236 protein-coding genes, 6 tRNA genes and 1 other RNA gene (2 of these 243 cut by a window edge) are annotated in these 222,359 nt (G+C 68.2%); 63 read left to right on the plus strand and 180 right to left on the minus strand.

Annotated features, from left to right (window positions below; genetic code table 11):
* Together MST3598_RS13150 and MST3598_RS13155 are read left to right on the plus strand one after the other, a co-directional pair.
* A protein-coding gene (locus MST3598_RS13150) for a sensor histidine kinase (RefSeq protein WP_029258667.1) crosses the window boundary here: on the plus strand, window positions 1-606 show its 3' end. Its footprint begins 1,089 nt before the window's first position; the window shows 606 of its 1,695 coding nt (coding positions 1,090-1,695); its start codon lies beyond the left edge, outside the window; it ends in the stop codon at window positions 604-606.
* Between the two features lie 141 nt (window positions 607-747).
* Window positions 748-1,035: a WXG100 family type VII secretion target gene (locus MST3598_RS13155; protein ID WP_021199052.1), complete on the plus strand. Its 288-nt coding sequence runs from the start codon at window positions 748-750 to the stop codon at window positions 1,033-1,035.
* A gap of 66 nt (window positions 1,036-1,101) precedes the next feature.
* Here MST3598_RS13155 and groL read toward each other — a convergent pair whose 3' ends face one another.
* The 4 genes from groL to MST3598_RS13175 form a co-directional block, all read right to left on the minus strand.
* Complete coding sequence (groL, locus tag MST3598_RS13160) at window positions 1,102-2,721, minus strand: chaperonin GroEL (RefSeq protein WP_021199053.1); 1,620 nt, start codon at window positions 2,719-2,721, stop codon at window positions 1,102-1,104.
* A 124-nt stretch (window positions 2,722-2,845) separates the two neighbouring features.
* Window positions 2,846-3,424, minus strand: a complete 579-nt coding sequence (locus MST3598_RS13165) for a LytR C-terminal domain-containing protein (RefSeq protein ID WP_021199054.1) — start codon at window positions 3,422-3,424, stop codon at window positions 2,846-2,848.
* A gap of 81 nt (window positions 3,425-3,505) precedes the next feature.
* Window positions 3,506-3,763 carry a DUF3263 domain-containing protein gene (locus tag MST3598_RS13170; RefSeq protein WP_029258668.1) on the minus strand — a complete coding sequence of 86 codons (258 nt, stop codon included), beginning with the start codon at window positions 3,761-3,763 and terminating at the stop codon, window positions 3,506-3,508.
* A 9-nt stretch (window positions 3,764-3,772) separates the two neighbouring features.
* Window positions 3,773-4,765, minus strand: coding sequence for a DUF2332 domain-containing protein (locus MST3598_RS13175; protein ID WP_029258669.1), 993 nt, complete (start codon window positions 4,763-4,765; stop codon window positions 3,773-3,775).
* A gap of 71 nt (window positions 4,766-4,836) precedes the next feature.
* Between MST3598_RS13175 and msrB the strand changes: the two genes are divergently transcribed.
* Window positions 4,837-5,241 (plus strand): peptide-methionine (R)-S-oxide reductase MsrB, encoded by a 405-nt coding sequence (gene msrB / locus MST3598_RS13180; protein ID WP_029258670.1) that lies wholly within the window; start codon window positions 4,837-4,839, stop codon window positions 5,239-5,241.
* Window positions 5,238-5,876 carry a nitroreductase family protein gene (locus MST3598_RS13185; RefSeq protein ID WP_051670946.1) on the plus strand — a complete coding sequence of 213 codons (639 nt, stop codon included), beginning with the start codon at window positions 5,238-5,240 and terminating at the stop codon, window positions 5,874-5,876. The genes msrB and MST3598_RS13185 overlap by 4 nt, the downstream gene beginning before the upstream one ends.
* 4 nt (window positions 5,877-5,880) lie before the next feature.
* Here the strand turns inward: MST3598_RS13185 and MST3598_RS13190 are convergent, their stop codons facing one another.
* Window positions 5,881-6,792, minus strand: coding sequence for a DMT family transporter (locus MST3598_RS13190; protein ID WP_029258672.1), 912 nt, complete (start codon window positions 6,790-6,792; stop codon window positions 5,881-5,883).
* 101 nt (window positions 6,793-6,893) lie between these two features.
* Between MST3598_RS13190 and MST3598_RS13195 the strand changes: the two genes are divergently transcribed.
* The 5 genes from MST3598_RS13195 (at window position 6,894) to MST3598_RS13215 (ending at window position 11,292) form a co-directional block, all read left to right on the plus strand.
* Complete coding sequence (locus tag MST3598_RS13195; protein ID WP_029258673.1) at window positions 6,894-7,520, plus strand: SOS response-associated peptidase family protein; 627 nt, start codon at window positions 6,894-6,896, stop codon at window positions 7,518-7,520.
* 93 nt (window positions 7,521-7,613) lie between these two features.
* The gene (locus tag MST3598_RS13200; RefSeq protein WP_029258674.1) at window positions 7,614-8,525 is read left to right on the plus strand and encodes an ABC transporter ATP-binding protein; all 912 of its coding nucleotides are present in this window, start codon (window positions 7,614-7,616) and stop codon (window positions 8,523-8,525) included.
* Window positions 8,522-9,337 (plus strand): ABC transporter permease, encoded by an 816-nt coding sequence (locus MST3598_RS13205; protein ID WP_029258675.1) that lies wholly within the window; start codon window positions 8,522-8,524, stop codon window positions 9,335-9,337. Before MST3598_RS13200 ends, MST3598_RS13205 begins: the two co-directional genes overlap by 4 nt.
* A gap of 9 nt (window positions 9,338-9,346) precedes the next feature.
* On the plus strand, window positions 9,347-10,621 hold the full coding sequence (locus tag MST3598_RS13210; RefSeq protein WP_029258676.1) for a sensor histidine kinase: 1,275 nt from the start codon (window positions 9,347-9,349) through the stop codon (window positions 10,619-10,621).
* Window positions 10,618-11,292, plus strand: coding sequence for a response regulator transcription factor (locus tag MST3598_RS13215; protein WP_021199064.1), 675 nt, complete (start codon window positions 10,618-10,620; stop codon window positions 11,290-11,292). Before MST3598_RS13210 ends, MST3598_RS13215 begins: the two co-directional genes overlap by 4 nt.
* Window positions 11,293-11,302: 10 nt before the next feature.
* On the opposite strand, the gene MST3598_RS13220 is transcribed toward MST3598_RS13215, so the two are convergent.
* Together MST3598_RS13220 and ppk2 are read right to left on the minus strand one after the other, a co-directional pair.
* Window positions 11,303-12,256 carry an aldo/keto reductase gene (locus MST3598_RS13220; RefSeq protein ID WP_029258677.1) on the minus strand — a complete coding sequence of 318 codons (954 nt, stop codon included), beginning with the start codon at window positions 12,254-12,256 and terminating at the stop codon, window positions 11,303-11,305.
* A gap of 66 nt (window positions 12,257-12,322) precedes the next feature.
* Complete coding sequence (gene ppk2 / locus MST3598_RS13225) at window positions 12,323-13,153, minus strand: polyphosphate kinase 2 (RefSeq protein WP_051670947.1); 831 nt, start codon at window positions 13,151-13,153, stop codon at window positions 12,323-12,325.
* A gap of 238 nt (window positions 13,154-13,391) precedes the next feature.
* Here ppk2 and MST3598_RS13230 point away from each other — a divergent pair, with 238 nt between their 5' ends.
* Window positions 13,392-13,730, plus strand: a complete 339-nt coding sequence (locus MST3598_RS13230) for a DUF7882 family protein (RefSeq protein ID WP_029258679.1) — start codon at window positions 13,392-13,394, stop codon at window positions 13,728-13,730.
* Window positions 13,731-13,761: 31 nt separating this feature from the next.
* Here the strand turns inward: MST3598_RS13230 and MST3598_RS13235 are convergent, their stop codons facing one another.
* Window positions 13,762-14,040, minus strand: a complete 279-nt coding sequence (locus MST3598_RS13235; protein ID WP_021199068.1) for a hypothetical protein — start codon at window positions 14,038-14,040, stop codon at window positions 13,762-13,764.
* A gap of 453 nt (window positions 14,041-14,493) precedes the next feature.
* Here MST3598_RS13235 and MST3598_RS13245 point away from each other — a divergent pair, with 453 nt between their 5' ends.
* Complete coding sequence (locus tag MST3598_RS13245) at window positions 14,494-15,354, plus strand: M15 family metallopeptidase (protein ID WP_081859764.1); 861 nt, start codon at window positions 14,494-14,496, stop codon at window positions 15,352-15,354.
* Window positions 15,355-15,545: 191 nt separating this feature from the next.
* Here the strand turns inward: MST3598_RS13245 and MST3598_RS13250 are convergent.
* Window positions 15,546-15,618, minus strand: a tRNA-Thr gene (locus MST3598_RS13250).
* A gap of 45 nt (window positions 15,619-15,663) precedes the next feature.
* Window positions 15,664-16,602: a DsbA family protein gene (locus tag MST3598_RS13255; RefSeq protein WP_029258682.1), complete on the minus strand. Its 939-nt coding sequence runs from the start codon at window positions 16,600-16,602 to the stop codon at window positions 15,664-15,666.
* A 229-nt stretch (window positions 16,603-16,831) separates the two neighbouring features.
* Between MST3598_RS13255 and MST3598_RS13260 the strand changes: the two genes are divergently transcribed.
* Complete coding sequence (locus tag MST3598_RS13260) at window positions 16,832-17,935, plus strand: ABC transporter ATP-binding protein (protein WP_021199080.1); 1,104 nt, start codon at window positions 16,832-16,834, stop codon at window positions 17,933-17,935.
* An 83-nt stretch (window positions 17,936-18,018) separates the two neighbouring features.
* Window positions 18,019-19,323: a DUF4032 domain-containing protein gene (locus tag MST3598_RS13265; RefSeq protein WP_029258683.1), complete on the plus strand. Its 1,305-nt coding sequence runs from the start codon at window positions 18,019-18,021 to the stop codon at window positions 19,321-19,323.
* 183 nt (window positions 19,324-19,506) lie between these two features.
* On the opposite strand, the gene MST3598_RS13270 is transcribed toward MST3598_RS13265, so the two are convergent.
* The 5 genes from MST3598_RS13270 to MST3598_RS13290 all read right to left on the minus strand — a co-directional run bounded on the left by MST3598_RS13270 (window position 19,507) and on the right by MST3598_RS13290 (window position 24,429).
* Entirely contained in the window at window positions 19,507-20,148 is a 642-nt protein-coding gene (locus MST3598_RS13270; RefSeq protein ID WP_029258684.1) for an NAD(P)-dependent oxidoreductase, read from the minus strand.
* A 21-nt stretch (window positions 20,149-20,169) separates the two neighbouring features.
* Window positions 20,170-21,183 (minus strand): 23S rRNA (guanosine(2251)-2'-O)-methyltransferase RlmB, encoded by a 1,014-nt coding sequence (gene rlmB, locus MST3598_RS13275; RefSeq protein WP_021199087.1) that lies wholly within the window; start codon window positions 21,181-21,183, stop codon window positions 20,170-20,172.
* Window positions 21,176-22,576: a cysteine--tRNA ligase gene (cysS, locus tag MST3598_RS13280; protein WP_029258685.1), complete on the minus strand. Its 1,401-nt coding sequence runs from the start codon at window positions 22,574-22,576 to the stop codon at window positions 21,176-21,178. The genes rlmB and cysS overlap by 8 nt, the downstream gene beginning before the upstream one ends.
* 104 nt (window positions 22,577-22,680) lie before the next feature.
* On the minus strand, window positions 22,681-23,877 hold the full coding sequence (locus MST3598_RS13285) for a bifunctional 2-C-methyl-D-erythritol 4-phosphate cytidylyltransferase/2-C-methyl-D-erythritol 2,4-cyclodiphosphate synthase (RefSeq protein WP_021199089.1): 1,197 nt from the start codon (window positions 23,875-23,877) through the stop codon (window positions 22,681-22,683).
* Between the two features lie 69 nt (window positions 23,878-23,946).
* Window positions 23,947-24,429, minus strand: coding sequence for a CarD family transcriptional regulator (locus MST3598_RS13290; protein ID WP_017201416.1), 483 nt, complete (start codon window positions 24,427-24,429; stop codon window positions 23,947-23,949).
* Window positions 24,430-24,566: 137 nt separating this feature from the next.
* Here MST3598_RS13290 and MST3598_RS13295 point away from each other — a divergent pair, with 137 nt between their 5' ends.
* Window positions 24,567-25,100: a hypothetical protein gene (locus tag MST3598_RS13295; RefSeq protein WP_021199090.1), complete on the plus strand. Its 534-nt coding sequence runs from the start codon at window positions 24,567-24,569 to the stop codon at window positions 25,098-25,100.
* Between the two features lie 70 nt (window positions 25,101-25,170).
* Here the strand turns inward: MST3598_RS13295 and MST3598_RS13300 are convergent, their stop codons facing one another.
* Both MST3598_RS13300 and MST3598_RS13305 read right to left on the minus strand, forming a co-directional pair.
* Window positions 25,171-25,854 carry a response regulator transcription factor gene (locus tag MST3598_RS13300; RefSeq protein WP_021199091.1) on the minus strand — a complete coding sequence of 228 codons (684 nt, stop codon included), beginning with the start codon at window positions 25,852-25,854 and terminating at the stop codon, window positions 25,171-25,173.
* Window positions 25,851-27,074, minus strand: a complete 1,224-nt coding sequence (locus MST3598_RS13305; RefSeq protein ID WP_029258686.1) for a sensor histidine kinase — start codon at window positions 27,072-27,074, stop codon at window positions 25,851-25,853. Before MST3598_RS13305 ends, MST3598_RS13300 begins: the two co-directional genes overlap by 4 nt.
* 216 nt (window positions 27,075-27,290) lie before the next feature.
* Here MST3598_RS13305 and phoU point away from each other — a divergent pair, with 216 nt between their 5' ends.
* Window positions 27,291-28,001, plus strand: coding sequence for a phosphate signaling complex protein PhoU (phoU, locus tag MST3598_RS13310; protein WP_021199093.1), 711 nt, complete (start codon window positions 27,291-27,293; stop codon window positions 27,999-28,001).
* A gap of 72 nt (window positions 28,002-28,073) precedes the next feature.
* Here the strand turns inward: phoU and MST3598_RS13315 are convergent, their stop codons facing one another.
* A complete protein-coding gene (locus tag MST3598_RS13315; RefSeq protein ID WP_021199094.1) occupies window positions 28,074-28,823 on the minus strand; it encodes a phosphoglyceromutase in 750 nt (249 codons plus the stop codon).
* Window positions 28,824-28,882: 59 nt separating this feature from the next.
* Between MST3598_RS13315 and MST3598_RS13320 the strand changes: the two genes are divergently transcribed.
* Window positions 28,883-29,710 (plus strand): class I SAM-dependent methyltransferase, encoded by an 828-nt coding sequence (locus MST3598_RS13320; protein ID WP_029258687.1) that lies wholly within the window; start codon window positions 28,883-28,885, stop codon window positions 29,708-29,710.
* Between the two features lie 2 nt (window positions 29,711-29,712).
* On the opposite strand, the gene ygfZ is transcribed toward MST3598_RS13320, so the two are convergent.
* The 3 genes from ygfZ to MST3598_RS13335 form a co-directional block, all read right to left on the minus strand.
* Window positions 29,713-30,849, minus strand: a complete 1,137-nt coding sequence (gene ygfZ, locus MST3598_RS13325; RefSeq protein WP_029258688.1) for a CAF17-like 4Fe-4S cluster assembly/insertion protein YgfZ — start codon at window positions 30,847-30,849, stop codon at window positions 29,713-29,715.
* Window position 30,850: 1 nt separating this feature from the next.
* The gene (locus MST3598_RS13330) at window positions 30,851-31,453 is read right to left on the minus strand and encodes an FABP family protein (protein ID WP_029258689.1); all 603 of its coding nucleotides are present in this window, start codon (window positions 31,451-31,453) and stop codon (window positions 30,851-30,853) included.
* A 150-nt stretch (window positions 31,454-31,603) separates the two neighbouring features.
* Window positions 31,604-31,894, minus strand: a complete 291-nt coding sequence (locus tag MST3598_RS13335; protein WP_021199098.1) for a hypothetical protein — start codon at window positions 31,892-31,894, stop codon at window positions 31,604-31,606.
* A gap of 71 nt (window positions 31,895-31,965) precedes the next feature.
* On the opposite strand from MST3598_RS13335, the gene MST3598_RS13340 reads away from it, so the two are divergent.
* The 8 genes from MST3598_RS13340 to MST3598_RS13375 all read left to right on the plus strand — a co-directional run bounded on the left by MST3598_RS13340 (window position 31,966) and on the right by MST3598_RS13375 (window position 41,145).
* Entirely contained in the window at window positions 31,966-32,649 is a 684-nt protein-coding gene (locus MST3598_RS13340) for a winged helix-turn-helix transcriptional regulator (RefSeq protein WP_021199099.1), read from the plus strand.
* A gap of 51 nt (window positions 32,650-32,700) precedes the next feature.
* Window positions 32,701-34,866, plus strand: coding sequence for an RNA degradosome polyphosphate kinase (locus MST3598_RS13345; RefSeq protein ID WP_029258690.1), 2,166 nt, complete (start codon window positions 32,701-32,703; stop codon window positions 34,864-34,866).
* Window positions 34,863-35,852 carry an NUDIX hydrolase gene (locus MST3598_RS13350; protein WP_051668074.1) on the plus strand — a complete coding sequence of 330 codons (990 nt, stop codon included), beginning with the start codon at window positions 34,863-34,865 and terminating at the stop codon, window positions 35,850-35,852. The genes MST3598_RS13345 and MST3598_RS13350 overlap by 4 nt, the downstream gene beginning before the upstream one ends.
* A 150-nt stretch (window positions 35,853-36,002) precedes the next feature.
* Window positions 36,003-37,109 carry a phosphate ABC transporter substrate-binding protein PstS gene (gene pstS, locus MST3598_RS13355; RefSeq protein ID WP_029258692.1) on the plus strand — a complete coding sequence of 369 codons (1,107 nt, stop codon included), beginning with the start codon at window positions 36,003-36,005 and terminating at the stop codon, window positions 37,107-37,109.
* Window positions 37,110-37,201: 92 nt separating this feature from the next.
* Window positions 37,202-38,152, plus strand: coding sequence for a phosphate ABC transporter permease subunit PstC (pstC, locus tag MST3598_RS13360; protein ID WP_021199103.1), 951 nt, complete (start codon window positions 37,202-37,204; stop codon window positions 38,150-38,152).
* 1 nt (window position 38,153) lies between these two features.
* Window positions 38,154-39,257: a phosphate ABC transporter permease PstA gene (gene pstA, locus MST3598_RS13365; RefSeq protein WP_029258693.1), complete on the plus strand. Its 1,104-nt coding sequence runs from the start codon at window positions 38,154-38,156 to the stop codon at window positions 39,255-39,257.
* 28 nt (window positions 39,258-39,285) lie between these two features.
* Window positions 39,286-40,065, plus strand: coding sequence for a phosphate ABC transporter ATP-binding protein PstB (gene pstB / locus MST3598_RS13370; protein WP_017828973.1), 780 nt, complete (start codon window positions 39,286-39,288; stop codon window positions 40,063-40,065).
* 231 nt (window positions 40,066-40,296) lie between these two features.
* The gene (locus MST3598_RS13375) at window positions 40,297-41,145 is read left to right on the plus strand and encodes a type IV toxin-antitoxin system AbiEi family antitoxin domain-containing protein (RefSeq protein ID WP_051668076.1); all 849 of its coding nucleotides are present in this window, start codon (window positions 40,297-40,299) and stop codon (window positions 41,143-41,145) included.
* Window positions 41,146-41,362: 217 nt separating this feature from the next.
* On the opposite strand, the gene MST3598_RS13380 is transcribed toward MST3598_RS13375, so the two are convergent.
* The 4 genes from MST3598_RS13380 to sigK form a co-directional block, all read right to left on the minus strand.
* Window positions 41,363-42,247, minus strand: coding sequence for an aminodeoxychorismate lyase (locus MST3598_RS13380; RefSeq protein ID WP_029258695.1), 885 nt, complete (start codon window positions 42,245-42,247; stop codon window positions 41,363-41,365).
* Between the two features lie 197 nt (window positions 42,248-42,444).
* Window positions 42,445-43,074 (minus strand): hypothetical protein, encoded by a 630-nt coding sequence (locus tag MST3598_RS13385; protein ID WP_021199106.1) that lies wholly within the window; start codon window positions 43,072-43,074, stop codon window positions 42,445-42,447.
* A 29-nt stretch (window positions 43,075-43,103) separates the two neighbouring features.
* On the minus strand, window positions 43,104-43,895 hold the full coding sequence (locus MST3598_RS13390; RefSeq protein ID WP_029258696.1) for an anti-sigma factor: 792 nt from the start codon (window positions 43,893-43,895) through the stop codon (window positions 43,104-43,106).
* Entirely contained in the window at window positions 43,892-44,491 is a 600-nt protein-coding gene (sigK, locus tag MST3598_RS13395; protein ID WP_029258697.1) for an ECF RNA polymerase sigma factor SigK, read from the minus strand. Before sigK ends, MST3598_RS13390 begins: the two co-directional genes overlap by 4 nt.
* Before the next feature lie 196 nt (window positions 44,492-44,687).
* Here sigK and MST3598_RS13400 point away from each other — a divergent pair, with 196 nt between their 5' ends.
* Together MST3598_RS13400 and MST3598_RS13405 are read left to right on the plus strand one after the other, a co-directional pair.
* Window positions 44,688-45,347: a fasciclin domain-containing protein gene (locus MST3598_RS13400; protein WP_021199109.1), complete on the plus strand. Its 660-nt coding sequence runs from the start codon at window positions 44,688-44,690 to the stop codon at window positions 45,345-45,347.
* A 137-nt stretch (window positions 45,348-45,484) separates the two neighbouring features.
* A tRNA-Lys gene (locus MST3598_RS13405) sits at window positions 45,485-45,557 on the plus strand.
* A gap of 26 nt (window positions 45,558-45,583) precedes the next feature.
* Here MST3598_RS13405 and MST3598_RS13410 read toward each other — a convergent pair.
* Window positions 45,584-46,039 carry a hypothetical protein gene (locus MST3598_RS13410; protein ID WP_029258698.1) on the minus strand — a complete coding sequence of 152 codons (456 nt, stop codon included), beginning with the start codon at window positions 46,037-46,039 and terminating at the stop codon, window positions 45,584-45,586.
* A 170-nt stretch (window positions 46,040-46,209) separates the two neighbouring features.
* On the opposite strand from MST3598_RS13410, the gene MST3598_RS13415 reads away from it, so the two are divergent.
* The gene (locus tag MST3598_RS13415) at window positions 46,210-46,755 is read left to right on the plus strand and encodes a type 1 glutamine amidotransferase domain-containing protein (protein ID WP_029258699.1); all 546 of its coding nucleotides are present in this window, start codon (window positions 46,210-46,212) and stop codon (window positions 46,753-46,755) included.
* 31 nt (window positions 46,756-46,786) lie between these two features.
* Here MST3598_RS13415 and MST3598_RS13420 read toward each other — a convergent pair whose 3' ends face one another.
* Entirely contained in the window at window positions 46,787-47,302 is a 516-nt protein-coding gene (locus MST3598_RS13420) for a CGNR zinc finger domain-containing protein (RefSeq protein ID WP_029258700.1), read from the minus strand.
* A gap of 25 nt (window positions 47,303-47,327) precedes the next feature.
* Here MST3598_RS13420 and MST3598_RS13425 point away from each other — a divergent pair, with 25 nt between their 5' ends.
* Window positions 47,328-47,552: a hypothetical protein gene (locus MST3598_RS13425; RefSeq protein WP_021199113.1), complete on the plus strand. Its 225-nt coding sequence runs from the start codon at window positions 47,328-47,330 to the stop codon at window positions 47,550-47,552.
* Here MST3598_RS13425 and MST3598_RS13430 read toward each other — a convergent pair.
* The 12 genes from MST3598_RS13430 to MST3598_RS13485 form a co-directional block, all read right to left on the minus strand.
* Window positions 47,533-48,066 carry a DUF1697 domain-containing protein gene (locus MST3598_RS13430; RefSeq protein WP_029258701.1) on the minus strand — a complete coding sequence of 178 codons (534 nt, stop codon included), beginning with the start codon at window positions 48,064-48,066 and terminating at the stop codon, window positions 47,533-47,535. The two genes, MST3598_RS13425 and MST3598_RS13430, sit on opposite strands and share 20 nt — an antisense overlap.
* A complete protein-coding gene (locus MST3598_RS13435; protein WP_029258702.1) occupies window positions 48,063-48,644 on the minus strand; it encodes an isochorismatase family protein in 582 nt (193 codons plus the stop codon). The genes MST3598_RS13430 and MST3598_RS13435 overlap by 4 nt, the downstream gene beginning before the upstream one ends.
* A gap of 67 nt (window positions 48,645-48,711) precedes the next feature.
* Window positions 48,712-48,784 (minus strand) — tRNA-Thr (locus tag MST3598_RS13440).
* A 70-nt stretch (window positions 48,785-48,854) separates the two neighbouring features.
* Entirely contained in the window at window positions 48,855-50,408 is a 1,554-nt protein-coding gene (locus tag MST3598_RS13445; RefSeq protein ID WP_029258703.1) for an alpha/beta hydrolase, read from the minus strand.
* Window positions 50,405-51,562 carry a DNA polymerase III subunit delta' gene (locus MST3598_RS13450; protein ID WP_029258704.1) on the minus strand — a complete coding sequence of 386 codons (1,158 nt, stop codon included), beginning with the start codon at window positions 51,560-51,562 and terminating at the stop codon, window positions 50,405-50,407. The genes MST3598_RS13445 and MST3598_RS13450 overlap by 4 nt, the downstream gene beginning before the upstream one ends.
* A gap of 71 nt (window positions 51,563-51,633) precedes the next feature.
* Window positions 51,634-52,263 carry a dTMP kinase gene (gene tmk, locus MST3598_RS13455; RefSeq protein WP_029258705.1) on the minus strand — a complete coding sequence of 210 codons (630 nt, stop codon included), beginning with the start codon at window positions 52,261-52,263 and terminating at the stop codon, window positions 51,634-51,636.
* Complete coding sequence (gene topA / locus MST3598_RS13460) at window positions 52,260-55,106, minus strand: type I DNA topoisomerase (RefSeq protein WP_029258706.1); 2,847 nt, start codon at window positions 55,104-55,106, stop codon at window positions 52,260-52,262. Before topA ends, tmk begins: the two co-directional genes overlap by 4 nt.
* Window positions 55,107-55,186: 80 nt before the next feature.
* Window positions 55,187-55,513, minus strand: a complete 327-nt coding sequence (locus MST3598_RS13465; protein WP_021199120.1) for a hypothetical protein — start codon at window positions 55,511-55,513, stop codon at window positions 55,187-55,189.
* On the minus strand, window positions 55,513-55,908 hold the full coding sequence (locus MST3598_RS13470; RefSeq protein WP_029258707.1) for a TadE family type IV pilus minor pilin: 396 nt from the start codon (window positions 55,906-55,908) through the stop codon (window positions 55,513-55,515). The genes MST3598_RS13465 and MST3598_RS13470 overlap by 1 nt, the downstream gene beginning before the upstream one ends.
* Complete coding sequence (locus MST3598_RS13475; RefSeq protein ID WP_021199122.1) at window positions 55,908-56,105, minus strand: DUF4244 domain-containing protein; 198 nt, start codon at window positions 56,103-56,105, stop codon at window positions 55,908-55,910. Before MST3598_RS13475 ends, MST3598_RS13470 begins: the two co-directional genes overlap by 1 nt.
* Window positions 56,106-56,162: 57 nt before the next feature.
* Complete coding sequence (locus MST3598_RS13480; RefSeq protein ID WP_029258708.1) at window positions 56,163-57,059, minus strand: type II secretion system F family protein; 897 nt, start codon at window positions 57,057-57,059, stop codon at window positions 56,163-56,165.
* Complete coding sequence (locus MST3598_RS13485) at window positions 57,059-58,066, minus strand: TadA family conjugal transfer-associated ATPase (protein WP_029258709.1); 1,008 nt, start codon at window positions 58,064-58,066, stop codon at window positions 57,059-57,061. Before MST3598_RS13485 ends, MST3598_RS13480 begins: the two co-directional genes overlap by 1 nt.
* A 401-nt stretch (window positions 58,067-58,467) precedes the next feature.
* Between MST3598_RS13485 and acs the strand changes: the two genes are divergently transcribed.
* Window positions 58,468-60,435, plus strand: coding sequence for an acetate--CoA ligase (acs, locus tag MST3598_RS13490; protein ID WP_021199125.1), 1,968 nt, complete (start codon window positions 58,468-58,470; stop codon window positions 60,433-60,435).
* An 86-nt stretch (window positions 60,436-60,521) separates the two neighbouring features.
* Here acs and MST3598_RS13495 read toward each other — a convergent pair whose 3' ends face one another.
* Both MST3598_RS13495 and MST3598_RS13500 read right to left on the minus strand, forming a co-directional pair.
* On the minus strand, window positions 60,522-60,980 hold the full coding sequence (locus tag MST3598_RS13495) for a RidA family protein (RefSeq protein WP_021199126.1): 459 nt from the start codon (window positions 60,978-60,980) through the stop codon (window positions 60,522-60,524).
* Complete coding sequence (locus tag MST3598_RS13500) at window positions 60,977-61,201, minus strand: hypothetical protein (protein ID WP_021199127.1); 225 nt, start codon at window positions 61,199-61,201, stop codon at window positions 60,977-60,979. Before MST3598_RS13500 ends, MST3598_RS13495 begins: the two co-directional genes overlap by 4 nt.
* 89 nt (window positions 61,202-61,290) lie before the next feature.
* Between MST3598_RS13500 and MST3598_RS13505 the strand changes: the two genes are divergently transcribed.
* The 6 genes from MST3598_RS13505 to MST3598_RS13530 all read left to right on the plus strand — a co-directional run bounded on the left by MST3598_RS13505 (window position 61,291) and on the right by MST3598_RS13530 (window position 67,110).
* Window positions 61,291-63,855, plus strand: coding sequence for a transglycosylase domain-containing protein (locus tag MST3598_RS13505; RefSeq protein ID WP_029258710.1), 2,565 nt, complete (start codon window positions 61,291-61,293; stop codon window positions 63,853-63,855).
* Window positions 63,846-64,787, plus strand: coding sequence for a metallophosphoesterase (locus tag MST3598_RS13510; RefSeq protein ID WP_029258711.1), 942 nt, complete (start codon window positions 63,846-63,848; stop codon window positions 64,785-64,787). Before MST3598_RS13505 ends, MST3598_RS13510 begins: the two co-directional genes overlap by 10 nt.
* A 55-nt stretch (window positions 64,788-64,842) precedes the next feature.
* A tRNA-Pro gene (locus MST3598_RS13515) sits at window positions 64,843-64,919 on the plus strand.
* 67 nt (window positions 64,920-64,986) lie between these two features.
* The gene (locus MST3598_RS13520) at window positions 64,987-65,463 is read left to right on the plus strand and encodes a VanZ family protein (RefSeq protein ID WP_021199130.1); all 477 of its coding nucleotides are present in this window, start codon (window positions 64,987-64,989) and stop codon (window positions 65,461-65,463) included.
* Entirely contained in the window at window positions 65,460-66,215 is a 756-nt protein-coding gene (locus MST3598_RS13525) for an HAD-IIB family hydrolase (RefSeq protein ID WP_029258713.1), read from the plus strand. The genes MST3598_RS13520 and MST3598_RS13525 overlap by 4 nt, the downstream gene beginning before the upstream one ends.
* 52 nt (window positions 66,216-66,267) lie before the next feature.
* Window positions 66,268-67,110: a DUF1295 domain-containing protein gene (locus MST3598_RS13530; protein WP_029258714.1), complete on the plus strand. Its 843-nt coding sequence runs from the start codon at window positions 66,268-66,270 to the stop codon at window positions 67,108-67,110.
* Window positions 67,111-67,152: 42 nt separating this feature from the next.
* Here the strand turns inward: MST3598_RS13530 and MST3598_RS13535 are convergent, their stop codons facing one another.
* The 16 genes from MST3598_RS13535 to ffs form a co-directional block, all read right to left on the minus strand.
* Window positions 67,153-68,412: an alpha-hydroxy acid oxidase gene (locus MST3598_RS13535; RefSeq protein WP_029258715.1), complete on the minus strand. Its 1,260-nt coding sequence runs from the start codon at window positions 68,410-68,412 to the stop codon at window positions 67,153-67,155.
* 10 nt (window positions 68,413-68,422) lie between these two features.
* On the minus strand, window positions 68,423-69,145 hold the full coding sequence (locus MST3598_RS13540) for a FadR/GntR family transcriptional regulator (RefSeq protein WP_029258716.1): 723 nt from the start codon (window positions 69,143-69,145) through the stop codon (window positions 68,423-68,425).
* A 213-nt stretch (window positions 69,146-69,358) separates the two neighbouring features.
* Window positions 69,359-70,012 carry a thymidine kinase gene (locus tag MST3598_RS13545; RefSeq protein WP_021199135.1) on the minus strand — a complete coding sequence of 218 codons (654 nt, stop codon included), beginning with the start codon at window positions 70,010-70,012 and terminating at the stop codon, window positions 69,359-69,361.
* 9 nt (window positions 70,013-70,021) lie between these two features.
* Window positions 70,022-71,494 (minus strand): malate:quinone oxidoreductase, encoded by a 1,473-nt coding sequence (locus MST3598_RS13550; protein ID WP_021199136.1) that lies wholly within the window; start codon window positions 71,492-71,494, stop codon window positions 70,022-70,024.
* An 83-nt stretch (window positions 71,495-71,577) separates the two neighbouring features.
* Window positions 71,578-72,648, minus strand: coding sequence for an aspartate-semialdehyde dehydrogenase (locus tag MST3598_RS13555; RefSeq protein WP_021199137.1), 1,071 nt, complete (start codon window positions 72,646-72,648; stop codon window positions 71,578-71,580).
* Between the two features lie 180 nt (window positions 72,649-72,828).
* Complete coding sequence (locus MST3598_RS13560) at window positions 72,829-74,109, minus strand: aspartate kinase (RefSeq protein WP_029258718.1); 1,281 nt, start codon at window positions 74,107-74,109, stop codon at window positions 72,829-72,831.
* A 227-nt stretch (window positions 74,110-74,336) separates the two neighbouring features.
* The gene (locus tag MST3598_RS13565) at window positions 74,337-75,254 is read right to left on the minus strand and encodes a DMT family transporter (protein WP_029258719.1); all 918 of its coding nucleotides are present in this window, start codon (window positions 75,252-75,254) and stop codon (window positions 74,337-74,339) included.
* Window positions 75,251-75,844: a recombination mediator RecR gene (gene recR / locus MST3598_RS13570; protein WP_021199140.1), complete on the minus strand. Its 594-nt coding sequence runs from the start codon at window positions 75,842-75,844 to the stop codon at window positions 75,251-75,253. The genes MST3598_RS13565 and recR overlap by 4 nt, the downstream gene beginning before the upstream one ends.
* Window positions 75,844-78,153, minus strand: coding sequence for a DNA polymerase III subunit gamma and tau (locus tag MST3598_RS13575; RefSeq protein WP_029258720.1), 2,310 nt, complete (start codon window positions 78,151-78,153; stop codon window positions 75,844-75,846). Before MST3598_RS13575 ends, recR begins: the two co-directional genes overlap by 1 nt.
* Before the next feature lie 45 nt (window positions 78,154-78,198).
* On the minus strand, window positions 78,199-80,703 hold the full coding sequence (locus MST3598_RS13580) for a glycoside hydrolase family 65 protein (protein ID WP_029258721.1): 2,505 nt from the start codon (window positions 80,701-80,703) through the stop codon (window positions 78,199-78,201).
* Entirely contained in the window at window positions 80,700-81,458 is a 759-nt protein-coding gene (locus MST3598_RS13585) for an HAD family hydrolase (RefSeq protein ID WP_096359602.1), read from the minus strand. Before MST3598_RS13585 ends, MST3598_RS13580 begins: the two co-directional genes overlap by 4 nt.
* Before the next feature lie 112 nt (window positions 81,459-81,570).
* Window positions 81,571-82,791 carry an acetate/propionate family kinase gene (locus MST3598_RS13590; RefSeq protein WP_029258722.1) on the minus strand — a complete coding sequence of 407 codons (1,221 nt, stop codon included), beginning with the start codon at window positions 82,789-82,791 and terminating at the stop codon, window positions 81,571-81,573.
* Window positions 82,788-84,920 (minus strand): phosphate acetyltransferase, encoded by a 2,133-nt coding sequence (pta, locus tag MST3598_RS13595; protein WP_029258723.1) that lies wholly within the window; start codon window positions 84,918-84,920, stop codon window positions 82,788-82,790. Before pta ends, MST3598_RS13590 begins: the two co-directional genes overlap by 4 nt.
* Window positions 84,921-84,985: 65 nt before the next feature.
* Window positions 84,986-85,708 carry a hypothetical protein gene (locus tag MST3598_RS13600; protein ID WP_029258724.1) on the minus strand — a complete coding sequence of 241 codons (723 nt, stop codon included), beginning with the start codon at window positions 85,706-85,708 and terminating at the stop codon, window positions 84,986-84,988.
* Window positions 85,705-86,313, minus strand: coding sequence for a rhomboid family intramembrane serine protease (locus MST3598_RS13605; protein WP_021199147.1), 609 nt, complete (start codon window positions 86,311-86,313; stop codon window positions 85,705-85,707). The genes MST3598_RS13600 and MST3598_RS13605 overlap by 4 nt, the downstream gene beginning before the upstream one ends.
* A gap of 64 nt (window positions 86,314-86,377) precedes the next feature.
* Window positions 86,378-86,474, minus strand: an RNA gene (ffs, locus tag MST3598_RS13610) — signal recognition particle sRNA small type.
* A gap of 143 nt (window positions 86,475-86,617) precedes the next feature.
* On the opposite strand from ffs, the gene MST3598_RS13615 reads away from it, so the two are divergent.
* Genes MST3598_RS13615 through MST3598_RS13625 form a run of 3 tightly spaced genes read left to right on the plus strand, consistent with a single transcriptional unit; the run spans window position 86,618 to window position 91,063 of the window.
* Complete coding sequence (locus MST3598_RS13615; protein ID WP_021199148.1) at window positions 86,618-87,607, plus strand: AAA family ATPase; 990 nt, start codon at window positions 86,618-86,620, stop codon at window positions 87,605-87,607.
* 11 nt (window positions 87,608-87,618) lie between these two features.
* The gene (locus MST3598_RS13620) at window positions 87,619-88,809 is read left to right on the plus strand and encodes a DUF58 domain-containing protein (RefSeq protein ID WP_029258725.1); all 1,191 of its coding nucleotides are present in this window, start codon (window positions 87,619-87,621) and stop codon (window positions 88,807-88,809) included.
* Complete coding sequence (locus MST3598_RS13625) at window positions 88,796-91,063, plus strand: transglutaminase family protein (RefSeq protein WP_029258726.1); 2,268 nt, start codon at window positions 88,796-88,798, stop codon at window positions 91,061-91,063. The genes MST3598_RS13620 and MST3598_RS13625 overlap by 14 nt, the downstream gene beginning before the upstream one ends.
* Before the next feature lie 4 nt (window positions 91,064-91,067).
* Here the strand turns inward: MST3598_RS13625 and trhO are convergent, their stop codons facing one another.
* From trhO to mpaB (MST3598_RS13675), 13 genes are all read right to left on the minus strand, one after another.
* Window positions 91,068-91,958: an oxygen-dependent tRNA uridine(34) hydroxylase TrhO gene (trhO, locus tag MST3598_RS13630; protein WP_029258727.1), complete on the minus strand. Its 891-nt coding sequence runs from the start codon at window positions 91,956-91,958 to the stop codon at window positions 91,068-91,070.
* 9 nt (window positions 91,959-91,967) lie between these two features.
* Window positions 91,968-92,729, minus strand: a complete 762-nt coding sequence (locus MST3598_RS13635; RefSeq protein ID WP_029258728.1) for a hypothetical protein — start codon at window positions 92,727-92,729, stop codon at window positions 91,968-91,970.
* Entirely contained in the window at window positions 92,726-93,454 is a 729-nt protein-coding gene (locus tag MST3598_RS13640) for a hypothetical protein (protein WP_029258729.1), read from the minus strand. Before MST3598_RS13640 ends, MST3598_RS13635 begins: the two co-directional genes overlap by 4 nt.
* Entirely contained in the window at window positions 93,451-94,167 is a 717-nt protein-coding gene (locus tag MST3598_RS13645) for an ATP-binding cassette domain-containing protein (RefSeq protein ID WP_021199154.1), read from the minus strand. Before MST3598_RS13645 ends, MST3598_RS13640 begins: the two co-directional genes overlap by 4 nt.
* Complete coding sequence (mpaP, locus tag MST3598_RS13650) at window positions 94,148-95,866, minus strand: daptide biosynthesis intramembrane metalloprotease (protein ID WP_331280335.1); 1,719 nt, start codon at window positions 95,864-95,866, stop codon at window positions 94,148-94,150. The genes MST3598_RS13645 and mpaP overlap by 20 nt, the downstream gene beginning before the upstream one ends.
* Entirely contained in the window at window positions 95,853-96,680 is an 828-nt protein-coding gene (gene mpaM, locus MST3598_RS13655) for a daptide-type RiPP biosynthesis methyltransferase (protein ID WP_029258731.1), read from the minus strand. The genes mpaP and mpaM overlap by 14 nt, the downstream gene beginning before the upstream one ends.
* Window positions 96,681-96,746: 66 nt before the next feature.
* A complete protein-coding gene (gene mpaA3 / locus MST3598_RS18820) occupies window positions 96,747-96,860 on the minus strand; it encodes an MpaA3 family daptide-type RiPP (RefSeq protein WP_021199157.1) in 114 nt (37 codons plus the stop codon).
* Between the two features lie 40 nt (window positions 96,861-96,900).
* Window positions 96,901-97,026 (minus strand): MpaA2 family daptide-type RiPP, encoded by a 126-nt coding sequence (gene mpaA2, locus MST3598_RS18765; RefSeq protein WP_269320225.1) that lies wholly within the window; start codon window positions 97,024-97,026, stop codon window positions 96,901-96,903.
* A gap of 37 nt (window positions 97,027-97,063) precedes the next feature.
* Window positions 97,064-97,198, minus strand: a complete 135-nt coding sequence (gene mpaA1, locus MST3598_RS18770) for an MpaA1 family daptide-type RiPP (protein WP_021199159.1) — start codon at window positions 97,196-97,198, stop codon at window positions 97,064-97,066.
* A complete protein-coding gene (gene mpaC, locus MST3598_RS13660) occupies window positions 97,199-98,386 on the minus strand; it encodes a daptide-type RiPP biosynthesis dehydogenase (protein WP_029258732.1) in 1,188 nt (395 codons plus the stop codon).
* Entirely contained in the window at window positions 98,383-99,636 is a 1,254-nt protein-coding gene (mpaD, locus tag MST3598_RS13665) for a daptide-type RiPP biosynthesis aminotransferase (RefSeq protein ID WP_029258733.1), read from the minus strand. Before mpaD ends, mpaC begins: the two co-directional genes overlap by 4 nt.
* On the minus strand, window positions 99,633-100,682 hold the full coding sequence (gene mpaB / locus MST3598_RS13670) for a daptide biosynthesis RiPP recognition protein (protein ID WP_029258734.1): 1,050 nt from the start codon (window positions 100,680-100,682) through the stop codon (window positions 99,633-99,635). The genes mpaD and mpaB (MST3598_RS13670) overlap by 4 nt, the downstream gene beginning before the upstream one ends.
* Window positions 100,682-101,758 carry a daptide biosynthesis RiPP recognition protein gene (gene mpaB, locus MST3598_RS13675; protein ID WP_036271504.1) on the minus strand — a complete coding sequence of 359 codons (1,077 nt, stop codon included), beginning with the start codon at window positions 101,756-101,758 and terminating at the stop codon, window positions 100,682-100,684. Before mpaB (MST3598_RS13675) ends, mpaB (MST3598_RS13670) begins: the two co-directional genes overlap by 1 nt.
* A 171-nt stretch (window positions 101,759-101,929) precedes the next feature.
* Here mpaB (MST3598_RS13675) and MST3598_RS13680 point away from each other — a divergent pair.
* Window positions 101,930-102,017, plus strand: a tRNA-Ser gene (locus MST3598_RS13680).
* 63 nt (window positions 102,018-102,080) lie between these two features.
* Here MST3598_RS13680 and MST3598_RS13685 read toward each other — a convergent pair.
* The 5 genes from MST3598_RS13685 to MST3598_RS13705 form a co-directional block, all read right to left on the minus strand.
* Window positions 102,081-102,683, minus strand: a complete 603-nt coding sequence (locus MST3598_RS13685) for a GNAT family N-acetyltransferase (protein ID WP_029258736.1) — start codon at window positions 102,681-102,683, stop codon at window positions 102,081-102,083.
* A 26-nt stretch (window positions 102,684-102,709) separates the two neighbouring features.
* A complete protein-coding gene (locus MST3598_RS13690) occupies window positions 102,710-103,339 on the minus strand; it encodes a phosphatase PAP2 family protein (RefSeq protein ID WP_029258737.1) in 630 nt (209 codons plus the stop codon).
* Between the two features lie 31 nt (window positions 103,340-103,370).
* Window positions 103,371-104,771 carry a multidrug effflux MFS transporter gene (locus MST3598_RS13695; RefSeq protein ID WP_029258738.1) on the minus strand — a complete coding sequence of 467 codons (1,401 nt, stop codon included), beginning with the start codon at window positions 104,769-104,771 and terminating at the stop codon, window positions 103,371-103,373.
* A gap of 158 nt (window positions 104,772-104,929) precedes the next feature.
* Window positions 104,930-106,084 (minus strand): cystathionine gamma-synthase, encoded by a 1,155-nt coding sequence (locus tag MST3598_RS13700; protein ID WP_029258739.1) that lies wholly within the window; start codon window positions 106,082-106,084, stop codon window positions 104,930-104,932.
* A gap of 92 nt (window positions 106,085-106,176) precedes the next feature.
* Complete coding sequence (locus MST3598_RS13705; protein ID WP_029258740.1) at window positions 106,177-107,553, minus strand: cystathionine beta-synthase; 1,377 nt, start codon at window positions 107,551-107,553, stop codon at window positions 106,177-106,179.
* A gap of 141 nt (window positions 107,554-107,694) precedes the next feature.
* Between MST3598_RS13705 and MST3598_RS13710 the strand changes: the two genes are divergently transcribed.
* Window positions 107,695-108,702, plus strand: coding sequence for a glycerophosphodiester phosphodiesterase family protein (locus tag MST3598_RS13710; RefSeq protein ID WP_051670948.1), 1,008 nt, complete (start codon window positions 107,695-107,697; stop codon window positions 108,700-108,702).
* A 66-nt stretch (window positions 108,703-108,768) separates the two neighbouring features.
* On the opposite strand, the gene MST3598_RS13715 is transcribed toward MST3598_RS13710, so the two are convergent.
* From MST3598_RS13715 to MST3598_RS13725, 3 genes are all read right to left on the minus strand, one after another.
* Window positions 108,769-109,731, minus strand: a complete 963-nt coding sequence (locus tag MST3598_RS13715) for a carbohydrate ABC transporter permease (RefSeq protein ID WP_021199170.1) — start codon at window positions 109,729-109,731, stop codon at window positions 108,769-108,771.
* Window positions 109,728-110,867 carry a carbohydrate ABC transporter permease gene (locus MST3598_RS13720; protein ID WP_029258742.1) on the minus strand — a complete coding sequence of 380 codons (1,140 nt, stop codon included), beginning with the start codon at window positions 110,865-110,867 and terminating at the stop codon, window positions 109,728-109,730. The genes MST3598_RS13715 and MST3598_RS13720 overlap by 4 nt, the downstream gene beginning before the upstream one ends.
* A gap of 103 nt (window positions 110,868-110,970) precedes the next feature.
* Entirely contained in the window at window positions 110,971-112,287 is a 1,317-nt protein-coding gene (locus MST3598_RS13725; RefSeq protein ID WP_021199172.1) for an ABC transporter substrate-binding protein, read from the minus strand.
* A gap of 287 nt (window positions 112,288-112,574) precedes the next feature.
* Here MST3598_RS13725 and MST3598_RS13730 point away from each other — a divergent pair, with 287 nt between their 5' ends.
* A complete protein-coding gene (locus MST3598_RS13730; RefSeq protein WP_029258743.1) occupies window positions 112,575-113,579 on the plus strand; it encodes a LacI family DNA-binding transcriptional regulator in 1,005 nt (334 codons plus the stop codon).
* A gap of 162 nt (window positions 113,580-113,741) precedes the next feature.
* Here the strand turns inward: MST3598_RS13730 and rplL are convergent, their stop codons facing one another.
* The 3 genes from rplL to MST3598_RS13745 all read right to left on the minus strand — a co-directional run bounded on the left by rplL (window position 113,742) and on the right by MST3598_RS13745 (window position 115,874).
* The gene (rplL, locus tag MST3598_RS13735) at window positions 113,742-114,125 is read right to left on the minus strand and encodes a 50S ribosomal protein L7/L12 (RefSeq protein WP_017829128.1); all 384 of its coding nucleotides are present in this window, start codon (window positions 114,123-114,125) and stop codon (window positions 113,742-113,744) included.
* Window positions 114,126-114,173: 48 nt separating this feature from the next.
* Window positions 114,174-114,662 (minus strand): 50S ribosomal protein L10, encoded by a 489-nt coding sequence (rplJ, locus tag MST3598_RS13740; RefSeq protein ID WP_017829129.1) that lies wholly within the window; start codon window positions 114,660-114,662, stop codon window positions 114,174-114,176.
* A 372-nt stretch (window positions 114,663-115,034) separates the two neighbouring features.
* Window positions 115,035-115,874 carry a hypothetical protein gene (locus MST3598_RS13745; RefSeq protein ID WP_051670949.1) on the minus strand — a complete coding sequence of 280 codons (840 nt, stop codon included), beginning with the start codon at window positions 115,872-115,874 and terminating at the stop codon, window positions 115,035-115,037.
* A 449-nt stretch (window positions 115,875-116,323) separates the two neighbouring features.
* Here MST3598_RS13745 and MST3598_RS13750 point away from each other — a divergent pair, with 449 nt between their 5' ends.
* Window positions 116,324-117,004: a YqaJ viral recombinase family protein gene (locus MST3598_RS13750; RefSeq protein WP_029267314.1), complete on the plus strand. Its 681-nt coding sequence runs from the start codon at window positions 116,324-116,326 to the stop codon at window positions 117,002-117,004.
* A gap of 28 nt (window positions 117,005-117,032) precedes the next feature.
* Here the strand turns inward: MST3598_RS13750 and MST3598_RS13755 are convergent, their stop codons facing one another.
* Genes MST3598_RS13755 through MST3598_RS13775 form a run of 5 tightly spaced genes read right to left on the minus strand, consistent with a single transcriptional unit; the run spans window position 117,033 to window position 120,063 of the window.
* Window positions 117,033-117,530 (minus strand): hypothetical protein, encoded by a 498-nt coding sequence (locus tag MST3598_RS13755; protein ID WP_021201050.1) that lies wholly within the window; start codon window positions 117,528-117,530, stop codon window positions 117,033-117,035.
* Entirely contained in the window at window positions 117,527-118,177 is a 651-nt protein-coding gene (locus tag MST3598_RS13760; protein WP_029258898.1) for a hypothetical protein, read from the minus strand. Before MST3598_RS13760 ends, MST3598_RS13755 begins: the two co-directional genes overlap by 4 nt.
* Window positions 118,174-118,791, minus strand: a complete 618-nt coding sequence (locus MST3598_RS13765; RefSeq protein ID WP_029258899.1) for a signal peptidase I — start codon at window positions 118,789-118,791, stop codon at window positions 118,174-118,176. The genes MST3598_RS13760 and MST3598_RS13765 overlap by 4 nt, the downstream gene beginning before the upstream one ends.
* A gap of 26 nt (window positions 118,792-118,817) precedes the next feature.
* On the minus strand, window positions 118,818-119,435 hold the full coding sequence (locus tag MST3598_RS13770) for a SipW-dependent-type signal peptide-containing protein (RefSeq protein ID WP_029258900.1): 618 nt from the start codon (window positions 119,433-119,435) through the stop codon (window positions 118,818-118,820).
* Window positions 119,436-119,442: 7 nt separating this feature from the next.
* Entirely contained in the window at window positions 119,443-120,063 is a 621-nt protein-coding gene (locus tag MST3598_RS13775; RefSeq protein ID WP_029258901.1) for a SipW-dependent-type signal peptide-containing protein, read from the minus strand.
* Between the two features lie 279 nt (window positions 120,064-120,342).
* Between MST3598_RS13775 and MST3598_RS13780 the strand changes: the two genes are divergently transcribed.
* Both MST3598_RS13780 and MST3598_RS13785 read left to right on the plus strand, forming a co-directional pair.
* The gene (locus MST3598_RS13780) at window positions 120,343-122,064 is read left to right on the plus strand and encodes an MDR family MFS transporter (RefSeq protein ID WP_029258902.1); all 1,722 of its coding nucleotides are present in this window, start codon (window positions 120,343-120,345) and stop codon (window positions 122,062-122,064) included.
* Entirely contained in the window at window positions 122,051-122,539 is a 489-nt protein-coding gene (locus tag MST3598_RS13785) for a MarR family winged helix-turn-helix transcriptional regulator (RefSeq protein WP_029258903.1), read from the plus strand. Before MST3598_RS13780 ends, MST3598_RS13785 begins: the two co-directional genes overlap by 14 nt.
* Here the strand turns inward: MST3598_RS13785 and MST3598_RS13790 are convergent.
* Window positions 122,478-123,422 (minus strand): LysR family transcriptional regulator ArgP, encoded by a 945-nt coding sequence (locus MST3598_RS13790; protein WP_029258904.1) that lies wholly within the window; start codon window positions 123,420-123,422, stop codon window positions 122,478-122,480. The genes MST3598_RS13785 and MST3598_RS13790 overlap by 62 nt on opposite strands.
* Window positions 123,423-123,492: 70 nt before the next feature.
* Here MST3598_RS13790 and MST3598_RS13795 point away from each other — a divergent pair, with 70 nt between their 5' ends.
* Window positions 123,493-124,155 (plus strand): LysE/ArgO family amino acid transporter, encoded by a 663-nt coding sequence (locus MST3598_RS13795; RefSeq protein WP_029258905.1) that lies wholly within the window; start codon window positions 123,493-123,495, stop codon window positions 124,153-124,155.
* Between the two features lie 6 nt (window positions 124,156-124,161).
* Here MST3598_RS13795 and MST3598_RS13800 read toward each other — a convergent pair whose 3' ends face one another.
* The 9 genes from MST3598_RS13800 to MST3598_RS13840 form a co-directional block, all read right to left on the minus strand.
* Window positions 124,162-124,518: an iron chaperone gene (locus MST3598_RS13800; protein ID WP_029258906.1), complete on the minus strand. Its 357-nt coding sequence runs from the start codon at window positions 124,516-124,518 to the stop codon at window positions 124,162-124,164.
* Between the two features lie 48 nt (window positions 124,519-124,566).
* Window positions 124,567-125,370, minus strand: a complete 804-nt coding sequence (locus MST3598_RS13805; protein ID WP_029258907.1) for an amino acid ABC transporter ATP-binding protein — start codon at window positions 125,368-125,370, stop codon at window positions 124,567-124,569.
* Entirely contained in the window at window positions 125,357-126,022 is a 666-nt protein-coding gene (locus tag MST3598_RS13810) for an amino acid ABC transporter permease (RefSeq protein ID WP_029258908.1), read from the minus strand. Before MST3598_RS13810 ends, MST3598_RS13805 begins: the two co-directional genes overlap by 14 nt.
* 3 nt (window positions 126,023-126,025) lie before the next feature.
* A complete protein-coding gene (locus tag MST3598_RS13815) occupies window positions 126,026-126,847 on the minus strand; it encodes an amino acid ABC transporter substrate-binding protein (protein ID WP_029258909.1) in 822 nt (273 codons plus the stop codon).
* A 208-nt stretch (window positions 126,848-127,055) separates the two neighbouring features.
* Window positions 127,056-127,745, minus strand: a complete 690-nt coding sequence (gene rplA, locus MST3598_RS13820; protein WP_021201063.1) for a 50S ribosomal protein L1 — start codon at window positions 127,743-127,745, stop codon at window positions 127,056-127,058.
* Between the two features lie 11 nt (window positions 127,746-127,756).
* A complete protein-coding gene (gene rplK / locus MST3598_RS13825; protein ID WP_017829145.1) occupies window positions 127,757-128,188 on the minus strand; it encodes a 50S ribosomal protein L11 in 432 nt (143 codons plus the stop codon).
* Window positions 128,189-128,416: 228 nt separating this feature from the next.
* Entirely contained in the window at window positions 128,417-129,460 is a 1,044-nt protein-coding gene (nusG, locus tag MST3598_RS13830; protein ID WP_021201064.1) for a transcription termination/antitermination protein NusG, read from the minus strand.
* 40 nt (window positions 129,461-129,500) lie between these two features.
* Window positions 129,501-129,773, minus strand: coding sequence for a preprotein translocase subunit SecE (secE, locus tag MST3598_RS13835; protein ID WP_096359604.1), 273 nt, complete (start codon window positions 129,771-129,773; stop codon window positions 129,501-129,503).
* A gap of 40 nt (window positions 129,774-129,813) precedes the next feature.
* Window positions 129,814-129,886 (minus strand) — tRNA-Trp (locus tag MST3598_RS13840).
* A 195-nt stretch (window positions 129,887-130,081) separates the two neighbouring features.
* Here MST3598_RS13840 and MST3598_RS13845 point away from each other — a divergent pair.
* Both MST3598_RS13845 and MST3598_RS13850 read left to right on the plus strand, forming a co-directional pair.
* A complete protein-coding gene (locus MST3598_RS13845; protein ID WP_036271551.1) occupies window positions 130,082-131,905 on the plus strand; it encodes an HSP90 family protein in 1,824 nt (607 codons plus the stop codon).
* 23 nt (window positions 131,906-131,928) lie between these two features.
* Window positions 131,929-134,727, plus strand: coding sequence for a hypothetical protein (locus tag MST3598_RS13850; RefSeq protein WP_029258911.1), 2,799 nt, complete (start codon window positions 131,929-131,931; stop codon window positions 134,725-134,727).
* A gap of 42 nt (window positions 134,728-134,769) precedes the next feature.
* Here MST3598_RS13850 and poxB read toward each other — a convergent pair whose 3' ends face one another.
* A complete protein-coding gene (gene poxB, locus MST3598_RS13855) occupies window positions 134,770-136,494 on the minus strand; it encodes a ubiquinone-dependent pyruvate dehydrogenase (RefSeq protein WP_021201068.1) in 1,725 nt (574 codons plus the stop codon).
* Window positions 136,495-136,676: 182 nt separating this feature from the next.
* Between poxB and MST3598_RS18545 the strand changes: the two genes are divergently transcribed.
* Window positions 136,677-136,847, plus strand: a complete 171-nt coding sequence (locus tag MST3598_RS18545) for a hypothetical protein (RefSeq protein ID WP_021201069.1) — start codon at window positions 136,677-136,679, stop codon at window positions 136,845-136,847.
* A 16-nt stretch (window positions 136,848-136,863) separates the two neighbouring features.
* Here the strand turns inward: MST3598_RS18545 and MST3598_RS13860 are convergent, their stop codons facing one another.
* The 7 genes from MST3598_RS13860 to gabT all read right to left on the minus strand — a co-directional run bounded on the left by MST3598_RS13860 (window position 136,864) and on the right by gabT (window position 145,608).
* The gene (locus MST3598_RS13860; RefSeq protein ID WP_029258912.1) at window positions 136,864-137,301 is read right to left on the minus strand and encodes a pyridoxamine 5'-phosphate oxidase family protein; all 438 of its coding nucleotides are present in this window, start codon (window positions 137,299-137,301) and stop codon (window positions 136,864-136,866) included.
* Between the two features lie 111 nt (window positions 137,302-137,412).
* Entirely contained in the window at window positions 137,413-138,777 is a 1,365-nt protein-coding gene (locus MST3598_RS13865; protein WP_029258913.1) for an NAD-dependent succinate-semialdehyde dehydrogenase, read from the minus strand.
* A 56-nt stretch (window positions 138,778-138,833) separates the two neighbouring features.
* Window positions 138,834-140,300, minus strand: a complete 1,467-nt coding sequence (locus MST3598_RS13870; RefSeq protein WP_029258914.1) for an NAD-dependent succinate-semialdehyde dehydrogenase — start codon at window positions 140,298-140,300, stop codon at window positions 138,834-138,836.
* 22 nt (window positions 140,301-140,322) lie between these two features.
* Window positions 140,323-141,870 carry an APC family permease gene (locus tag MST3598_RS13875; RefSeq protein WP_029258915.1) on the minus strand — a complete coding sequence of 516 codons (1,548 nt, stop codon included), beginning with the start codon at window positions 141,868-141,870 and terminating at the stop codon, window positions 140,323-140,325.
* Window positions 141,870-142,754 carry a universal stress protein gene (locus MST3598_RS13880; protein ID WP_021201074.1) on the minus strand — a complete coding sequence of 295 codons (885 nt, stop codon included), beginning with the start codon at window positions 142,752-142,754 and terminating at the stop codon, window positions 141,870-141,872. Before MST3598_RS13880 ends, MST3598_RS13875 begins: the two co-directional genes overlap by 1 nt.
* A complete protein-coding gene (locus tag MST3598_RS13885; protein WP_021201075.1) occupies window positions 142,754-144,136 on the minus strand; it encodes a flavin monoamine oxidase family protein in 1,383 nt (460 codons plus the stop codon). The genes MST3598_RS13880 and MST3598_RS13885 overlap by 1 nt, the downstream gene beginning before the upstream one ends.
* 107 nt (window positions 144,137-144,243) lie before the next feature.
* Window positions 144,244-145,608: a 4-aminobutyrate--2-oxoglutarate transaminase gene (gabT, locus tag MST3598_RS13890; RefSeq protein WP_029258916.1), complete on the minus strand. Its 1,365-nt coding sequence runs from the start codon at window positions 145,606-145,608 to the stop codon at window positions 144,244-144,246.
* 99 nt (window positions 145,609-145,707) lie between these two features.
* On the opposite strand from gabT, the gene MST3598_RS13895 reads away from it, so the two are divergent.
* Window positions 145,708-147,216, plus strand: coding sequence for a PucR family transcriptional regulator (locus MST3598_RS13895; protein WP_029258917.1), 1,509 nt, complete (start codon window positions 145,708-145,710; stop codon window positions 147,214-147,216).
* A gap of 154 nt (window positions 147,217-147,370) precedes the next feature.
* Here MST3598_RS13895 and MST3598_RS13900 read toward each other — a convergent pair whose 3' ends face one another.
* On the minus strand, window positions 147,371-147,778 hold the full coding sequence (locus MST3598_RS13900) for a riboflavin kinase (protein ID WP_029258918.1): 408 nt from the start codon (window positions 147,776-147,778) through the stop codon (window positions 147,371-147,373).
* Window positions 147,775-148,299, minus strand: a complete 525-nt coding sequence (locus MST3598_RS13905) for a flavin reductase family protein (RefSeq protein ID WP_029258919.1) — start codon at window positions 148,297-148,299, stop codon at window positions 147,775-147,777. Before MST3598_RS13905 ends, MST3598_RS13900 begins: the two co-directional genes overlap by 4 nt.
* 103 nt (window positions 148,300-148,402) lie before the next feature.
* Between MST3598_RS13905 and MST3598_RS13910 the strand changes: the two genes are divergently transcribed.
* Entirely contained in the window at window positions 148,403-149,008 is a 606-nt protein-coding gene (locus tag MST3598_RS13910) for a PadR family transcriptional regulator (RefSeq protein ID WP_021201080.1), read from the plus strand.
* Between the two features lie 2 nt (window positions 149,009-149,010).
* Here the strand turns inward: MST3598_RS13910 and MST3598_RS13915 are convergent, their stop codons facing one another.
* The 8 genes from MST3598_RS13915 to MST3598_RS13950 all read right to left on the minus strand — a co-directional run bounded on the left by MST3598_RS13915 (window position 149,011) and on the right by MST3598_RS13950 (window position 158,286).
* Entirely contained in the window at window positions 149,011-149,895 is an 885-nt protein-coding gene (locus MST3598_RS13915) for a ribokinase (RefSeq protein ID WP_029258920.1), read from the minus strand.
* The gene (locus tag MST3598_RS13920) at window positions 149,888-151,267 is read right to left on the minus strand and encodes an NtaA/DmoA family FMN-dependent monooxygenase (RefSeq protein WP_021201082.1); all 1,380 of its coding nucleotides are present in this window, start codon (window positions 151,265-151,267) and stop codon (window positions 149,888-149,890) included. Before MST3598_RS13920 ends, MST3598_RS13915 begins: the two co-directional genes overlap by 8 nt.
* Window positions 151,268-151,383: 116 nt before the next feature.
* The gene (locus MST3598_RS13925; RefSeq protein WP_021201083.1) at window positions 151,384-152,232 is read right to left on the minus strand and encodes an ABC transporter permease; all 849 of its coding nucleotides are present in this window, start codon (window positions 152,230-152,232) and stop codon (window positions 151,384-151,386) included.
* Window positions 152,225-153,022 (minus strand): ABC transporter ATP-binding protein, encoded by a 798-nt coding sequence (locus MST3598_RS13930; RefSeq protein WP_029258921.1) that lies wholly within the window; start codon window positions 153,020-153,022, stop codon window positions 152,225-152,227. The genes MST3598_RS13925 and MST3598_RS13930 overlap by 8 nt, the downstream gene beginning before the upstream one ends.
* A complete protein-coding gene (locus MST3598_RS13935) occupies window positions 153,022-154,125 on the minus strand; it encodes an ABC transporter substrate-binding protein (protein ID WP_029258922.1) in 1,104 nt (367 codons plus the stop codon). The genes MST3598_RS13930 and MST3598_RS13935 overlap by 1 nt, the downstream gene beginning before the upstream one ends.
* Before the next feature lie 239 nt (window positions 154,126-154,364).
* Window positions 154,365-154,991, minus strand: coding sequence for a TetR/AcrR family transcriptional regulator (locus MST3598_RS13940; RefSeq protein ID WP_036271549.1), 627 nt, complete (start codon window positions 154,989-154,991; stop codon window positions 154,365-154,367).
* 36 nt (window positions 154,992-155,027) lie between these two features.
* Window positions 155,028-156,572 carry a glucoamylase family protein gene (locus tag MST3598_RS13945; RefSeq protein WP_231494431.1) on the minus strand — a complete coding sequence of 515 codons (1,545 nt, stop codon included), beginning with the start codon at window positions 156,570-156,572 and terminating at the stop codon, window positions 155,028-155,030.
* A 262-nt stretch (window positions 156,573-156,834) separates the two neighbouring features.
* Window positions 156,835-158,286: a helix-turn-helix domain-containing protein gene (locus MST3598_RS13950; RefSeq protein ID WP_029258925.1), complete on the minus strand. Its 1,452-nt coding sequence runs from the start codon at window positions 158,284-158,286 to the stop codon at window positions 156,835-156,837.
* Window positions 158,287-158,419: 133 nt separating this feature from the next.
* On the opposite strand from MST3598_RS13950, the gene aceA reads away from it, so the two are divergent.
* The 3 genes from aceA to MST3598_RS13965 all read left to right on the plus strand — a co-directional run bounded on the left by aceA (window position 158,420) and on the right by MST3598_RS13965 (window position 162,038).
* Entirely contained in the window at window positions 158,420-159,745 is a 1,326-nt protein-coding gene (gene aceA, locus MST3598_RS13955; protein WP_029258926.1) for an isocitrate lyase, read from the plus strand.
* Between the two features lie 93 nt (window positions 159,746-159,838).
* Window positions 159,839-161,509 carry a malate synthase A gene (gene aceB / locus MST3598_RS13960; protein WP_029258927.1) on the plus strand — a complete coding sequence of 557 codons (1,671 nt, stop codon included), beginning with the start codon at window positions 159,839-159,841 and terminating at the stop codon, window positions 161,507-161,509.
* Window positions 161,510-161,606: 97 nt separating this feature from the next.
* On the plus strand, window positions 161,607-162,038 hold the full coding sequence (locus MST3598_RS13965; RefSeq protein WP_029258928.1) for a hypothetical protein: 432 nt from the start codon (window positions 161,607-161,609) through the stop codon (window positions 162,036-162,038).
* A 13-nt stretch (window positions 162,039-162,051) separates the two neighbouring features.
* Here MST3598_RS13965 and MST3598_RS13970 read toward each other — a convergent pair whose 3' ends face one another.
* Window positions 162,052-162,570, minus strand: coding sequence for an Lrp/AsnC family transcriptional regulator (locus MST3598_RS13970; protein ID WP_029258929.1), 519 nt, complete (start codon window positions 162,568-162,570; stop codon window positions 162,052-162,054).
* Window positions 162,571-162,673: 103 nt separating this feature from the next.
* Here MST3598_RS13970 and ald point away from each other — a divergent pair, with 103 nt between their 5' ends.
* The 3 genes from ald (at window position 162,674) to MST3598_RS13985 (ending at window position 165,585) form a co-directional block, all read left to right on the plus strand.
* Entirely contained in the window at window positions 162,674-163,768 is a 1,095-nt protein-coding gene (gene ald, locus MST3598_RS13975; protein ID WP_029258930.1) for an alanine dehydrogenase, read from the plus strand.
* Between the two features lie 81 nt (window positions 163,769-163,849).
* Window positions 163,850-165,049 (plus strand): pyridoxal phosphate-dependent aminotransferase, encoded by a 1,200-nt coding sequence (locus MST3598_RS13980; protein WP_029258931.1) that lies wholly within the window; start codon window positions 163,850-163,852, stop codon window positions 165,047-165,049.
* Between the two features lie 98 nt (window positions 165,050-165,147).
* Window positions 165,148-165,585: a hypothetical protein gene (locus tag MST3598_RS13985; RefSeq protein ID WP_029258932.1), complete on the plus strand. Its 438-nt coding sequence runs from the start codon at window positions 165,148-165,150 to the stop codon at window positions 165,583-165,585.
* Here MST3598_RS13985 and MST3598_RS13990 read toward each other — a convergent pair.
* The 13 genes from MST3598_RS13990 to MST3598_RS14050 form a co-directional block, all read right to left on the minus strand.
* Window positions 165,543-165,944: a VOC family protein gene (locus MST3598_RS13990; RefSeq protein WP_021201096.1), complete on the minus strand. Its 402-nt coding sequence runs from the start codon at window positions 165,942-165,944 to the stop codon at window positions 165,543-165,545. The genes MST3598_RS13985 and MST3598_RS13990 overlap by 43 nt on opposite strands.
* Before the next feature lie 62 nt (window positions 165,945-166,006).
* Window positions 166,007-167,140, minus strand: a complete 1,134-nt coding sequence (locus tag MST3598_RS13995; protein ID WP_029258933.1) for a UDP-N-acetylmuramate dehydrogenase — start codon at window positions 167,138-167,140, stop codon at window positions 166,007-166,009.
* Window positions 167,141-167,153: 13 nt separating this feature from the next.
* Window positions 167,154-167,552, minus strand: a complete 399-nt coding sequence (locus tag MST3598_RS14000; protein WP_029258934.1) for a MaoC/PaaZ C-terminal domain-containing protein — start codon at window positions 167,550-167,552, stop codon at window positions 167,154-167,156.
* Window positions 167,552-168,022 (minus strand): FAS1-like dehydratase domain-containing protein, encoded by a 471-nt coding sequence (locus MST3598_RS14005; protein ID WP_017829180.1) that lies wholly within the window; start codon window positions 168,020-168,022, stop codon window positions 167,552-167,554. The genes MST3598_RS14000 and MST3598_RS14005 overlap by 1 nt, the downstream gene beginning before the upstream one ends.
* A 57-nt stretch (window positions 168,023-168,079) precedes the next feature.
* Window positions 168,080-169,282 (minus strand): glycerate kinase family protein, encoded by a 1,203-nt coding sequence (locus MST3598_RS14010; RefSeq protein WP_029258935.1) that lies wholly within the window; start codon window positions 169,280-169,282, stop codon window positions 168,080-168,082.
* 119 nt (window positions 169,283-169,401) lie between these two features.
* Window positions 169,402-171,009, minus strand: coding sequence for an SLC13 family permease (locus MST3598_RS14015; protein WP_197024841.1), 1,608 nt, complete (start codon window positions 171,007-171,009; stop codon window positions 169,402-169,404).
* Window positions 171,006-171,665, minus strand: a complete 660-nt coding sequence (locus tag MST3598_RS14020; protein WP_029258937.1) for a response regulator transcription factor — start codon at window positions 171,663-171,665, stop codon at window positions 171,006-171,008. The genes MST3598_RS14015 and MST3598_RS14020 overlap by 4 nt, the downstream gene beginning before the upstream one ends.
* 1 nt (window position 171,666) lies before the next feature.
* Entirely contained in the window at window positions 171,667-173,226 is a 1,560-nt protein-coding gene (locus MST3598_RS14025) for a sensor histidine kinase (RefSeq protein WP_081860095.1), read from the minus strand.
* A complete protein-coding gene (locus MST3598_RS18600; protein WP_197703111.1) occupies window positions 173,219-173,521 on the minus strand; it encodes a hypothetical protein in 303 nt (100 codons plus the stop codon). Before MST3598_RS18600 ends, MST3598_RS14025 begins: the two co-directional genes overlap by 8 nt.
* Before the next feature lie 70 nt (window positions 173,522-173,591).
* Entirely contained in the window at window positions 173,592-174,389 is a 798-nt protein-coding gene (locus tag MST3598_RS14035) for a sulfite exporter TauE/SafE family protein (protein WP_017829181.1), read from the minus strand.
* Between the two features lie 49 nt (window positions 174,390-174,438).
* Window positions 174,439-175,986 carry a tripartite tricarboxylate transporter permease gene (locus MST3598_RS14040; protein ID WP_029258201.1) on the minus strand — a complete coding sequence of 516 codons (1,548 nt, stop codon included), beginning with the start codon at window positions 175,984-175,986 and terminating at the stop codon, window positions 174,439-174,441.
* On the minus strand, window positions 175,986-176,555 hold the full coding sequence (locus MST3598_RS14045) for a tripartite tricarboxylate transporter TctB family protein (RefSeq protein WP_231494414.1): 570 nt from the start codon (window positions 176,553-176,555) through the stop codon (window positions 175,986-175,988). The genes MST3598_RS14040 and MST3598_RS14045 overlap by 1 nt, the downstream gene beginning before the upstream one ends.
* Before the next feature lies 1 nt (window position 176,556).
* Entirely contained in the window at window positions 176,557-177,576 is a 1,020-nt protein-coding gene (locus MST3598_RS14050) for a Bug family tripartite tricarboxylate transporter substrate binding protein (RefSeq protein WP_029258203.1), read from the minus strand.
* 163 nt (window positions 177,577-177,739) lie between these two features.
* Between MST3598_RS14050 and MST3598_RS14055 the strand changes: the two genes are divergently transcribed.
* The gene (locus MST3598_RS14055; RefSeq protein WP_036271429.1) at window positions 177,740-178,960 is read left to right on the plus strand and encodes a PAS domain-containing protein; all 1,221 of its coding nucleotides are present in this window, start codon (window positions 177,740-177,742) and stop codon (window positions 178,958-178,960) included.
* 91 nt (window positions 178,961-179,051) lie between these two features.
* Window positions 179,052-180,626 carry an AMP-binding protein gene (locus MST3598_RS14060; protein WP_029258205.1) on the plus strand — a complete coding sequence of 525 codons (1,575 nt, stop codon included), beginning with the start codon at window positions 179,052-179,054 and terminating at the stop codon, window positions 180,624-180,626.
* A gap of 71 nt (window positions 180,627-180,697) precedes the next feature.
* Here the strand turns inward: MST3598_RS14060 and rplQ are convergent, their stop codons facing one another.
* From rplQ to MST3598_RS14275, 44 genes are all read right to left on the minus strand, one after another.
* Window positions 180,698-181,255, minus strand: coding sequence for a 50S ribosomal protein L17 (rplQ, locus tag MST3598_RS14065; RefSeq protein WP_029258206.1), 558 nt, complete (start codon window positions 181,253-181,255; stop codon window positions 180,698-180,700).
* 33 nt (window positions 181,256-181,288) lie between these two features.
* Window positions 181,289-182,278 (minus strand): DNA-directed RNA polymerase subunit alpha, encoded by a 990-nt coding sequence (locus MST3598_RS14070; RefSeq protein ID WP_021201111.1) that lies wholly within the window; start codon window positions 182,276-182,278, stop codon window positions 181,289-181,291.
* 134 nt (window positions 182,279-182,412) lie between these two features.
* Window positions 182,413-182,811: a 30S ribosomal protein S11 gene (gene rpsK, locus MST3598_RS14075; protein WP_017829189.1), complete on the minus strand. Its 399-nt coding sequence runs from the start codon at window positions 182,809-182,811 to the stop codon at window positions 182,413-182,415.
* 31 nt (window positions 182,812-182,842) lie between these two features.
* A complete protein-coding gene (gene rpsM / locus MST3598_RS14080) occupies window positions 182,843-183,217 on the minus strand; it encodes a 30S ribosomal protein S13 (RefSeq protein ID WP_017201568.1) in 375 nt (124 codons plus the stop codon).
* 178 nt (window positions 183,218-183,395) lie between these two features.
* Window positions 183,396-183,512 carry a 50S ribosomal protein L36 gene (rpmJ, locus tag MST3598_RS14085; protein ID WP_005050492.1) on the minus strand — a complete coding sequence of 39 codons (117 nt, stop codon included), beginning with the start codon at window positions 183,510-183,512 and terminating at the stop codon, window positions 183,396-183,398.
* Window positions 183,513-183,576: 64 nt separating this feature from the next.
* Window positions 183,577-183,798: a translation initiation factor IF-1 gene (infA, locus tag MST3598_RS14090; RefSeq protein WP_017201569.1), complete on the minus strand. Its 222-nt coding sequence runs from the start codon at window positions 183,796-183,798 to the stop codon at window positions 183,577-183,579.
* A 164-nt stretch (window positions 183,799-183,962) separates the two neighbouring features.
* On the minus strand, window positions 183,963-184,631 hold the full coding sequence (locus MST3598_RS14095) for a DsbA family protein (RefSeq protein ID WP_021201112.1): 669 nt from the start codon (window positions 184,629-184,631) through the stop codon (window positions 183,963-183,965).
* Window positions 184,631-185,482 (minus strand): type I methionyl aminopeptidase, encoded by an 852-nt coding sequence (map, locus tag MST3598_RS14100; RefSeq protein WP_029258207.1) that lies wholly within the window; start codon window positions 185,480-185,482, stop codon window positions 184,631-184,633. The genes MST3598_RS14095 and map overlap by 1 nt, the downstream gene beginning before the upstream one ends.
* Window position 185,483: 1 nt before the next feature.
* Window positions 185,484-186,089: an adenylate kinase gene (locus MST3598_RS14105; protein ID WP_021201114.1), complete on the minus strand. Its 606-nt coding sequence runs from the start codon at window positions 186,087-186,089 to the stop codon at window positions 185,484-185,486.
* On the minus strand, window positions 186,086-187,408 hold the full coding sequence (secY, locus tag MST3598_RS14110) for a preprotein translocase subunit SecY (protein ID WP_021201115.1): 1,323 nt from the start codon (window positions 187,406-187,408) through the stop codon (window positions 186,086-186,088). Before secY ends, MST3598_RS14105 begins: the two co-directional genes overlap by 4 nt.
* A 183-nt stretch (window positions 187,409-187,591) precedes the next feature.
* Window positions 187,592-188,227 (minus strand): 50S ribosomal protein L15, encoded by a 636-nt coding sequence (rplO, locus tag MST3598_RS14115; protein WP_021201116.1) that lies wholly within the window; start codon window positions 188,225-188,227, stop codon window positions 187,592-187,594.
* The gene (gene rpmD, locus MST3598_RS14120; protein ID WP_017201575.1) at window positions 188,227-188,412 is read right to left on the minus strand and encodes a 50S ribosomal protein L30; all 186 of its coding nucleotides are present in this window, start codon (window positions 188,410-188,412) and stop codon (window positions 188,227-188,229) included. Before rpmD ends, rplO begins: the two co-directional genes overlap by 1 nt.
* A complete protein-coding gene (gene rpsE / locus MST3598_RS14125) occupies window positions 188,412-189,089 on the minus strand; it encodes a 30S ribosomal protein S5 (RefSeq protein WP_017829196.1) in 678 nt (225 codons plus the stop codon). The genes rpmD and rpsE overlap by 1 nt, the downstream gene beginning before the upstream one ends.
* 20 nt (window positions 189,090-189,109) lie before the next feature.
* Complete coding sequence (rplR, locus tag MST3598_RS14130; RefSeq protein ID WP_017201578.1) at window positions 189,110-189,469, minus strand: 50S ribosomal protein L18; 360 nt, start codon at window positions 189,467-189,469, stop codon at window positions 189,110-189,112.
* A 2-nt stretch (window positions 189,470-189,471) separates the two neighbouring features.
* Entirely contained in the window at window positions 189,472-190,008 is a 537-nt protein-coding gene (gene rplF, locus MST3598_RS14135; protein ID WP_017829197.1) for a 50S ribosomal protein L6, read from the minus strand.
* 6 nt (window positions 190,009-190,014) lie between these two features.
* Window positions 190,015-190,413: a 30S ribosomal protein S8 gene (gene rpsH / locus MST3598_RS14140; protein ID WP_021201117.1), complete on the minus strand. Its 399-nt coding sequence runs from the start codon at window positions 190,411-190,413 to the stop codon at window positions 190,015-190,017.
* A gap of 132 nt (window positions 190,414-190,545) precedes the next feature.
* On the minus strand, window positions 190,546-191,136 hold the full coding sequence (gene rplE / locus MST3598_RS14145; protein ID WP_021201118.1) for a 50S ribosomal protein L5: 591 nt from the start codon (window positions 191,134-191,136) through the stop codon (window positions 190,546-190,548).
* Entirely contained in the window at window positions 191,136-191,495 is a 360-nt protein-coding gene (gene rplX / locus MST3598_RS14150; RefSeq protein WP_021201119.1) for a 50S ribosomal protein L24, read from the minus strand. The genes rplE and rplX overlap by 1 nt, the downstream gene beginning before the upstream one ends.
* 2 nt (window positions 191,496-191,497) lie before the next feature.
* Window positions 191,498-191,866, minus strand: a complete 369-nt coding sequence (gene rplN, locus MST3598_RS14155; RefSeq protein ID WP_017201583.1) for a 50S ribosomal protein L14 — start codon at window positions 191,864-191,866, stop codon at window positions 191,498-191,500.
* Window positions 191,863-192,195 carry a 30S ribosomal protein S17 gene (gene rpsQ, locus MST3598_RS18775; protein WP_021201120.1) on the minus strand — a complete coding sequence of 111 codons (333 nt, stop codon included), beginning with the start codon at window positions 192,193-192,195 and terminating at the stop codon, window positions 191,863-191,865. The genes rplN and rpsQ overlap by 4 nt, the downstream gene beginning before the upstream one ends.
* Window positions 192,195-192,512 (minus strand): 50S ribosomal protein L29, encoded by a 318-nt coding sequence (rpmC, locus tag MST3598_RS18780; RefSeq protein ID WP_017829202.1) that lies wholly within the window; start codon window positions 192,510-192,512, stop codon window positions 192,195-192,197. Before rpmC ends, rpsQ begins: the two co-directional genes overlap by 1 nt.
* The gene (gene rplP, locus MST3598_RS14170; RefSeq protein WP_017829203.1) at window positions 192,512-192,931 is read right to left on the minus strand and encodes a 50S ribosomal protein L16; all 420 of its coding nucleotides are present in this window, start codon (window positions 192,929-192,931) and stop codon (window positions 192,512-192,514) included. The genes rpmC and rplP overlap by 1 nt, the downstream gene beginning before the upstream one ends.
* Window positions 192,931-193,686 (minus strand): 30S ribosomal protein S3, encoded by a 756-nt coding sequence (gene rpsC / locus MST3598_RS14175; protein WP_017201587.1) that lies wholly within the window; start codon window positions 193,684-193,686, stop codon window positions 192,931-192,933. Before rpsC ends, rplP begins: the two co-directional genes overlap by 1 nt.
* Window positions 193,686-194,084: a 50S ribosomal protein L22 gene (gene rplV, locus MST3598_RS14180; RefSeq protein ID WP_021201121.1), complete on the minus strand. Its 399-nt coding sequence runs from the start codon at window positions 194,082-194,084 to the stop codon at window positions 193,686-193,688. The genes rpsC and rplV overlap by 1 nt, the downstream gene beginning before the upstream one ends.
* Window positions 194,084-194,365, minus strand: a complete 282-nt coding sequence (rpsS, locus tag MST3598_RS14185) for a 30S ribosomal protein S19 (protein WP_017829205.1) — start codon at window positions 194,363-194,365, stop codon at window positions 194,084-194,086. Before rpsS ends, rplV begins: the two co-directional genes overlap by 1 nt.
* 12 nt (window positions 194,366-194,377) lie before the next feature.
* Entirely contained in the window at window positions 194,378-195,217 is an 840-nt protein-coding gene (rplB, locus tag MST3598_RS14190; RefSeq protein ID WP_017201590.1) for a 50S ribosomal protein L2, read from the minus strand.
* Window positions 195,218-195,237: 20 nt separating this feature from the next.
* A complete protein-coding gene (gene rplW / locus MST3598_RS14195) occupies window positions 195,238-195,561 on the minus strand; it encodes a 50S ribosomal protein L23 (protein WP_017829206.1) in 324 nt (107 codons plus the stop codon).
* A complete protein-coding gene (gene rplD / locus MST3598_RS14200) occupies window positions 195,558-196,220 on the minus strand; it encodes a 50S ribosomal protein L4 (protein WP_021201122.1) in 663 nt (220 codons plus the stop codon). Before rplD ends, rplW begins: the two co-directional genes overlap by 4 nt.
* Before the next feature lie 2 nt (window positions 196,221-196,222).
* Window positions 196,223-196,882, minus strand: coding sequence for a 50S ribosomal protein L3 (rplC, locus tag MST3598_RS14205; protein ID WP_021201123.1), 660 nt, complete (start codon window positions 196,880-196,882; stop codon window positions 196,223-196,225).
* Window positions 196,883-196,890: 8 nt separating this feature from the next.
* Window positions 196,891-197,199 (minus strand): 30S ribosomal protein S10, encoded by a 309-nt coding sequence (gene rpsJ / locus MST3598_RS14210; RefSeq protein WP_017201594.1) that lies wholly within the window; start codon window positions 197,197-197,199, stop codon window positions 196,891-196,893.
* An 846-nt stretch (window positions 197,200-198,045) separates the two neighbouring features.
* Window positions 198,046-198,258, minus strand: coding sequence for a hypothetical protein (locus tag MST3598_RS14215; protein WP_021201124.1), 213 nt, complete (start codon window positions 198,256-198,258; stop codon window positions 198,046-198,048).
* 183 nt (window positions 198,259-198,441) lie between these two features.
* Complete coding sequence (gene tuf, locus MST3598_RS14220) at window positions 198,442-199,632, minus strand: elongation factor Tu (protein ID WP_017829210.1); 1,191 nt, start codon at window positions 199,630-199,632, stop codon at window positions 198,442-198,444.
* Between the two features lie 150 nt (window positions 199,633-199,782).
* Complete coding sequence (fusA, locus tag MST3598_RS14225) at window positions 199,783-201,897, minus strand: elongation factor G (RefSeq protein WP_021201125.1); 2,115 nt, start codon at window positions 201,895-201,897, stop codon at window positions 199,783-199,785.
* 87 nt (window positions 201,898-201,984) lie between these two features.
* On the minus strand, window positions 201,985-202,455 hold the full coding sequence (gene rpsG / locus MST3598_RS14230) for a 30S ribosomal protein S7 (RefSeq protein ID WP_017201608.1): 471 nt from the start codon (window positions 202,453-202,455) through the stop codon (window positions 201,985-201,987).
* Window positions 202,456-202,460: 5 nt separating this feature from the next.
* Window positions 202,461-202,829, minus strand: a complete 369-nt coding sequence (gene rpsL, locus MST3598_RS14235; protein WP_017201609.1) for a 30S ribosomal protein S12 — start codon at window positions 202,827-202,829, stop codon at window positions 202,461-202,463.
* Window positions 202,830-203,061: 232 nt separating this feature from the next.
* Window positions 203,062-203,709, minus strand: a complete 648-nt coding sequence (locus MST3598_RS14240; RefSeq protein WP_029258210.1) for a hypothetical protein — start codon at window positions 203,707-203,709, stop codon at window positions 203,062-203,064.
* 81 nt (window positions 203,710-203,790) lie between these two features.
* Complete coding sequence (locus MST3598_RS14245; protein WP_029258211.1) at window positions 203,791-204,222, minus strand: hypothetical protein; 432 nt, start codon at window positions 204,220-204,222, stop codon at window positions 203,791-203,793.
* A gap of 68 nt (window positions 204,223-204,290) precedes the next feature.
* Window positions 204,291-205,319, minus strand: coding sequence for a hypothetical protein (locus MST3598_RS14250; RefSeq protein WP_029258212.1), 1,029 nt, complete (start codon window positions 205,317-205,319; stop codon window positions 204,291-204,293).
* 135 nt (window positions 205,320-205,454) lie between these two features.
* Window positions 205,455-205,607, minus strand: coding sequence for a hypothetical protein (locus MST3598_RS18550; protein WP_021201129.1), 153 nt, complete (start codon window positions 205,605-205,607; stop codon window positions 205,455-205,457).
* Window positions 205,608-205,677: 70 nt separating this feature from the next.
* Window positions 205,678-206,331, minus strand: coding sequence for an HAAS signaling domain-containing protein (locus MST3598_RS14255; RefSeq protein WP_029258213.1), 654 nt, complete (start codon window positions 206,329-206,331; stop codon window positions 205,678-205,680).
* Window positions 206,328-206,660: a PadR family transcriptional regulator gene (locus tag MST3598_RS14260; RefSeq protein WP_036271430.1), complete on the minus strand. Its 333-nt coding sequence runs from the start codon at window positions 206,658-206,660 to the stop codon at window positions 206,328-206,330. The genes MST3598_RS14255 and MST3598_RS14260 overlap by 4 nt, the downstream gene beginning before the upstream one ends.
* Before the next feature lie 103 nt (window positions 206,661-206,763).
* Window positions 206,764-207,702, minus strand: coding sequence for a sugar ABC transporter permease (locus tag MST3598_RS14265; RefSeq protein WP_029258214.1), 939 nt, complete (start codon window positions 207,700-207,702; stop codon window positions 206,764-206,766).
* A 1-nt stretch (window position 207,703) separates the two neighbouring features.
* Window positions 207,704-209,308, minus strand: a complete 1,605-nt coding sequence (locus MST3598_RS14270) for an ABC transporter permease subunit (protein WP_029258215.1) — start codon at window positions 209,306-209,308, stop codon at window positions 207,704-207,706.
* 69 nt (window positions 209,309-209,377) lie between these two features.
* Window positions 209,378-210,586 carry a sugar ABC transporter substrate-binding protein gene (locus tag MST3598_RS14275; protein ID WP_029258216.1) on the minus strand — a complete coding sequence of 403 codons (1,209 nt, stop codon included), beginning with the start codon at window positions 210,584-210,586 and terminating at the stop codon, window positions 209,378-209,380.
* Between the two features lie 185 nt (window positions 210,587-210,771).
* On the opposite strand from MST3598_RS14275, the gene MST3598_RS14280 reads away from it, so the two are divergent.
* The 3 genes from MST3598_RS14280 to MST3598_RS14290 all read left to right on the plus strand — a co-directional run bounded on the left by MST3598_RS14280 (window position 210,772) and on the right by MST3598_RS14290 (window position 212,793).
* A complete protein-coding gene (locus MST3598_RS14280) occupies window positions 210,772-211,203 on the plus strand; it encodes a hypothetical protein (protein ID WP_029258217.1) in 432 nt (143 codons plus the stop codon).
* A 13-nt stretch (window positions 211,204-211,216) separates the two neighbouring features.
* Window positions 211,217-211,705, plus strand: a complete 489-nt coding sequence (locus MST3598_RS14285) for a YajQ family cyclic di-GMP-binding protein (RefSeq protein WP_017829222.1) — start codon at window positions 211,217-211,219, stop codon at window positions 211,703-211,705.
* Between the two features lie 455 nt (window positions 211,706-212,160).
* Entirely contained in the window at window positions 212,161-212,793 is a 633-nt protein-coding gene (locus tag MST3598_RS14290) for a GntR family transcriptional regulator (RefSeq protein ID WP_021201136.1), read from the plus strand.
* 6 nt (window positions 212,794-212,799) lie between these two features.
* Here MST3598_RS14290 and MST3598_RS14295 read toward each other — a convergent pair whose 3' ends face one another.
* From MST3598_RS14295 to MST3598_RS14315, 5 genes are all read right to left on the minus strand, one after another.
* Entirely contained in the window at window positions 212,800-213,807 is a 1,008-nt protein-coding gene (locus MST3598_RS14295; RefSeq protein WP_029258218.1) for an alpha/beta hydrolase, read from the minus strand.
* Window positions 213,808-213,878: 71 nt separating this feature from the next.
* A complete protein-coding gene (locus MST3598_RS14300; protein ID WP_029258219.1) occupies window positions 213,879-215,252 on the minus strand; it encodes an FAD-dependent oxidoreductase in 1,374 nt (457 codons plus the stop codon).
* A gap of 62 nt (window positions 215,253-215,314) precedes the next feature.
* Window positions 215,315-216,376 carry a polyprenyl synthetase family protein gene (locus tag MST3598_RS14305; protein WP_021201139.1) on the minus strand — a complete coding sequence of 354 codons (1,062 nt, stop codon included), beginning with the start codon at window positions 216,374-216,376 and terminating at the stop codon, window positions 215,315-215,317.
* 46 nt (window positions 216,377-216,422) lie between these two features.
* Window positions 216,423-217,142, minus strand: coding sequence for a class I SAM-dependent methyltransferase (locus MST3598_RS14310; protein WP_029258220.1), 720 nt, complete (start codon window positions 217,140-217,142; stop codon window positions 216,423-216,425).
* Window positions 217,139-217,702: a hypothetical protein gene (locus MST3598_RS14315; protein ID WP_029258221.1), complete on the minus strand. Its 564-nt coding sequence runs from the start codon at window positions 217,700-217,702 to the stop codon at window positions 217,139-217,141. Before MST3598_RS14315 ends, MST3598_RS14310 begins: the two co-directional genes overlap by 4 nt.
* 56 nt (window positions 217,703-217,758) lie before the next feature.
* Between MST3598_RS14315 and MST3598_RS14320 the strand changes: the two genes are divergently transcribed.
* Window positions 217,759-219,012, plus strand: a complete 1,254-nt coding sequence (locus tag MST3598_RS14320) for an isochorismate synthase (protein WP_029258222.1) — start codon at window positions 217,759-217,761, stop codon at window positions 219,010-219,012.
* 13 nt (window positions 219,013-219,025) lie between these two features.
* Here MST3598_RS14320 and MST3598_RS14325 read toward each other — a convergent pair whose 3' ends face one another.
* Genes MST3598_RS14325 through MST3598_RS14335 form a run of 3 tightly spaced genes read right to left on the minus strand, consistent with a single transcriptional unit; the run spans window position 219,026 to window position 221,899 of the window.
* The gene (locus tag MST3598_RS14325; RefSeq protein WP_029258223.1) at window positions 219,026-219,868 is read right to left on the minus strand and encodes a polyphosphate kinase 2 family protein; all 843 of its coding nucleotides are present in this window, start codon (window positions 219,866-219,868) and stop codon (window positions 219,026-219,028) included.
* Window positions 219,869-219,884: 16 nt separating this feature from the next.
* Window positions 219,885-221,534: a 2-succinyl-5-enolpyruvyl-6-hydroxy-3-cyclohexene-1-carboxylic-acid synthase gene (gene menD / locus MST3598_RS14330; RefSeq protein WP_051670916.1), complete on the minus strand. Its 1,650-nt coding sequence runs from the start codon at window positions 221,532-221,534 to the stop codon at window positions 219,885-219,887.
* Between the two features lie 14 nt (window positions 221,535-221,548).
* A complete protein-coding gene (locus MST3598_RS14335; protein ID WP_021201145.1) occupies window positions 221,549-221,899 on the minus strand; it encodes a PLD nuclease N-terminal domain-containing protein in 351 nt (116 codons plus the stop codon).
* A 75-nt stretch (window positions 221,900-221,974) separates the two neighbouring features.
* Between MST3598_RS14335 and MST3598_RS14340 the strand changes: the two genes are divergently transcribed.
* A protein-coding gene (locus MST3598_RS14340; RefSeq protein WP_021201146.1) for a hypothetical protein crosses the window boundary here: on the plus strand, window positions 221,975-222,359 show its 5' portion. 41 nt of this gene lie beyond the right edge of the window; only the first 385 of its 426 coding nucleotides appear in the window; the start codon lies at window positions 221,975-221,977; its stop codon lies off the right edge, out of view.

Consider the following 222,359-nt stretch of genomic DNA (forward strand, 5'->3'; position numbering starts at 1 on the left):
ACCGCGGACAGCAAGACCGCGGTACCTTTGCACGAGATCCCACCTCTCCAACCACCGCAGCCGCCGACGCCGCGAGGCCTCTCCCGAGCCACGCTCTCGCGTCTTCGCCGTCGCCCTCGGCAGCCGGACCAGACTCCCGCGATCGACTTCACCGAAGTTCCCGATCTGCCCGTGCGCACCCCGCCGATCGTGCTCGGCGAAGAGAACAAGGTCCGCCAGGTCGTCACGAATCTCCTGGGCAATGCGCGCCGCTTCTCCCCCGAGGACGGGCCGATCGAGATCGTGGTCGACTCCGACCGGGCGGCCGGCACCGCGAGCATCGCGATCGTCGATCACGGCGAGGGCATCCCGCCGCAGATCCGGGAGCAGATCTTCGAACGCTTCTGGCGTGCCGACACCTCCCGCGCGCGGGAGACCGGAGGCTCCGGCCTCGGACTCGCGATCGTCGCGTCGATCCTGAAAGCGCTCCACGGCGGCGTCGATGTATCGGAGACTCCGGGTGGGGGTGCGACGTTCACTGTGACTCTCCCGCTCGCACCGGCGCGCGCCACGCCTGCGCATCTCCTCGAAGACACGCAGCCTCTGGATCGACTCGACCTGCCGTAGCGGCCGTTCCGACGCCGGGCGCTCTCTGCACCGCCTGCCCGGCTGCCCCGTTGCTCACAGCGCACGGGATGACAGCGACCCGGAGAGGATACGGACGCCGACGCTCGCTTAGCCTCGGAACCCCTACGAGAAGGAGTTCCCATGTCTGTCTTCACCGTCGACACCGAGGCCGTCTACGCGGCCCACGGCGCCACCCGCGCAACGATCGAGCGCTTGCAGGGCGAGTCCGCGACTCTGATGGCGCAGCTCCGACAGCTGCAGTCGACGTGGTCCGGCACGGCATCCCATGCTTTCCAGACGTGCGCCGAGCAGTGGCAGGGCGCGCAGCTCCATGTGGAGCAGGTGCTCGAATCGATCGGAACGTCGCTCGGCGCGGTCGCGACCCAGTACGCAGACGCCGATCAGTACTCGGCCAGCCTGTTCCGCTGACGCAGACGCGTATCGACGCAGAACGCCCCCGGCCGAAGCCGGGGGCGTTCTGTCATGAGAGCAGGATCAGAAGTCCATGCCACCCGACGGGTCACCCATGGGAGCAGCGGCCTTCTCCGGCTTGTCAGCGACGACGACCTCGGTGGTGAGGAACAGCGCCGCGATCGAGGCTGCATTCTGCAGCGCCGAGCGGGTCACCTTCGCGGGGTCGATGATGCCGGCGCCGAACATGTCGACGTACTCTCCCGTAGCCGCGTTCAGGCCCTGCCCCGCGGGGAGCTCGGCGACCTTGTTCGCGACGACACCGGCCTCGAGACCGGCGTTCAGCGCGATCTGCTTCAGCGGAGCCTGGATCGCGACGCGGACGATGTTCGCGCCGGTCGCCTCGTCACCCGTGAGCGAGAGCGCGTCGAGCGCCTTCGTTCCGGACTGGATGAGCGCGACGCCACCACCGGGGACGATGCCCTCCTCGACGGCCGCCTTCGCGTTGCGGACAGCGTCCTCGATGCGGTGCTTGCGCTCCTTGAGCTCGACCTCGGTCGCGGCTCCGGCCTTGATGACGGCCACACCACCGGCGAGCTTCGCCAGGCGCTCCTGCAGCTTCTCGCGGTCGTAGTCGCTGTCGGTGTTCTCGATCTCGCGACGGATCTGCGTGACGCGACCCTCGATCTGGTCTGCCTCACCAGCACCCTCGACGATCGTGGTCTCGTCCTTGGTGACGATGACCTTGCGCGCACGACCCAGCAGGTCGAGCGTGGCGTTCTCGAGCTTGAGGCCGACCTCTTCGGTGATGACCTGTCCACCGGTGAGGATCGCGATGTCCTGCAGCTGCGCCTTGCGGCGGTCGCCGAAGCCGGGAGCCTTGACGGCGACCGACTTGAAGATGCCCTTGAGCTTGTTCAGGACGAGCGTCGCGAGAGCCTCGCCCTCGACGTCCTCGGCGATGATGACGAGCTCCTTGCCGTCCTGGATCACCTTGTCGACGATGGGCAGGAGGTCCTTGATGTTGGAGACCTTCTGGTTCGCGATGAGGATGTACGGGTCCTCGAAGACAGCCTCCTGGCGCTCCGGGTCCGTGACGAAGTACGGGTTCAGGTAGCCCTTGTCGAAGCGCATGCCCTCGGTGAGCTCGAGCTCGGTACCGAACGTCTGCGACTCCTCGACGGTGACGACGCCTTCCTTGCCGACCTTGTCGATCGCCTCGGCGATGAGCTCGCCGATCGCGGGGTCAGCCGCGGAGATGGAAGCCGTGGCAGCGATCTGCTCCTTCGAGTCGATCTCCTTGGCGCTGGCGAGCAGCTCCTCGGTGATCGCGGCGACGGCCTTCTCGATGCCGCGCTTGAGCGAGATGGGGTCGGCGCCGGCTGCGACGTTGCGCAGACCCTCGCGGACCAGAGCCTGAGCGAGGACCGTGGCGGTCGTGGTGCCATCACCTGCGACGTCGTCGGTCTTCTTGGCGACCTCCTTGACGAGCTCCGCGCCGATCTTCTCGTACGGGTCGTCCAGCTCGATCTCCTTGGCGATGGAGACACCGTCGTTCGTGATCGTGGGGGCTCCCCACTTCTTCTCGAGAACGACGTTGCGGCCACGCGGGCCGAGGGTGACCTTGACCGCGTCGGCGAGGATGTTCAGGCCGCGCTCGAGGCCGCGGCGGGCCTCCTCATCGAAAGCAATGATCTTTGCCATGAGTTTTTTCGTCCCTCCTGGACGTAGACGTTGGGTTTAGCACTCAGAGTAAGAGAGTGCTAACGCCATTCTGGCACTCGACACCTTCGAGTGCAAGCCGCCGGAGGAGTGGCGCACGCGGAGGTCAGGGGGCCGGGGTCTCCCCGGGCGTCTCGGGCGCGGAACTCGATCGATCGAGGCCGATCACCACCGTGAACTGCTTCAGACCGTCCTCCGTCTGACCGGAGTAATAGTCGCTCTGCTGCACGGCAGCGCCACCGAGGAGGTTCGCCAATCCGATCGCGGCGAGCTCATCCTCATCGTTGACGTAGAAGACGGTGGTGGTGGCGAAGTCCTGACTCGAGCTGTCTCCGGCGAAGACGATGTCCGGCGCCCATCCATTGTTGACGAGGACGTCCCGCATCTGCGTGTCGAGCCCCTCGTCCGGCGTGCCGTTGAGGATCATCACGGAGACCGAGGTGTCCACCACACCCGTCTCGACCGGAGTGGGGACCGGCGTGGACGCCGCCTCGGGAAAGAGCGAGATGCGCCCCATCACCACGAGGGAACCGAAGATCCCGGCGATGATGAGGACGAGGGCGGCGACGAAGGACCAGAGCAGCACGACCCAGCCGTTCATCCCCGGAGCTTCGGCGCGATGCGCTCCCACACGTCCGGAGGAACGGGGAACGTCATCGAAGCGATCGCGGGAGGGCTTGGACACCCCTCGATGCTAGCGTCACCTTCCTGGCATTCCGATCCGCGGCGCGGAACACCCGATTCGGGAAGCCGCCGACGGCTCTTCTCAGCCGACGAAACCCGGTGTGCGAGCCGAGCGCTGCCTGGCGCGTGAATCCCGGATGCGGCGCAGCCGCCGCACCAGCATCGGATCGTACGCCAGAGCGGCTTCCGACTCGATGAGCCGCCCGAGGAGCTGGTAATAGCGGGCCGAACTCATGCCCAGCTGGGCGCGGATGACTTCTTCCTTGGCTGAGCCGTGCCGCGGCCAGGCGACCTCGATGGCGAGGATCGCGCGATCGCGCTCCGTCAGGTCTCCGAGCATGAGTCCAGGTTAGGACGCGACGGTCGAGGGAGACGTTCGCCACTCCCACCAGCCTCCGAGGGGATCGGCGGCGGCGCGCACCCTCCCGTCGATGGCGACGACGAAGCCCGGCCAGCCGTCCGCATCCACCGACGGCACCCAGACGTCGAGCGCGCCCGGCGGATCGATCGTGATCCAGCGGGCGTCCAGCGCGGCTATGCGGGCGACCAGTGCGTTCCGCTGCGCTCGCGGGATGTGCACCAGCACTCCGGGCGTGGTGATGACGAGCGTGGCATTCCCAGGCGCGTCAGCCGCCAGGGCATCGATGCGTTCCAGAGCGTCTCCGACGAGGAGCAGTGCGGGATCGGAGGCCGCAATCTCGAGCGCAGCATCGATCCGCTGCTCCCGTCCCTCCTCACCCGGCCACACGAGTCCCCGCAGCCATCCCCGGTCACGTGGGTCGGCCGCGTCGAGCGGCGCCAGATCGATGCCCGCTCGCCACACCACCTGCGGCATCCGCAGCGGGGGCATCGCGCCGGTCACCCGGCTCTCCAGCACGACGGTCGACGGTCCCTCCACGGGATCAAGGCCGACGCGGAGCGCACCCTCTTCATCGACGAAGCGGTACGAGTACCTGTCGGGATAGAGACACAGCCCGGCGGAGGCTCCGATCTCGAGCAACGCGATCGGACCCTCGATCTCAGACAGCACAGGAAGCAGCGCGGCGAGGCGCAGCGGTTCGTTCGTCTGCAGGCTGCGACGGGCGCATTCCGCCACCACCTCGTCGGCGTTGCGCAGCACGAAGTCCCGCCACTGCGGATAACCGGCGAGCTCGGCCCCGAGCAGACGGGTGACGGCGAACACGAGGGGCGGCTGCCTCCGGGTCTCGGGAATCCGCAGCAGGATGCGCCTCACCTCGACATCGGCCGCCACGCCGGCCGCCCATTCCGCGTACAGCGCGCTGCGGCCGGGGGCCTCGTCACGGGCGAATCGTGCGTATCGTTCCTGCACGGCATCCGTCATGCGTCCATTCTGACCCGGAGCACCCGATACCCCGTCGCACGGGGGAGAATGGACGGGACTCAGGAGGACACATGTCGTACAGCGTGGACAAGACCGAAGAAGAATGGCGCGAGGAGCTCGGCGAAGAGCAGTACGCGGTGCTGCGCCAGGCCGCGACCGAGCGGGCCTGGACCGGCGAGCTGCTCGACGAGGAGCGTGCGGGCCTGTACACCTGTGGCGCATGCAATGCGGAGCTCTTCAAGAGCGGCACGAAGTTCGACTCCGGATGCGGATGGCCGAGCTTCTACGAGTCGATCCGCCCCGATGCGGTCGAACTCATCGAGGACGACAGCCTCGGGATGGTGCGCACCGAGGTGCGCTGCGCCAACTGCGGATCGCACCTCGGCCATGTCTTCCCCGACGGATTCGGCACGCCGACCGGCGACCGCTACTGCATGAACTCGATCGCACTGAACTTCACTCCCGAAGCCTCGTGAGCGCCCTCGACGCCGTCCTGGCACGGCAGTCCTGGTCGAAGGTCGAAGACACCGCGCCGACTCGCGACGAACTGCTCACGTTGGTCTCGGCGGCCGGCCGTGTGGCCGATCATTCTTCTCTGCGCCCCTGGCGGCTGATCGAACTCCGCGGCGCGGATCGCGAGGTGCTGGGCGCGGCGATCGCCGAGGCCCAGGGCGACTCCTCGCCCTCGTCGAAGCCGCTTCGTGCCCCTCTGCTCATCGCCGTCGTCGCCAGTTACCGGAAGAGCGAGAAGGTACCCCGTTGGGAACAGGAGGCCGTCGCCTCCGGTGTCGCCCACATGCTGAGCCTGCTCCTCGACGAAGCGGGGTGGGGCGTCATCTGGCGCACCGGCCACTACACGCGCGCGAAGGCGGTCGCCAGAGCTCACGGCCTCGCCGAGAACGAGGAGCTCCTCGGCTGGCTGTATGTGGGAGGCAAGCCCGAAGACAAGAAGCCCGGTCGGCGCAAGTCCGTCGATGCACGCACACTCGTCACGCGCATGCCGCACGCGAATACCGAGAATGCCCCGAAGACGGCGACGACCACCGAGAAGGTGAAGAAGGTGAAGAAGGCCAAGAAAGCGGAGAAGTCGAAGAAGGCCGAGAAGAGGTAACCCCTCAGCGGCGACGCGGCCACGGAACCGCGACCACCACCGACGCGACGGCCACGACGACCATCGCGAGCACCTGCCAGAGCGCTGGTCCGGCCGCGGGCGGCCACATGAGGTCGATCACGACCGACGTGACCAATTGCCCGAGCACCGACCCCAGGCCCATGAGCAGCACCCCGGTCTGCGCCACAATGAACGTGCCGAGAAGGATGTAGGAGGCGCCCAGGAACCCTCCGAGGTACAGCCAGGGCTCGGTGGGAAGCCCCGCCGGTGCGCCGCGGAACGCGATGCTCACCCCGGATGCCAGGGCGAGCACCACGGTGCCGGCGATGAAGCTCATCAGGGTGGCGGCGAGGGGCGAACGCGCCCGCTGGGCCAGGCGCCCGTTGGTCGCTGCCTGCCAGGCGATCCCGACACCCGCGGCGAACGGGAGCAGCAGCATCCACAGCGGCGCGGTGGCCAGCACGTCGCCGGAGAGCGAGATGCCGACCGCGGCGAGCGCGAGCAGCCCCCCGAGCACCCGCCCTGGCGTGACCGCCACGACTCCTGCGGGCCCGAATCCGATCCGATCGAGCACGAGGCCGTGAACGGTCTGCCCCGCCACCACACCGACGGTGAACAGGGAGACGCCGAGCACACCGGCGGTGAGACCTTGGGTCGAGACGGTGAGTGCGCCACACGCTCCCCCGAGCAGCATCCAGACGGGGATCGTCTGGTGTCGGATGCCGCTCCACAGGCGTGCGACGCCTCGCCGAGCCGACGGGAGGGCGGAGATCACGACGGCGAGCGCCACGAGTCCCACGGAGAACGAGACGAAGCCGGCGACGATCCCGTCGTCGACGCGCACACCGAGCACCCCGTTGATCCGCGCCTGGATCGCCGTCATGACACCGATCGCGACCGCTCCTCCGAGGGCCAGTGGAGCGGGAAGTCGACGGGTCTCTGGCACCTGTCGACCCTACCCGAGCCGCCGGCCGCTCCTCGCCCGTGAATGTCCGAGGCCGGGACTACGCTGGCGGCATGTGCGCGAGCTACGGACTCGATCCCCGATTCACCGATGCCGAACTCCTCGCCGCCGCCGACGATGCGGTGCTCGAGGGCCTCCGCGTGTGGGCGCAGGAGAACGCCGGCGAGACCGTCCGACCGACGGGCAAGAACCTGCGCAACCTCAACCCGCTGATCGTGCAGCCAGATACCGCCCCGACCCTCGAACCCGCGTGGTGGGGGTTCCTCGTCGACGGCGAGCCGGCGAAGTTCCCCTCGATCAACACCCGCTCGGAGCGGCTGCAGGAGCGTCCGGGCGGGGCGAAGTCGAGAGCGATCGTCCCCGCGACGAGCTGGTACGAGATGCAGAAGCCGTCTCGGCAGTGGAACGAGTTCATCGTCGACGACGGCACTCTGTTCGGCATGGCTGCGGTCACGCAGCGCGGCCGCACGGCCGACGGCGAGTGGTTCACGTGCTATTCCATCGTGATGCGTCCCGCTCCCCCTCACCTCGTCGACCTGCACGACCGGATGCCCCTCCTCGTCCCGTCCACCCTGAGCCATGACTGGCTGACCGCACCGGCGTCGCGGGAGATCATCGACGCGGCCGTCATCGCTTCAGACGAGATGGCCGCGCGGGTGCAGGCTCGCCCTCGCGCCTGACCGCTGATGTCCCACGCGGGTCGGACACTTCGCCGTCAGATGTGTACCTGAGGGGGACGCGCGACACCCGGGGCGCTCCGTAACGTTGTGCCCATGATCACAGCAGAAGGCCTCACGAAGAGGTTCGGAGACAAGACCGCCGTCGACGACGTGTCGTTCACGGTCAAGCCGGGCAGCGTCACCGGCTTCCTCGGCCCGAACGGCGCCGGGAAGTCGACCACCATGCGGATGATCGTCGGCCTCGACCGCCCGACGTCGGGGCGTGCCACCATCGCCGGACGCGAGTACCGCAAGCTCCGCGCACCTCTCACCGAAGTCGGTGTCCTCCTCGACGCCAAGGCGGTGCACACCGGTCGCACCGCTCGCAACCACCTCCGCGCCATGGCCGCGACACACGGCATCCCCTCCTCCCGAGTCGATGAGGTCATCGACCTTGCGGGCATCGGGTCGGTGGCACGTAAACGCGCGGGCGGATTCTCGCTCGGAATGGGGCAGCGCCTCGGCATCGCTTCGGCACTGCTCGGCGACCCGCACACGCTGATCCTCGACGAGCCGGTGAACGGCCTCGACCCCGAGGGGGTGCGCTGGGTGCGCCAGTTCGTCCGTCACGTGGCATCAGAGGGGCGCACCGTGCTGCTCTCGAGCCACCTGATGAGTGAGATGGCGCAGACCGCCGACCACGTCATCGTGATGGGCCGCGGTCGGGTGCTCGCGGATGCCCCGCTCGCGGAGCTCGTGCGCTCCTGGACTCGGAACACGGTGCGGGTCCGCACACCGAGACCAGCCGACCTGGCTGCCGCCGTCGGAGGGCCGGAGGTGGAGATCGTGAGCTCGGCTCCCGATCTGCTCGACGTCGTGGGGCTGCCCGCCGCGCGGATCGGCGATCTGGCCGCCGACCGCGGCATCCCGCTCCACGAACTCACCCCGACCACCGGATCACTCGAAGACGCCTATCTCGCCCTCACCGGCGACTCCGTCGAGTACCGCACCAAGGAGATCTCATGACCACGACACAGGCTCCCGCTCCCACGCGGACACGCGTCGACACCGGTCGTCGGCTGACGTTCATGCGCGCACTGCGCGGCGAGTGGATCAAGCTCGCCACCCTGCGCTCGACGTGGTGGTCGATCGGCATCACCGCCGCCCTCACGGTCGGCATCGCCGTGCTCATCGCCCTCGCTGTCGACGTGCCGGACTTCAGCCCGATCCAGGCCGTGGTCATGCCGATCCAGTTCACGATGCTGCTCGCCGGCATCATCGGCGCGATCTCGGTCACCGGCGAGTACTCCACGGGGATGATCCGTTCGACGCTCACTGCGAACCCGATTCGCGGTTCGGTGCTGGCCGCGAAGTCGACGGTGCTGGCACTGTTCCTGTTCGTCTCGTCGCTGGTGATCTTCGTCGTCTCCGCGGTGGCCGTCTCCCTCATCGTCGCCCCGCGTGACCAGGGCATCGACTGGTCGGACCCGACAGCATCGGTGCTTCCGATCGTGGTGGCTTCCCTGTCGATGGCCGTCTTCGCGCTCATCGGCATCGCGTTCGGATTCGTCCTGCGCTCCGGTGCGGGCGCCATCGCCGCAACCGTCGGTGTGCTGTTCGTCCTGCCGATCGTGGCGAACTTCTTCTCCTTCGCCGGAGAGACGTGGGCATGGGTCCTGCAGGCCGCCGCCTACCTTCCGGACGCCGCCGCACGGAGTGCGATCATGCCCGGAGCCGGTGCCGCACTCGACGCTCCGGTTGCGTTCCTGACGCTGGCCTGCTGGGTCGTGGGCGGTGCTGCCGTCGCGTGGGGCGTGCTGCGCACCCGCGACGCGTAAAGTCGGCCTGTGAGCAGAACGCGAAGCCGCAGCGACTCGGTCCGCGAGGACGAGGAGCTGCGGCTTCCGCGCGCCCCGGGCCTGTTCCGACGGTTCTGGGCCCGCCATCCGCTGTTCGCCGACATCCTGCTCGCGCTGATCTGCCTGTTCCTGTCCCTCGCCCCCGCCGCGCCGTACCCCAACACCTCGCTCCCGGAGGGCACATACATCGCCATCAACATCGCGACGTTGGTGATGGTCGCGATCGGATGCAGCACTCTCCTCTGGCGTCGACGGGCACCCCTGGGTCCCTTCGTCGCTGCGGTGAGCCTGGGGACCGTCGGACTGTTCACAGGCATGTCCGGAGGCATCGTCCTCCTGCTCGTCGCCTGCTACGGCGTGGCGGTCTACAGATCGGCGCGTCTGGCCTGGATCTGTTACGGGATCGGTGCCACTTGGTTCCTCGGACTCACCACGATCCTCATGCTGACCGGCACGACCCTGCTCCAGGTCGGCATCGATACCGCCCTCGGCTACGTCGCGCTCGGGCTCATCGGCACGCTCGTCGGGGTCAATGTGGGCGGCCGCAAGCGCTATCTCCTCGCCATCATCGACCGATCCCGTCAACTCCTGATCGAGCGCGATCAGCAGGCGCAACTCGCCGCCGCCTCGGAACGCGCCCGCATCGCACGGGAGATGCACGATATCGTCTCCCACTCCCTCACCGTGATCGTCGCACTGTCCGAAGGGGCGGCCGCCACCCCCGATCGGGAACAGGCCCGGAGGGCTGCGGTATCCGTCGCGGACACCGCCAGAGGCGCTCTCACCGAGATGCGTTCGATGCTCGGTGTGCTGCGCGACGACGAATCGCCGCTGCCCCTGGCGCCGATGCAACCCGTACCCGCGCGTGACACCGTGGAGACGGCTCAGCGCGCGGGCTACCCGGCGACGCTCACCGTCATCGGGCAGGCCGATGTCTCCCCCGCCGTCGCGCATGCGATCGGCAGGATCGTGCAGGAGGGCGTGACCAACGCCATGCGCCACGCCCCGACCGCGAAGAGCATCACCGTGCGGCTGGAGTACACGGCCGACACGGTCGTGATCGAGATCGTCAACGACGGCGTCTCGGGTGAGATCGGCTCAGACGGATTCGGTGTGCGCGGGCTCTCCGAGCGTGCCGCCCACGTGCATGGGACGGTGCGATCCGCACCTGCGGATGGAGGACGATGGATTCTGCGGGCGGTGCTTCCCACATCGGGAAGCAGGCCCGCCGCACCGCGACAGACGATGGAGGACGACGCATGACGCAGGCGATCAGAGTGCTGCTGGTGGATGACCAGGAGCTGATCCGTCTCGGCTTCCGCATGGTGCTGGAGTCTGAGGAGGACATCGTCGTCATCGGCGAAGCCGGCGACGGGAAAGCGGCGATCACGCAGAGCGCGCTGCTCGCTCCCGACCTGGTGCTGATGGACATCCGGATGCCGGAGCTGGACGGCATCGCCGCCACCGAGGCCATCGTCCGAGAACGTCCGCAGACCAAGGTGCTCGTTCTGACCACCTTCGATCTCGACGAATACGCGTTCGGAGCCATCCGCGCGGGCGCGAGCGGATTCCTGTTGAAGGATGCCCAGCGCCACGAGATGATCTCCGCGGTGCGCGCCGTCCACCGCGGGGATGCGGTGCTGTCCCCGCGTGTGACGAGAGCGCTGCTGGAGCACGTGACGCCTCGGCTCGGCGGAGCGCCCGCGACTCCGGCCGCAGAGGAGAGCGCTGCTCTCGAATCGCTCACGGAACGTGAGCGGGACGTCTTCCTCGCGATCGGCCGCGGACTCACCAACGCAGAGATCGCTCAGAGTCTGTACGTCGGCGAGTCCACGGTCAAGACCCACGTCGGTCGTGTGCTGGCGAAGCTCAGCGCGCGGGACAGGATCCACGCGGTCATCCTGGCGCATCGGCTCGGGCTCGTCGGCGACTAGCCCGATCTCATCAGGCGCGCGACGGCGCCCATTCCGAGACGCGGTCGAGCCGCTGCACCTCATCGTCCGAGAGCTCCAGACGCGCCCCGGCGAGCAGGTCGGGAACCTGTTCCACGGTTCGCGCGCTCGCGATCGGTGCGACCACGGTCGGTTGTGCGCGAAGCCACGCGAGCGAGGTCGCGGCGATCGAAGCGCCGTGCGCATCGCCGATCTCCTCGAGCGCGTCGATGATCCGCAGGCCCGCTTCGGTCGCGTACTTCGCGGCGCCCTGCGCCCGGGGCGACGCCTGACCCGCGGCGTCCGTCGAGCGGTACTTGCCGGTGAGGAAGCCGCTGGCCAGGGAGTAGTACGGGATGAGTCCGAGGTCGAACTCCTCGGCGACCGGGATGATCGTGTCCTCGACCTCGTTGCGGTGCACGAGGTTGTAGTGCGGCTGCACCGCGACCGGCAGCGCGACTCCGAGGCGACGGGCGATCTCGACCCACTCGCGGATGCGCTCGGCGGAGTAGTTCGACACGGCGACGTGCCGGACCAGCCCGTCTTCGACCAGTCGCCCGAATGCGCTGATGGTCTCCTCCAGCGGAACGGTCTCGTCATCGAAGTGCGCGTAGTACAGGTCGATCTCATCGATGCCCAGGCGCTTCAGCGAGGCCTCGGCGGCCTTGCGGACATTCGCGGCGGAGAGGCCGCGGAACTGCGGGTGCTGACTGACCTTGGTCGCGACGACCACACCCGCAGGTTTGCGCGAGGCCAACCACTCGCCGACGATCGTCTCACTCTCTCCTCCTTCGTTTCCCGGCACCCACGCGCTGTACGAGTCGGCGGTGTCGATGAAGTCTCCGCCTCCGTCCACGAAGGTGTCGAGGACGGCGAAGGACGTGTCACGGTCGGCTGTCCAGCCGAACACGTTGCCGCCGAGCGAGAGCGGAAGGACGTCGAGATCACTGGTACCGATGCGGGTCATGATGAGAGCAACCGGTGAGCCCGCCTCCCGCATTCCCGGACGACGCCGTGTTGCGCTCCATGAACGTCACGGTGGCGATGCCTCCCCCTCGTCGTGGATCTGCGAGGGGCGGCCCACGATCCGCGGATCCGGAGCGTGGGCGACCATCGGGTCCTTGCCCGGATAGTCGAACCGTGCGAGAACACATCTCATCGCTTCCAGCCGCGCGCGCCTCTTGTCGTTCGACGAGATGACGACCCACGGGAGGGCCGGGGTGTCCGTGTGGAAGAACATGGCCGCCGCTGCCTCGGTGTAGTCCTCCCATCTGTCGACGCTCGTGAGGTCGGTGGGGCTGAGCTTCCACTGCTTGAGCGGATCCTCGCCGCGACGGGTGAACCGGCGCCGTTGTTCCGCCTCGCCGATCGAGAACCACAGCTTGATGAGGCGGATGCCCGAACCGACGAGCATGCGCTCGAACTCCGGCGCGGTCTGGATGAACTCCTCGTACTCCGCCGACGAGCAGTACCCCATCACGCGTTCGACGCCCGCTCGGTTGTACCAGGAGCGATCCATCAGCACGATCTCGCCGCCCGACGGCAGATGCGCGACGTAGCGCTGGAAATACCACTGCGTCCGCTCGACATCACTGGGTTTGTCGAGCGCGACGACACGAGCGCCGCGGGGGTTCAGGTGCTCCATGAAGCGTGCGATCGCACCGCCCGCGCCCGCCGCATCCCGCCCCTCGAACAGGATGAGGACCCGTTCCGACGAGCGCGTGATGTGCGCCTGGAGTTTGAGGAGCTCGATCTGCAGCAGTCGTTTCTCGCGCGCGTATGCCGCCCGTGTGAGCGCCTGCGCGTGGGGGCAGCCGGGCTGCCGCTCCGACGTGACCGTCGGGAGTTCGGACGAGCTGCCCATCGCCTCCCCCTCCCCTGGCGCTTCTCGATCGCGCGACGCACGAGGCAAAGCGCAGGTGGCCGCGGCGGGGAGTCGGCCACCTGCGCCGTCATCGACCCGGCGTGATCTCGTTGAATCCACCAGGAAACTCAACGCTTAGTAACATATCACCTTGTAGCGCGATACTCCGGAATGTACTTCTCGCACCCAGCCGTCACCGGAGACGCGACGAGGTCGAAGTCGCGGCTATCGTTCACTCATGGGAACGATCCAGTACGGCAGCGGTGACGAGATCCACATCGAGGACCGCGCACTCGCACATCTCAAAGTGGTCATCGCCACGAAATTGCGACGCAATGAGAGCTTCACCCTGTCGTGGCGGCACCCCGACGGCGACGCCCCCGGCCGTTCGACCATCTGGCTGCACCCATCGATCCCGCTGCGCTTCACCTTCGACGAGCCAGACGCCCCTCAGCTCAACCCGAAATGGATTCAGGACCTCATGCGGTCGGCGAGCTCCACGGGCGGGATCAGCCTCATCGAGGAAGTGGTCGAAGCGCCGCCGACCGGCGACGCGGACTCACCTCACCTGGACTGAACTCTCCGAACGAGCGGCTGGCGGACGCGCGTCAGCTCGCCCGCCACACGGAGAGCAGCTGCCATCCTTCCGGCACCTGGGACTCGAGCGCGGCCATGTCGTCACCCTCGATCTCGCGGATGCCGTCGCGACGCAGGAACTTGCCCTCGACGGATCGCATCGATCCGGCCTTCTCCATCGTCGCCATGGCCGACACCAGGTCCCATCCCGCAGGCGCCTGGGCGGTCAGCTGTGCACGGACCTCGGCGAGATCTTCGCCTTTGAGGGTGACGCTGTGGGCTTCGAGCGGGCGGATCAGTCCGTGGAGCATCAGACCAGCCTAGGGCGAGGGACAGGCCGCCGCGATGCTCCCGCGCACGCACGTGAGCGAGGCCTTCCCCCCGAAGGGCGGCGATGAGTGGAAACCAGGGTCGAGGAGCAGAACCCTTCGTCCGACAACACCTACGACCGAGTACCCCTCGGCAGCCCCGATCAGGAACGTCGGCGACACCTCGATCCCCCCGCCCATCACATTCGTGAGGAGCATCCCCGGCCCGCCTACAACTGGCACCGGCTACATCGGCGGCCCCACGTCCTCGCCCCGGAAACGCCGCGGGGCCCCGCCCTGCCGACCGGGCGGAGTTCCCTGGATCAGGTGCTGCAACGACCACGAGAACTCGGACAGCCAGGTGGGGATCTCTCAACCTATCGAGGCTCGCGGTCGAGTGTCTGTAGGCCGAAAAGGGGACAGCGCGGGCCGACGCCTGAGCCATAGCCTGGCTCCATGAACACAACCCTCGAGGCACCGCCGCCGGGGATCGTTGCGGCCGAACGCACGGTCACAGCGTCACCACCCGCCGGCCGTAAACCTGTCTCACGACGAACCTTCTTGTCCGCCTCTGCGATCGCTGCGATTGTCGCGGCCGCCGGACCACTCGTCGGGCACGCAGCTCCGGCGTTCGCGGATTGGGGCAACTACCAGAACGGTCGCATCCCGGTCAACATCCTGGCTCCCGTGCCCTGGGACACCGTCCGCATCTTACGGACAGACGCACGAGACGCGCTCGTTCAGCTGAACAACGCGTTCCGCCCTCAATTTGGGCACAACATCACCGTGAATGACGGCTACCGAGATCTCGCCGAGCAGGTCCGTGCGAAGGAGAAGTACGGAGACAAGGCTGCGGAGCCGGGGACCTCGAACCACGGATGGGCAATCGCCGTCGACCTGGCCGACACCAATCGAGTGCAGCTGAGCTTCAGCCATCCGATCTACCTGTGGCTCAAGTCGAATGCCCGACAGTTCGGCTACATACACCCGGCCTGGGCCGAGCCCGGGACGTCACGTCCCGAACCCTGGCATTGGGAATTCAACGGTGTCTACAACGGCACGCCAACAACGACAACGATGGAGGATTCAGTGGAAGCAATCGTAAGAGCACCGAATGGAATCGTGGTTCACCTTCGCCCCGGCGGAAAGACGAACTTCGGGACGCCGCAGGAGTACAACACGTTCCGCGATCAGATCGCGTTCCTTCGTAACGCTGGTGCAACCGACGTTATGGCGCTGCCTGAGCTGTCCACGGTTCCCGGCGTGACGTGGGACACGTTCATATACCTCTCGCGCTACATCGGTGCGCCCGAGTAAGAACGCAGCGTTCTTCAGCGCGACAGCCTGAACGACACAAGGCCCCGCCCAGCCGCAAGGCTTGGTGGGGGTCTTCGCCCTCCGGGACGCTCGATCCTCGATGCTACCCATTCCCGGACCTGGGCTGCCCTGATGCCCGCCCTCGAGTAGAAACCGAGGCGGTCTTCTGCTTTCCGAACCGCTACTTCTTGAGCCGACTACGGGACTCGAACCCGTAACCCCCGTATTACAAGTACGGTGCGCTACCAATTGCGCCAAGTCGGCGGATGCCATCCATCAGCTTAGCGATGGCATCGACCCCGGATCGAACTACGGGGCGGGCGTGGTGGTCGACGTCGGCGACGGCGTCGCACGGGACGCGTCGCTCGCGACGCTGAGCACGAACTGCGAGAACTCCGCCGGGTCGTCGAACGCACCGACGTACGCCTCGCCGTTCGCGACGATCATGGGTGCGGTGTTGAGCATCAGGTCTTTCGAGCCGGCGAGCGGTCCGTCGAGTGCGCGCGTGGTCGCTTCTTTCGCCCAACCGACGAAGTCACCGTTCTCGATGCACGACCGGACGGCCTTGGTATTGTCGGTGCCGACGGCGGCTGCCAGATTCGCCAGGTCCTCGTCTGACATCCCGTCACTGCCGACCTCGGGCTGGTCGTCGAGCAGGTCGTGATTGAAGGCGTAGAACTGCGCAGGCGAGTGCGTGGCGACGCACGCGGCGGCCGCAGCGGAACGCAACGAGTACTTGGTGCCGTTCGAGCTCGCGGTGAGCAAGGCGACCGGGTGGTAGCTGACGGTGACCGCCCCCTCCCCGATCCAACCGGCGAGCTGACGCGCATTGGCCCGCTCGAACTTTCCGGCGTCCGGCGAGAGGTAGTCGACGTAGACGTGGATGTCGACCTTGTCGGAGGAGGTCGCGCTGGGGGTCGGCTCAGTCGAGGCGCCCGCATCGGTCGGCTCTGCCGAGGGCGTCGCGGGGACCTCATCGGATCCGGCAACGGCGGTGATGTCGGTGACGACGACGCCATCCGACTCCATCCCCGTCGGGGTGAGCTTCGGCTTCGACACCTGAGCGGACACCGCAAGGGTCACGGCGGTGCCGATCGCCCCCACCGCGACGACGGCGACGGCGCCGATGATGATCCGTCGCATGAGGCGCGCCCTCGACTGCTGGGCGTGCACTTTCTGAGCCTTCTCCCGCACGGCCTCGCGAGAATTGCGAGGTGTGGGGACGTTCGGCGTTTCGTCGCTCGACATCGTTCCTCTTGTGAGTCTGCGGGGGTCCGGGTTGGCCCCGACCGCCGCTGAGCGACGATCGCCGCTGGGCGCGGCCGAGATCGATGCTAACCAGTGAGGCTGAGAAATACCCAGGTACAGCCGTTCATGTCATACTGATCTCGACCCAAAGACGGGTCACGGTGGCTCACCCCACCGCTTCATCACTACGGATCGTCCGGCACGTACCTGCCGGTGAAGGAGAAACACAATGGCATCTGTGACTTTCGACGAAGCCACCCGCCTGTACCCCGGTGGAACCCGTCCGGCCGTCGACAAGCTGAACCTCGAGGTCGGTGACGGAGAGTTCCTCGTCCTCGTCGGTCCTTCCGGTTGCGGTAAGTCCACATCTCTGCGCATGCTCGCCGGCCTCGAAGAGGTCAACGCCGGCCGCATCCTCATCGGCGACCGCGACGTGACCGACGTCCCGCCGAAGGACCGCGACATCGCGATGGTCTTCCAGAACTACGCCCTGTACCCGCACATGACCGTCGCCGAGAACATGGGCTTCGCGCTCAAGATCGCCGGCGTCGGCAAGGAAGAGCGCGCCGCACGCGTGCTCGAGGCCGCGAAGCTCCTCGACCTCGAGCCCTACCTGACCCGCAAGCCGAAGGCCCTCTCCGGTGGTCAGCGTCAGCGTGTCGCCATGGGCCGTGCGATCGTGCGTCAGCCGCAGGTGTTCCTCATGGACGAGCCGCTGTCGAACCTCGACGCCAAGCTCCGCGTCCAGACCCGTACCCAGATCGCATCGCTGCAGCGTCGTCTCGGCGTCACCACGGTCTACGTCACCCACGACCAGACCGAGGCGCTGACCATGGGCGACCGCATCGCGGTCCTCAAGGACGGTCTGCTCCAGCAGGTCGGCTCGCCCCGCGACCTGTACGAGAAGCCGAACAACGTCTTCGTCGCCGGCTTCATCGGCTCGCCCGCGATGAACCTGTTCTCGGCCGACCTCGCCGAGGGCGGCATCCGCTTCGGCACCGAGGTCGTCCCGCTCGACCGCGACACCGTCGGTCGCGCCAACGGTTCGCAGGTGACGGTCGGCGTGCGTCCGGAGGACATCGTCGTCGGCCCCGCCGACGGCAAGGGCCTCTCGGTCACGGTCGACCTCGTCGAAGAGCTCGGCGCCGACGGCTACCTCTACGGTCACACCGAGATCAACGGCAAGCGCGCCGACCTCGTCGCTCGCGTCGACGGTCGCAACCACCCGAACGCCGGCGAGACCGTCACGCTCGCCGCCTCGGCCGGCCACGTGCACGCGTTCGACATCGAGTCGGGTGACCGTCTGAACGACAAGCCGGTCGTCTCCGCCTGATCGGATCCACAGACGCGGCGCAGGCTGACCTCGGTCGCCTGCGCCGCGTCTCTTTTTCCTCTTCGTACGCCACCAGGAGCATCATGCAGGATTCGCTGCGGATCACCGCCAGCAAGGTCGATCCGGGACTGCTCGCCCTCCCCTGGTCCACCACGCTCGCCAAGTGGCCGTCCGAGCACATCGTCTCGCTCCCCAAGGGGCTCTCCCGCCACCTCGTCCGGTTCGCCGACCTCTCGGGTCGCGTCGTCGCCGTCAAGGAGACCACTGCCGAGATGGCACAGCGCGAGTACGACATGCTGGGCAACCTCGCCCGGCTCGACGTACCGTGCGTCGACCGGGTCGCTGTGATCGCGGGGCGCACCGATGCCCATGGCGATCCCCTCCCCGCGGCACTGGTCACCTCGCACCTGCGCTTCTCGATGCCGTACCGTGCGCTGTTCACGCGCGTCCTGCGCCCGGACACCGCCAACCGTCTGGTCGACGCGCTCGCACTGTTGCTCGTGCGCCTCCACAACGTGGGCTTCTACTGGGGCGACGTCTCCCTGTCGAACACCCTCTTCCGTCGTGATGCCGGGGCCTTCGCCGCCTATCTCGTCGACGCGGAGACCGGAGAGCTCCATGAGGAGGGTCTGACCGACGGGCAGCGCGCCTACGATCTCGACCTCGCTCGCACGAACATCGCCGGCGAGATCATGGACCTCGCCGCCGGCGGACGCCTCGAGCACGGGGTGGATGCGGTCGCGATCGCCGACGGCATCGTGTCGTCCTACCGCTCGCTCTGGGCCGAGCTCACCGCACAGGAGTCCTTCTCCGCCGCCGAGACGTGGCGCATCACCGAGCGCGTGGAACGGCTCAACGCCCTCGGATTCGACATCGATGAGATGTCGATGTCGACCACCGCGGACGGCACCGTCGTCGAGATCCAGCCGAAGGTCGTGGACGCCGGGCATCATCAGCGGCGCCTCATCCGTCTCACGGGGCTCGACGTGGAGGAGAACCAGGCACGACGGCTGCTCAACGACCTCGACGAGTTCCGCGCGCGCTCGACCAAGCAATGGGCGGACGAAGAGATGTACGCGCACGAGTGGCTCACCCGCGTGTTCGAGCCCGTCGTTCGCGCGATCCCCTACGAGCTGCGCGCCAAGCTCGAGCCGGCTGAGGTGTTCCACCAGGTGCTGGAACACCGCTGGTACCTGTCTCAGGCGGAAGGACGCTCGATCCCACTCGCCGAGGTGCTCACCAGCTACATCAACGAGGTGCTGCGCCACCGACGCGACGAAGCCACCATCATGGGGCCGCCCACCGAGACGATGAGCCTTCCGGTGATCACCGGCGTGACCCCGGTGGCCGACGAGGATGAGGACGTCGACTGGCGCGACCTGGTCTGACCGCCCCTCCGCTCCCCGCGCACGGGTTGTCGTCGAGTGCGGGGGGGTAGTCGAGTGCACGGGTTGTCTTCGAGTGCACCGCCTGTTGACGCCAGCAAGCCGTGCGCTCGGCGAGATCACGTGCTCTCGACGCGGCCCGGCGGGCGTGGGGGGGGGGGGGGAAGAGTGGGCGGAGCGTGGGGGTCAGTAGCCGACGGTGAAACGCTCGCGGTGGTGGTTGCCCTGCTCGATCTCGTCGACCACGGCGACGGCGAAATCGGCCCCGGAGATGTACGACGTGCCTTCGGCATCGCGGACGATCACATCGCCCCCGTCGCGATAGCGGCCGGTACGCTCGCCCTCCGCCCAAGGACCGAACACCTCAGCCGGATGGATGAAGAACCAGTCCAGCCCCGCGTCGGTCGCCTCGAGGAGCGCGAGCGAGTCGATCCCGACCTGCGCCTCGTGCTTGTACTCCTCGGGGAAGTCCTGATCGAACAGACGCGGGCCTCCCGGCGCCACCAGGCTTCCTCCGGCACCGCCGACCACGCCGAGACGGGTCGCCGTACCGGCGATCTGCTCGACGACGTTCGACAGCGCCTCGAGCGCACGGTCTTCCATGTCGCCGCGTGGAGAGAGCGCCGACACCACGGCATCCGCACCGACGAACGCGTCCGCGAGGGGCGCCAGGTCGAGCGCGGAGCCCTGCAGGTAGGCGGCTCCGGCCACCGGATCGGTCGGTTCCGAACGCGAGATCGCGATGACGGCGTGGCCACGACTCACCGCCTCCGTGACGATGTGGCGACCGGCGTACCCGGTCCCTCCGATCACGATGATGCGAGCCATGGTCAGCCTTCCCTCGGACGTCTAGTTCTTCTTCGCGGCGCGGAGCGACGCGACCTGGTACAGGGCGACGGATGTCGCGATACCGGCGTTCAGCGACTCGGTGGCCGCGGAGATCGGAATCGAGACGATCTGGTCGCAGGTCTCGGACACCAGGCGCGACAGTCCCTTGCCCTCCGAGCCGACCACGATCACGACGGGACGATCGGCGAGCTGCAGCTCGGGGAGCGACACGTCGCCGTCACCGTCGAGACCGAGCACGAACACGCCCTGCTTCTTGAACTCCTTGAGCTGCGTGGTGAGGTTGGTCGCCAGCGCCACGGGGGTGCGGGCGACGGCTCCGGCGCTGGTCTTCCAAGCCGCCGAGTTGACGCCGGCCGAGCGACGCTGGGGAAGGATGACGCCCTGCCCGCCGAACGCCGCGGTGGAACGGATGATGGCGCCCAGGTTGCGGGGGTCGGTGATGCCGTCGAGGGCGACGAACAGGGGGACCTCTCCGCGGTCGATGACCTGCTCGAGCAGATCCTGTGGGTGCGCGTACTCGTACGGCGGCACCTTGATAGCGACGCCCTGGTGCACGCCGTCGAACCCGGCCATACGGTCGAGCTCCGGACGCGTGACCTCCATCACGGGGATGCCCCGATGCGTGGCGATCGAGAGCATCTCCTTCACGCGGTCGTCCATCTCGACGCGCTGCGCGATGTAGAACGCCGTCGCCGGGATCTTCGCGCGCAGTGCCTCGAGGACCGAGTTGCGACCCGTGACGTTCTCGGTGTCGTCCCCCGCCTTGGCCTTGGGCGCACGGTTCCCCCCGCCACCGGAGCCCGGCCGACTGCCGCCGGGACGTCCCTTGCCGCCCGTGGCTGCCGCGTAGCGCTCGGCTGCGGCCTTGCGCTTGCCCGCGGGATGCCAGGCGCGGTCCTCCGCTTTCGGCGTCGGTCCCCGCCCCTCGAGCGCCTTGCGCCCGAGTCCGCCGGTGCCCTTGGTCGGGCCCTTCTTGTTTCCCTTGCTCGCGCCGGGGCGCCCTGGCTTAGCCATCGATACTCCAATGAGTTCCGGCCGGAGTGTCCTCCAGCGTGATTCCTGCGGCGGCGATCGCATCTCGGATGCGATCCGCCGCCGCCCAGTCCTTGTCAGCGCGTGCTTGGGCGCGCTGGGTGATCATCGTCTGGACGAGGGCGTCCAGAGCGGATTCCGAAGCGCCGGTCTTCGCATCGGAAGTGGGCGTGAGGCCGAGGACGGAAGTCATCGCCAGCACGGCGCGCAGCGCATCGAGCGCGGCGGCGTCCTCCCCCGCGTCCAGCGCCGCGTTTCCCGCTCGCACCGTCTCGTGCAGCACCGCGAGTGCCTGGGGCACACCGAGGTCATCATCCATCGCCGCTGCGAACGCGGCGGGGAGGCTCTGCGACAGGAGGAACCCGATGCCCCCTCCGGCAACACGTGCGGCACGTTGCTGGAACGTGCCGATCCGGTTGAGAGCCGCCTCGGCCTCGGCCCACGACGAGTCGCCGAGGTCGAGGCTCGACCGGTAGTGGGCGGCGGCCAGCGCGTACCGCACCACCAGTGGATCGTGCGCGGCCAGCACATCGGCCGCCAACGTGAAGTTCCCCAACGACTTCGACATCTTCTGGCCGTCGACGGTCACGAGCCCGTTGTGCACCCAGTAGCGCGCGAAGCCGTCACCTGCTGCCGTCGACTGCGCGAGCTCGTTCTCGTGGTGCGGGAAGCGCAGGTCGAGCCCTCCCCCATGGATGTCGAACTCGGCGCCGAGATAGCGCTTCGACATCGCGGAGCATTCGATGTGCCATCCGGGCCGCCCGGATCCCCACGGCGACGCCCAGGTCGCATCGGCCGGCTCTTCGGGCTTGCTGCCCTTCCAGAGCGCGAAGTCCTGGGGGTTGCGCTTGCCCCGAGGGTCCGCATCCTCTGCGGCCTCCATGGCGTCGAGGGACTGATGGGTGAGCGACCCGTACTCCGCCCAGGAGCGCACGTCGAAGTACACGTCGCCGGAGCTGTCGGGCGCCGGGTAGGCGTGGCCGCGTTCGATCAGCACCGCGATGAGTTCCTGCATCTGCGGCACGGACGCCGTGGCCCGAGGCTCGTAGGTCGGCGGCAGGATACCGACACCCGCATACGCCGCGGTGAACTCCTGCTCCATCCGGTACGCCAATGCCCACCACGGCTCGGAGTCCGTCGCGTTGGCGAGCACCTTGTCGTCGATGTCGGTGACGTTGCGCACGAACGTGACCCGACCGTGGCGGTACTCCAGCCAGCGGCGCAGCAGATCGAAGCTCAGAGCGGCCCGGACGTGCCCGATGTGGGGCCCCGACTGCACCGTGGGTCCACACACGTACATCGTGATGTTCTCGGGATCGAGAGGCACGAAGTCGCGCAGCTGCTGCGCGCGGGTGTCGTAGAGGCGGACTGTCACCGCTCAAGCCTACTCGGCGACCGCTGAGCGCCAGCCCCCGCAGCGTTATTCGCCGTCCGATATGACGTTCGGCGACCGACCGGGAGGCCTCCTCCCCCTGATCGTCAGCCTTCTCTGGGACCGGTGGGGATCACCGACGCGATGGCCGTCACCGCGATGCCCTCGCCCCGCCCGGGGAATCCGAGCCCGTCCGTCGTCGTCGCGGTCACCGTCACCGGGGCGCCGAGGACAGCGGACAGAACGCCCTCGGCCTCTGCCCGTCGAGGGCTGAAACGCGGCCGATTGCCCTGGAACTGCACCGAGACGTTGCCGATGTCGAATCCGGCTCCAGCGAGGAGCTCGCGGGTGCGGGCGAGGAAGACGTCGGCGTGCGCGCCGGCGTACTCGGGGTGCGAGGTGCCGAAGTGCTCCCCGATGTCGCCGAGACCCGCGGCCCCGAGGAGCGCGTCGACCATCGCGTGAGCGACGGCGTCTCCGTCCGAATGACCGGACAGCGGCTGCTCCCCCTCCCATTCGAGCCCGGCGAGCCACAGGTTCCCTTCGCCGCCGAAAGCGTGGACATCCGTCCCGATGCCCACGCGGGGGATGCCGGATGCTGCGGCTCTCGTACCGAGCAGATGCCGGGCACGCTCGAGGTCGGCCGGCGTGGTGATCTTGAAAGCCCGCTCGGAGCCCCCGATGTAGCGCACGGGATGACCCGCCGCAGCGAACAGCGCCGCATCGTCGGTGTACTCGGTGCCACCGTCGCGTGCCGCGGCGTACGCGGACTCGAGCAGCGTCCTCGGGAACCCCTGCGGCGTCTGCGCCGCGGCGAGTTCGGAACGGTCGACCGCGGCGACGACGACACCGTCCACGACCTTCTTGAGGGTGTCGACCACGGGCAGCGCCGGGATCACGCCGACATCTGCCGTCACCGACGCGGCGACCGCATCGATCTGCGTCGGAGGGGTGAGAGCGCGCGCCGCATCGTGCACCAGCACCGTCTCGACGTCGCCCCAGAGCGCGGCGAGACCCGCCGCGACCGACTGCTGTCTGGTCGCACCGCCCACGACCACACGTCCGAGGTCGGCCCGTTCGCCGGCGGCCTCTCGAAGCTCTGTCTCGGCGTCGCCCTCCCACCCTTCCGGGGCGACCACGATGACCTGAGCCGGGGCCGCGGCGAAGACGCCGTCGAGCGCATGGCGAAGGATGGGACGGGCATCGATACCGACGAAGGCCTTCGGGGCGCGTGCGCCCAGACGCGTGCCTGAGCCGGCGGCGACGACGATGATCGCGGTACGCGGGACGGGGAGGATGGTCACAGCATCACGTTACCGGCGAAGACGACGAAAGGCGGATGCCGAAGCACCCGCCTTTCGTCGTGGAACAGCTCAGGACGCGAGGACCTCGTCGAGCAGTGCGCCCGCCTTGTCCTCGTCGGTCTTCTCGGCGAGCGCCAGCTCGGAGATGAGGATCTGACGAGCCTTCGCCAGCATCCGCTTCTCACCCGCGGAGAGTCCGCGGTCCTGGTCACGACGCCACAGGTCGCGAACGACTTCGCTCACCTTGATCACATCGCCGGAGGCGAGCTTCTCGAGGTTCGCCTTGTACCGACGCGACCAGTTCGTGGGCTCTTCTGTGAAGGGTGCTCGCAGCACCTCGAAAACATGATCGAGGCCTTCCTTGCCGATGACGTCACGAACGCCGACCAGGTCGACATTCTCCGCGGGGACCTCAATGATGAGATCGCCCTGGGTGACGTTGAGCTTCAGGTATTTCTTCGCCTCACCCTTGATGATGCGCTCTTTGACCTCGATGATGGTCGCAGCGCCATGGTGGGGATAGACGACGGTCTCGCCAACCTCAAAAAGCATAAAAACGTGTCCTTTCGGCAACCTCAAGGATACCACAGGGGTCATGCGCTAAGGTTCGCGCCTCCGGTGCCGCAGGAGCCCTCACGACTTACGCATAGAATGGATGCGGATATCCCCGCCGGACCTCAGGAGGACCCGTGAAATCGCGCCTTGTTGCGTCTGCAGCCCTCAGCGCCCTCGTTCTGCTCGGTGCGACCGGGTGCACGTTCATCACCCCGCAGTCCACCAAGACCGAGTACGCCGCGTCCGACGGAGTGAACGTGTCCGACGCCGACGGCCCGATCGACGTGCGCAACGCCCTCGTGGTTGCCACCGAAGACGGGTCGACCGGAAACTTCGTCGCCGCCATCGTGAACCCCTCCGAGGAGAAGGCGACCCTGACGATCACCGTCGAGGGCCTGGATCCGCTCGTCGTCACCGTCCCCGCAGGGGGCACGGTGAGCCTGGGCGCCGATGAGGAGCCGCTGCGCATCGTCGGCCTCGACACCAAGCCCGGCGCCACGGTGGAGATGCACTTCCAGTCCGGAGACTCCACCGGCGTCAAGACCGAGGTGCCCGTACTCGACGGCACTCTCCCGTACTACGCAGACCTGGTCCCCTCCGAGAAGGAGTCGACCCCTCGCCCGACACCCCTGCCGACCGACACGGCAGCTCCGGCGCCCGCGAACTGACGCGTCACCGAATCGAGAAGAGGCCGGCACCCCCGCAGGGTGCCGGCCTCTTCTCCGTTCCGCCTGAGGATCAGCCTTCGAAGCGATACCCCAGACCTCGCACGGTGACGAGCATGACCGGCTCGCTCGGGTTCTCCTCGATGCGCGAGCGGATGCGCTTGATGTGCACGTCGAGGGTCTTGGTGTCGCCGAAGTAGTCACTCCCCCAGACCCGGTCGATGAGCTGTCCGCGGGTCAGGACGCGTCCGGAGTTGCGCATCAGGACCTCGAGCAGCTCGAACTCCTTCAACGGCATGTTGATCTGCGCGCCGGCGACGGAGACGGTGTGCCGGTCGATGTCGAGCGAGACCCGCCCGCCGTCGAGCACACGCTCGTCGAGCTCACCCTCGGCCTGCACGACCCGACGCAGCACGGCACGCATGCGTGCGAGCAGCTCGCGGGACGAGTAGGGCTTCGTGATGTAGTCGTCGGCGCCGAGCTCGAGACCCACGACGATGTCCACCTCGGAGTCCTTCGCCGTGAGCATGATGATGGGCACGGCCGAGGTGGACCGGATCTGTCGGCACACCTCGGTGCCCGGCATCCCCGGAAGCATGAGGTCGAGCAGCACGATGTCGGCACCGCGCTCCCGGAAGGCCGCGAGAGCGCCGGGGCCGTCCTCGGCGATCTCCACCTCGTAACCCTCACGCCGGAGCAGGTACGCGAGCGGGTCGGCGAGGTCGGGCTCGTCTTCGACGAGAAGGATTCGGGTCATGCTCTCTCTCCGTTTCGAACGCGCGCGGACGACGCGGCTTTGGCCGCCTTGCGCGCACGCTTCTTCTTGCTCTTCTTGCCCGCGTCGAGGTTGTCGGGGGCGTCGATCCGGGGAAGACGGATCGTGAACGTGGAGCCCCGGCCCGGACGGGACCACAGCCGCACCTCTCCGCCGTGCCGCTGCGTCGCGTGCTTGACGATGGAGAGCCCGAGACCGGTACCCCCGGTGCGCCGGGAGCGGGCTTCGTCCGCACGGTAGAACCGTTCGAAGATGCGCTCGCGATCTGCTTCGGCGATACCGATGCCCTGGTCGGACACGGCGATCTCGACCACGCCCGCCTCCGCCCGCACGCCGACTCCGACGCGAGAGCCGCGGGGCGAGTACACGATCGCGTTGGCGATCAGGTTGCCGACCGCCTCGATCAGGATCTGCGCGTCGCCGCGCACGAACACCCCGCGGTCGCCTCCCCTGGCGAGCTCGACGCCGGCGGAATCCGCCTGCACGACATGGGCCTCGATCGAGGAGGCGATCACCTCGTCGATCGCGACGGGACCGACCTTCGTCAGGCCGTCCTCGGCCTGCAGCCGGGACAGGCTCATGATGCGCCCGGTGAGCTGCCCGAGTCTTCCGGCCTCGGCGGAGATGCGTGCGGCGAAGATGCGCACCTGGGCCGGGTCGTCGGCGGCGGACTCGATGGCCTCGGCGAGAAGGCTCACGGCGCCCACGGGGGTCTTCAGCTCGTGGCTGGTGTTCGCCACGAAGTCGCGGCGCATCTGGTCGAGTCGTTCCTGCTCGGTGACGTCGCGGATGATCAGCAGCACCAGGCGGGTGCCGATCACGCTGGCACGGGCCGAGACCAGACGGGGGTCGAGACTCAGTCCCCCACGTGTGATGCGCATCGACTCGGTGACGGAGCCGCCCGCTTCCCGGACGCCGCGCACCAGTTGGCGGAGCTCCGGGTGGTCGAGCGTCGAGCCGACCTCGATGCCGAAACGCGTCGCGGCCTGCGAGGAAGCCAGCACGAGGCCGGAGGTGTCGACGATCGCCGCGGCATCGTCCATGCTGTGCAGGACGTCGGTGATGCCGGCCGGGATCGCCAGCGACGTCTCCTCCTGCACCCGCGCCCGTGCACGGTATGCCCACACCACGAGGAGGGAGAGGCCGACGCCGATCACCAGCCCGATGGCGAGCGAAGACAGCGCGAGCTGCGGCAAGGTCATGACACAAGCGTAGAGTGCGTTCACCGTCCGTCCGGCGGGTTTCCGCGCCCTGGCGGGAACAGGAGAAGTACTATTCACGTGCTGGGCACCGTTCGTTAACCTTCGAAGCAGACAATCGCTTCGGGCTTGTGCGGGAGCACAGACCTGCTCTCGTGCGGACGACCCGCCGTCTCGCGCTGACACAGCCGAGATCCGAATGAAAGGTTGCGCCCCAACATGCGCGAAGTCTTCCACCAGTCCCTCGAGGACCTTCAGAATCGTCTCGTCGAGATCGCCGACCTCGTCACGGTCTCGATCGACAAGGCCACCAGGGCGTTCGCGACGAGCGACGTGGCCCTGGCCGAGGAGGTCATCGCCGACGACGCGAAGATCGACGAGCTGGCCGTCGCCCTCGACGAGCAGGCCATCGAGATCCTCGCCCGCCAGCAGCCGGTCGCCCGCGACCTGCGCATCGTGGTCACGGCTCTGCGCGTGAGCGCCTCGCTCGAGCGCATGGGCGACATGTCGGAGCACATCGCCCAGCTCGCCCGTCTCCGCTTCCCCGAGCGCGCCATCCCGAAGGGCCTCAAGGGCACCTTCGTGAAGATGGGCGAGCTCGACGTCGAGGTCGCCCGCACGCTCTCCGAGCTGCTGCGCACCCAGGACCTGCGCTTCGCCGACGCCATCCGCAACGCGGACGACGACGTCGACGAGCTGCACGCCACCGTCTTCGAGAAGGTGCTCAGCGACAACTGGAAGGGCGAGGCCACGGCGACCGTCGATGCCACGCTCGCCAGCCGCTACCACGAGCGCTTCGCGGACCACGCGGTGGCCGTCGCGAAGAAGGTCGTCTACCTCGCCACGGGCGATTGGGCCGTCGAGGAGGAGGACATCCCCCTCGCCGTCGAGCAGCAGGAGCTGGGCCAGCAGGAGTTCGGCCACGCCTGACCCGCACATCGAGAAACGCCGAAGCCCCCGATGCGTGTGCATCGGGGGCTTCGGCGTTTCGAGCAGAAGCTCTTACTTCTTGCCCTGCGCCGCGACGGCGGCGGCACCGGCGGCGGCGGCCTCGGGATCGAGGTAGCGGCCGGGTCCGGTGGGGACGTTGTTCTCGTCCAGCTCGTACACCAGCGGGATGCCGGTCGGGATGTTCAGCTCGGCGATGTCGTCGTCGCTGATGCCCTCGAGGTGCTTCACGAGACCACGCAGCGAGTTGCCGTGCGCTGTGACGAGCACGGTCTTGCCGGCTTCGAGGTCGGGGACGATCGCGCTCTCCCAGTACGGCAGCAGACGGTCGATGACGAGCTTGAGCGACTCGGTGCGCGGCACTTCCCCATCGATCCCCGCGTAGCGGACGTCGTTCACCTGGCTGAACTCGCTCTCGTCGTCGAGCACGGGCGGCGGCACGTCGAACGAGCGGCGCCACAGCTGGAACTGCTCGGGACCGAACTCCTCGAGCGTCTGCGCCTTGTCCTTGCCCTGGAGCGCGCCGTAGTGGCGCTCGTTGAGGCGCCAGGAGCGGGTCACCGGGATCCACAGCCGGTCGGCGGCATCGAGCGCGATGTTCGCGGTCTGGATGGCGCGGCTCAGCAGCGAGGTGTGCAGCACGTCGGGGAGGATGCCGGACTCGGCCAGCAGCTCACCACCGCGGCGGGCCTCCTTCTCGCCCTGCGCGTTGAGGCGGACGTCCACCCAACCGGTGAACAGGTTCAGTTCGTTCCACTCGCTCCGGCCGTGGCGGAGCAGGATGAGGGTGCGCGTCGCAGTCATGCCGTCAGTTTATCCGCCCGGGGCACGGCACCCGATTCGGATGCTGGGAGGATGGAGACATGGCGTCATCTCCCCTCGGTCGGCCGACCCGCGGCACCACGGGGACCAACCGACTGCGACGCAACGATCGCTGGATCGCGGCGAGCGCCGCGTTGCGGCGGGCATCCGATCCGCTGGTCGTCGACCTCGGCTACGGCGCCAGCGGCGTCACCGCCTTCGAGCTCGCGACCCGCCTGGTCCGGGTGCGCGACGACGTCGAGGTGCGCGGCCTGGAGATCGACCCCGCGCGCGTCGCGACCGCCGACTCCCAGCTCGCCGAGGTGCGTGCGGGGCGAACGCCGTTCGCTCCCGATCTGTCTGTCTCCTTCGCGCGCGGCGGCTTCGAGGTTCCGCTCCCCGAGGGACGCACGGCCGCGGTGATCCGCGCCATGAACGTGCTGCGGCAGTATGACGAGCAGGACGTCGCGGATGCCTGGTCCCTGATGGCTTCCCGCCTGGCCCCTGACGGCCTGCTGTTCGAGGGGACCTGTGACGAGATCGGCCGGGTGTCGAGCTGGATCGACGTGGATGCGCACGCTGCGCCGCTGCGCTTCACGATCTCCCTGCGTCTCGCCGATCTGGAGCGCCCGAGCATCGTCGCCGAGCGTCTGCCGAAGGCGCTGATCCACCGCAACGTCCCGGGCGAGCGCATCCATTCCCTGCTCGTCGATCTCGATCGGGAGTGGGACCGCGCGGCTCCGCTTTCGACGTTCGGCGCCACGCAGCGCTTCCTCGCCGCCGTGGGCGCACTCCGGGACCAGGGATGGCCTGTGCTCGGCGGACGCACTCGGTGGCGCCTGGGCGAGCTCACGCTGCCCTGGTCCGCGGTCGCCCCGCTCCCCGCCTGAGTTCAGCTTCCGGCGCCGGAGACGGAATCGCGCGGGTCCGGTGCCGTGGGTCGGCGAGACAGACGGGTGAGGCGCGGGATATCTGCGGTGGCCCCCGCGTCAGCCGGCACGATCACCTGCTGCGAGGCGGCGATGTCGATGCCGTCCGCGCGCACCACCAGATCCCCGACCGGCGCGCGCCGCGACAGGATCGCGAGAGCGATGGGACCGTCTTCGTGGTGACGCGCGACCGAGGTCAGGTGCCCGACCTCGTCGTCGCCGGCGTACACCGGCGCGCCCGGCTCGGGAAGCACCGCATCGCTGCCATCGAGGTGGAGGGCGGCCAGACGGCGGGGCGGGTGACCGAGATTGTGCACCTTCGCGACCGTCTCCTGTCCGCGGTAGCAGCCCTTGTTCAAGTGCACCGCGCTGCGGATCCAGTCGGACTCGTGCGGCAGCGAACGCTCGTCGACCTCTGTCGTCCAGCGCGGGCGCCAGGCAGCCACGCGCAGTGCCTCGGCAGCGAGGAGACCGGCGAGCGCCTCCCGATCGAGGGACGCGGCGAGGGCCTCAGCCCCGTCCGCGGACAGGATCGCCACCCGCCACGCATAGTCGGCCGCCGGATGCTCGATGACCTCGGAGTACTGGTGTCCGCCGACGCTGATCCGCTGCCACGGGTCGGCCCAGACGAGAGCGATGCCGTGCGGCGAGGCTGCGGCGGCGGTGGCCGCCGCAGCGACGACACCGCCGTCGATGAACCCGACCGGCACGAGGTCGGCGCGGATGTCGACGGTGGCCTGGGTGCGGAACTTCATGCGCGTCAGCCAGCCGGCGAGCGCCTCGGCGTCTCCCGCATCCGCGATGAGCCATGTGGATGCACCGTCGTCGATGACGCCGGCCGCGTGTTCCACCCGGCCCTGCGGGTCGAGAACCAGAAGCTCGGTGCTTTCTCCGGGGGCGAGCCGTCCGACGGCCTGCGAGGTGATCGAATCGAGCCAGCTCAGCCGTTCGGGACCCGCGACCTCGATCACGGTGCGGTCGCCGAGGGGCGCGAGGGCAGCGCCGTCGGCGAGACGCCGCTGCTCACGGAACGCATCGCCGAAGTGCGCGATCAGATCGCCGTCGGTGACGGCACCGTCGATCCCGCCGAAGACGGACATCTCAGACCTTGGCCAGTCGAGCCGAGGCATGGGAGCGCAGCGGGGTGCCGAGGGCGGCGATGTCCCAGGCCCACAGCAGGTGACCGTCGACGAGGCCGTACATGCGCGAAGACGCCGTGTGCACCTTCGCACCGGCACTGCGCACGACGGCGTCCGATCCGATGTCGATGCGCGGACCGTTGATCTCGCCGATGTACAGCTCGAGGGCGCCGTCGGCGTGCGCGAGCGAGACCTCGATGGGGAATCCGCCGCTCGGCGCGCGCAGCTCCTCCACGTCGTCGACCGTGCGTGCGACGGCGGGCGCGGTCGGAGGCAGCAGTGCGGGACCGGGATCCGCGGCCGTGGCCGGGCGCGCCAGACGCCAGAAGCCTGTCTCGGCCAGCAACGCCGCGGCGGGGGCGCCCTCTTCCGTGAGGAACGTGGCCGTGCCGGAGTAGTTCAGGAACGGACCCCCGTCATGGCTGAAGCTGATCCGGTGCGTGAACTCGCCCTGCAGGCGTTCGTCACCGACCGGGTAGTCGATGACACCTGTTCCCTCCCAGACGCCGATCAGCCACGCGAACGGGACGAGATCGGCCGGAAGGTCGACGGGCAGTTCGAGCATCGTCGCGTCAGCGCTGGCCGCGGAAGAGGTTGCGCAGCACCACTGCCGAGACGAAGACGATAGCGAGGCTCGCGAGGCCCAGCAGGCCGATGAAGAAGATTTCGAGCGCCATGAGGTCCATGTGCTCCACCTTACCGCGCCGCGCCGGTGTCAGGACGGGATCAGCGCCGCGAGACCGAATCCGACCGAGATGATGCCCATCAGCAGCAGACCGCCGATCACGCTCCCCGCCACCCGGAAGATGAAACCCTGCGTACGCCCGTACCAGAGCTGCACGGCGAAGGACAGGAGCACGACGCCGCCGAACCCGACCAGCAGCCAGGACACGCGCCATTCCTCCGGCACGAAGATGCCGATGGCGACGGTGGCGAGGAACGCGGTGGCCCAGACGACGAGCACACCGACGAACGCGTTGCGCGGTGCGAGTGCGGGATCCGTCATGTCTCCATTGTTGCGCATCGCTCCCGGTATCATGGCGGCACGACGTCGATCCGCGTCTGTGAGGAGTGCGCGTGGCCCAGGTGCTGGTTCTGACCAACGCTCCGCTCTCCGAGCAGGTGCTCCCCGCGCTCGAGCTGCTGAGCCACCGCGCGCGCCAGATACCCGCAGAGCCCTCACAGCTGGTCAACGCCCCCGAGTACGACGTCGTGATCGTCGATGGCCGTCACGACCTGGTCGCCGCGAAGTCGCTGTGCCGCCTGCTGCGAACCGCCGGGCAGGATGCGCCGCTGCTCCTCGTCGTCACGGAAGGCGGGATGAGCGCACTGTCGGGAGACTGGGGCATCGACGATGTCCTGCTCTCCACGGCGGGGCCCGCGGAGATCGACGCCCGACTCCGTCTCGCCCTCGCCCGACGCGACGAGGTCGCCGAGCCCGCGCGCGTGCAGGCATCCGGCGTCACGATCGATGAGCAGTCCTACTCCGCCAAACTGCGCGGAAGGCCTCTGGATCTCACCTACAAGGAGTTCCAGCTTCTGCACTTCCTGGCGACGCACCCCGCTCGCGTGTTCACCCGCGAGCAGTTGCTCAGCGAGGTCTGGGGGTACGACTATTTCGGGGGCACCCGCACGGTCGACGTGCATGTGCGACGGCTCAGGGCGAAGCTCGGCGACCAGGAGCAGATCATCGGCACCGTGCGCAACGTCGGCTACCGCTTCAACGTCAACGAGGATGAGGGCCTCGCCAGCGCGGGCTGACGATCGACTCCGTTCACACGGGCGTCACCTCTCGGTGCTTAGATGTACCCCATGATCGATCCCGCACTCGCCGACGCCGGGCTGGGTGACGCCGAAGACGACGACTTCGACGCCATCGAGTCCTACGACTCCCAGCTCCCGGACCACCGCTACCTGGATCGCGAGCTCAGCTGGCTCGCCTTCAACCAGCGCGTGCTCGAGCTCGCCGAGGATCCCTCGCTTCCCGAACTCGAACGTGCCAACTTCCTGGCGATCTTCGCGAGCAACCTCGACGAGTTCTTCATGGTGCGCGTCGCGGGCCTCAAGCGCCGCATCATGACCGGTCTCGCGGTGCCCACGAACATCGGCCGCTCCCCCGTCGACGCGCTCGCCGACATCTCGCGCGAGGCGCACGCCCTGCAGCTGCGGCACGCGGATGCCTGGACCTCGCTCGTGCGTCCGGCTCTGGCCGAATCCGGCGTGGAGATCACCGAGTGGTCCGAGCTCACAGACGGCGAGCGCTCGGCGCTGTCGGAGTACTTCGGAGCCCAGGTCTTCCCTGTGCTGATGCCGCTCGCCGTGGATCCGGCGCATCCGTTCCCCTACATCTCGGGGCTGTCGCTGAACCTCGCGATCCGCATCCGCAACGCCCGCACCGGACGGCAGGAGTTCGCTCGGCTCAAGGTGCCGCCCATGCTCCCGCGCTTCGTCGAGGTTCCGGGAGGCGGCGAGATCAAGCGCTTCCTGCGCTTGGAGGAGCTCATCGCCAATCATCTGGGCGATCTGTTCCCCGGCATGGAGGTGCTCGACCACCACGCGTTCCGTCTGACGCGCAACGAGGACGTGGAGATCGAGGAGGACGAGAGCGAGAACCTCATCCAGGCGCTCGAGGCCGAGCTGCTGCGTCGACGTTTCGGTCCGCCGATCCGTCTCGAGATCACCGACGACATGGATGATGTCACGATGGACCTGCTGGTCCGCGAACTCGACATCACCGACCTCGAGGTCTACCGGCTTCCCGGGCCGCTCGACCTGCGCGGTCTGTTCGACCTGTCCCGCATCGATCGCCCCGACCTGCGGTATCCGCCGCACCTGCCGACCACCGCCGTGGCCTTCCAGCCCGCGGGATCGAGCAACCGGGCGGACATCTTCAAGGCGATCCGCAAGTCGGACGTGCTGGTGCACCACCCGTACGAGTCGTTCACCACGAGCGTGCAGGCGTTCCTCGAGCAGGCCGCCCGTGACCCGCACGTGCTCGCCATCAAGCAGACCCTCTACCGCACCTCCGGCGACAGCCCCATCGTGCAGGCGCTCATCGACGCGGCGGAGGCGGGCAAGCAGGTGCTGGCCCTCGTCGAGGTGAAGGCCCGCTTCGACGAGGCGAACAACATCGTCTGGGCGCGCAAGCTCGAGAAGGCCGGCGTGCACGTGGTCTACGGCCTCGTCGGGCTCAAGACCCACTGCAAGCTCGCGCTCGTCATCCGCGAGGAAGACGGCAAGCTGCAGCACTACTCCCATGTCGGCACCGGAAACTACAACCCGAAGACCAGCCGTATCTACGAGGACTTCGGGTTGTTCACCGCCGACGCGCAGGTCGGCAAGGACCTGACACGACTCTTCAACGAGCTCAGCGGCTACGCGATCGAGAAGAAGTTCAAGCGCCTCCTGGTCGCCCCCCTGCACCTGCGCAAGGGCCTGGTCCGCCAGATCGATGCCGAGCGGAAGAACGCCGAGGCGGGGATTCCCGCGCACATCCGCATCAAGGTGAACTCGATGGTGGACGAGGAGATCATCGACGCGCTCTACCGTGCGAGCGCGGCGGGTGTGAAGGTCGACGTCTGGGTGCGCGGTATCTGCAGTCTCCGCACCGACCTCGACGGGATCAGCGACAACATCACGGTGCGCAGCATCCTCGGTCGATACCTGGAGCACTCGCGCATCTTCGCCTTCGAGAACGGCGGCGATCCTCAGGTGTACATCGGCAGTGCCGACATGATGCACCGCAACCTCGACCGCCGGGTGGAGGCCCTGGTGCGCGTCACCGACCCCGCCCACCTCAAAGAGCTCGGAACGTTCTTCGACCTGGCGATGGATGCCGGCACGACCTCGTGGCATCTCGGTGCAGGAGGGGTCTGGGAGCGCCACGCCGTCGACGCGGAGGGCAAGCCCCTGATCGACCTGCAGGACAAGACCATGGGGTTGATCCAGCGGCGTCGTCGCGCGCGGGCGGTCCGATGAACACGCGGCAGCTGCAGCTCCCGGTCGGCACCACGACGAACTCGAAGTGGACGGACAAGGCCGTGTACGCGGCGGGAGCCGTGGTGTGGCGCCTCGTCGAGGGCAAGCTGCGCATCCTGCTGATCCACCGCACCAAGTACCGCGACATCACGCTTCCCAAGGGCAAGGTCGATCCTGGGGAGATGCTCGCCGAGACAGCCGTGCGCGAGGTGCAGGAGGAGACCGGCATCCGGGTCTCGCTCGGAGTCTCGGTCGGTGTGAGCCGATATCACCTGGCGTCGCAGAAGCAGAAGGTCGTGCACTACTGGGCCGCAGAGGCGACCGACGCCGCGATCCGGGAGTCGACGTTCGTTCCCAACCGGGAGATCGCTGCGCTCGAGTGGGTGAGCGTGAAGAAGGCGAGAGCGCGCCTGAGCTACCCCGTCGACCTCGAGATCCTCGACTTCTTCTCCAACCTCGTCGACGACGGTGTGCTGCGCACCTTCCCGGTGATCGCCCTGCGGCACGCGAAGGCGACGCCCCGCTCGGAGTGGGACGGGTCGGATGCCTCACGGCCACTCACCGACCGCGGGCGGAAGCAGGCGAAGTCGATCGTCGGACCGCTGCGCGCTTTCGGCGTGCGCAGGATCGTGACGAGCGACGCGGTGCGGTGCGTGGAGACGATCACTCCTCTCGCTCGCGCACTCGATCGCAAGCCCGTGAAGACGGAGAAGATCAGCCAGGACGCTTGGGAGGACGGCGAGTCCGATCTGCGCGCGGTCGTCGGTCGCCGCATCCGCGCCGGCAAGCCTGCGGTGCTGTGCAGCCACGGGCCGGTGCTTCCGGGTCTGCTCTCCGAGATCGCCCTGGCCACAGGCACCATCCAGGGGTCGTATCTCAGCAGTGCCGCAGACCTCGAGCCGGCCGCGTTCTCGGTCGTGCACCTGTCGGCCACGAACCCCGGATCCGGGATCATCGCGATCGAGACGCACATCCCCAAGGTCTGATGACCCCTGATTTCTCGCGGGAGCACCCCAGAGAGTCGCCCGTCGTTCACCTGCCGTTCACCTGCTCGGGAGAGTCTCGTTAACCGTCGCCCATAGCGTCACTGTGTGCCCTGCACCGGGCCCCACCCATTCCAGATCGAAGGATCCACAGTGAAGATCTCCCGAATCGCACGAATCGGCGCCATCGGCGCCGTCGCCGCCCTCGCACTCGCCGGCTGTGCCGCGAACGAAGCAGGCACCGGTTCCACCGACGAGCCCACCTCCAGCACCGCCACCGTCAGCGGTTCCCTGGTCGGCGCGGGCGCCTCCTCGCAGCAGGTCGCCATCCAGGCATGGACCGCCGAATTCCAGAAGACCAACCCCGACGCCCAGGTCGAGTACGACCCGCAGGGCTCGGGCGGTGGCCGCGAGTCCTTCCAGCAGGGCGCGGTCAACTTCGCCGGCTCGGACCGCGCGTTCAAGACCGACGAGATCTCGGCCGGCGGCTTCGGCGCGTGCGTCGACGGCTCCGACCTCATCGAGATCCCCGCATACATCTCGCCGATCGCCATCGTCTTCTCGCTCGACGGCGTGGACGAGCTGAACCTCGACCCCGAGACCATCGCGTCGATCTTCGCCGGCAAGATCACCAACTGGAACGACCCGGCGATCGCCAAGGACAACCCCGACGCCAAGCTCCCCGATCTCGCCATCACGCCCGTCCACCGCTCCGACAAGTCGGGCACCACGGGCAACTTCACCGACTACCTGGCGCAGACCGCCGGTGACGTGTGGACCGCGGGCAGCGTCGAGGAGTGGCCGGCCGACCTCGCCGGAGAGTCCGCAGAGAAGACCTCGGGCGTCGCCAACGCCGTCAAGGGTGGACAGGGCCTCATCGGCTACATCGACTCCTCGCAGGCCGCCGATTTCTCGTCGGTCAACGTCAAGGTCGGCGACAAGTTCGTGCCGCACTCGGCCGAAGGCGCCGCCGCCACGCTCGACGCCTCGAAGATCGAGGAAGGCCGCACCGACGGCGACCTCGCCTTCGCGATCGACCGCACCACCACCGCCGACGGCGCGTACCCCGTGCTCCTCGTCAGCTACCTCATCGGCTGCGCCGAGTACGAGGACGAGAACGTCGCCGCGCTGACCAAGGCGTTCTTCACCACCGCGATCAGCGCCGAGGGCCAGGACGCCGCCGCGACCAACGCCGGCAGCGCCCCGATCTCGGACGACCTGCGCACGCAGGCTCAGGCTGCGATCGACCTCATCAAGTGAGCCAGTGACGGTCTCCGGGACGCCGCGCGGCGTCCCGGAGACCGTCTGCTCGCGTCAGACACCCGATCTCCACTGAGCAGGAAGCAGCTCCCATGACAGCCACGACCTCGCCGGCGTCGACGCGCATCGTCGCGAAGAAGCGCGCCGGTGACCTCTGGTTCTCCGGAACGGCGGTCGCCGCCGGATCCATGATCATGATCACGCTGGCCGCGGTCGCGATCTTCCTCATCGTGCAGTCCATTCCGGCCTTCACCGCGACAGCCGAGGATGCCTCGCTCCTCAAGACGAACTTCTGGGACTACGTCGGCCCACTCCTGTTCGGCACGGTCTGGGCCGCCTTCCTGGCCCTCCTGCTCGCCGTGCCGCTCTCGCTCGGCGTCGCCCTGTTCATCACGCACTACGCACCGCGGCGGCTCGCTCAGGGCCTGGGCTACGTGGTCGACCTGCTGGCCGCCGTCCCCTCGGTCGTGTTCGGCCTCTGGGGAATCCTCGTCCTGGCTCCCGCTGTGCAGCCCATCTACGTCTGGCTGAACACGAACGCCTCCTGGATCCCGTTCTTCGACGGCGTCGTCTCCCCTACCGGACGGACGATCCTGACCGCCGCGATGGTGCTCGCCGTCATGGTCGTCCCGATCATCACGGCCATCTGCCGCGAGATCTTCCTGCAGACCCCTCGCCTTCACGAGGAGGCCGCCCTCGCCCTCGGCGCCACCCGCTGGGAGATGGTGCGGATGGCCGTTCTTCCCTTCGGCCGTTCCGGCATCGTCTCCGCCTCCATGCTCGGCCTCGGCCGTGCGCTCGGCGAGACCATGGCCGTCGCGATGGTGCTCTCGGTGAGCAAGGCCGTCACCTTCGAACTGCTCACCTCCACGAACCCCTCCACGATCGCAGCGAACATCGCGCTGACGTTCCCCGAGGCGTACCAGGTCAACATCAACATCCTCATCGCGACCGGTCTGATCCTGTTCGTCGTGACGTTCGCGGTGAACGCTCTCGCACGCTGGTTCGTGAACCGCCGCAAGGAATTCTCGGGAGCGAACTGACATGACCGTTACCGCCCCTGAATCGTCTCGCACGGCGAGCGCGGCCCCCACCCAGCTGTCGCTCAGCTCGGGACACCTCCCCCGCTGGTCGCCGTGGGCGCTCCTCGCCCTCTCCCTCCTCATCGGCTTCACGCCCTTCGCTCTCGAGGCCCTCGCCAGCGGATCCGACCTCAACATCGCCGGCTCCGTCGTTCTCGGCGCGGTCATCTACCTGGTGCTCATCTACGTGATGTCGCGCATCATCGAAGGCTCCAGGAAGGCGCTGGACCGCCTGATCACCGGAATCGTGACCTCGGCGTTCGCCATCGCGATGGTGCCGCTGGTGTCCGTCGCGATCACCGTGGTCGCCAACGGCGTCGCCCGTTTCGACGGACTGTTCTTCTCGTCATCGATGCGGGGAGTGCTCGGTGAAGGCGGCGGCGCCCTGCACGCCATCATCGGCACGCTCCTGGTCACCCTCGCCGCCGCGATCATCTCGATCCCGATCGGTCTGATGACGGCCGTCTACCTCGTCGAATACGGCAAGGGCGGCCGGATGGCCCGCATCATCACCTTCCTCGTCGATGTCATGACGGGAATCCCGTCGATCGTCGCCGGTCTGTTCGCCTACGCCGTCTTCGCGCTGATCTTCGGACCCGGCGTGCGCATGGGCATCGCGGGCTCGGTCGCGTTGGCCGTGCTCATGATCCCCGTCGTCGTGCGCTCCACCGAGGAGATGCTGCGACTGGTGCCGAACGAGCTGCGCGAAGCGTCGTACGCGCTCGGGGTGCCGAAATGGCTCACGATCGTCAAGGTGGTCCTCCCGACCTCGATCGCCGGCATCACCACGGGTGTCATGCTCGCCATCTCGCGCGTGATCGGAGAGACCGCGCCCCTGCTGCTGACGGCCGGCTTCACCGACGCGATGAACTACAACCTGTTCAGCGGACGCATGCAGACGCTCCCGGTGTTCACGTACTCGCAGTACGCGTACCAGGGCATCCCCGCTGAGGCATACGTGGAGCGGGCCTGGGCCGCAGCCCTGACGCTCATCATCATCGTCATGCTGCTCAACCTGATCGCGCGCCTCGTCGCGAAGATCTTCGCACCCAAGACCGGCCGCTGAGCCTCGACTCGACAAGCAAGGAACTGCAGTGTCCAAGAGCATTGAAGTCAACGACCTGAACGTCTACTACGGCGACTTCCTCGCCGTGGAGGGCGTCTCCCTCGACATCCAGCCGCGCAGCGTCACCGCGTTCATCGGCCCCTCCGGCTGCGGCAAGTCCACCTTCCTGCGCACCCTCAACCGCATGCACGAGGTCATCCCCGGCGCCCGCGTCGAGGGCGAGGTGCTGCTCGACGGCAAGGACCTCTACGGCCCCGGCATCGACCCGGTGCTCGTCCGCCGCCAGGTGGGCATGGTCTTCCAGCGTCCGAATCCGTTCCCCACGATGTCGATCAAGGAGAACGTCCTCGCCGGCGTGAAGCTCAACAACAGCCGCATGTCGAAGAGCGATCAGGATGCCCTGGTCGAGAAGTCGCTCACCGGTGCGAATCTGTGGAACGAGGTCAAGGACCGCCTCGACAAGCCCGGTTCCGGCCTCTCCGGCGGTCAGCAGCAGCGTCTGTGCATCGCCCGTGCGATCGCCGTCTCGCCGCAGGTGCTGCTGATGGACGAGCCCTGCTCGGCTCTCGACCCCATCTCGACGTACGCGATCGAGGAGCTGATCGGCGAGCTGAAGAACGAGTTCACGATCGTGATCGTGACGCACAACATGCAGCAGGCGAGCCGCGTGTCGGACAAGACCGCGTTCTTCAACATCGCGGGCACCGGCAAGCCCGGAAAGCTGATCGAATACGACGACACGACCTCGATCTTCACGACACCGTCGGTGCAGGCCACCGAGGACTACGTCTCCGGCCGCTTCGGTTGAGCGCTGGGTCCCTGCTGCTGCACCCCTGCTGCTTCTTCGCCAAAACCCAGATCACTTGAGTCGCCGACGGCGTGTCACCTGTTGACACGCCGTCCGGTCGTTCGGTGGTCTGGGTCTTGGCCTCCCCGAACGAGGCGCACTTCTCCTGCACGGTCGCGGGGTGCCGCGTGTTGTCCATAGCTCGTACGGTTTCGGCCTCGACCGACGGCGCGCTCAGGGCAGTATCAGGCGATGTCCTTCGTGCGCGCCGCTCCTGTGCTGAGTGCGCTCGGGCGGATGGCACGGACGTCGGAGCTTCGACGACGGGGAGTGAGCCGCGACGAGCTCTCGCGTGCGGTGCGTTCCGGCGAAGTGCTGCGACCACGCCAGGGCGTCTATGCGCTCCCCGACGCCACGGAGGCCTGGGTGCATGCGGCGTCTCACGGCGGCACGATCGGCTGTGCGCAAGCTGCAGCGGAGCAGGGTCTCTGGGTGCTCCGTCTTCCTTCGTCGAATCACATCTGGATGGGAGCCGCGGGAACTCCACGATCGACATGCGACGCCTGCGTGCTGCACTGGGATGAGGGTCGTGCGCGCGTCGGCGAGGCTGCCCCTGTCCCGAATGCGCTCCTTCAGATCGCGGGGTGCTGTGGCGAGGACACGTTCTTCGCCGCGCTCGAATCGGCCTTGCGTCGATCACTGCTCTCCCCCGCGGGGCTGAACTGGCTTCGCCGCCATCTTCCGACGTCGATGCGGTGGCTCGTCGCGTTCGCTCGTGCAGATGCCGACAGCGGACTCGAGTCACTCATCCGGCTTCGGCTGCACCGGATCGGGATCGCGGTCAGGACCCAGGTGCCCGTCTCCGGTGTCGGGGAGGTCGACATCGTCATCGGCGACTTCCTGATCGTCGAGGCCGATGGCCGTGAGAACCATGCCAGGGAGAAGGAGCGGAGCAAAGATCTGCGGCGTGACGCAGCTGCTGCGGCCGCCGGATACACGACTCTGCGATTCACGTATGAGCTGATCGTCGACGACTGGCCTCTCGTCGAGGCCGCGATCCGCGGCGCTGTCGCACGCGGGGCTCACCTCGCGCCGGTGTGATGACTCCGCGAACCCTCGCCCTCGTCTGCACTCGCCAGCCTCAGCCCTGGTCGGCACTCGCCAAAACGGAGATCAGGAGCGAGAGCCGGAGCGTGTCGCGGCCAGACGCGCCGTGCCGCCGACGGGTGCCCTCCGTTTTGGCAGGCGGGCGGGCAGGTTGGCGTTTTGGCAGGCGGGAGGGCAGGCGGGCGGGAGTGGAAGGGGTGGACGGGTGGGATCAGTCGCGCGGCGAGAGCAGGTAGCGGTTCAGCGCGGCCGTGAGCGTGCGGTCGACCGGAAGGGAGACGTCGTCGACGGCGGTGATCGCCGCGGCGAGGCGCACGCTCGACACGAGCCACGCGGCGTCCGCTTGCGGAAGGTCGGTTGCCGGGATGCGGTCGTACCCGACGTCGAAACCCTGGGCGGCGAGGTGCTCGTACACACTGAGCTGCGTCGTACCGTGCAGGATGCCACCCGTCGGAGCCGGGGTCACGAAACGGTCGCCGAAGCGGAGGATCAGAGAAGCCGTCGGAGCCTCCAGCACGAAGCCGTCGCTCGAGAGGAAGATCGCATCGTCCGCACCACGCCGGTGCGCCTCGCGCAGGGCCGCCATGTTCACGGCGTACGACAGCGTCTTCGCTCCCAGCAGCAGCCACGGAGCCCGCTCCGCTGCGCCCAGGTCGTACCCGCGGTCGAGCGTCACGACGCGCACACCATGCTCTCGCACGGCGGAGAAGTCGGAGGCCGGGGCCGCGGTCACCCATGCCGTCGGGGTGGGCCCGTGCTCGACTCCGCGGCTGAGGATGAGCTTGATGACGGACTCGCCCGCTCCGAGCTGTGCAGCCGCCTGATCGACCGCCTGCCGCCATTGCATGAGATTCGGGACCGGAAGGTCGCACAGCCGTGCCGAGTGGGCGAGGCGTTCCAGGTGCGGGATGACCTCCTGCGCGTGCCCGTCGACCACGCCGATCGACTCGAACACCCCGTCACCGCGCTGTGTGCTCAGCTCCCCCACACTGAGCGCGGGGGCGGCGGCGTCCACCTGCGTGAAGGTCTCGGAGAAGTCGCTGCGCTGTTCGTCGGCGGCGACGGGATCGATCATGAGTGCGAAGCGCCCGGTCATGATCCGAGCCTAGAGGGCGGGAATACCGTCCGCCGCGTCGCGTTACAATGGAGTGGCCGGGCCGCATAACCCCGGGCTCCAATTTTTGCCGCTGCGAGCGGCCTTCCGCCGAGAGGCGTTCTTGCGGCCCGGTCTTTTCTTGCCCGGAGCGGTTTCGCTCATCCGGATCGCCTTCCCATCGGGCCACCCGATGCTCGTCAGGCGAGCGCATCCATCCGCCACAGCACGGCGGATGCGGCCAGATCCTGTCCGTAACTGCTCAGTCGCAGCGCTCGCGTGGTCAGTTCGCTGGATCGTGCGGGCTCGGTCGGTTCGTAGTCGTCAGCCGTGTGCGTCGCCCCGGAGGCCTGCACTCGGCAGAAGGCCGCGGCGCGGTCGAGCGCCACGGCGAAGTCGCCACGGAATGCCCCCCGCAGGATCGTGTCGATCAGAGCGACCAGCTCGTCCGGACTCGCCGGCACCGGCGCACCGGCGATCGCCGCATCCGCCGACGGCAATTCGACGCGCCCGCGGTCGTATAGGAGGGCCGCGGTCTGCGGGTCGCCGTGGATCGCGAGCTGCAGCACGTAGAGGCGCCACAGGGCGCCGGGGAGAGTCCGTGAGGGTGCTTTCGACCACAGCTCCGCGATCTCGTCGATTCCGTGTTCGGCGGTGAAGGCGACGAGTCTTTCGGCGCTCGCTCCGCTCTCGTCGGCGCGGACGCGGGTCAGCAGAGCGGATGCCGTGGCATGCGCGATACGCGTCTCCTCGGCGGGGTCGTGTGCGCCGACGATGTTGTCGAAGGCGCTCGTCGGGCGGCGCACGGGGCGATGATACTGCTCGGGCATCCCTCCAGGGTACGCGCGATCAGTGCGGCTCACGCCGTGGGGATGACGATCACCGGATCGGTCGTCGGCTGGCCCGACGGAGATCCGCCGGCCTGCTCCACGGTCACCGCGATCGCGTCCCCCGCCTGCATATCACCGGCGAGGAGGGCGGTCGCGTCACCACCGTCCACATCGAACACTCCGGCGGAGACGGGAGCGTCACCGCGCACGAACCACAGCTCATACGTCTGGCCTTCACCCGCACTCGGGAGACCATCGGCCACGAGCACGGCCTTGCCGGTGGAAGCCGACCAGTGCGCTGTCGCGCTTCCTCCGTCGTCGAGCGTCACCGTCGCCTGCTGGGCGTCGTCGGCTGCTTCGATCTCCTGCAGCGCGATGACACTCGCGGGCGGGTTCAGCTGCTGATTGAGGGCGACCGCGCCGATGCCGACGCCCACCAGCACGGCGAGGCACGCCGCCAGGGCGAAGACGGTGCGGGTCCAGCGACGCTGCTTCTTCGGCTCGGGCTGAGGCTCGGTGTGGGACACGTCGACGACTGCGGGACGTTCCTCGTGCGATGACGAGACGTCGGTGTCGGTCCGCGATCCACCGTTCTGGGGCATGTCCGCGATCTGCGCGAGCAGCGCGGATCGGATGTGTGCGGGAGCGGCGACGGGCTCGACACGGTCTGCGAGCGACGCGGCCGTCGCGATATCCGCATCCACCGTGTCCTCCCATTCCGGGTGCTCCGCGAGGGCTGAACGGTATCGACGCTCGTCGTCAGCGGAGAGCGAGTGCAGCGCGGCACCTGCCGCGAGTTCCTCGAAGTCCTTCTCGTTCATGCCGTCACCCCCATCGCCGTACGCAGACGGCTGAGACCGTCTCGCATCCGTGTCTTGATTGTCCCCAGCGGCGCCCCCACGAGGGCCGCGATCTCGTTCTGACTGTAACCGCCGTAATACGCGAGGACGAGTGCTTCGCGCTGAGCTTCCGGAAGCCCCGAAAGCGCCTCGACGACCTTCCCTCCCTCGATCCCCAATTCGACCTGCTCCGCGACACTGTCGTGCGCGACGCCGATGTCCTTGAATCCTGCTCGTACGTCCCGGTCCGCGCTCGATTGCGATGCCCGCACTCGGTCGACGGCCCGGCGATGAGCGATCGTCATGACCCACGCTCGTCCCTGACCTCTGTTCGGAGCGAAGCGGGAAGCGGATTGCCAGATCTCGAGAAAAACCTCCTGGAGCACCTCTTCGCTCTGCGCGCGATTGATAAGGACGCGGAGGATGAGGCCGAACACGCGGGAGGACAGCGTGTCATAGAGCGTGGCGAAGGCAGCCTGATCACCGGAGGCGACGCGGACGAGGAGGTCGGCGACAGCATCCTGCGTCGCTCCGTCCTCGGGAACGTCGAACCCATCGATGACCATCCCCATAAGCATGCCGCATCTCCTCCCCGATCACGTGCAGACGTCACCCGAATGTGAAGGAATCGACCTCGCGAATCGTGCGCTCCGGCGCCGTCGTCGGAGCTGTTTCCAAGATTTCTGAGATTCTTCCCATCCGATCCCGAACGGGCTCCGAACAGCACTCGACGCCACGGAGAGGCCGTGGCTCAGTTTTCTGAAGGAGCTCGACATGTTCAGCACCAAGAAGAAGGTCACCGCGGCAATCACCCTCGGCCTGGCGAGCGCGTTCCTGCTCTCCGCCTGTTCCATGGGCAGCGGCAGCACCTCGGACTCGTCTTCCGAGCCGAAGGCACCGGAGACGTCGGAGTCGACGCCGATGGAGATGGACCCGGCAGCCAACCTGGTCGGCCCCGGCTGCGCGGCGTACGCCGACGCTGTGCCGGACGGCGCGGGTTCCGTCGAGGGAATGTCGCAGGACCCGGTCGCGGTCGCGGCCTCGAACAACCCGCTGCTGACCACGCTGGTCTCGGCGGTGAGCGGACAGCTCAACCCCGACGTCGACCTCGTAGACACCCTGAACGGCAGCGAGTTCACGGTCTTCGCACCGGTGGACGACGCGTTCGCGAAGATCGACCCGGCCACCATCGAGGCACTCAAGACCGACAGCGCCACGCTGAGCTCGATCCTGACGTACCACGTGGTTCCCGGCCAGATCGACCCGGCCGACATCGACGGCATGCACAAGACCGTGCAGGGCGCCGAGCTCGAGGTCACGGGCAGCGGTGACGACCTGATGGTCAACGACGCCAAGGTGATCTGCGGTGGAGTCAAGACCGCGAACGCGACCGTGTACCTCATCGACACGGTTCTGATGCCCCCGGCTTCCTGAGCCAGGGATCGCCGGGTGGGAGGACACCCGGCACGCGCCCTCTCGGAAGCAGGGGGAGGATCCCGAGAGGGAAAAGGGGCCGTCGGCGGTGCTGTGTCGCCGACGGCCCCTCGTCGTGCGCACTAGACTTTGATGAGGGGCCTCTAGCTCAGTTGGCAGAGCATCGGACTTTTAATCCGCGGGTCGTGGGTTCGAGCCCCACGGGGCCCACCGCAGGTCGCCGCTCGGCGACTGTCTCAGGACTCGCCGCCGGGCGCGCCCGACAACAGCTCCGCTCGGATGTCGGCCACACCGTCCGGCAGCGACTCCCCTTCGAGAGCGAAGACCGGCGTTTCCTGGCTTCCCCCGATGCCGCACACCGCGACGCTGTCCGCACCGTCGAGCGACTTGGGGATGACCACGAACCAGAGCGACGACGACGCGAGCCATTCGGTGGTCGCCATGTCTCCGAAATACGTGGCATCCGGTGCGAGAGCTCGGGTCCTCTCGGTGCAGAGATCGACGAGCGCAGTCGTGGTGAACTCCGTTCCCGTCGCCGGCGGTTCCGTGGTCTCGATCGCCGAGGGGGTCGGGGTGGGCGTGGGTGAAGAGGTCCTCGATGCGGAGGGCGAAGGGCTCGACGCCGGCTCGGGGGCACACCCCGCGAGCAGGATGAGTACCGGGAGGAGGACGAGTGCAGGACGGACGCGCATATCTGGATCGTACTGCCGGGACTCGCGCACCTGTGACGAGCGCTCCGTGGAAGACCGTTCCCCCTTATCACCGGCTCATCACCTCGGCCACCCCCTTCCATCGTCCCCCGATCCGGGAGATCGTCGAGTCGTCCCCGAACGGCGGACGACTCTCCAGGAAAGGACGGACGATGACTCTCAGCGGCAGCCGCGTGGCATTCCTCGCGACAGACGGATTCGAAGACAGTGAGCTCACGAGTCCCTGGGATGCCGTGACGGCAGAAGGCGCGAGCGCGACCCTGATCGCTCCGGACGGCGCTGCCATCACCGGCAAGAACGGCCATGAGCAAGCCGTCGATCTGCGCGCAACCGAGACCAGTGCGGACGATTTCGACGCGCTGGTACTCCCCGGCGGCGTTGCCAACGCCGATCACTTGCGCATGGACAAGGCTTCGATCGACCTGGCACGAGCATTCTTCGAGCAGCACAAGCCGGTAGGCGTGATCTGCCACGGTGCGTGGATCCTGATCGAAGCCGGTGTCGTCGACGGACGCACGCTCACCAGCTATCCGAGCCTGACCACCGATCTGCGCAACGCCGGAGCGACGTGGGTGGATGAGGAGGTGGTGGTCGATGAGGGCCTGGTCTCCAGCCGCACTCCCGACGACCTGCCGGCTTTCAACGCGAAGCTCGTCGAGGAGATCGGCGAAGGGAAGCACGCCGGACAGACCGTCTGACGGTCAGGCTCAGGCTCGCGCACAGTGCCTCTCAGGCTCGCGCACGGTGCCGACGCACGGCCGCACGGTTCGCACAGCGCACGGAGCAGAAGCGCTGGCGGCCGTTGCGGGTCACGTCCGCGACGACGTTCGTGCACGGCGTGGCCTGGCATCGGCCGAGCCGGCTCATTCCCCGGGTGACAAGGTGCAGCGACGTGCCGAGGCTGATGATCGCCCGGAGCACGTAGGGCAGGGACGGGACGTCGTCGCGGTAGTGCAGGTGCCACCCCTCGCCGTCGTGGTTCGTCAATCTCGGATAGGCGGCTGCGGCGGCGAGTTGTGCGTTGAGCAGCACCGCCCGCGCGTCGGGGTCGGGTTCATCCACGATCGCCAGCCAGTCGTCGATGACGGCTCTGACCTTCTCGTGGTCGTCGGCGGCGGGCGGGAACGTCTGCGTCATCCCGAGCTCCAGGGTGCGCTCCTCGATCCCTGCGCGGGTCTCCGGCCAGTCGTTGGCCAGCGACGCGGCGAGCAGCACCGCGTACTCGCCGTAAGGGTTGAGATGCATAAGACCATTACATCACGCTGGAAGCATGACCTCGCTGAACACCCTTCCCGTCCCCCGCATCCGCCCCGCCGCCGAGGCGCACGAGCACGCCTGGCTGGTGGAGTCACGGCATCCGACGAGCGAGGGCGTCGTGCTCTACGTGCGGTGCACCGCCTGTGACACGCGCCGGGTCGACGTGCAGGCGCATTCGCAGACGCCTCCGGCAGCGCTGAGCGGCGAACTGGGCGGCGTCACGCCGTCAGTTCGATGAGCGTGCGCGTCGTCCGCAGGTTACGCGCCGTTCCAGCCACTCCGAGCGCGCGATCGAGCACCGTCTTGGTGAGCTTCGTGGAGTGCACGCCGCCCGCACCGTAATCGATCCACAGGTCGTCGCCGATCAGCGCGATCCGCTCGGTGTCGCGGAGACGCTGCTGCAACGCCTCGATCGCGTCGCCCGAGGGCGCACCCTCCAGGAACATCGCGTGCACGGACTTCACGTCGCCTTCGGGAAACGGCTGGGCGGATTCCGAAGAGACCAGCTGCGCATGAGTGCGGTGGATGACCGGAGTGTCGACGCCGAACTCATCGTGGATGGCCATGCGGACGGCCGCACACGTGGCAGCCGGATGCTCCGGTGTTTCGCAGATGATGTTGCCGCTCGCGATGTAGGTGGAGACGTCGTTCAGCTCGGTCTCTGCCGTGAGCAGCTCGCGGAGGCGCGCCATCGGCACCCTGTTGCGGCCGCTGACGTTGACCGCCCGCAGGAGCAGGACGCTGCGGCTCACGCGTCGGCGCTCTCGACCAGCTCCGCCCCCGCGTGGACGAGTTCGGCGAGTGCGGCATCACTGGTCTCCGCGGCGACACCGGCGACGAGGTCGGTGAGGATGCGGACCCGCACGCCGTGCGCGATGGCGTCGAGGGCGCTCGCCCTGACGCAGTGATCTGTCGCGAGGCCCACCACGTCGGCGCTGAGCACACCTGCTGCGGTCAGGATGGCGCCGACCGTCTCCCCGGCCTCTGTCTGCCCCTCGAACATCGAGTACGCCGGCCTCCCCTGCCCTTTGAGGACGTGGTGCGTCACGGGATCGGTCGCGAGCAGCGGGTCGTACGCCGCCCCCGTGGTCCCCGCGACGCAATGCACAGGCCAGGAGTCGACGTAGTCGGGCGCGTCGGCGAAGTGTCCGCCGTTGTCGCCGTCGGCATCGTGCCAATCCCTCGAGGCGATGACCACCGCGTAGTCGCCCGTGTGGGCGGCGAGGAATGCCGTGACGGCTGCGGCCACCGCATCGCCCCCCGCGACGGCGAGGGCGCCGTCTTCGGTGAAGTCGTTCTGCACATCGACGATGAGAAGCGCTCTGCTCATGCTTCGAGGGTACGCGGTGCGGAACGGGAAAGGCCCCGTGATGTTCTTCGCATCACGGGGCCTTCGGAGCCGCTTGTCAGAATCGAACTGACGACCTTTTCATTACGAGTGAAATGCTCTGCCGACTGAGCTAAAGCGGCGTGCGACGCGTGAGCGGCGCGATCACCGATATTACCCTGTCTCGCGCTCACTCGCGAATCGAGGCCGCGATCACTCGCAGCGGAGACCGTCTTCCGGCACGACGTCGTCGAGCAGGAACGCCTCGACCGCATCATCGACGCAGGCGTTGCCCTTGTTGTAGCCGGTGTGGCCCTCGCCGACGCGCGTGATGAGGATGCCTTCTTCGAGCTGCTTCGCGAGCGACTCCGACCACTCATAGGGGGTGGCCGGGTCGTTCGTGGTGCCGATCACGAGGATGGGACCGGCGCCTTCGGCCTTGATCTCACCCCGCGTGCCCGTGGGCGGGTAGGGCCAGACCGCGCAGGAGTCGGGGCCCGTCCAGTACGGCGCGATCGTCGGGGCGCCCTCGGCGATCTTCGCGTTCGTCGCCGCTTCCGCGGCCGGGTCGTCTTCCACCGGGTAGTCCATGCAGTTGTAGGCACGGAACGCCTCGGCGGAGTTGTCGGTGTAGGTGCCGTTCTCTCGGCCGTTGTAGAAGTCGGCCAGGAACAGTGCCGAGGTCGGGTCACCCTGAAGAGCCTCGTCGAGCGCCTGCGTGAGGTAGCCCCAGCTGTCCTGCGAGTAGAGCGCGGCGATGATGGCCGTCATCAGCGAGTCGGCGCCCAGCATGCGGCCGTCTCCGCTTTTCAGAGGCGTGCTGTCGACGCTCGCCAGCAGTGCGCCCAGATCGGCCATCGCCTCGTCCACGGTGCCGTTGAACGGGCATTCCCCCGAGTCGAGGCAGTCCTGCATGTAGGCGCGCAACGCGGATTCGAATCCGAGCGCCTGGGTCGCCCCGACCTCGAGCCCGGGGACGGCCGGATCGATGGCGCCGTCGAGCACCAGGCGGCCTGCCTTCTCGGGGTACAGCTTCGCGTAGGTCGCACCGAGGAACGTGCCGTACGAGTAGCCGAGGTAGTTCAGCTGCTTGTCGCCCAGCACCGCCCGGATCAGATCCATGTCCCGGGCCGCGTTGACGGTCGTGATGTAGGGCAGGATGCCGTTGCTGTTCGCATCACACGCCTCGGCGAAGGCCTTGTGGGAGTCGAGCAGCTCGGCCTCCCACTCGGCCGTCCCACGGGCAGCGGAGGGAATGCCATAGAGGTAGTCGTCCATCTGCGGGGCGTCGTAGCACTTCACCGCGGTCGAGTCACCGACTCCGCGCGGATCGAAGCCGATCACATCGAAGTTCTCGATGAGGTCGGCTCCGACCGCGAAGTCGAGGCTGTTGAGGATCAGGTCGACGCCGCTGGCTCCGGGGCCGCCCGGATTCGTCAGCAGCGAACCGACGGGAGTGCCCTCGGCACGGTGCCGGACCACCGAGAGGGTGATCTCACCCTTGCCCGGGTCCTCCCAGTCGAGAGGGGCCGTCACGTCGGTGCAGTCGAAGCCGACGCCGCACTCGGTCCAGGTGAGATCCTGCGAGTAGAAGGGCAGCAGATCCTCCGCGACGCCCTCGGTGTCGGGTTCGCTGGACGTCGCCGGCCGCGAGGACTGTTCGGGAATCATCGCGTACAGGCACCCCGAGAGTGCGACGGATGCGGCTGCGAGCCCTGCGATGATCGCGGCGGCTCGACGCCAGCGGGAAGTCGATCGATTGTTCACGGTTTCCTCCCGCTCGTGATCGTCACGAGCAAGCTTTCCAGGGCGAGCAGAGGAGCGACATTGCGCTCCAACGACTGCCGCGTCTCGGCAAGGTGGTCAAGTACGACAAGAGTACGGGTCTCGGACCAGGCGGAAGCGAGGTCGGACAGCTCGGTGCGCAACTCGCTGTTGATGAGGTCGTCGCCCTGTCCGAACTGCACCATCACGACATCGCGGAACAACGACTGCAGATCGGTGAGAACACGGTCGATCCCGTCGCGGAGGCTCCGGGTGGCCCGCTTCTTCTGATCGTCTTCGAGCGCGGAGAGCTGCGTGCGCAGCGCCGGCGGCACCGCCTGCCCCTCGGCGATGCCGATGGTACGCAGCAGCGAAGCGCGCTCCTGAGCGTCGCGTTCGGCCGTGAGCGCCTTCGCATCCTCCGTCGCCGCCTGGATGATGCGCCCGGCGACCTCGACGGCATCGCCGACTCCCCTGACGCCGAGGACGGAGCGGAGAGTCTCGTCTCGCCGACGCCGAGCCGCATCGTCGGTGGCCAGTCGCTGAGCCATGCCGATGTGGCGCTGGGCGTGCCGTGCCGCCTGCTCTGCGACGCCCGCATCGACGCCCGTGCGAAGACCGATGAGCCGGGCGACATCGGCGACATCGGGTTCCCGCAACCGCAACGACCGCACGCGCGATCGGATCGTGGGGAGCAGATCGGCCTCGCTCGGCGCGCACAGGATCCACACCGTCTGTTCCGGCGGCTCTTCGAGCGCCTTCAGGAGCACGTTGGAGGTGCGCTCGACCATGCGGTCGGCGTCTTCGACCACGATGACCCGATAGCGCCCCGCAGAGGGCGCGAAGTACGAGCGTTCGACCAGACCGCGCGCTTCGGCGATCGTGATGATGACCTTGTCGGTACGCAGTGCCGTGACGTCGGGGTGAGTACCGGCGAGCACCTGCCGCATCGCATTCTCATCGTCAGGTCGGTCGGCGATCAACGCCGCGGCGAACGCGTACGCGAGGGTGGAGCGCCCGGACCCCGGCGGGCCCGTGATCAACCAGGCGTGCGAGAGCGCGGACGGATCGGATGCCGCGGCGCGGAGAGTGTCGACGGCGGCGTCCTGCCCCCACACATCCGCCCAGGGAAAAGGGGCGGGAACGGTCTGGGGCATGCACTCAGCCTAATCGCGACCACCGACGCCCACCGCACGAGATCGTGGTCGAGCCGACCGGCCAGGTCGGCTCAGTCGAGAAGGGCGTCGACTCCCGCACGGATCCGTTCCGCGATGATCTCCGGCGCGGAGGAGGCATCGACGACGAGGAACCGCTCCTCTTCTTCCTCCGCGAGTGCGAGGAAGGCGTCGCGCACGCGTTCGTGGAACTCCGCCTTCTCGGCTTCGAGCCGGTCGAAGGGCTTGTCGGCGGAGTCCAGACGGGTGCGCGCCGCCGCAGGGTCGAGGTCGAGCAGGATCGTGAGGTCCGGAAGCGCGCCTTCCGCCGCCCAGAGCGACAGGTCTCGGACCTCGGCCGCGTCGAGCACGCGGCCGGCACCCTGATACGCCACGGACGAATCGAGGTAGCGGTCCTGCAGCACGATGTCGCCCCGCTCGAGCGCCGGTCGCACGACGGTGGCGACATGGTGAGCCCGATCCGCGGCGTACAGCAGTGCCTCCGCTCGGGGCGCGATGTCGCCCCGATGGTGCAGCACGATGTCTCGGATCAGCTGTCCCACCTCGGAACCCCCGGGTTCACGCGTGCGGACCACCGTGCGTCCGGCGCCTTCGAGCCACTCGGCGAGCAGATTCGACTGCGTGGTCTTCCCCGAGCCGTCGCCGCCCTCGAACGTGATCCACACCCCGTGCCCTGAGGTCACGAGTCCGCCTTCTCCGCCGCCTTCGCTGCCGCATTGGCCGCACGCGTCGCCGCGGCCTTCTTGGCCGCCGCCGAACGAGCGGCGGACACGGCAGCGGTGGTCTTCTTCGCTGCCGGCTTCTTCGCAGGGGCCTTCTTGGCGGCGGTCTTCTTGGCTGCAGGCTTCTTGGCAGGAGCCTTCTTGGCCGCCCCGCGCTTGGGAGCCGGGCCCTTGGCACGCTTGTCGGCGAGCATCTGGACCGCAACCTCGAAGGTGATGTCGTCGACGGTCTGACCGCGCGGGATCGTCACGTTCGTCTCGCCATCGGTCACATACGCGCCGAAACGGCCGTCGCGGATGCGGATCGGCTTCCCGCTGACAGGGTCGGCCTCGAATTCGGCGAGCGCGCTGGAGGCCCGACGGCCGGCGCCGTACTTCGGCTGCGCGTAGATCTCGAGTGCCTGTTCGAGCGTCACGTCGAAGATCTGCGACTCGGACTCGAGCGAACGCGAGTCGGTGCCCTTCTTCAGGTACGGCCCGAACCTGCCGTTCTGCGCCGTGATCTCGTCGCCGGATTCCGGGTCGACGCCCACGATGCGGGGAAGGCTGAGCAGCTTCAGCGCGGTGTCGAGATCGATCTCGTCGACCGACATCGAACGGAAGAGCGATGCAGTGCGGGGCTTCGGGGCAGCCTCTTTCTTCGCACCGCGCTTCGGCTTCGGAGCCTCGACGACCTCGCCCGTGGTCTCGTCGACCGCCGCGTCTTCCGACACGGGGTCGTTCTCCTGCACGTACGGCCCGAACCGGCCGTCCTTCACCACGATGATCTTGCCGTTCTCGGGGTTCTCCCCCAGCACGCGGTCGCCGGCGACGGGAGCGTCGATGAGCTCCTGAGCCTTCTCAGCGGTCAGCTCGTCGGGTGCGAGGTCTTCCGGCACGTTGACGATGCGCGGCTTGGCCTCGGGGTTCGCGGGGTCGGCCACCTCGAGATACGGGCCGTACTTGCCGAAGCGAAGCGTGGCCGTGTCGGTGATGCGCGTGGAGTTCAGTGCACGAGCGTCGATCTCACCGAGGTTGTCGACGACCTGGCGCAGACCCACGTGGTTGTCGGATCCGAAGTAGAAGGACTTGAGCCACTCGACCCGGTTCTGCTCGCCGCGGGCGATCGTGTCGAGGTCGTCTTCGAGCGCAGCCGTGAAGTCGTAGTCGACGAGTTCGGCGAAGTGCTCTTCGAGCAGGCGCACGACACTGAACGCGAGCCAGGTCGGCACGAGGGCCTGCCCACGTTTGACCGCGTACCCACGATCGAGGATCGTCTCGGGGATCGAGGCGAACGTCGAGGGGCGACCGATGCCCTTCTCCTCGAGCACCTTCACGAGCGAAGCCTCGGTGTATCGCGGCTTCGGGGTGGTGCGGTGCCCCTTGGCCTCCGCATCCGACACCGCGAGCTGATCGCCGACCGCGACAGCGGGGAGCGACTGGTTCTCCGCGGCGTCCGCGTCGCCGCGCTTCTCATCGCGACCCTCTTCGTAGGCCTCCAGGAAGCCCTTGAAGGTGTACACGGTCCCGGAGGCCGTGAACTCGGCCTTCTTGCCCGCAGCATCGACGGCGATCGTGACCGTGGTGGTCTCGTACTTGGCGTCGGCCATCTGGCTGGCGACGGTGCGCTTCCAGATGAGGTCGTAGAGGCGCTGCTCGTCGCGGTCGAGTTCCGACGACAGCGAGGCCGGCGTGCGGAAGTTGTCACCGGACGGACGGATGGCCTCGTGGGCCTCCTGCGCGTTCTTGCTCTTGGACTTGTACACCCGGGGCTTCAGCGGTACCGCGGCGTCGCCGTAGAGGGCCACCGCCTGGCTCCGCGCCGCCTGCACCGCCTGGGTGCTCAGCGACGTGGAGTCGGTACGCATATAAGTGATGTAGCCCTTCTCGTACAGGCGCTGGGCGACACCCATCGCCTGCTTCGCGCCCATCGAGAGCTTGCGCCCGGCTTCCTGCTGCATCGTGGATGTCGTGAAGGGAGCGTAGGGGCTGCGGGTGCCGGGCTTCGCCTCGACCTTGGTGACGGTGCCGGCGCCCACGGCGTCGATGGCCTTCGCCAGGGCAGACGCTGCGGCCTCATCGAGGATGACGACGGCCTTCTTGAGCTTGCCGTCGTCATCGAAGTCGCTACCGCGAGCGAGCTGGCCCCCGTCGACGCGCACCAGACGGATCTTGAACGAGGTGCCGGTCGCGGCAGCCGCCGCATCGACGTCCCAGTACTCGGCGGAGGTGAACGCCATGCGCTCGCGCTCCCGGTCGACGATCAGGCGGGTCGCAGCGGACTGCACGCGTCCGGCCGAGATGCCTGTCTTCACCTTGTACCAGAGCACGGGCGAGACGTCCCAGCCGTACAGACGGTCGAGGATGCGTCGGGTCTCCTGTGCATCGACGAGGTCGTGGTCGAGTTCGCGTGTGTTGCCGACTGCGGCCTGGATCGCATCCTTGGTGATCTCGTGGAACACCATCCGCTTCACGGGCACCTTGGGCTTGAGGGTCTCGAGCAGATGCCAGGCGATCGCCTCGCCCTCGCGGTCCTCATCAGTGGCGAGCAGGAGTTCGTCGGCGCTTTTCAGCGCGCGCTTGAGTTCGGCGACCGTCTTGGTCTTCCGATCGGAGACGACGTAGTACGGGTCGAATCCGTTGTCGATGTCGATGGAGTACTTCCCGTAGGCCTGCTTGTCCGCAGCCGGGATGTCCTTCTTGTCAGCGAGGTCGCGGATGTGGCCGACGGAGCTGAGCACCTCGTAGCCGTCGCCGAGGTATCCCTGAATAGACCGCATCTTCGTCGGGGACTCGACGATGACGAGCTTCTTGCCTTCAGCCAAGGGTGCGTCCTTTCTTCGAAGCACACCATACACACCACTGTGCGGGGTCGTTCACAGTGAGCGAGGTCGCGCTGCCGTCGCTATCCCTCGGGTGGCCCGGCACGGGCTCGGGAGACGGCTGCGAGTCCAGCGTACGCCGCCTGCACCTCCACGGTCGCCACGAAGCCCCTGAGGACACAGCCGGTGAGCACGGCATCCGACGCCCGCGCGACCCTCGCTCCGAGTTCACAGGGCTGCTCGTCGGTCGGCACGGCACCGCTCGCGGCGTCCGCGACGGCGAGCGCCGCGGCATCAGCGGCACCCGCCGCCCGCTGTGCTGTCACCGCAGCCCCGCCGACAGCGGCGAGGCCGAGGGACAGCGTCGCCGCGACGGCGAGAACTCCCGCCGCGAGCGCCGAACCTGCCATCAGAGTCCCCCGTCGAGCGCGCAACTCCTGGCACGAAGAGGCAGACGGAGCACCGATCCGACGGAAACGTCGAGCGACGCGCTGACGCAGACGAGGTCGCCCGAGAGCGAGGATGTCATCCTCGCTCCCGGGACTGCGGACTGCACCACGCGTTTCGCGGTGCCCTGTTCTTCGCCGCGTCCGAGCAGGCGCGCCGCGTCGGCAGAGGCATCCTGCAGCGCCACCTGGCGGGATGCCGTGCCGAGAGCTCCCGCGCCGAGCAGGAACACCAGCACCACCGCGGGAAGAGCGAGGGCCAACTCCGCCGAGACGGATCCGCGGTCGCCCGCGTGTCGCGGCGCCGGCGACACCTCGCCGACGCCACGGGCGTTCCGGGATCGTCTCGTGATCTTCATCACGACACCGTCAGCGCCCGGCGCACGAGATCGGTGAGAATGCCACGCACTTCGTCCGATCGCATGATGACGACGAGGAGTCCTGCGAAAGCCACAGCAGCCATCGTCGTGATCGCGTACTCGGCCGTGGCGGCTCCGGTGTCGTCGCCGAACAACGCCTCGGCGCGCCGTCGATCCAGCAGGGGAATGTTCTTCATCGTGTTCCTTCTTTCTGTGGGATGCAGGGCATCGGGGTGTACGGGTGTTCGGGAACGTCACAGCGGCATCGGCGCGGATACGAGGACGCTGAGCAGTAGCGGCGCCACACCGAGAAGGAGGAAAGCCGGCAGCGTGCAGACCCCGAGCGGGAACAACAGGCGTGTCGAGAGCTTCGCGGCACGGAGCCGCCCCTGCACTCTGGCGGCGTGTCGGTCCTGGGCCGCGGAGGCCCGGAGCAGCTCGACTGCCGGCACCCCCGCGGCGCGAGAGAGCTCGAGCACGGAGCGAACGCGTTCATCGCCGGTCTCCGAGGGGGACGCCTGCGAGACCAGCTGATGCGCACGATCGATCGAGGCCCCGCCCGACAGTGCGACCGCGACGAGCTCTGCGTGCATCCCGGGGGTGCCGGGCGCCGGTCGTGCCCGCCGCAGCAGGCGCGTCGTCCACAGATGCGCCGCGGCGACGAGGAGCAGGCCGACGGTGACGCAGGCGGCGCCGAACACGTTCCCGAAGATCACTCCGATGGTGTCGAACCCGAGTGCGAACCCGAGGAGCACCCCGGCGAACGGCATCCACAGCAGCAGCCGTGCGGTTCCTGCGGGTTCGGCGAGTGCGATGCGCACATCGTCAGCCGCGGCCTCGGAGTCTCGCAGCGTCTCCGCGATCATGCGGAGAACCTCGGCGAGCGGCGCCCCCACCGTCGTCGCGATCTCCCAGGCGGCGGCGAGATCGATCCACGCCCCGCCCTCAGCCTCGATGGCCTCGAGAAGCGGCACGCCACGATCGAGGCGGTCGACGACAGCCCGCGCCTGCGGATCATCGGCCTCGGCCAGGTGGCGCCACGCGATGACCGGCGCAGCCCCCGCCTGCAGCAGCACGGCCAGCGTCTGCACCGAGGTCGCGGCATCCGTCGCGCCGGTCGACCCTCGTCGCCCCACACGGCCCCACCGCATCACCACGGCTGCACTTCCTCGACATCGAGACGATCCCCGACGATCACGAGACGCCCCGCCTGCCGGATGCGACGGGTGCCCCCGGGCGCGCGGTCGAGGTGGAGGACGATCGTGAACGCGCTGACCGCCTGCCGCGCGAGAGCGATCGCGTCCATCCCGGCGAGGGCGCCGAGGGCTTCGAGCCGCGCGGGGACGTCGCGGAGCCCGCTCGCGTGCAGAGTGCCCGCACCCCCGTCGTGACCGGTGTTGAGGGCGGTGAGCAGCTCCCGGACCTCTTCACCGCGGCACTCCCCGACCACCAGCCGATCGGGACGCATCCGCAGCGACTCGCGCACCAGTCGCGCCAGAGAGATGCCGCCCGCGCCCTCGAGGTTCGACTGCCGCGCTTCGAGGGCGACGTGATGCGGGTGACGCGGACGCAGCTCGGCGACGTCTTCGATCGTGACGATGCGCTCCGTCGACGACACCTCCGACAGCAGCGCCGACAGCAGCGTCGTCTTGCCCGTTCCGGTTCCCCCGGTGATGAGGATGTTCGCCCGCTCGGCCACCAGCCCGAGCAGCCAGGCATGCTGGCGCGCATCGAAGGCACCGAGAGCGGCGAGCGCGTCGAGATCCGCGACACGTACGCGGGGAATGCGTATCGAGAGGGCGGTTCCGGTGGTCGACACCGGTGCGAGGACCGCATGAACCCGGACGCCGGAATCGAGACGGACGTCGACGCAGGGCGCCTGGTCGTCGATATGGCGTCCCCCGAGACCGACCAGTGCGACGGCGAGGTCGCGGACCTCCCGCTCCGAAGCCCTCCACCCCGGTGCGGGCTCTGCTCCACTCCCGCGGTCGACGAACAGCCCGCTCGCCCCGTTCACGAACACATCGGTGACGGCATCGTCGAGGTGGGTGAGAAGCGGCCCGAACGCCGGATCCAGGCGACGGGTCTCGGGCGGGGCTTCCCCTTCGGGCGCAGCCGAACGAACTCCCCTGGGCTGGATGACGAAGGAATCAGGCATGGACGCGACGCTATGCGCGGCCGTCGTGTGGGAAAGGCGTGAGGCGCGGGTCGGCTCAGCGCCTGTGAATAAGACCACTCATCCGCCCACGGTGCAGGCGACGCCTCCGGCGGAACCCGGCACGGCAGGGAGCGCTCCCAAAGGAATGGGCGGCATCTCACGGGGGGAATGAGATGCCGCCCACGACGAACCACGATTGGGGGAATCGGGCACGCCAAGGCCGGAATGAGAATTCGGCTGTCGTCGAGTGTACGCAAGGCGACCGTCCTGACAAAACCGGCCGCACTACCGACTTTCGGCAGTATGCGACAGGAGGCCGCGGAGATAGATTCGCCGTGACCTGGTCGCCACCCCCACGACCATGCTCGTAAGACCCGTATGCCGCAAAGGAGCGCCTGCCGATGAGCAGCCAGATCGATCATCTTCTCGACGAGACCCGGAAGTTCCCGCCGTCGGAGGACTTCGTCGCCCACACCATCTCCTCGCCCGAGCTGTACGAGCGTGCCGCCGCCGATCGCGAATCCTTCTGGGGTGAGCAGTCCCGAGAGCTGGTGCACTGGCACAAGCCGTTCACCCAGGTGCTCGACTGGAGCAACCCGCCCTTCGCGAAGTGGTTCGAGGACGGCGAGCTGAACGTCGCCTACAACTGCCTCGACCGTCATGTCGAAGCAGGCAACGGCGATCGCGTCGCCCTGCACTGGGAAGGCGAGCCGGGCGACTCCCGCCGCATCACGTACGCCGAGCTCACGGACGAGGTCAAGCGCGTCGCCAACGTGCTCGAAGGTCTCGGCATCGGCCAGGGCGACCGCGTCGCGATCTACCTGCCGATGATCCCCGAAGCGATCGCCTCGATGCTCGCGGTCGCCCGCCTGGGAGCGATCCACTCCGTCGTGTTCGGCGGCTTCAGCGCCGACAGCCTGCGTTCGCGCATCGACGACGCCGGCGCCAAGCTCGTCATCACCGCCGACGGCGGCTACCGCAAGGGTCGCGTCTCGGCGCTGAAGCCGGCCGTCGATCAGGCCCTCGCCGACCGCGGCGACGGCGAGCAGCAGACCGTCGAGCACGTCCTCGTCGTCCGCCGCGGCGAGAACGAGGTCGACTGGACCGACGGACGCGACATCTGGTGGCACGACGCCGTCCCTGCCGCCTCCACCGAGCACACGGCACAGGCCTTCCCCGCCGAGAACCCGCTCTTCATCCTCTACACCTCGGGCACGACGGGCAAGCCCAAGGGCATCCTGCACACCTCAGGCGGGTACCTGACCCAGGCGGCGTACTCGCACAAGTACGTCTTCGATCTGCACCCGGAGACCGATGTGTTCTGGTGCACGGCCGACATCGGCTGGATCACCGGACACAGCTACGTCACGTACGGCCCCCTCGCCAACGGCGCGACCCAGGTGCTCTACGAAGGCACACCGGATGCCCCGCACCCCGGCCGCTGGTGGGAGATCATCGAGAAGTACAAGGTGTCGATCTTCTACACCGCGCCGACCGCGATCCGCTCGTTCATGAAGATCGGCCGCAGCGTCCCCGCGAAGTTCGATCTGTCGTCGCTGCGACTGCTCGGCTCGGTGGGAGAGCCCATCAACCCCGAGGCATGGATGTGGTACCGCGAGGTCATCGGGGCGAACAAGACCCCGATCGTCGACACCTGGTGGCAGACCGAGACCGGCGCGATCATGGTGTCCGCTCTTCCGGGAGTCACCGAGACCAAGCCCGGTTCCGCGCAGGTGCCTCTGCCCGGGATCTCTATCGACGTCGTCGACGAGAGCGGCGTCGAGGTCGGCAACGGCAGCGGCGGCCTCCTCGTGATCACCGAGCCCTGGCCCAGCATGCTGCGCGGCATCTGGGGCGACCCCGAGCGCTACCGGGAGACCTATTGGGAGAAGTTCGAAGACCAGGGCTACTACTTCGCCGGGGATGGCGCGCGCCTCGACGACGACGGCGACCTGTGGCTGCTGGGTCGCGTCGACGACGTCATGAACGTCTCCGGACATCGCCTGTCGACCGCGGAGATCGAATCGTCGTTGGTCGCGCACGAAGCGACGGCCGAGGCCGCCGTGGTCGGTGCCTCGGACGAGACGACCGGTCAGGCAGTGGTGGCCTTCGTCATCATCAAGGAGAGCTATCTCGCCGCGCACGAGCCTGCCGGCCTCGCCCAGCAGCTGCGCCTCTGGGTGGGAGAGCAGATCGGCGCGATCGCCCGCCCGCGCGATGTCTACATCGTGGGTGAGCTGCCGAAGACCCGCTCCGGGAAGATCATGCGGCGCCTGCTCCGCGACGTCGCCGAGGGCCGCGAGGTGGGTGACACGACGACCCTCGCCGACACCGCGGTGATGAGCATCATCTCGGCGCAGGTCAAGTAGAGCCACCCGGACGAGACAGAAAACGCGCCTCCCCCGACGGGGAGGCGCGTTTCTGGTTCACCGGCGGCTGGATGCCGCGCCGGGTGTCAGGCCAGCAGGAAGGCGACCTCGACCTCGACCGGGCTGCCGAGCGGAAGCTCGGCGACGCCGACGGCCGCGCGGGCGTGACGCCCGGCATCGCCGAAGATCTCACCGAGTACCTCGCTCGAGCCGTTGATGACGCCGGGCTGACCGGTGAAGCCCTCCGCCGAGGCGACGAAGCCGCCGACGCGGAGCACACCGACGATGCGATCGATCCCGCCGGCCGCATCCGCTGCCGCGGCGAGGGCGTTGAGCGCGCAGGTGCGGGCGTAGGACTTGGCGTCCTCGGCGGAGACCTCGCCGCCGACCTTGCCGACGGCCGGAAGCGCACCGTCGACGAACGGAAGCTGCCCGGAGGTGTAGACGAGACCGCCGTGCACGACCGCCGGGACGTAGGCGGCGACCGGGGCAGCGACGGCCGGGAGCTCGATGCCGAGTTCGGCAAGACGGGCGGAGACGCTCATGCCTGGCCTCCCTCGAACTGACGGGCGGCCTGTTCTGCGGCTGCGAGACCGGCGTTCGTCGACGCATCCGACGTCACGGGGCGCTTCAAGTAGGCGACGAGCCCGCCCTCGGGGCCCTGCACGACCTGGACGAGCTCCCAGCCCTGCTTGCCCCAGTTGTTGAGGATGGCTGCGGTGTTGTGGATCAGCAGCGGCGTGGTGAGGTACTCCCACGTGGTCATGGCACTCCTGTCGATCGGGGCACGACACCCGAGATCCGGGGCGGGCTCGTCAAAGGCGGTATTCAGGGAACTCCCCTACGATCAAGCGTATGCCCCAAAAGAATCGCACGGTGAGAGGCGTGCTCGGCGGTCTCGTCGGGCTCGTCGGCCTGAGCGCCGTCGCCGGTCTCCTCGTCACGGCCAGCGTCACTCCGGTCCTCGCGATGACCGGTCTCGCAGGCACCCAGGCCCTCACGCTCTTCGATCAGCTCCCCGAGAGCCTCGACCCGAGCACGCCGATGGAGCAGTCGACCATCTACGCGACCGCCCCCGACGGATCCCAGGTCGAACTCGCGTCGTTCTACGAGCAGAACCGTGTCCCCGTGACGTACGAACAGGTCTCCCCGAACCTGTACGACGCGATCCTCTCGAGTGAGGACAAGAACTTCTACAGCCACGGCGGCGTCAACATCGGCGCCACGGTGAAGGCTCTGGTGGACAACGTACGCGGCACGTCCAGCCGTGGTGCGTCGACCATCAGCCAGCAGTACGTGAAGAACGTCCTCATCCAGAAGTGCGAGCAGGAGGTCGACACCACGTCCGACACCTACTCTGAGGACCTCCAGCAGTGCTGGAAGGATGCGACCAACGCGACCGGGGCCAAGGGCATCGAGCGCAAGCTGCAGGAGATGCGCTACGCGATCCAGATCGAGAAGGACTTCTCGAAGAACGACATCCTGCTCGGCTACCTGAACATCGCCAACTTCGGTGGCACTGTGTACGGCATCGAGGCCGCCGCGAACTACTACTTCTCGACGACCGCGGCGAACCTCACGGTCGCGCAGTCGGCGACTCTCGCGGGCATCGTGCAGAACCCCAACACGTATCGCATCGACAAGGCCGAACAGGGCACGACCACCAACGCCGAGGGCGTCGCCCTGAACACTGCGGCGGACGGATACTCGCTCACGAAGGACCGCCGACACTACGTGCTCGGGCGCATGCTCACGGACGGCAAGATCACGCAGGCGCAGTACGACGAAGCCGATGCCTCGGAGATCGCCCCCGCGCTGAACCCACCGACGCAGGGATGCGCCTCCGCAGGCACGAGCGCCTACTTCTGCCAGTACGTGAAGTCGATCGTGCTGAACGACGAGGCCTTCGGCAAGACCCAGCAGGAGCGGACGGATCTGCTCCGCCGCGGTGGCCTCAAGATCTACACGACGCTGGACTACCGCATCCAGAACCCCGCCGCCGAGAAGATGGCCGAGGTTGTTCCCGCCAACGCCGACAACCAGTACTTCGGGGCGGCCGGCGTCTCGGTCGAGGTCGGCACCGGCCGAATCCTCTCCATGACGCAGAACACGACCTTCACCGAGACTCCCACCGATGATCAGGCCTACTCCTCCCTGGTGTTCGCGGGCGATAAGAACCACGGGAACTCGGGTGGCTTCCAGGTCGGCTCGACCTACAAGCTCTTCACGCTGATCGACTGGCTCGAGAAGGGCCACTCCGTCAACGAGGTTCTCAACGGAAGCGTGCAGACGAACCTGAAGATCCCCGTCTGCGGAGCCAAGCAGAACGCCAACACCAAGGAGATCGGCAACTTCGGTGGCGGTGGCGGTGGAACCGGATCCGTGCTGAGCTTCACGAAGAACTCGCTCAACAGTGGTTACTTCGCGATGGCGTCGAAGCTCGATATCTGCGACATCAACAAGGTCGCCGACCGTATGGGTGTCACACTGGCGAACGGCGACAAGGTCACCGACGAGAACGTGCCCTTCGACGTGCTCGGCCCGAAGAACATCTCCCCCCTCGCGATGGCGAACGCCTACGCGACCGTCGCGAGCGGTGGGAAGTACTGCACACCGCGCGCGATCGATCGCGTCGTCGGCCCCGACGGTCAGGACCGCGAACTGCCGGCATCGTCGTGCACCGACGGAGTGATCTCTCCCGAGGTCGCCGCGACGGCCGCCTTCGCGTTGCAGAGCGTCATGGGTGGCGGCGGCACCGGTTCCCGGGCGAACCCCAACGACGGCACGCCGCTGATCGGCAAGACCGGAACGCACGACACCTGGTCGACGATGATGATCGAGTCCAGCACCAAGGTCGCCACGGCGGTCTGGGCCGGCCGCTGGCAGGGCCAGGAGAACATCTACCGCAAGAGGGCCAACGGCTGGAACCTCAACGACATGCGTTACCCGGTGGCGCAGGCCGCGCAGGCCGCAGCGAACGCTGCGTACGGTGGAGACGCCTTCCCGAAGCCCGATGGCAAGCTCACCCGACAGCAGCTGACGACGGTTCCGAGTGTCGTGGGCAAGTCCGTCGAGGAAGCGACCGCGATCCTGACGGACGCCGGCTTCCAGGTCTCTGTCGGAGGAGCAGTGGACAGCGACCTCGCCGTCGGCCTGGTCGCCGGCCAGGATCCGACCGGGGAGGCGGCCACTGGCGCGACGGTGACCCTCACGACCAGCAACGGACAGGGCACGACCGTCCCGGCGAATCTCGTCGGGATGTCGAGAGCCCAAGCCTCTGCCGCGCTCGGCGCCGCAGGATTCACGAATATCGAATTCGACAACTCCTGCAATCCACCGACCTCCGTCGTCGGCGGATCCGACCCTGCGCCCGGCACCGCGGCCAGCAAGTCCACCGCCGTGCGTGTGACGTGCCAGTAGCGGCCCGTCGCGGCGCGCACCCGGCCCTCATCGCGCTCGGCGCGGTGGGGGCCGTGGGTGCCGGCGCCGCCATCTGGGGGATCGGGATCGAGCGGTACCTGTTCACCGTGCGCGAGGCCTCAACAGTGGCTCTCCCGCCCGGTGCCGCACCGCTGCGTATCCTGCACATCTCCGATGCGCACATGGCGCCGTGGCAGCATCGCAAGCAGGACTGGCTCGCCTCCCTCGCCGAGCTGAAGCCCGACCTCATCGTGAACACCGGGGACAATCTCGGCCACGAGAACGGACTCGACGGCATCCGGCGCGCTTTCGCTCCGTTCGCCGGCATCCCCGGCGTGTTCGTGCACGGCTCGAACGACGTCGCCGCGCCGTCTCCGCGGAACCCTTTCCGCTACTTCCTCGGACCGTCCAAGAAGCACCACAAGCCGGAGCTTCTCGACACGGACGCGATGGATCGGTACTTCGCGGACGAGCTGGGCTGGATCGAGCTCAACAACTCTGCGGCGCGGCTGAACATCGCGGGCAGCGACGTCGATCTCTTCGGTGTCGACGACGCTCACCGCGATTGGGACCGTCTGGATGAGCTTCCCGATGCCATCGCGGCTCTCGGTGCCCGCGACGCAGCGACGCCCGTCCTCGGCGTCACGCACGCGCCCTATCAGCGGGTGCTCAACGGCTTCATCGATCTCGGTGCCGATGCGATCCTCGGTGGCCACACGCACGGCGGTCAGGTGTGCATTCCCGGGTACGGGGCTCTCGTGGCGAACTGCGACATCCCGCTCAAGCAGGCCAAGGGGCTCAGCACCTGGTCGCACGGCGGCCGCACTGTGCCGCTCAACGTCAGCGCGGGGTGTGGACACTCCATCTACGCGCCGGTCCGGTTCGCCTGCCGCCCCGAGGCGACGCTGCTCACTCTGACCGCACAGGTGTGATCCGGCCTCGATTCGGCGCAGGGAACATTTCCCTGTAGACTCGGAGGGTTGCAAACGGGGTGTGGCGCAGCTTGGTAGCGCGCTTCGTTCGGGACGAAGAGGTCGCAGGTTCAAATCCTGTCACCCCGACCAGTAACACCGGAAGGCCGCCCTCAGGGGCGGCCTTCTCTGTACCGGGACCGTGCACGAAAGGGAACGCATGAACTCTCTGCTCCCGCCGCCGCGCCGTTTCACCCGGGCCTGGGCGATCGCCCTCGGTGTCCCCTTCCTGATCGGCCTCGCCGCCCTCACCCTCACGCCGTCGAAGGTCGAGGAGTCGATGCCGAATCTGCTCGACCTCGTGCTCGCCACAGCTCACCGTCTCGGCTGGGAGTGGCTCGACTTCACCCGGCTCGAGATCATCGCGAACGTGCTCGTCTTCGTGCCGGTCGGCATCCTCGCCTTCCTACTCCTCCCCCGTCGTATCTGGTTCCTCGCTGTGCTGGTGGGGCCGCTGCTGTCAGCGATGATCGAGATCGCCCAACGTGTGGCTCTCCCCCACCGCGCGGCCACCGTGAACGATGTCGTCGCCAACTCGACGGGCGCCATCATCGGCGTCGCCGTCGCGGTCGCCTTCACCCTGCTGATCGCCCCGAGATCCTCCCAGCGTCCACCTTCTAGGCTGGAGACATCATGACCGCGCCCACACTCGTCGCCTTCGATCTCGATGACACGCTCGCCCCCTCCAAGGGCCTGATCGACCCGCGGATCGCCGCGCTGCTCCGCACTCTGCTGCGCACCGTCGACGTCGCCATCATCTCCGGAGGGAACGAGGCGCAGTTCCGCTCGCAGGTGATCGCACAGCTCGGAGACGCTGACCCCTCGGATCTCGCCCGGCTGCACCTCCTGCCCACCTGCGGCACCCGCTACCTCCGCCACGACGGCACGGACTTCGCCCCGGTCTACGCCCACGATCTCAGCGAGGCCGACAAGCAGGCGGCCCTCACGGCTCTGCGCGAAGAGGCCGAGCGCCTCGGACTCTGGGAGGCCGAGCCGTGGGGCGACATCCTCGAGGACCGCGGATCGCAGATCACCTTCTCGGCGCTCGGTCAGCGTGCGCCGCGCGAGGCGAAGCACGACTGGGACCCGACGGGCGCCAAGCGGGCTGCGCTGCGGGATGCGGTCGCCGCACGCCTTCCCGGTCTCGAGGTGCGCTCGGGCGGTTCGACCTCGATCGACATCACCCAAGCCGGTATCGACAAGGCCTTCGGGATGCGGCAACTCGCCGCGCACACCGGCATCGCCCTCACCGAGATGCTGTTCTACGGCGACCGGCTCGATGAGGGGGGCAACGACTACCCCGTGCTCGCGATCGGTGTTCCCGCCATCGCCGTCGACGGCTGGGAAGACACCGCAGACAAGCTCGACGCGCTTCTGCTGACGCTCTGACCTTCGCGGTGTCGCGCTGCGCGACCCTACGCGAGAGTCCTAGCATGGCGTCATGGATGCCCTGCTGATCGTCATCATCGTCGCCGCGGCCACCAGCGCCGTCTGCTGGGTGCTCTCCCTGATCACCCGCGACACCTCCTGGGTCGACCGCGCGTGGTCGATCGTGCCGGTGGCCTACGTCTGGATCTTCGTCGCCGGCGCTTTCGTGAACGGTGACGGGTCGGCGCGTGTGGTCGTGATGGGTGTGCTCGCCACCGCGTGGGGCGCACGCCTGACCTTCAACTTCGCCCGCAAGGGTGGCTACACCGGGATGGAGGACTACCGCTGGGCCATCCTGCGTGGGCGGATGCGGCCCTGGCAGTTCCAGATCTTCAACGCGCTGTTCATCATCTGCTATCAGATGGCGCTGCTCGTGCTCATCACGCTGCCGACGCTGGTCGCCGCACAGCATCCTTCGGCCCTCACCGGGTGGGATGCGCTGTTCATCGCCGCATTCGTCGCCTTCCTCGTCGGAGAGACGATCGCCGATCAGCAGCAGTGGGTGTTCCATCAGCGGAAGAAGCAGGCGGGTGGCACGCTCGCACCGGGATTCGCCACGACGGGCCTCTTCCGATACAGCCGGCACCCGAACTTCTTCTTCGAGCAGGCGCAGTGGTGGGCCTTCTACGCGATCGGAGCGACGGCTGCGGTCACCGGCGGAGCCGGCGTCATCGGCGGGGTGCTGAATCCGACGATCGTCGGTCCGGCTCTGCTGACCGTGCTCTTCATCGGCTCGACGATCTTCACCGAGTCGATCACCGCGTCGAAGTATCCGGCGTACGCCCAGTACCGCAAGACCACGTCGATGCTGGTGCCGTGGCCCCCACGCACCAGGGCGGTGGCCACGCAGTCCTGAGACGACGTGGCCACCTCCCGGTCAGATCCGGACGAGCAGGGCTCAGTGCACGCGGGCTTCCGCGGCGGCGCGGGCCACGGGAACCAAGCGGGTCAACTGGGTCACGTGCGCGGGCTCGAGCTCGGCGAGCGAGGCGACACCCAGCAGGCGCATCGTGCGTTCGATCTCGCTGCGCAGGATCGCGATCGTGCGGTCGACACCCTGACGTCCGCCCGCCATCAGACCGTAGAGGTACGCCCGTCCGATCAGCGTGAAGTCCGCTCCAAGCGCCACCGCGGCGACGATGTCCGCACCGTTCATGATGCCGGTGTCGATCATCACCGTGAAGTCGTCGCCCACGGCCTTGCGCACCTCGGGAAGCAGGTGGAACGGGATCGGTGCACGGTCGAGCTGGCGGCCACCGTGGTTCGAGAGGACGATTCCGTCGACTCCGGCATCGCGCAGACGCACCGAGTCCTCGACGTTCTGCACGCCCTTGATCACGATCTTGCCTGGCCAGATATCGCGGATGACGGCGAGATCGTCATAGCTGATCGTGGGGTCCATCGCGGCGTCCAGCAGCTCGCCCACGGTCCCCCCGGTGGTGCTGAGCGAGGCGAACTCGAGCTTCGGGGTGGTGAGGAAGTCATACCACCACCATGGGCGCGGGATCGCGTTGATGATCGTGCCGAGGGTCAGCTGCGGCGGGATGCTGAACCCGTTGCGCTTATCGCGCAGACGCGCTCCCGCGACCGGGGTGTCCACCGTGAACTGCAGGGTGTCGAACCCCGAGGCGGCGGCGCGACGGGTGAGCTCGTAGGAGATCTCACGGTCGCGCATGACGTAGAGCTGGAACCAGTTGCGTCCGTGCGGGTTGGCAGCCTTCACGCCCTCGATCGAAGTGGTGCCGAGGGTCGAGAGCGTGAACGGGATCCCGGCGGCGGCCGCGGCGCCCGCGCCCGCCGTCTCCCCCTCGGTCTGCATCAGACGGGTGAACCCGGTCGGGGCGATTCCGAACGGCAGAGCGGACGGACCGCCGAGGATCTCGACGCTGGTGTCGACGGTCGGCGCCGGTCGCAGGATCCCGGGGTGGAACTCCACGTCCTGGAACGCCTGACGTGCGCGCGTGAGCGACAGCTCGCCCTCGGCGGCGCCGTCGGTGTAGTCGAACGCGGCCTTCGGCGTGCGGCGCTTGGCGATCAGGCGAAGATCATCGATCGTGAGAGCACCCTCCAACCGTCGCTTGCGACCGTCGAGTTCGGGCTTCTTGAACTTCATCAGCTCGAGGAGCTCGACGGGGTTGGGGAATTGGCGCTGCACCATGATGTGCCTCTCAGATCTGGGGGTGGATCTCACGGGTCAGGCCCGCGGACATGTAGTAGCCGGTGATGTGCGTGTGGACCAGGGAACGCGCTGTCTCGACGTCGGCGGCATCGATCGCCGCGACGAGTGCGTGGTGCTCGGCGCGAAGCCGCATCGCCATCGCCTCCCAGTCGGCGATCGCGGAGACGCCCGCCTGCACGTAGGACTCGATCGAGGAACGAAGACCCGCCATCATCGCGGCGATGACCGTGTTTCCGCTGGCCTCGGCGAGCGAGAGGTGCAGCTGCGCGTCGAGGGCGAGGAACTCCGACGGGGCGAGGCCCGGGGCGTCCATCGCGGCGAGCAGTTCATGGGCGCGGTCCGTGTCGCGCTCGGGGGCGCCTGCCATCGCGGCGACGACCGCGTCTTCGAGCACCAGACGCGTGCGCACGACGTCGTCGAGCGGGAAGCCTTGCGCCGCCACCTGGAGCCGCAGCAGCGCTGACATGCCACCGGTGGGCGTGGCGATGACGATGGCGCCCGATTGCGGGCCCGAGCCAGTCGCCGTGCGGATGAGCCCCATCACTTCGAGCACCCGGAACGCCTCGCGCACGCTCGAGCGTCCGACGCCGAGTTCGGATGCCAGATCACGCTCGGACGGGAGACGATCACCCGGGCCGAGACGTCCGTCGAGGAGGTCGCGTTCGATGTGCTCGAGCACGAGTCGCCATGCGCGCGCCGGCTGGTCGGTCATCGAACCTCCTGTGGTCTGACCACAGAGTATCGCGTGTGGTCAGACCACGCAAACAGGCACGCTCGATCCCCGCCCCGCATGCGCACCTCAGGAAGAAGACGACGACGTGCGTCGCAGACGGCTCACCGCGGCACGGGGCCGACTGTCTTCCTGGATTGTGCACGGCTGCGCGACGGCAGCGGCCGACGGGCGCCTCGACGGATCGGGCCGACCTCAGCCCAGGCGACCACCGGACTCTTCGAGGTAACAGGTACCGCAGAGCGACTCATAGGTGGTCAGCTCCGGCGAGGCCGATCCGGTCGCGCCCTCGTCGATAGCGACCTGGTCGCCGTCGAACACGAACCGTCCACCGACGACGCGACCGTTGAACACGGCCTTCCGCCCACAGCGGCAGATGGTCTTGAGTTCCTCCAGCGAGTGCGCGATCGCGAGCAGTCGCGCGGATCCGGGGAAGGCATGAGTGAGGAAGTCGTTGCGGATGCCGTAGGCGATGACCGGGATTCCGTCGACCACCGCGATGCGGAAGAGATCATCGACCTGGGTCGGCGTGAGGAACTGCGCCTCGTCGATCAGCAGGCAGGCGACGTCGCTCGGCCCTTCCGGCAGCAGCTCGTCGTCCGACGCATGCTGCATGCGCCCGCGATGTGCGGCGAAGATCGCGCGCGCATCGTCATCGGGATCGATCAGGAAGTCGACCCGACGGGTGACCCCGAGCCGACTCTCGATCTCGGATGCCCCCTTGGTGTCGATCGCCGGCTTCGCGAGAAGCACGTGCTGCCCGCGCTCCTCGTAGTTGTAGGCGGCCTGCAGCAGGGCGGTCGATTTTCCGGAGTTCATCGCGCCGTAGCGGAAGTAGAGCTTCGCCACGGTGCGACCTCAGACGTTGATGCCGAGTGCGGCTGCGGTCGCTGCGGTCGACTTCTCGGCGAGCTCCGGATTCTCGTTCAGCTTCTCGCCGAACGTGGGGATCAGCGCGCGCAGCTCGGGCTCCCAACCCGGGTACTCCGCGGGGAAGCACTTCTTGAGCAGATCGAGCATGATCGGCACGGCGGTCGAGGCGCCCGGAGAAGCACCGAGCAGACCCGCGATCGACCCGTCGGCCGCCGCGACGACCTCGGTACCGAACTGCAGGATGCCACCCTTCTTCGGGTCCTTCTTCATGACCTGGGCGCGCTGGCCGGCGTCGATGAGCGTCCAGTCCTCGTCCTTCGCAGTCGGCATGAACGTACGCAGGCTGTCGACCTTCTTGGCGTGGTTCTTCAGCAGCTCGCTGATGAGATACGTGATGAGATCGGGGTTCTTCACCGCCACCTGCAGCATCGGCAGCAGGTTGTGCGCGCGCACCTGCGAGACGATGTCGAGCATCGACCCGTTCTTCAGGAACTTCGGGCTGAAGGTCGCGAACGGCCCGAACATGAGCGAGGCCTCGCCGTCGACGACACGCGTGTCGAGGTGCGGGACCGACATGGGCGGAGCACCCACCGACGCCTGCGAGTACACCTTCGCCTTGTGCTGGGCGACGATCGTCGGGTTGGTGGTCTTGAGGAACTGGCCGCCGATCGGGAAGACGCCGTAGCCCTTGATCTCCGGGATGCCGGAATTCTGCAGCAGCTTGAGAGCCCAGCCGCCGGCCCCGACGAACACGAAGCGCGCCTTGACCTCGCTCGGGGTGTGACCGATGCTGTTGCGGTACTTGACCAGCCAGGTACCGTCCTTCTGCTTCTTCAGACTGCGCACCTCGTGGTTGGTGCGCAGCGTGACGCCGGAGTCGGTCAGGTGGTCGAACAGCTGGTGCGTGAGGGCGCCGAAATCGACGTCGGTGCCCGCGGGAACGCGGGTCGCGGCGAACGGCTCGCCCTTCACGCGCTGCTGCATGAGGAGCGGCGCCCACTTGTTGATGACGCGGGAATCCTCGCTGTACTCGATGCCCGCGAACAGCGGCTGCTTCTTGAGTACCTCGTACCGGTTCTTGAGGTACGCGACATCCTTCTCACCGCGCACGAACGTCATGTGCGGCGTCGCGTTGATGAAGGTCGACGGCGCATCGAGCACGCCCTTCTCCACCAGCGACGACCAGAACTGCCGGCTCTGCTGGAACTGCTCGTTGATCGAGACCGCCTTGGCGGGGTCGAGCGGGGCATCACCCTGCTGCGGCATGTAGTTCAGCTCGCACAGTGCGGCGTGCCCCGTGCCGGCGTTGTTCCACGGGTTCGAACTCTCCTGAGCCACCTCGGAGAGTCGCTCGAAGGCGACGATCTTCCACTCCGGCTGCAGCTCGTGCAGGAGAGTACCCAGGGTGGCGCTCATGATGCCACCGCCGATCAGGACGACATCGACGTTTTCAGTCACCGAACCAGTCTAGTTCGCGGGCACGCCACCGCCGACCATGCGGCACGGCCCGGTCAGACCGCTTCCACATCGCGGGGATACCGTCAGGCTATGACCGCCAGGCGCTCTGCCAGGATCTCGGCGATCTGCACGGCGTTCAGCGCCGCCCCCTTGCGCAGGTTGTCGTTGCTGAGGAACAGCACGAGCCCCTTGCCCTCGGGGGCGGACTGGTCGGCGCGGATGCGACCGACGAAGCTCGGGTCCTTCCCCGCGGCCTGCAACGGGGTGGGAACCTCGTCGAGCACGACACCCGGAGCGACGCTCAGCACCTCGCGCGCACGCTCGGGCGTGATGTCGCCGGCGAACTCGACGTTGATCGACAGCGAGTGCCCGGTGAAGACCGGCACCCGCACGCAGGTGCCCGCGACACGGAGGTCCGGGAGTTCGAGGATCTTGCGGCTCTCGTTGCGGAGCTTCTTCTCCTCGTCGGTCTCGTTGTCGCCGTCGTCGACGAGGTTGCCGGCGAACGGGATCACGTCGAACGCGATCGGCGCGATGTACTTCTCGGGCTCGGGGAAGTCGACCGCCGACCCGTCGTGCACGAGGCGGAGGGTGTCGCCTTGTGCGAGCACGCCCTCGACCTGGCCGAGGAGCTCCTGGGCACCGGCGAGGCCGGAGCCGGAGACAGCCTGGTAGGTCGACACGATCAGACGCTCGAGACCGGCCTCGGCGTGCAGGGCCTTCAGCACCGGCATCGCGGCCATCGTGGTGCAGTTCGGGTTCGCGATGATGCCCTTGGGGCGCTCGTCGATCGCGTGCGGGTTGACCTCGCTGACCACGAGCGGGACCTCGGGGTCCATGCGCCAGGCGCTGGAGTTGTCGACGACCACGGCGCCGGCGGCGGCGAAGCGCGGCGCATAAGCGCGGCTCGCGGTGGCTCCGGCCGAGAACAGGGCGATGTCGATGCCCGCGACATCCGCCGTCTCGACGTCTTCGACGATGACCGTCGCGCCACCGAATTCGATGGCCGTGCCGGCCGAGCGCGCGGAGGAGAACAGGCGCAGGTCGCGGATCGGGAACGACCGCTCGGCGAGAATCTCGCGCATCACGGTGCCCACCTGGCCGGTGGCGCCGACGATGGCGACGGAGAGTCCTGAATCGGAGATGCGGGTCATGATGTTCCTTGGCGTCGTGCGGTACTGCGTACGAGGCTTCGGGCGCGGCGTCGGGGTGATGAAGCTGCGCCTGGCGCCGGTGTCAGGGTTTCGGCGAGTCTACCGTGGTCTCACGAACTGCCGGCGCTGCGTCCCGATGGGGCACGGAGTCGGCAGGAAAACGGCGATGAACGGCGGAGATCAGCGGCCGGTGCCGGCGTGGACCGTGGCTTCGGCGTCGCCGTCGAGTCCGTAGGCGGTGTGCACGGTGCGCGCGGCCTCGGTGAGGTCGGTGTCGCGCAGCACGACCGAGATGCGGATCTCCGAGGTCGAGATCATCTCGATGTTGATCCCCCCGGCCGACAGCGCCTCGAAGAGGGTCGCGGAGACACCCGAGTGCGTGCGCATGCCCGCGCCGACGACAGACAGCTTGCCGATCTGGTCGTCGTGAATCAGGTTCTGGAACCCGACCTCGGTCTGCTCTCCGGCGAGGGCCTTGAGGGCGGCCGCCGCATCCGCCTTGGGAACGGTGAAGGAGATATCGGTGCGTCCGGTGGCCGAGACGTTCTGCACGATCATGTCGACGTTCGCACCCGACTTCGCGACGATCTTGAAGATCTCGGCGGCCTTGCCCGGCACATCGGGCACGCCCGCGACCGTGATCTTGGCCTGGCTGAAGTCGGTGGCGACGCCGGCGACGATCGGTTCTTCCATGACTGCTCCCTCGGCTTCGCGGGGGTTCTTCATACCCTCGCCCAGAACGTATGTGCCCTCGGCCGACGAGAACGTCGACCGAGCGTGAATCAGGACGCCGTGACGGCGTGCGTACTCGACGGCGCGGATGTACAGCACCTTGGCCCCGTTGGCGGCGAGCTCCAGCATCTCCTCGCTCGAGACGTGGTCGAGCTTCTGTGCCTTCGGGATCACGCGCGGATCGGCGGTGAAGATGCCGTCGACGTCGCTATAGATCTCGCAGACGTCGGCATCGAGCGCGGCGGCGAGGGCGACGGCGGTCGTGTCGGATCCGCCGCGACCGAGCGTGGTGATGTCACGGGTGTCGCGGTTGAAGCCCTGGAACCCGGCGACGATCACGATCGCGCCCTCGTCCAGAGCTTCGCGCAGACGCACGGGCGTGACATCGACGATGCGGGCGGCACCGTGCTGCGAGTCGGTGATCATGCCCGCCTGGCTGCCCGTGAACGACCGCGCCTCGAAGCCCATGGAGTGGATCGCCATGGCCAGCAGCGCCATCGAGATGCGCTCTCCGCTGGAGAGGAGCATGTCGAGTTCACGCGGCGCGGGAATCGGTGCGACCTCGTTGGCGAGATCGAGCAGCTCGTCGGTGGTGTCGCCCATGGCGCTCACGGCGACGACCACGTCGTGACCGGCACGACGCGTATCGACGATGCGCTTGGCGACGCGCTTGATGCTCTCTGCGTCGGCGACGGACGAGCCGCCGTACTTCTGCACGATGAGGGCCACGATCACTCCCTGGGATGACGGGCGGATCCGCCCACGCTCATTCTACGATCGGCGCGTATGCCCCGTTGCGCATGTGTCAGGCCGCGGTGCATCGAGTGCACAGGATGTCGCCGAGTGCACAGGATGTTCGCGTGAGCAAGCCGTGCACTCGACAGCAAGCCGTGCACTCGACGACTCGGAGTGGGAGGTGCGCGGCGCGGCGCGCGGCAGGAGGTGCGGGGCGCGGCTCAGAGGGAGGGCGGGAGAGCCTGGGGAGAGACCGGCCGCAGCCGACCACCTGTGGCGGCGAACCAGCACCCGACGATGATCAGCGGGAAGCCCAGCAGCAGGCCGGGGGTCAACGGCTCGGCGAGGACGAGGGCTCCGAGGACGATCGCGACCACCGGATTCACATAGGTGAACAGTGGCGCGCGCACCGGACCGACTTCGCGGATGAGCGCGAAGAAGGCCAGGAAGGCCACCGCCGTGCAGATCACGGCGAGCGCGAGCAGCGCGACGATCGACGGCAGAGTGGGCACCTCGTGCTGAGTGAGCAGCCCGATCGGGAGGTAGCAGATCCCGATCATGAGAAGAGAGAGGGTGATGGTGCCGAGGGACGGCACATCGTTGAGCTTGCGAGCGACGATGAAGGGCGCGGTCGCATACAGCACCGCGACCAGCAGCACCTCGCCGGCCGCGAGAAGACTGACCTCACCACCGAAGAGCCCGGGGCCCGCGACCACCACCGCGACACCGACGAACCCGACGAGCAGACCGATCCCGCGGGCCGGCCGCAGCACGCCGCGGTCGCCACCGCCGAGAGCGATGAGAGCGGCGAACAGCGGCACGGTCGCCACCAGCAGGCCCGTCATGCCGGAGGGCAGCGTCATCTCGGCGTGCCCGAGCAACAGGAAGGGGCCCGCCATCTCGACGACGCCGAACGCGAGCACCCACGGCCAGTGCTTCAGAGCGGCACGCAGCGCACCGCTGCGGAGGGCGAACGGCAGCAGCAGCAGAGCCGCGATGAGCGTGCGCCCCGCCACGATCGCCGGTGGCGAGAACGACTCGACCGCGACGCTGATGAACAGATACGGAACTCCCCACAGCAGCGCCATGGCACCGAAGAGGAGCCAGCCACGACGTGAGAAGCCCGTGTGGGGGCTCACAGGATGCGCCGGCCTTCGAAGGCGCGACCGAGGGTGACCTCGTCGGCGTACTCGAGATCGCCGCCGACGGGCAGGCCCGAAGCGAGACGGGAGACCGTGATCTGCATCGTCGTCAGCAGGCGGCTGAGGTAGCTCGCGGTCGCCTCCCCCTCGAGATTGGGGTTGGTGGCGAGGATGACCTCCTGCACGGTGCCGTCGGCGAGGCGGGTCATGAGCTGGGCGATGCGCAGGTCGTCCGGTCCGATACCGGCGATGGGGCTGATCGCTCCGCCGAGGACGTGGTAGAGGCCCCGGAACTCCCTGGTGCGCTCGATGGCGGCGACGTCTTTGGCGTCTTCGACCACACAGATCAGCGCCTGGCTGCGACGCGGGTCGCGGCAGATGGCGCAACGCTCCTGCTCGGCGACGTTGCCGCAGATCTCGCAGAACCGCACGCGGAGACGGATCTCACTGAGCAGCTCAGCGAGACGAGCGACGTCGAACGTCGGCGTCTGCAGGATATGGAACGCGATCCGCTGCGCGGACTTCGGGCCGATGCCGGGGAGCCGACCGAACTCGTCGATCAACTCCTGAACGATGCCGTCGTACATCAGGAGAACCTCGTCGGGGGCTCGTAGGGCTCTTCGCGCAGGAATGTCGCGCCGAGCACCTGGCGGATCACGGCCTCACCGTAGCGCTGCACTCCTCCGACGGAGGGCGAACGCTCGATCACGACCGGCGGAGTGGCGACGGCCGTGCGCTGCGTCTGCGGCGCCGACCGGTCAGGAGCAGCCCCGCGCGACACGGACGGGTCGGCCGGCGGCTCGTACGAGGGGTCGTACGGAGGCTCATCGTCGTAGGCCGGAGCCTCGTCGTCGCCGGGCAGCGGCGGTTCGTCGCGATCGATGACACCGTCGGACGGGGGAACCGGTGCCGAGGCCGCTGCCTCGACCTCTTCGGGCTCATCGTCGACGGGGAGCGGCGCGGACGGTATCGGAGCGTCGCGCACCGACTCCTCGTTCGCGGTCGGAATCGACGCGACGGCCCACTCCGTCACCGACGATGCGGACGCGCCACGGACCTGCGAACGAGGGGAACGCGCTGACGCAGGCTCCGATGCGGGAGCGGAATCATTCGGTGCCGAGGATCCGGACGACGCCGGCTGGCGCGGGGCACCCCCGGTCGGCATCGGGGCGGGGAGGTACTTCACGCGGACGCCGAGCTCGTTCTCGATCGCGGAACGCAGGTGGTCGGAAGGCCCTGAGCCCGGGATCGTGCCCTTGAACTTGGCAACATCGTGCTGGCTGGTGAATCCGAGCGTGAGCACCTCGGTCTCGGTGACGTACGCCAGGGGCTGCACGGCCGTGGCCAGCAGCCAGGACGTGCGGCTGATGCTCTCGAGCCGCGTCAGCACGGCGGGCCACGCGGCGCGGATGCGCTCGAACGTGACCGGTCCCTGCGATGCCGCAGGAGCCGCGGGTTCCGCAGGAGCCGCGGGTTCCGGTACGGCACCGTCGGATACCGCACCGACGCTCTCGCTCGCTGCCTCCTCGACGACCCGAGTCTGAGCAGCGGAAGCAGGAGCGGATTCGACGACGACCGGCTCCGGCGTGTGCGTGGAGGCGGCCGGGCTGACGGGAGCCGCCGGGGCCACAGACGCCGGGGCCGCGGGAGCCGATGAACCTGCCGAAGCCGCGATCGTGGATGACGCGGAAGGCGCCGGCGCTGCCGGGGTCGCGACCTGTCGGGCGGGAGCCGCGGTACGCTCCCCCGCCGGCGCGGGCGCAGCCACGGCGGCATCCGTCGCTCCCGCGAGCACCCGTGCGACCATGAGCTCGAGATGCAGGCGCGGAGATGTGGCTCCCGACATGTCGTCGAGTGCCGCACTCACCACGTCGGCCGTGCGCGAGAGGCGTGCGGAGCCGAATTCTGCGGCCTGGGCGCGCATGCGCTCCAGGTCGTCTTCGGCGATACCGCGCAGGACGGCGGATGCGCCGGCGCCGACCGCCGCGATCACGATGAGATCGCGCAGACGCTCGAGCAGATCGTCGACGAAGCGACGGGGGTCCTGCCCGGTCTGCACGACCCGGTCGATCGCGGGGAACGCGGTCGCCGCGTCGCCCGCGGCGAGCGCGTCGACGATCTCGTCGAGGAGGGCGGCATGCGTGTACCCGAGCAGGGAGACGGCGCGCGCATAGCCGACGGTGACCGTCTCCGAACCTGCGGGGGCGTCGGAGCCGGCGATCAGCTGGTCGAGCAGCGAGAGCGTGTCACGGGGCGAGCCGCCGCCGGCGCGGACCACGAGCGGGAGGACACCCTGTTCGACGATCACGCCTTCTTCGGCGCACAGCTTGGCGACGTACTCGAGCATCGCGGCCGGCGGGACGAGCCGGAACGGGTAGTGGTGGGTGCGCGAGCGGATCGTGCCCAGCACCTTCTCGGGCTCGGTGGTCGCGAAGATGAACTTCACGTGCTCCGGCGGCTCTTCGACGAGCTTGAGCAGCGCGTTGAAGCCCTGGGGCGTCACCATGTGCGCCTCGTCGAGGATGAAGATCTTGTACCGGTCGCGGCTGGGGGCGAATGTCGCCCGCTCGCGCAGGTCGCGCGCGTCGTCGACGCCGTTGTGGCTCGCCGCGTCGATCTCGACGACATCGAGTGATCCGCCGCCGGCCCGAGACAGCTCCACACAGCTCGGGCAGACGCCGCAGGGCACGTCGGTCGGCCCCTCGGCGCAGTTCAGGCACCGCGCCAGGATGCGCGCGGACGTGGTCTTGCCGCACCCGCGGGGGCCGGAGAACAGATAGGCATGGCCGACCCGGTCACCGCGCAACGCCGTCATGAGCGGATCGGTCACCTGGGACTGCCCGATCATCTCGCCGAACGTCTCGGGTCGGTAGCGGCGGTAGAGGGCTGTGGTCACCTCAACAGCCTACGGCGTGCCACCGACCTTCGGCGGGCCCGAGCATCAGTCGATCGTCTCGATCACCGGGATCGTCGTCGTGATCACGGGAACGGATGCCGACATGCGCGTGCCGTCCTCGCGTCGAGCGTCGGCGAACTGTCGGAGCGTCGGACGACCGGGGAGCAGGGGACCCTGATCCGCGAGCGGCACGACGACCTCGTCGTCGACGGTCGCGATGTACGCGGTCTCTCGCACGCTGAAGGGAACGGGGGGTCCGTTCCTCACCTGCACCCGCAGCTCGGCCGCAGTCACCGTCACGTGCAGCGTCGATCCCTGCCACTGCAGCGGGAACGACAGCGACGGCCAGCTCGCCGGAAGCCGCGGGTCGAAGCTCAGTTCGCCGGCGTAGTCGCGCATCCCGCCGAAACCGCACACCAGAGCCGTCCACACCCCGCCGGCGGAAGCGACGTGCACGCCGTCCGCCGCGTTGTGGTGCAGGTCGTGCAGGTCGACGAACAGCGACTGCTCGAAGTACTTCTGCGCGAGGTCCTGATACCCCACCTCGGCGGCGAGGATCGACTGCACGACGGCCGAGAGAGTCGAGTCGCCGGTGGTCAGCGGGTCGTAGTAGTCGAAGTCCGCCTTCTTCTCCTCTGGCGTGAAGTGATTGCCCTGCAGGAAGAGCGCCAGCACGACGTCGGCCTGCTTGAGCACCTGGAACCGGTAGATCACGAGGGGGTGGAAGTGCAGCAGGAGCGGACGCTGATCGGCGGGCGTATTGGCGAGGTCCCACACCTCACGCTCGAGGAACAGCGAATCCTGCGGGTGGATGCCGAGTCCCTCGCTGTAGGGGATGTACATGGCCTCTGCGGCGCGATCCCAGGCTTCGGCCTCGCCGGGGCCGAGGCCGGTGCGGTCGACCAGCTTCACGTAGTCGTCGGGATAGCTCTCCCTGATCTCGCGCACGATCTTGGCCGCGTAGCGGAGGTTGTAGCGCGCCATGACGTTCGTGTAGAGGTTGTCGTTCACGACCGTCGTGTACTCGTCGGGGCCGGTGACGCCGTGGATGTGGAACGTCTCGGTCCCCTCCCCCGGCATGCCTTCGATCAACCGGGAGGCACGCCAGAAGCCGAGGGTCGCCCACAACCGGGCGGTCTCGATCGCGATGTCGGCGCCTTCCCGACGCAGGAACTCCTCGTCCCCCGTCGCACGCACGTACTTGCCCAGGGCGAAGCTGATGTCGGCGTTGATGTGGTACTGCGCCGTGCCGGCCGCGTAGTAGGCCGAGGCCTCCTCGCCGTTGATCGTGCGCCAGGGGAAGAGCGCCCCCGCCTCGTTGAGCTGCGCGGCCCGACGACGTGCGGCCGGGAGCATGCGCACGCGGGCGCGCAGCGCGTTGTATGCCCAGCGTGGCGAGGTGTACGTGAGGAACGGGAGCACGTAGATCTCGGTGTCCCAGAAGTAGTGCCCGCTGTATCCCGAACCGGAGACGCCCTTGGCGGGGACTCCGGCGCCGTCGGCACGCGCCGAGGCCTGGGCGAGCTGGAACAGGCACCAGCGGGTGGCCTGCTGCAGGTCGTCGCGCCCGCCGATCTGCACGTCGCTGCGCTCCCAGAACGCGTCGAGCCATTCCCGCTGCCGACGGAACACGGTCTCGACGCCCTCGTCCGCCGCCCGGTCGAGCGAGCGACGGCAGCGGTCGACGAGCTCGCGCGGGGGTACGCCTCGCGACGTGTGGTAGCTGACGAGCTTGGTCACGGTGATCGGCACGCCGGCCTTCGCCTGCACACGGAACACGTTCTTGGCGATGTCCGGTTCCACCAGCGTGCGGGCGTTGTACTCGTTCTCGGTCTCGACGACGTGATCGGCGACCACGGCGACGGTCATGCCCGAATCGGCGACACGATAGGAGAGCGCGGATCGCAGCCCGTCCTGCCAGTGCTCGGCCGGCTCCAGCACGCGGTCGGCGATCTTCTCGGCCTTGCGGGGGTCGAACGCCGCGGCCTTCGTGCCGATCGGTGTGCCCGCGTAGACGCCCGCACCGTCCTGCCTGTTGAGCAGCTGGCAGCTGATGGTGACGGGCGCGTCGGCGTTCTCGACCACGACCTCGAGGCGCAGCACGGCGAGATGACGCTCCTCGAAGCTGACGATGCGCTCGTCCCGCATGCGCACGCGCTTGCCCGAGGGCGTCTCCCAGACCACGTGGCGCTCCAGCACGCCGGTGCGCAGGTCGAGTGTGCGCCGGTACTCGCGCACATCGGCGTCGTCCAGCGAGACCGGCTCATCGTCGACGTACACGCGCATGACCTTGGCATCCGGCGCGTTGACGATCGTCTGCCCGACCTCTGCGAAGCCGTAGGCCTGCTCGGCGTGACGGATCGGCCAGGTCTCGTGCAGGCCGTTGATGAACGTGCCGTGCTCCTGCGCGCCGCGACCCTCGATGTGGTTGCCGCGCAGGCCGAGATAGCCGTTGCCGACGGAGAACAGCGTCTCTCCGACGCCCTCCTCCGAGTAGTGAGTGTCGATCAGACGCCACGGGTCGACGGGGAAGCGGTCGCGGTCGATCATGCGGTCTCCGGGATGTCGGTGCGGGAAGAGGGAAGGAGGACGGCGAGGTCGTCGACCACGACGGTGGCGCCGGCCGCGCGCAAGGCGTCGGCACCCGTGCCACGGTCGACGCCGACCAGGGTTGCGAAGCCGGCCGCGGCAGCGGAGGCGGCGCCGGACGTGGCGTCCTCCACGGCGACCGCACGGGCGGGGTCGATCCCGAGGGCGACGGCACCGGCGGCGAACATGTCGGCGGCGGGTTTGGAGGCGAGTCCGTCGCGTTCGGCCACGACGCCGTCGACGACGATCCGGAAGAAGGAGCGCAGGCCCGCGGCCCCCAGGACCTCTTCGGCGTTCTTGGAGCTCGACACCACGCCGAGCGGGACTCCGGCGGAATGCAGGCTCTCGACGAGTGCGAGCGAGCCGGGATACGGCGCGATCCCCTGGCCGCGCAGCGATGCGGCGAACGCGGCGTTCTTGCGGTTGCCGATACCGCACACGGTCTCGGCCGAGGGGTCGTCGTCGACGTCGCCCCACGGCAGCTCGACGTTGCGACTGTGCATCAGGCTCGCGACGCCGTCGTAGCGCTTCTTGCCGTCGACGTAGTCGTAGTAGTCGGCATCGGTGTACGGCGGAGTGATCCCCCATCGCGCGAACACATCGTCGAACACGGCCTTCCAGGCGCGCATGTGCACCTCGGCCGTCGGGGTGAGCACGCCGTCGAGGTCGAAGAGCACGCCGTCGGCGTGGAACAGGTCGGGCAGTGCTTCAGGCACAGAGCCTCCAGGAGAAGGGCGATCGTCGGGCCGGCACCTCTCCGTGCCACTGTGCAAGCGTAATGCGGTCGCGCGCCGCGGGGTAACCCCTGCGGGAGGATCGGCGCAGCGATCAGAGCAGCTCCGCCGTCTGCCGCGCGATCTGCAGCTCCTCGTCGGTCGGCACGACGAGGACCATCACCGAGGAGGCATCCGTGGAGATCCGGCGGATGCCGCGCTCTCGTGCCGCATTCCTGGCGGGATCGATCTCCACACCGGCGAAGCCGAGCGTCGCCATCGCACCGGCACGCACCGGCGCGGCGTTCTCGCCCACGCCGGCGGTGAAGGAGATGACGTCCACTCCCCCCAGCTGTGCGATGTAGGCGCCGGCGTAGGCGCGCAGCCGGTGCACGTACACGTCGAACGCGAGCATCGCCGCGTCCTCCCCTGCCTCGACGCCCGCGAGGATGTCGCGCATATCGCTGCGCCCGGCGAGACCGGCGAGTCCGCTGCGGGTGTTCAGCAGAGAATCGAGGTCGTCGATCGACAGCCCGGCGCGGCGCGACAGGTGCACGAGCGCGGCCGGATCGATGTCGCCCGAGCGCGTGCCCATGACGAGCCCCTCGAGAGGGGTGAGCCCCATAGAGGTCTCCACCGAGCGGCCGCCGTCGATCGCGGTCACCGAGGCCCCGTTGCCGAGGTGGAACACCAGCTGCCGGAGATCCCCGAGGTCACGACCGAGGAACGCGGCGGCGGACTCGCTGACGTACTGGTGACTCGTGCCGTGGAAGCCGTAGCGGCGCACCCGGTGCTCCGCGGCGAGCGCCGCATCGATCGCGTAGGTGTAGGCGGCGGGAGGGAGCGTCTGATGGAAGGCCGTGTCGAACACCGCGACGTGCGGAACGCCGTCGAACACGGCGCGCGCGGCGAGGATGCCGGCGAGGTTCGCGGGGTTGTGCAACGGTGCGAGCACCGCGAGCTCGTCGATCTGCCGCTCCACGTCGGCATCGATCAGCGTGGGGGCGTAGAAGCGGGCGCCGCCGTGAACCACACGGTGCCCGACAGCGACGGGGCGATGCTCGTCGAGAGAGGGGCCGTGCGTGACGAACTGCTCGCGCATCACCTCGAAGGCGGCGGCGTGATCGGCGATCGGCCTCTCACTGCGGTAGGTGGCGTCGAGCATGGTCGGCACGGCGTCGCCGTCGACCGCGGGGCGCACTGTGTGCGCGACCGGGCTGATCTCCTGACCGATGCGCTCGATCAGCCCGCTCGCGAGCAGATTCTCCTGCTCGATGTCGATCAGGCTGTACTTCAACGAGGAGGAGCCGCTGTTGATGACCAGGATGGCGCTCATGCCGCCTCTCCCGCCTGCTCGGCTCCCTGCGCCTGGATCGCCGTGATCGCCACCGTGTTGACGATGTCGTCGACGAGCGCACCGCGGGAGAGGTCGTTGATCGGCTTGTTGAGCCCCTGCAGCACCGGGCCGATCGCGACGGCGCCGGCTGAGCGCTGCACGGCCTTGTAGGTGTTGTTGCCGGTGTTCAGGTCGGGGAAGACGAACACGGTCGCCCGTCCGGCCACAGCGGAGCCGGGGAGCTTGGCCTTGGCCACCGCCGCATCCGCGGCAGCGTCGTACTGGATCGGCCCCTCGACCGGGAGCTCGGGCGCCCGTTCGCGTACGAGGGCGGTGGCGGCGCGCACCTTGTCGACGTCCGCACCGGATCCGGACTCCCCCGTCGAGTACGACAGCATCGCCACGCGCGGATCGATGCCGAACTGCCGGGCGGTCGTCGCGGAGGAGATCGCGATGTCGGCGAGCTGCTCGCTGGTCGGGTCGGGGATCACGGCGCAGTCGCCGTAGACGAGCACGCGGTCGGCGAGCGCCATCAGGAACACGCTGGAGACCACGTTCACCCCCGGCTTGGTCTTGATGATCTCGAACGACGGGCGGATCGTGTGGGCGGTGGTATGCGCGGCGCCCGACACCATGCCGTCGGCGAGGCCGAGGTGCACCATCATCGTGCCGAAGTACGACACGTCGGTCACCGTGTCCGCCGCCTGGGCGAGCGTGATGCCCTTGTGGGCCCGTAGCCGGGCGTACTCCGCGGCGAAACGCTCGACCAGCTCGGGATCGGTCGGGCTGAGCACCTGGGCCGCCGTGATGTCGACGCCGAGTTCGACGGCGCGGGCGCGGATGGTTGCCTCGTCGCCGAGGATCGTCAGGTCGGCGACCTCTCTCGCGAGCAGCGTGGCCGCGGCGCGCAGGATGCGATCGTCGTCCCCCTCCGGCAGCACGATGCGGCGGCGGTCCCCGCGTGCGCGTTCGATGAGTCCATACTGGAACATCAGCGGAGTCACCACGTGAGCCTCGGCGAGGCCGAGCTGCTCGGTGAGCTCGGCGATGTCGACATGCGCCTGGAAGAGGCCGAGCGCACGGTCATAGCGGCTGCGCGAATCGGCGGAGATGCGTCCGCGGGTGCTCATCACGCGCACCGCCGTGTCATAGGTGCCGAGATCCGTCGTGATGATCGGCACCGACGAGGCAAAGCCGTCGAGCAGTCGCACGATCGGCTCCGGCAGCGGGAACGGCCCGTTCAGGATGATGCCGGCGATGCGGGGGAAGGTGCCGGACGAATCGGCGAGCAGCGCAGCCAGCAGTACCTCGGTGCGGTCGGCGGGGATCACCACGACCGCCTCCTCGGTCAGTCGGGGCAGCACGTTCACCATCGACATGCCCGCGACGACGATCGTCAGCGCCTCCCTCGTGAGACGATCGTCGTCGCCCTTGAGCAGCGTGCCGTCGACGGCCGCGAGGATGCCACGGATCGACGGCGCGACGAGAGCACGGTCCTCGGGGATCGCCCATACCGGCGTGCTCTCCGCGGGGAGCGCGGCATGCACCGCCTCGATGATGGCGTCGAGCGCCTCCGGGTCGGCGCGGTTGACCGCGACGGCGAACAGCTCCGCCCGCTCCTCCGTCAACTCGGACAGGGCGAGCGCCGCGATCTGCGCGATCGCGGCGGCCGACCGCGCCGTGGTGGTCCCCAACTGCTCGGCCTGGCGCTGCTGGTCGCGACCGCTGAGAACGAGGAGCACCGGGGCTCCGAGGTTGGCGGCGATCCTGGCGTTGAAACCGAGCTCCGCAGGGCTGGCCACATCGGTGTAGTCGCTGCCGATGACGACGACGGCATCGCACTGGGCCTCGACCGCCTTGAACCGCGCGACGATGGTCGACAGGGCGCCCTCCGGGTCGGCCCTCACATCGTCGTAGGTGACGCCGATGCAGTCCTCGTAGTCGAGGTTCACCCCGTCGTGCGCGAGCATCAGTTCGAGGATCTCGTCGCGCGCGGTGACCGAGCGGGCGATCGGACGGAACACGCCCACCCGCGGCGAGACGCGCATCAGAGCGTCGAGCGCCCCGAGGGCGATCGTCGACTTTCCGGTATGGCCTTCGGCCGAGGTGATGTAGATGCTCTGCGCCACGACTTCAGCTTAGGCGCGGCATCCATGAACGCACCGAGCGTCTCACCGGGTCAAATGCCGCGACGTCACTCGCACGGTCCGGACATCGCATCGACGACCGCCGTGGCATCCGCCTGGAACCGCGAGTAGTAGTCGCGGTCGGTGTTGATCTGCACCCGGTGGATCGCGTGGGAGGGCTCCATCGTCTGCCAGTCCGGGAGCCGTCCGAGGCGATCGAAGAACAGCGTCGTCGCGGTCGCCGGATCCATCCGCTGCTCCACGCTTCCCCACCACTCCTGCTGCTGGAAGAGTCCGATGCTGGTCGTCCGGGTTCCATCGGGGTTGGTGAATCCGCGCGTCTCCCAGTCGCCGTAGTCGATGTTGCGCAGGCTGCTCTCCCCCATCGCCGTCATCACCCCGAGGATCTGCCCCTCACGCGCGTAGCCGAGAACCGCGGCGGTGCGGATGATGGTCGCCGCGTTCTCGAGCTGCTCACCACTCCATCCCTCGATGCCCTCCGCAGGAAACGTCTGCGGGCGGTCGATGCAGATCGGCGCGGGATCGCGCGCGAGCCCCAGGGGGATGAGCACGAACAGACCGACGGCGACGACGACGGCGCCCCCGGAGATCAGGATGCGCTGCAGGATCTTCCGCCGGCGCAGGCGATTCGCCGCCTGCCGTCGCGCGCCGGGACCGCGGCGTTTCTTGGTCTTCTTGGTGTTCGACGTGCTCTTCGTGCGCGTGCCTCTGGTTGCCGGCTTCTTCGTCGCCGGCCTGCGTCCGGCCCGCGATGCCGGTGCGGCGTTCATGGCGCGAGGGCTCCGCCGGTTCGCGGCCGGCGGCCGGCGAGGGCGGCGATGCCACCTCCGATGGCCCCGAACAGATGCCCCTGCCAGGAGATGCCGTCGGCCACACCGAAGACGCCGGCCAGCATCGAGCCGCCGTACAGCGCGATCACGACGATCGCGATCACGGCGTACAGGATGCGGTGCGCCACACGGCCGGGGGCGAACACCCGCATCACGACGTACCCGAAGTAGCCGAAGACCAGCCCGGACGCCCCGACCGTCAGAGTGCCGGGAGCGTTGAACACCCAGGTGCCGATGCCCCCGACGACGGCGACGATCGCGGTGACGGCCCAGAACCGTCGCGTGCCCTCGACCGCGACGAGACAGCCGAGCACCAGGAACGGGACGGAGTTCGCGATGAGATGCTGCCAGTTCGCGTGCAGGAGCGGCCCGAGCACGATGCCGCCGAGTCCGGAGACGTCCCAGGACCGCAGCCCGAATCCGGTGAACGAGCCGGGGAGGATCGCGTCGGCGAACTGCACGACCCACATCGCGACGAGCAGCAGCACCGGCGAGGCGAATCGGCCGAGCGGATGCTGCGTCTGCGGCGGCGGGGTGACGGTCACCGGACGATTGTCGCAGGTGCAGCCACGAGAGGGCTGTGCGCCCGGGACGAGACGCCCGCACAAAGAAAATGACTCTCCGCGCACCCAGCAGAGCCCGGTTACCCTTGCTGCGTTTCCGCCCTGGGGGAATTGGCCTGGATGCCGCCACGCGGAGAGCCGTCAACCATCCTAACCCGACCGGCGCGATGGTCCGAACCGCGCACGCCTCCACGCGCATCCTCAGGGGAACCTGCCAGAGCGGCGCACCCCGTGCAGGGTTACGATCGAGTCACGCGCACCGCAGCGCCGACGTGAGAGGGAACGCATGCCAGAGAACGCCCCCCTGACCCCGGTATCGATGGATGCCGAGAGGTTCGCCGCACAGACGTCTGCGATCCTCGGCTCGATCGGCCAGGTCATCGACGGCAAGCCGGACGCGGTGCGCAGCGCTCTCGTATGCCTCCTCGCCGAGGGGCACCTGCTGATCGAAGACGTTCCAGGGGTCGGCAAGACCATGCTCGCCAGGGCCCTCGCCGCGAGCGTGGATGCGACGGTGCGCCGCATCCAGTTCACGCCCGATCTGCTGCCCGGCGACGTCACGGGGGTGTCCGTCTACAACCCCGTGGATCGCGAATTCGAATTCAAGCGCGGCGCGGTGTTCGCGCACATCGTGATCGCCGACGAGATCAACCGCTCCTCCCCCAAGACGCAGTCCGCTCTGCTGGAGGCGATGGAGGAGGGGCAGGTCACCGTCGACGGCTCCACGCACCTGCTGCCCCAGCCGTTCCTGGTCGTCGCGACCCAGAACCCGCTGGAGATGGAGGGGACCTACGCCCTGCCCGAAGCGCAGCGCGATCGGTTCATGATGCGGATCTCGATGGGGTATCCGGATGCCGCCGCCGAGGCTCTCATGCTGCGCCAGCGTGATGTCGTCAGCCCCCTCGCGGCCGTGTCGCCCGTCGCCGACGCGGCGTCCATCGCCCACCTCATCGCCTGGGCGCGCTCGGTGCACGTGGCCCCCGCGCTCGAGGAGTACGCTGTCGCGCTCGCCCAAGCCACCCGCTCCGACCCGAACCTGCATCTCGGTGCGAGCCCTCGGGCCACCCTGCAGCTGGTCAGGGCCGCGAAGGTGTGGGCTGCTCTCGACGGACGCGAGTACGTGATCCCCGACGACATCACCGCGCTGCTCATCCCTGTGCTGGCGCACCGCCTGCTCCCGGCCAGGGGCGCACATCGCGCCGGCGCGCAGCCGGTCGAGGCCGCCCTCACCCAGATCGTCGAGCGGGTGCGTGTCCCCGTCGCGACGCGTTCCTGACAGACCTCATCATGCGAAGACGTCGATCCCTCACCGGCCGCGGTGCCGGAGCGCTCGTCGCCGCGCTCGGCTGCATGATCGCCGCGAACCTCCTCGGCACGCGCGTCCTGCTCTACATCGGCGTGCTGCTCGCGGCCGTCACGCTCTTCTCCCTCATCGCGGTGCGATTGCCACGACGATCCGGAACGGTCACCCGCCAGATCTCGACCGATCTGCTGACCGTGTCCGAGACGTCACGAGTGACGGTGCGGTTCTCGCTGCGAGCGATCCGGGTGCCGCGGGGGCTCTGGCACGATGTGCTCCCCGACGCGGTCTCCGGAGACTCCGGCGGTGAATATCCCCCCGAGACCGGCCAGCTGAGCTACCTCATCACCGGTGTCCGACGCGGCGTCTGGCCCCTCGGGCCGCTGATGCTGCGCACGGTCGACCCGTTCGGTCTGGCGCAGCGCGAGCAGGCATTCGGCGAGACGAGGAGCGTGACGGTCGTTCCCGAGGTGTTCGCGCTCGCCCCGCTGGCCGTGCGTGTCGGTGCCGCCGGCGGCACCGCGCACACCTCCTCCACCCGGCTCGGGCAGGGAAGCGACAACCTCTCGCCCCGCGGATACATCCCGGGCGACTCGATGCGCCGTATCCACTGGCGGGCGACCGCGCATCGCGGTCAGTTGATGGTGCGTCAGGAAGAGGAGGAGTCCAGCCCCGACGCAGTGGTCGTGCTCGACCGCAGCGGGCGCCGTTGGGACGCACCGGGCACCGACGAGGATCCCGCCTTCGAAGCAGCGGTCTCCCTGTGCGCCTCCGCGGCCGTGCACCTCGCATCGGAGGGGTACAGCGTCGACGTTCTCGACAGCGCAGGAACGCTGCTCGGCGCGCTTCGCGGGCATGAAGACGATCGCGACGGTCTGCTCGCTGCGCTCGCGACGGTCACCCCGCGCGGAGAGAGCCGTGACCTGATGGCGCTCGTCGGCGGCACCCCGCCCGGTCCGCTCGTCTACATCACGGGCCGCCTCGACGAGGAGGATGCGGCCCTGCTGCGTTCAGCAGGTGCCGCTGCACCGATGCTGTTCAGCACAGAGCTGCTCCCCGGCGCCACCGAGGCCTCCGTCCGCCATGGATGGACGGTGGCCCCACTCGGGGACGACATCCCCGCGGCGTGGGAAGACGCCGTCTCGGCCCGGATCGGGGTCGGCGATGTTCCGCGCTGAGCAGGCCCCGCCGGCGCCGACCGTCGCCACGCGCAGGCCGGCCTTCTGGCACCGCGACCACGAGGAGCCGGCCGGCATCGTCGGCCCCGGCGCACTCGCGGCGACGGCGGCGCTCACGGCGATGTGGCCGTTCACCTCGGTGATCGGCCCCGGGGCGTGGTCCTTCACCGTGATCGCCGTGATCGTCGCCGTGGCGGGCACCGGGATGCTGACGCGACACCTGCTGCGGCGACGAGCGGCGTGGGCGCAGGACATCGTCACCTTCGCCGTGCAGATCGTGGTCGCCATCGCCGTCGTGACGCTGCTCGTGGCCGGCGACACCGCCATCTTCGGGATCGTCCCGACATCGGCGACGCTGACGCTGTTCGGCGTGCTCGGGGCCTCCGCCGTCGAGGCCGTGGTGTTCGGATCCGCGCCGTTGGATCCCTCCCCCGGCCTCGCTGCGGTGATGGGCATCGGCTTCGGGGTCGTCGCGATCCTCCTCGACCATCTCGTCGCGCATCGTTCGGCCGTGCTGGCCGTCCTCTTGACCGGCGTCATCGGCGCCGTGCCGATGATCGTCACGCTCGGCGACACGAACGTGGCCTGGTTCCTGCTCTTCGGCGTGGTCGCCCTGCTCCTCCTCCGCTACACCGCACGCCGGCATCCGGAATCCCCGCGCCGCTCGTCGACGTCGTTGGCCGTCGCGCTCGGAGCCGCCGCGCTGGCGACGACAGTGGCCATCGCCCCGATGATGCCCGTCACCGCGAGCCTCGCCGGCAACGGGGTCGGCGTCACGGTCGACGCCTCGCTGCGTCTCGGAGACGACCTGCGCCAGCCCAATCCGGTCGAAGTCCTCACCGTTGCCGCGAAAGGCGACACGGCACCGTACCTGCGTCTGACCACGCTCTCGCGCTTCGACGGCCGCGTCTGGCAGCCGGACGACGGCGACCTGCAGGCGCAGAACGACGGATTCGGTCCCCCGGAATGGGGCGAGGACATCGCGACGGAAGAACAGAACACCTCCATCCGCGTGCTGCGGATGTCGAGTTCCTGGCTCCCGGTGCCCTATCCCGCCACCGCCGTGCAGGGACTCAGCAATGCCTGGAGGATCGCCCCCGAGAATCGCACGCTGTACTCCCGCGGCGCGGACGCCGTCGGGAACGACTACACGGTCACGTCGTCGAGATTGATCCCCACCCTCGAGCAGATCCGCGCGATCGATGCCGCCGCCCCCGTCGTCGATCCCGATGCCGAACCGGTCGAGCTCCCCGGGATCATCGGTGAGCTCGCGGACGACGTGACCGCGGCGGCGAGCACCGACTACGACCGGCTCATCGCGCTGCAGAACTGGTTCCGCTCGCAGTTCGCCTACTCGCTGGAGACCCCGGTGGAGGAAGGCTTCGACGGCACCGGGGCGGAAGCCGTCGCGGAATTCCTCGAGGCGCGGTCGGGATACTGCGTCCATTTCGCGGGGGCGTTCGCGTTGATGGCGGAGAGCCTGGGCATGCAGGTGCGCATCGTCGTCGGATACCTTCCCGGTTCGCTGACCGACGAGAAGCGCGGCAGCGAGTCGGTGTTCTCCGTGACCAGCGACCGGCTGCACTCCTGGCCGGAGGTGCTGTTCCCCGGTATCGGATGGGTTCCGTTCGAGCCCACCGCGTCTCTGGGTGTGCCCACCGCCTTCCGCCCCGGAGCGACGCAGGGTGGAGGTTCCGGAAGCCCGTCCGCCCCGGCCCCGACCACGGCACCGCAGGCCGAGCAGACCTCGGGTCCCGAGATCGACCGCAACGATGCCGGCGGCGACGCGGCCAGCGGCGACGACCTGCGCCGCCTCGACCCGACGCCGGTGGTCTTCACAGCCCTCGGCATCGTCGTGCTGCTCCTGCTTCCCGCACTGATCCGGCTCGTGGAACGCCGAGCGCGGCTGAACAGGGCACGTCGAGGAGATTCCGCTGCGGCATGGGCGGAACTCCGGGACACCCTGATCGACCTGCAGATCCCGGTGTCCGACGCCGACACGCCACGCACGCGCGCGGCAGGACTGGTGCGGCAGAACGGCGTGGGGGCCGAGGCGATACGACACCTCACCAATGCGGTCGAGCGCTCGAACTACGCCCGCCCCGGCGAGGCGACGGACGACCTCGCCGAGCCGTTGGGCGACGTTCTCACGAGCCTGCGGCAGAGCGCCGATCGGGCCACCAGGGTGCGGGCCGTGCTGATCCCGCGTTCCCTGTACGCCCCGAGAGCCGCCGAGCCCGGTGTGACGATCTGACCCGTCAGGCGGCGTGAGAGGTGCAGGGCACAGCGCCGCACTCCTCGCACACCACGAACTGCGATCGGCACGAGAGATCGGGGCAGTTCGCGGTGCGCTTGGTCGCTGCCCCGCATCCTACGCATTCTCCGATGACCGCGGCATGGTCGGAGAAGTCCACGGAGCCCCGGCCGTCGAAGACGTAGAGCGATCCGTCCCACAGGCCGTCGTCGCCGTACTTCTCGCCGTATCGGACGATGCCGCCCTCGAGCTGGTAGACCTCACCGAACCCGCGGGCGGTCATCAGACTCGACAGCACCTCGCAGCGGATGCCGCCGGTGCAGTACGTGACCACGGGCTTGCCCTTGAGGTCGTCGTAGATGCCCGAATCGAGAAGCTCGACGAAATCCCTGGTCGTCTCGGTGTCGGGGACGACCGCGCCACGGAAGCGTCCGATCTGCGCTTCGAGCGCGTTCCGACCGTCGAAGAACACCACATCGTCGCCACGTTCGTCGATCAGACCGTGCAGTTCTTCGGGCGTCAGGCGCGTGCCGCCGCCGACGACGCCGTTCTCGTCGACGCGGAGCTCACCGGGCGCACCGAACGACACGATCTCGTCGCGCACCTTGACGCTGAGCTTGGGGAAGTCGAGGCTGCGTCCCTCGGCGTCCACACCGGTCCCCTCGCTCCATTTGATGTCGGCGTCGGCGAACGGACGGTACGAGCGGAACGAGCGCAGCCATTTCTTCAGCGCGCCGATGTCGCCGCCGAGGGTGCCGTTGATGCCGTCCTTCGAGATGAGCAGACGTCCGCGCAGTCCGAGCGCCTCACCGAGGTCTCGCTGCCAGACGCGGATGGCATCGGGATCGGCAAGAGGAGTGAAGGCGTAGAAGAGGACGATCTTGGGTGTTGCCACCTAGGGATCCTACGTCGTCTCCGCGCCGACATCACGCTTCATGAAAGCCGCTCCCCCGGCGAGGAGCGCGGCGAGCACCCAGCCTGCGGTCGCCCAGAGCGCCAGGGAGCTCTCGAGAAGATCGTTCCGCGGGATGCCCATGGCTGACACGTCGAATCCGAGGGCTCGGAGCATCACGAGGGGCGGGAGATAGCCGGCGCCGGAGCTCCAGAACATCGTGAGAAGCAGCGCCCCGCTCATCGACATCGACACCACGAAGAGAGCGACGAGATGAACCTGTACGACGACTCCCAGCCCCATCCCCCAGAGCCCGGCGACCGCCCCGAGGGCGAGAGTCGATGCCACAGTCGCTCCATCGAGGGTCGCTCCATCGAGGGTCGCACCGCCCCGGGACACGTTCAGCGCGATCTGCCCGACGACGACGACGGTGAGCGCCACGATCGCCCCTCCCAGAGCGGCCGTCGGCATCCTGGCGACGAAGATCGTCCACCGGGGCAGCATCATCAGACGTTGCGCGATGACACCGTCCCGGCGGTCGATCGTGTATCGGAAGGAGCCGTAGACCGCCGCGAGCACCGCTCCGTACGTCGCGAGCACGACGGTGAAGGACTCGGCGAACACGGATCGGACGCCCGCCGGGGCCTCCGCGAGGTCGGGCGGAATACTCGTCGCCACGGCGAGCGACATCAGCAGCGCCGCTGCCACCATCCCGAGGAGGACCACGTCACCGGCGAAGCTGCGCGCCTGTGCGCGAAGCGCCCGGCCGATCACGCGGCTCCCCGACGTCCCCTGAACCAGGCGATCACGACGAGAGCTGCGGCCCAGACGAGCCCGACACCGAGTGCGGGCGCGAACTCGAGCAGTCGCCCCTGGTAGCCGGGAACACCCAGCGCGGCGAGTGCCAATCCGGGCGAGAACTTCGCCACCTCCGGCGCCGTGCGCACGAGTGCGAGCTCCACGACCATCGGAAAGATGAGGACGATACCTGCCGTCAGGTAGTAGTTGCGGGTGATCCAGCCGACGGACACTCCGATCAGTGCACCGAGGACCGTGCCGGCCAGCGCGCCGGCATACAGCTGCCACGACTCCGGTGTGAGAGCGAGCGCCAGTCCGTTCCGGATCAGGATCACGGAGACGCCCCCTGTCCAGAGGACGAAGATGCACACCGACAGCGCGACGGCGGCCAACACCGCCGCGACGAGCTTTCCCCCGAAGACGCGACGGAAGCCGACCCCGGTGAGCGTTCTGTCCATCGAGCCGTAGTAGTACTCCCGCGTGACGGAGTACGCACCGACGAACGCCGCGGAGACGACCGACCACGCGAGCGGCTCCAGCAGGCGCGCGGTGGCCGTGCCGGGATCGACACCGGCGAACTCGAAGCGGGAACCGTCGGAGACGAGCACGAATACCGGCATGAGCAGGGCCACGAGATAGACCGGCAGGACGGAGAGTCCGCTCACTGCACGCAGCGCTTCGCTGCGGATCGCGTTCCTCATGCTGCCGCTTCTCCCACGAGATCGAAGTACTTGCTCTCGAGGGAGTCGCCGTCGTCCGTGACGAGGTCGTGCAACCGCCCCGCGAAGAGTGCACGGCGCTTGATCACGACGACCTCGTCCACGAATTGCTCGAGTTCCGCCAGCTGATGGCTGGCGACCAGCACGGTGCCGCCGCGTTCGGCGAAGCTCCGCAGGAACCGGCGAAGCCACCGGATGCCGTCGGGGTCGAGCCCGTTCGCCGGCTCGTCCAGGATGAGCGTCCGGGGTGAACCCACAAGAGCGGTCGCCAACCCGAGCCTCTGTGCCATCCCCGTCGAGAACGTCTTCACGCGACGGTCGGCATCCGCGGCGAGCCCCACCTCCTGGAGCACCTCGTCGACACGGCCCCGGGGTGCGCCGGCCGCGAGGCGGGAGATCTCCAGGTGCCTTCTCGCTGTGATGCCCAGCTCGAAGCCGAACCCGTCCATATGAACGCCCACGTGCGATGCGGGGTTGTCGAGCGCGGAGAACGGCGCACCGTCGATGACGCTGTCGCCACTGGTCGGAGTGATCAACCCCACCAGTGCCCGCAGCGTCGTCGACTTTCCGGCCCCGTTCGGGCCGAGGAGTCCGACGACCGTCCCCCGCGGCACGTCGAACGACAGTTCCTCGACGGCCGTTCGGCGCCCGTACCTCTTCGTGAGTCCTCGGACTTCAATCGCGTGGTCGCTCATTCTCTTCCTCTTCTTCTCTCTCGCCCTGGAGCGCTGTCAGCGGCAGCATCACGCCTCTCGCCCAGAGCGCCTGCCACAGGTCCGTCTCACCGAGCTCGACCCGCGCCTGCCCCGTCGGGGGCAGGCCGTCGCTCTTCCCGGCGACGAGCACCTCGGCGACGACCACCGCAGGTATCGCCACCCCATCCGCGGTCACGGGAAACAGCGCGTCGAGTGGCACCGTCGTCGGCGTCGGAGGCAGCGGCCTGGCTGTGCCCTCTCCCACCGGCACGTTCGCGACGATGCCACTGCTCATCAACACGACCGGGGCGCCCGCCGGCACCTCCGCCTCGGTGTCGGCGCCTGCGCCTGCGCCTGCGCGAAGGAGCATCACCCGGCCCCCGTCTACGGAGAAGCCGAGCGTGTCGGTGACGGGTACGCGGATGAGGGCTCCGGCGGTCACGATGCTCGCGACCACCACCGCCCCGACGCACACGAACCGGAGCCGGGAGACACCCGAGCGGAGGACTCGCCGCAGGGCTTTCGCCAGCAGAGCCACACCGACGAGGACGACGACGGCTTCCAATGCGACCACCAGCAGGCCGAGGACCGGTCCTCCTCCGGCGAGCGCTTGAGCGGTGCGTGCGACGGCGAACACGACCATCACGACCGGGGCGGCAAGACTGGCGAGGCCGAACGGAACGCTCCACGCGGTGTCCAGGGCTCTGCCGATCCGCCGACCGCCGAACAGGAATCGGGTGAGGAAGTTCGAGGCGTCGCGGATGGCGCGTCCCCGGAGGTTCGGCTCGTCGAGCGCGCTCATGAGTGCGATGTACCCGTCGAACCGCACGAACGGGATCAGGTTGACGATGACGACGGCGATGCAGGAGAGAGCGAGCAGCAGCATCGCCCTGTCGGTCTCCGGCTGCGGAAGCGCGAGAGCGGCGAGGAGCGCGACGGCGGCGATGACCGCATGCACTGCGGGGCCGGCCAACGCGATCGCCACGCGTTGCGATCTCTTCGGGAGGCGCCAGCCGTCGGTCACGTCCACGAAGAACGCGGGGGTGAGGTAGAAGAGCATGAAGCCGGCACGACGGGGGCTCCCGCCGAAGCGGGCGAGGGTGAGTCCATGGGCGGCCTCATGGAGCAGCGTCGCGAGCGAGAGCACCGCGATCAGGATCAGCAGGCCGGTCAAAGGCATCGGCGTGGTCAGGACGCTCAGCAGGTCCTGCGCCTGAACGATGGCGGCCACGAGCCCTCCGCCGAGCAGCACCACCACCGACGCCAGGACCACCCGAGCCGGCAGCCGGACGATCACACGATCCGCGCGCCGGAAGAGGGCGGGAGCACGGAGCGTCGCGATCTGCAGGGTGAATGGCGGGCGGTAGGTCAGCCGCCCGGGCGGGAGGATCGCGTCGCCCTTCAGGAGTCCGCTGGCGCGGAAGCGCTCGGCGAGGTCGAGGAAGTCCTCCAGCGATTCGGATGCGGCGAAGCGCAGGTGCAGGTCGCGGAGCGCGGTCTCGCCGTTCATCGCCGAGAGCAGGTCGGCGACCGACCGGGACACCCTCGACGACGGCACTCCGTGGATCGTCGCTATCCATGCCCTGTCGTCGGCCCCTTCCTCGAAAGCGACACCGGAGGCGAGGCTCGGGCATGCATCGGCAGAGAGCCGAACCCTCGCGCGGGAGCCGCGTCGACGCGGGGAGTCAGCCGGTGGCATCGTCGTCCACCGTTCCCGAGGATCCCGCCCACGACGTCGTGAGCAGGAGGATGTCCACCCCGCGGTCGGTGCGGACGGGCGACACGGCAGGTGCCGCGAAGCCCGCGTCGACGAGCTCCCCGGCGAGGACGTCATGGCCGAGCACCTGCAGGCGGCTCGTGAGCACCGTCGCTTCGAGGCCGGCCGCGATGTCGGCGACGCGCACCCAGTTGACCACTCGCGCCGCTCCGCCGTCTTCCATCTGCTGCGCGAAGAGGTAGGTCTCTTCGCCCTGCGGACCGGGGACGCCGATCTCCTGTGTTCTCGACACCGCCAGGCTCTGCGCCGCCGTGCCTCCCGCGACGGTGAAGGCGAACACGCCTCCGGTGGCGAGGTGACGACGCACACTTCCGTACAGGAGCGAGCGGCCCGCACGATCGAGCAACGTGATGGATGTGGCACCGATGATCACGAGACCGTATCGCCGCCCCAGGGAGAAGTCGCGCATGTCCGCCACGACGCACTCCACCGTCGATCGCGCAGGAAGCGCTCGACGCAGGTGGGAGAGCATGTCGTCGGAGAGATCGATCGCGGTGACCTCTCTTCCCGTTCTCACCAGCGGAACCGTCAACCTCCCGCCGCCCGCGGCGATGTCGAGGATGGGGTCGTCGGTCTTGCTCGCGAGCGCCAGCACCTCTCGAATCTCTGCACGGTCGGTACCGACCAATCGCTCATAGAAGTCGGTGCCCTCCCCGGAGTACAGATCCAGCTCCCGGGGAACCGCGCCCGCGGTCTCGAGCCGCGCCGATACTGCTTCGGTGATCAAACCGGACATTCACACATCGCCTCTCAACGGGAGCGATGGGGTGCGGGCGGGCATGCTCCACCCGCACCCCGGGGACTAGGTTGCGATCGCTGCCGCGCCGCCGATGATGGCAATGATGTAGCTGGCGTGCTCCCACCATTCCAACGGTGCGTCGATCTGTTCGAGTTCCGTGAACTCCAGAGACGTCATCTGCAATCTGCACCTCCTTCTCGAGCTGTCGGTCGCCGCCCTATGTCAGGGCGAGAATTCCGATGATGACTCCCACGGCGAATCCTCGGATGTAGTCGTCGGTGTCGTTCAGGGCCTCCATGGCCTCGAGTTCCGTGAACTCGAGCGTCGGCGTTGCGGTGTGCATCTTCACCTCCCTTCCGTGTCGCTGCGCGTGCCAGGGATCAGGTGGCCGCGGCTGCGCCGATCCCGATGAGGACCAACGCCCCTATCGCGCCCTGATAGAAGCTCTCCCAACTGGGGGCCTCCATGGTTTCCAGCTCCTGGAACCGGATACTGCTCTCGACTTTCTCGCCCATCTAATTCACCTCCTTCGCAACAGAAATCGGAGGTCGGCGATCAGGGCCGACCAGCTCAGAACTCCACCGTGAGTCGTGGAGCACGTCACGGAAGTCATCTGCGAGGAGGCCCGGCAGCATCGGGTGGCGTCTTCCCCACGCTCTCTCTGTGGCGACGGAGATGCGATCGATGTCATCCGGGCTCGGTCTCGGAGCACGCTCGATTCCCCACCGTTCGATCAGGGCCTCGATGCCCGTCGGCGGGTCCAGCGGTAATGCCATCCCGCCCACGACGTTCACCCAGAAGTCCTGGAGACTCTGCCGGTCTCCCCAGCGCATGTCTCCTGCGCAGATCCGCCGCCAGACCGCGCCGATGACCGCCGCCGTGGCGACGATCTTGCGGACCCCCAGCACGAAGGCGATCTCGTTCGCCGCATACCAGTGGCGCGCGCTGTAGGGGTCCGGCCCCCGCAGCGCCGCGCTGCGCTGGGTCGCCGCGCTGAGTCGAGCGAGACGCATCCTTCCCCCGCGCGAGTCCGGGTCACGGGTGGCGGAATCGAGGACGGCTCTCCCGAGCGCGACGGCGTCTCGGTTCTGCCGCGCGCTCCTCCGCGAGCTCGTCGAGGCGCCCGCTACCCGGAGGAGCGCTTCCAGTGCTCCCTCCCGGACGGCGGCGTGCGTCAGCGAAGCCAGATTGCCCGGGTCGATGATCGCGTGGCGAGGCCTCAGGGCAAGACCCACGATGAGCCGGTATCCGCTGTCGTTCTTGAGCACTCCGACGCTGTTGGTCTCCGACGAGGTGCCGAGCGTCGTCGGCACGGCGATGATGTCGACGGGTGGCAATGCGTGGGGAAGGAGAGTCAGCGCCGACCTCGACGCATGCCCGATGGCGAAGTCGAACACCCGCCCCCGAGCGAGAGCGAGCGCGGCGATCTTGCTGGCGTCGAGAACGGTTCCGCCGCCGACCGCGACGATGACGCTCGGCGATCGACGCACGATCTGTCGGGCCAGTTCGACGACTGCAGCGACGTCGACCGACGACGCATCGATCTGGATCGTCGTGGTCCGGCGCCCGGACGGGAGGGCAACCGGTACCGCCGAATCCACGATCATGAGGCTCTCTCGGCCGGCCGTGAGGTGCTTCGTCAACCGGCCGGTGGCCCCTTCCCCCTGCCACAGGGTGGGAAGTCGACCGAACTCCGCGGTCATCCCGGCACTCCTCGGGCCAGGCCTGCACGTATGGCCACGTCCACGGCGAGAAGCTCCTCCGCAGTGAATCCGTAGGCCGGGATCAACTCGATGGAGCTGGGGCCCGGTTGCACCAGGACGCCGTTGTCCGCGATCGCGGAGACGACGCGAAGGATGTCGGGCCCAGAGAGCGGGCTCTCGTCCGCGTGGCGGAGCCCGAGTCCCAGGAAGCACCCGCGTCCGGTGATCTCCGCGACCACACCGTCCGCCTCCCACTCGGCCGCGAGGCGAAGCAGGTCGATACCCAGTGCCTGAGCGGTCGACTCCACATCGATGCGGCGCAGTTCCTCGATCACGGCGAGGATCGCCGCCGCACAAGCCGGCGTCCCCGCCTGGGTCTCGCCATGCACGAACGTCCACCCGCCCCGCACGAACTCCGAGGCGACCCGTTCCCCCACCAGGAGCGCCGCCGCACCCATCGCCCCGTTGGTCAGCGCCTTCGAGAGGATGAGGATGTCCGGTGCCGCAGCCCACCTGTCGGTGGCGAACATCGTCCCGGTGCGGCCGAAGCCCGTCGCGACCTCATCAGCGACGATCAGGAAGCCGTACTCCTCGCGCAGTGCGAGCAGACGCTGGACGAACGCCTCAGACAGCGCGTAGGCACCGCTGCCCAGCACGGGTTCGACCACGACCGATGCCACGCGCGCCCCCTCCCGCTGCAGCAGCCGTTCGAGCTCCTCGCCGTCGTCGCGGTGGGATACATGCCGCACCGACCGGCGGTCGACGGCGTAGACGGATTGGAGGAGGTCGTCCCCACTCAGGGCGTGACTGCCGTATGCCGTGCCGTGATAGCTGCCTTTCAGGCCCACGATCAACGAGCGGGACGCGAGTCCCTTCTGCGCCCAGTACTGCCTGCCCAGCTTCATCGCCGCGTCGTTCGCCGCCCCTCCCGAGGTCGAGAAGATGACGCGGCGGTAGCGGACGGGGTCCGCGAGCTCGATCAGCGCTTCGGCCGCGCGCTGCGCGTACTCATGGGGCGCGCGGAACAGCGAGAGATAGGAGGCATCGTGATTCGCCCTGTTGACGGCCTCGACGACCGTCGGGTTGCCGAACCCGAGAGGGACGTTCCAGAGACCGCTCGTCGCGCAGAGACGTGTGGATCCGTCAGCGAACTCGATCCGGTTCCCGGCAGCGCCGACGGCGACGCGCTCCGGTGCGAAGGTCGAGTCCGCGGGGAGCATCGAGGTCCACAGCGCGTGCGGCGATGTCATCCTTCGGCCCCGTTCGTCCCGTCAGCGGATCCGGTACGCCGGCCCGTGTGGACGTTGAGAGCGGTGCGGGCTTGCAGGCACAGGTCACGCGCGTCCGGTGACGATGTGCCCCGCAGCCGGGCCACGCGCTCGGTGGCGATCTCGATCGTGCTCGACGTCTGTATCACCGCGATGACCCGGGCCGTCGATGGCGTGAGCAGTTGGCGGCGCAGGGTCCCGGTGTCTGCGAGCATGAAACCGGCGGCGGTCTCGAGCAGAAACGGATCCGCAGTCAACGGTTCGGCATCCGAGAGGTCGTCGTCGATCGGGAACCAGCCGAATCCCGAGACCCGGGCGGCGCCGTTCTCTGCGCGGAGCATCTTCATGAGGTCCGTCGCCTTGAGGTAGCGTCCGATCCACTCCCGCCTCGCGAGGTCGGCGGCGAACCCATCCCCCGTCGCGACTTCTCCCAGCGCCGCGGCCCGGGGCAGCGGGATGGCGAGAACGGACGGCAGGTCGTCGACGGTGCCGATGGTCCGCCCCTGCACGCCGATGCCGACACTGCCGTCCGCACCCACTCGCAGCGCCTTCGGAGTCTTCATCTCCCTCGGGCAGTCCAGGGCGTCGCGGTCCGCGAGCAGCACCCGTGGGTCGATCAACGCCGAGGGAAAGACCCCGGTTCGGCGAGCGAGCTCCGCATCCTCGAGGAAGGCCTGCCCGCTGGATGCGTCGAAGAAGCGCACCACGGTGGGGCCGACGATCTGGACGAACGCAGCAGCGACATAGTCCTGGAGTTCGACGCCGTGTTCGCCGAGGAACAGCTCGTCACCCGCTTCTCGCAGTGCGCCTCGGTAGCGCACCACGCTGCCGAGACCGTCGTACATCCCACTCTCCACCGGCAGGAGGACCACGTCGTCGCCGCGCGCCACCTTCGCGACATCGGCTGCCGGAGCCCCGCTCTCGAGGAGGAACACTCGCGAGTGCCCCTCCCCCTGCCCGGTGATCCATGCGCGGAGTGCCCGCGCTCCGCTGACTTCCCCTGTTTCCACCCGCTCACCGTCGTGCATCACAGTCCCGCCTGCCCGCCCGCGGCGGGATCGAGGCCGACCACCGCCAATCGGCATCGGACCTCCTGCACCAGGGAGGCGACGCTGCTCGTCCCCCTGCCGAGCTCGGCCGCCAGCAATCCGACCGCCGCGGACTCGTCCGCCGTCGCGATCAGGCATTCCGCCGCGCGTGCGCTGTCGATGCCGAGCCGGATCCCGCGCCGGCTCACGGGATCGATCAGCATCCACTCCTCGCCGTCGCCCGTCAGCAGGTACGGGACGCGTGGTGAGACGACTCCCGGAAGCGCGGCGAGTTCGTCGAGAGCCCGCACGAGGTGTCCGCCGAAGCCGGAGATGGCGGGGCGATTCGGAACTCCCTCCCATCGACGCAGCAGGTCGATCGCGCCGATGTACCGTGCGAACCACGGCCGGTCGTCGAGATCGGCCTCCAGCATCCCGCGGTCGACGACGCGCGCGAACGCCCGCCCTCGGCCGGCGCCTTCTCCTGCGCGGGCCTCGATGTCTGCCCGCCCGTCGCCCACCTCGCCGAGCAGGAGCCCGTCTGGCCCGTCCCTGTACTCGCCTTCCGCGGTGACGTGCACGCGGGGCAGGGCCTCTCCCTCGCGGCCGGAGCCGAGGAATGACGGCAGGGAGTCGAGCAGAACCGTGCTGCTGAGCAGCGGATCGATGAAGATCCCGGAGTCCTTCGCCGTATCGGCATCGCTCAGGAACGCGGCCACGCCCGCGGCGTTGCACTGCCGGAAGAGAGTGGGCCCGACGATCGGAAGGAAGGGAGCCGCCACGTACTCCCGGAGTTCGAACGTCTGCCCGCCGTCGAACATGATCCGATCGCCGGGCTCGCGCAGAGCACCGTCGTAGGGGATCACCCGGGAGCCGCTGCTCATGACGACACCGCCCGCGGGAGCGAACACGATGTCGTCGAGGCGGGTCTGGCTCAGCACCGCACCGACGTGGTCACCCGCCTCGACGAAGAACACGGCGCCCGTGACGAGGTTCCGTCTTCCGCTGACGCACTGTTCGAAAGCCGTCGTGGTGCGGTGGCGGTCTCTCGCCGTCATGATCGAGCTCGCGTCCATGCTCCCCCTCTGGACGCCGCACCCCCAGCGAATGCGATACGTCCTCACATGAGGCTATACAGGTGACGTGTGACGTGCAATATTTCACATCGGTGGACGTTCAGGTCGCGGACCCCAGAGGCCTGTCACGTCGTCGTCCTCGCATCGGATAGGATGGACAGGTTGTTCCCTGGTGACGTGTCCGAGCGGCCGAAGGAGCACGCTTGGAAAGCGTGTGTTGTGCAAGCAACCGCGGGTTCGAATCCCGCCGTCACCGCCAAAAGTGAAAGAGCCTCCGCGCCAGCGGGGGCTCTTTCGCTTCGCCCACGCGATCGTTCGGCGTTTAGTCGTCGAAGCGCACGCCGTAGATCTGTCCGCCGGGCTCGGCCGGGAGACGCGTCATCCCGAGCCGTTCGTAGAAGGCGGCGGCTCCGGTGTTGTTCGGATCGATGCCCAGGTGCAGCCCGCGCACTCCGCGTCGGGTCAGCTCGGCGAACAGCGTTTCGATGAGCTGGCGACCGAGCCCCTGACCCTGGGTCTCGGGAAGCAGGTCGATGTGCAGATGGGCCGGGTGATCCGCGACGTTCGGCTCGATGCCGGCGGCGCGGCTGTAGCCGTAGTCGATCATCCGATCCTCCCGCGTGACCACCTCCGCCGGCCGGGGGTGGCGACCCTCGAGCGTCGGCCACCACTCCTCGCGGAACCAGGTGTAGAAGGCATCGGTGTCGTCGGTCGCGACGATGTAGCCGATCGTGCGCTCGTCATCGCTCTCGACCACCCAGGCGAGGTCGGGATGACGCTCGGCATAGGGGACGGCGAAGAGGTCGCCCCACAGCGAGTCGTCGGAGAGGACGCCGGTCGCATCTGCCCCGGCGTCGGCCGTCTTCACGCAGATCTCATACAGTGCGGCACGATCGGTGGGGCGGTACGGACGGATGCGAGACACGACGACTCCTCTGGGGACGGGTCTTCTCAGCCTATCGGCGCCTCGACCGCCGACTTCTTCTGCTGCACCCACGGGAGCAACCAGGCGGCGAGCACCAGCACCACGCCGGCGCCGACCAGGGCGCCGCCGAGGGTGTCGCTGGCCCAGTGCACCGAGAGGAAGGTGCGCGAGAGCGCCATCGCGAGCACCCACGCCGCGCCGACGATCGCGACCCAGACGCGCGGGAACAGCACCCAGAGCACGAGGGCGATCGTCGCGGCGTTCGCCGTGTGCCCGGAGGGGAACGAGCCGTAGTCGCTCACCACGAGCATGTCGTCGGGCCGCGCCCGCCCGAAGAGCTGCTTGAGCAGTTGCACGCCGGCGGCACTGGCGGCGAAGCAGAGTGCCGCGAACAGCGCGCCACGCCAGCGCCGTGCGAGCACGAGCGCCAGGATCGCCAGCAGCGGCACCCCGAGGATCGCGACCCAGCCGCCGCCGATCCAGTTCAGAACGAGGGCGAAGTCGACCATCCAGTCCGCGCGGACCCCGGCGATCGTCTCGTTCCACCAGTGGTCGAATCCCGGAGTCTGCGGGTAGGCGAACACGACCACGGCGCCCAGGACCGTTGCGAGCGCGAGGAGGCCCACTCCCCACCACAGCAGCATGCGCCTGTTCATCGTCCTATTCTGTCGGACGACACCTGAAGACTCAGGGAGCGAGCATCCCGACGGTGCGCGGGCGCACGACGAACCACAACGACAGGATGCCGATCGCGGCACAGCCGACCATGACGGACGCCATGGTGGTCGCGGTGATCCCGGCGTCGTGCGAGAGCCAGCCGACGACGGGCGAGATGAGCCCGGCGACGCCGAAGTTCGTCGCGCCGATGATGGATGCCGCGGTTCCCGCGGCCTTCCCGTGGCGGTCGAGCGCCAGCACCTGCACGTTCGGGAATGTGAAGCCACAAGCAGTCATGAAGACGAACAGCGGGATCACCGTGCCCCACAGGCCGAGGCCGAGCTGGTCGGTGACGATGATCGCGACGCCGGCGAGCAGCAACACTGCGGTCGAGTAGGCCATGACCCACTGCGGTCCGAAGCGTGCGGCCAAGCGGGAGGCGGTCTGCACGCCGACGACCACGCCGAGCGAGTTCACGGCGAAGAGCAGACCGTACTGCTGCGCGTCGAGCCCGTGGGTCACCTGGAACAGGAACGGCGATGCCGACAGGTACGAGAACAGACCGGAGAAGGTCATCCCGCCGATGACGAGCACGCCGAGGAACACCCGGTCCGAGAGCACGGAGCGATATCGCTGCAGCATGGTGGCGCCACCGTGACCCTGGCGCCGGGCGACGGGCAGCGTCTCCGGGATGAACAGGATCGTCGACAGCAGCATGACCACGCCGTAGGCCGCGAGCACGCCGAAGATCCCGCGCCACGGCATGAGCGTGAGCAGCCACGAGCCGATAAGGGGCGCGATGACCGGTGCCACGCCCGAGACCAGAGCGAGGCGGGAGAGCATGACGACCAGTCGACGCCCGCCGAACAGGTCGCGCACGATCGCCATGGCCACCACGCCGCCGGCCGCGGCACCCACTCCCATCAGCACGCGGGCGACGCTGAGCAGCCCGAGGTCCGGTGCGAAGGCCGCCCCGACGCTCGCGAGCACGTGCAGCGCGGTGACGGCGATCAGCGGCACGCGACGACCGACCTTGTCGCTGAGCGGTCCGACCACGAGCTGGCCGAGCGCGAACCCGATCATGGTTCCGGTCAGGGTCAGCTGGATCGCGGCGGCCGTGGTCTGGAAGTCCTGCTCCAGCACCGGGAACGCCGGGAGGTAGAGGTCGATCGTGAAGGGGCCGAGGGCGGTGAGCGCGCCGAGCAGGATGATGTACAGCGTGCGGCGGCCCAGGGAGATGGCATCGCCCGGGTGCAGCATGATCGGCGCGGTGGCAGGGTTCGCGCCGAGGGTGCGAATCGCGCCGGTCGCGGTGGGGATGCGGATGCTCCCCGTCGCGGTGCGCTCGGGCTGCGGGATCCGCGATTCGTCGGCGGCGGAATCCCCCGCCTTCACGACGGGGAGGGAATCAGTGCGGGGAGCGTCGGACACGACGTCCTTCCAGAGTTCAGGGGGTGCAAGGGTCGAATCGATTCGACCGGGGAAGCCCCCATGTTACCGCCGCCACGGCCTCGTCCGCCCGCCCACGCGCAGAGCAGAGACGCACCCCCGCGGATGCGAAGGTGCGTCTCTCACGGCCCGGTGCGACGTCAGCGCGAGATGCGGTCGAGTCCCTGCTCGAGGTCGGCGACCAGGTCGCCCGCGTCTTCGATCCCGACGGAGAGGCGCACGATGTTCTCCGGGACCGCGAGCTCGGTGCCGCGCACGGAGGCGTGCGTCATGTCCGGCGGGTATCCGATGAGCGACTCGACGCCACCGAGCGACTCGGCGAGCTGGAACACCGAGGTGCTCTCGACGAAGGCCCGTGCCGCGTCGGCGCCGGCGGCGAGACCGAGCGACAGCATCCCGCCGAAACCGCTCATCTGCTTCGCGGCGATCTCGTGGCCGGGATGCGAGGCCAGTCCCGGGAAGTAGACCTGCGCGAACTCCGGCCGATCCTGCGCCCACTCGGCGATGGCCTGCGCGTTCTCGGAGTGCTGCCGCATCCGCAGCGCCAGGGTCTTGATGCCGCGGGTCGTCAGCCAGGCGTCCAGCGGGGCGGAGACCGCTCCGACCGCGAACTGCTGGAACTTGACCTGATCGAAGAACCGATCATCGCCGAACACGACCGCGCCGCCGAGCACATCCGAGTGCCCGCCCAGGTACTTGGTCGTGGAGTGCACCACCAGGTCGGCGCCGAGCGCGAGCGGCTGCTGCAGCGCCGGCGAGGCGAAGGTGTTGTCCACGACCACGATCAGGCCGGCCGCGTGCGCGATCTCGGCGATCAGAGCGATGTCGACGATCTTCAGGAGCGGATTGCTGGGCGTCTCCAGCCACACGATCTTCGTCTCGGGACGGATCGCCGCGCGGAGCGCATCCACGTCGGAGAGCTCGACCGTCGTGGTCTCGATCCCCCACGGTGCGAGGACCCGGGTGAGCAGCCGGTAGGTGCCGCCGTACACGTCGTTGCCGAGCAGGATGTGGTCGCCGGGCTTGAGGATGCCACGCAGCAGCGCATCCTCCGCGGCGAGTCCCGACGCGAACGAGAGCGCGCTCGCGCCCCCTTCGAGGGCCGCGAGCTGGGTCTCGAGCGAGGACCGCGTGGGGTTGCCCGCACGGTTGTACTCGTAGCCCGCACGCAGGCCGCCGACGCTGTCCTGCACATGCGTCGAGGACTGGTAGATCGGCGGGATGATCGCTCCCGTGACGGGGTCGGGCGCTTGTCCTGCGTGGATGGCTCGGGTGGCGAAAGCATGATCGGACATGTGTCTCAGCCTACGTCCGCGCCTGCGGGGACGGCCTCCTGGTTACGCCCCGGGTCGGCCGACCTCTCGGTCGGCCGACCTCTCGGTGTCTCTCAGCGCGACAGATACGCCAGCAGGTCCTGACGGGTGAGCACCGTGTGCGGCTTGCCGTCCTCGGTCACCAGCAGGGCGTCTGCGTCGGCGAGCGCGGCCTTGGCCTGCGCGACCGAGGTGTGGATGCCGACGAGCGGGAGCCTCTCCCCCACGTGGGCGCCCACGGCGTCGGTCGCGTTCGCCTCACCGCGGAACAGCAGGTCGAGCAACCCCTTCTCGTCGACCGTGCCGACCACCTCGCCCATCATGACCGGCGGTTCGGCGCTGAGCACGATCAGCTGCGAGACGTCGTACTCGGTCATCATGCCGATGGCCTCGAGCACGGTATCGGTCGGGTGGGCGTGCACCAGATCGGGGAGCCCCGCTCCCGGCCGGAGCGGACGAGCCGCGAGCACGTCGGCGACCGTCTCCCCGTCCTCCACGTCACTGAACCCGTAGGAGCGCATCCATCCGTCGTTGAAGATCTTGCCCAGGTATCCGCGCCCGCCATCGGGAAGCAGCACGACCATCACCGCGTCCGCCGGCAGGTCACGTGCGATGCGCAGCGCGCCCACGACGGCCATCCCGCTCGATCCGCCGACGAGGATGCCCTCCTCGCGGGCGAGGCGCCGGGTCATCGCGAAGGCCTCGGCATCGCCGACCGCCACGATCTCGTGCGGCACCGTGGGATCGTACGCACCGGGCCAGATGTCCTCGCCCACACCCTCGACGAGATACGGACGACCGGTGCCGCCGCTGTACACGCTGCCCTCGGGGTCGACCCCGACGATCCGCACCCGCCCTTCCGAGACCTCTCGCAGGTACCGCCCCGTCCCCGTGATCGTTCCGCCCGTGCCCACGCCGGCCACGAAATGCGTGACCTCGCCGTGGGTGTCGCGCCAGATCTCGGGCCCCGTGGTCTCGTAGTGGCTGCGCGGACCGTTCGGGTTCTCGTACTGGTTCGGCTTGAAGGCTCCGGGGATCTCGCGGGTCAACCGGTCGCTCACGCTGTAGTACGACTCCGGGCTGTCGGGGGCGACCGATGTGGGGGTCACCACGACCTCGGCACCGTAGGCACGGAGTACGTCGATCTTGTCTTCGCCGACCTTGTCCGGCAGCACGAACACGCACTTGTAGCCCCGCTGCTGGGCGACCAGGGCCAGGCCGACTCCGGTGTTGCCGCTGGTGGGTTCGACGATCGTCCCCCCGGGCTTCAGATCGCCGGATGCCTCCGCGGCGTCGATGATCCGCGCGGCGATGCGATCCTTCGAGGAACCGCCGGGGTTCAGGTACTCGAGCTTCACGAGCACCGTGCACGCGACGCCCTCGGTGACGTGCTGCAGCTTCACGAGGGGCGTGTCGCCGACGAGGTCGACGATCGAGTCTGCGTACTTCATGCCTTCAGGGTAGACGCGCGGATGCCGCGGACGGGGATGTGTTTCGACGCCGATCGAACCGAGGGCCGAAAGTCTAAAATGTTACATTTACCTGATGGCGGGAAAGATCCCAGCGGCGGGCTCACGAAGGAGCAGATCACCATGTTCTCGAAGCAGCATCCATTCTGGGCGCGCGTGGCGGGTATCACGACCCTCGGTCTCGTGCTCGGCGTCGCGCCGATGATCGCGGCAGATCGGCCCCCGAAAGTCGGAGCCGGGACAGGCACCGAAACCGGCACCGAGACCGGGACCGACTCCGAAACCGGCTACGGGCAAGAGGCGCCGCTGATCGTGGCTCATCGGGCGGGGACCGCCGACTACCCGGAGAACACCAGGGAGGGCATCCGAGGTTCACTGGAGGACGGCGCTGACGCGCTCTGGATCACCGTCCAGCTCTCTCGCGACGGCGTGCCCGTGCTGTACCGGCCCATCGGCCTCGACGAGAAGACGAACGGGACGGGGACCGTGGCGGAGAAGACCGCCGCAGAACTGACCGCGCTCAACGCCGGATGGAACTTCCGCCCTCGTGGATCGGAAGAGACGCCGTATCGCGACGTCCCGGCGCTTCTCCCGACACTCCGACAGGCTCTGGCGGACATCCCCGCCGAACGCCTGCTGTTCCTCGATCTCAAGCAGGCGGATCCCGTTCCTCTGGCCGACGCGGTCGTCGCCGTTCTCCGCGATGCGGAGCGCACGGAGAACACCGTCATCTACTCCACGGATGCGGCCGCGACCGGTCGAGCCCGTGACGCCGGAGACGTCCAGGTCGCAGAGGACCGCGATGTCACCCGCAAGCGACTCCTCGACATCGCCCTCGCACACGAGTGCGAGCCGCCGCCCGCGGCCGGAACCTGGATGGCCTTCGAGGATAGCCGCAAGATCACCGTCAGTGAGACCTTCACCTCGGGTACGGCGAAGAGCGAGGTGGAAGTCACCCCCTGGGATCGCGAGGCCGTGCGGTGCATCGATCCCACCGACCGTGTGAATCTCATGGCGATCGGAGTCGCGGACGCCGAACGGTATCGAGACCTCGCCCGCGTCGGCGTCGATGCGGTCCTCGTGGACTCGCCCCGCGATGCCGTGAGCTGGAAGTACGGCCACTCCCGCTGACATCGACGACGCCGCGTCGACCTCCTCAGGTCGGCGCGGCGTCGTCGATGAAGCGGATCCGTACCGCTAGCCCTTCGTCGATCCCGCCAGCAGGCCGCGGACGAAGTAGCGCTGCAGTGCGAAGAAGACGATCAGCGGCACGATGATCGACACGAAGGCGCCCGCCGTGAGCAGGTACCAGTCGTTTCCTCTCGTGCCCGTGATCTCGGCCAACAGCTTCGTGATGGGCGCCGCGGCGCCGTCGGCGAACACCAGCGCCACGAGCAGATCGTTCCACACCCACAAGAACTGGAAGATCGCGACAGAAGCGATCGCCGGCATCGTGAGAGGCAGCACCACGCGGAAGAAGATCTGCCCACGGGACGCACCGTCGACGCGCGCGGCCTCGATGATCTCTCCGGGGATCTCCGACATGAAGTTGTGCAGCAGGTAGATCGCCAGGGGGAGAGCGAACATCGAGTGAGCGATCCACACCTGGGCATAGCCCGAGGAGGCACCGAGCGGGGTCGTGACCTGCAGCCCGAAGAGGTTGATCCCTCGGGAGAACGAGCTCAGCAGTGGCACCAGCGCCATCTGGATCGGCACGATCTGCAGCGCGAACACGAAGATGAACAGCGCGTTGCGCCCCTTGAAGTCGATCCACGCGAACGCATAGGCCGCCATGGACGCGATCATCAGCGGCACGATGGTGGCGGGGATCGTGATCGCGATCGAGTTGACGAACGACTCCAGGATCGTGAGCTGCGTCGTGCCGGACTGGAGCACGTCGACGTAGTTCTCGAGCGTGACCTGCGGGTCGGCGAAGAAGGTCCACCAGCCGGTCGTCTGGATCTGGTCCCTCGGCCGGAACGACGAGATGAACAGCCCGAGCGTCGGAATCGTCCACAAAAACGCGATGACGATGGACGCCACCGACGCCCACGGACGGGACAGGCGCTTGCGGGTGCGCCCGGCGGCGCCGTCGAACCCACCGCCGGTGGTGATCGCGCGCGTGCTGACGGCGGCGTCTGACTTCACGGTGTCGGTCATCGGATCTCCCGCTGCTTCTTGATCTGGCGCGCGTTGTAGATCACGATCGGCAACACCAGGATGAACAGGATGACGGAGAGCGCGGCACTGCGTCCCGCCTCGAACTTCGAGAACTGCGTGTACATCTCGTTCGCGAGGGTCGACGTGCCGTAGTTGCCGGCGGTCATCGTGCGCACGATGTCGAACACCTTCAGCGAGGCGATCGAGATGGTCGTGAGCACCACGATGAGCGCCGGGCGGATCGCAGGGACCGTCACCGAGATGAACCGCTGCCACGCGTTCGCGCCGTCCAGCTCGGCCGCTTCCAGCAGCTCCGCCGGTACGCCCTTGATCGATGCGGACAGCACCACCATCGCGAAACCGGTCTGCACCCAGATCAGCACGACGATCAGGAACAGGTTGTTCCACGGCTCATTGAGCAGCCACTGCTGCGGCGTGCCACCGAACCACACGAGGAGCTGGTTGAGCAGACCGATCTGCTCGTACTGCGGGCCACGGTACTCGTAGATGAATCGCCAGATGATGCTCGCCCCGACGAAGGAGATGGCCATCGGCATGAAGACCAGCACCTTGTAGATCTTCTCGCCCCGGGTGCGATCGATGAACACGGCGTACGCGAGGCCGACGATCGTGGAGACCGTCGGAACCAGGAGCACCCAGATGATCGTGTTGATGACGGCGGTGATGCCGTCGGATTGCGTGAAGATCCAGAGGTAGTTCGACAGGCCGACGAACTCCTTCCCCGAGGAGTTCATGAACGACGAGAACATCGTCTGGATCGACGGCAGGACGAGACCGACGATCAGCAACAGCAGCGCCGGAGCCATGAAGGCCACGAGCTGGATCAGATATCCCGCGCCATCGCGGGAACGGTAGTCGAGCCAGAAGAACAAGGCGCCGACGGCGACGGCGACTCCCATCGCCCAGTAATAGGAGTTGAAGAAGAACATCACCGCGAGCGGGATGAGCAGGCACATCGCCAATCGGACGAACGTGTAGACCTTCCCCCTACGGGGAGCGATGTCCACCAGGAGCAGGATGATCGCCACGACCACCGCGAAGGCGATGACCACGGCGACGGCCTGCAGGACCGGCGGGAGCGAGCCGATCCATTTGAAGAAATTAGTCGCGTTCACGGATTCCCCTTCATCACGCGGACCGGATCATCGACGCACACGTCGGAGTGCGCGCCGTGGGGTCAGAGGGGCCGCCCCGGTGCGGGGCGGCCCCTCTGCTGGATCAGCTGCTCGGCCAGCCGGTCTCGATCTGCGTGAGCACCTCATCGGTCGAGGTGCCGTTGACCCATGCGACCATGCCCTTCCAGAACGTTCCGGCACCGACGGCACCGGGCATCAGGTCGGACGCGTCGAATCGGAAGGTGGTGTCCGGGTCCTGCAGGATCTTGATGGTCTCCTGGAGGATCGGGTCCTTCGCGTTCGCGGGGTCGAGGCCGTTGTTCGCGGAGGTCACGCCGCCGAGGCTGACGCGGCTGTTCGCCCACTCAGGGCTGGACAGGTACGCGAGCACCTTCTGCGTCGCCTCGGAGTCGCTGAACCCGCCGACGATCTCACCGGCACCCGTCACGGCCGTGTCGCCCTCGGTCTCGCCCGGCAGCATGAATGCCCAGACGTCGCCGTCCTCCGCGACCTTCGTGCCGTCGGGGAAGAAGCCCGACAGGAACGAGGCCTGGTGGGTCAGCGCGCACTCGCCGCCGGCGAGCTTCGGAGCGACATCTCCGAACGCGGTGGAGTTGATGGAGCGCACGTCACCGAAGCCGGCGTTGACGTTGGCCGGGTTGAGCAGGATGCCGCCGACCGAGTCGAACGCCTGCTTGATCTGCGGGTCGGTGAACTTGACCTCGTTCGTGACCCACTGGTCGTAGACGTCCGGTCCGGACTGACGCAGCACGTAGTCCTCGATCCAGTCCGTTCCCGGCCAGCCGGTCGCGGTGCCCGATTCGAAGCCGGCGCACCATGCGGGGGTTCCGGTGGTCGCCTGGATCTTCTCGGTGAGGGCGGTCATCTCGTCGAGCGTCTTGGGAACCTCGACGCCCCACTCCTTGAACTTCGCCGGCGAGTACCAGATCCAGCCCTTGACGTTCGCCATCAGCGGGGCGCCGTAGAAGGTGCCGTCGACGGTGCCGTAGTTCACCCAGTCTTCGGTCCAGTACTCGTTGGCGTTCTTCTCGACCTCTTCGGGTGCGGGCTTCAGGTAGTCGCGGTCCGCGAAGTCCTTGAACAGTCCCGGCTGCGGGAAGATCGCGATGTCCGGCGGGTTGCCGCCCTGGGCGCGCGTGCCGAGCTGGGTCTCGAAGTCCTGGCTGCCCTCGTACTTGATCGTGATGCCGTTCTCGTCGGCCCAGTCCTTCCAGGACTCCTGGAGGAGCTTCGCCTCGTCATCGACGATCGTTCCGTAGATGGTGACGGTGGCATCGCCCCCATCGCCGCCGTCGGTGCCCGGTGCCCCTCCGGGAGCCCCGCATCCGGCGAGCGCGATGCCCGCGACCCCCAGCAGGGCGAGCGGCGCGTAACGCCGGGAACGCTGTGACAGAGCCATGTGAATTCTCCTCTTCGAGTACAGGTTCCCGGCTGGTGCGACGCCACCCCGGGGCATCGTTAGGGAACCGATTCCAGGCCAACCTACTGGCCATGCGCACCCCCGCACAACACGCTAGGGTCACAAGCTCGCAACCATTCGACGTGCTCGCACCCCCGACGTGGGAGCGCTCCCTCGCTTCCGCTCTGGAACCGGTTCCTTTTTCGGATGCCGGCGACTACGATTTGACGCGGCGCGCACCCCCGCGTCGGGGCCACGCAGCTGCGTGATCAGGTCGAGGAGGACCGATGAGCACGATCGCGGACGTCGCGTCGCGTGCCGGCGTATCGAAGGCCACCGCCAGTCGCGCCCTGAGCGGCCGCGGGTACGTGTCGGAGACCACCCGGCAGCGCGTCGAGGACGCCGCTCGCGATCTCTCCTATGTCGCCCACTCCTCCGCGACGAGCCTGGCCACCGGGCGCACGCAGACAGTGGGCGTCGTGATGCCGCCCGTGGACCGATGGTTCTTCGCCGAGCTGCTCGCCGGCGTGCAGGAATCGCTCTTCGCCCTCGACTACGACCTGTCGCTCTACGGCGTGCCGGAAGGGTCGCAGACCAGGGAGCGACTGTTCGAGAGCGTGCTCCCCGGCCGGCGGTTCGACGGGATCATCGCGGTCGGCATCCAGCCGAGCGCCCGGGAGCTCGAGCGCCTGCAGCAGACCGGGCGGCCGCTCGTGAGCGTCGGCCCGTACAGCGAGGGTTCCAGCGCGGTGTCGATCGACGACACGGCCGCCGCGCGCATCGCGACCGAGCACCTCATCGAGCTCGGGCACACCGACATCGCCTTCGTCGGCGGATCGACGGACGCGGCCACGCTGAGCTACGGTGACGCGCAGCGGCTGGAGGGTTATCGCGGCGCATTGCAGGCGGCCGGAATCGCGGCTCATGCGCGCGTCGCCGGCGGGTCTCCGACGATGCCCGGCGGGTACACCGCGGCAGCGGGACTGCTGGGAGACCGACGGCGGAGGCCGACGGCGATCGTGGGAGTGTGCGATGAAGCCGCGATCGGGGCGATCATCGCCGCGCGGCGACTCGGAATCGCCGTGCCGACCGAGCTCAGCGTCGTCGGCATCGATGATCACGAACACGCCGACATGTTCGCGCTGACCACGATCGGACAGTCACCGCGCGACCAGGGACATGAGGCGGTGCGCCTCCTGACGCAGCGGATGGAGCACCCCGACGCACCGCTGGAGCGCATCTACGCGGCGTCGGCCCTCGTCGTGCGCAGCTCGACGGCTCCTCCGCGCTGACTTCGCAGCATGCCGGGATGCAGGCCGGGCCGCGGCCCGGGCTCCTGGGTGCACCGGGAGGACAGCCCCGGGAAGCGTCGGCAACGGCGGAAACCACCCGGAACGCACGAAGGCCCCGGGGCGAACCCGGGGCCTTCGACGAGAAACGCGTGAGCGTCGCGATTACTTGAGGGTAACCGTGGCGCCTGCCTCTTCGAGAGCAGCCTTGGCCTTCTCGGCGGTCTCCTTGTTGGCGCCCTCAAGGACGGCCTTCGGGGCACCGTCGACGACAGCCTTGGCCTCGCCGAGACCCAGCGAGGTGAGCTCGCGGACGGTCTTGATGACCTGGATCTTCTTGTCGCCAGCAGCCTCGAGGATGACGTCGAAGGAGTCCTTCTCTTCCTCAGCCTCAGCAGCGCCTGCGCCACCCGCGGCACCGGCGACGGCGACGGGAGCAGCAGCGGTGACCTCGAACTTCTCCTCGAACGCCTTCACGAACTCGTTGAGCTCGATGAGGGTCAGGCCGGCGAACTGCTCGAGCAGTTCCTCGGTGGAAAGCTTCGCCATGATGTATCTCCTAGATAGATGGGGTTTGTAGACGAGATCGCAGGTCGCTCACGCGGCCTCTGCGGTCTCCAGCTTTTCGCGAAGAGCATCGATGGTGGCGGCAGCCTTGCCCATCGTCGCCTTCATCATGCCCGCAGCCTTCGCCAGCAGAACCTCACGGCTCTCGAGCGCGGCGTACTTGTTGACCTCGTCCGCGGTGAGGGCGTTGCCCTCGAAGATGCCGGACTTGATCACGAGAAGCGGGTTGGCCTTGGCGAAGTCACGCAGAGCCTTGGCGGTGGCGACGAAGTCACCGTGCACGAACGCGACAGCCGACGGACCCTTGAGGTCGTCGTCCAGCGCGGAGATGCCAGCCTTGTTGGCGGCGATCTTGGTCAGCGTGTTCTTCACCACGGCGTACTCAGCGTCCTGACGGATGCTGTTGCGCAGCTCCTTGAGCTGGGCAACCGTCAGACCGCGGTACTCGGTCAGCAGAACGGCAGTCGAGTTCTCGAATGACTTCGTGAGCTCGGCGACCGATGCATCCTTCTGCGCCATGGTCACTCCTTGGTGTGTACGAGGCGCCGCACGGTGGTGAGGCGCCGACCTGGACCACCTGCAAGAGAAAAAGCTCCGGCGCAAGCGCACGGAGCTTTGAGAGTTCGTGGCCTGCGCGGGCCCCTGCTATGCAGAGCTTCGATCGCTGCATGCTTGCGCACACGACGATGACCAGCGGTCTTCGGTTCGACATAACTGTACCCCACCCGCCCCGCTCCCCCAAATCCCCCTCCCTCCACCCTCCGCCCTCCGCCTCTCCGCCCTCCGCCGAGCGCACCGGATCTCAACGAGTGCACGGGTTCCCAGCACGAAGTTGCCGTGCGCTCGGCGAGATCCCGTGCACTCGACGCGACAGCCTGGCAGCGGGGCGACTCAGGGTGGGGTGATGTGGAAGGAAGAGAGGCGTGTAGCCAAGGCGGCGGGGGTTGCGATGTGCTCAGACCCCCACCGCGCGAAGCCCCAACGGGTTCGACCCCGGATCCAGTCCTCTCGCTGCTTCTCTGCCAACAGCACCTGCTCGAGCGTGCGCTCCGAGCGCAGCGCTTCATCGAGGTATTTGGTCTTTCCATCGAACTCGCCGAAGCTGCGGACATCGGTAAGCCCGAAGTCGACGAAGTACTGCGTGCCGTCCGGTCCGTCGACCGGAACCTGCAGCTCGGGGTCGGCGAAGCCGAGTCTGCGCAGTTGCAGTCGGCTCACGCTCTCGCCGGGAAGCTGCGCCCGCCCATCGGCGAACTCCGCCACCCACCGTGCCTGACGGATCCCCCGGGCACCTCCGGCCTCGCTCAGCCTCTCGCCGAGTCCACGACGCCACGCGACGACAGCATCCAGGTCCCACTCCCATTGCCGCTCGGCAATCTGCCGCTCCGCCGCATCAGCCGCTGCGACGGCCGCGGCCACCGGCAGCGAGCGGATGAGATCGAAGACCGTTCGCGACAACGACGTGCATCGGATCCCGCCGCGCACTGTGACGTCGGCGGCCGGCAGAGGAGCGACATGACGGAACACATCCGGTGCACTCGAGATGCGCCTCGGCGTCGCCGTCGTCATGTGCACGCGGGCGGGCCGCATCGCGTAGAGCGGCAAACCCCAGAGCACGGCGGCGGACGCGTGCGACATCACGGCTGGCCCCCGTGCGTCGCGCGCCACCGCGATGACATGGGCGTGGTGCCTCTGCTCCGGCCACAGATTCTCCCGAGCAGTCGAAGACATGAACCATCCACGGCGGAAGGCGAAAAGCTCTCCTTCCCGCACGGCAGCGGTGATCCTCCGATCCGTCCATCCGTGTTGGAGGAGGTCTGCGCGCGAGCGGACGAGCTGAGTAAGAGCGGGTGATACGTGCGGCATGCCCCATGGTTGCCTCTCGCCACCCCTCACTTTCCCTCTTTCCCCACCCTCCCCCGCCGTCCCTCCGTTTCCTCGTCCGTTCTGCGAATGTGCAGGAGCACTGGCACGCTCGTCGCGTGCACGGGATGTCGCCGAATGGACGGCGTACTCACGTACAGGTCCCGTGCGCTCGACGAGATGCCGTGCACTCGACGGCGAAACGAGGCAGGGAGCGACGGGGAGGGGCGGGGCGAGGGCGGGCGGCGCGGGGGGCAGGGGGCGGGAGGGCGGCGTGTACGGGAGGGAGGGTCGGCGCGCGGGGTTAGGGTCGAAGGGTGACCCCGGAACTCTCTGCACGCATCGTCGCGGACTCCCGCGACCGCGTGGCATGGTTGCGTGCGCGCTCGCGGGGCATCACGGCCACCGACGTGGCAGGTCTCACCTCGGAGAAGTCGATCGCCCGCGCGGCCGACTCCAAGCTCGGCGGCGGACCCCGCTTCGGCGGCAACGCCTACACCGATCATGGTCGACGACGCGAGCCCGAGATCGCGGCATGGGTCGCGGCCACCCATGGCATCCTTCCCTCCTCCGCACTGTTCCGCGCCGAGGTCGAGCACCGACACCTGGCCACCCCCGACGGCATCGCGGTCGACGCCGACGGACGCGTGAAGCTCGCCGAGATCAAGACCACGAACAAGGCGTTCCGGGGTATCCCGCGCACCTACCTCCGTCAGGTGTGGTGGCAGCAGCACGTGCTCGGTGCCGAGCGGACCCTGTTCGTCTGGGAAGAGCACGTCGACTTCGCCCCGATCCACGATGAGCCGCGCTGCGTGTGGATCGACCGCGACGACCGCGAGATCGCGAAACTCGTCGGCCTCGCCACGGATCTCATCGATGAGCTCTACCGACGCACCACCGGCCAGCAGGTTCCGAGCCGGGTGATGGATGCCGCCGCGAGCCGGCGCGAACAGCTCCGTGAACGCGACGCGTTCCGCGCGCTGGCCCTCGCCGACTGATCTGCCCCCGCCGGGGCCGAGCCGGGCCTCACGTGCAGGTGTTGTTGCCACCGAGACCGAGCAGACCACCGACCGAGAGCGTGCGTGTCGCGGCCGGTGAGACCCACGACGTTCCCGCGTAGATCGTCTCGACCTTCACCGCGTTGGACGATCCGAGAAGACTCCCCAGCAGCGTGTTCAGCAATCCGGAGCTGATCGTGGACGAGTAGGTGTAGGGGCCGGATCCGCTCTGCGTGACGTTGCTGTTGTCGACGACGACGTTGTTGATCGACAGCCGCTGCTGCACGGTCAGGTAGGGCGATGTCCACGTGATCGTGAAGCCGGTGAACGTGCCGAGGAAGCTCGTCACCGTGCACGAGGTGACCACGGGGGCGGCCAGGGTCGCCGCGGTGAACGTGCGCGTCGCATACTCGCTGTCGGTGAACGCGGCGTCGGTGACCTGCACAGCGGGCGTCGAGGCGACGCCGACGAGCACGACGATGCCGAGGGCCCCTGCCAGGATGCGTGCGCGCGTCGGCCGCCTCATCGTCGACTCCGCGTCTCTGATGTCGCGCGTCGACGCCGACCCGCGAGTGCGATGCCCGACGCCACCAGCGCCGAGCCGGCCATGACCGCCCACGGCATGCCCGGTGGCAGCCCCGTCGTCGCGAGGCCGCCGTCCGACCCCACGATCACCGTCTCGCCCGCCCCCTGCGCGTGCACGCGCACATCGGTGCTGCCCGCACCCGCACCCCCGGAGGGATCCAGGAAGATCGCGAGGCGAAGATGCGCCGTCTCGGTGTCGGCGACCTGTGCGAGCGGGATCTCGACCCCGTCGCGCGGGATGCTCCACGCCGTACGAAGCGTGGCGGCACCATGGGGACATCCGGCGTCGGTCCATTCCTGCAGGCACAGGGCGGCGTCGAGGAGCAGCTGTGCATCACCCGTCGCGCTGACCGCGATCCGCACGGCCCCCGGATCCGGGGCATCGGCACTCACCGCGATGTCCCATTCCACCGGCTGTCCCGGCAGCAGACTGCCGGCTGCCGCCCAGTCCGCGACGGAGACGAGGCGCAGGACCGACCCCTGGATGATCTGCGTCGTCGGCGCACCCCATGCGGCCGTCGGCATCGTGACCACCGGCATCGTGACCGCGAGGACGGAGAGCAGGACGACGGCGAGCGCGCGCCTCATGGCCCGTTCCCGTCGGGATCGCGCCCGGACCGATGCTGCCCGCGCGGCCAGAACGCCCAGACGACCAGCGACGTCGCCGCAACTGTCAGAGCTCCCAGCACGATCGGGTTCCCCATGCCCGCGACGACGAGCGCGATACCGGGAACGGAGAACAGCACCTTCCGCACCGATGTCACAGGGTAGGGGAAGGGATCGTCTGCGGCGTTCGCGTCGCCACGCATCGTGATCACCCGTTCATCCGCGCTCGCACCCTGGACGATCGTGGTGACGCGGTGGGTCACCGGCAGCTCCCCTTCGCGGTCGACGGTCACGACGTCGCCGACCTCGATCTCCGTCGCCGGGACGCGCTGCACCACCGCGACGGAGCCCGCGGGGATCGTCGGGGACATCGACCCGGTGCGGAACATGATGAGCGTGATCTGCGCCGTGAAGGCGAGCACGACGAGCAGGATGCAGATCGCCCCGGCGACCGCAGCCATCCAGAGCAGCGCGTCGCCGATCACACGCCCCGGCCGCATGCCGGTATGTACCCTCGCCGCGGTCGCGTGGGGTTCGACCGCGGCGAGGGACGTCTCTTTCTCGCGCAGGCTCCTTCGCGTCATGGGGGTCGTCATCTCGTCCTCCTCCCTGCCATCCGCGCCTACGACGACGTTCCGAGGAGCTGCCAGGTCTGCGTCATCGAGAGTCCCTGCGCGGCGTTCGGGGCCGTCGTCGGGAGGGTGACCGCGAAGCAGTAGTTGACCTGAGCCGCACCGTTCGCCGTCACCGCCTGCGTCCCCGACCCCCCGGCGGTGAGCGCCGACCCGTCCGCGACGACGGCCGTCCCCGCCGCGTACGTGGTCGCGTTGCAGGTGGTGCCCGCGATGGTGCGCACACCGTAGGTGAGATACGTCGCGAGCCCCGTGCCGCCGGGTGTTCCCGCGGTCAACTGGAGGGTTCCCGCCACCGAGGGGTTCGCCGTCTTCACGCTGAACAGCGCATACGTCGCGTTCCCCGGCGCCATCGCGGTGGGCGCGAGCTGGAAGTTCAGGGTCGCCGCCGCGCCCGTGGTGGCGTGGCTCGAGAACGTGGAACCGTCGACCGCTCCGACGATGTCGAATCTCCCGGCCGTGAAGCTGGCGGATCCGTACTCGGAGTCATTCCAGGCGGCGAGGGTGGCGGCGACGCCGATGCCGAGCACGAGCCCGCCCGCGAGGACGGCTCTCAGCCGACGGGAGCGCAGCCGCCGCCTCTCCCGCACATCTCTGCGGGTGACCATCACATGCTCAGTTCGTCGACGTGGCCGTGAACTTCCAGGTGGCGTTGGTCACCAGGCTCGGCGTGAGCGACGCATCCGCCGTCACCTTGAAACACAGCTGCACCGCTGTGCCGGGCACGGCCGAGGTGCCGCCGGCCGTGAGCGGAACCTGCGTCACGCCGGTCTGCACATCGAGCGTCGCTCCGGTCGCGATGGGCGTGCCCGTGGCACTCGCCGCGTTGCACGTGGCGCCCGGCGCGAGCTGGTAGATCGAGTACGACAGATGACCGGTGTTCGAACTCGCGGCGGGGTCGGCCGTCGTGCCGTCGGCGACGAGGTTCGCTCCGCTCGTGGTGCCGGCTGCGAGGCGCACCCAGAATCCGGCGTAGACCGAACTCGTCGGCGACATGTTGCCCACGAGCCCCGCCGGCAGGGTGAAGGCGAGAGTCGCCGCGGTGCCGGCGGAGTTGTGGTCGGCGTACGCGGTGCCGTCGGTGGACCCCTGCAGATTGAATGCGCCCGCGGTGAACGTGCCGTTCGCGAACTCGGAGTCGTTCCAGACCGCGAGCGTCACTGCGGTGCCGATGCCGAGCACGAGTCCACCGGCCAGTACCGCCAGGACCTTGCGCTGGGTTGCCTTGGTTGCCATGTCGCTTCCCCCTCAGGAATTCGTGAACCACGCGAATGCCTGTCGTCCGGTCGCCCCTCAACGACCCCGCATCCGCGCGTTTGCGCCATCCTCTCCCCGCCTCATCCGCAGAACAAGGCGATTTCGCGCACGACATTCGCTCATCCCGCGCAGATCCGAATCCCTCTCTAAGATCGTTGACGTATATCAACGATCAGCGTATAGTTGACGCAGTTCAACCATCTCGTGCGCGCCAGAGCTGTCGCAGCATCTCCACCACCCTTCTGCGAAAGGTCACGCATGACCACGGATTCTCCCGTCAAGATGACGCATCGCCAGGTGCTCGAAGCCCTCACCGGCCTCCTCCTCGGCATGTTCGTCTCGATGATCGCCACCACGGTGGTCTCCACCTCGATGCCGGTCATCGTGCACGACCTCGGCGGCGACCAGGCCGCCTACACCTGGGTCATCACGGCGACGCTCCTCACCACCGCGATCTCGACCCCGATCTGGGGCAAGCTCGCCGACCTGTTCAATCGCAAGCTGCTGATCCAGATCGCGATCATCGTCTTCGTCGGAGCGACCGCTGCGGCCGGATTCGCGCAGGACACCAACACCCTCATCGCCTTCCGCGCCATCCAGGGCATCGGCGGCGGTGGGCTCGCCGCCCTCAGCCAGGTCATCATGGCCGACATCATCAGCCCGCGCGAGCGCGGCCGCTACATGGGTCTGTTCGGTGCCGTGATGGCTGTCGCCACCGTGGGCGGTCCGCTGCTCGGCGGATGGATCACCGACGTCGCCAACTGGCGCTGGAACTTCTTCGTCGCCCTCCCCTTCGCCGTGGCCGCACTGATCATCCTGCAGAAGACTCTGCACATCAGCACCGAGCGCACCCGCAAGGTGTCGATCGACTACTTCGGCATCGTGCTGCTGTCGGCCGCCGTCTCGCTGATCCTCATCTGGATCACCAACGCCGGCTCGACGTTCGACTGGTGGAGCACCGAGACCGTGCTCATGGTCGGCGGCGCCATCGTCTCGGCCATCGCCTTCATCATCGTCGAGCTCAAGGTGCGCGAGCCGCTCATCCCGCTCACGCTGTTCCGCGGCCGCACCTTCACCCTCTCGGTGCTCGCGTCGATCTCGATCGGCGTCGCGATGTTCGGCACCTCGGTGTACCTCGCGCAGTACATGCAGCTCTCCCGCGGTGCGACGCCGACCGAGGCCGGGCTCATGACCCTGCCGATGATGGCCGGCCTCCTGATCTCGTCGATGGTCATCGGCCAGCTCGTCACCCGTTTCGGCAAGTGGAAGGGCTACCTGATCCTCGGGTCCGTGCTGCTGATCGCGGGCTCCGTGATGCTGTCCACGTTGCACTACGACACGAACTTCGTCCTCGTCTCGATCTACATGTTCGTGATGGGCGCGGGCGTCGGCATGACCATGCAGAATCTCGTGCTCATCGTGCAGAACGTCGCGAAGCCCAGCGAGATGGGCGTTGCGAGCTCGGGCGTGACCTTCTTCCGCAGCCTCGGCGGCACGATCGGCGTCTCCGTCATGGGCGCCGTGCTCGCGAACAGCCTCACCGGTCTGTTCAGCGACGGCAAGGAGCGCATCGGGGCAGCGATCGCCCAGCTCGGCGACAAGGGCGCCGAAGTCGCCGCACAGCTCTCCAGCGGAACACTGCCGGAGGTCCGACTCCTCCCGGAACCGGTGCGCTCGATCATCGAGGACTTCTACGCCCAGGCCATCTCGCACGCGTTCCTGATCGGCATCCCGCTCGCGGTGATCAGCCTCATCGCGATCCTGTTCCTGCCGAACCGACCGCTGACGACGATGACCACGACGGAGCGCGCCCAGGCGGACGCCGCGAAGAAGAAGCCCGTCGACGGCAGCGTCGACGGCGCGGTCGACGTGGCGATCGCCGACGCGACTGCGCTCTCCGGTGCCCCGACGACCGGTACCGTGACGGTCGTCGACCGCGCAGGTGACCGTGGGGACGGCGCCTCCGATGCCCGACGCTGAGAAAGACATCGACACCCCGGAGGCGCGGGCCGAAGCGGTCCGCGCCCTCGAGGCGGAGTTCAGTGAGCTGATCACGCACTTCCGCCGCGTCATCACCGAGAACGCCCATCGGGTGAGCCCCGGTCTGCTGCCCGGCGCCTACAAGATCTTCACGACGATCGCCCGATGCGAACGGGTGACCGTGTCGACGCTGTCCGAGCGGATGCTCATGGACAAGGGACAGGTCAGCCGCACGGTGCGCGAGCTGGAGGAACTCGGTCTGATCGAGCGCACCGCCGACCCCGCCGACGGCCGTTCGTCCCTCCTGGAGCTCACGCCCCTCGGCACGGAGCGGTTGTCAGCGGCTCGACTGCCGCAGGAGGGCCTGCTGCTGCGCACGCTCGAGCAGTGGAGCCTCACCGACATCGGCAACCTCACCCGGCTGCTGCACGCCCTCGGTTCGGGCGTGACGCCGGGTTCGTCCGCCGCCGAGTGATCGGGGCGCCGCCGAGCACGCGCCGGGCCTCGGTGGCGACCTCCGCGGCGATCGTGTCGAGCAACTCCGAGCGCAGGTTCCACTGCTGCCAATAGAGCTGCACGCGCAGGGTCGGTCCCCCCAACGGCACGAGCCCAGCCGACTCCTGCAACAACGGCACCATCCCCCAACCGAGCCCCAGGGTGACGGCGAGGGCGTAGTCATGGGATGCCGGGACGTAGTGCCGCGGCACGCCCTCCTGCGCGACCGACATCGCCCTGAGCCATTCGTGCTGCAGCGTATCTCGACGGTCGAAGTCGACGAACGGCGCGGCCGTCAACGCGGTCGATGTCACTCCCTTCGGGAACCATCGGGCGGCGAACCCCGGCTCTGCCATCGCCCGATACTCGAGCACTCCGAGCGGCGACACGGAGCAGCCGGAGACCGGAGTCTCCTCGCTCGTGACGGCCGCCATCACCGTCCCCGATTCCAGGAGACGCGCGGTGAAGTTCTGGTCATCGCGATGCAGGTCGAAGTCGATGTCGTGCGCGGCGGACAGGCGCGCGAGCGGAGCGAGGAACCAGGTCGCCATCGAGTCGGCGTTGACCGCGAGGGGGATGCTGATCCTGCGCGCCGCGCCGGCCTCGTCGATACCCACGCCGGCCAGCGCATCATGCTCCAGCAGAGCGACCTGCCGCGCCAGGCGGACGACCGCCTCCCCCGCCTGCGTCAGCCGTGCGGGCTTGGTGCGCACGACCAGGATGCGCCCCAGCTGCTGCTCGAGAGTCTTCAACCGCTGACTCACCGCGGAAGGAGTGATCTGCAGTCGCCTCGAGGCGGCATCCAGTGTCCCCTCGTCGACGATGGCGGCGAGGGTGGCCGCGAGTTCGGGATCGATTCGCACATCAGCGATGCTAATGGTTCGGTAGAAATCTTCGCTTCTCTTGATGTCCGGCCGTTCCTAGGCTGTATCCATGCTCACGGTTCTCGCCGGCCTCGGCCTCGGTCTCTCCCTCATCGTCGCCATCGGCGCGCAGAACGTCTTCGTGCTGCGTCAGGGGATCCGCCGCGAGCACGTCCTCGCCGTCGTGGCCATCTGCGCGCTCTCCGACGCAGCGCTGATCGCGGCGGGCGTCGCCGGGCTCGGCTTCGTGATCTCCGCCGCGCCGTGGCTGGTGGTCGTCGCACGATGGGCGGGGGCGCTGTTCCTGCTGACCTATGGCATCCTGGCCGCACGCCGGGCCTGGCGTGGAGGTGAGGAGCTGGTCGTCGAGACCTCCGACTCCTCGCCCTCCGCATCGCTCGCATCGAGCGGCGTGACGGCGACGCTCACTCGCACGCGGTTGACACCCGTGATCCTGACGACGCTCGCGCTGACCTGGCTCAACCCTCACGTCTATCTCGACACCGTGCTGATGCTCGGATCGATCGCGGCCACCCACGGCGACGAGCGCTGGCTGTTCGCGGGCGGGGCGATCGCCGCCAGCATCCTGTGGTTCACGGCGCTGGGGTTCGGCGCCCGCTATCTGGGGCGCTGGTTGCGCACCCCGCGGTCGTGGCGCATCCTCGACGCCGTGATCGCCGTGATCATGATCGCGATCGCGATCAGCCTCGTGCTGCCGGTGCTAGGAATCTGAGCGGAGTCAGACGCTGTCTATCTGCGCGAGCCGGGCGCGGACGAGGCTCTCGAGCACGGCGTGTGGGATCGGATGCTCGGGTTGGAAGCGGATGGTGCCTTTGTCGACGCTGACGCCGGGATGCCCCTCCAGATCGTCCGCGACGGCCGCGACGGCATCCGGGCTGAACGGGTAGATGCCGATGTGCTTCTTGGCGCGCATCACCGAGAGCAGCGGCTTGCCGCCGTGCACGAGCGCGGGCATGCCGTAGCCCTTGCCCTGCTCGGACTCCGGCGCCTCCTGACGCGCGACCGCGTAGACCCGATCGATCGCCTCACGATCCGCCGTGGTGAGCTCTGCCAGGTAGTCGTCGATGGTTCCCACGAGGGCATCCTGCCACCGATCGACGCGCAGGGCGAGGACCGAGCGCGATCAGACGCCGTCGAGCGGACGCATGATGCGGGTGAGGAAACGCTTCGTGCGCTCGTGCTTCGGCGCGCTGAAGATCTCGGCCGGCGGCCCCTGCTCCACGACGACGCCGCCGTCCATGAACAGCACGTGATCGGCGGCTTCGCGCGCGAAGCTCAGCTCGTGGGTGACGACCGCCATGGTCCAGTTCTCGTCCGCGAGCTCCTTGATCACGAGCAGCACTTCGCCGACGAGTTCCGGATCGAGCGCACTGGTCGGCTCGTCGAACAGCAGCAGGTCGGGCTTGAGCGCGAGCGCGCGCACGATTCCCACGCGCTGCTGCTGCCCTCCGGAGAGTTGGTGCGGGCGGGCATCCGCCTTGTCGGCCAAACCGACCCGGTCGAGCAGCGCGAGCGCCTCGGCCACCACCTCGGCCTTCGGACGCCCCTGCACCCGCCACGGCCCCTCGATGACGTTCTCGAGCACCGTTAGGTGCGGGAAGAGATTGTGGTGCTGGAACACCATCGCGGAACGGTCGCGCAGCGCGAGTCGCTTCTGCTTCTGCACGCGGGGCTTCGGCTGCACGGCGGGCGCGAAGTCGATCTCCGGCCCGCCCGCGACCACGATCGTGCCGGCGTCCGGTGTCTCGAGCCCGTTGAGCGCACGGAGCACGGTCGTCTTACCCGAGCCGCTGGGGCCGATGAGCACGACGACCTCGCCACGGTGCAGAGTCAGATCGATGCCGCGGAGCACCTCGTTGTCACCGAAGCTCTTGTGCAGGCCACGGGCGGTGAGCAGAGCCTCTGAAGTGTTGTCAGTGCGCGACACGACTGTCGAGCCTCCTCTCGAGGGCGCTCTGCCCGAATGACAGCACCAGGCAGAACACCCAGTAGACCAGCGCCGCGGCGAGGTAGAGCACCATGAACTCGTAGGTCGTCGACGCGATCTGCTGGGCCACCTTGAACAGCTCGGTCACGAGGATCAGCGACGCGAGCGAGGTGTCCTTCACGAGGGAGATGAACGTGTTCGACAGCGGCGGCACCGACACCCGCGCCGCCTGCGGCAGGATGATGCGCGTGAGCGTGCGCGTGCGGTTCATCCCCACGGTGTACGCGGCCTCCCACTGCCCCTGCGGGACGGAGAGGATGGCCGCACGCACCACCTCGGCGCCGTAGCCGCCGACATTGAGCGACAGCGCGATGATCGCGCTCGGCCATGGATCGATCGTGATCCCGATCGACGGCATGCCGTAGAAGATCACGAACAGCTGCACCAGCAGCGGCGTCCCCCGGATCACCGAGATGTAGAACCGCGCGACGCCAGAGAGGATCGGGTTCACGGAGATCCGCATCAGCGCGATGCCGATGGCGATGACGAGTCCCAGCGTGAACGATGCCAGTGCGAGCGGCACCGTCGCCGTCAGCCCCGCCCAGGCGATCGGCCCGAGCGAGTCGAGGAACAGCTGCCAGGGGTTCTCCATCGATTACTGCGAGACGTCTTCGCCGAAGTACTTCTTGCTGATCTCGGCCAGAGTTCCGTCCGCACGCAGCTCGTCGAGCGCCCCGTCGACCGCCGTGACGAGCGCTTCCTTGTCCTTGGTGAACGCGAAGGCCTGCTCGCCGGCATCTTCGGTCTCGGCGGCGATCTTCAGACCGGTCGGGCTGTTGGTCGTCTCGTAGTCGAGGAACGTCAGCTTGTCGTTGATGGTCGCATCGACGCGGCCCTGACGCAGGAGCTCGACGGCCTGCGCCCAGCCCTCGACGCCCTCGACCTTGGCACCCGATTCGGTGGCGAGGTCGTTCCAGTTGCTCGTGAGCGACTGTGCGGTGGTCTTGCCCTCGAGGTCGGCGAACGACGAGATCGAGTCGTCGTCCTCGTTCACGACGATCACGCCGGGCGAGACCGTGTAGGGCGTGCTGAAGAGGTATTTCGCCTCACGCTCGTCATTGATCGTGACCTGGTTGGCGATCACGTCGAAGCGTCCGGCGTCGAGGCCCGCGAAGATCGCATCCCACTGGGTCTCTTCGAACTTCACCTCGAGGCCGAGCTTGTCGGCGACGGCTTCGATGATCTCCACGTCGTATCCGGTCAGGTCGCCGGCGCCGTTGTCGCCGTGGAAGCTGAACGGGCGATACGTGCCCTCAGTTCCGACGGTGAGCGTGCCGTCCTTCGCGAGACCGTACTCCGAACTCGCGGAGCTCTCGCCACTGCCCGAGGTGCTCGCGGGCGTGCTCGACCCGCTGCAGGCGGTCAGGGCTGCGGCGGCGACGACGAGTGCGGTGACGGCGATGAGACGACGGGACATGAACCCTCCTGGGGTGTGAAGCGCGGTGCGAGTTTACGCGACCGACGCGGGAACTCCCCTACAGTACGTGGCGCTCGGCGGTTCGCCGCATCCGATGACGTTGCGTTTCGCGGGCTGGCCGGCCCTCTCGGGGCCCTGCCCCGTTCGAGCGCCAGCAGGACGCAGAAACGCCCCCGGGCGAACCCGGGGGCGTTTCAGAGAGTCAGACTCAGATGGAGTTGACGTCCAGCGGGATGCCGGGGCCGAACGTGGTCGACACCGCACCCTTCTGGATGTAACGGCCCTTCGAGCTCGACGGCTTGAGGCGGACGATCTCCTCGAGCGCTGCGCCGATGTTCTCGTTCAGCTGCTCTGCGGTGAAGGATGCCTTGCCGACGACGAAGTGCACGTTGGCGTGCTTGTCGACGCGGAACTCGATCTTTCCGCCCTTGATCTCCTCGACGGCCTTGGCCGGGTTCGGAGTCACGGTGCCGGTCTTCGGGTTCGGCATCAGACCACGCGGTCCGAGCACCTTTCCGAGACGACCGACCTGGCCCATGAGCTCCGGGGTGGAGACAGCGGCGTCGAAGTTGGTCCAGCCATCGGCGACCTTCTGGATGAGCTCGGCGCCGCCGACCTCATCGGCACCTGCGGCGATCGCAGCCTCGGCCGCGGGGCCGGTGGCGAAGACGATGACGCGGGCGGTCTTACCGGTGCCGTGGGGCAGGATGACGGTGCCGCGCACCATCTGGTCCGCCTTGCGGGGGTCGACGGCGAGCTTCAGCGCGACCTCGACGGTCGAGTCGAACTTCGTCGAGCCGGTCTCCTTCGCGAGGGCGACGGCCTCGGTGGGGGTGTAGAAACGGTCTGCCTCGATCTTCTCGGCGGCAGCCTTGTAAGCCTTGGACTTGGTAGCCATGATTATTCTCCTCAGCCCTCGACCGTGATGCCCATGGAACGGGCGGTGCCGGCGATGATCGAGATCGCGGCCTCGATGTCGTTCGCGTTCAGGTCGGCCTGCTTGGTCTCGGCAATCTGACGGACCTGGTCCTTGGTGATCTTCGCGACCTTGACGGTGTGCGGGGTCGCGGAGCCCTTGGGGACGCCGGCGGCCTTCTTGATGAGCTCCGCAGCAGGCGGGGTCTTCAGGACGAAGGTGAAGCTGCGGTCCTCGTAGACGGTGATCTCGACGGGGATGACGTTGCCGCGCTGCGACTCGGTCGCGGCGTTGTACGCCTTGCAGAACTCCATGATGTTGACGCCATGCTGACCGAGCGCGGGGCCGATCGGCGGCGCCGGGTTGGCTGCACCGGCGTTGATCTGAAGCTTGATCAGGCCGGTCACCTTCTTCTTCGGTGCCATTCTCTTTCCTTTCATCGAATCGGATGCCGGAGCATCCGCTTCTCCCACAGATCCGGCGGTTCCGGAACGTGGTCGTCTCCGCGCACGCCGAAGCGTCGCACAAACCACACAAGTCTACCCGATCAGAAGGAGTCCTGCGGGCCACGGCCGCTCAGCGGCGCAACGGACGCCTGCCCGACGCAAGAACGGCCGCCCCGAGAGGGACGGCCGTTCTCGTGTGAATGTGTGTCAGACCATCTTGGTGACCTGGTCGAACGACAGCTCCACCGGCGTCTCGCGCTCGAAGAGGGAGACGAGGACCGTGAGCTTGCCGCTCTCGGGCTTGATCTCGCTGATCGAACCGGGAAGACCCGCGAACGAGCCCTCCTTGATCGTGATGGTCTCGCCGACCTCGAAGTCGACCTCGGCCGGCAGCGGACGAGCGACGGCGACGCCGCCCTTCGACGCGATGTTCTTGGCCGTGGGGACGTCCTTGACCTCGACGAGCGACTTCAGCATGTTGAAGGCCTCTTCGAAGCGCAGCGGCGTCGGGTTGTGGGCGTTGCCCACGAAGCCGGTGACACCCGGGGTGTGCCGCACGACCGACCAGGTGTCTTCCGTGAGCTCCATGCGCACCAGCACGTAGCCGGGGATGCGCACGCGGGTGACCATCTTGCGCTGGCCGTTCTTGATCTCGACCACGTCTTCCATCGGGACCTCGACCTGGTAGATCTCGTCCTCGACCTCGAGCGTCGACTTGCGCTGCTCGATGTTGGCCTTCACCTTGCGCTCGAAACCGGCGTAGGAGTGGATGACGTACCACTTGCCCGGGAGCATGCGGAGGTCCATGCGGAAGGCCTCGTACGGGTCTTCCTCGGCGTCCTCGTCGTCTTCGTCCGTCGAGGAGTCCTCGTCGGCCTGCGCGTCGTCGGCGCCGAGCTCGGGACCGTCGTAGGGAGTGACCTCGTCGGCCGCCTCCGCCTCCTGCTCGGCGACCTCTTCGGCCACTGATTCGTTGAGGACCTCAGCGGCAGCCTCAGACTCAGCCGCTTCGTCCAGGTTGAGAGCGTCGTTCACGATCGCGTCCGCCTCCGGGTCGTCGATGTCGATGTCGATGTCAGCCGTGTCATCCTCTTCGCCGTCCTCATCTTCGACGTGGACCGCGACGTGTTCCGCCGAGGTGACCGAGAGCTCTTCCTCAGCGAGGACGTTGCCCTCCTGGGCCTCGTCTTCCTCGCTGGACTGCTCTGCGGCGGTCGCCCAGTCGGCGTCGTCGGAATATCGTTCAGACACGTTGTTTTCTCCATAGCTGCGGCGCGAGCCGCGGGGGTCATCAGCCAGGGATTCCGAACACCCAGTGCGCCAAGAGCCCGAAGGCGAAGTCCAAGCCGTAGACGATGCCCATGACGATGATCACGAAGACGAGCACCACCCCGGTGAACTTGAACAGCTCCTTGCGAGTCGGGGTGACGACCTTGCGGAGCTCGGCGATGACCTGGCGGATGAACAGGGCGATGCTCCCGAAGAACTGGGAGAAGGGGTTGCCCTTCTTCTCGCGGGTGGCGCCGGCCGCGACGACCTCGCCGCGCGGTTCGTCCTGATCCATCCTGAATGTACCTTTCGTGTGTCAGCGTTGCGCTGACGCGCAGGGCGGACAGGAATCGAACCTGCAACCTGCGGTTTTGGAGACCGCTGCTCTGCCAATTGAGCTACCGCCCTAGAGACCGGGAGGTCTCGGGGTGTTCTCCCCACTCTGCCACCGTAGCCGCGATCAAAAGACCCCAGGCATGGCGAAAGAATGCAGACAACAACTGCCCCACAAGCATACGGCATCGATCCGGTCGCGCCGAACCGGGATCGCGATGGCGTGTTCTTGTTAGGCTCAGCGAGCGTATGCAGGAGGAGGGAGCGCCGGTGAGCGCTGAAGTGCAGCAGTTCCAGGTGGATCTGCGCGGAGTCGTCGATCTGCTCAGCCGGCACATCTACTCCAGTCCTCGCGTGTACCTGCGAGAACTCTTGCAGAACGCTCGCGACGCGATCACCGCCCGCCGCGAGGTCGACGGTGGGGGCGGCCGCATCCGGATCACTCCGCTGACCGCCGAGACCGGCGAGTTCGTGCTGCGCGACGACGGCGTGGGACTGACCGCCACGGAGGTCGCCGATCTGCTGGCGACGGTCGGCCGCAGCTCCAAGCGGGACATCTTCGACCTCCCCCGCAGCGACTACCTCGGGCAGTTCGGCATCGGTCTGCTCAGCTGCTTCATGGTCGCCGACACGATCGTCATCCGCTCGCGCAGCGCCCGCGGCGGCGCCTCGGTCGAGTGGACCGGCAGTGCCGACGGCACGTTCCAGGTGGCCGAGATCGACGAGGAGCTGCCGATCGGCACCAGTGTGCACCTCGTCCCGCGCTTCGACGCCGACGAGCTGCTGCGCCCCGCCGCCGTGCACGAGCTGGCGACGACGTTCGGGGAGTTCCTGCCGGTGCGCGTCACGATCGACGCCGCCGCCGGCGACATCGACATCACCCGAGACGCTCCGTTCCTCGACGCCGCGCAGGACCCCGAAGCGGCGGTCGGCTACGGTCGGGATCTCCTCGGCGCGAGTCCGCTCGACGTCATCGAGCTGAGCGAGCCCGCGACGGGCACGCGCGGCCTCGCGTACGTGCTGCCGTTCGCCCCTCCTCCCGGTGCACGCCAGGCCACGCGCATGTACCTGGGACGGATGCTGCTCTCCGAGCGCGTCGACGACGTGCTCCCCGACTGGGCCTTCTTCGTGCGCGCCGTGATCGATTCCACCGGCCTCGCTCCCACCGCGAGCAGGGAATCGCTCGTCGAGGACGCGGCGCTCGAACGCGTGCGCGAGCAGCTGGGCGCCGGCATCCGCCGCTGGGTGCTCGAGCTGGGGCTGCGCGAACCCCATCGTCTCGCGCAGTTCGTCGCCGTGCACGAGGTCGGCCTCAAATCCCTGGTGCGCCACGACGAGGAGCTCGCCCACTTCATCTCCCGCTGGTTGACGGTCGAGACGACGCACGGCACGGTGCGGGTCGGCGACCTCGTCGAGAGATACCCGCACATCCGCTATGCGCAGAGCGTGGACGAATTCCGCCAGGTGGCCGGCATCTCCCCCTCCGATGAGGTGCTCGTCAACGGCGGCTACCTCTACGACGCCGATCTGATCCGGATGCTGCCCGACCTCTACCCGCACGTCTCCGTCGAAAAGGTGGATGTCACGGGCGAACTCGATCGTCTCGATCCGCCACCCCTCGACGACCGCGATGCGGCCGTCGCCCTCGAAGCGCGCGCCGGTGCCGTGCTCGCCGCATCCGACTGCTCCGTGGTCGTCCGGTCGATCGACCGCCCCGATCTGGCCGGGCTCTACGTGGCCGACCCCGAGGTGCTGCGGGCGATCGACCGCGGACGCACCAGGGGCGTCACCGGGGCCCTCTGGGGCGGTGTGCTGGATCGCATCGACCAGACCCTGTCATCCGCCCGCGACGACGATCTGCGCGCGCGCCTGTGCCTGAACTGGTCCAATCGGGTCGTGCGCGCCCTGGTGCGCGTGCAGGACGACGCCGTCTTCGCGCGCACCGTGCAGCTCCTCTACATCCAGGCGCTTCTCGCCGGGCACCATCCGCTCGCGGACGCCGACCGGACGCTGATGACCAGCGCCCTCGCCGACCTCGTCTCGCTCTCGGCCGGTCTGGAGGGCGACACCATCCCCTTCGGCGACGCCCGCTGACTCTTCACCGAAAGGTCCCCTCCATGGCACGTCCGAAGAAGCGCTTCCAGCAGCTGATCGAGGAGATCGATCGCACCCCCTGGGGGCCCGCAGAGCAGGCGCTGGTCTCCGAGGCCGTCGCCCTGGCGATCGAGATCGGCGACGAGCGGCTCGAGTACGAGGCTCGGATGCGTCAGACCGCGTCGGCGAACATGAACGGCGCCACCGACGTGATGCTCAACTCGTTCGCGTGGTGCCTCGCCCATCACGATGCCGACCCGCAGCGCTTCCCGGCCGATCTCGACAACGGCGGAGCCGATCTGATGTGGCAGTTCAAGTGGATGGCCTCGTCGCTGCGGTCCTCCCCCGCGTTCTCGCAGGAGCAGATCGCCGCCGTGCTCGACGACATGGAGTCGCACTACCGCGCCGCGGGGCTCGGCGTCAGCGGCGTGCTCACCGCGCGCTTCGAGGACGCCTGGGACGCCGGTCGCATGGACGAGGCCGAGGCGCTGCGCGTGCAGCTGGAGGCGACGCCGCGCGACGACCACAGCCACTGCGACGCCTGTGGACGCAGTCAGATCGCGGGCTTCTTCGCCGACACCGACCGCGACGCCGAGGCGATCGTGCTCGTCGAGGAGATGATCGAGGGCGGATTCTCCTGTGGAGAGGAGCCCGAGCACGCCCTCTCGCGCGTGCTCCTGCCCTACCTGCGTGCCGGACGCCTCGACGAGGCGAAGACCGCGCATCTGCGCAGCTACCGACTGGCCAAGGACAACCCCGACAACCTTCGCATCGTCGCCAACAACATCGTGTTCGCAGCCCTCACCGGCAACGAGGCGCGCGCGCTCGCACTGGTCGAGAAGCACATCTCCTGGCTCGCGCACGACGGCCTGAACGTCGACGCCCACTTCGCGGCTCTCGCGGCCCTCGCCGTGGCGCTGGACCGGGTGACGGCCGTCGGACACGGCGACACTCCCGTGCGCGGCGCGGAGTCGGCCGCCCTCGTCCCGTTCTTCGGCGAGCACGACGGCACCTGGAGCGCCGCCGAGCTCGCGGCAGCCGCGTGGACCGCTGCGGAGCGGATCGGAGCGGGCTTCGACGAGCGTGACGGGACGGACGGGCACGCCCGCAGCCTGGAACGGATGCGGGCGCTGGCGGACGAGCGGTACGACGTTCCGATCCGCTCCGACGCGTTCGTCGCCGCGGCACCCACCACCACACCGGTCGACGCGGACGGATGGTTCGAGCGGGCGATGCAGCTCGCCCAGTTCGGCGCCGAGCACGAGACGCTCGAGGCCCTGCCCCGTGCCCTCGAGGTCGAGGACCCCGCCAAGCGCGCCCAGCTGCTCTCGATGCGCCTGGGCATCCTGATCGCCCTCGATCGCGCCGACGAGGCCCTGCAGCTTCTGCCGGAACGCATCGCTGCGCTGCGGGCGGCCGGCCGCGACGTGCAGGCCGACCTCGAGGAGCGCATCGGCCTCGCGACGTTCGGCCTGAACACCCCGGAGACGACCGCCGCGCTCGAAGAGGAGATCGGCGCATCGGACGACCTGCCCGCCTGGACGCGCGGCGACCTCGCGATCAGCCGCGCCGCCCTGCACCTGCAGTCCGGCGAACCCGACGCCGCGCTCGATCACGCCGAGGTGGCGGCGCGGTCGTTCGCCGAGGCCGAGGACACCCGTCTGACGAACACCACGACGCTGCTGGCCATCTCGGCCGTGCTGAGCAAGGGCGACCTCGAAGCGGGGAGCGCGCTGCTCGACCGCTTCCTCGCTCAGGACGACCTCAGCGCGGGCCACCGGGCCCAGGCGCTGCAGACCCGCGCACGCGTGCGCGGCGGCGGGAACACATACCTGGAGGGCGCGGCCGATGCCGACGAGGCCTGCCGCCTGCTCGCCGAACTGGGAGCGACCCGCGCGCTCGGTGACGCGCACCTGCTCGCCGGAGCCCTCTGGGAGGACGCGGACGAGCCGGAGAAAGCCGTCTCGCGCTACCGCCTCGCCGCGCGCCTGGGAGGCGAAGCCGGAGCGGACACGACCGGACTCGACTTCCGTCTCGCGCGCGCGATGCTGCGTGTCGGCGATGCAGAAGAAGCCGCAGAGCTGTTCGGCGACGTGCTGCAGCGCGAGGAGGAGGCCGACGTCCCCGCCGGCTCGCGCGCCATGACCGTGTCGATGCTCGCGCGCGCCCTGAGCGCCGCGGGCGAGTTCGGTCAGTCGGTCGGTGCGCACGGCTATGCCTCCGAACTGTTCGGGCAGGCCGAGGAGCACGCGGACCAGGCGATGTCGATGACGGAGCAGGCCAAGATCCTCGCGCGCTTCGACGAGCACGACGATGCGATCGCCCTGTTCGAGTCCGCCGCCGAGATCGTGCGGCGCGCGCCCGAAGCCGTCGGCGCGCTCACCGAGGTTCTGCACAGTCTCGGCCAGGCCTACGGCGGACGCGGCGATGAGCGGGCGTTCGGGCTCTTCGACGAGGTCGCCGCCCTCGCGCAGCAGCACGAGGCCGAGTGGCTGCTCGCGGATGTGACCGACTCGCGCGCACGGGCGCTGGCCGAGCTCGGCCGTGTCGATGAAGCCGTCTCGGCTGCTCTCACCGCGGCCGACGGCTTCGCAGCGCTCGGAGACCTGGGCTCGGCCGGAGGCTCGGAGCTGTTCGCGGCACGGGTGCTCGCCGGCAACGAGCGCTCAGCCGACGCGGTCCCGGTCTACCGCAGCGCCATCGAGCACGCGGCCGGACACCCGCCGCTGTTGCAGGTGTCGGCCCTCGAGCTCGGCAACGTGCTCGAGGCACTCGGCCGTCACGGCGAAGCCGCCGAGATCCGCGCGCACCTGGAGAGCTGAGCGCAGGGCCGGCGAGACGGCGCCGTCGCTGGGGGCGCCGTCTCAGAAGAGCTGGCGCCAGTTGGCCTTCGCGAGATCGAGGAGTTCGTCGCCGCGCCCGGACATGACCGTGCGGATCGCGTAGAGCGCGAAGCCCTTGACCTGCGCCGCCTCGATCGCGGGCGGCATGGAGAGCTCCTGCCGTTCGGTGACCACGTCGAGCAGAGCGGGACCGTCATGGGCCAGCACTTCGCGGACGGCGTCGGGGAGGTCCTCGCTCCGCTCCACCCGGCGTGCGAAGATCCCCATCGCCTCGGCGATCGCAGCGAAGCTGGGGTTGTCCAGCCCCGTCCCGTACGTCACGAAACCGGCGGCCTTCATCTCGAGCTCGACGAAGTTCAGCGACGAGTTGTTGACCACGACGGTCTTCACGGGCAGCTTGTTCTGCGTCAGGGTCAGCAGCTCGCCGAGCATCATCGAGAGGCCGCCGTCACCCGCGAGCGCCACGACCTGACGGTCGGGGTGTGCGACCTGGGCCCCGATGCCGTGCATCAGCGCATTGGCCATGGAGCCGTGCGTGAACGAGCCGATCAGTCGCCGGTTCTCGGTCATCGAGAGGTATCGGGCCGCCCACACGGTCGGCGACCCCACGTCGGCCGTGAAGATCGCATCGTCGGCCGCGTATTCGTCCAGGAGACGAGCGAGGTACTGCGGGTGGATGGGACGCTTGCCCTTGGCCGGCACCGCCAGCTCGTCGAGCTTCTTGCGAGTCTTGCGGTAGTGCGCGGTGGCATCGTCGAGGTGCGTGCGGTCGTCCTTGCGCGCCAGTCGAGGCAGCAGTGCGTCCGCCGTGGCACGCACATCGCCGACCAGCCCCAGATCGAGCGGATGCCGCTTGCCGAGCTGGGCACCACGGATGTCGACCTGGATCGTCGTCGCGTTGTCGGGGTAGAACTGCTCGTACGGGAAGTCGCTGCCCAGCACCAGCAGCGCGTCGGCGGCCTCCATGGCCCGGAAGCCCGAAGCGAAGCCGAGAAGCCCCGTCATCCCCACGTCGAAGGGGTTGTCGTACTCGATGAACTCCTTGCCGCGGAGCGCATGCACGATGGGAGCACCCAGTGTGTCGGCGAGCGCGATGACCTCGTCGTGCGCGCCCTCGACGCCGGCTCCCGCGAGGATCGTGACCTTCTTCGCGGCGTTCAACAGCGTCGCCGCCTTCTCGAGCTCCGCCGGATTGGGCACGACCACCGGGCGGGTGCGCTCGATCACGACGGCACGGTCGTCGGCGATGTCCGCCAGGGCGACGTCACCGGGGATCACGAGCACCGCGACCCCGCGCTCTTCGATGGCAGCACGCATGGCGATCTCCATCAGGCGCGGCATCTGCTTCGGATCGGCGACGTACTCGACATAGACGCTGCACTCGCGGAAGAGCTCCTGCGGATGCGTCTCCTGGAAGTATCCGGTTCCGATCTCGGTGGTGGGGATGTGGGCGGCGATCGCGAGCACGGGAACACGTGAGCGGTTGGCGTCGTAGAGGCCGTTGATCAGATGCAGGTTCCCGGGCCCGCAGGATCCGGCGACGACGGCGAGCTCGCCGGTGGTTGCGGCATCGGCGGCGGCGGCGAACGCGGCGGATTCCTCGTGCCGCACATGCACCCATCGGATCGTGCCGTCTTTGCGCAGCGCATCCGTGAAGCCGTTCAGCGAGTCCCCGGGAATGCCGTAGACACGGTCGATCCCGTTGGCGTGCAGAGTCTTGACGATGTTCTCAGCGACGTTTGCCATGCTTCGACCCTACGCCCGAGGCACGGGGCTGAGGCTCGTCGGACGACCGTGACAGATGTCACTCGAACTGCCGACATCCGACACTGTCGCCGCTTCGACGCGCGATCTAGCCTCGAAGCATCAGAAGAAGCCGAGACGCTCGCCGGCGCATCCGGGGTCACGGCACGACGAGAGGATGCAGAATGAGCGACTTCGCCATCGGAGACACCGTGCAGATCACCGGACCGACGATGACCGGCAATGTCGGAACCGTCGTCTCGATCGACGGGAAGCGGGGAAAGTACCTCGTGCGCATCACGGACGTGACCCAGAACTACTTCACTTCCGAGGAGTTGAAGCTCTTCTCCGCCTGAGGGCGACGAGCGGCGCTCAGTACTCCTGAGCACCATCCCGGTCCGGCTCTGCACTGCGACGGAACGCCCGCCCGGAGACCGACGTCGGGTCGATGCGCACGTAGACGCGCTTGAGGGTGGGGATCCAGGGGCGAAGGCCCGCGGCATCCGCGCGGTGCACGTCCGCATCCGCCTCCAGAGCGGTCGCGTGCCCGCGAACGATGACGCTCCAGGCGTCCGTGTCGGTATGATCGTCGACCTCGAACAGCACGTCGGTGTTCACCGTCAGCTCGAACAGCTTGCTGCCCGGCGCCGTGCGGAACAGGATGCCGTCGCCGTCGACCACGTAGTTCACCGGGAAGATGTCGATCGTGTCCCCGACGTGGGTGACGAGTCTTCCCAGTTCCTGCGTGCCGAGCAGCTCCCGGCTCCGGTCGGTGGTCAGCATCTCGATGGGGTCGGTGTGCGCGCTCATGCCGCCATTGTCTCGCACTCGATGTCCCCACCGACAGGGCATCCGTCCCGCATTCGGTGGTGGATGCGACAACGGCCCCCCGCGTTCTGCGAGGGGCCGTTCATCGTGCGCTCAGCCGATGCGGATGAGCTTCTTGTTGACGAACTCGTCCGCGGCCAGGTGACCCAGTTCGCGGGCCGTGCCGCTGCGCTTGACGCCGCCGAACGGCAGCTCGGGGCTGTCGGCGAGCACGAGGTTGACGTAGACCATGCCCGCCTCGATCTTGTCGGCAACGCGCTCCGCCTGCGCGGCATCCGTCGTGAAGACGTAGGAGCCGAGACCGAAGGTGGTGTCGTTCGCGAGCTCGACCGCCGCGTCCTCATCCGCCACGCGGTAGACGACGGCGGCGGGGCCGAAGAGCTCCTCGCGGTAGACGTTCATCTCGGGCGTCACGTCAGCCAGCACGGTCGGAGCGAAGAACGCGCCGTCACGGGTGCCGCCGGTGAGGAGCGTCGCTCCCTGCTCGACCGCCTGGTCGATCTGCTTCTGCAGGTTGACCGCAGCCGTCTCGGACGACACCGGACCGAGGACCGTGTCGTCGAGCATGGGATCGGTCGCCTCGACGGCCGCCATCGCCGCCGTGAACTTCTCGACGAAGGCGTCGTACAGGCTGTCGACGATGATGAAGCGCTTCGCGCCGTTGCAGGCCTGCCCGTTGTTGTCGAGGCGCGCATCGACGCCGGCCTGCACCGTGGCGTCGAGGTCGTCGGTGGAGAGCACGATGAACGGGTCGGAGCCGCCGAGCTCGAGTGCGACCTTCTTGAGGTTGCGTCCGGCGATCTCGGCGACCGCGGCACCGGCGCGTTCGGATCCGGTGAGCGAGACGCCCTGCACGCGCGGGTCGGCGATCATCGTCGCGATCTGCTCGTTCGTCGCGAGGACGTTCTGGTAGGCGCCCTTCGGGAATCCGGCATCGTGATAGATCTTCTCGATCGCGGTCGACGACTCCGGGCACTGCGGGGCGGGCTTGAGCAGGATCGTGTTGCCCACGATCAGGTTGGGAGCGGCGAAGCGCACGATCTGGTACGCCGGGAAGTTCCACGGCATGATGCCGACGAGCGGGCCGAGCGAGGAACGGCGGATGATGGCCGACCCCTCCCCCAGGATCGCGATCGGCTGGTCGGCCATGATCGACTCCGCCTGGTCGGCGTAGTACTCGGCGATGTCGGCGGCGAAGTCGACCTCGCCGAGGGCGGCCTCGCGGGGCTTGCCCATCTCACGCACGAAGATGTCGGCGAGCTCTTCGCGGCGTTCGCGGTGCAGCTCGGCGGCACGCCGGACGAGGGCCGCGCGCTCGGCGACCGTCGACGAGCGCGACCACTCGCGGTGGGCCTCGTCGGCGGCGGCGACCGCCTCATCGATCTGGGCATCCGTGAACGTGTCGAAGGACGCCAGCGTCTCTCCGGTGGCGGGGTTGGTGACGGCGTAGTCGGTCATGACATGTCCTCTCGTGTGGTGGTGCGGGGCCCGACGCGCGGGCCCCGCATCGGAAATCAGGAGACCGGGATCAGCGTGTACTTGGTGGACAGGTACTCGTGGATGCCCTCGAAGCCGCCCTCGCGGCCGACGCCGGACTGCTTGACGCCGCCGAAGGGTGCGGCCGCGTTCGAGACAACGCCCACGTTGAGACCCATCATGCCGGTCTCGAGCCCGTCGATCATCCGCTGGCCGCGCTGCAGGTTCTCGGTGAAGACGTACGACACGAGTCCGTACTCGGTGTCGTTCGCCAGGCGCACGGCCTCTTCCTCGGTCTCGAAGGTCGCGATCGCGAGCACCGGTCCGAAGATCTCCTCGCGCAGGATCGCGCTTCCCGCGACGACATCGGTCAGCACGGTCGGCTCGTAGAACGTGCCCGTGCCCTCCACAGCCTTGCCACCTGCGAGCAGCGTCGCACCGCGACCGACCGCATCGTCGACGAGTTCGCCGGCCTTCGCGACCGCATCCGCGTCGATGAGCGGTCCGATCGCCACGCCCTCTTCGGTGCCACGGCCGATCTTCATGCCGTTGACGCGCTCGGTGACACGCTTGGCGAATTCGCCCGCGACGTCCTTGTGCACGATGAAACGGTTCGCCGCCGTGCAGGCCTGTCCGATGTTGCGGAACTTCGCGGCCAGCGCACCGTCCACGGCCTTGTCGAGGTCGGCGTCGTCGAACACCACGAACGGGGCGTTGCCGCCGAGTTCCATCGACACGCGCAGCACGCCCTCCGCCGCCTGGGCGATGAGCTTGCGTCCGACCTCGGTCGAGCCCGTGAAGGAGAGCTTGCGCAGACGCGGGTCGGCGATGATCGGCGCCGACAGCGCGCTCGACTTCGAGGTCTGCACGACGTTGACGACACCGGCGGGAAGGCCGGCCTCTTCGAGCAGCTTCGTGAAGTACATCGTCGTCAGCGGCGTGAGCGCCGGGGGCTTGATCACCACGGTGCAGCCGGCCGCGAGTGCCGGAGCGATCTTGCGCGTCGCCATCGCGAACGGGAAGTTCCACGGCGTCACGAAGAACGACGGTCCGACCGGGCGCTGCGACACGACCATGTGGCCGGTGCCCTCGGGGTTGATGCCGTAGCGGCCGCTGATGCGCACGGCCTCCTCGCTGAACCAGCGCAGAAACTCGCCGCCGTAGCCGACCTCGCCACGCGCCTCGGCGAGCGGCTTGCCCATCTCGAGCGTCATGAGCAGCGCCAGGTCCTCCTTGTGCTCCTGCACGAGGTCGAATGCCCGGCGGAGGATCTCACTGCGCACGCGCGGAGCCGTCGCGGCCCACGCGTCCTGCGCGGCGACGGCCGCATCGAGGGCGCGGATGCCGTCTGCGGGCGTCGCGTCGGCGATCGTGCGGATCACGGCACCGGTCGCGGGATCCTGCACGTCGAACGTGCCGCCGGTCTCGCCGTCGATCCACTCACCGCCGATGAAGAGGCCGGTGGGGATGCTGTCCAGGAGCGCCTGTTCGGTCTGAGTGCTCATGATTCTCTTTCTGTGAGGAGGGCTAGGAGCGCGTGCGTCGGCTGGGAGGTGCGTCGATGCTCAGCGTCTGACCGCGGAAGAACGCCGGCCGTCTGATGGCGTTCCAGACCATGACGACGATGCCGACGCCGATGATCAGCATTCCGAGGATGAAGACGATGCCGACGCCGCCGATCTGAGAACCCGAGCCGTAGGCCGGGTCCATCGAGTCGATCAGCGTCGTGAAGAACAGCACCGCGAGGATCGCACCGCCCACGAGCGGGAAGAGGAACGTGAAGAAGAAGTTCCTCGTCGAGTCGAACCACTGCTTGCGGAAGTACCAGACGCACGCGAAGGCGGTGATCCCGTAGTAGAAACAGATCATCATGCCGAGCGTGAGGATGGTGTCCCACAGCGTGTCCTCGCTCACGACGCGCATCACGGCGTAGAAGGCCGACGCGACGATGGCGGAGATGATGGTCGCGTACCCCGGGGTGAAGAAGCGGGGGCTGACCTTCGCGAACGACTTGGGCAGGGCGCCGTAGTGCCCCATCGCCAGCAGCGTGCGCGCCGGTCCCACGAACGTGGACTGCAGCGACGACGCCGAGCTGGTCAGCACCGCGAGCGACACCAGGAAGGCGAGCGGGCCGAGGATCGGGCCGGAGAGGTGGAAGAACACGTTCTCCTGGATGTCCTCGTTGCCGAGACCCAGCGCACCGGTGCCGACACCGGCGAACATGATCATCGCCACCGCGAGCAGCAGGTAGAGCGAGACGATCATCAGCACCGTGACGGTGGCCGCGCGACCCGGGGTCTTCTCCGGGTCCTTGGTCTCCTCGTTCATGGTGAGGGTCACGTCCCAGCCCCAGAAGATGAAGATCGACAGCGAGAGTCCGGCGGCGACGGCGCTGAACGACGAGATCGCGAACGGGTTGAACCAGTTCAGATCGAAGGGCTGGTAGTCGAAGCCGTTGCCGTTGACGGCCTGCACGATCGCCGCACCGGCGAAGAAGAGCAGGACGAGGATCTGGAAGCTGACGAGCCAGTACTGCAGCTTCTGGGTCGTCTGCATGTCGCGGTACGAGATCCAGGTGGCCCCGAGCATGAACAGCAGGCACACGCCGATGTTGATCCAGGTGACGCTCGCGAGGGAGGCGATGTCGGGGTTGCCCGTGATCTGCGAGATCAGCAGGAAGAGGAAGTCGACGGCGATGCCCGCGAGGTTGGACAGCACGAGGATCGTGGCGACGACCAGGCCCCAGCCCGCCATCCAGCCCACCCACGGACCGAACGCGCGGGCCGCCCAGGTGAACGAGGTGCCGGAGTCGGGCATCCGGTTGTTGAGCTCGCGGTACCCGAAGGCGACCAGGAGCATCGGGATGAAGCCGACCAGGATGATCGCGGGGATCTGCGACCCCACCGTGGAGGCCACAGGGCCGACGGCGGCGGTGAAGGTGTAGGCGGGTGCGATGCACGAGATGCCGATCACGACCGCGCCGATCAGGCCGACCGTTCCGGCGCTCAGGCCCTTGGTGGAGATCCCGGTCGTGACACCGGATTCGGGCTCCGTCGCCCGGTTGGTGCTGCTCATCAGCGTTCTCCTGCTTCGTTGCGGGTGCGCGGGACGACGATCATGGGGACGGGCAGCTCGTGCAGCATCTTCGCCGCCGTGGAGCCCAGGAAGAGACGACGGGGCTGCGCCAGCCTGCTGGAGCCGACCAGGACCACCTCGCCGGGAAGCCAGGAGAGGTTCGCGACCGCATCTTCGACGGTGTCGCCCGGAGCCTTCTCGACGGCGGCGGTGCGCCCGTCGGGGAGCAGCTCTGTCGCCATCGCGAGGACCTCCTGCCCGTGGTCGTCACCGACCGTGCGGATCGCGCCCGTATCGAGCCCCGGGGGCACATCGAACGGCACGAGGGACACGAGGCGCAGGTCGACGCCGCTGTCGCCGGCGAGGGCGACAGCCTCGTCGAGCAGCGCATCGGCGCCCGGCCTCGATCCGACGGCGACCGTGACGCGCGGGATGACGTGGTCGTCCTGCTGAGCCGTTCCCACGGGTGCCAGCGCCACCGGGATGGTCGACGAGTGCAACAGCTCCGAGGCGACGCTCCCGAGCCGGTGGCGTCCGAAGATGCCCCCGCCCGCCGCACCGATCACGATCACCCGGGCGCCGAACTCCTCGCCGGCGGCGATGAGCCCCTCGGCGAACGACTCGGAGAACCGGACATGACCGCTGCGGGTCAGCTCCTGCGGCAGCCGGACGACGGCGTCGGCGAGCCACTTCCTGGCCTGCGACCGGATGTGCTCCTCATAGGCGCGCTCCGGCGGCACCGCGGCGTTGCGTGTTCCTTCGTTCGGCAGCACGATCACCAGGTGCAGGGTCGCGCCCAGGCTGCGGGCGATGCGCGCGCCCAGCGCCGCGGCATCCGCTCCCGCATCCGTCGCCGTGTACCCCACGACGACCGAGCCGGTCATCAGCTGCTGCTCTCGACAGCGCCGGACTCGCGGCTCGCATCGACGATGTTGGATGCGACGAGGTGTCCCATCCGGATCGCACCGTCGACGTGCTGGTACCCGGCTCCTGCCATGTCGCTGCAGGCGAAGTGGATCGGGCCGACCGCCGTGCGCAGGTCCGCGCCGTAACGGTGCAGGCCGCCCATGTCGAAGCTCGCGGCATAGGCACCACGCGTCCACTCCTCGCTGCCCCAGTCGCTCTCGTAGTAGACGACCGGGTTCTTGGCCTCTGGGCCGTAATAGTGCGAGAGCGACTCGAGGATGCGCTCCTTGCGCTCCTCGGCAGAGAGCTCGAACACGCCGTCGGCGTTGGCGTCGGAGACGAAGCCCACCAGGGTGCCGCGCTCGTCGCCGTGGTTCGTGTTGTCGTACGCCTCGTGCGACAGCTCGTACGGGCTGAACGCGGTGCCGCTGAGACCCTGCTCGCGCCAGAACGGACGATCGTAGACCGCGTGCACCTTGATGACGAAGCCCATGGAGAGGTGCTGGTGCAGCTGGTGCTGACGACGCGGCAGCGGCGGATCGAAGGAGATACGGCTGTACAGCACCGGCGCGTGCGCGAGGATCGCGTGGCGGGCGCGGACCGTGAGCTCGTCGGTGGTGGCGACGACCCCCGCGTCCGACCACTCGAGGCTGCGGACCGGCTGGTTCAGCAGCACGTCGTCGCCCAGGCGCTCGGCGAGACGCAGCGGCACCTGCTGCAGACCGCCGACCACGCGCTTGTCGAGGATGAAGTCGGCGTCGACGAGGTTCGAGTACGAACCGGCGGATGCGGCCATCAGCAGCGACTGCAGCAGCGAGAACGAGTGCGTGGGCTTGGTGAGCATCGCCGATCCCGTGGCGAAGGCCAGGTTGCGCACGGCCTCGTCGTCATCGGTCTGCGAGCGCAGCCAGGCGTCCCAGGTGATCGAGTCCCACTCCTCGGCGTTCGGGTGCGCCCACGGCTGATCGGGGTCGATCTCGGCGACCAGGGCGTCGAGGATGCCCGTGATCCGGGCGATCACGGCCTCGGTCTCCGGCGACACGGGGAACATCTCCCCCGTGAAACGGTGCGTCTTCCCGTCGGGGCCGACGTAGACGCTGTCGCCTTCGCGGTAGCGGCTGTAGGTCTCGAGGCCCAGCTCTTCGATGGCGTCCTTGAGCGCATCCTGATCGGGCGAGACCCACTGACCGCCGATCTCGAGCATGGCGCCGTCGATGACGTCGGTCCACAGGCGTCCGCCCACGCGGTCGCGGGCCTCCAGCACGGCGACCGACAGGCCGGCCTTGCGCAGGTCGTTCGCGGCGGTGAGCCCTGCGGCTCCGGCGCCGATGATGAGCACGTCGCGGGTGATCTCAGACATCTGCAACTCCTTCGTTGGGGGAAGTAGTGCCGGTCGCGACCCGAAATCCCCCGATTGGGGTCGCGACCGGACAGGGGGTCGGGCCGCACGGGAGTGCGGCCCGGATGCTATTCGGCGGCGGCCAGGGCGGCGGCGACGATGTCGAGTCCCTCGTTCAGCAGGTCGTCGCCGATCGAGAGCGGAGGGAGGAAGCGGATGACGTTGCCGTAGGTTCCGCAGGTGAGGACGATGACGCCCTGCGCGATGCACGCCTTGGCGACGGCGGCCGTGAGAGCGGCGTTCGGCGCCTTGGTCTCGGGGTCGACGAACTCGGCGGCGATCATCGCACCGTGGCCGCGGACGTCGCCGACGCGCGGGTCGTTTTGCTGGATCGCGGTGAGGCGGTCGATGAGGATCGTGCCGATCTCGCGCGCCCGCTCGATCACGCCGTCGTTCTCGAACACGTCGATCGAGGCGAGGGCTGCGGCGCAGGCGATGGGGTTGCCCCCGTAGGTGCCACCGAGGCCGCCCGAGTGCGAGGCGTCCATGATCTCGGAGCGACCGGTGACCGCAGCGAGCGGGAGACCGCCGGCGATGCCCTTGGCCGTGGTGATCAGATCGGGCTCGATGCCGAAGATCTCGCTCGCGAACATGTGCCCGGTGCGGGCGAAGCCGGTCTGCACCTCGTCGGCGATGAACACGACGCCGTTCGCGCGGCACCACTCGACGATCGCGGGGAGGAACCCGTCGGCGGGGACGATGAAGCCGCCCTCGCCCTGGATGGGCTCGATGATGACCGCGGCCAGGTTGTCGGCGCCGATCTGCTTCTCGAGCTGGAGGATGACGCGGGCCGCGGCCTCACGTCCATCGAGTCCGTCGCGGAACGGGTACGACATCGGCGCCCGATAGACCTCGGGCGCGAAGGGGCCGAAACCGCTCTTGTAGGGCATCGACTTGGCGGTGAGCGCCATGGTCAGGTTGGTGCGGCCGTGGTAGCCGTGGTCGAAGGCCACGACCGCCTGGCGACCGGTGTGCTTGCGGGCGATCTTGATCGCGTTCTCGACGGCCTCGGCGCCCGAGTTGAACAGGGCGCTCTTCTTGGCGAAGTCACCGGGGGTCACGCGGTTGAGCGCCTCGGCGACGCCGACGTACGACTCGTAGGGCGAGATCATGAAACAGGTGTGGGTGAACTGCGCGGCCTGAGCGGCGACGGCCGCGGCGACCTTGGGGTGCGCGTTGCCGACGGTGGTCACGGCGATGCCGGAGCCGAGGTCGATGAGCGAGTTCCCGTCGGCGTCCACGACGACGCCACCACCGGCGGCGACAGCGGCGACCGGAACGGTGTGTCCGACGCCCGCTGCCACGGCATCCGCCTTGCGCGCGAGGATCTCGGCGGAACGGGGGCCGGGAAGATCCGTGACCAGACGACGCTCCTGGGGGAGGTCGGGTCCGCCGAGAGGGACTGCGGGGGCTGCGGTGTCGAGGAGTGCCATGTTCGCGAGCGTACGGCGGCCACCGAGCCGCCTGCACTCACCGGTCTGTACAATCTGGAGAAGCAAATCGCCCGCTCGTACAACTCGCCGGAGGTCACCGTGGTCGTCACCGCCCAGCCGACCCTGCGCGCCCTGTTGCAGCGTCGCGATCTCGGGCTCTCTCTGATCCCCCGCGAAGGCGACATCCCCGATGGGGCACTCGACCGCCCGCTGCGTTGGGTGCACAGCTCCGATCTCGCCGACCCCACCCCGTTCCTGTCCGAAGACCTGGCGCTGCTGACCACCGGAACCCAGTTCGACGAAGCCGTCAGCATCGACACGTACGTCGGGCGGCTCGCGGACCGCGGGGTGATCGGTCTGGGATTCGGAACCGAGGTGCACCGGTCCGGCATCCCCGAAGAGCTCGTCGACGCGTGCGCCGCGCACGGGATGCCGCTGTTCGCCGTCCCGTACCGCACCCCGTTCATCGCCGTCGCCCGCGCGCACTCCGAGGCGATCGCGGCTCAGGCGTATGCCCGACGGTCCTGGGCCCTCGACACGCAGCGTGCCCTCGCTCTCGCCGCCCTCCGACCGCACGGCCTCGATGCGACGATCGCCGAACTCGGGCGGCGAATCGGCGTCTGGGCCGGGATGTTCGACGCCGCCGGAGCGCTCACCCTCTCCCACCCTCGCGAAACGGTGGAGGCCCGTGTGCTCGACGAGCTCGGGAATCGCGCGGTGGAGATCCTGACCCGTGGACTCGAGGCGGGGCAGTCGCTCAGCATCGAAGACCATTCGTTCATGCTGTTCACGGTCGGCCGCGGCGGGCATCTGCGGGGCGTCATCGCCCTCGCCGTCGATACGCTCGATCCCGAAGCCCGGTCGGTCGTGACCTCGGTGATCGCCATGGCAGGACTCGCGATGGAGCAGAGCGAGCAGCTCGCCCGCAGCCGTCGTCGCCTGCACGCACAGCTCCTCAGATCACTCCTCGCCGACGACCCCACCTTGGCCAGGAGGGTGCTGGGCAGCCTGCCCACCGCACCCGTGCTCGTGGCCGTCGCCGCCGACGCGCCGGCAGGGCCGCTCGCCGACTGGTGGGAGCGGCACCGCGCCGAGCACGGAACCTCGATCTTCCTCGCCGAATCCGAGGACGGGGTGACGATGTGCGTCTCAGCCGGAGACGAGGCCCTGCTCGACGAGGTCGCCGCCCGCTTCGGCATCCGCATCGGCGTCTCCGATCCCGAAGGGTACGATTCGTTCGCCCGGGCACACGCGCAGGCGCTCACGGCGCTGCGTCAGCAGGGCACCCACGGGGTCGCCCGCTACTCCGACACCGTCGGGTCGAGCATCCTCACGGCCCTCGCGACCGACGAGGCGCGCCTCGTCGCCGAATCGCGCCTGGCCCCGGTGCGCGAGCACGACGCCCGTACCGGCGCCGAGCTCGAACGCTCGCTGCGCACCTGGCTGGAGCATGACGCGAAAGCGGAATCCGCCGCGGTCGCGCTCGGAGTGCATCGGCACACCCTGCGCTCCCGCATCGCCCACGCGGGCGCGCTGCTCGACGTCGACCTGTCGACCTTCCCCGCCCGCGCCGAGCTCTGGACGATCCTGCAGACCGCCCGCGACTGAGCCGGGGCGGCTGCACGCTCCCGATCATCCACGTGCTTCCTGCTCGCACCCCGCGCGGCGGGAACGCTCCGGTCGCACTTCGCGCCGCCCCCGCGACGTCTGAGCGGCAGGAACTGCAACCGGAGCAGCGGGCCAACATCGGGCCAAGAGCGGGTCAGGAGTGGATGCGCGCTCCCGCAGCCAGCACCGCCCGGCACCGCATGACGTCATCGGCAGTCTGGGCGATCAACGCCTCGACGCCGTCGAACCGCAGCGTCGGGCGAAGGCGCGCGACGAGGGTCACGCACAGGCGCCGACCGTAGAGGTCGATGTCGGCATCATGCAGGTGCACCTCGACGCGTCGCTCGCGATCGCCGTCGAAGGTCGGGTTCATCCCGACACTGACACTCGCCGCCCACGACAGCAGGTCGTCGTCGATCCGCACCCACGCCGCGTAGATCCCGTCGTCGGGCAGATCTTCGTGGTCGAGCGCCAGGTTCGCCGTCGGGAAGCCGAGCTCGCGACCCCGACCGTCGCCGGGGACGACCAGTCCGACGATCGTCCCGGGCGGCGACGCGCTCACGCGTTCTCGGGGGCGGCGATCGAGCGGTAGCGGCTCTGATGGAAGACCAGGGGCTCGACGTCGTCGAACAGCGTGATGTCGGCGATCTCGTACAGCGCGATCTCGTGGTCGCCGCCGTCGAACGTGCCGTGCAGGCGACACGTGAGCCAGAGCGCTGCGTCCGCGATCAACACGGCTCCGCCATCGGTGCGGCGCCACTCATGGCCGCCGAACCGGTCGCCTTCCCTCGCCGAGAGCGAGCGACTGAGGGGCTCGTGGTGCGCGGCGAGCACGCTCATGCCGAGCTCGGGCACGGTGCGCAGCACCGGCCAGGTCTTCGACGTACGGGCGGCACTGATGGCCACCAGCGCCGGTTCGAGCGAGATCGAGGTGAAGGAGTTGACCGCCATTCCCACGGCACGGTCGTCGACGTGCGCGGCCAGGGCCACGACCCCGGTCGGGTATACCGAGAAGGCCCGGCGGAGGGCGAGGTCGCGCGGGACCGTATCGTTCGTCAGCGCGTCGGTCACGACAGTCGTCATTTCGGCTTCCTTTCGTTAGTCAACTTTGACTAGTTTTGATAATAGGCAACTTTGATCATGCAAACAACAGGAAAGGCGAAGGCCAGCCGTTAGCATGAGGTGCATGTCGACCACCCGCCTCGTCGTCCTCGGCGCCGTGAAGCAGTTCCAGCCCGTGCACGGGTACTTCCTCCGTCGCGAACTCATGACCTGGCACGTCGACGAGTGGGCGCATATCCAACCCGGATCGATCTACAACGCCCTGCGCGCCCTCGAGGTCGACGGCTACATCGCCGAGAGCGGCACCGAGGCCGAGGGCAAGCGCCCGGCGCGGACGACCTACCGCATCACCCCGGCCGGCGAGGTCGAACTGCAGCGCATGCTGCGCGAGAACCTCTGGAACGTCGCAGCCTTCGACACCCAGGCCATCATGACCGTCGCCTCGTTCATGTTCGTTCTGAGCCGGCAGGAGGTGATCGCCGGCCTCGAGCACCGCCTCATCAAGAGCGACGCGATCATCACGCAGAACGGCTTCGACGTGCAGGACACGCTGCGCTCCGAGACGACGCCCAAGTACGTGCGGGAGATCTTCGACCTCTCCACAGCCCGCCTCACGGCCGAGAAGCAGTGGCTGCTCGACCTGCTGGAACGTCTGCGCGGTGGGGAGTACACATTCGCCGGCGAGACGACCGAGGGCGCAGCGTCGGCCGACGCGGCCTCGTCGGCCTGAGGTCAGCGCGACGAGACGAGCGCGTCGATCGACTCGCGCGACAGGGCCGACGTCGTCGCACCCCGATGCTGCGCCACCACGGCGCCGGCCGCACAGGCCCGGATCAGCGCCGTCTCGATTGCCTCTCCCTGGGCGAGCGCGGCGGCCAGGGCTCCGCAGAACGCATCGCCGGCGCCGGTCGTATCCACCGGATCGATCCGGAACGCGTCGACCTGCAGAGGATCGCTCCCCGCGCGATGCAGCACCACTCCCCCGGCACCCCGGGTGAGAACCACGACCGGGGCTCCGGCGGCGTGCAGCCGGTCGATGCCGCCGAGCGCGGTGCACTCGGTCTCGTTCACCACCAGCACGTCGACGTCGCCGAGCATCTCGACCGCCTCGGCATCTGCGGGCGCGGCGTTCAGGATCGTCAGGGCTCCGGCCGTCCGGCCCGCGCGCAGGGCGGCCGCCACGCTCGCGAGCGGAACCTCCAGCTGCGCGAGCACGACCGCCGCGCCTGCGATCCCGGCGACCGCGTCGTCGACGTCGAGCTCGGCGTTCGCACCGGCCGCGACGATGATGCTGTTGTCGCCGTCGTCGAAGGCCAGCACGTGGGCGACGCCGGTCGGAACGGCGGCACTCCGGCGCAGGGCCGCCGCGACTCCGGCATCCGCCAGCGTCTGCTGCAGCACGTCGGCGGCCTCGTCCGTTCCGACCACCGCACAGAACCGGGTCGGAGCCCCGCTGCGTGCGGAGGCGACGGCCTGATTCAGCCCCTTGCCCCCGGCGAAGCGGCCGCCGGCCCGACCGAGCAGGGTCTCGCCGACGCGGGGAGGGCGCGAAACCTCGACCACGAGATCGAGATTCGCGCTCCCCACGACGGCGACACCGGTGAGGGTGTCAGACACGCGACATCGTCCGTCGGTACTGGGAGCCGGTGTGCGAGTCGGCGAGCGCCGGCGTCGGCGTGCCGATCAGACGCTCACGCAGCGACTGCGGCTCGGCCGAGGGTTCGGCGATCGCACCCCGCTCCTTGAGGATCGGCAGCACGTGCTCGATGAAGTCGACCGTCGACGCCGGCGGGATGACGGGAGCGAACAGGAATCCGTCCAGGTCGGCGCCGTCGGCGAGCTCGATCATCCGGTCTGCCACCTGCTCGGGGGTGCCGACGATCGGGCGGGCGCCGACGCCGTGCGCGTGCCAGTCTCCGAGAACGTCGCCGACCGTCTTGTCGGCGAAGCGGGCGACCTGGGTCTGCGACAGCTCGGTGCTCAGCTCCGACATCGGCGTGTTCGGCGCATAGGCTGAGAGGTCGAGGCCGGTGAACCATGCGTAGGAGGCGACGGTGACGTCGGGGTTCTGCGCGTCGGCGACCTCGGCGTACTTGCGCTGCGCTTCTTCCTCGGTGCTGCCGACGATCGCGGCGAATGCCGACATGATCTTCACCTCGTCCGCCCCGCGGCCGTTCTTGACGGCCTCTTCGCGGATCGCCGACGAGTGCGCACGCAGCTGCTCGACCGAGCCGCTGCCGACGAAGATCGCCTCGCCGTGCTTGCCCCCGAACTCCCGGCCCGCGGGAGAAGCCCCGGCCTGGAACAGCACAGGGGTGCCCTGCGGCGAGCGCGAGGTGTTGCCGTAGCCGTGCGAGCGGAAGTAGGGGCCGTCGTGCGCAATGCGGTGCACCTTGGACGGGTCGGCGAAGCGGCCGGACTTGTCGCGCTCCAGTGCGCCCTCCTCCCACGCCTGCTCCCACAGCTTGTACACGACCTGCATGAAGTCGTCGGCCATGAGGTAGCGCTCGTCGTGGCCGACCATCGGCACGCCGAAGCCCTGCACAGCCGTGTCGGCCGTGCCGGTGGTGACCACGTTCCAGCCGATCCGGCCGCCGGAGAGGATGTCGAGCGTCGCCATCCGTCGCGCGAACGAATAGGGCGGTTCGAGCAGCGTCGAGCCGGTGGCGACGAGCCCCAGGCGCGTCGTCTCGGGGATGAGAGCGGCGAGGATGATCGCCGGGTCCAGACGCGGCAGATCGAGGCCTTCGAGGGAGCAGATGTCGGGACGCTCGCCGGCGACGTCGGCCCACCCCCAGGCATCCGCGAGGAACAGGAAGTCGAACCCGGCGTCCTCGACCATGCGCGCGGTGTCGCGCCAGTACTCGAGCTTGTCGAACAGGTAGCGCCCGTTGTCGGGGTGCCGCCACGTGGCGGTGCCGGAGTCGTTCGCCTGGGCGTTCTCGAAGAGGCCGAGACGCAACTGCTTGACGGTGTTCTGATCGGTCATGTGCGGGTGCCTTCCTTGTGGGTGGTTCGTTCTGGTGGTTCTGGAGTGGTTCCGGGCACGGCGGAGGAACCCCGGGACGGGTCGGGGGGCGCCCGTCCCGGGATGAGGGTGCCGCGTCAGCCCTTGGCCGTGACCTCGCCGTCGCTCCACCAGAGCACGCGCTTGCGCACCAGGGCGAGGACGATGATCAGGAGCACTCCGAGCAGGCAGAGCAGAGCGATGCTGGCCCAGGTGACCGCGAGGTTCGCCTGCGCCGCAGACGTGGTGACGAGCGAGCCGAGACCGGCCTGCTGTCCCGCCGCGACGAACTCGGCGACCGCCGCGCCGACCACCGCGAGCGGCAGGGCGATGCGGAGCCCTGCGAACACGTAGGGCATGCTGCCGGGAAAGCGCAGCTCGCGGAAGATCTCCCACCGCGAGGCGTGCAGCGTCTTGAAGACGTCGAGCGCCTTCTGATCGACGTCGCGCAGACCCGCGAGCGAGTTCACGAGCATCGGGAAGAACACCACGAGCCCCGTCACGATGAACTTCGGCACCATGCCGAAGCCGAAGGCCACGACCAGTGCGGGGGCGATCGCCACGATCGGGGTCACCATCACGATGATGACCAGCGGCATGACCGCCCGCTCGATGATCTGGAACTCCGCCATGACGACCGCCAGGAGGAATCCGGCGAGGATGCCGGCGGCGGCGCCGACCACCACCTCGAGGAGCGTGACGAGGAAGTTCGACCAGTACATGCCGGCGTCATCGACGAGGCTGGCGCCGATCGCCTCCAGCGTCGGCAGCACGTACGGGTTGGTCCAGGCCACGACCTGCCAGAGGAGAGCGGCGATCACGAAGGTGATCAACGTGGGTCCCCACGCTCCCCAGCGCAGCCAGGAAGGAACTCCCCGGCGTGGTTGGGCCTTCAGGCGGGCGGTCGCGAGGGTCGCGGTCGTGTCTCTCATCGTCAGCTCAGACATGGGCCTTCTCCGTCTGCGCGCGCAGCGCACCGCGCACGACTGCTTCCAGTTCGCGGAACTCGTCCGTCGCGTAGGCCTCTTCGGTGCGCGGCCGCGGCAGGTTCACATCGATCACCTGGGCGATGCGCCCCGGGTGCGCCGCCATCACCACGATGCGGTCGGAGAGCATGATCGCCTCCGGCACCGAGTGCGTGACGAACATGACGGCCTTGCGGTTGGACTGCCAGAACTCCAGCAGCGCGATCCGTTGCAGGTCGCGGTTCATCTCGTCCAGCGCCGAGAACGGCTCGTCCATCAGCATGATGGCCGGGTCGAACACGAAGGCCCTCGCGATCGCGGCGCGCTGCTGCATGCCGCCCGAGAGCTGACCGGGGTACTTCTTCATCGCCTGTCCGAGCCCGAACGTCGACAACAGCTCCGCGGGATCACGGAGCGCTCGCCCGGCGTTGGCCTTGGCGTTGATCCGCACCGGCAGCTCGACGTTCTCGCGCACCGTCTTCCACGGCAGCAGTGCGGGCGACTGCGGCACGAGACCGATCTTCTTGTCGCGCGAAGCCGCCGTGACGCTCTCGCCGTCGATCGTGACGCTTCCGGAGTCGGCGTCGAGAAGGCCGGCGACGACCTTGAGCAGTGTGGACTTGCCGCAGCCGCTCGGGCCGATCACCGACACGAACTCGCCCATTCCGATCGTCAGGCTCACATCATCGAGCACGGTGACCTTCGCGCCGTCGACGCCGAACGACTTCGAGACGTTCCTGACCTCGACGCCGGCGCCGTGTGCGACCGTCATCACTTCTCCTGCCAGATCAGGGCGTCGCCGTCGTAGAGGTCGGCGACCAGGTCGGCGTCCATCATGTCGGCGATCGCGGGCAGCTCCTTGACGTCGCCGTACTTCTTCACGAGGGCGTACTCGGGCTCCCACATCGACTCGTTCTGCACGCCGGGGTTCCCGCCGGCGCTCTCGCGCACCCACGCGGACTCCACCTCCCACGTGCGGGCGAGCTGGTCGCGGGGGAACGCTGCGCCCTGACCGCTGTCCTCGGCCAGCTTCGCGAGCTTGTCGATGCAGGCATCCGACTCGTCCAGGCAGTACTGCAGCGCCTTGAGGCTCGCCCGCATGAAGTCGGCGGCGACCTCGCGGTGCTCGTCGAGGAATCGGGAATTCACCTCCATCACGTTGTATGTACCCTCGACGCCGAGATCGGCGGGGAGGAACTCGCTGAACGGCAGGCCCTGAGCCTTGAGCGACTGCGGCTGGTTGGAGGCGTAGCCGACGATCGCGTCGACCTGCTCGCGGACGACGACCGTGGGGTCGTAGTTGGTCATCTTGACCATCTCGACCTTCGAGACGTCGACGCCGGCCTCGTCGAGCATGGCCGAGGCGATCGGCGTCAGGTTGATGAAGTATCCGAGCGATCCGCCCTCGAGGTCCTTCAGGCTCTCGAGCTTCTCGTTGCCGAAGATCGAGAACGGCGGGGTCGTGCCGTAGGTGGCGACCGCCGTGAGGTTCTTGCTGTTCGCCGCCGCCAGCATCACGTCGGATGCAGAACCGAGAGCGGTGAACTGGGCCTGACCGGATGCCACGAGCTGCTGCCCGTTCGCCCCGGAGGCGTTGATCTCGACATCGAGGCACAGGTCGTCGAAGTAGCCCAGCTCCTCGGCGAGGAACACGTCGAGCTGGCCGGCGCTGGCGGAGTAGCCGTAGCCGGAGATGTAGGTGATGGTGCCGGCATCCTGATTCCGCTTGCAGGCGTCGGTGTCGCTCGCACTCGTGGGGGCGGTATCGCCGCCTGGCGTCTGCGCGGAGCATGCTCCGAGCGTCAGCGTGGCGGCGAGAACGCACGTCAGGGTGGCAGTGATGCGGAATCGGGTTTCCGCAGAGGAAGTAGCCATGAGGGTCCCTTCTCGGCCGTTCGTCGTTGATGGCTCGATGAAAGTAACATAGTCAAGATTGACTAAGCAAGATCAAACTAACTTTTGACGACAGGCGCGACACGGACGGGGGCTGGACGGGCGTCGAGTGCACGCGAACTCGCCGAGTGCACGACTTGTCGACGTCGAGAAGCCGTGCACTCGGCAGGAAGTCGTGCACTCGGCGACACAGAGCGGGAGCGCGGGCGGAGCGGGAGCCGTCAGGACTGAGGAGGAGCGGCAGGGTAGAGGTAGCGGCGCACGAACTCGTCGAAGAGCGGGACCATGTCGACGGATTCGTCCAGGAGCCACTGCAGCTGGATCCCGTCCATGACGGCGCTGATCAGGCGTGCGGCGAGCGCGGGGTCGATGTCGTCGCGCACCTCACCGGCGTCCTGCCCACGGCGGAGGATCTCCACGGCTTCGTCGGCTCGGGCCCGGTAGCGGGCGGCGAACTCGGCGTGCGACGGATGCTCCGGATCGGTCGCCTCGGCCGAGACGATCGCGTACAACGACGTGAGGCCGCGCGAGGTCTGATTGTGGGCGACGACTCTCTTCGCCTGCTCGAGGAGGGTGTGCTCCGCGGGATCGCCCGCGGCCGCTCGTACCTTCTCGTCGCGCTGGTGCAGCACCTCGGCGAACAGCTCCTCCTTGTCGGCGAAGTGATGCAGGAGGCCGGCAGGCGTCACGCCGACGCGCTTCGCGATCTCCCGCAGCGACCCGCCGTGGAATCCGGTCCGGGAGAACACGACCAGCGCTTCGTCGACGATCGCCTGCCGTCGCGCCTGCCCTGTGGCGTAGGAGCCACGGGGGCCACGACCCGCTGTCGGCTGGCCGTCCGTTCCCACTGCCCACTCCCATCCCTCGTCGAGGGAAGCGGCGGTTCAGCCCTGGTGGCCGTTGCCGCCCGCACCCCACGACGAGCTGAATTCCTGCTGCCGCATCGCGGGACGCAGAAGCTTCTCCATCTCGCGATCCACGAAGTAGTCCTTGAGCTTATCCTTCGTGAGTTCGTTGCCGATCGCCGCCATGATCATCGACTGGTCGAGCGAGAGATAGCGCTCGGCGATCGTGCCGCTCTTCACGGCGACCGCGTCGTAGAACCCACCGGGGCCATAGGCGCCGAGATCCTCCTCGATGCCTTCGAGGTTGCGCAGCACACCCTTGCGGTCATAGGGCAGCGCGAGGAAGGCCGCATGCGGCGTGATCACGCCGTCGCCGAACTCGGGAGCGGGATTCGTGCCCACCGCACAGCCCGGACGGTCCACATCGACGTCGGTCTTCTCCACGTCGGACGTGTAGCCGTCAGACCGCATGCCCGCGATGTCGACGCCGTATTCCGCGTATCCGCCGAAGGGATCACTCGCGGGCGAGAAGCCCCAATACCCGTATCCGGCCTCGTCGAGCCCGTGCTGCTTCTGCACGGCGACCGTGATCGGATGATTGAGCTTCCACGACTTCGGACCCCACTTCGTCTCCGGGACGAGCAGGTCGGGCATCAGCGACTCGAACATGCTGCCGCCCCAGCTGGGGACGAACGACATACCGTCATAGCTGTACGCGCCTTCCCAGACCTCGACGCCGTCGTAGGTGCGGTACTCCCCCTCGGGAAGCTGCTCCTGCCAGGCCCAGTCGCAGCCGGGCGGCATCGTGCGATGCGTGCCGTACAACGCCGTCGCCGGGATCTGGCCGTTGGCGATGCCGAGATAGGTCGCGATGCGGCTCTCGCTCACGGTCGTGTCGTAGTGGTGGCAGGTGTAGTAGGCGGTCTCGCCCGATCCGTTGTACATCGGGGCCGCGACGCTGCAGTCCGGCGGCACCTCGTCCCAGAAACCGCCGCGGTTGGTGCCGGCGGGGAGGCCGGCGGCACCCGCGGGATCGAAGAACGAGGCGAAGTCCATGGAGTCGTAGAGGGCGTCCGCCTGCACCGTGAGGGCAGGATCCGCCTCGCGGACGATACGCAGGGCGGCGGCCAGCCACCCGTTGTCGACCGTGCTGAGGAACGGGTGCACGGGATCGCCGGAGTCGGGCCAGGTCGTCAGCTTCTCCCCCGTCGTGGGCGAGTACCAGTTGTAGAACATGCCGCTCGCGTCATTGCGCTCGAGCCCTTCGAGGGTGTCGAGCGTGGCGGACATGCGGCTGCGCGCCTCGTCGGCGCCGATGATGCCGAGGTCTCGCGCCGTGACGGTCGACCACAGGTATCCGCCGATGTTCGTCGGAGAAGTGTATGCGCTGGGGGTCTGCAGGTCGCCGGTGATGTTGTCGGCCGGAAGGCCCGTCTCCTCATCGGTCATCGCCACGAGGGAGCCCCAGGTGTCCTGCGCCCAGCGCGTGAGCTCGGCGTCGCCCTGACGGCCACCTCCCGCCGCCGCCGGTCCGGCCAGGGCCAGGCCTGAGACGACCAGTCCGACCGTGGCCAGTGTGCCCATCCATCGCTTCATCACGTCTCCTCATCGAGAACGGGCGCCGCTGACCGGAGCCCTCAACACGCGAAAACCTAACAGGTGTTCAGTGTTGGCTCAACCCCCGCTTCCGTCCGCTCCGTAGCCTGCGCAGGATGCCCGCGCGAGTCGATCCATCTGCTCCGGTCGCACTTCCTGTCGCCTTCGCCGCTCCCGGGCGGCAGCAACTGCGACCGGAACGCCGGGCGGAGCGGGCGGGAGCGGAGGCGGAGGGCGGGGACGGGCGGGGTCAGCGGGGGGCGTGCGCCTCCAGGAACTCGTACACGTCGGTCGTGTCGACGCCGGGGAAGGCCCCGGTCGGAAGGGTCGCCAGCAGCGTGCGCGGGGTCTTCACGTTCGGCCAGGAGTTGTCTCGCCAGCGGTCCTCCAGGTCGGCCGGCGCCCGGCGGCAGCACACCTCGACCGAGTGCTTCGAGACGCCCCGATGCGAGGTGTCGCGCCCCACGAACCACTTCGTGTCGTCGAAGCGCACGCCCACGCTGACGGAGTGCAGCCCCTCGCTCGACGACTCCACCCGGGCGGTGCACCAGTACGTGCCGTTCCCGGTGTCGGTGTACTGGTAATACGGGTTGAAGCGGTCGTCTTCATCGAACACCACGCGCGAGGTCCACCGGCGGCAGCACATCTGCCCCTCGATGGCCCCGAGACGGTCGGTGGGGAAGTTCACGTCGTCGTTCTCGTACGCCTTGGTGATCGTGCCCGACTCATGCACCTTGAGGAAGTGCACGGGGATGTCGAGGTGCCGGGTAGCGAGGTTCGTGAACCGATGCGCAGCCGTCTCATACGAGACCGAGTAGGCGTCACGCAGGTCTTCGATCGAGATCGCCCGGCGCTGCTTGGCATCCTTCAGCGCCGGGACCACGTGCGCCTCGGGGATGAGGAGCGCACCGGTGAGGTAGTTCGTCTCCACGCGCTGACGCAGGAACTCGGCGTAACTGCGCGGCTCGGAGTGCCCGAGGATGCGACTCGACAGCGCCTGCAGCACCGCGGTGCGGGCATCGCCCTTCGCGGGCACGCTGCTCGACAGGTAGAGCCTGCCGTTCGCGAGGTCGGCGACGCTCCGGGTGGTCTGCGGCAGGTCGGGCGCGTAGTGCAGGGTGAAGCCCAGGTAGGCCGCGATCTCGGACGCCGTGCGCTGGGTCAGCGGACCACCCGGATGACCGACCGCGGAGAGGATCTCGGCGGCCTTCGCCTCGAGGTCGGCGAAGTGGTTGTCCTGCCGACGCATCAGGTGCCGCAACTCGACGTTCGCCCGCCGGGCCTCCTCCGGTGTCGCGGCCCGCTCATCCTTGAGCCGGTCGATCTCGCCGTGCAGGGCGAGCAGTGCTTTCAGAGCGTCGGTCGGCAGGCTCTTCGCTATGCGGAAAGGCTCGATGCCCAGCGCCTGGAACGTCTGCCCCTTCATCGCCCGCTCGAGTGCGATCTCGACCGCACTGCGCTCGTCGAGCGGCTCGCCCTCCAGCAGGGCGTCGATCGTGACCCCGAGCGCCCGGGCGATCGCCTGCAGCTGCGTGAGCTTGGGTTCACGCTTCCCGGTCTCGATCATCGACATCTGGCTCGGCGCCCGATCGACGGCGGAGGCGAGGTCGTCGAGGGTCATGCCCTTCGCCGTGCGGAGCTGGCGGATGCGGCGGCCGATCGTGAGAGCGTCGGTCTCTTCTGCAGCGTCGATGGTGCTCATGCGGCCGATTCTGTCACAGAAACAGAATTTCCATCGATCTTCTCCTCGCATCCGGTCGGTCAACCCTCCGAACTTCACGCACAGTGGAACCACGCCACACCGGCACAGCCGCCGGATCCACCGAGGAGACACCATGACGAACACCGCCCACACCCCGACGCCCCGCCCCGCCGGTCTGCGAGCCGGCGACCAGGTTCAGACGGCCGCCGAGCTCCAGGAGATCTGGGACACCGACCCCCGCTGGGACGGCGTCGAGCGCACCTACTCGGCCGAAGACGTCATCCGCATCCGCGGTTCGGTCCGCGAAGAGGCCACGCTCGCCCATCGCGGTGCCGACAATCTGTGGAACCTCCTGCACACCGAGGACTACGTCCGTGCGCTCGGCGCCTACACCGGCGGCCAGGCCGTGCAGCAGGTGCGGGCGGGACTCAAGGCCATCTATCTCTCCGGATGGCAGGTCGCCGCCGACGGCAACCTCGCCGGCCAGACCTACCCCGACCAGTCGCTGTATCCCGCGAACTCGGTGCCGGCGGTCGTGCGCCGCATCAACAACGCGCTCATCCGCCAGGACCAACTCGAGCACGCTGAGGGCGAGACCACGCAGGACTGGCTCGCGCCGATCGTCGCCGACGCCGAGGCGGGCTTCGGAGGGCCCCTGAACGCCTACGAGCTGGCGCAGTCGCTCATCCAGTCCGGTGCCGCCGGTATCCACTGGGAGGACCAGCTGGCCAGCGAGAAGAAGTGCGGCCACCTCGGCGGCAAGGTGCTCGTGCCCACCCAGCAGCACATCCGCACCCTGAACGCGGCCCGCCTCGCGGCCGACGTCGCCGGAGTGCCGACCGTCATCATCGCCCGCACCGATGCCCTCGCCGCCGACCTGCTCACCAGCGACGTCGACGAGCGGGACCAGCAGTTCACCACCGGCGAGCGCACCACCGAGGGGTTCTACCGGATCCGGCCCGGACTGGAGTCGGTCATCAGCCGCGGCCTCGCCTTCGCCCCTTATGCCGACCTGCTGTGGGTCGAGACGGGAGAGCCCGACATCGAGCTCGCCCGCTCGTTCGCCGCAGCGATCCACGAGCAGTTCCCCGGCAAGCTCCTGGCGTACAACTGCTCGCCGAGCTTCAACTGGAAGAAGCACCTGTCGGACGCCGAGATCGCGACCTTCCAGCAGGAGCTGGCCGACCTCGGCTACAAGTTCCAGTTCATCACGCTGGCCGGCTTCCACGCCCTGAACTACTCGATGTTCGACCTCGCCCGCGGCTACGCCGATCGCGCCATGAGCGCATACGTCGAGCTGCAGGAAGCCGAGTTCGCCGCAGAAGCAGACGGCTACACCGCCACCAAGCACCAGCGCGAGGCGGGCACCGGCTACTTCGACGTCATCTCCACCGCGCTCAACCCCGACAGCGCGACACTCGCCCTCGCCGGCTCCACCGAAGCCGCGCAGTTCCACTGATCCCCACGCCCCCTCCGGGCGCGTGGCCCCTCTTCGTCGCGGTGCTCGACGCATTCGTCGCAGTACTCGACACGACTCAAAGGACCCACGATCATGACCACTCCCACCGCTCCCCCGACCACGGCTCCGATCCAGACGACCCAGCAGGGTCCCGCGATCAAGGTCACCGGCCCCCTCCGCGACCGCTACGCGGAGATCCTGACCCCCGAAGCGGTCGCCTTCCTCACCGAGCTGCACCACCGCTTCGCCTCCCGTCGCCACGACCGCCTCGCCGACCGCATGCGCCGTCGCTTCGAGATCGGCAACGGTCACGACCCGAAGTTCCGCGACGACACCGCCCACATCCGTGAGGATCGCGACTGGCGGGTCGCCGGTGCCGGGCCCGGTCTCGAGGATCGCCGCGTCGAGATCACCGGACCGACCGACCCGAAGATGACGATCAACGCGCTGAACTCCGGCGCGCGGGTGTGGCTCGCCGACCAGGAGGATGCCACGAGCCCGACCTGGAAGAACGTCATCGAGGGGCAGCTGTCGCTCCGTGACGCCATCCGCGGCGAGCTGTCGTTCACATCGCCTGCCTCTGAATCCGGCCCCGGCAAGGAGTACCGCGTCACGGCGGAGCGCACGCCGACGATCGTGATGCGCCCTCGCGGGTGGCACCTGCCCGAGAAGCACATCGCCTTCATCGACCGCGCCGGTCGTCGCACCTCGGCATCCGGCTCCCTGGTCGACTTCGGCCTCTACTTCCTGCACAACGCGCAGGCGCTGATCGACGGCGGTCGCGGACCGTACTTCTACATCGCCAAGCTGGAGTCCAGCGAGGAGGCGAAGCTGTGGGACGACGTCTTCTCGTTCAGCGAGGAGTACATCGGCATCCCGCACGGCACGATCCGCGCGACCGTGCTGATCGAGACCCTGCCGGCGGCGTTCGAGATGGACGAGATCCTCTACGAGCTGCGCGACCACTGCGCGGGCCTGAACGCCGGCCGCTGGGACTACATCTTCTCGATCATCAAGAACTACCGCGGCCGCGGGGCGCGCTTCGTGCTTCCCGATCGCAGCGAGGTCACGATGACGGTGCCGTTCATGCGGGCGTACACCGATCTGCTCGTGCAGACCTGCCACAAGCGGGGCGCCTTCGCGATCGGCGGCATGAGCGCGTTCATCCCCAACCGCCGCGACCCCGAGGTGACAGCACGCGCGATCGAGAAGGTCACCGCCGACAAGAAGCGCGAGGCCGGCGACGGCTTCGACGGCACCTGGGTGGCGCACCCCGACCTGATCCCCACGGCGCAGGCGGAGTTCGATGCCGTGCTGGGCGACCGCCCCAACCAGGTCGACCGCCAGCGTGACGACGTGCACGTCGAGGCCCGCGACCTGCTCGACCTGCACATCGGCCGGCCCATCACAGCACAGGGCGTGCGCGACAACGTGTCGGTCGCCATCCGTTACCTCGAGGCCTGGCTGCGCGGACTCGGGGCCGTGGCGATCGACAACCTGATGGAGGATGCCGCGACGGCCGAGATCAGCCGCTCGCAGGTGTGGCAGTGGATCCACCAGGACCGCACCACTCAGGACGGCACCCCGATCACGGCGGAGTACATCGAGGGTCTGATCGCCCAGGTGCTCGCGCAGGCGACGCGCAGCCACGGCGACCGGTACGACGACGCGGCGGAGATCTTCCGCGAGGTCGCCCTCCAGGAGGAGTTCCCCACCTTCCTCACACTGGGCGCCTACAGCCGGTTCCTGATCGACGAGGACTGAGCACAGGAGGGAGCCCCCGGGACTGCGGCATCCGCCGTGGTCCCGGGGGCTCCCTCTGTTCCCGCTCCCATACCCCTCCCGGGCGTAGCCTGGAGGCATGACCGACGTCTGGGCGGACATCGCCTCCGAGTTCCTGCACTTCTACCCGCGCGGCCGACGACTGCTCGCGGTGGCCGGGGCGGATGCCGGGCGCTCGCGACAGGCGGCAGACGACCTCGCGGCCGCGCTGACGGCGTCAGGGCAGCCGGTCATCCGCGACCACTCACCGGACGGTGCCGAGGCCGAGCTCCGCTCCGTGGTCACCGCGTTCCGCGAAGGCCCGAAGAGCGGCGACATCCTGCTCGTCTCCGGACCGGCGGCTCTGCTCGGCGAGCGCACCAGGGGCATGTGGAACTACGCGGTGTGGCAGCTGGCCGGCGACGAGCCACCGCACACGGTCGCGGGTGCGATCGTCGACGTGACCGACCCCGCGCATCCGACGCGGCGGTTCGCCGACTACTGCGCACTGCCCGCGTCCTACGGCGCCTGACCCGCGGCAGCCGTCAGCGGAAGGAAGCGGCCACCGAGTTGCGGTGGTAGTCGAACACGATGCTCGTGCGTGTGGAGGCGACGCTGCTCTGCGCCGAGAGATGCTCCAGCACGAACTCGCGCATCTCGGACGAGTCGGCGACCGCGATGTGCAGCAGGAAGTCGTCGTCGCCACCGAGGAAGAAGAGCTGGATCACCGGCGGCAGCACGCGCACGCGGTCGGCGAACTCCACGATGCTCTCCCGGCGTCCGCTCGGACGCAGCGTGACACCGATGATCGCCTGCAGGCCCGCGCCGAGCGCCCGCTCGTCCACACTCGCGTGGAAGCCCGTGATCACGCCGCGATCCACGAGGGCGCGCAGCCGGGTGTGCGCCGTCGAGGGCGCGACACCCAGACGCCCGGCGAGCTCGGCATTCGTCATGCGCCCGTCGGCCGTGAGCAGCTGCACGATCCTGGCGTCGATCGCATCCAGGGCGGGGGCCCGAACGGTGTTCGGCTCCGGGGCCTCTGAGGTCGTCTCCATACGAAGCATTATTCAGGATTTCCGCATCACGCGAATCATCTTCACCGATTCTGTTGTTCTGTCGATGTTTCTGCGATCCTGGGTGCCGCACCGCATCGAACCTGGAGGATCAATGAAGATCGGCGTCCCCACAGAGGTCAAGAACAACGAGAACCGCGTCTCCCTCACTCCCGCCGGCGCCGACCGCCTGGTGCACGAGGGCCACCGGGTGCTCGTGCAGTCCGGGGCCGGGCTCGGCTCGCGCATCACCGACGACGACTACCGGGCCGCCGGCGCCGAGATCGTCGCCACCGCCGCCGACGCGTGGGGCGAGGCCGATATGGTCATCAAGGTCAAGGAGCCGATCGCCCAGGAGTACGGCTTCCTGCGCGACGACCTCACCCTCTTCACCTACCTGCATCTCGCTGCCGACCGCGCGCTGACGACGGCCCTCGTCGAGGCAGGGACCACCGCCGTCGCGTACGAGACCGTGCAGCTCCCCGACCGCAGCCTGCCGCTGCTCGTGCCGATGAGCGAGATCGCCGGACGCCTCTCGGTCACCATGGGCTCGTACTCGCTGCTGCGTTCCCAGGGCGGACGTGGAATGCTGCTCGGCGGCATCGCCGGCACGCCGCGCGCCAAAACCGTCGTGATCGGCGGCGGCGTCGCTGGAGAACACGCCGCGGCGAACGCCCTCGGACTCGGCTCGAAGGTCACCGTGATCGACGTCTCCCTACCGCGTCTGCGCGAGCTCGAGCACTGCTACGGCGGCGCCCTCGAGACCCGTGCGTCAAGCCGCTACGACATCGCCGAAGAGCTCAAGACCGCCGACCTCGTGATCGGATCCGTGCTCATCCCCGGTGCCGCGGCTCCCAAGCTCGTGACCGACGACATGGTCGCCGCGATGAAGCCGGGGTCCGTGCTCGTCGACATCGCGATCGACCAGGGCGGGTGCTTCGAGGGCTCGCGCCCGACCACCCACGACGACCCCACATTCGCGGTGCACGACTCGATCTACTACTGCGTGGCGAACATGCCGGGCGCGGTTCCCGAGACCGCGACCCGTGCGCTGACGAACGCGACCCTCCCCTACGTCTCGGCGATCGCCGGCAAGGGCTGGGAGCGGGCGGCGGCCGACGACGCCGCTCTGGCCGCGGGTCTAAACGTGCAGGGCGGACGCATCACGCTTCCGGCCGTCGCACAGGCGCACGGACTCGTCGCCGGCTGACCTTCCGAACCCGAAAGAACTCCGGATCTTGGCGGCATCCCACACCTCTCCTGCCGCACCGACCCGAGTACGCTCGTAATCGTGACCGAACGCGCTCCCCTCTCCCGCAAGCTGTCCGCCATCGCCGAGTCCGCGACCCTCAAGGTCGATGCCAAGGCCAAGGCCCTCAAGGCCGAAGGCAAGGACGTCATCTCGTACGCTGCCGGCGAGCCCGACTTCGCGACGCCGCAGTTCATCGTGGATGCGGCGGCCGAGGCTCTGGCCGACCCGGCGAGCTACCGGTACACGCCCGCTCCCGGCCTCCCGGCGCTGCGCGAGGCGATCGCGGCGAAGACCCTCCGCGACTCCGGACTCGAGGTGTCTCCGAGCCAGGTCATCGTCACCAACGGCGGCAAGCAGTCGGTCTACCAGGCCTTCCAGGCCGTGGTGAACCCCGGCGACGAGGTGCTGCTGCCCGCCCCGTACTGGACCACGTACCCCGAGGCCATCCGCCTCGCCGACGGCACCCCCGTCGAGGTCTTCGCCGGGGCCGACCAGGAGTACAAGGTCACGGTCGCGCAGCTCGAAGCCGCACGCACCGCCCGCACCACCGCCCTCGTGTTCGTCTCCCCGTCGAACCCCACCGGCTCCGTCTACACCGCCGAGGAGACCAAGGCCATCGGCGAGTGGGCGCTCGAGCACGGCATCTGGATCATCAGCGACGAGATCTACCAGAACCTCACCTACGAGGGTGTCAAGGCCACCTCGATCGTCGACGCCGTGCCCGAGGTCGCCGGCCAGACGATCCTCGTCAACGGCGTCGCGAAGACCTACGCCATGACCGGCTGGCGCGTGGGCTGGATGGTCGGCCCGGCCGATGCCATCAAGATCGCCGGCAACCTGCAGTCGCACCTCACCAGCAACGTGAACAACGTCGCCCAGAAGGCCGCGATCGCCGCGCTCACCGGCCCGCAGGACGAGGCCGAGCAGATGCGCCAGGCCTTCGACCGTCGCCGCCAGCTGATCGTCTCGGAGCTGTCGAAGATCGACGGCCTCGTCGTACCGAACCCGCTGGGCGCGTTCTACGTGTACCCCGACGTACAGGGCCTGCTGGGCCGCACCTGGGGCGGCGTGACCCCGACCACCTCGCTCGAACTCGCCGATCTCATCCTCGACCAGGCCGAGGTCGCGGTCGTCCCCGGCGAGGCCTTCGGTCCCTCCGGCTACATCCGCATGTCATACGCACTGGGCGACGAGCAGCTGCTCGAGGGCGTGCAGCGCCTGCAGCGTCTGTTCACCTGACCCGCGGAACCCGACGAAGGCCCCTCCCGTCTGCAGATGGGAGGGGCCTTCGTCACGACGTCTCCTGCCCTCAGGCGAGGGTCAGCGATACTGGAGGCATGACGAACGGCGAGCAGGAGTATGAGCGGATGCCGGTGACTCTGCGGGTGGCATTCCCCATCCTGATCACGGTGACCGTGCTGGTCTTCTTCCTCTCCCTCGCGGTCGCTCCCTTCCTCTGGTACTGGGGAGGAGAGTCGCGTCAGTGGCTCAGTGCGCTCGCCTTCGTACCGGTGGTCGTCTACGCGACCATCACGGTGCTCGTGATCAGACGAAAGTCGTGGGCCCGATACGCGACCCTGCTGTTCCCGCTCCCGCTCGCGCTCTATGTTCCGGCGGTAGCAGCCCCGATCTGGGAGTTCTGGGTCGCCATCGCGGCCCTCGCCGTCACCACGGCGGCGGTCGTGTTGATCCTCCTGCCGTCGTCTCGTTCCTACTTCGGCAGCGGGACACCTCAGTCCTCGGGACGGAAGCCGATCAGCCAGCGCACGCCGTAACGGTCGACGAGCGTGCCGTCGAAGTCACCCCAGGGTCGCTTCTGCAGTGCGTCGATCACGCGGCCGCCGGCGGCGAGCTCGTCGTACCAGTCGGTCAGAGTGAGGGCGTCGGCCGTGCCGAGGAGCGAGAGGAACATGCCGCCCATCTGCACGGCATCGTCATCGGCTCCGGCATCCGCTCCGGCGATCTCGACCAGTCCGCTCAGCTGCCCGTGCGCGATCGCATCGCCGGGGCCGTCGTGCCTCCCTGCGGTGGCGTAGTCGAGCAGCTGGAGCTCACCGCCGAACACCGATCGATAATGACGCAGCGCCTCCGCGGCGTTGCCGGGGAACAGCAGGTACGGGATCAATCCGCTCATGCCGCGAGTGTAGCCGCGACAGCCGACGTGTCCTGCGGTTCGACGCCTTGGCGTTCGACGCCTTAGAGTTCGACGCCGACGAGAACCGGCTCCGGCTGCAGCACGAGACCGAACTCGGCGTGCACCCTGCTCTGGATGAACCGGGCGAGCTCGGCGACCTCACCCGCGGTCGCCCCGCCACGGTTGGTCAGCGCGAGCGCATGCTTCGTCGACACGGATGCGCGGGAGCGCGGGAGCTTGAACCCCTTGCGGATGCCCGCCTGCTCGATCAGCCAGGCCGCGCTCACCTTCACGTCGGAGACCGCCGCGGGCTTCGATAGCGGCACCTGTCCGTCGTAAGACGCCAGCGGGATCACGGTCACGGCGTCCAGATCGGGGGCGACCGGCCAGCGCGGGCACTCCGGGGGCAACGAGCCGGCGACCGCCGCCGTCACGATCGCGTTCTGGAAGAAGGAGCCGACGCCGTGGGTGTCGGGGTCATCCGCGTCGAGCAGCATGCCCTTCGACGCGCGAGTCGAGAGAATGCGCTCGCGCACCCAGCCGAGCGGAACCGGTGTCTCATCGGTCAGACCCAGTGCCCGACGCAGCTGCTCACCGCGCACCACACGCTCGCCCGCGATCAGCAGGTCGACGGTCACGGAGAGGATCACGGCACGGCGCAGCGGCACACTGCCATGGTGATGCTTGAGCACCGAGGTGCGGAAACCCAGCCCGAGCTCGGCAGCGGGAACCGTCGAGATCTCGCCGGTCGACTCGTCGATCAGCTCGACCTCGACCAGCGTCTCCTGGATCTCCTGCCCGTACGCCCCGATGTTCTGCACGGGGGCGGCGCCGACCGTGCCGGGGATCCCGCTCATGGCCTCGAGGCCCGCATACCCGTGGGCGACGGCATACGCGACGAGGTCGTCCCACCCGTGGCCGGCCTGCGCGCGCAGACGGATGCGGCCGGCGTGCGGGGACGGCAGCTCGTCGATGCCCTCGGTGCGCACGCGGATGACCGTGCCCTCGAACGGCTCGTCGCCCACGAAGAGGTTGGAGCCGCCACCGAGGACGAACCACTCGTCGCCGCGCGCCCACGTCTCACGCAGAGCATCGACGAGACCCGCCGTCGTCGTCGCCTCGAACATCCGCTCCGGTGCTGCTCCTGTGCGCAGCGTGGTCAGCTCCGCCAGACGGACCGGCTCGATCTCCCGCATCAGCTCGCCCTCATCAGACAGCGATGCGCAGCTGCGCCTTGACGAGCACGGTGGTCTCGCCGAATGTGACCTTGAAGTCGATGCGCGCGGCCTCGTCGTCGACGGCACCCACGGTGGCGACGACGGTGACGTCAGCGCCCTCGTCGGGGTCGACCACGACCGGCTTGGTGAAGCGCACGCCGTAGTCGAGGATGCGGGTGGCCGGGTCGAGCGCCGCGACGACCACCGACGAGGCGATGCCCATCGTGAGCATGCCGTGCGCGAGCACGCCGGGAAGCCCGACGGACGCGGCGACATCATCGCGGTAGTGGATCGGGTTGAAGTCACCGGACGCTCCCGCGTAACGCACCAGCGATTCGCGGGTGAGGTGCACGGTGCGCTCGGCGAGCACGTCTCCGACGGTGTAGCCCATCAGGCGGCCTCTCCTTCATCCGCGCTCGGCTCGGCACCGACCAGCAGCACGCTGGTGGCTGTGACGACGTGAGCACCCGCGGGGTCGGTGATCTCGGCCTCGCTGGTGATCATCGCGTTGCCGCCCATCATCCGGATGCCGGTGACGCGCAGCTGCGCGGTGAGCTCGTCGCCCGCGACGATGGGGCGCGTGTAGGTGAAGCGCTGCTCGGCGTGGATGGTGCGCGCGAGCACGATGCCGGAATCCTCCTGCCCCAGGAGCTGCTGGAGCGTGAGGTCCTGGATGACCATCGCGAAGGTCGGCGGCGCCACGACGTCGGAGAAGCCCGCCGCGCGGGCCGCCTTCAGGTCGGTGTGCTGCGGGGCGTCGGCGAAGACGGCACGAGCGAACTCGCGCACCTTCTCGCGGCCGACGAGGTACGGGGCCGTCGGCGGGAACTCCCGGCCGACCAGATCTTGGTTCACTGCCACCCCTCGATCCTACCGAGGGGTGGCGGCGAACCAGGCCGCGGGTCGGCTCCCGGGAGTTCAGGCCGCACGTGCGGACATCGCCGATCCGAGCAGCACCATCCTCATGCTGCGCTCCGCGGCGTCGCGCAGCAGTGCCTCACCGTGTTCCACCGCCTGTTCGAGGGGCATCGGCACGGTGATGATCGAGGCGATCGCGTCGATGCCGATGTCATGCACGGTCGGCGCGCCGACACCCAGCGATCCGGCGATGCCGAGCACCGGCACGCCGGCGACTCTGGCGCGCATCGCGATCTCGGCCGGCACCTTGCCCCGAGGCGTCTGGAAGTCGATCGCCCCTTCGGCGGTGATGATGAGATCGGCCACCGCCATCAGCTCATCGAGGGGCTCGGGCAGCAGCCCGCTGTCGAGGAGCACCTCGAAACGCGGGGCGAGACGCGCACCGAGCACGGCGGCAAGACCCGCTCCGAGCCCGCCAGAGGCGCCGGTGCCGCCGCCGGTGCGCACATCCATCCCCGCTCCGAACGGACTCTGCTCCTCGAGCAGACCGGCCCAGACGTCGAGGGCGTCCGCGAGCTCCTCGACCTGCTCGGACGTCGCCCCCTTCTGCGGACCGAACACCCTGGCCACGCCGCGCGGTCCGCACAGGACGTTGTGGATGTTGCAGGCGAGCACGATCTCGACCTCGCCGATGCGGGGATGAAGACCCGCGAGATCGAGGCGCACCGCATCGCGGAGATGCCGCCCGCCCGCGGTGATCGGCACACCGTCTCGGTCGAGGATGCGCACGCCGAGCGCTTCGAGCGCCCCGGCACCGCCGTCGCTCGTGCCGGAGTCGCCGCAGCCGACCACGATCCGCTCCGCACCGGCGTCCAGTGCAGAGGCGATCAGCTCGCCCACGCCGCGCGTCGTCGTCTCCCCCGGGTCCCGGCGATCGCGCGGCACGAGCCGCAGACCCGCCGCCGACGCCATCTCGACCACGGCGGTCCCGATGGCGTGCCCACCGAGCCGCGCCCAGTGCGCGTCCACCGGTTCGCCGACGGGGCCCGTCACCCGTGCCGGGATGAGCTCTCCTCCGGTCGCCGCGGCGAGCGCGGCGGCCGTGCCCTCTCCTCCGTCCGGCACCGGGTACTCGTCCACCTGCACGCCGGGGATGACCCGACGAACGCCGGCGGCGATGGCCTGGGCCACGGCCTCGGCGCTCAGGCTCTCCTTGAAGCCACTGGGTGCGACCAGGATGCGCTGCGGGGTGTGGATCGACATGATTCCTCCTTCTGCGCCCGAGACGGGCGACGAGCGCCCGGTGTGCGGGCACGACGAGCACCGGTGCACCGGCGGCGCACGCGGAGTGAAGCGGGTGTGGGATGGGCCGGGGCCGCGGATCAGAGCAGCAGCGGCAGCCCCATCAGAGGCCACACCCACAGGGCGAAGACGGCCACGAGCACGAACATCGCCGGTGCCAGCAGCACCGAGAGCCGGCGCAGGTCCAGCGGGGTGAAGCCCCCGCTCACGATGTCGGGGTCGGCGAACATGGCGACCGGCTTCGCCGAACTGGGGAGCGTGTGGCAGAACCCGGCCGCGGCGGTCGAGGCGAACGCCGCCGCCATCGGGGAGACGCCGAGTGCGGGAGCGAGCGCGATCACGACCGGGACGATCGCGGCGGAGCGGGCCGACCGCGACGGGATCAGCAGGTGCGCGGCGGTCGAGATCGCGATGACCACGAGCACGAACGCGACGGCTCCCGCGGCGCCGAGCCCCCGGAGCGGGGCGAGCGCCGACGAACTCAACCAGGCGGCGGCGCCCGTGCTGGTGAGCGCGGATGCCAGCGCGAGAGTCGCGGCGAGAAACAGCAGCAGCGACCACGGCACGCGCTTGATCGCGGCGGGGAAGGTCAGGCAGCCGATCCCGGGCGTCACGGCGGCGACGGCTCCGATGAGGGCGACCAGTGCCGGCGACAGATGGTGCAGCGGTTCCGTGGCCCAGAGGAGGACCACACCGCCCAGCAGCACGCCAGCGCGTCGCTCCATGGTGCTGAGCGGCCCGGTCACGGCGGTCGATGCGGAGCGGCCGATATCCGTCGCGCTCATCCGCAGCGGCGTGCTGCGGTCGTCGCGGCGGGTGAAGCGCCAGAGGATGAGCTCGCAGGCCAGGTGCGACGAGACCGCGGCGAGGGGCAGCCCGAGCCAGAGCCAGCTCAGGAACGTGAAGCCCTGCTCGCCCGCGGCCCGCAGCAGCTGATCCGTCACGATGTGCGCCCCCGCGCCGAGCAGCGAGCCGACGGCCGAGAGCAGGACCACGGTCGGCATCAGCAGGGCGAGGGCGCGGATCACCCGCTCGCGTCCGGGAAGCGCGGCCGCGACCGCCGCGTGCACGGGGACGGCGAGCGCGGCGCGCCCGGAGGTGGCGGGCACGGCGAAGGCGGTGAGCGTGAGGGCGACGGTCGTCAGATGGAACAGGCTCCGCGGCCCGCGTGCGAACCGCAGCAGATGCGAGGCACCGCGCAGAGCGAGGCCGGAGGACGACACTGCGGAGGCGATCACGAACGCGCCGATGAGCAGCCAGATCGTCTCGTCGCCGAGGGAGGCGAAGAAGTCGCTCGCCGGCAGCACGCCGGTGACGATCAGGGCGATCGCGGCGAGGAAGGCGACGAGCGTGTCATCGAGGCCGGTGGATGTCCACGCCCACACCGCGAGCAGGAACACGGTGAGAGTCACGGCGATCGGCATGGTCACCCGGCTGGGGCCGGCACCCTGAGACAGCGACGACAGCGCCATGGCGAGCCCCGCGATCAGCACGAGTCCGAGGGCGATGAGACTGAGGATGCGCCCGCGCCCGAGCCGGCGCACCGCGAAGCCACGTCCGGCCGAGTTGCGACCGGTGAACGGGGTCGGGCGCTGCGGCGGCATCGTCGAGAATCGCGTGCGCTCGATCGCCGACGGCTCGGCCACCCGGCTCGCGTTCTCTGTATGGGTATGGGTGGGGTCACTCATCGGAATCGGTATCCCGCCCCGCGCACCGTCTCGATGCGATCGACACCGATCTTGCCGCGCAGTGCCCGCACGTACACGTCGACCACGTTGGAGGCCGGATCGAAGTCCATCCCCCACACGTGCCCGATCAGCTGGTCGCGCGACAGCACCTGGCCGGCGTTCTGCAGGAACACCTCGAGCAGGGCGAACTCCCGCGAGGTGAGCTCGCGCATGTCGCCGTCGACCGTGACCGTGCGGGCGCGCACATCCACCCGCACATCGCCGTGGGTGAGCACGGGGCCGGCCGCGCGTCCCTCGCCGTCGCCGATCCGCAGCCGCACCCTGGCGATGAGCTCGGCGAACTGGAACGGCTTGGTGACGTAGTCGTTCGCCCCGCTCTCCAAGCCCCGCACCGTGTCGATGACCGAGTCACGGGCGGTGAGGATGATGACCGGTGTCGCGACGCCCTCGCCGCGCAGGTTGGCGAGCACGTCGAAACCGTCCATGCCGCCGAGCCCGATGTCGAGCAGCACCAGATCGAACATGCCGCTGCGTGCCATCAGCAGCGCGGTGTGGCCGTCGGCCGCCTCGGCGGTCTCGTAGCCGGCCGCGCGCAGGCCCCGGCGGACGAACGAGGTGATGTGCGGGTCGTCTTCCGCGATGAGGATGCTGCGCATCTCACTCGCTCCTCTCTGCCGCGGTGTCGAACCGCGTGGTGGTGGGTGCCGGAAGGTCGATGCCGAACGTGGCACCTTCTCCGAACACACTGTCGACCCAGGCTGAACCGCCGTGTCCATCGGTGATCGCCCGCACGATCGCGAGCCCGAGCCCCGACCCTCGTCGCGCACCGGAGCTGTCTCCGCGGGCGAAGCGCTCGAAGATGCGCTCGGCGTCGGCCACGGCGACCCCGGGACCGGAGTCGCGCACCCACAGCCGCAGCCGCCGTTCGCTCCCCTCGCCGTCGAAGCGCGAACCGATGAGGATGCGGTCACCTGTCTCGGTCACCTGCACCGCGTTCGCCGCGAGCTGCAGCACGGCCTGGGTCACCCGCTGGGGATCGAGCGCCGCCGTCCCCTCGGCCACCTCCATGAGCTGCCAGCGACGATCTCCGAGGTTCTGCGCCTTGGCCTCGATGTCGAGGGTGAGGGCGGCGGTGTCGCAGTTCGCGACCCGCACGAAGTCGGGCTGCTCGGCCCTCGCGAGCACGAGCAGGTCGGTGACGATGCGGCTCATCCGGTCGAGCTCGTCGCTGACGAGACGCAGGGTCGCCGCACGCTCCTCCGGGTCTTCGCTCAGCAGTTCCAACTGGCCGCGGACGATGGTGATCGGCGTGCGCAGCTCGTGTCCCGCATCGTCGACGAACCGCTGCTGCGTCGCGTGCACGGCCTCGAGGCGGTCGAGCATCTGGTTGAAGGTCGTGGCCACGGCCGCGATGTCGTCGGTGCCCTCGACCGGCACGCGCGCCGAGAGGTCGTGCTCTCCGATGTCGCGGGCGACCCGGTACACCTCTCGCACGGGAGCCAGGATCTGCCCGGCGACGAGCCAGGCGACGCCGGAGCTGAGCAGGATCCCGATCAGCGCCACCCACGCGATCGTGGCGAATCCCGCGTCGACCTGCGAGCGCGCCTCCTGCGTGTACTGCACGATCAGCACCGCGCCACCGCGATCACCGGTGGTGAACTCCAACCGACCCCAGCGCAGGGGGCCCACGTCGGGCGCATCCATCGAGCCGGACGCCGACGTCTCATCGAGCAGTCGGTTCACGAGCGCCTCGCCGCCCGGCACTGCAGCGAGCGCGGAGGCATCCGTCGCTTGCACCCGGCCGTTCGCGACCGCGATCACTGCCCCCTCGACGGTGGCGATCACGACCTCGTTCTCGTGCACGGACTGGCGGGCGACGTACTCGCTGACCAGCTCCTCGGCCGTGGTGTGACCACTGGCCGCGGCATCCTCCGCGAATCGGGAGAACTCAGAGGCCTCCTGCTCGATCTCGGCGTTGGCCGACTGCTCCACACCGGCGAGGAAGATGCTGCGGCCGACCATGCCGACGGCGAGGAGCGTGATGGCGGTGCTGAGGATGATCCACAGCGTGATACGCCAGCGGGCAGGCAGAGTGCGGCGGCGCAAGGTGCGCAGCGGCGCACCGGTGGCCGCGAGGCCCTGCGCCGCCGCACGCGTCGGCGCGTGCGGCGTGGCGCTCTCGTCGAGATCCAGGGGCAGGGTAGGGGCGTCAGTCATCATCGCCGCCACCGTCATCGTCGTCGTCGCCAGCGGGTGGGGCGGGCGCAGGCGCAGGTACCGGTGCCGGGGCAGGGGCCGGCGCAGGTGCCGGCGCAGGCGCAGGTGCCGGCGCAGGCGCGGGCGCGGGCGCAGGCGCCTCGCTCGGCACCGGCGGCGCGAGCTGCACCGACACGGGTTCGGTAGGGATCCGCGGCGAGGGCGGCATCTGCGCCAGCACGACGCTTCCGACCGCGAAGGCGACCGGGATCGCGATCAGGGCGCCGGTGACGAGAAGGCGTCGTGGAGTGGACATGACCCCATGATGCCCGTCGATCATGATGGGCAGATGAGCCGTGGATGAAGATCCCTTCATCCGGACACGCTCAGGCCCGCTTGCGCCCTCTGACCGCCTTGATCGCCATCTGCACCGCGATCACGACCAGATATGCCGCGAACAGCATGTTGCCGAGAGTCGGATCGACGATCGTCGCCAACCATGCCCCGAGCGCCGTCGTCGTGCAGGCGGAGACGCCGATGAGCAGCGCGGCGAGCAGATCGACGTTGCGGTTGCGGAGGTTTCCCACGGTGCCCGAGATCGCCGTCGGGATCATCATGAGCAGCGACGTGCCCTTGGCGACCAGGTCGCTGGTGCCGAACGCCAGCATCAGCACGGGCACGACGATCACACCGCCGCCGACGCCGATGAGCCCGGCGAGGATGCCGGTGCCGATGCCCACGCCGACGAGGGCGATACCTGTCAGCCAGGACAGTTCGAACGCGGCATCGCGCGAGGGGATGACCAGGAAGAGGCTGACGATCACGACCAGCAGGAAGCCGACGAAACCCCAGCGCAGGGCGGTCTGCGAGATGCGCGGCAGCAGCCGTGTGCCGATCTGCGCACCCACCACGGCGCCGGCGGCGAGGATGATCGCGGGGATCCAGGCGACAGACCCGGTCGTGGCGTAGGAGATGACGCCGACGCTCGCCGTCGGCACGATCGCCGCGAGGGATGTCCCTGCCGCGAGGCGCTGATCGAAGTGCAGCAGGAGCACGAGAAGCGGAACGATGACCGTGCCACCGCCCACGCCGAAGAGTCCGGAGAGGAGGCCGGCGAGAAGGCCGATGCCGATGAACGCCGCGTAGGCGCGAGGCCCTCGTGCGGGGGCCTGTACGTCACTCACCGGATCAGCCTACTCGCGGCCTCCTCCCCTCTCGAACCCGCGTCGCGGATCAGACCTCGGAGTCCGCCTTGATCGGCACCGCGATCGACGCGGTCAGCGCCTGCTCGTACCGGCGCTGGCGACGCCGCAACCAGAGTCCGCCGACGATCAGCAGGGCGAGCACCCCGTAGGCGATCGCCGCGAACGGCTGCATGACGAGCGTGCTCAGATCCCCCTGGCTCAGCTGCAGCGCCTTGCGCAGCTGCTCCTCGGCCATCGGCCCCAGGATCATGCCGACCACGAGCGGCGCGACCGGATAGCCGTACCTGCGCATGAAGTAGCCGAGGATGCCGACGATCAGCAGGATCACGATGTCCGACGGCGAACTGTGCAGTGCGTATGCCCCGAACACCGCGAACAGGAGGATGCCCGCGTACAGATACGGCCGCGGGATCTGCAGCAGCTTCACCCACATGCCCACGAGCGGCAGGTTGAGCACGATCAGGATCACGTTGCCGATGTAGAGGCTCGCGATGAGCGCCCACACCAGGTTCGACTGGCTCTCGAACAGCAGCGGTCCCGGTTGGATGCCGTACGACTGGAACGCTGTGAGGATGATCGCCGCAGTCGCCGTCGTCGGCAGGCCCAGCGTGAGCAGGGGCACCAGCACTCCGGCGGCCGCGGCGTTGTTCGCCGACTCCGGACCGGCGACGCCCTCGATCGCACCGCGGCCGAACTCGTCGCGGTGCTTCGACAGCTTGCGCTCGGTCGCATACGACAGGAACGTGGCGACGTCCGCACCGCCGGCGGGGATCGTGCCGATCGGGAAGCCGATCGCCGTGCCGCGCAGCCACGGCTTCCAGGACCTCCGCCAGTCGGACCTCGTCATCCACGAGCGCCACCCGCGGGTCACGGGGATCACGTCGACCCCGCCGTGCCGCAACCGGGCGGCGATGTAGAACGTCTCCCCGACCGCGAACAGGCCGACGGCGACCAGCACGATGTCGACGCCGTCGGACAGCGCCGGGAGCCCCAGCGTGTAGCGCTGCTGGCCGGAGAGCCAATCGGTGCCGACCAGCCCGAGGAAGAGGCCGACGCCGAGCGAGAGCATGCCGCGCGAGATCGAGCTGCCGATCAGCGCGCCGACCGTGATGAACGCGATGACGATGAGGGCCACGTAGTCGGCGGGCCCGAGGTTCACGGCGAACTGCGCGAGCAGCGGTGCGAGCAGCGTGAGGCCCAGCGTCGCCAGGGTGCCGGCGATGAAGGACCCGATGGCGGCGGTGGCGAGCGCGGCAGCGCCCCGCCCCATCCTGGCCATCTTGTTGCCCTCGATCGCTGTGACTATCGAGGCCGACTCCCCCGGTGTGTTCAGGAGGATGCTCGTCGTCGAGCCGCCGTACATGCCGCCGTAGTAGATGCCCGCGAACGTGATCAACGCCGCTGCGGGGTCGAGCGTGTAGGTGAGGGGAAGCAGCAGCGCCACCGTCATCGCGGGGCCGATGCCCGGGAGCACCCCGACCGCGGTGCCGACGAGGACGCCGAGGAAGGCGAAGGCGAGGTACTGCGGCTGCAGCGCGGTCGCGAAGCCCTCCAGGAGCAGGGTCCAACTGTCCATCAGAACATCCTTCCGAGCCAGCCGAGAGCAGGGCCCCAGGGCAGCGACAGGCCGAGCAGACCGCCGAAGACGACCTGGATCACGAGCGCGACCACGATGCCGATCAGGAACGCCATCCACCACCGCTTGGCGGCGAGCGACCACGCGACCCCGCCGAACAGCAGAGCGGCCGCCGGCGCCCACCCCAGCGGCTCGATCAAGAGCAGGTGCGCGACGACGAGACCGGCCAGCTTGGCGAGGGTGACCCAGTCGGTCGGCAGGCTCTCATCGATGTCCTCCGCCTCCTCCGCACCGCCGCGCTCCCCGCGCAGCACGCCGATGAGAACGGCGACGGCCGAGGCGAGCAGGATGACCGAGACGAAGATCGGGAAGACCGTCGGACCGGCCTTCATCCCGACGGGGACGTGGATCAGGAAGATGCCGACGACGGCGAAGACGCCGAGCGCGACCATGATTCCGGCGAACACGAGCTCGCCGAGGGGGACGGAGGGAGAGCGGCGTGCGGGTCGACCATCGTGGTCGACCCGCACCCCCTGCTCCTCGATCCCCGATGAGGCGGGGACCGTCATGTCACTGCACCAGACCGATGTTCTTCAGCGTCGCCGTGACCTCTTCGATGTTCCCGGTGAGGAAGTCATCGAACTCCGCGCCGACCAGGAACGCGTCGGTCCACCCCTTGGTCTCCAGCTGCTCCGTCCACGCCTCGGATTCGTGCAGTTCGGTGATCACGCGCACCAGCTCGTCCTTCTCGCCGTCGGAGATGCCACCGGGGGCGATCACGCCGCGCCAGTTGGTCAGGACCACGTCGTACCCCTCCTCGGTGATGGTCGGGACATCCGGGAGCTGCGACACCGGCTCATCGCTCGAGACAGCCAGAGCCTTGAGCGCGCCGCTCTCGATGTGCTGCGCGAACTCGCCGACGCCCGAGATGCCCGCGGCGACCTTGCCGCCGATCAGCAGCGGAACGGCCTCGCCGCCGCCGGAGTTCGGCGTGTAGTTCAGCTTCTCGGCGATCTCGGCCCCGTCGAGTCCTGCTTCCTCGAGCATGAGACCGGCGAGGATGTGGTCGGCGCCGCCCGCCGAGCCGCCGGTGATCGTGACCGCCTGGCCGTTGTCGACGACGTCGTCGACGAGGTCTTCGAGCGTGTCGTACTTCGAGTCGGCCGGCACCACCACGACGAGCGGTTCGTCGGTGAGTCGGGCGATCGGTGTGGTGTCCTCGATCCGCACGGCCGAGGCGTTGGTCTCGACCGCTCCGACCATGACCAGGCCCATCACCATCAGCGTGTTCGGGTCCTTCTCGTTGGCGAGCTGGGCGAGGCCGACCGTGCCACCGGCACCGCCCACGTTGGTCACGGGGGCGGAGGCCACGAGGTCGTCCTGCGTGAGCACCTGCGACAGCGCCCGGCCCGTCTGATCCCATCCCCCACCGGGATCCGCCGGGACCACGATCGAGACGTCGGTGACGGTGGCGGCTTCTGCTTCCCCTCCGCCGTCGTCGGTCGCTGCGCTGCCTCCCGCGCACGAGGTGAGGGTGAGGGCTGCGACCGCGGCCAGCCCGGCCAGGGTTGCGATGCGTGCGTTCTTCATGTGCGCTCCTCCTTGAGCGTTCGTGGTGCTGTGGCTCCACCCTGGAGGGGGAGCGGCGCCTGCTCCAGCTTCGGAAACCATTGGTCGGAGTTTCGGAACTATTGGTCACGAGCGGCGCTCCCGCCCGCTCGCACCGCACTCGCCGAAGGGCCAGAATGAGCAGGTGGCCTCGAAGATGACGCTCCGCGTGCAGTTGCTCGTGCTGCAGGCGCTGATCGTGTTCCTGGTGACCCTGGCGACCGGCATCGTGGCCGGCGCGTTCCAGGAGCAGGCTCTCCGCGAGGCGTACAAGGACCGGATGCAGGCCGTGGCCCAGTCGATCGCCGCGCTCCCGACGGTGCACGCGGCGTTCGACGATGCCGAGCCCTCCGCAGCCATCCAGCCGATCGCCGAGGTCATCCGCGAGGCCTCCGATCTCGCCTACGTCGTCGTCGCCAACGAAGACGGCATCCGCTACTCGCACCCGAATCCGGAGCGCATCGGCGAGAAGGTCTCCACCGACCCGTCGATCCCCCTCGCCGGCGAGATCTACGTCGGCACGCAGACCGGCACGCTCGGCACGTCGTGGCGGGTCAAGGTCCCCATCCGCGACGATGAGGGCGACGTTATCGGCACCGCATCCGTCGGGATTCTCGAGTCGGAGCTGAACGAGGAGTTCTCGGCCAATCTCGTCTGGCTGATCTCGGCGATGCTGGCGGCTGCTGTTCTCGGGGTGTTCGGCTCGGCGTGGGTGACCTCCATCATCCGGCGGCGCATCTACCGTCTCGAACCCCACCAGATCGCCGCTCTCGTGAAGAACCAGGAGACCACGCTGCACGGTCTGAGCGAAGGGGTCATCACGGTCGACGGCACCGGGCGGATCACGCTCGTCAACGACGCCGCCGCCCGATTCCTCGACAGGGATGCCGCCGATCTCGACGGCGAACCCGCCGCCGAGGTCCTGGGCACAGAGCTCGCCACGGTGCTCCGGCAGGGCGAGTCCGCCGGCCGGCCGGTGATCGTCGGGGCGCACGTGCTCGTCGCCCGCAGCACCGGAAGCGAGGCAGACGGCGAAGGCATCGGAGCGACGCTGCTGTTGCGCGATCACACCGAGTTGCATGACGTGGTGCGACGGGTCGAGGCCGCGGATGCGATCATCGCGTTCCGACAGCGACTCGGGCTCCCCAAGGGACTGAGCGCCGAGACGCTCGATCGTGTCTGCGCAGCTCTCGCTGCGCGCCCCGACGCTTCGGCGACCGAGATCGGCGACGACCTCGAGATCTCGCGCGTCAGCGCCCGCCGCTACCTCGAGCATCTCGCCGGCTCCGGCCGAGCGACCCGCACGCTCGACTACTCGACCAAGGGCCGCCCGAGTACCCGCTACCGGTCGAACGACGCCGTCTGAGGCCCGTCACCCCTGGGACGCAGTGCCATTGTGTGCGACACTGGATCGCATTCGACGTCGTCGTCAGCCTGCCCGGATCGAAGGAGATCTCATGGTTCGCAGTACCTATCCCGATGTGGAGATCCCCGAGGTCTCCATCCACGAGTTCCTGTTCGGCGATCTCTCCGAAGCCGAACTCGACACCATCGCCCTCGTCGACGGGATGAGCGGGGCGACCACCACCTACCGGCAGCTCGTCGGACAGATCGACCTTTTCGCCGGCGCCCTCGCGGCACGCGGAGTCGGGGTGGGCACCACTGTCGGCGTCCTCTGTCCGAACATCCCGGCCTTCGCCACCGTTTTCCACGGCATCCTCCGCGCGGGGGCGACGGCCACCACCATCAACTCCCTCTACACCGCCGACGAGATCGCGAACCAGCTCACCGACGCCGGAGCGACCTGGCTCGTGACGGTCTCCCCTCTGCTTCCCGGCGCACAGGCCGCCGCGGACAAGCTCGGGTTCGACGCCGACCACGTGATCGTTCTCGACGGCGCCGAGGGCCACCCGTCCCTCCCCGCGCTGCTCAGCGAAGGGCACCCCGCACCGGACGTGACATTCGACCCGGCGACCCATCTCGCCGTCCTCCCCTACTCCTCGGGAACGACCGGCCGCCCGAAGGGCGTCATGCTCACGCACCGCAACCTGGTGGCCAACGTGTCGCAGTGCCGTCCGGTCCTCGGCGTCGATGCCAGTGACCGGGTGCTCGCCGTCCTGCCCTTCTTCCACATCTACGGCATGACGGTACTGCTGAACTTCGCGCTGCGTCAACGGGCCGGGCTCGTCACGATGCCGAAGTTCGACCTCCCCGAGTTCCTGCGCATCATCGCCGAGCACCGCACCACCTGGGTGTTCGTCGCTCCCCCGATCGCGGTCGCGCTCGCGAAGCATCCGATCGTCGACCAGTACGACCTCTCCGCCGTGAAGGTGATCTTCTCCGGCGCCGCTCCTCTCGACGGCGCCCTGGCCTCGGCGGTGGCCAACCGCTTGGGGTGCATCGTGACCCAGGGGTACGGCATGACCGAGACCAGCCCCGCGGTCAACCTCATCTCCGAGGCACGCACCGACATCGACCGCTCGACCATCGGGCCCCTCGTGCCGAACACCGAAGCACGGCTCGTCGATCCCGATTCGGGCGAAGACGTCACAGTGCCGGCAGAGGGCGCGAGCGAGCCCGGCGAACTGTGGGTGCGGGGACCGCAGGTCATGGTCGGCTACCTCAACCGCCCGGACGCCACGGCAGAGATGCTCGATGCCGACGGCTGGCTGCACACCGGTGATGTCGCCACCGTCACCGATGAGGGCATCTACCGTATCGTCGACCGGCTCAAGGAACTCATCAAGTACAAGGGCTACCAGGTGGCTCCGGCCGTGCTGGAAGCCGTGCTGCTCGAGCATCCCTCCATCGCGGATGCCGCCGTGATCGGCGCACTCGATGAGGACGGCCAGGAGATGCCCAAGGCCTTCGTCGTACGCCAGCCGGAAGCCGAACTCGATGCCGAGGCGGTCATGGCCCACGTCGCCTCGCATGTCGCGCCGCACGAGAAGGTACGCCAGGTGGAGTTCATCGATGTGATCCCCAAGTCGAGCTCGGGGAAGATCCTGCGCAAGGATCTGCGTACCCGCTGACGACGTCACCGGGTACACGAAGAAGCCCGCCATCCCTTTCGGGGTGGCGGGCTTCTTCGTGAGCGAAGTGCTTACTCGGACTTCTTCTCGACAGCGTCCTCGGCGGCAGCCTCGGCTGCTTCGCCCTCGGCCTGCGACTCGGCGCCGGACTCGACGGTCTCGTCGGCGGGAGCCTCCTCAGCGGGAGCCTCCTCGACGACCTCAGCCGGCTTCTCGGCCTTCTCGGCCTTCGGAGCAGCAGCCTTCTTGGTCGACTTCGCCTTCGGGGTGACGGGCTCGAGGACGAGCTCGATCACGGCCATCGGCGCGTTGTCGCCCTTGCGGTTGCCGACCTTCGTGATGCGGGTGTAGCCGCCCTCACGGTCAGCGACGAGCGGCGCGATCTCGGAGAACAGGACGTGCACGACTTCCTTGTCACCGATGACCGACAGCACGCGACGACGCGCGTGCAGGTCGCCACGCTTGGCGAAGGTGATCAGACGCTCGGCGAGCGGACGAAGGCGCTTGGCCTTGGTCTCGGTCGTCTTGATCGACTTGTGGGTGTAGAGCGCCGCCGCGAGGTTGGCAAGCATCAGGCGCTCGTGTGCGGGGCCGCCTCCGAGGCGGGGACCCTTAGTGGGCTTGGGCATAATCGTCTAACTCCTGGTCAGAAAGGTCGGGTATCAGAAGGACTCGTCTTCGCTGCCGCCGTAGAAGTGGGCGCCGTCGAAACCGGGCACCGAATCCTTGAGCGACAGACCGAGCGAGATGAGCTTGTCGCGCACCTCGTCGACCGACTTCTGGCCGAAATTGCGGATGTTCATGAGCTGCGTCTCCGACAGGGCGACGAGCTCGGAAACGGTGTTGATGCCCTCACGCTTCAGGCAGTTGTACGAGCGGACCGACAGGTCGAGGTCCTCGATCGGCATCGACAGCTCGCTGGAGTTCACTGCCTCCACCGGCGCCGGGCCGATCTCGATGCCCTCGGCCTCGACGTTCAGCTCGCGGGCGAGACCGAACAGCTCGGTGAGCGTCTTCGCAGCCGAAGCGACGGCGTCGCGGGGGCTGATGGCCGACTTGGTCTCGACGTCGAGGACGAGCTTGTCGAAGTCGGTGCGCTCCCCGGCACGGGTCGCGTCGACGCGGTAGCTGACCTTGAGGACCGGCGAGTAGATCGAGTCGATCGGGATCTGACCGGCTTCGGCGTACTCGTTGCGGTTCTGCGTCGCCGAGACGTAGCCACGGCCACGCTCGATGGTGAGCTCGAGCTCGAACTTCGCGGTGTCGTTCAGCGTCGCGATGACGAGCTCGGGGTTCTGCACCTCGACACCGGCCGGAGCCGAGATGTCAGCGGCGGTGACTTCGCCCGCACCGGTCTTGCGCAGGTACGCGGTGATGGGCTCATCGCGCTCCGACGAGACGACGAGCTGCTTGATGTTGAGGATGATCTCGGTGACATCCTCCTTCACGCCGGGGATGGTGCTGAACTCGTGCAGCACGCCGTCGATGCGAACGCTGGTGACAGCAGCACCGGGGATCGACGACAGCAGGCTGCGACGCAGCGCGTTGCCGATCGTGTAACCGAAGCCGGGCTCCAGAGGCTCGATGATGAACCGGCTACGGTTCTCGACGATCTTTTCCTCGGTCAGTGTGGGACGCTGTGCAATAAGCACTCTGTGTTCCTTTCGATCACATGCCCGCTATATGACATGTGGTGGGGTGAGGTTTTGAGTTGTGGAAGTCGATGCCCGCACGCGGGCGTCGAGCCGCTCAGACCACGAAGGGACCGAGCGGCTCGACACGCGAATCAGACGCGGCGACGCTTCGGCGGACGGCAGCCGTTGTGCGCCTGCGGGGTGACGTCCTGGATCGAACCCACCTCGAGGCCGGCGGCCTGCAGCGAGCGGATCGCGGTCTCGCGGCCGGAGCCCGGACCCTTCACGAGGACGTCGACCTTCTTGACGCCGTGCTCCGCAGCCTGGCGGGCAGCCGACTCGGCGGCCATGCCTGCGGCGTACGGGGTCGACTTGCGGGAGCCCTTGAAGCCCACGCCACCCGACGATGCCCAGGCGATGACGGCGCCGGACGGGTCGGTGATCGAGACGATCGTGTTGTTGAACGTCGACTTGATGTGGGCCTGGCCCAGCGCGATGTTCTTCTTTTCCTTGCGGCGCGGCTTGCGCGCGGCGGCCTTGGGTGCAGCCATGAAAGTGTTCTCCTAGTCCCTGGGGCCGCGCTTAGCGGGCCTTCTTCTTGCCTGCGACGGTGCGCTTCGGGCCCTTGCGGGTACGGGCGTTGGTCTTGGTGCGCTGACCACGGACCGGGAGACCACGACGGTGGCGGATGCCCTCGTAGGAGCCGATCTCGACCTTGCGGCGGATGTCTGCTGCAACCTCGCGGCGCAGGTCACCCTCCACCTTGTAGTTGCCTTCGATGTGGTCGCGGAGGGCGATCAGCTGGTCGTCGCTGAGGTCCTTCACGCGGATGCTCTCGTCGATGTCCGTCGCCTTGAGGATCTCGACCGAGCGGGTACGGCCGACGCCGTAGATGTAGGTAAGGGCGATCACCACGCGCTTGTCGCGCGGGATGTCAACGCCGGCAAGACGTGCCATGCGGTTCTCCTGGGTGTTGTGGAGGTGTGGAACAGGATCGGTGCCCGGGCCTCCGCCCCGAGGTGTCCCCCGCTTCCGCGAGTTCTGATCCTGCCGTTGTGTTTTCAGTTGTGAGATGTGCGTGAGCGATGCCGCGCAGCGCGGGCCCGTCGATCAGACCGGCGGGCCCGCCAGGGACTCAGCCCTGGCGCTGCTTGTGACGCGGGTTGCTCTTGCAGATCACCATGACGCGGCCGTGACGGCGGATCACCTTGCAGTGATCGCAGATGGGCTTGACGCTGGGGTTGACCTTCATGATGTTTCCTGTTCGCTGTCTTCGTACCGCCCCGGGCAGGGGCAGGCCGTTACTTCTCGACCGATCAGCGGTAGCGGTAGACGATACGGCCGCGGGTCAGGTCGTAGGGGCTGAGCTCCACGACCACACGGTCCTCGGGGATGATACGGATGTAGTTCTGCCGCATCTTGCCGGAGATCGTTGCAAGGACCTTGTGTCCGTTGCTGAGCTCAACGCGGAACATCGCGTTGGGCAGAGCCTCGGAGATCACGCCCTCGATCTCGATGACACCGTCTTTCTTAGCCATAGCCTCGCTGACGCTTCTGCAGATCGGTCGATCTGCGGTGGGTGATTGGTTTGTGGTGCTGCACCGCCGGACACGCCGAATCAAGGCACAAAGCACCAAAGATCTATGTTAGACGCTCCGGAGCCATCCGGCAACTTGACGGCCAGGGCCGGGAAGCCGCCGGTTCAGCTGATCAGGTCGGTGAACTTCTTCAGGTCGGCCTGGTCCTGCAGGTTGAGGCGCGTGCCGTTGATGTCCACCGTCGGCGTGCCGGCGATCTCGTGGGACTTCGCCTGCGCCGCACCGAACTTGCGGTACGTCTCGTCGGTGATGCACGAGACCGCGTCGTCCGCACCGACCTGGGTCGCGAAGCCGGCCAGCTGGTCGTTCGTCAGACCTGTCGAGTTCTCCTCGGGCTGGTTCTCGAAGAGCGTCTTGGCGAAGTCGAGGTACAGGTCAGGGTTCGACTCGGCGACGCAGAACGCGGCACCTGCCGACCGTGAGGAGTACTCGGTGCCCTGCGAGAAGCGGTCGAGGATCGCGATCGGGTGGTACTCGAGCGTGATGCGGCCGTCGGCAGCCGCGGCTTCGAGCTGAGCACCGAACTGGTCCTCGAAGGTCTTGCAGACCGGGCACTGGAAGTCGACGAACACCGCGATGGTGTCTTCACCGTCGCCGAACGAGACCGCACCGGTCTCGGAGTTGAAGGTGTCGTTGGCCTTCGGCGCCGCGCCGGGCGAGGTCGCCTGGTTGTTGAGGAACACCACGAGTCCACCGATCGCCACCAGCACCACGACCACGGCGATGGAGACGCCGATCGCGAACCAGTTGGTGTTGCTCTTCGCCGCTGCCATTACTTTCCGATCTCTCGAGGCTCGACCCCGAACGGGGCGAGTCCGGCTCTTCCACCATCGGGCGCAGTCAGCACCCAGATACCCCCATCATGCAGGGCGACGCTATGTTCCCAATGGGAGCCGTCCGTACCGTCGACCGTCGTGACGGTCCAGTCGTCCTCCTCGATGAAGGTCGCCTCCCCGCCGGCGGTGACCATCGGCTCGATCGCGAGCACGAGGCCGGGCTTCACGTCTTCACCGCGGTCGGGTGTGCGGTAGTTGAAGACGCTGGGGGCTTCGTGCATCTTGCGACCGATGCCGTGTCCGACGTACTCGCGCAGGATGCCGTAGGGCTCACCGGTAACGGCGGACGGTCCCTGCGCCTCGATGTAGTCCTGGATGGCCGCACCGATCTCGTCGATCGACGACACGGACGCCATGGCGGCGATTCCCGCCCACATCGACCCCTCGGTCACGCGGGAGAGCTCTTCGCGCTGGGCGACGAGCTCCGGGCGCTCCGGGTCGGGCACGACGACCGTGATCGCGCTGTCGCCGTTCCACCCCTGGAACTGCGCACCGCAGTCGACCGACACGATGTCACCCGGCTGGAGCACCCGCTCCCCCGGGATCCCGTGGACGACCTGCTCGTTCACCGAGATGCAGGTCGTGTGGTGGTAGCCGCGCACCAGCTGGAAATTCGACTCGGCGCCGCGGGCGAGGATCGTGCGGTTCGCCACGGTGTCGAGTTCGAGGGTGGTGACGCCGGCCTTGATCAGGGGGCGGACGGCGTCCAGTGCCGCTGCCGTGATCAGCCCGGGCTCCACCATCGCCCGCAGCTGAGCCGGGGTCTTGTAGATCGACCGGCGGAACATCTCAGGAGGCGGAGGCCGCGAGACGCAGACCGCGCGCGGCCAGGGCCTCGGCGATACGCTCGGTGATCTCGTCGAGGGAGCCGACGCCGTCGATACGGTCGACGATGCCCTTGGCCCCGTAGACCTCGAGGATCGGGGCGGTCTCGCGCTCGTAGATGTCGAGGCGGTGGCCGATGGCCTCCGGGGTGTCGTCGGAGCGTCCCTGCTCGGTCGCACGGAGTGTCAGACGCTCCAGACTCTCCTCGCGCGGCACGTCGAGGAGGATGACGGCGTCGAGCGCCTGTCCCCGTTCGGCGAGGAACGACTCGAGGTGGGCGACCTGCGCGGTGTTGCGCGGGTAGCCGTCGAGCAGGAAGCCGTGAGCGGCATCCTCCTGTGACAGGCGGTCGCGCACGATCTCGCTCGTCAGCTCGTCCGGAACGAGGTCGCCCTTGTCGAGGATCGCCGTGACCTGCTGCCCGAGGGGCGTCCCCTCCTTGATGTTCGCCCGGAAGATGTCGCCGGTCGAGACGACCGGGATGCCGTAGGACTCGGCGATGCGCACGCCCTGCGTGCCCTTGCCGGAGCCCTGCGGGCCGACGATGAGAAGACGTGCGGATGCTGTCATCGGAGGAGCCCTTCATAGTGTCGCTGCTGCAGCTGCGCGTCGATCTGCTTGACCGTCTCGAGACCCACACCGACGATGATGAGGATCGAGGCGCCGCCGAACGGGAAGTTCTGGTTGGCGCCGACGGTGGCCAGAGCGATGAGCGGGATGAGCGCGATCAGACCGAGGTACAGGGAGCCGGGGAGCGTGATGCGGGTGAGCACGTAGTCGAGGTACTCGGCCGTCGGGCGGCCCGCGCGGATGCCGGGGATGAAACCGCCGTACTTCTTCATGTTGTCCGCGACCTCGACCGGGTTGAACGTGATCGCCACGTAGAAGTACGTGAACCCGATGATCAGCAGGAAGTACGCGGCCATGTACACCGGGCTGTTGCCCGACGTGAAGTTCGTCGTGATCCAGGTCACCCAGGCGGCCGGAGTCGATCCGTCCTGCGGGGTGTTGAACTGCGCGATGAGTGCCGGGATGTACAGCAGCGACGAGGCGAAGATCACGGGGATCACACCCGCCATGTTCACCTTGATCGGGATGTAGGTGTTCGTGCCGCCGTAGGTGCGTCGACCCACCATGCGCTTGGCGTACTGCACCGGGATGCGTCGCTGGGATTGCTCGACGAACACGACGAGCCCCATCACGATGATTCCGACCAGCAGCACCAGCAGGAAGACCTCGAAGCCCTTGGTCTGCCAGATGAGGCTCATGGCACCGGGGAACGTGGCGGCGATCGAGGTGAAGATGAGCAACGACATGCCGTTGCCGATGCCGCGCTCGGTGACGAGCTCGGCGAACCACATGATCAGGCCGGTACCGGCCGTCATCGCCATGATGATGAGCAACTGCGCCCACCACACGTCGTTCGTCAGCAGCTGCTGGCAGGCCGCGAGATCGGTCGTGCCGAAGAGCTGGCCGCTGCGGGCCACCGTGACGAGAGTCGTCGACTGGAGCAACGCGAGGGCGATCGTGAGGTAACGCGTGTACTGGGTCAGACGGGCCTGGCCGGCCTGTCCTTCCTTGTGGAGCGCCTCGAAGTGCGGGATGACCACGCGCAGGAGCTGCGTGATGATCGTCGCGGTGATGTACGGCATGACGCCGAGCGCGAAGATCGACAGCTGCAGCAGCGCGCCGCCGGAGAAGAGGTTGACCAGTCCGAGCAGCCCATCGGTGCCCGCGTTGGCGGCAAGACACTCTTCGACGTTCGGGAAGTTCACGAACGGCGCCGGGACGTTGGAGCCGAGCCGGTAGATCGCAACGATGGCGAGTGTGAAACCGATCTTCCGACGCAGGTCGGGGGTGCGGAAGATCCGCGCGATGGCGCTAAACAAGGACGTTCCTCCTGAAAAGGTTGCCGATTCCCGAAGGACGGCTGAAAGACCAGGGTAACGCAAACCGGGCTTCCCGGAATTCGCCACCGATACCAGGCCCGCCGGATGCGGCCCCAGAGCGAGGTCTCGGAGTGTGAAACCACAAGAGGGGCCGGAGAATCTCCGACCCCTCTTGCTAAGCGGTTACTTGACGGATCCGCCAGCCGCGACGATCTTCTGCTCGGCAGAACCCGAGACCTTGTCGACCGAAACGGTGAGCTTCACGGCGATGTCGCCGTTTCCGAGAACCTTGACCTTCTCGTTCTTGCGAACGGCACCCTTGGCGACCAGGTCGCCGATGGTGACATCGCCACCCTTCGGGTACAGCTCCGCGAGCTTCTCCAGGTTCACGACCTGGTACTCCACGCGGAACGGGTTCTTGAACCCGCGCAGCTTCGGGGTGCGCATGTGCAGCGGCATCTGCCCACCCTCGAAGCCGACGCGAACGGTGTTGCGCGCCTTGGTGCCCTTGGTTCCACGGCCAGCGGTCTTACCCTTGGAGCCCTCACCACGGCCGACGCGAGTCTTGGCGGTGTTGGATCCGGGCACGGGACGCAGGTGGTGCACCTTCAGCACGCCGGGGCGGGACGCCGGAGCATCCTTCTTCGGCGCAGCCTTCTTGGCGGCCGGCTTCTTGGCAGCGCCCTCAGCCTTGGCGTCGGCGGCAGCGGTCTTGGCCGGAGCCTTCTTCGCGGCCGGCTTCTTCTCGGCGGCAGCCTTGGGAGCTGCAGCCTTCTTCGTGGCCTTCTCAGCCTCGACGGCCTCGTTCTTCTCAGCCATTAGTCGATCTCCTCAACCTTGACGAGGTGGGCGACGGTCTTGACGTAACCGCGCGTCTGCGCGTCGTCGGGGCGGACGGTGGTGTCACCGATCCGCTTCAGACCGAGGCTGCGCAGCGTGTCACGCTGGTTCTGCTTCTCGCTCACCTTGGACTTGATCTGCGTGACCTTCAGTCGCGCGGCCATCAGGCACCTACCTTCTGTGCGGCGATGGCCTCGGCCTCGGCGCGCACGAGGCGCGCAGGGGCGACCTGGTCGAACTCGAGGCCACGACGCGCGGCGACCGCACGAGGCTCCTCGAGCTGCTTCAGGGCGGTGACCGTCGCGTGCACGATGTTGATCGTGTTCGACGAGCCGAGCGACTTCGACAGCACGTCGTGGATACCGGCGCACTCGAGCACGGCGCGGACCGGACCACCGGCGATGACACCGGTACCGGCAGCGGCCGGACGGAGCAGGACCACACCAGCGGCCGCCTCACCCTGCACGGGGTGCGGGATGGTGCTGCCGACGCGCGGAACGCGGAAGAAGTTGCGCTTGGCCTCTTCGACACCCTTCGAGATCGCCAGAGGGACCTCGCGGGCCTTGCCGTAGCCGACGCCGACCAGACCGTTGCCGTCACCGACGACCACGAGGGCGGTGAAGCTGAAGCGACGACCACCCTTCACGACCTTCGAGACGCGGTTGATGGTGACGACGCGCTCCAGGAACTGGTTGTCGCCACGGTCACGAGAGTTGCGGTCACGGCCGCCACCCTGGTTGCGGTCACGACCGCCGCGGCGGCCATCACGCGAATCGCGAGCCGGCTCAGCCTGCGTAGTGCCGGCAGCCGTCTCGGAAGTGGCAGCAGCCGCTTCGGTCACTTCGTTCTCCTTGTTGTCACTCACAGTGCCAGACCCCCCTCGCGGGCGCCGTCGGCGATGGCGGCGACACGACCGGCGTAGCGGTTGCCGCCACGGTCGAACACTGCCTCGGAAACGCCGGCAGCCTTCGCACGCTCGGCGAGGAGCTCGCCGACCTTGCGGGCCTTGGCGGTCTTGTCACCCTCGAGCGAGCGCAGGTCGGTCTCGAGCGTCGAAGCCGACGCCACGGTGTGACCCTTGCTGTCGTCGACCAGCTGCACGAAGACGTGGCGGGCCGAGCGGTTGACGACGAGACGCGGACGCGCCTCAGTGCCGACGACCTTCTTGCGAAGGCGGGCGTGACGACGCGCGCGGGCGTCAGACTTTGACTTGAGAGCCATGGTTACTTACCACTCTTTCCGGCCTTGCGACGCACGTTCTCGCCGGCGTAGCGCACACCCTTGCCCTTGTACGGCTCGGGCTTGCGGATCTTGCGGATGTTGGCAGCTGCCTCGCCGACAGCCTGCTTGTCGATCCCGCTGACGGTGAGCTTGGTGGTGCCCTCGACCGTGAGCGTGATGCCGGCGGGCGGGTCGATCAGAACCGGGTGCGAGAAGCCGAGGGCGAACTCGACCGAGCTGCCCTTCTGCTGCACGCGGTAACCGGTGCCGACGACCTCGAGACCCTTGGTGTAGCCCTGGGTCACGCCGATGATGTTGTTGTTGATGAGCGTGCGGGTCAGGCCGTGAAGCGACCGCGACTCGCGCTCGTCGTCGGGACGGGAGACCAGAACCTGGTTCTCCTCGACCGCGACCTCGATGGGGCTGGCCACCGTGAGGGTGAGTTCACCCTTGGGGCCCTTCACCGCGACCTCGCGGCCGTCGACCGAAACGGTCACGCCCGCGGGAACGTCGATGGGAAGTCGTCCAATACGCGACATTTCGAATTACCACACGTAGGCGAGAACTTCTCCGCCCACGCCCTTCTGCTCTGCCTGACGGTCGGTGAGAAGACCGGAGGAGGTGGACAGGATCGCCACGCCAAGGCCGCCGAGGACCGTGGGAAGCTCGGTCGACTTCGCGTAGACGCGGAGACCGGGCTTCGAGACGCGCTTGATGCCAGCGATGGAGCGCTCACGGTTGGGACCGTACTTCAGCGTCAGCGTGAGGTTCTGTCCGACGCGGGCGTCAGAGGTCTCCCAGCCGGCGATGTAGCCCTCCTGCTGGAGGATCTGAGCGATGTGCGTCTTGAGCTTGCTCGACGGCAGGGTCACGGAATCGTGGTGCGCCGAGTTCGCGTTGCGCAGACGGGTCAGCAGATCTGCGACCGGGTCTGTCATTGTCATTGTTGATTTCCTTTGTTCATGAGGTTCCGGCTGCCGTTACACGACAGACGGCCTGCGATGACACGCAATTTTCAATTGTACGTGCACATCGACGGGCTCAGTGACACGAGACCACTGAGCCCGTCGAGGGTGTTACGCCTGTGCGTCTTCCGAGCGGAACGGGAATCCGAGGTGACGGAGCAGTGCCCGGCCCTCTTCATCCGTCTTCGCGGTGGTGACGACGGTGATGTCGAAACCGCGAACCCGGTCGATCTTGTCCTGATCGATCTCGTGGAACACGCTCTGCTCCTGGAGACCGAAGGTGTAGTTGCCGTTGCCGTCGAACTGCTTGCCCGAGAGACCGCGGAAGTCGCGGATACGGGGCAGCGCGAGCGAGACGAGGCGATCCACGAACTCCCACGCGCGGTCACCGCGGAGGGTGACGTGCGCGCCGATGGCCTGACCCTCGCGCAGCTTGAACTGCGCGATGGACTTGCGAGCCTTCGTGACGATCGGCTTCTGGCCGGTGATCTTGGTGAGATCGTCGACCGCGCCATCGATCACCTTGCTGTCGCGAGCTGCCTCGCCGACACCGGTGTTCACGACGACCTTGACCAGTCCGGGGATCTGCATGACGTTCGCGTAACCGAACTCGTCCTGCATCGCCTTCTTGATCTCGGTGTTGTACTTCTGCTTCAGGCGCGGCTGGATCTTGCCAGCCGGCGCGGCAGTGTCGGTGCTCATCAGAGGTCCTTACCGCTCTTCTTCGCGTAGCGCACGCGGACGGTGCGCTTGACGCCGTCCTTGGTCTGCTCCTCGACCCGGTGGCCGACCTTGGTCGGCTTCTTGGTCGAGGGGTCGACGAGTGCGACGTTCGAGATGTGGATGGAGGCTTCGACGGTCTCGATGCCTCCGGTCTTGGTGCCACGCTGCGTCTGGCCGACGCGGGTGTGCTTGGTGACGTAGTTCACGCCTTCGACGATGACGCGGTTCTTGTCGGAAAGGACGTCGAGGACCTTGCCCTGCTTGCCGCGGTCGCCGCCACGCTCCTGCGTGGCACCGGTGATGACCTGAACCAGGTCACCCTTCTTGATCTTCGCCATGATTAGATGACCTCCGGCGCCAGCGAGACGATCTTCATGAACTTCTTGTCGCGAAGCTCACGACCGACCGGCCCGAAGATACGGGTGCCGCGGGGCTCCCCGTCGTTCTTCAGGATCACTGCGGCGTTCTCGTCGAACTTGATGTAGGAGCCGTCCGGGCGACGGACCTCCTTCTTGGTGCGGACGATGACCGCCTTGACGACATCGCCCTTCTTGACGTTGCCACCGGGGATCGCGTCCTTGACGGTCGCGACGATGGTGTCGCCGAGTCCCGCGTAACGGCGCTTCGAGCCACCGAGAACGCGGATGGTGAGCAGCTCCTTGGCGCCGGTGTTGTCGGCGACCTTGAGTCGGGATTCCTGCTGGATCACTTGGCCTTCTCCAGAATCTCCACCAGGCGCCAGCGCTTCGTGGCGCTCAGCGGGCGGGTCTCGTTGATCAGGACCAGGTCGCCGATGCCGGCGGAGTTCGCCTCATCGTGCGCCTTGACCTTCGAGGTGCGGCGGATGACCTTGCCGTAAAGCGGGTGCTTCACGCGGTCCTCGACCTCGACCACGATGGTCTTGTCCATCTTGTCGCTGACGACGTAGCCGCGACGTGCCTTGCGGTAACCGCGGGCAGCGGAGTCGCGGACGTCGTGCTCGGACGACTCGTGTCCTGCGGCCTGCGTCTCCACAGTCGCTTCCTTCTTGGTGGCCATCACTCAGCCTCTTCCTTCACGGCGTCGTCGGCGGAGTCCGCCTTCTTCGCCTTCGACTTGGTCGCCTTCTTGGCCGGAGCCTCGACCGGAGCGGGCGTCGCACGGATGCCCAGCTCGCGTTCGCGGATCACGGTGTAGAGGCGCGCGATGTCGCGCTTGACGGCGCGGATGCGGCCGTGGCTCTCCAGCTGGCCGGTGGCCGACTGGAAACGGAGGTTGAACAGCTCCTCCTTGGCCTTGCGCAGCTCCTCGACGAGGCGCTGGTCTTCGAATGTGTCGAGCTCTGCCGGGGCGAGCTCCTTGGTGCCGATCGCCATTACGCGTCGCCCTCCTCGCGCTTGATGATGCGTGCCTTGAGCGGCAGCTTGTGAATTGCACGGGTCAGAGCTTCGCGTGCGAGCTCCTCGTCGACACCCGCGACCTCGAAGAGGACACGGCCCGGCTTGACGTTGGCGACCCACCACTCGGGGGAACCCTTACCGGAACCCATGCGGGTTTCGGCAGGCTTCTTCGTGAGCGGACGGTCGGGGTAGATGTTGATCCACACCTTTCCACCACGCTTGATGTGACGGGTCATCGCGATACGAGCGGACTCGATCTGACGGTTCGTCACGTAAGCGGGCGTGAGGGCCTGGATACCGTACTCGCCGAAGGAGACCTTCGTGCCGCCGGTGGCCTGACCCGAGCGACCCGGGTGGTGCTGCTTGCGGAACTTGACCTTACGGGGGATGAGCATTATGCCGACGCTCCTTCTGCGACAGGTGCCTCGTTGCGCGGGGCACGGCGGCGGTCGCCACCACGGTCGTCACGACGAGCCTTGGGTGCGTTGGCCTGCTCGCGAGCGAGCTCCTTCGCGGTCAGGTCGCCCTTGTAGATCCAGACCTTCACGCCGATGCGGCCGAAGGTGGTCTTCGCCTCGTAGAAGCCGTAGTCGATGTTCGCGCGCAGCGTGTGCAGCGGCACACGACCCTCGCGGTAGAACTCCGAACGGCTCATCTCGGCGCCGCCGAGGCGGCCGGAGACCTGGATGCGGATGCCCTTGGCGCCGGCGCGCTGCGCGCCCTGCAGACCCTTGCGCATCGCACGACGGAACGCCACACGAGCAGAGAGCTGCTCGGCGATGCCCTGTGCGACCAGCTGAGCGTCGGCCTCGGGGTTCTTGACCTCGAGGATGTTCAGCTGGATCTGCTTGCCCGAGAGCTTCTCGAGGTCGCCGCGGATGCGCTCGGCCTCGGCCCCACGACGACCGATCACGATGCCCGGACGGGCGGTGTGGATGTCGACGCGGACGCGGTCACGGGTGCGCTCGATCTCGATGTTCGAGACACCGGCGCGGTCGAGCTGCGTCTTGAGCAGGTTACGGATCTTGATGTCTTCGGCGACGTAGTCGGCGTAGCGCTGACCCGGCTTCGTCGAGTCAGAGAACCAACGCGAGACGTGGTCCGTCGTGATGCCGAGACGGAAGCCGTACGGGTTTACCTTCTGTCCCATTACTTGCTCGCCTTCTTGTTGCTGTCGCCCGTGGCGGCCGGAGCTGCCTCAGGCGTCGAGAGCACGACCGTGATGTGGCTCGTGCGCTTCTTGATCTGGAAAGCGCGACCCTGAGCACGGGGCTGGAAACGCTTGAGCGTGGTGCCCTCGTCGACGTACGCGTTGGCCACGTACAGGTCCTGCTCGTCGAGGAACTCGCCGTCGCGATCCGCCTTCACCTGCGCGTTGGCCATGGCCGACGCGACAAGCTTGTAGATCGGTTCGCTGGCGCTCTGCTGTGCGAACTTGAGGATCGCGAGAGCTTCCTGTGCCTGCTTGCCCTTGATGAGCGCGACGACACGACGAGCCTTCTGAGGGGTCACGCGGATGTGTCGCACGCGTGCGATCGATTCGACCATTAGCGGCGCCGCCCCTTCTTGTCGTCCTTCTCGTGGCCGCGGAAGGTGCGGGTGGGCGCGAACTCGCCCAACTTGTGACCGACCATGGTCTCGGACACGAACACAGGGATGTGCTTGCGTCCGTCGTGGACCGCGATCGTGTGACCCAGCATGGCCGGGATGATCATGGACCGACGGGACCAGGTCTTGATGACGTTCTTGGTGCCGGCTTCGTTCTGCACGACCACCTTGCGAAGCAGGTGATCGTCGACGAAGGGGCCCTTCTTAAGACTGCGAGGCATCTTCTCTTACTCCTACTTACGCTTCTTGCCGGCGTTACGACGACGCACGATGTACTTGTCGCTTTCCTTGTTGGCGTGACGGGTACGACCCTCAGCCTGGCCCCACGGGGAGACGGGGTGACGACCACCGGAGGTCTTACCCTCACCACCACCGTGCGGGTGGTCGACCGGGTTCATCGCGACACCACGCACGGTCGGGCGGACGCCCTTCCAGCGCATGCGGCCGGCCTTACCCCAGTTGATGTTCGACTGCTCGGCGTTGCCGACCTCGCCGATGGTCGCGCGGCAGCGCGCATCGACGTTGCGGATCTCGCCCGAGGGCAGACGCAGCTGGGCGTAGGGGCCGTCCTTGGCGACGAGACGGACGGATGCACCGGCCGAACGTGCCATCTTCGCGCCGCCGCCGGGGCGGAGCTCGATCGCGTGGATGACGGTACCCGTGGGGATGTTCTTCAGCGGGAGGTTGTTGCCGGGCTTGATGTCAGCCCCGGCACCCGACTCGACAATGTCGCCCTGCTTCAGCTTCGCCGGAGCGAGGATGTAGCGCTTCTCACCGTCGAAGTAGTGCAGCAGCGCGATGCGCGCGGTGCGGTTGGGGTCGTACTCGATGTGAGCGACCTTGGCGTTGACGCCGTCCTTGTCGTTACGACGGAAGTCGATGACACGGTACTGGCGCTTGTGGCCACCACCGATGTGACGGGTCGTGATGCGGCCCTGGTTGTTGCGACCACCGGTCTTCGAGAGCGGGCGCAGCAGCGACTTCTCCGGCGTCGATCGAGTGATCTCGGCGAAGTCAGCCACCGACGAGCCGCGACGGCCCGGGGTCGTGGGCTTGTACTTGCGAATAGCCATTATTGTCCTTATCCCCCGGATCAGCCGATTGCCGTGAAGATGTCGATGGTGCCCGACTTCAGGGTGACGATGGCGCGCTTGGTGTCCTTGCGCTTGCCGGTGCCGAAGCGGGTGCGGCGTGCCTTGCCGACGCGGTTGAGGGTGTTGACCCCTGCGACCTTGACGCCGAAGATCTTCTCGATGGCGAGCTTGATCTCGGTCTTCGAAGCGCGCGGGTCGACGAGGAAGGTGTACTTGCCTTCATCGATGAGACCGTAGCTCTTCTCGGACACGACCGGCTTCAGGATGATGTCGCGCGGGTCCTTGTTCAGGGCCGTCTGGAGAACAGATGCCTGCTCGCTCATGCGGAGACCTCCTGGTTGGCGCCGGACTTGGAGGCGATGAAGCCCTCGAGCGCGGCCTGGGTGAAGACGATGTCGTCGGAGACGAGCACGTCGTATGCGTTGAGCTGGTCGAACGTCAGCACGTGCAGGTTCGACAGGTTGCGGATGCTCTTCAGCGTCACGTCGTCGTTGCGCTCGATCACGACGAGCACGTTCTTCGACGAGACGACGTTGGTGAGGAAGTTCACCGCGGTCTTGGTCGAAGGCGTTCCGTCGATCCCGAAGGACTCGATGGCGTGGATGCGGTCACCGCGGAAGCGGTCGCTGAGCGCGCCCAGCAGGGCGGCGGCGATCATCTTCTTGGGGGTGCGCTGCGAGTAGTCGCGCGGCTTGGGGCCGTGCACGATGCCACCACCGGTCATGTGCGGCGCGCGGATCGAACCCTGACGGGCGTTACCCGTGCCCTTCTGCTTGAAGGGCTTGCGACCGGCACCCGAGACCTCGCCACGACGCTTGGTCGAGTGCGTGCCCTGGCGAGCCGCCGCGAGCTGCGCGACGACGACCTGGTGGATGAGCGGGATGTTCGTCTTGGCGTCGAACAGCGCGGCGGGAAGCTCGATCGAGCCTGCCTTCTTGCCGTCTGCCTTGAGGACGTCGAGCGCGAGAGTGGAGTCAGCCATGATCAGGCACCCTTCACTGCGTTGCGGACATAGACGATGCGGCCACGAGCACCGGGGACTGCGCCCTTGACGAGCATGAGTCCCTTCTCGATGTCGATGGAGTGCACCGTGAGGTTGAGGACGGTCACGCGCTCGCCACCCATACGGCCGGCCATGCGCATGCCCTTGAAGACGCGGCTCGGGGTCGACGATGCGCCGATCGAGCCGGGCTTGCGGTGGTTGCGGTGCGAACCGTGCGAAGCCGAGACGCCCTTGAAGTTGTGACGCTTCATGACACCGGCGAAGCCCTTGCCCTTGCTCGTGCCGACGACGTCGACGAGCTGGCCCGCTTCGAAGGTGCCGTCGACCGTGAGCTCCTGGCCCAGGTTGTAGTCGCCGGCGTCCGCGGTGCGGATCTCGGTGACGTGACGACGCGGCGTGACGCCGGCTGCCTCGAAGTGAGCGGAGAGCGGCTTGTTGACCTTGCGGGGGTCGATCTGGCCGTACGCGATCTGCACGGCGTTGTAGCCGTCCTTCTCGGGCGTGCGGACCTGGGTGACCACGTTGGGTGCCAGCTCGATGACGGTGACGGGAACGAGCTTGCCGCTCTCGTTCCACACCTGGGTCATGCCGAGCTTCGTGCCCAGCATGCCCTTGGAAACCTTGGAGTTGATGTCAGCCATGTCGAACCTCAGAGCTTGATCTCGATGTTGACATCGGCCGGCAGGTCGAGACGCATCAGCGAGTCGACGGCCTTGGGCGTCGGGTCGACGATGTCGATCAGACGCTTGTGGGTGCGCATCTCGAAGTGCTCGCGGCTGTCCTTGTACTTGTGCGGCGACCGGATGACGCACACGACGTTCTTCTCGGTCGGAAGGGGCACGGGGCCGACGACGGTTGCGCCCGCACGGGTCACGGTGTCGACGATCTTGCGTGCGGACGTGTCGATGACCTCGTGGTCATACGACTTCAGGCGAATGCGGATCTTCTGTCCCGCCATTGTCTGCTCTCTCTCTTTAAGCGTCTTACCGACCGGGACCGGGTGGCCCTGGGGCATTGGACGCACGTCGGCGCTGTTCGCGCCTCGGCACGAGAACGACCCTCGCGAGTCGATCTGCTGCACCACTGTTCTTCTGTCAGCCGGAAGCCGTGAGGCGACCGGATGCCGACCTTCCGCCGCGCACGGCGGAAGCCTTCGTGAAGAAGGGTGTCGGGGTGTGTTCTGCTACCCGCGGCCTAGAACCCTGCACCGTCCCGGAGGAGGCGCCGTCTATGCACTGCCCTGGCAGTGATCCGACGCACGCACAGCGGCGACGGAATATCGAACCTGTCTATTCTGCCACGGCTGATTTCACTTGTGCAAACCCGGGCGTGTCGCGGTCTGTCGAACGCGACTCCAGACGGTGCGTGAACAGGTCAGAGTGCGGGAGATAGCGGGGCGAGGCATCCCCATGCCTCGCCCCGCTTGGGGAGGGCGTTCAGTGCGAGGGGGCACACCGAACGCGAGTAGCCCGGCGTGAAGGGACGCCGAACTCCTCGACCGAGGGCGCGGCGGAAGACCCGCCGCGCAGGCGGGGTGACGCTCAGGCGCAATGAGTGCGCGCGTCGCACGATGATCCCCAAGATCGCATATCCCCAGTTTGTACGCGGAACTCCGCGTGCTTCGGGAAACCGAACCCCTTCGGCTCCCCCGACCGCAAGATCCCCAGGCGGTCGAGACGATCCTACTGGATACAACCGTGAATGCGCCACATCCGACGACATTCCGGCACGGACGCTGCCCCTCCAGCACGCACGAGCGGCGACCCACAGGTGGTGGATCGCCGCTCAGGGCTTGCGGTCTTTCTTACTCGTTGCCGACGGCCTTGTCAGCGCCGTCGCGGATCTCATCGATCTTGTCCGCGGCACCGGGGGCGATCTTCTTGGCGAAGTCCGCGACGCCGTCGAGCACCTTGTCGCTGATGTCCTCGGCCTGCTCGCTCTTGACGGCCTCGGCGATCTTGTCCTTGTTCTGCTCGTACAGATCCTTGCCCTTGTTCACGGCGTCTTCGATGCCCATGTGATTCCCCTTCTGAAGGTGTGCCGCCGACCGATCGAGCCGACCACACTCATTGTGCATGTCCACCCCGGCAAACGGAACCCTCGCGTCCCGGGTCGACGACAGCACCGCGCCCCACAGGGCGGCATCGACGACAAAGGGGCCGGACCCGAAGGTCCGACCCCTTTGCGAGGAAGCAGATGCTTACTTGATGATCTTCGTGACCGTACCGGCGCCGACGGTGCGTCCACCCTCACGGATGGCGAAGCCGAGGCCCTCCTCCATGGCGATCGGCTGGATCAGCTCGACCGTCATGTCGGTGGTGTCGCCGGGCATGACCATCTCGGTGCCCTCGGGCAGCGAGATGACGCCGGTGACGTCGGTGGTGCGGAAGTAGAACTGCGGGCGGTAGTTCGTGTAGAACGGGTTGTGACGGCCACCCTCGTCCTTGGACAGGATGTACGCGGTGCCCTCGAAGTCGGTGTGCGGCGTGACCGAACCCGGCTTGACGATGACCTGACCGCGCTCGACGTCCTCACGCTTGGTGCCGCGGAGCAGCAGACCACAGTTCTCGCCGGCCCAGGCCTCGTCGAGCTGCTTGTGGAACATCTCGATACCCGTGACCGTGGTCTTGACGGTCGGACGGAGTCCGACGATCTCGACCTCGGAGTTGATGGCCAGCGTGCCACGCTCGGCGCGACCCGTGACGACGGTTCCACGACCGGTGATCGTGAAGACGTCCTCGACGGGCATCAGGAACGGCTTGTCACGGTCACGCTCCGGGTCCGGAACGCTGTCGTCGACAGCCTGCATCAGGTCCAGGATCGCCTGGGTCCACTTCTCGTCGCCCTCGAGGGCCTTGAGAGCGGAGACGCGGACGACAGGAGCGTCCTCGTCGAAGCCCTGGCCGGCGAGCAGCTCGCGGACCTCGAGCTCGACGAGCTCCAGGATCTCCTCGTCGTCGACCATGTCGGACTTGTTCAGCGCGACCAGCAGGTACGGAACGCCGACCTGCTTGGCGAGCAGCACGTGCTCACGCGTCTGAGCCATGGGGCCGTCGGTGGCGGCGACCACGAGGATCGCGCCGTCCATCTGAGCCGCACCGGTGATCATGTTCTTGACGTAGTCGGCGTGGCCGGGAGCGTCAACGTGCGCGTAGTGGCGCTTCGGGGTCTCGTACTCGATGTGCGAGATGTTGATGGTGATACCACGCTGGCGCTCTTCCGGCGCCGAGTCGATGGAAGCGAAGTCACGCTGCACGTTGGTGTCGGACGGGTACTTGTCAGCAAGCACCTTCGAGATCGCTGCGGAGAGCGTGGTCTTGCCGTGGTCGACGTGACCGATCGTTCCGATGTTGACGTGCGGCTTGGTCCGCTCGAACTTGGCCTTAGCCACTGGGTCCTCCTCAGGACGTCGTTGTAGAGGTGACCGGGCACTGGTTTGCGACCGGTTCTCTACGGGTTAGGTTCTCAGTTTAGTAGAGAGGGAATGTGAAGTTGTAGGTGTCCTGGGAGCCGGACCGGGGCCCGGCTCCCAGAAGGACGATTACTCGCCCTTGGTCTTCTGGACGATCTCGTCGGCCACCGCGCGGGGAACCTCAGCGTAGCTGTGGAACTCCATCGAGTAGACGGCGCGGCCCGAGGTCTTCGAGCGCAGGTCGCCGATGTAGCCGAACATCTCGGACAGCGGGACCTGAGCGCGGACGACCTTGACGCCTGCGGCGTCTTCCATCGACTGGATCTGGCCACGACGCGAGTTCAGGTCGCCGATGACGTCGCCCATGTACTCCTCGGGAGTACGGACCTCGACGGCCATCAGCGGCTCGAGCAGCACGGGGTTGGCGCGACGAGCGGCCTCCTTGAAGCCCATGGAGCCCGCGATCTTGAACGCCATCTCCGAAGAGTCGACGTCGTGCGCTGCACCATCGACGATAGTCGCCTTGACGCCGACCATCGGGTAGCCCGCGAGCACGCCGACGTTCATCGCGTCCTGGAAACCGGCGTCGATCGAGCCGATGTACTCACGAGGGATGCGACCACCGGTGACGGCGTTCACGAACTCGTAGGTCTTCTCGGAGTCGAGGTCGAGCGGCTCGATGGTGAACTGGATCTTTGCGAACTGTCCAGAACCACCGGTCTGCTTCTTGTGCGTGTAGTCGTGCTTCTCGACGGTCTTGCGGATCGTCTCGCGGTACGCCACCTGCGGCTTGCCGACGTTGGCCTCGACGTTGAACTCGCGCTTCATGCGGTCCACGAGGATGTCGAGGTGCAGCTCGCCCATGCCCTTGATGGTCGTCTGACCGGTCTCGGGGTTGAGCTCGGTGCGGAAGGTCGGGTCCTCTTCAGCGAGCTTCTGGATTGCGACACCCAGCTTCTCCTGGTCGGCCTTGGTCTTCGGTTCGATCGCGACCTCGATGACGGGCTCGGGGAACGTCATCGACTCGAGGACGACCGGAGCCGTCGGGTCGGTGAGGGTGTCACCCGTGGTGGTGTCCTTGAGGCCGATGACCGCGTAGATGTTTCCGGCGGTGACCGAGGGAACCGGGATCTCCTTGTTGGCGTGCATCTGGAAGATCTTCCCGATGCGCTCCTTCTTGTTCTTGGTCGAGTTGACGACCGCAGAACCGGAGTCCAGGTGACCCGAGTAGACGCGCACGTAGGTGAGGCGACCGAAGAACGGGTGCACGGCGACCTTGAACGCGAGGGCGGCGAACGGGTCATTGGCGTCGGGGTGACGCTCGATGATCGTGTCGTAGTCCTTCGGGTCGTGCGCCTCGATCGAGCCCACGTCGAGCGGGTTCGGGAGGTAGTCGACGACCGCATCGAGCATCGGCTGGACGCCACGGTTCTTGAACGCGGAACCGCAGAGCACCGGGTAGATCTCGCTGGCGACGGTCAGCTTGCGGATCGCGCCCTTGATCTCGGCGACCGTGAGCTCCTCGCCACCGAAGAACTTCTCGAGCAGCGCGTCGTCGGTCTCGGCGACGGTCTCGAGGAGCTGCTGGCGGTACTCCGCTGCCTTCTCCTTGAGGTCCTCCGGGATCTCCTGGATCTCGTAGGAGGCGCCCATGGTGACATCACCCTTGGCGTCTCCGGCCCAGACCAGTGCACGCATCTCGATCAGGTCGACGACGCCGATGAAGTCGCTCTCCGCGCCGATGGGCAGCTGGATCACGAGCGGCTTGGCACCGAGGCGGTTGATGATGGTGTCGACAGTGAAGTAGAAGTCGGCGCCGAGCTTGTCCATCTTGTTGACGAAGCAGATGCGCGGGACGTTGTACTTGTCGGCCTGACGCCAGACGGTCTCGGACTGGGGCTCGACGCCCTCCTTGCCGTCGAACACGGCGACCGCACCGTCGAGCACGCGGAGCGAGCGCTCCACCTCGACCGTGAAGTCCACGTGGCCGGGGGTGTCGATGATGTTGATCTGGTTCTTGTTCCAGTAGCAGGTCACGGCGGCAGACGTGATCGTGATGCCGCGCTCCTTCTCCTGCTCCATCCAGTCGGTGGTCGACGCGCCATCGTGCGTCTCACCGAGCTTGTGGTTGACGCCCGTGTAGAACAGGATGCGCTCGGTCGTCGTGGTCTTGCCGGCATCGATGTGCGCCATGATGCCGATGTTGCGGACCTTGCTCAGGTCCGTGAGCACGTCTTGTGCCACAGGAGTGTCCTTATCTTTTCGAGCAGTCGTACTGCGAAGAGGGGGTGCCCGCCCCGCGGCGAGTGGCCGAGGGGCGGGCGAAGCTGTTTACCAGCGGTAGTGAGCGAACGCGCGGTTCGACTCGGCCATCTTGTGCGTGTCCTCGCGGCGCTTGACCGCGGCACCCAGGCCGTTGGATGCGTCGAGGATCTCGTTCTGCAGACGCTCGGTCATCGTCTTCTCACGACGGCCCTTCGCGTAGCTCACGAGCCAGCGCAGAGCGAGCGTGTTGGCGCGGTGAGGCTTGACCTCGACCGGCACCTGGTAGGTCGAGCCACCGACGCGGCGGCTGCGGACCTCGAGGGTCGGGCGCACGTTGTCGAGCGCCTTCTTCAGCGTGGCGACGGCGTCCTGACCGTTCTTCGCCTCGACGCCGCGGAGGGCGCCGTAGACGATCGACTCGGCCAGCGACTTCTTGCCGTCGACGAGGATCTTGTTCACCAGCGAGGTGACGATCGGTGCGCCGTATACCGGGTCGTTGACGACGGGGCGCTTCGGGGCGGGTCCCTTACGAGGCATCTAACTCAACCCTTCTTCGCGCCGTAGCGGGAACGAGCCTGCTTACGGTTCTTGACTGCCTGGGTGTCCAGGGCGCCACGGACGATCTTGTAACGCACACCGGGGAGGTCCTTGACACGACCGCCACGCACGAGCACGAGCGAGTGCTCCTGCAGGTTGTGACCCTCACCGGGGATGTACGCGGTGACCTCGGTGCCGTTGCGGAGCTTCACACGAGCGACCTTGCGCATCGCCGAGTTCGGCTTCTTCGGGGTGGTGGTGTAGACGCGGGTGCAGACCCCGGCCTGCTGCGGGTTCGACTTGAGCGCCGGCGCCTTGGTCTTGGTGACCTTGGGCGAGCGACCCTTGCGAACCAACTGCTGAATGGTTGGCACGTTCTCTCCTCATAGTGCTGCACGGTGACAGCGTGATGGGTTTCACATCATGACCCACCGGCACGCCGGAACCGACGAGCTTTTGGTGTGATGGGTATGCCGTGGGGGCGGACCGGCATGGTGCCGGCGCCCAGCGCACACGCGGAGGCGTGCACACACCTGATCAAGTGTAATGCCGCGTAACGTAGCGGTCAAATGAGCGCAACTCCGGCCGCGCGGCCCGAGTGCAGGATCAGGGCAGATCGGGATCGAACGGCGAGTCCAGCGATTCGGTCAGCTCAGCCAGCAGTGCCTCGATCTGCGGTTCGACGTGCTGAGAGATCGCGGCCTGGATGTGTATGCGATGACGCAACAGGATCCCGCAGATCTCGCGGCCGACCATGTTGGCGTACTCGTCGGCGAGGGCGACCTCCTGACGGAGGGCGATCTTCGCCTCCTCCGTGAGCGGGGGCAGTGCGGGCAGCGCGGCGGCGGATTCGTCTGCGAGCCCCGCGATCGTGAACAGGAACGGTGCTCCGGGCACCGGATCCGGATCGAGGGGCAGCCCGTCGAACTCGGGATCGAGGTCCTCGGCCGGGCGGTAGCTGCGGGCGCGGTTCCGTGCAGCCTGCTGATCCAGCTCGCGCTGCAGCATCGGCAGATTCCGCGCCGTGTACTCCGCGACGGCGTGATCGACGATGGTCTTGATACGCGTCGAGAGGCCGTGCTGCACGCCGTGCGGCACGTTGGCACCGATACCGGCTGCGGAGAGGATCGGCGATCCGAGGCACCGGCGGCATGGCGCGACGCGACCACGATGGGTTGCCGGCTCCCAGCGCGGCACCCAGCGCAACCATGCCTCCACGGCCTGGTCCACCTGCGTCTCCAACGAGCGCTCCACCCCACCAGAGTACGGCGCGTCGCCCGTCACCGTCGCGATTTCCCGGTCCCGGCGGGGCGCGGAGGGAGGATCGCTCGGACGTCATTCCTCTTCGTCGCGCTCCCACGGCCAACGCGGATGCTCGGCGCGCGTGCGACGCAGCGCGATCCCACCCCATCCGGCGATCAGGCCCGCCAGCACGAGGACGGCGCTCGCGCCGCCTCGCACGAGACCGCCGGCGACCGCTGTCGCGAGCACGATGCTCCCGGCGCCGACGAGGACGGCGACCCATACCGCGACCAGATGGACGAGGCCGGCGACCAGCGCGATCGCGATCGTGGCGACATACGACGGATGCGGTCGACGCAGAGTGGACCACAGCACGAGCGCGAACGAGACGACCGCCGCGATCATGCCGACCACGCCAGGGGTCTGGCCGAGATCGGGGACCGCGATGATGTCCGTGTCGGTGGCGATGCTCACGGCGCCGAGCCCGAACACCGCGAGCGCGAAGAAGCTGATGGTGGCGAGCACCACCGCCAGGATGGCCGAAACCCCCGCGGACTCGGGTCCCCGGGGGTTCGGCGTGGTGGAGTTCGTGATTACCTCGACAGCGTCGGGCCGGCCTCGAGCGTGCGCTCGTACTCGCGCTGCGCCTCGGCATTCAGCTCGGTCTTGCGAGCACCGCTTCGGGCGACCCAGGCACCGAACCAGATGGTCAGCTCGCGGGCGAACACGAAGGCCGCGATCGCGAGCGGGGCGACCATCTGCTCCCCGACGAGGTCGAGTCCCTGGCTGGCGCTGAGCTTCCAGAACGGAGCTTCGAAGAGCTGCCCGAGGATGTGGCCCCCATACGCGATGACGCCGACGATGAGGCCGAAGACGACCCAGAGGCCCCAGCGTCCACGGTTGATGACCGCACCCAGCAGCCAGAATCCGAGGAAGAACACGACGACGGGCGTCCAGAACCCCCATGTCATCAGGGGTGCGATCGCGGTCTGGCCGATGTTCTCGCCGGTCACATCTCCGGCGATGGCACCGAGTCCGAGCGCAGCCCCCAGGTAGAGCACCGCGAAGACGAGTGTCGCCAGGAGTCCGATGGCTCCCGCGGTGCCGCGGTTGCCGCGGTCACGGGGCGGTTCGGGCGCCTGGACGAAGATGGGCTGCGGCTGTGCGGCAGCGGCGACGAGCGGCTCCGACGGGACGACGCGCGTCTCGAGCTCATCGCCGTACTGGGCATACGCCGCACCGGCCATCCCCGACTGCTCGTGGCCGAACGGGACGGGCTCGCCCACGACGGGCTCGGGGTAGAACGAGGTGGTCTCGGCGTCGGCCTGAGCCCTGACCTCGTCGGCGTAGTCGCGCGACGGAGCGACCGGAGCAGGCGTCACGGCCGGCGGCGGGGAGGCGAACGTACCGGGGTGATCACGCTCGGCCTCCTCGAAAGCGGCGAGGTCGGGGTCGACCGGCGTTGCGACGGGCTTCTGATCGATGCCGTCGTTCACGCCGTCGTTGTTGCCGGGAACGCCAGCACCCGCAGCCGCAGCGGCGTCCAGGCCTTCGTTCGCACTGCCGACGACGTCGTCAACGTCAGCCGGCTTCTCGGGCTGGGGAACGTTGGGGTCACTCATGGGGTGCGCCTCTCATCGGATACGTGCACTGCGAGGGTACCTCCGCGCGAACGACCGCTCGCGGAGGCGTGCCGACGTGTCGTCATACGCGGAGACGCGTCGTCATCCGCGAGGACCGGTCGTCGTGACGCGGGTTCAGGGGAGCGCGCTGCGCAGCGCATCGCCCGCGAACTGCGCGAGCACGGGGACCATCGGCAGGGACAGCCACACGAGAGCCCCGATGATGCCGACGCACACGATCCCGGCGAACCAGCTCATCCCGAGGTTGCGTCCCCCCACCCGTGCCATGGCTCCACGCTACGGCCGAAGCCCCGACAGGCTGCGGAGCAACGCCGATATCCGGCAACGGCAGCGCCTGTCATCCTGCGGTGCGCCCGCGAAGTCGCCACAGCAGCCACAGCCCCGAGAGGGGGACGAGGAGGAACCCGAGGAGGATGAGGACGTGCCACTCCCCCACGCCGGGGACGAGGGGGTTGACGGCGGCAACCTCCGGGGGCGTCCCGGTCCCCGAGGAGCTGCTTCCCGTCTCCGACGAGGCGAGGGCCGTCAGCGTCGAGACCGTGAGGAACGAGATGCCGGTGACGACGAACGGCACGACGATAGCGATCGCCTTCTCCCAGGCCCTCCAGAGTGCACTCGCGCTCACGAGCGCGGCGCCGACGAACCAGCCGACCACGGGCACCACGATCCCTCCGAAGCTCAACGTGAGCGCCGCAGCGATCGCGAACCCTCTCGTCGATGTCGCGGGCGGACGGGGTGTGGGCGCTGCGGCGATCGTGGGAGCACCGACGATCGTCGCCGAGGGCACCTCCGCCTGGGCTTCATCCGCGATCACGACCGGATCGCCGAGATGCGCGATGCGCGCCGCCGTCGCTTCGGCGTCCAGTCCCTGCAGCTCTTCGAGGATGCCGGCACGGATGTCGCTCGCGACACCGTGCGGCAGGTTGCGCATGGCCTCGTCGAGCCGCGCGAGGTAATCCGCACGGAGGTCGTCTGCGGTGAGCTCTGTCATGGTCGTCCCTCTCCGACGATGCCCGTGACGACACGGGCGAATGGGGTCCACTGCGCACGGAACCGCTCGAGCTGGTCGGTCCCGCTGGCGGTGAGCCGGTAGTACTTGCGCACCGGACCGCTTCCGGAGGGCTGGTCGAAGGTGGTGACCCAGCCGTTGTCCTTCAGCCGCCCGAGCAGCGGGTACAGCGTCCCGATACTGGCGATCAATCCCGCACCGGTGAGTGCGTCGGCCAGCTGCCAGCCGTACATCGGCTCACGCGCGAGCAGACCGAGCACGCAGTACTCGACCACGCCCTTGCGCATCTGGGCGCCGACGTCCGCTGTCATGCATGACAAGGTAGCATGCGAGACAAGTGAGCGGGAAGCGCCGGGGAGAGGAGGACCCGGGGAGGGACGGCGGTCGCCACCGAAGGGACGACCGCCCGTGCCGTCAGCCCTTCGTCGCGCCTGCCGTCAGCCCGCCCACGATGTACTTCTGCAGGAAGAGGAACAGGATCATCACCGGGATCGCGGCCATCACGGCGCCGGCCGAGAACGCGGACCAGTCTGCATACCGCGGGTTGGCGACGAGCTTGGTGAGTCCGACGACCAGCGTCTGCTGATCCACGTCGACGAGCATGACACTCGCGATCACGTACTCGTTCACGGTGCCGATGAACGACAGCAGGCCGACCACTGCGAGGATGGGGGCGACCAGACGCAGGATGATCGTGAAGAAGATGCGCGCATGACCGGCGCCGTCGATCCGGGCCGCCTCGTCGATCTCCTTCGGAATGGTGTTGAAGAAGCCGTACATCAGGTAGGTGTTCACGCCGAGCGCTCCACCGAGGTACACCAGGATCAGCCCGGTGTGCGTGTTGAGCCCGATGGCGGGGAACCAGTCCCCCAGCGTCGACATGAGCAGGAAGATCGCGACCACGGCGAGCAGCTGCGGGAACATCTGCACGACGACGATCGTGACGAGACCGACCCGTCGTCCGGCGAACCGCATGCGCGAGAAGGCATATGCGGCGCAGGCGCCGATGAAGACGGTGACCGCGCCGGTGACGACGGCGATCAGCAGCGTGTTGAGGAACCAGGTGCCGTACGGGTTCTGCGGGTCGCTCAGGATGCGCACGTAGCTGTCGATACCGATCGCGGAGAAGAGCTGGTTCGAGCCCGTCAGCGTCCCCTTCGGGTTCAGCGAAGCGGAGACGACGTAGAGCAGCGGGAACAGGGCGAAGGCGCTCACGACGATCGCGACGAGGTGTCGCCATCCGGTGTCGGCGAACCACGCGCCGAAGCTGCGGCGCCGCGGAGCGAGGCTCTGCAGGTCGTCGGTGGAGCGAGTGTCGGCGGATCGCCCGGTGGTGGGGCTGTGGGTGCTCATGTCAGTTCAGCTCCTCGAGGGCCTTGGTCTTGCGGAAGCTGATGATCGAGATCGTGGCCACCACGATGAAGATCAGGATCGTGAAGGCCGACGCCAGACCGTAGTCGCGCGTCTGCCCCGTGAAGGCGACCTTGTAGACCATCGAGATCAGGATGTCGGTGTGCCCGACGGGGATCGACACGTCGCTGAAGCGCGGACCGCCCTTGGTGAGCATGTAGATCAGGTTGAAGTTGTTGAAGTTGAACGCGAACGACGAGATCAACAGCGGCGCGACGGTGACCAGCAGCAGCGGCAGCTTGATCCGCCGGAAGACCTGCCACGGGTTCGCGCCGTCCATCACCGCGGCTTCGTTCACATCCTCGGGGATGCCCTGCAGGGCGCCCATGCAGACGAGGAACATGTACGGGAAGCCGAGCCACAGGTTCACCAGCAGCACAGACACCTTCGCGAGCACCGGGTCGGTGAGCCACGGGATCGCGGCCCCGCCGAAGATCACCTGGTTGATGAAGCCGAAGCTCTCGTTCATCATCCCGGCCCAGACCAGCGCGGAGAGGAACGCGGGGAACGCGTACGGGAGGATGAGGATGATCCGGTATCCGTTGCGGAATCGCATGCGGGTGTTGTTGAAGACGAGCGCGAGCAGGAGTCCGAGGAAGAACGTCGTCGCGACAGAGATCAGCGCGAACGCGAAGGTCCACAGCGTGACCGAGATGAGCGGCCCGCGGATCGACGAGTCGGTCACCGCGCGAACGAAGTTGTCGAACCCGACCGTCGTCTGCCATCCGGGGAGGAGCTGCTCTCCGCCTTCGGCCGTGAAGGCTCCGTCACCGGTGTCCGCGTACACGGTGCCGGTGGTGGTGTCGGTGATGGTGTCCGCGGCCTCGTCGTATTCGAGCGTCGAGACGTACAGGTAGCCCTTCTGCCCGTCGGGAGCCCGCAGGCTGCCGTCGTTCGGATCATCACTGAAGGGGACCGAGAGCTTCTCCAGCTCTTCGGAGAGGGTGAAGACGGTCGCGAGCGGGAGCGTGGTCCAGCCGTCGACCGCGACGGCCTTCCCGCCCTCGAACCGGGCGTCGACCTCTTCCAGGGGCTGCTCCGCGGTGCCGAGCAGCGCGTCGCCGGACTCCGGATCGGTCGCGAGCAGCCCGTAGGTGCCGAACTGCTCGACCACCGTGACGGGGTAGGTCGGCGAATCCTCGACCCGCTCCTGGGCCGATGCGAGGAGCGAGGAGATCGCCTGGTCCTTGGTCCCGTTGTGACCCGTGCCGTAGTTCGTGAACCCGATGTAACCGGTGTAGAGCAGGGTGAAGACCTGGAACACGACCAGGAAGATGATGCCCGGCGTGAGGTACTTCGCCGCGATGCGCTTGCGGGAGAAGTAGATGTAGTTGACGAGGACGGCGACCACGACGACAATGCCGAGGATCAACCACTCCTGGTGGGCGAAGAGCACGAAGGCCGCATACAGCGCGATCGCGTCGACCACCGCCAGCAGGAGGATCTTCAGCAGCATCCAGCCGATGGGTCCGGATGCGGCCTCCGCGATCTTCGCGGCCTGGCGCTGGCGTCTGGTCGGAGGAGCTGTGCGCTCGTCGGTGTCTGTCATGTCGTCCTCGTCATGATCCTGCCGGGGCGGACGAAGACGCCCACCCCGGCAGAGTCAGTGTTCTGGCTGTTACTTGATCGCGGCGGTCACGTCGTCGACGAGCTTCTGCCACGTCGTCGTCGGGTCCTCGCCGTTGATGATCGCGGCCTCGGCCACGCCCCAGTACTGCCAGACCGCACCCATGGCCGGGATGGCGGGCATCGGGACGGCGTCGGCGCCGACGGCCTGGAAGCCGGCGATGATCGGATCGGCAGCCGCGGTGTCGGCGGCAGCGGTCAGCGCGGGCAGGACGTTGCCGGCCTTGAACAGCTCGAGCTGCACGTCTTCGGTGCCGATGTAGTTGACGAGGAAGTCGTTGGCCGCGACCTTGTTCTTCGACTCGGAGCTCACGAAGAAGCCCTTGACGCCGGCGAACGGCGAGGCGGTCTCACCGGTCGGGCTCGGGATCGGGTCGATCGCGACGTTGATGCCCGCGTCGGTGGCCGCGCCCACGTTCCACGGACCGGTCAGCCAGAAGGCCGCGGTGCCGTCGAGGAACTGCTGCTTGGCGATCTCGCCGTCGACGTCGGTGTTCAGCACGCCCGCTGCGCCCTGCGCGCCCAGCCAGTCGGCGAACGCGAAGCCGCCCTCACTGCCCAGCTGGAGGTCGGTGGAGTCGTAGCTGCCGGTGTCATCGGTGCCGAACACCGGGGCCCCGAAAGCGGTCTGGAACGGATACAGGTGGTACGGGTTGCCCTCGGTGCCCTGCTCCACGACGAACGTGCCCTTCGAGACCATGTCGTCGAAGCTGGTCGCGGCGGCGGGAACGAGATCGGCGTTGCGCAGGACCGCGATGTTCTCGACGGCGTACGGAAGCATGTAGACGGTGCCATCGTAGGTGGCGGCCTGCAGGGCGACGGGGAGGTAGTCCTCGGAGCTGTCACCCAGCTCGATCGGCGCGACCACTCCGTTCGTGGAGAGCTCGCCCAGCCAGTCGTGCGCGCCCATGACGATGTCGGGGCCCTTGCCGGTCGGGACCTGCTGGATGAAGTCGTCCTTCATGTCGTCGACCGACTTGCCCGTGAGCTCGACCTTGACGCCGGTCTTCTCCTGGTAGGCGTCTGCCGCGCCCTGCAGTGCATCGACGCGCTCGGCATCGACCCAGACGACCAGCTTTCCGCTGTCGTCGGAGCCCGAGGTGTCGTCGCTGCTGGTCCCCGTGGAGCAGCCGGCAAGCGTCAGAGTCGAAACGATGGCGATCGCGCCCGCGGCGACGATGCCCCTCTTGTTCACCTTCATTGGTGTGTGCCTCTCTCAGTGCTGATCACCTGCAAGGACTGCAAGCGCTTACAGTATGCATCGAAATCGACGCTGTTTGCAATGAGAGTGGGCGTCGATATCAACCCGTGACCGAGAGAAGGGTGCCCGTCAGGTGTGAAAACGCTTCCACCTGCAGAGAAGAGGTCGCCCCGTAGACTGCCGACATGGCTGATGGTTCGCTTCGCATCGCGCGGATGACGGCAGGGATCGTCCTGGCGTTCTCCGCTGCTGTCCTCAGCGGGTGCACCGCGTTCGCCACCGGCTACGCCGTTCTGGACCGTGAAGCCGAAGGCGCAGACGCCCTTCCGGACGCGTTCATCGAGCAGGACCCCGCAGACATCGCCGACCTTTCGTCGGCGCGGTACGTCGGCGAGCATTCCGGCAGCTCGCTCTGGCTGTTGCGCGGGCTGGATCAGGGCTCTGTCTGCATACTCGCCTACCGGGACGAGACCGCAGGGATCATGGGGTGCGGCAGCGAAGGCGGCCCCGTCGAGATGAGCGGCCCCGCCGGCCATCTCGTGACCGTTCCGGACGACTATCCCACCCCGGACGGAGCCACCCGGATCTCCGACAATGTGTACGCGCTGAGCCCCTGAGTAGGATGAAACCATGGCTGACAGTTCATTTGACATCGTCTCGAAGGTCGACCACCAGGAGGCGGAGAACGCCCTGAACCAGGCCCGCAAGGAGATCGAGCAGCGCTACGACTTCAAGGGCACCGGTGCGTCGATCGCCTGGAGCGGCGAGAGCATCCTCATCATCGCGAACACCGAGGAGCGGGCCAAGGCCGTGCTCGACGTGTTCCAGTCCAAGCTCATCAAGCGGGGCATCTCCCTGAAGAGCCTCGAGTCGGGCGACCCTTTCGCCAGCGGCAAGGAGTTCCGCATCGTCTCGACGCTCAAGGACGGCATCTCCTCCGAGAACGCGAAGAAGATCAACAAGATCATCCGCGACGAGGGCCCCAAGGGAGTGAAGAGCCAGATCCAGGGCGACGAGCTGCGCGTGCAGTCCAAGAGCCGGGACGACCTGCAGTCGGTCATCGCACTGCTCAAGGGTGCCGACCTCGATCTCGACTTGCAGTTCATCAACTACCGGTAAGCCGCCGCGACACGTCGCGGGGAGGGGGTCGGGTGCAGCGCACTCGGCCCCCTCTCTCGTCATTGTTGGATTGCATACCGATATATGGGTTGCGGTGCCCAAGACTGGGAGTGGTCGACTCAATGCGACCGATGACGCGAACGCCGCATGACGCACTGCCGTCGTAGGGCTACGCGATCTCGGGATTGCGAGCTTGCCCTCGTGGGGACGAGGCCGCGGCAGTTCCATGCGCTCGCGTCTTCGGTGGCCGGCGGATGCCCTGCATCCGCCGGCCACGGAACCGCGAGCAAGAAGACCGCGAGTAAGAAGAGCCCACCTGAGTCACGCTGCGCGCCCCCACGCGGTTCGCGGACTCGGGTGGGGCTGTTGGCATCCGATGCGACTTCATGATGTAGTTGCCCTCCCGGGCGAATCATGGGGCGCTCGGGATCAGAAGGACAACTGGGGGCAGGTCCATGGCGAGTATCGGATCGACGAACATCGGAGAGAGCAAGCAGCTCTTGGCCGAGGAGGTCTTCCACCACATCGGAAGGCAGATCATCGACGGCACGTTGGCAGAGGGTGAGCGCATCCGCGATGTCGACGTCGCCGAAGAGCTGCATGTGTCGCGCACACCTGTTCGAGAGGCGCTTCAGCGCCTGGAGCGACTGGGAATGGTCACGATGTACCCGAGCCGGTACACCGAGGTCACGGCGGTGACGCCCGAGACGATGGCGCAGTCGCTCGAGTTCGCGGGGTATCAGGCCGGAATCGCGGCGCGACTGGCGGTGCCGAGGCTCACGGCGGCTCAGCGCGAGCATGTCATCACGCTCGTCGCCGCGATGAATGCGTCATTGGACGACCTGGCGACGACCTCCGGCGCCCGTTGGGCCGTGTTCTCGTACCTGGGCTCGCACAGCGGCAACGAGCAGCATCGCACACTGATCGACGATGCGAGCATGGTGCTTTTCCGCAACCTTCGGGACTGGGTGGTTCCCGCGTCCGATCGGGCGCGGATGGGGCAGGTCTACGACGATTTCCGCGACGCCGTGCGCGATGCCGACGGCGATGGAGCCGAACGCCTGGTCAGGGCGATGTACTACCTGTGAGCCCCGTCACAGCGCCGCGCGCCAACCCGTGACCCATCTGTCCAAGCGCCGGTAGGCGTCCTCCCGCGCGTCGTGTCGGGAGAGGAAGACGTCGTGGAGCGCGCCGTCGATGCGCTCGACGGTCACACTGGGACCGAGGCGGAGTGCCGCACGCGCGATGTCGTCGACCACCAGCACCGAGTCGGCGGAGGTGAGATCGTTCGACCAGCGCGTCGGCGGCACGAATCGTGCCGAGAGCAATACACATACCGGTGCGGTGATCGACAGCCCCGCGGCCACCGTCTTGTGCCCGGAGAGCACGGCGTGCAGCCACCCCGCGTACACCGCCATGGTCTGCGCGGGACGCCACACCGGGTTGACCTCCATCGGGTCGTCCGGATCGGCGACCTCCTGCTGCGCGCGGGTGTAGAAGCCGAGGTCGATCTGCGGTGCGGCCTCCATCGGCCGGATACGCGCCTGCAGCTCGACCATCGGCGCGATCGCGGCCCTCGCCGGCGCGAACTGGAATTCCAGCCAGGGGCTGTTGAGGATCACCGCGTCGGCCGCGCCCGGGTGCCGGGAAGCCCACAGGCTCAACGTCAGGCCGCCCGTGGAATGCCCGAGAAGAACGAGTCGTCGATCGGATTCGAGGCCGCCCTCACCTCGACCCATCGCATCCAGCGCCGCCCCGATGTCCTCGTCGTAGATGGCGAGGTCGGCGATGTAGCCCGGGGTCTGCCCGTCGCGGAGGCTGCGACCGTACTTCCGCAGGTCGAGGGCGAAGAAGCGGGCCCCCCGAGACGTCCAGAATCGAGCGAGCCGCTTCTGGAAGAAGTAGTCGGACCAGCCGTGCACGTACAGCACATCGACTCCGTCGAGAGGCGGACGATTGCCGCTCGCCCGCGCCCACAGACCGGGCCTCTTCGGCAGCGCACGCACCAGAGTCGCCACCACGGGGCCCTGATCGTCCGTGCCGAGATCGAGTGTCAGCTGCTCGAACTCGTCGCCCAGGACATCAGGGATCCACTCGGCCATGCGTTCCTCCCCCGTCGTCGCCAGGCTAGCCGAGAGCGCGACCGCTCGGGGGAAGGCCGACCGCGACCGCGCTATTCGCCGCGCGAGACGCGGACCATCTCGTCGCGCGGGACCACCTTCACGCGGGCGCGCTCCTCCGGGGCACCGAGAGCGATCTCGTGCTCGTCGAGGCGGTGCCAGCCATCGAGGTCGGTCCAGCGCACACCGCGCTCCTGCAGGAGTTCGACGATCGCCTCCTCCGAGGGGTCCTCCGGGTGCCACCAGGAACCCTGATCGTTGATGATGTGGCGCACGGTCTCCATCGCATCGGACTTCGTGTGCCCGATCAGCCCGACCGGGCCGCGCTTGATCCATCCGGTCGCGTAGATGCCGGGCACGCGGTCGTTCGAGTCCTTCGCGAGGACCTGGCCCTCGCGGTTCGGGATCACCCCGTGCTTCTTGTCGAACGGAACGCCGGGAAGCGGGGATCCGAAGTAGCCGATGGCACGGTAGAGAGCCTGCAGGGGCACCTCGCGCAACTCGCCGGTGCCGACCGCGCCACCCTGGCCGTCGGGCCGGGTGCGCTCGTACACGAGAGCCGCGACGCGACCGTTCTCGTCCTTGCGGACCTCGACCGGCTTCGCCCAGAAGTGCAGATGCAGACGGCGCGATGCCGTGCCTCCCGCGTTGTTGACCGAATCCCGTTTGCGCCACGACTGCAGGATGCGATCGATGACCATGACCTGCTTGTTGCTGGCGACGGCGTCTTTGGCGGCATCGTCGTAGTCGAAGTCCTCGTCGTAGACGACCATGTCGACGTCGCGCAGCTCGCCGAGCTCGCGCAGTTCGAGCGGAGTGAACTTGACCTGCGCCGGCCCCCGCCGCCCGAACACGTGCACATCCGTGATCTCGCTGGCCTTGAGGCCCTCGTAGACGTTGGCCGGCACCTCGGTGACGAGCAGGTCCTCCGCGTGCTTGGCCAGCATGCGGGCCACGTCGAGCGCGACGTTGCCGTTGCCGAGCACGCCGACGGAAGCGGCGTCGAGCGGCCATTCACGCGGCACGTCGGGGTGGCCGTCGAACCAGCTGACGTAGTCCGCCGCCCCGTACGAGGCGACGGCATCGATGCCGGGGATGTCGAGCGAGGTGTCACGGATCGCACCGGTCGCGAAGATCACCGCGTTGTAGTGCTTCTTGAGGTCTTCGAGGGTGATGTCCTCGCCGAAGCGGACGTTGCCGAACAGGCGGATGTCACCGCGGTCCAGCACGTCGCGAAGGGCGGTGATGATGCCCTTGATACGGGGGTGGTCAGGGGCGACGCCGTAGCGCACCAGTCCGTACGGCGCGGGGAGTTGTTCGAACAGGTCGATCGAGACGTCGAACTTGCGCTCCGCCTTCAGCAGGATGTCCGCCGCGTAGATGCCGGCGGGGCCCGCACCGACGATGGCCAGTCTGAGCTTGGTCATGGGAGGTCCTTTCGTATGCCGTCGCAGCCGGTGCCCGCGGCCCGAAGGGCCGCCGCGCGGAGTCAGCTGGAGCGTTCGGCGAGGGTCTCAGCGAATCGGGTCAGCGCCTCGCGCACGGTTCCGCGCGGGAGAGGTCGGAGAGCGTCGACGGCGTCGCGCGTCCACGCGTGGGCGAGCTCGAGGGTCTTCTGCGTCACGACGTGGTCGCGCAACTCGTCCAACGGGCCGTCGAGGATGGCCGGGTCCGCGCCGTCGGCGATGAGGGCGACGCCGTCATCGATGCGCGCCGCGAGGTCGATCGACGCCTCGTCCCCCTCCGCCTTGAGCAGCAGATACGGCATCGTCGGAACGCCGGCGCGCAGGTCGGTGCCCGGCACCTTGCCGGTCTCCTCGGGCTTCGCGGAGAGGTCGATCACGTCGTCGAGCAACTGGAACGCGACTCCGATCTTCTCGCCGTACACGCGCAGGGGCTCCTCGTACTCCGAGGGAGCGTTGGAGAAGATCACCCCGCCCTGCGTGGCCGCGGCGATCAGGGAGCCCGTCTTGTCGGCGAGCACCTGGATGTAGAACTCGATCGGGTCGTCGCCGTCCTGCGGTCCCAGGGTCTCGTGCATCTGACCGAGCACCAGACGCTCGAACGTGTCGGCCTGGAGACGGATGGCACGCTCCCCCAGCCGCGACATCAGCTGGCTGGCGCGGGAGAACAGGATGTCGCCCGTGAGGATCGCGATGTTGTTGCCCCACACGGCATGCGCGGCGGGAACCCCTCGGCGGCGGTCGGCACCGTCCATCACGTCGTCGTGGTACAGCGAGCCGAGATGCGTGATCTCGAGGGCCTTCGCGACGTCGATGACCTCGGTGGTGTTGCCGTCGCCGAGCTGCGCGGCGAGGAGCGTGAGCACGGGACGGATGCGCTTGCCGCCCGCCTCGTACAGGTAACGGCTGGCGGCGTCGGCCAGCGGGTCGGCGACGCGGACGTCGTCGGCCAGGCCGGTCTCGACGAGCTCCAGCCCGTCTTCGATGGCGCGCGCGACACGTCGGGCGGCAGGGCCGATGAAGACGCGATCGCTGAAGCCGAGACGGCTCGCCAGTCGCGAACCCGGGGCGATGGGGCTCGAAGTCACGTTCTCAGCCTACCTTCGTCGGATGTCGAGGTTTCGCCCGAGAGACTCACTCCGGCTTGCGCGCTCTGTGCAGGGCCACGATGCCGAACGAGAGATTGCGGTAGGCGACGTCGCTCCAGCCCGCCTCGCGGATCCAGGCGGAGAGCCGCTTCTGGTCCGGCCACTCGCGGATCGACTCGTTCAGATAGTCGTAGGCGTCGCCGTTCGTACCGGCGACGCGGGCCACCCGCGGGAGCACCTGGGCGTTGTAGAAGCGGTAGGCACTGCGGAAGAGCTTTCCCGGCGGGGTCGAGAACTCGTTGATCACGAGTCGCCCTCCGGGCTTGGTCACGCGGTAGAGCTCGCTCAGCGCCTTCTTCGGATCGTTCACGTTGCGCAGCGCGTACGACATCGTGACCGCGTCGAACGTCGCATCCGGGAACGGAAGATCCGTGGCATCGGCCTGCACGAACGACAGGTTGCGCATGGCGCCGTGCCGGCGCTCGCCCTCGGCGAGCATGCCGGGAGAGAAATCGGCCGCGACCACCTCGGCACCGCTCCGCGCAAGGGACGCCGACGACGAGGCCGTGCCCGCCCCCAGGTCGAGGATCCGCTCCCCCGGCTTCGGAGCGACCGCTCGGGTGGTCGCCGCACGCCACAGCACGTCGTTGCCGAAGGTCATCGCGGTGTTCGTCCGGTCGTACCCTGCGGCGACCTGGTCGAACATGCCGCTGACGCGGGCGGGGTCCTTGCCGAGATCGGCGCGGTTCTTCTCGTTCGAGGTCACGAGTTCAGTCTAGGCGCGAGGCCCAGCGCTTCGAGGCGGTCGAGCCAGGGATCGGCGGTCGCATCGTCGAACGGCGCGACCCGGGCCCGCACCCGCTCCTCGAGGTCGAGCGCGAGGGCTTCCAGATGCGCCATGACATCGGTCGGGTAGCCGTAACGGGCACTGTGGTCGGCCCATTCGTCGCGGTCGTCGACCCACGTTCCCCGTTCCCCTTCCACGCGCACCACGTCGAGGTCCATGTCGATCCCGGTCGCCAGCAGCGGATCATCGGACCAGCCGATGTCCCACCCCAGATCGATGTAGATGCGCATGCCCTTGCGGTGACGGCGATTGACGGTGAGCGCATGGTCACCGCTCGCCGGGACCAGGGTGACGTTCGGACCGCCCGCGTGGAACTCGGCGCCGGGGCGCACACTGTGCCATCCGACGGGCTGCCCGATCCAGTCACCCCACTCGTCGGCGCCGAGATAGACGCACTCGTGCCGCCAGTGCGGCGAGCCATCCCATTTGCGCCATTGGAAGACCATCTCGGTGCCGGGTGCGGGACGTGCGTCGCTCATCCGCTCACCCTACGACCACGCGGATCCATGCGCCCTGAGCGGCATAGGCTGGAGGCGTGCACACCACCCACCTGGTCGTGGAGACCCGCGAGATCGAACCGGTCGAAGACCTCCTGGCCTACGCGGACCCCGCCCGCCCTCTTGCCTGGCTGCGCCGCGGAGACGGGATCGTCGCCGTCGGCCGACCGCTCACGGAGATCCGTCCCGCGGTCGAAGCCGGAACGTCACGCGTCGAGACCCTCGCGGCTGCCTGGCGCACCATGGCGGCGCAGTCTGAGATCTCCGACCCGATGGGCCTCCCGGGCACGGGGCTCGTGGCCTTCGGGGCATTCGCGTTCGACGAGGACTCGGCCGCGGACAGCGTGCTCGTGGTGCCCACGCAGGTGGTGGGGCGACACGGCGACCGGTTCTGGCGCACCACGCTCCGCCTCGCCGGTGCTCCGGACGACCGTGACGAGCTCGTCACCCAGCCCTACGGCCCGCACTGGGCCGGCACCGTCGGCCCCGGAGCGCAGAGCCCGCAGGGATACCAGGATTCGGTGCGCCGCGCCCTCGCCCGCATCGCCGACGGAGACCTGAGCAAGGTCGTGCTGGCCCGCGACCTCACCGGGAGCATCCCGGCAGGCTCCGACCTGCGTCGGCTCGTGCGTGCCCTTTCGACCGGCTACCCCGACACGTGGGCGTTCGCCGTCGACGGGCTGATCGGTGCGAGCCCGGAGACGCTCGTCACCGTGCACGACGGAACCGTCACCGCACGGGTGCTGGCGGGGACGATCGGCCGTGGCGCGGACGCCGACGCCGACACCGCCGCATCCGCTCACCTCGCGTCGAGCGTCAAAGACCTCGACGAACACCAGTACGCCGTGCAGAGCGTGCTCGCCTCGCTCCGATCCCACACCCGGGCGCTGGCGGCGAGCGAGCAGCCCTTCCTGTTGAAGCTGCCGAATCTGTTCCATCTGGCCACCGACGTCGAGGGCGAGCTGGCCGATGGGGAGAGCGCGCTCGACCTGGTGCGGGCACTGCATCCGACCGCCGCCGTCGCCGGCACGCCGACACCGGCGGCGATCGACGCGATCCGCGAGCTCGAACCCTTCGACCGCGGGCGCTACGCCGGCCCCGTGGGCTGGGTGGATGCCGCCGGCAACGGCGAGTGGGCGATCGCGCTGCGCTGCGCGCAGTTCGCCGAGCGCCAGGGAGAGATCGGCGTCACGGCCTACGCAGGCGCCGGAATCGTCGCCGGCTCCGACCCGGAGAGCGAACTGCTCGAGACGCGCGTGAAGTTCCGCCCCCTGGTCGACGCGCTGGCCTGACCGCGGCCGACCCTCAGCTGGCGGCGAGACGCTTCTTCTCGGCCTCGACATCGAAGTCGGCACGTGGCCACTGCGGGTCGATGTCTTCCAGGGCCGCGAGCAGCAGTTCCTGCACGGCCAGCCGGGCGTACCACTTGGCGTTCGCGGGGATCACGTGCCACGGAGCCACCTCGGTCGAGGTGCGATCGAACACGGCCTGGTACGCCTCCATGTACTGCGGCCACAGCATCCGCTCGTCCACGTCGCCGGGGTTGTACTTCCAGTGCTTGTCCGGACGCTCGAGTCGCTCCATCAGCCGCGACTTCTGCTCTTCCGGTGAGATGTGCAGCATGACCTTGACGATGCGGGTGCCGGATGCCGCGACCCGGGACTCGAACTCGTTGATGGCGTCGTAGCGGCGCTCGATCTCGTCCGGCGGGGCGAGTTCGCGCACACGCCCGATCAGCACATCCTCGTAGTGGGAGCGGTCGAACACCCCGATGAACCCCGGTTCAGGCAGACGCTTCTCGATGCGCCAGAGGAAGTCGTGCGCGCGTTCCTCTGCCGTCGGCGCCTTGAACGCGGCGAGCGCGACGCCCTGCGGGTCGACGCCGCCGACGACGTGCCGCACGATGCCGCCCTTGCCGGCCGAGTCCATCGCCTGCAGCACCAGCAGCACCGCATCCTTCGCCACCCCTGCCCGACTCTCGGCGAAGAGCCGCTCCTGCAGCACATTGAGGTCGGTGAGCCCGGCTGCGAGGTCGGAGACCCCGCGGGACTTGCCGTGGTCGTATCCGGGCTTGGCGTCGGGGTCGATGTCGGCGAGACGGAATCCCTCGTCGACTCGCAGCGTCTGCGTCCAGGTGTGCGCGTTCATACGCACATCCTGCCAGTCAACGCGCCAGTGGCACCTCGATGATCTGACGTCCACCACGAGGCGAGGTCAGGGCCTGATCCAGTGCCGTGCGGGTGGTGACCCGCTGGTACTCCCAGCCGTACGCGAGAGCGAGGTGCTCGAGGCGGACCGTGTGCGGCGTGTAGAAGGCGCGATCGAGGTCGCCGGGGCGTGCTGACGATGCGACCTCGAGAGAGTCGAAGATCGTGCCCCCGCCATCGTTGCCGACGACGACCTGCAACCGGGGCTCGGTCTCGTCAGGCGGCAGCAGCAGGGCGCCGACGTCGTGCAGGAAGGCGAGGTCGCCCAGCAGCACCCGCGTCACGCCGGGGGCGCCGGCAGCCTGACTCGCGATCGCGACTCCGGTCGCGGTGGCGATCGTGCCGTCGATGCCGGCGAGACCGCGGTTGGCATGGACGGGGACCTTCTTGCCGCCGAGCACCTGATCGGCGACGCGGACGAGCCGGGAGGAGCCGAACACCAGGCGGTCGTGCGGCCAGGTGGCGCGCCACACGGCATCGACGAGCAGCTCGCGATCGAGCGGACGGCGGACGGCGTCGAGCTCGGCCTTCACAGCTTGCCTGCGCGCCGCGAAATCGGAGGACGCCAGCGCTTCCGGATCGGGGGCGCGCTCGCTCAGGTCGACGGTCTCGGCCGCGGATGCTCGCATCCACTCCCCGAGCCAGCTGCGATCCGCGACGCCCGGAGCGACGACGACGGCGTCGACCCCCCTCGTACGGTGATTGAGGTTCAGCTCCTCGCCGCCGCGGTGCACGGCCACGACCTCGATATCCTGACGCGAGAGGAGTGCGGCGACCTCACGACTGAGTGTCGGATGCCCGAGGACGACGACCCGCTCGACGCGTCCGCCGAGATCCTCACGCGCGAGCAGTCGACGGTAGCCGTGCACGATCTGGCGTCCGAATCGCGCGCCGCTCACGATCTCGGCGATCAGCGGCCAGCCTCCGACGTGCGCGATCTCCTCGGCAGCGGGGCCGGCGTCGGCCCCGGCGACCACGACGGTGCGCGGCCCGCGGTCGAGTTCGAACGGTGTGCTTCTCAGAGCCTCCGGCGCCTCGCCCGGGGTGATGGCGATCGAGGGCAGATCGCCCGAGAGCGGTTCCCGGGACGGGAGGTTCAGATGCACGGGTCCGGAGATCCCGCGAAGGCCGCTCTCGACCTCGCGAGCACCCATCGCCGCGGCCACGGCCTGCGCAGCGAGTCCCGACCAGTCGCCATCCCCGGGCACCGGAGCGTCCAGCTGGTCACGCACCCACGGATGGAAGAGGCCGTCCTGGAGCGTCGCCTGGTTGGCACCGACCCCGCGCAGCTCGGGCGGCCGGTCGGCGGTGAGCAGCAGCAGCGGCACCCCGGAGTGGAAAGCCTCCATCACCGCGGGCAGCAGGTTCGCGACGGCCGTTCCCGAGGTGCACACCACCGCGGCGGGCACGCCCGTCTCACGGGCGATTCCGAGAGCCGTGAAGCCGGCGACCCGCTCGTCGATCCGGACGTGCACCCGGACGTGTCCGTCATCGGCGGCCCGTACCGCGGCGAGCGCGAGGGCCTGCGAGCGTGAGCCCGGAGACACCACGATGTGGCGCACGCCCTGGGCGACGAGGTCGGCGATCAGGGATGCCGCAGCATCCATGGCCGGCGACGGGGTCACGGGCGCTGGTCCGTGGCGGGAGGCTCGTCGGTCTCCTCGTCCAGACGGGCGAGCTCCTCTTCGAGGCGGCGGATGCGCGCATCCTGCTCGGTCTTGCTGATGCTGCGCAGGAAGGCCGGGTCGTCGTCGGGCGCGACGACCGGACGGACCCCGGGATCGTTCGCACGTCGACGGCCGATCACGAACCAGAGGATGCCTCCGATCACGGGAAGGAGCACCACGATCAGGATCCAGACGGGCTTGGACACACCGCGGTGCCGCGTCGCCGGCTGCACTGCGCAGTCGACGATGCTGAACACCCAGAACACGGCGGCGAGGAAGCCGCCGACGATCAGTAGTCTCGCCACCCCTCCAGTGTAGGCGCGCCACGGCTTCCCCGGCCCCGGGGAGGACAGAGGCGCCGTTGCTAGACTGCGCGGGAAATGCTGCCCTCATCGCCGGATCCGATGCCGCGAGCGCGGGCCGAGCGGATGCTGATCGCCCGGGTGATCACCGCCGTCGGCCTCGCGCTCCTACTCGTGGTCGGCGCCTGGTCGACCTCGCGGGGTTCGGCCGATGTGCATGCGACGCTGTGTCTCGCCTCCGGCGTCTCGGAGTCGACGGCTGCCGCCCCGACGGCAGGTGACCCGGCGGCAGCGCCCACGATCGACGTGCTCAGCTCCGGTGTCGGGATCTGCCTGCTCGCGGTGCTCGGCGGCGTCGCGCTGGTCCTGCTGTTCCGCCGGCTCGCCGGGGGCACCCGGCCGCTCGGCACCCGCGCCCCGCGCACGGTGTCGCCGAGTCGCGCGGGTCCGCGCGCCTTCGTCC

It is taken from the genome of Microbacterium sp. TPU 3598, assembly GCF_002356155.1.
GTDB classification, from domain to species: domain Bacteria; phylum Actinomycetota; class Actinomycetes; order Actinomycetales; family Microbacteriaceae; genus Microbacterium; species Microbacterium maritypicum_A.

Excerpts from the sequence above, each read along its gene's own strand:
- mpaB (WP_029258734.1), bottom strand. The coding sequence starts at position 100,682 with ATGCACGACGGTGAGCGGGTGGAAACAGGGGAAGTCAGCGGAGCGCGG.
- MST3598_RS13500 (WP_021199127.1), bottom strand. The coding sequence starts at position 61,201 with ATGACCACGTGGGAGTACCTCACCACGCCGCTGCTGATCCACAACACC.
- MST3598_RS13235 (WP_021199068.1), bottom strand. The coding sequence starts at position 14,040 with ATGCTCCACGGACTGATCCGCCCGCTCGAAGCCCACAGCGTCACCCTC.
- MST3598_RS14285 (WP_017829222.1), top strand. The coding sequence starts at position 211,217 with ATGGCTGACAGTTCATTTGACATCGTCTCGAAGGTCGACCACCAGGAG.
- MST3598_RS13970 (WP_029258929.1), bottom strand. The coding sequence starts at position 162,570 with ATGCTTCGTATGGAGACGACCTCAGAGGCCCCGGAGCCGAACACCGTT.
- MST3598_RS13765 (WP_029258899.1), bottom strand. The coding sequence starts at position 118,791 with ATGACGACCCCCATGACGCGAAGGAGCCTGCGCGAGAAAGAGACGTCC.
- MST3598_RS13860 (WP_029258912.1), bottom strand. The coding sequence starts at position 137,301 with ATGAGCGCGCACACCGACCCCATCGAGATGCTGACCACCGACCGGAGC.
- rpmC (WP_017829202.1), bottom strand. The coding sequence starts at position 192,512 with ATGGCGATCGGCACCAAGGAGCTCGCCCCGGCAGAGCTCGACACATTC.
- MST3598_RS14040 (WP_029258201.1), bottom strand. The coding sequence starts at position 175,986 with ATGGACAGTTGGACCCTGCTCCTGGAGGGCTTCGCGACCGCGCTGCAG.
- map (WP_029258207.1), bottom strand. The coding sequence starts at position 185,482 with ATGTTCCGCCGGTCGATCTACAAGACCCCGGCTCAGCTGCGGGCGATG.
- MST3598_RS13815 (WP_029258909.1), bottom strand. The coding sequence starts at position 126,847 with ATGTCCCGTCGTCTCATCGCCGTCACCGCACTCGTCGTCGCCGCCGCA.
- MST3598_RS13690 (WP_029258737.1), bottom strand. The coding sequence starts at position 103,339 with ATGAACAGGCGCATGCTGCTGTGGTGGGGAGTGGGCCTCCTCGCGCTC.
- pstC (WP_021199103.1), top strand. The coding sequence starts at position 37,202 with ATGACAGCCACGACCTCGCCGGCGTCGACGCGCATCGTCGCGAAGAAG.
- MST3598_RS13710 (WP_051670948.1), top strand. The coding sequence starts at position 107,695 with ATGTTCTCGAAGCAGCATCCATTCTGGGCGCGCGTGGCGGGTATCACG.
- MST3598_RS13305 (WP_029258686.1), bottom strand. The coding sequence starts at position 27,074 with ATGACCTTGCCGCAGCTCGCGCTGTCTTCGCTCGCCATCGGGCTGGTG.
- MST3598_RS14020 (WP_029258937.1), bottom strand. The coding sequence starts at position 171,665 with ATGCGCAGCATCCTCATCGCGGAAGACGACCCGCACATCACCTCGTTC.
- MST3598_RS14045 (WP_231494414.1), bottom strand. The coding sequence starts at position 176,555 with ATGACGGTCCCCGCCTCATCGGGGATCGAGGAGCAGGGGGTGCGGGTC.
- MST3598_RS13785 (WP_029258903.1), top strand. The coding sequence starts at position 122,051 with ATGCCCGACGCTGAGAAAGACATCGACACCCCGGAGGCGCGGGCCGAA.
- MST3598_RS13485 (WP_029258709.1), bottom strand. The coding sequence starts at position 58,066 with ATGCCTGATTCCTTCGTCATCCAGCCCAGGGGAGTTCGTTCGGCTGCG.
- MST3598_RS13195 (WP_029258673.1), top strand. The coding sequence starts at position 6,894 with ATGTGCGCGAGCTACGGACTCGATCCCCGATTCACCGATGCCGAACTC.
- rplE (WP_021201118.1), bottom strand. The coding sequence starts at position 191,136 with ATGAGCACCGACACTGCCGCGCCGGCTGGCAAGATCCAGCCGCGCCTG.
- MST3598_RS13475 (WP_021199122.1), bottom strand. The coding sequence starts at position 56,105 with ATGAAGAACATTCCCCTGCTGGATCGACGGCGCGCCGAGGCGTTGTTC.
- MST3598_RS13335 (WP_021199098.1), bottom strand. The coding sequence starts at position 31,894 with ATGACGGATCCCGCACTCGCACCGCGCAACGCGTTCGTCGGTGTGCTC.
- MST3598_RS14270 (WP_029258215.1), bottom strand. The coding sequence starts at position 209,308 with ATGACAGACACCGACGAGCGCACAGCTCCTCCGACCAGACGCCAGCGC.
- rpsK (WP_017829189.1), bottom strand. The coding sequence starts at position 182,811 with ATGGCTGCACCCAAGGCCGCCGCGCGCAAGCCGCGCCGCAAGGAAAAG.
- MST3598_RS13965 (WP_029258928.1), top strand. The coding sequence starts at position 161,607 with ATGACCGACGTCTGGGCGGACATCGCCTCCGAGTTCCTGCACTTCTAC.
- MST3598_RS13850 (WP_029258911.1), top strand. The coding sequence starts at position 131,929 with ATGGCACGTCCGAAGAAGCGCTTCCAGCAGCTGATCGAGGAGATCGAT.
- msrB (WP_029258670.1), top strand. The coding sequence starts at position 4,837 with ATGTCGTACAGCGTGGACAAGACCGAAGAAGAATGGCGCGAGGAGCTC.
- mpaA1 (WP_021199159.1), bottom strand. The coding sequence starts at position 97,198 with ATGGGCGAGAAAGTCGAGAGCAGTATCCGGTTCCAGGAGCTGGAAACC.
- MST3598_RS13470 (WP_029258707.1), bottom strand. The coding sequence starts at position 55,908 with ATGAAGATCACGAGACGATCCCGGAACGCCCGTGGCGTCGGCGAGGTG.
- mpaA2 (WP_269320225.1), bottom strand. The coding sequence starts at position 97,026 with ATGCACACCGCAACGCCGACGCTCGAGTTCACGGAACTCGAGGCCATG.
- MST3598_RS13175 (WP_029258669.1), bottom strand. The coding sequence starts at position 4,765 with ATGACGGATGCCGTGCAGGAACGATACGCACGATTCGCCCGTGACGAG.
- rpsJ (WP_017201594.1), bottom strand. The coding sequence starts at position 197,199 with ATGGCGGGACAGAAGATCCGCATTCGCCTGAAGTCGTATGACCACGAG.
- rplJ (WP_017829129.1), bottom strand. The coding sequence starts at position 114,662 with ATGGCGCAGAAGGATGCATCGGTCGCCGAGCTCACGAAGTCATTCGAG.
- gabT (WP_029258916.1), bottom strand. The coding sequence starts at position 145,608 with ATGGCACTCCTCGACACCGCAGCCCCCGCAGTCCCTCTCGGCGGACCC.
- MST3598_RS14000 (WP_029258934.1), bottom strand. The coding sequence starts at position 167,552 with ATGGGCTACACCGTCGGAGACGTGCTCGCCGAGCGCACCGTGCACCTC.
- MST3598_RS13910 (WP_021201080.1), top strand. The coding sequence starts at position 148,403 with ATGTCGACCACCCGCCTCGTCGTCCTCGGCGCCGTGAAGCAGTTCCAG.
- MST3598_RS13580 (WP_029258721.1), bottom strand. The coding sequence starts at position 80,703 with ATGATCGACCGCGACCGCTTCCCCGTCGACCCGTGGCGTCTGATCGAC.
- ald (WP_029258930.1), top strand. The coding sequence starts at position 162,674 with ATGAAGATCGGCGTCCCCACAGAGGTCAAGAACAACGAGAACCGCGTC.
- MST3598_RS13555 (WP_021199137.1), bottom strand. The coding sequence starts at position 72,648 with ATGACCCGCATCTCCGATTCAGGACTCTCCGTCGCCATCGTCGGCGCC.
- MST3598_RS13990 (WP_021201096.1), bottom strand. The coding sequence starts at position 165,944 with ATGAGCGGATTGATCCCGTACCTGCTGTTCCCCGGCAACGCCGCGGAG.
- rpmJ (WP_005050492.1), bottom strand. The coding sequence starts at position 183,512 with ATGAAGGTCAACCCCAGCGTCAAGCCCATCTGCGATCACTGCAAGGTG.
- MST3598_RS13320 (WP_029258687.1), top strand. The coding sequence starts at position 28,883 with ATGGCGTCATCTCCCCTCGGTCGGCCGACCCGCGGCACCACGGGGACC.
- MST3598_RS13380 (WP_029258695.1), bottom strand. The coding sequence starts at position 42,247 with ATGACCGGGCGCTTCGCACTCATGATCGATCCCGTCGCCGCCGACGAA.
- rlmB (WP_021199087.1), bottom strand. The coding sequence starts at position 21,183 with ATGGCTAAGCCAGGGCGCCCCGGCGCGAGCAAGGGAAACAAGAAGGGC.
- MST3598_RS13725 (WP_021199172.1), bottom strand. The coding sequence starts at position 112,287 with ATGGCTCTGTCACAGCGTTCCCGGCGTTACGCGCCGCTCGCCCTGCTG.
- MST3598_RS13495 (WP_021199126.1), bottom strand. The coding sequence starts at position 60,980 with ATGAGCGTCTCCGCCCGTCTTGCCGAACTCGGCATCGAGCTCCCGGCC.
- menD (WP_051670916.1), bottom strand. The coding sequence starts at position 221,534 with ATGGATGCTGCGGCATCCCTGATCGCCGACCTCGTCGCCCAGGGCGTG.
- MST3598_RS13530 (WP_029258714.1), top strand. The coding sequence starts at position 66,268 with ATGGATGCCCTGCTGATCGTCATCATCGTCGCCGCGGCCACCAGCGCC.
- MST3598_RS14060 (WP_029258205.1), top strand. The coding sequence starts at position 179,052 with ATGGTTCGCAGTACCTATCCCGATGTGGAGATCCCCGAGGTCTCCATC.
- MST3598_RS13615 (WP_021199148.1), top strand. The coding sequence starts at position 86,618 with ATGCCAGAGAACGCCCCCCTGACCCCGGTATCGATGGATGCCGAGAGG.
- MST3598_RS13905 (WP_029258919.1), bottom strand. The coding sequence starts at position 148,299 with ATGACGACTGTCGTGACCGACGCGCTGACGAACGATACGGTCCCGCGC.
- MST3598_RS13205 (WP_029258675.1), top strand. The coding sequence starts at position 8,522 with ATGACCACGACACAGGCTCCCGCTCCCACGCGGACACGCGTCGACACC.
- sigK (WP_029258697.1), bottom strand. The coding sequence starts at position 44,491 with ATGCTTATGGGGATGGTCATCGATGGGTTCGACGTTCCCGAGGACGGA.
- MST3598_RS13950 (WP_029258925.1), bottom strand. The coding sequence starts at position 158,286 with ATGAGCACCATCGACGCTGCAGAAGAGACCGACGCTCTCACGATCGGC.
- MST3598_RS13640 (WP_029258729.1), bottom strand. The coding sequence starts at position 93,454 with ATGAGGAACGCGATCCGCAGCGAAGCGCTGCGTGCAGTGAGCGGACTC.
- MST3598_RS13520 (WP_021199130.1), top strand. The coding sequence starts at position 64,987 with ATGAACTCTCTGCTCCCGCCGCCGCGCCGTTTCACCCGGGCCTGGGCG.
- MST3598_RS13620 (WP_029258725.1), top strand. The coding sequence starts at position 87,619 with ATGCGAAGACGTCGATCCCTCACCGGCCGCGGTGCCGGAGCGCTCGTC.
- aceB (WP_029258927.1), top strand. The coding sequence starts at position 159,839 with ATGACCACTCCCACCGCTCCCCCGACCACGGCTCCGATCCAGACGACC.
- MST3598_RS13435 (WP_029258702.1), bottom strand. The coding sequence starts at position 48,644 with ATGAGCAGAGCGCTTCTCATCGTCGATGTGCAGAACGACTTCACCGAA.
- MST3598_RS13410 (WP_029258698.1), bottom strand. The coding sequence starts at position 46,039 with ATGCGCGTCCGTCCTGCACTCGTCCTCCTCCCGGTACTCATCCTGCTC.
- MST3598_RS13600 (WP_029258724.1), bottom strand. The coding sequence starts at position 85,708 with ATGAACGCCGCACCGGCATCGCGGGCCGGACGCAGGCCGGCGACGAAG.
- MST3598_RS13385 (WP_021199106.1), bottom strand. The coding sequence starts at position 43,074 with ATGCCCGAGCAGTATCATCGCCCCGTGCGCCGCCCGACGAGCGCCTTC.
- MST3598_RS13645 (WP_021199154.1), bottom strand. The coding sequence starts at position 94,167 with ATGAGCGACCACGCGATTGAAGTCCGAGGACTCACGAAGAGGTACGGG.
- MST3598_RS13270 (WP_029258684.1), bottom strand. The coding sequence starts at position 20,148 with ATGGCTCGCATCATCGTGATCGGAGGGACCGGGTACGCCGGTCGCCAC.
- rplW (WP_017829206.1), bottom strand. The coding sequence starts at position 195,561 with ATGAGCGAGCAGGCATCTGTTCTCCAGACGGCCCTGAACAAGGACCCG.
- phoU (WP_021199093.1), top strand. The coding sequence starts at position 27,291 with ATGCGCGAAGTCTTCCACCAGTCCCTCGAGGACCTTCAGAATCGTCTC.
- rpsG (WP_017201608.1), bottom strand. The coding sequence starts at position 202,455 with ATGCCTCGTAAGGGACCCGCCCCGAAGCGCCCCGTCGTCAACGACCCG.
- MST3598_RS13945 (WP_231494431.1), bottom strand. The coding sequence starts at position 156,572 with ATGGGCACACTGGCCACGGTCGGACTGGTCGTCTCAGGCCTGGCCCTG.
- MST3598_RS14255 (WP_029258213.1), bottom strand. The coding sequence starts at position 206,331 with ATGACAGAGCTCACCGCAGACGACCTCCGTGCGGATTACCTCGCGCGG.
- MST3598_RS13875 (WP_029258915.1), bottom strand. The coding sequence starts at position 141,870 with ATGAGCAGCACCAACCGGGCGACGGAGCCCGAATCCGGTGTCACGACC.
- rplL (WP_017829128.1), bottom strand. The coding sequence starts at position 114,125 with ATGGCGAAGCTTTCCACCGAGGAACTGCTCGAGCAGTTCGCCGGCCTG.
- MST3598_RS13300 (WP_021199091.1), bottom strand. The coding sequence starts at position 25,854 with ATGACCCGAATCCTTCTCGTCGAAGACGAGCCCGACCTCGCCGACCCG.
- MST3598_RS13985 (WP_029258932.1), top strand. The coding sequence starts at position 165,148 with ATGACGAACGGCGAGCAGGAGTATGAGCGGATGCCGGTGACTCTGCGG.
- MST3598_RS13375 (WP_051668076.1), top strand. The coding sequence starts at position 40,297 with ATGTCCTTCGTGCGCGCCGCTCCTGTGCTGAGTGCGCTCGGGCGGATG.
- rplC (WP_021201123.1), bottom strand. The coding sequence starts at position 196,882 with ATGGCTGACATCAACTCCAAGGTTTCCAAGGGCATGCTGGGCACGAAG.
- MST3598_RS13810 (WP_029258908.1), bottom strand. The coding sequence starts at position 126,022 with ATGGAGAACCCCTGGCAGCTGTTCCTCGACTCGCTCGGGCCGATCGCC.
- MST3598_RS13350 (WP_051668074.1), top strand. The coding sequence starts at position 34,863 with ATGAACACGCGGCAGCTGCAGCTCCCGGTCGGCACCACGACGAACTCG.
- MST3598_RS13255 (WP_029258682.1), bottom strand. The coding sequence starts at position 16,602 with ATGTCGAGCGACGAAACGCCGAACGTCCCCACACCTCGCAATTCTCGC.
- MST3598_RS13245 (WP_081859764.1), top strand. The coding sequence starts at position 14,494 with ATGAACACAACCCTCGAGGCACCGCCGCCGGGGATCGTTGCGGCCGAA.
- rplR (WP_017201578.1), bottom strand. The coding sequence starts at position 189,469 with ATGGCTCTCAAGTCAAAGTCTGACGCCCGCGCGCGTCGTCACGCCCGC.
- MST3598_RS13795 (WP_029258905.1), top strand. The coding sequence starts at position 123,493 with ATGCTCACGGTTCTCGCCGGCCTCGGCCTCGGTCTCTCCCTCATCGTC.
- MST3598_RS13745 (WP_051670949.1), bottom strand. The coding sequence starts at position 115,874 with ATGTCTTCGACTGCTCGGGAGAATCTGTGGCCGGAGCAGAGGCACCAC.
- MST3598_RS14315 (WP_029258221.1), bottom strand. The coding sequence starts at position 217,702 with ATGAGCGACGCACGTCCCGCACCCGGCACCGAGATGGTCTTCCAATGG.
- MST3598_RS13170 (WP_029258668.1), bottom strand. The coding sequence starts at position 3,763 with ATGCTCGGAGACCTGACGGAGCGCGATCGCGCGATCCTCGCCATCGAG.
- MST3598_RS13215 (WP_021199064.1), top strand. The coding sequence starts at position 10,618 with ATGACGCAGGCGATCAGAGTGCTGCTGGTGGATGACCAGGAGCTGATC.
- rpmD (WP_017201575.1), bottom strand. The coding sequence starts at position 188,412 with ATGGCCGCGCGACTGAAGGTCACGCAGATCAAGTCCAAGGTGAGCGAG.
- ppk2 (WP_051670947.1), bottom strand. The coding sequence starts at position 13,153 with ATGGGCAGCTCGTCCGAACTCCCGACGGTCACGTCGGAGCGGCAGCCC.
- acs (WP_021199125.1), top strand. The coding sequence starts at position 58,468 with ATGAGCAGCCAGATCGATCATCTTCTCGACGAGACCCGGAAGTTCCCG.
- poxB (WP_021201068.1), bottom strand. The coding sequence starts at position 136,494 with ATGGCAAACGTCGCTGAGAACATCGTCAAGACTCTGCACGCCAACGGG.
- rpsH (WP_021201117.1), bottom strand. The coding sequence starts at position 190,413 with ATGACAATGACAGACCCGGTCGCAGATCTGCTGACCCGTCTGCGCAAC.
- MST3598_RS13525 (WP_029258713.1), top strand. The coding sequence starts at position 65,460 with ATGACCGCGCCCACACTCGTCGCCTTCGATCTCGATGACACGCTCGCC.
- MST3598_RS13315 (WP_021199094.1), bottom strand. The coding sequence starts at position 28,823 with ATGACTGCGACGCGCACCCTCATCCTGCTCCGCCACGGCCGGAGCGAG.
- MST3598_RS13480 (WP_029258708.1), bottom strand. The coding sequence starts at position 57,059 with ATGCGGTGGGGCCGTGTGGGGCGACGAGGGTCGACCGGCGCGACGGAT.
- MST3598_RS14010 (WP_029258935.1), bottom strand. The coding sequence starts at position 169,282 with ATGTCGATCCACACCCCGCAGCGCATCCTGGTCGCACCCAGTGGCTTC.
- MST3598_RS13995 (WP_029258933.1), bottom strand. The coding sequence starts at position 167,140 with ATGCGGGAGATCGAGCCGGTCCGTCTGGCGGAGCTGACCACGCTGCGC.
- MST3598_RS13780 (WP_029258902.1), top strand. The coding sequence starts at position 120,343 with ATGACCACGGATTCTCCCGTCAAGATGACGCATCGCCAGGTGCTCGAA.
- MST3598_RS13870 (WP_029258914.1), bottom strand. The coding sequence starts at position 140,300 with ATGAGCACTCAGACCGAACAGGCGCTCCTGGACAGCATCCCCACCGGC.
- MST3598_RS14050 (WP_029258203.1), bottom strand. The coding sequence starts at position 177,576 with ATGAAGAACGCACGCATCGCAACCCTGGCCGGGCTGGCCGCGGTCGCA.
- MST3598_RS14095 (WP_021201112.1), bottom strand. The coding sequence starts at position 184,631 with ATGGCAGCGGCGAAGAGCAACACCAACTGGTTCGCGATCGGCGTCTCC.
- rpsM (WP_017201568.1), bottom strand. The coding sequence starts at position 183,217 with ATGGCACGTCTTGCCGGCGTTGACATCCCGCGCGACAAGCGCGTGGTG.
- MST3598_RS13760 (WP_029258898.1), bottom strand. The coding sequence starts at position 118,177 with ATGAGGCGCGCGCTCGCCGTCGTCCTGCTCTCCGTCCTCGCGGTCACG.
- MST3598_RS13930 (WP_029258921.1), bottom strand. The coding sequence starts at position 153,022 with ATGACGGTCGCACACGGCGCCGGCGTCGAGGTCAGGAACGTCTCGAAG.
- MST3598_RS13920 (WP_021201082.1), bottom strand. The coding sequence starts at position 151,267 with ATGACCGATCAGAACACCGTCAAGCAGTTGCGTCTCGGCCTCTTCGAG.
- rplV (WP_021201121.1), bottom strand. The coding sequence starts at position 194,084 with ATGGTCGAATCGATCGCACGCGTGCGACACATCCGCGTGACCCCTCAG.
- rpsQ (WP_021201120.1), bottom strand. The coding sequence starts at position 192,195 with ATGGCCACCAAGAAGGAAGCGACTGTGGAGACGCAGGCCGCAGGACAC.
- MST3598_RS13705 (WP_029258740.1), bottom strand. The coding sequence starts at position 107,553 with ATGAAGTACGCAGACTCGATCGTCGACCTCGTCGGCGACACGCCCCTC.
- MST3598_RS13700 (WP_029258739.1), bottom strand. The coding sequence starts at position 106,084 with ATGTCCGATCATGCTTTCGCCACCCGAGCCATCCACGCAGGACAAGCG.
- MST3598_RS14105 (WP_021201114.1), bottom strand. The coding sequence starts at position 186,089 with ATGACAGCATCCGCACGTCTTCTCATCGTCGGCCCGCAGGGCTCCGGC.
- MST3598_RS18600 (WP_197703111.1), bottom strand. The coding sequence starts at position 173,521 with ATGTCCACTCCACGACGCCTTCTCGTCACCGGCGCCCTGATCGCGATC.
- MST3598_RS14325 (WP_029258223.1), bottom strand. The coding sequence starts at position 219,868 with ATGAACGCGCACACCTGGACGCAGACGCTGCGAGTCGACGAGGGATTC.
- groL (WP_021199053.1), bottom strand. The coding sequence starts at position 2,721 with ATGGCAAAGATCATTGCTTTCGATGAGGAGGCCCGCCGCGGCCTCGAG.
- mpaP (WP_331280335.1), bottom strand. The coding sequence starts at position 95,866 with ATGCCACCGGCTGACTCCCCGCGTCGACGCGGCTCCCGCGCGAGGGTT.
- MST3598_RS14260 (WP_036271430.1), bottom strand. The coding sequence starts at position 206,660 with ATGACAGCGGACGTCGGCGCCCAGATGCGCAAGGGCGTGGTCGAGTAC.
- pstA (WP_029258693.1), top strand. The coding sequence starts at position 38,154 with ATGACCGTTACCGCCCCTGAATCGTCTCGCACGGCGAGCGCGGCCCCC.
- MST3598_RS13420 (WP_029258700.1), bottom strand. The coding sequence starts at position 47,302 with ATGCATCTCAACCCTTACGGCGAGTACGCGGTGCTGCTCGCCGCGTCG.
- MST3598_RS13220 (WP_029258677.1), bottom strand. The coding sequence starts at position 12,256 with ATGACCCGCATCGGTACCAGTGATCTCGACGTCCTTCCGCTCTCGCTC.
- MST3598_RS13770 (WP_029258900.1), bottom strand. The coding sequence starts at position 119,435 with ATGGTCACCCGCAGAGATGTGCGGGAGAGGCGGCGGCTGCGCTCCCGT.
- MST3598_RS13390 (WP_029258696.1), bottom strand. The coding sequence starts at position 43,895 with ATGAACGAGAAGGACTTCGAGGAACTCGCGGCAGGTGCCGCGCTGCAC.
- MST3598_RS13935 (WP_029258922.1), bottom strand. The coding sequence starts at position 154,125 with ATGGCTACTTCCTCTGCGGAAACCCGATTCCGCATCACTGCCACCCTG.
- MST3598_RS13345 (WP_029258690.1), top strand. The coding sequence starts at position 32,701 with ATGATCGATCCCGCACTCGCCGACGCCGGGCTGGGTGACGCCGAAGAC.
- infA (WP_017201569.1), bottom strand. The coding sequence starts at position 183,798 with ATGGCTAAGAAAGACGGTGTCATCGAGATCGAGGGCGTGATCTCCGAG.
- MST3598_RS13775 (WP_029258901.1), bottom strand. The coding sequence starts at position 120,063 with ATGGCAACCAAGGCAACCCAGCGCAAGGTCCTGGCGGTACTGGCCGGT.
- MST3598_RS14250 (WP_029258212.1), bottom strand. The coding sequence starts at position 205,319 with ATGAGTGACCCCAACGTTCCCCAGCCCGAGAAGCCGGCTGACGTTGAC.
- MST3598_RS13590 (WP_029258722.1), bottom strand. The coding sequence starts at position 82,791 with ATGAGCGCCATCCTGGTCATCAACAGCGGCTCCTCCTCGTTGAAGTAC.
- MST3598_RS14015 (WP_197024841.1), bottom strand. The coding sequence starts at position 171,009 with ATGAGTGACCCCACCCATACCCATACAGAGAACGCGAGCCGGGTGGCC.
- MST3598_RS13400 (WP_021199109.1), top strand. The coding sequence starts at position 44,688 with ATGTTCAGCACCAAGAAGAAGGTCACCGCGGCAATCACCCTCGGCCTG.
- rplD (WP_021201122.1), bottom strand. The coding sequence starts at position 196,220 with ATGGCTGACTCCACTCTCGCGCTCGACGTCCTCAAGGCAGACGGCAAG.
- MST3598_RS13260 (WP_021199080.1), top strand. The coding sequence starts at position 16,832 with ATGGCATCTGTGACTTTCGACGAAGCCACCCGCCTGTACCCCGGTGGA.
- MST3598_RS13865 (WP_029258913.1), bottom strand. The coding sequence starts at position 138,777 with ATGACCGACTACGCCGTCACCAACCCCGCCACCGGAGAGACGCTGGCG.
- MST3598_RS13625 (WP_029258726.1), top strand. The coding sequence starts at position 88,796 with ATGTTCCGCGCTGAGCAGGCCCCGCCGGCGCCGACCGTCGCCACGCGC.
- recR (WP_021199140.1), bottom strand. The coding sequence starts at position 75,844 with ATGTACGACGGCATCGTTCAGGAGTTGATCGACGAGTTCGGTCGGCTC.
- mpaA3 (WP_021199157.1), bottom strand. The coding sequence starts at position 96,860 with ATGACGTCTCTGGAGTTCACGGAACTCGAACAGATCGACGCACCGTTG.
- MST3598_RS13290 (WP_017201416.1), bottom strand. The coding sequence starts at position 24,429 with ATGCTTTTTGAGGTTGGCGAGACCGTCGTCTATCCCCACCATGGCGCT.
- MST3598_RS13155 (WP_021199052.1), top strand. The coding sequence starts at position 748 with ATGTCTGTCTTCACCGTCGACACCGAGGCCGTCTACGCGGCCCACGGC.
- MST3598_RS13730 (WP_029258743.1), top strand. The coding sequence starts at position 112,575 with ATGAGCACGATCGCGGACGTCGCGTCGCGTGCCGGCGTATCGAAGGCC.
- rplB (WP_017201590.1), bottom strand. The coding sequence starts at position 195,217 with ATGGCTATTCGCAAGTACAAGCCCACGACCCCGGGCCGTCGCGGCTCG.
- MST3598_RS18550 (WP_021201129.1), bottom strand. The coding sequence starts at position 205,607 with ATGGCACGGGTGGGGGGACGCAACCTCGGGATGAGCTGGTTCGCCGGG.
- mpaC (WP_029258732.1), bottom strand. The coding sequence starts at position 98,386 with ATGACCGCGGAGTTCGGTCGACTTCCCACCCTGTGGCAGGGGGAAGGG.
- aceA (WP_029258926.1), top strand. The coding sequence starts at position 158,420 with ATGACGAACACCGCCCACACCCCGACGCCCCGCCCCGCCGGTCTGCGA.
- rplX (WP_021201119.1), bottom strand. The coding sequence starts at position 191,495 with ATGGCGAAGATCAAGAAGGGTGACCTGGTTCAGGTCATCACCGGTGCC.
- MST3598_RS14025 (WP_081860095.1), bottom strand. The coding sequence starts at position 173,226 with ATGACTGACGCCCCTACCCTGCCCCTGGATCTCGACGAGAGCGCCACG.
- rplO (WP_021201116.1), bottom strand. The coding sequence starts at position 188,227 with ATGGCTGAGAAGAACGAGGCCGTCGAGGCTGAGAAGGCCACGAAGAAG.
- MST3598_RS13505 (WP_029258710.1), top strand. The coding sequence starts at position 61,291 with ATGCCCCAAAAGAATCGCACGGTGAGAGGCGTGCTCGGCGGTCTCGTC.
- MST3598_RS14300 (WP_029258219.1), bottom strand. The coding sequence starts at position 215,252 with ATGACCAAGCTCAGACTGGCCATCGTCGGTGCGGGCCCCGCCGGCATC.
- secE (WP_096359604.1), bottom strand. The coding sequence starts at position 129,773 with ATGGATCAGGACGAACCGCGCGGCGAGGTCGTCGCGGCCGGCGCCACC.
- MST3598_RS13415 (WP_029258699.1), top strand. The coding sequence starts at position 46,210 with ATGACTCTCAGCGGCAGCCGCGTGGCATTCCTCGCGACAGACGGATTC.
- mpaD (WP_029258733.1), bottom strand. The coding sequence starts at position 99,636 with ATGACATCGCCGCACGCGCTGTGGACCTCGATGCTCCCCGCGGACTCG.
- MST3598_RS18545 (WP_021201069.1), top strand. The coding sequence starts at position 136,677 with ATGAGCGACTTCGCCATCGGAGACACCGTGCAGATCACCGGACCGACG.
- MST3598_RS13755 (WP_021201050.1), bottom strand. The coding sequence starts at position 117,530 with ATGAGGCGGCCGACGCGCGCACGCATCCTGGCAGGGGCCCTCGGCATC.
- rplA (WP_021201063.1), bottom strand. The coding sequence starts at position 127,745 with ATGGCTACCAAGTCCAAGGCTTACAAGGCTGCCGCCGAGAAGATCGAG.
- rpsS (WP_017829205.1), bottom strand. The coding sequence starts at position 194,365 with ATGCCTCGCAGTCTTAAGAAGGGCCCCTTCGTCGACGATCACCTGCTT.
- MST3598_RS14265 (WP_029258214.1), bottom strand. The coding sequence starts at position 207,702 with ATGAGCACCCACAGCCCCACCACCGGGCGATCCGCCGACACTCGCTCC.
- MST3598_RS14275 (WP_029258216.1), bottom strand. The coding sequence starts at position 210,586 with ATGAAGGTGAACAAGAGGGGCATCGTCGCCGCGGGCGCGATCGCCATC.
- mpaB (WP_036271504.1), bottom strand. The coding sequence starts at position 101,758 with ATGGACGCGAGCTCGATCATGACGGCGAGAGACCGCCACCGCACCACG.
- MST3598_RS13230 (WP_029258679.1), top strand. The coding sequence starts at position 13,392 with ATGGGAACGATCCAGTACGGCAGCGGTGACGAGATCCACATCGAGGAC.
- rplQ (WP_029258206.1), bottom strand. The coding sequence starts at position 181,255 with ATGCCCAAGCCCACTAAGGGTCCCCGCCTCGGAGGCGGCCCCGCACAC.
- MST3598_RS13715 (WP_021199170.1), bottom strand. The coding sequence starts at position 109,731 with ATGACCGACACCGTGAAGTCAGACGCCGCCGTCAGCACGCGCGCGATC.
- MST3598_RS13425 (WP_021199113.1), top strand. The coding sequence starts at position 47,328 with ATGACCTCGCTGAACACCCTTCCCGTCCCCCGCATCCGCCCCGCCGCC.
- rplP (WP_017829203.1), bottom strand. The coding sequence starts at position 192,931 with ATGCTCATCCCCCGTAAGGTCAAGTTCCGCAAGCAGCACCACCCGGGT.
- MST3598_RS14295 (WP_029258218.1), bottom strand. The coding sequence starts at position 213,807 with ATGGCCGAGTGGATCCCTGATGTCCTGGGCGACGAGTTCGAGCAGCTG.
- MST3598_RS13330 (WP_029258689.1), bottom strand. The coding sequence starts at position 31,453 with ATGCTCGAACTGCCCGTCGACCTTCCGGCCGATCTCGTCCCGTTCGCG.
- MST3598_RS14280 (WP_029258217.1), top strand. The coding sequence starts at position 210,772 with ATGGCTGATGGTTCGCTTCGCATCGCGCGGATGACGGCAGGGATCGTC.
- MST3598_RS13200 (WP_029258674.1), top strand. The coding sequence starts at position 7,614 with ATGATCACAGCAGAAGGCCTCACGAAGAGGTTCGGAGACAAGACCGCC.
- MST3598_RS13450 (WP_029258704.1), bottom strand. The coding sequence starts at position 51,562 with ATGCCCCAGACCGTTCCCGCCCCTTTTCCCTGGGCGGATGTGTGGGGG.
- MST3598_RS13925 (WP_021201083.1), bottom strand. The coding sequence starts at position 152,232 with ATGTCTGAGCTGACGATGAGAGACACGACCGCGACCCTCGCGACCGCC.
- ygfZ (WP_029258688.1), bottom strand. The coding sequence starts at position 30,849 with ATGTCCGTCTTCGGCGGGATCGACGGTGCCGTCACCGACGGCGATCTG.
- rplK (WP_017829145.1), bottom strand. The coding sequence starts at position 128,188 with ATGGCACCGAAGAAGAAGGTGACCGGCCTGATCAAGCTTCAGATCAAC.
- MST3598_RS14215 (WP_021201124.1), bottom strand. The coding sequence starts at position 198,258 with ATGGGCATCGAAGACGCCGTGAACAAGGGCAAGGATCTGTACGAGCAG.
- MST3598_RS14290 (WP_021201136.1), top strand. The coding sequence starts at position 212,161 with ATGGCGAGTATCGGATCGACGAACATCGGAGAGAGCAAGCAGCTCTTG.
- rplF (WP_017829197.1), bottom strand. The coding sequence starts at position 190,008 with ATGTCGCGTATTGGACGACTTCCCATCGACGTTCCCGCGGGCGTGACC.
- MST3598_RS13265 (WP_029258683.1), top strand. The coding sequence starts at position 18,019 with ATGCAGGATTCGCTGCGGATCACCGCCAGCAAGGTCGATCCGGGACTG.
- MST3598_RS13540 (WP_029258716.1), bottom strand. The coding sequence starts at position 69,145 with ATGACCGACCAGCCGGCGCGCGCATGGCGACTCGTGCTCGAGCACATC.
- MST3598_RS13535 (WP_029258715.1), bottom strand. The coding sequence starts at position 68,412 with ATGGTGCAGCGCCAATTCCCCAACCCCGTCGAGCTCCTCGAGCTGATG.
- MST3598_RS13885 (WP_021201075.1), bottom strand. The coding sequence starts at position 144,136 with ATGTCTGAGATCACCCGCGACGTGCTCATCATCGGCGCCGGAGCCGCA.
- mpaM (WP_029258731.1), bottom strand. The coding sequence starts at position 96,680 with ATGTCCGGTTTGATCACCGAAGCAGTATCGGCGCGGCTCGAGACCGCG.
- MST3598_RS13465 (WP_021199120.1), bottom strand. The coding sequence starts at position 55,513 with ATGGCAGGTTCGGCGCTCGCGGCGGGAGTTCTCGCCGTCGCGGCGACG.
- rpsC (WP_017201587.1), bottom strand. The coding sequence starts at position 193,686 with ATGGGACAGAAGGTAAACCCGTACGGCTTCCGTCTCGGCATCACGACG.
- MST3598_RS13880 (WP_021201074.1), bottom strand. The coding sequence starts at position 142,754 with ATGACCGGCTCGGTCGTCGTGGGGTACACGGCGACGGATGCGGGAGCG.